We start from the raw sequence: 228730 nt of genomic DNA on the forward strand, positions 1-228730 counted from the left end.
GTACATTTGCGTTGTCGCCTAAACCTATCACGCCAAAACCAATATCATCGTGCGGATAAAAAGCCAGATTCCAATCAAGCGAGATTATGAAGCAATGACCGTACAGTCCATACACAACCATCTTTGCGACAAGTAAAGATCTCACACTTTCGATAGGGAAATCATCCACTTTCATGAGGGCAATATTCCCCCATTCCCTTTCGAGTGATTCAGCATATTCCTGTGAACTAGGATCACGCCCAAATCGTTCTTTGTAACCAAATTCTTTGATCAGCCCAGCCCCCACAAGGCCCTTTATTAGATTGCCGTCTCGCTGGTCGTCCGCAGCATCGCCGTAATGCCCAACTTCGTCAGAGTTTGCGTGCACCGAGGATGCAAGCACAAAATATTCCAGATCGTTTCTGAAATATCGTAGGAAGAAGTCGACGGCAGACTCTTCCATGCCCGGCGTATATCGGGTGTCTTTTTCGAAAAAACCGAGGAAGCGAGCTGATGCTCCATATCCCGCGAGATTGACTGATTGCAGTAGCAACTGAAGGATATCGCTCATTCTTCTCATACACAGCTTCGATTCCGCCTTAAACAGACGACTGCACACGTATCGGAAACGCCCAAGATCGAGAACGGCCAAGCCATTGATGTACGGTCAAGGCTTATAGATAAACCCACCGTGTCCAACAACGGGGGATGATGATGGAGCGCCTGGTATCACTTCGGCCGTTTCCTTCGGCCGCCGCGCCATCACAATCCCCGCTTCTGGTGGGGTTTATTTTGCCGATGTTTCCAGCTGTGGGTGACTATACATCTGTCCGATCTGGCCGGGACCAAAAGCCCAGATGAACATGAGCAGTCCCAACAGGAACACCAGAACTGCGACGACCGTGAAGCGTCCGACAGCGGATGCCTTGAAGCCGAATATCTCGAAGTTGAGGGAGTCGTTGGGGTCTTGCATAGGCGCATCTCTCCTTAAAGAAAAAGAAAAACCGCCTGCTACTGCTACGCATTAAGCAGAAACGTTTGATTCCTGCAATAGGCCCGGTATGTGAACGAGACAACCGGCAGAGAATTCATTAACCATGGAATCCTCAAGATTTTCGTCTAAGCTGTTGCCGAGCCGTTAATTTTTCGCTTTGTCCACAAAGATTCCAACATCGGTTTTCCCGACGACAAATCTTGTGATGGACAGCGCTTCTTTACCGTGCACATACCACCCGGCTACGGCAGCAAGTGCTAAGAAAACAAAGAGAATCCACCTCCAGCCCAGAGATCCGTGAACCGTTGGCGATGTGACCATTGAAGCTGGGATTTCCGGCATGGCCTCACCGAACACCGTTCCGACTGCAGGCGGCTTCTCTGCATTTGAATCGGCACACATATAAGATCGCACCCAACAACGAATGTGAGCCTTGGGCCCAACCTTAAACGGCTCACCGACATCCGCTCCAGTTGTTTTCGCGAATACATCCCCTGGCCACAGATCTCCAAACGCACAGGTGCCGACGTCGAAGAGACCATACTCCTGCCAGGCTCCGATGACCGATCAAGCGGCTTCATGCAGAGACAGTTTAGCTAAACCAAGCATTCGAGGGGAAGGAAACAACGATAAGGCGTCGTCGCCGGGTCAAGCATAACTGCCGCTTCTCAGAGATTTTGCGGGACACACGTCTGTGTTTCACAGCGGCTGGTACGCGACCTCGATAACCCGTTGTGCTTGCTCAACCAAGGAATCAACCAGACTTTCGCCGTCGGCATTGAGCGGAACATCGAGATGTATCCAGACGTGGCCATCGCACTCAGTTAATCGCTGCGACAAGCCAGACGCGACAAGACGCTCGCGGATAACCGAGAACTTGGGCGTATGACGGTGGAACCGCAGCCAAATAGGGGTCGTGTACCCCGCAAAAGGATCGCGGACCCCAACGCTGAAGCAGGGCTGCTCGGTGCCAAGCGGTAGGCAGACATATCGACGCTGGTAGTCGTCGCGATCCTTGCCCATCGGGAGGACTCGGCTCTGCTGCGCCAAGTGGCGGGAAACGCGATCCACGAGATTGACGAATACCTGTTTCCGCTCGCGCCAAGCGAGCAGGTCAGAGACACTCCTCAGTGGCTCGATGTCGTGGCCCTCAAGGACCCTGTACATGGCCTCAAATTGGGCGAGGTCACCACGGAACGGTTCCGAGCGAACATCTCTCAGAGCGACCAAAACCCCCTCCCAATCGATCACCGCAACGGGAAAGTCGGGCGTTGCACCGTGCTGCCAAGGACCATCCTCGGTGAGAGGGGACGCACTCGGCACCGATGCTTTCATCGCAGCAACGCGGTATTGAGGTACCAGCACCAGCAACATTCCACTATGAGAGCTTTTTTGAAGGTCGCCAAGGTATGAACTGAGTTGGCCCTCGCCAAACGCCGCGCCTAATTTCGCCTCTATCTTGACCACGAGCTTTCCGTCAGCCGTGCGGCCCTCCAAGTCGGGGCGGGCACCGTCTGTCTGTCTAGCCTCGGCTCGCCAAGTCAAGTCGGAGTTGACAGTTCTGCCCACCATCTTGGAGATATGGTCCCCAAAGCTCTTGCGTGCATCCGGATTCTGAAGAAGGTAGGCAAGCCCCTGCGTGCACAGCAACTCTCCCTGTTTGGAGAGGGAGCTGAATTGGGCGAGGTGGCTCATGAGTAGTCGCATGATTAGCCTCTTGAACTTCAGGACCAAAGACGAGAGCTAATGGATAGCATTGATGACTTCAAGAAGTTCATCGGCATGCGCCACTGGCGCTACGCGAAAACCATGCCGCAGTGGCCGCACGAATACTCGGTACGTCAATTCGACGATCCGCCGGAAGACCAGGCCCTGTTTGAGGAAGCCGTCTCATTCATCCGCACCCAGGGCAAACGAAGGTGGTTTGAACCAACTGGTAGAAGCTCTGTCTACCTTGACATCGACGGCCAACAGTATTGGACCATGGGCGCTCCGGTTAAGGAAACAACTATCATAAACCGTGCGTGGCTGGATTGGAGAGAGCGCCTTGTTCGGCGCGACTCAGGTTTGTGATCCTCCCGACTCGACTTCAGACTCGGCAATGCAATTATCACATACGTATCAGGGAGATCATGTATGGAACACTCGGAGTTTCAGATCGGTCTGGAGTTCTGGTGCGGGAAGAGGCGGTGGAGGTGTACCGACGTAGGCACGCGCACAGTTGTCGCGATTCGCGTCCACCCGGTTGAGATGACGACCGTCCAGGCTGATGATATGAAAGAGCACGATACGCTTACTTATGAGCAGGCAAATGCGATGGGCTGGTTTGATGGCCCCCCGTATAGAGTGGCCGAAATGGTTTTCGACGAAGACGATCTCGAAGTCTGCTCGCTTGAGAGGGAGGACCTATGAACTAGGCTCAGAGCCGGATCGATAGATTGCCGCCGTGGAATTGTGAGAGCCGAGTAAGTTTGCGCAGGGTTGCAGTTGGCCCCAAGGCGATCGGCGAAAGGCCGATTGGCTTTGTGCTAACTAAAGATGATTTCTTCGGAGCTGGTAGCAGATGAGCCGGGACCAACTAATGGTTTCGATCTCGGCCATTCAGTGGTCAGCGGGCAACATGACTGCAATTGGCGCGAAGCTTCCGTCTCCAATATCGCGACGCTATTCGAAACGGCATAAACTTGATGGCCAAAGTGCGAGAGGGACGGCGCTTACCGTGAAGGCACGGATTGTTTCGGAGAGTTTGCGGCCGGGCGTGACGGTGAACGAAGTGGCGGAACGCAACAGGTCGAAGGCCAACATCTGTCGTCCTGGAGAACACTGGCGCGACAGGGCAAGCTGGTTCTGCCCGAGCCGGAAGATGCGCCCGAGTTTCGCCGCAGTGGTCTTCGAGACTCATGCGCCGGAGCCACCGACGGTCAAAGCCGCCTCCCGCGCGGAGATCGTCGACGCGCCTCTTCCTAGAGGGTAGTTCCCGAAGTAAAACACGTCGATGAAAAACGAACTGGTTCATGAAATCTGGCTCGATCCCGAGCCAGATGGTCAACTGCCCCCCGGTCTTTGTCTGGCTGGTCCCATGGGAGACAATTTTAGAGCGCTTCTTAATGAGGGGGCCGTGAAGGCAGGCGAAATAACTGGGCACAGCCATTTCGATGTCATGACGAAATACTGGAAGCTTCAGGGCTGGGGCGAGTACCAGACGGGGCACCGACAGGATCACGAGCCATATCCTGACGAGTGGGTTCGAATCCAACGTCCTTTTATCGACAGTATATGAATTGCAGATTGACTGCGGCGACCCCTCAGTCCGCGCGGCGCTTAACACCACTGATCTTACAGGCGAGCACCGTACTTTTTGGTCAAGTGTGATCGATAGGTCGCCTACAGCGAACCTGTCATGGGAAGCGCATTTGTCGACAACAAGCGCCAGCTTCAGGTGAGGTCCCCCTCGATGCGGAGGCCGGAGATCTGTCTGCTGCGAAGATAACTGCGAAGTTCCTCGCCGACACCGGGCTTCCGTATGCTCACATCCAAGACCCTCCAGATGACTTTGCACGTGCGGAGCGAGGCGCGGGTCTCGTGTAACAGGTTCGGGCAGCTCGTTGGTTACCAGTGCCGCCAAGCCGATCACAGATTAGTGCGGCAAGGACAACGTCAGACCGGAACAACGTATACGACCTCGCTCTCACTTCCTCAGGTTTTTCTCATTGTTCCAGCCCATCCAGATTTTCCCGTCCTTATCGCCATTCCATGGATCACCGAACGCTTTTGAAGCGGGAATGTCATCTTCCCGCTTCAATGCTTTCCTGACTGCACGGCGCTCTTGATGGTGAGCCAGTTTTTTGCTTGGCTTATCGCTTTCTGCGCACACTCCTGCAAAGGGCAACTTTTTTCTCGATCTCGCCATACTGCCTCTTTCTCGTTGTCCGTCAGTACGCGTGTTTCTCGAACAGGTTGCGACCGTTTTCGTAGGTATAAATGTTGTTGCCGCGCCTTATACTGACGGTCGATCCCGTGAAGCCAACCAGGCCATCCTTCGGCCCGGTCCCAGCCGGGATCTGGCAGACATTGCGGCCACGCTCATCGTATACATCGACGTAATTACGTTTTTGAACAGCCGATGCGATCCCCATCAGCGACCTTTAATTTTCTTAAAGCCACGCAAGAAGCCCGTCCGAGAGTTTCCGATATCTCTCAGGTTCAGGGTTCCAAGTTCTGCAATGATTTCTTCGCGTCGCTTTTTCCAGCGGCCTTCTTTCTGATCGTCATCAAAGCCAAAAACAAAAAGGGCGGGGTTCGTTATGAGGCTAAGAGCCGTCTTGCCCTCACCAAGGCTACGAAAGGTTTCTTCCACATCGGCCGAAACATTCTCAGCTCCCAATTCTCTCTTGAGGCGTAAAAGATATGAGTTGAACTGGCAGACATTGCGATAGGGTTCGATCAGGCTACCCTCTCTAGTCTGAAGTTGTCTGCGGTAGCCTTTCAATTGGCCCAATATATTGGCGCTGAAAAGGTCAGGATTGCTGAAGTGCTTTGCTTCCCAGAATTCGAGTGCGAAACCATCCCCTGCAGGCAGCAGTCTTACGACGTCGATGCGGTCCTGCCTCCTGCTTCCGATTTGCATTTCCGCATGTTCGGGAGCACCGTCACCCGGCATGCTATGGAATGCTACCTCCACGTCTACAATCCAGGGGTCCCCATAGATCGCGTTGTAAACGCCCCGCCCTTCATCGCCGATGTGCGCCTGTGCGGCAGATTTCATGTCTTTCAGCGACGCCTGCCTTACGTAGTCAGCTTGGAGATGGGTCTTGTTGTATTGAAAAGCGCCATCCCGCAGCTTGATATAGTCAGCGTTTACGATCAGGTACTTAACGTGTGTCTTCGGGACCACCTTCCCGTTTGCGAAGCCGATACGATAAAGAGCGCGGCCAAAGTAATATACGTCGATGGCTTCGTCCCGGAGAGCAAAGATCATCTCCTTGTCCATGAGCGCGTCCCAAAGCCAAGCCCCTTCTGGACTTCGTGCCGTTTCCTCAAAAAGCCACATGTTTGCGGGGCTGATATAGCGCCTGAATTGCCCTGCCTGCACTGAAACCTCATGCATAGAACCATTCTCCATCGATGACGCGGGCCACGTTCGCAAAAAGCCCTTCAAATTGATCCGGTTGAAAGGTGTGTATCGGCACCAGCTTTTTCGCCCGCATTGCCTCGGCGAACCGTTGAAGGTCGTGAGGGTCAGCGTGGCCTGAAGTGTGAATTATCTCGAAGCCAACCGAAGCAGCTCTGCAGGCATCCTGAAATTTGATCCCGCCTCCTTCCTTGAGATAGCCGTCCCATTGAGACCAGATTGCCGAGGCACCCATCAGCGCTCTGGCTTGGGCTAGGTCCCGAAGCATCCACGGTCTCATCAGCATTACGCTTTTGGCTGCCTCTTCAGACAGTGCTTCCGGGAACACCCGGCGACCTTTGTACGCATCCACGAGAGCAGCGATATTCTTCTCCTTCAGGAATCGGCGCTGGGCCTGCGGAATGTACACCTTCACGTCCGGCCACTCGTCCGTTGGCTTCGGAATTGATTTCGTGTCAGTGGCCTTGAGAACTTCCGCAGCGTAGGCATCGACCAACATCTGGCGTCCCGAACGCTTAGCTGCGCGGTAGACGCTGACGACGCGGTCGATATTCTGGGCAGAGCAGGCAACGAGAACGATCCCCGCAGTCCGCCTTATCGTCTCGATCAATCGTTCCTCGATCTCGCTTTCGGTCTGGAAGCGCTGGGCCGTGGACAGGCGGCCAAGGCTCGACCCTTCCATCAATAGGACGTCTATATCCGCGGGCGGTGAGACGAGGAACCGCTCGAACAGAGCTGCCTTCCGACCATGACCGCGGATGTCGCCCGAGTAATAAATGCGCCTGCCGCCCGCCTCGATTAGGAATCCATAGGCATCGAATCCCGAGTGGTCCATAAGATGCGGCGTTATCCTGAATGGGCCAAGCTCGAAGGCCTCCTGGTCCTCGTAGACCACGGCATAGTCCGGCGCATAGCCGCCTGGTATAAAGGGAGCAGCTGCTGCCATAATCGCCAACGTCTTGCGTCCCAGATGAACATTGATCCCGGCGGGCAGTTTGGGAAGTAAACCCCAGTGATCACGATGCCCGTGGCTCAACAGAACCCCAAGCAGTGAACCATCGGCGGAATGGATGGCCGGAATGTGGGGAAGCTCAGTTGCTTCCAGCTCCGCATTTAACGGCAACCCCAGGTCGACGACGATCCGTTTCCCGTCGTATTCAAGTTCAACGCAGCTGCCGCCGATCTCCCGCGTGCCCCGATGAATGCAAATCTGCAGCTTTCCAGTCATGCATTCCCTTTTCTGAAGAAGTTGGCAGGCGATTGGTTTTGTGATGGGGGTCTTCAAGCAGCATGACGTTGTCGCCAAGGTGCCAACGGTCGATGACGACAGTGTGGAGGTTGAGGGCGAAAATTCGGACATCGGCCAAAAGAAGGAACGCATTGTCTTCTTCCCGCCAGTTCACGCGGCCCCTTGGAAAATACTCATAGCCGTACTGCGCGAGGCTACGGTCGGCAACAGCGGCCTCCGACCAGACGTCTACATGACCCTCCTCAATCGTCTTGAAGCCGCCGATCGACGCTACTTTACCTACATCGTGAGCGAGGCTCACTAGCCGATGCTTTCCCCCGGTTTTAACGAACCAGAAGATGCCCAATCGAGGTGTCTGCGAAGTGGTGACGATTTCCATGGCTATAGATACGTGGGAGGAGGCGCGACTTGTTACACCTACACCCCTATAACACCATGCGTTTAGGGGCGAACGTTCACGTGGCGGGTCAGAACAGGAATTTCGTCCGTATCAAGCGGCCGCAGAACAGCTTGCTTGATGGCGAAGAACGAAGTCTGGCCGACACGGAGATAAGGGCTGACCTGGGTGGGATCGAACGAGAAGCCTTTTCAACGATGTTTTCGCTGGACGACATCACGCTTGAAAAGGGCGGCGAGAACATCCTTGCCAGCAAGGGCGATCTCGGCCAACTGCTTTTCTCCGCTAGCGCCGGCCTTTCCGATCTCAGCCGGCAGCTCCTGGCGAACCGCGTCAACGCGGACGGCTTCTACAAAACTCGCGGACGCAGCAGTCAACTGAGCGAGCGTACCCGTGCGATGACTGATGCGCAGAAAGCCGCGGACGAATGGGACGCAAAATGGTCCGACCTCTGTAGCGCCTGCTGGCTAGGGGAGGCCCCAGTGCTCCCGGACGTCGATGCAGTCAGCGGAATCCTCCATGTCCTTGAAAAGCTGGCGTCCGCGATCGAGACCAGAGACGGGCTGATCGATCGAATCGAGAAAATGGAGAAGGACAACGCTCTGTTCGAAGCTTCGGTCTTCGAATTGTGCGACAGCCTCGAGATCCGGAAGACCGCCTCTCTCACCGAACTCACGCGAACGATCGGAGATCGGATCAAGGCAGCGGAACGTGGCCTGGAGCAGCAAGAAAATCTCAGCCGTGACCTTGCTAGAAGGCGGGAAGACGAGCGCGAGCTCCTCGTCACCAAGGAAATACTCGACGTCCAGATAGCCAAAATGACGGGGTATTTCTGCTGCGCCACGCTGGACGAAGTCGAGGCCTTCATTGATCTGTCTTCGAAGCGTCAGGCGTTGCGGAGTTCCATCACTGAGCTGGAACAGGAACTGGTCGAGATCACCGGTGCGAACCATATCGGCGACGTCGAGGAGAAGCTCGCTTCCGTGAATAGAGAGGAGTTGGAAGGCCAGCTCGCTTTGTTGACACCGATCCTGGAAGACCAAGACAGGAAATGCCATGACGTCTTTCATGAGCGCTCCACCGTACAGAAGGCAATCGACGCTATCGGCGGCGATTCCGTTGTCGCGGAAATCGAAGAGCAACGACGCACAATTTTGCTGGAGATCGAGGAGCGAGCCGGACGGTACCTCGAGCTTCGCGCGGGCATTACTGCCGCCGAACAGGCATTGAGGCTCTATAGAGATCGCCATCGAAGCGGGATGATGACGAGGGCCTCGGACGCGTTCAAGACCATCAGCCGGGGAGCCTATACGGGTGTCGCCGCCCAACCCGGTAAGGACGGCGAAGTACTGATCGCTGTGTCGGCGAACGGAGGTTCGAAGGCCGCCGACGAACTATCCAAGGGCGCGCGCTTTCAACTCTATCTCGCGCTGCGGGTGGCGGGGTACCACGAGTTCGTCGCCAATCGCGCTCCCATTCCTTTCATCGCCGACGATATCATGGAAACGTTCGATGACTTCCGCGCCGAGGAGGCATTCCGATTATTCGCGGAGATGGCCGGACACGGGCAGGTGATCTACCTGACCCATCATCAGCACCTGACCGAAATCGCAAGAAAGGTATGTCCTGGAGTTCGACTGCATGACTTGGAATCGATCCAGTCAACTGCCACGCTTGATGGGATCGCAGCTGAGTAGCTACGAGTCTACATCGGCGGAGGAGCGTGCCCCGATATGCGGAAAATTGTTCGGGAACAATTCCGGGATGTGCTTCTGCGCGTAGCCCTCAATGATGAACGGGTGCGCAATTGTGCCGATCGCCATTGCAGTCCCCGAACTCCACTCGAAGATTTTCCAGGATCGCCGTCGGAGAACGACCCTGCGAATGCATGTCTACGATCCGCGCGACGAGATCGTGGTGGTCTGGAGAAACCTTTAGCTCATTGCACGCGTCAGTGACGATGGCCTGTAGTCGTTCGAGGTCATCAACATCAATCGCGATATCCGACAGCAGGCCAAATTCACTCCTCCGTAAACAGAAGCCGAGAGTGAGTATTTCCCTCGTTGGCTCCACGAACCCGCCGACCCATTGTAGACGCGAATAACCTAGCCGAATTTCCATTGTCTGAACAAAACGCCCGATATGGATCGATAATACTTCACCAGGGAGGTTCTAACTGGAGTCAGGGCTACAACGAACCTCCCTGGTGTCCTTTCAACAAGGATGAGGAGAATCTACACCGCATGCTATCGAGGGAAAGACGGACCTAAGTCGGACTAGAACCCCTGGGCATACTCCCCCATTCATCAATCGTCGCATTCCCTATCAGCGATGTCGTCGGCCAGCACCACAGCGTGCTCGGATAAAGCGGCGGCCGCATTGTCAGCATCGCCAAGGGATCGCTGTCGAAAAGCTGCTCCGGCAGCCAGGGAGACGCAATGATCGAGCGGAAGCAGCAGTCTCTTTAACCGATGACCGCTTCGGGGCTGGCTGCCAATCTATTTGATTCCCAATTCCACGCCCTTCGTCGCCTTCGGCCGACCAATCGTATCCTTCAGCCAGCACTCCGATTTCTTCGGCACGTAGGAAAACGCCTTGCAGGCATTATCACTGATGCAGGCAGTGAAACACCCCAGATAATTGGTTCCCTTGAAGCGTTTGTAGTCGCCCCCAGGAATATCTACACCCGAATAGCTCGAGAAATCTGAGACGATCACGTCGGCTGCCTTCGTGGAAGCATAGGCAGCAACGGCATCCGAATTGCGGATCAGGGCAACAACGTTGTCCTTGAGGAAGCACACGGAATGCTTCGTGTTGTAGGTGATTGCCTTGCAGTTGCTATCGCCTTCACAAATCTCGTGACACCCGGAATACGTCACGTTCTTGACGGCCCGGTAGTCGAAACCGATCGCGTCGTAGCCGCGGGCGTCGATGAGCGTGGACGTCGTCTGTGTGGGTAGATTGGTTGCCGCGCTCGGCGAGCTTGCGGACTCTGGTTCCGCTGGCTCGCCATAGCAGAGAATCTGGAATACCGACGGCGTGATTTTATCCGCGAGGTCGGCCGTCGAGATCGGCTGCTGGTCGGCTGCCCGGTCTCCCGATTGTCCCGTGATGCTCTGTGACTGGAGGAAGAGGTCGGCAACCGACGCGCGGATGGCAAAATTCACGTTCTGGGCGGTGATGCCGATTTCATCCGCAACGCCCTTCGAAAGCGTGGCGCTGGTGATGCCCATGAGAAACCCGTCGCGATCAACGACGGGGCCGCCGGAATTTCCTGGCTGGATCGGCGTCGAAATCTGGATGTACCGCGTGTCGTTCCGTAGCCCAGCGAGGGCATTGACGTTGCCAGTCGTAACCTTGACGGAATCAGCGAGCAACGTCGCCAGCGGGAACCCGATAGCCACGATGTCCTCGCCGAGCCGTGTGGGCGCGTGGCGAAAGACGAGAGGTTTAAGCGGGTCCGGGGCATTGACCTTCACCAATGCCAAGTCATTCGTGGCGTCGATCCTCGGATCGGACGCGTCACCCTTACCCTTTACCTCGATGCGTTTGCATTCCTGGACGACATGCGCGTTCGTCAGCAGCCAACCATCGGCCGTCACAGCGAACCCAGTGCCCGAGGACGTCGGACTTGCAGCAAGACATGTGGAAGCGATAACAGCTGAAAAGACAGTGGTTAGGATGACGCGAGACACGGATGGCATATTGGAATCCCCGGATGCCCAGAGAGTAGAACCTCGGGCAGGTGCTTTTCAACCATATCTTGCAATCAAGCTTAATCTGACGAACTATATTGCTCCAGAGCCGCCGCAAGCTTTCGCCACTCATATCCGGTCATGCCAACCATCTTCAGGTGTCACTGCCGCGAGGTCGCCGACGGTCGTGAAACGGTGCTGCCGTAGTTCGGCCTACAGGTCGGGATTTGGCTTGAGGTATTCGCCGACAGGTCGACAGAGACTGTCTTCCTGTCCGGCCATTATGGACGTGGGGGCCAATGATGAATCGCGGTGAGCCGATGAGTTGGAAAGCATCGTCAGTGATTGCTCTTGCGATCGGAGCTGTGATCGCGGCATTTGGGGCTAGCGACGAGGCCATCGCGGCTCCTGTGAGGATTGGCTGTTACGGCGACAATTGGGTCCCCACCCTCGCCATGCTTGAACCGACGCCCGCCGGTCAGATGACGTTCAAGACCCTGCGCTGCACGCCGATCCCCGAGGGTTGGCCGAGAATACTCCCGCCCGACCTTTCGCCAAATGGCGAGTCTATTTCCGCGTTTGGCTTTACGAAAGGCTTGTGGCTCGGTGATGTGACGCGAGGCGGTCGCGCTTATACCATTAAAGAAAGCCTCCCCGGGGGCCCTCTTTTACGGGCAGCACCCTTCGCCTGGCTCGATGACTCATCCGCTATTATCGGCGTTAAACGCGAGATGGCGGTGCCCAGCGGCTTCGCGCTCGGCTCTCTGCGGCCATATCTCTTCAGCTCGGACGGCTCGCAGACAAAGCTGCCTGAGCTCGTTCACCCAAACGGCCCACTCGACGAGATTTACTGGATTGGCGGTTCGGGGCTGGCCCTTGCTGCATTCGGCACGAAAGGAAATTACTACAAGCCGGAGCATGAGGATCGCACGCCGACACTGGCCTTGGTCGATGCCCATGTAGGAACCATTTTGCAAGCGGTCGAAAAGGCAAGCGTGTCGGAACTCGCCGATCAGAAAAGCTTGGAAGCAGTCACATCCAGGATCGACGCATCCGGAAAAGCACACGTGTTGATCGGTTGGGCACCCGGCAAGTGGCTGCTGTGGGTTCAGGGACAGCAGCCGCGCGTTGTTCCCATCTCATCGACCACTTGGCGGACGCAGTTCGTGCTTTCGAGCGATGCCTCGAGCGTTTTGATCATGGGCAATTTAAGCGCAACGGGTTCGATATGCGAATTTGGAAACCCCTGTCCCCCACCCAAACCGCAATCCGGAACGATCGCCGAGCTCAGGGACGTTTCGACTGGCCGCTTGAAATGGGCGATTTCTGGCACAGCGTCGTATTTTTCCAATAGTGCGGCTCCGGCGGTCAGCCCAGATGGTCGCTATGGCTTGATATCGCTGCCGGACGGGCAAGGCGACGCGATCGCACTGATTTCGATGGGCACTGGCAGAGTAATCCAGAAGTTTCGGCGGCCGGGTTGGGGGCCGATAGGCCTGTCATTCTCGCAGGACAGCAAATTCGCTTTCGTCGTCGGTGGCACAATCGTAGCTACCTACGGCGTAGCTGAATGAGCGCCCATGTCCAAACAATGACGCTCTCGCTCAAGGCAAGGTCAACCCTCTATCGCCGAGGTGGAAAGCCACAGCAGAAATTGATCCGCATATCCTAGCGCCAATCTGACGATTGCACCGACTGGTAACTAAAGGAACGAGGCGCGCGTGCGAAACAGGCCATCGGGTTGCCCCGGATCATACGGCGGCATCAGTGCACGGAGTCGGAAGATGGCGCGTTGATGCGAGTGGCGGCCAGCCCCACGTAGGTCCCGATAAGGATCGTCGCCATCTCCTCCACCGATCGGCAGCCTTGGTCGTAGAGCTCGATCGCCGCATCGCAGAGAAACGACGACGCCTGATCGTCCCATTCGACCTCATAGTACCGATACCATTCCCGAACAGCTTTCGAGATGATGCGATAGTCGTTTGGAGTGTCCCTTGTCATTTAAGACCTCAGAAAGGCTCCTGCTTCGACGTGGCGAGGCAAGAGGCCGCTCGCCGGGTTGAGAGACCTCGAGAGCCTGAATTGGCCCAGGATCAGCGCCGGCCGATTTCGGCTTCGACCTTCTTACGGGAGTTTCCGGCGCTTTTGACCGCTTTTTTGACGGTATCCTTGGAGACGCTTTGCTTCTCCGCTTCGTATTTCACCTCATGATCCTGGCCGCCGGCGACGCGGGCGCGATCTTGTGCGCGGCCTCGGGACGTCTATGTCTTTGCCATCGGGTTTCTCCCTTGATGAAGGTTCGCAAAGAGAAACTCGCTACGATTCCAGTGGTTCCTCGACACAACGAATGTCCGTCGTGCTGCGCTGAAAGGGACGGCCAAACCCGCTATGCCTTGTCGGACGATGGCAATTAGGATGACGATGCGGCACCTATCGAGACTGGAGCGTGGCGGGCGGCAATCACGCGGTGGTCTCGATACTGTCGATGCCTTGACCGACCTCCTCGGCACCGAAGAACTGCCAGGGATCATGCCGCCGGATTGGATCGTGACGACACTTCAGATGGATGAAGGTGATGACGGTGTTGCCGTTCATTCCTCGCCCCTCGGTTGGACGCTCTGCGCGAAGCGCATGGCGTAATTTCTGCTCAACCATCAGACGCGCTTGCGATCCGGAATCGATCTGTGAACGCAATTCCGTAAGTTATTGAAAAATGATTCGTTTCGAGTCGGAACGAATCATCCTGAGACGTCTTTGAGTCGCGACGAAGTGATTCGGAGAAACGTCATGGCAACAGGGCATCGCGCGCAGTGGAAGGGCTTCATAAAATTCGGTGAGGTCGCCTTCGGAGTAGCGCTTTACACGGCGGCAAGCACGTCAGAGCGCATTACATTCAACACGATCAACAAGGCATCCGGGAACAGGGTGAACCGCATTTTCATTGACAGCGAGACAGAGGACCCAGTTCCGAAGGAACAACAGACAAAAGGCTTCGAGATCGAAACTGGCCAGTACATCATCATCGATCCCGAGGAAGTTGCCGCGACGATCCCGGAAAGCAACAAGACCCTCGAGATTGAAGCCTTCATTCCCTACTCAGATGTCGACGACGTCTACTTCGACAAGCCCTACTACCTGACCCCTGACAAGGTGGGCAGCGACGCCTTCGCAGCTCTGCGCGACGGCATGAAGAAGTCGAATGTCGTCGCAATAGCGCGGGCGGTTCTCTTCCGGCGAATGCGGACCGTGCTCATACGGCCGCATGGCAAAGGCCTTATCGCGACGACCATGAACTATGACTACGAGGTACGGGATTCGAAGAAGGCCTTCGAGGAAATTCCCAAGCTGAAGATCGAGGGTGAGATGCTCGATCTCGCCAAGCACATCATCGGCACCAAGAAGGGAACCTTCGACCCTGCGACCTTCGATGATCGCTATGAAGCCGCTCTCGCCGACCTGGTCAAGGCGAAGATCGAGGGCAAGGCGTTGCCGAAGCCGAAGAAGGTCGAAGTGTCGAAGCCGAACGATCTTCTCGCCGCCCTCCGCGAAAGCGCAGGGATGGTGAAGGCCACCGCGGACAAGCCGAAACGCACTGCCGCCAATGCCAATCATGGCACTGGCCGGCAGCGCGCCACGCGCGGAGCAGCTTCGAAGACCCCTTCTGCTGGAACCGCGCCGCGTCGCAAGGCAAGTTGAGGAGATTGATATGGCACCGCGCTATTATTGGAAAGGCTACCTGAAACTCTCGTTGGTCACGTGCCCCGTTGCGATGACCCCAGCGACCAGCGAGAGCGAGAAGGTTCGCTTCCACACCCTCAATCGCGATACAGGAAACCGGGTCGTCTCGCAGTACGTCGATTCTGTCACGGGCAAACCTGTGAAAGACGAGAACGAGGCAAAGGGCTACGCACGCGGTGAGAACGACTACGTGATCCTCACCGACGACGACCTGGATAGGGTGGCACTCGACACCGTTAAAACCATCGACATCGAAAAGTTTGTCCCGGCCGACAGCATCGAGTGGGTCTACTTGGAGAAGCCTCACTATCTGATGCCCGACGACGCGGTCGGGAATGAGGCTTTCGCCGTCATCAGGGATGCAATGAAGGCCGACAAGGTCGTCGGTGTTTCGAAGCTTGTCATGGGCCGCCGCGAGCGTGCAGTAATTCTCGAACCCCGCGACGAAGGCATTGTTCTGTGGTCGCTGCGGTTCGGCGACGAAGTACGTCCGGAGGAGGGTTATTTCGAGGACATCGAGGCCGAAGCCGATCCCGATCTCATTCCCCTTGTCCAGAAACTCATCAAGCAGAAGTCAGCCCGCTGGTCGACGAATATGGTCAGCGACCCGATCCAGGCCAGCCTTCTGAAACTGATCGAGGAAAAGAAGAAGCTGCTTAAACCCAAGAAGACTGCAAAGGGTAAAACAGCGACAGCGCCCGCATCGAACGTCGTCAATATCATGGACGCATTGAAAAAGAGCATCCAGGCGGACCTCAAAGGTCGGAAGGCGGGATGATAGAGGCCAGGCCGAGCGGCACCCTATATGAATAGGCGCAATTGGGGCTGCTCGCGTTCGACTTCCCGGCGTTCCAGAGACGACAATGTCACTCCCAGAAGTCTTATCCCTTGGTTCACCGGAAAGATCGCTTGCAGAAGCAGAGTCACGGCTTCCTCCAAATCGGCAAGTGATCCGAAAGCCATCGCCGTCGTCTTGCTACGCGTGATCTGGGTGAAATTGGCGTACTTCACCTTCAGCGTGACGGTTTTCGCGCTGATTTCGTTGGCATCGCAATAAGCCCAGACCTTCTCGATCAACGGCCGGATTCCTTCCCGAGCCGGATCGAAGGAATGAATGTCCACCATAAACGTATCTTCCGCGCCAACCGATTTCCGGACGCGATCTGGCTTGACCTGCCGGTCGTCGATGCCGCGTGCGATCCCGTAGAAATAGGGTCCGGACTTACCGAAGTGGTCGATCAGGAAGTCGAGGCTGCGGGCTTTGAGGTCAGCTCCGGTCTCGATGCCAAGGCGGTGCATCTTTTCGGCAGTGGCTGGGCCGACACCATGGAATTTCTTGACGGGGAGACCATCCACGAACGCCGGGCCATTCTTCGGTGTGATCACCGCCTGTCCATTCGGTTTGTTGAGATCACTCGCCATTTTCGCCAGAAACTTATTGTAGGAAATTCCGGCTGACGCGTTCAGTCCTGTCGCCTCTTTGATCTTCGCGCGTATCTCGGCAGCAATTTCCGTCGCGATGTCCATTCCCTTGAGATTTTCGGTCACGTCGAGATAGGCTTCATCGAGCGATAGCGGCTCGATCATCGGTGTGTACTCGGCAAATATCTCCCTGATTTGCAGGGAAACGGCCTTGTAAACGTCAAAACGCGGCTTCACGAAAATCAGGTCAGGGCATTTCCGCTTGGCGGTAACCGACGGCATCGCCGAATGGACGCCAAACTTTCGGGCCTCGTAGCTTGCGGCCGCGACGACGCCACGAGCCTCCGAGCCGCCGACGGCGACCGGCTTACCGCGAAGATCGGGATTATCTCGCTGCTCGACGGAGGCGTAAAAGGCGTCCATGTCGATATGAACGACCTTGCGTTGCCGATTGCCGTGGTCGGGTTTCACGATGTCCATGGTTCCAGTCAGGCGTCCTGATTATCCGAGATTTCATCATCATCGCAGTCATCAGCCTCATCGGGCGGGAAGAGCAGCATCTCGTGCCGATATTCAAGCTCCGCGATCTGATCGAATAGCGACTGCTCGTAGTTTGAAAGGACGCTCCCGAGATGGGCGAGAGAGTCAGGCAGCCCGCTTCCGTCATCAGACGTCACCGTGATCCTTCCTGCATAGACGACGTCGATGTAGGCTTGGACCGTCTGAAGTTCACTTTTGGCGAACTCGATTTTCGAACCAATCGCAGCGATGCGCAGCTCCCCTGCAGTGGTTCCAAAAGGCGATGCGGCGTGCAGGTCTTCGTCGAAAGGAGCCGTATTCTCGGTCATCGGATTTCTCCTTCTTCCAACATGGCATCGATGAACGGGGTCATAGGTATTTTTTCTTATCGATGACATTTCGATGCCTTGTGGACGACCTCTCGTCAGGCGATTGAATCCATTCGCACTTCGGTTCCAAGAGCATGTCGTCAGGTTGCAAGTTCTCCGTCACTCGCCAGCGCATGCACATTGACTCATATGCAGATTGGGAACAAATACGGAACATACTCGCTTCTGTGCGAGTTGAAAACCCGATTTTGACGAAGGCTCCGAATGGCGCAGACAGCCGCGAACGCGATCATTTCCGATCTTCGAGACCGCATTCAGCATCTCGAAGGCGGGTTGGTCCGTCCGAAAACCGTCCTGCCATTTGGCGTTGGTGAGATCGACGAACGACTTCCTGGCGGCGGCCTGACATATGGAGCGATCCACGAATTTGCAGGAGGCGGAGCCGGAGCTGTCGATGGCGCTGCTGCAGCCATGTTTGCAGGAGGGATCGCTGCTCGGACAAAGGGGAAGGTCGTCTGGTGCCTGGCTCGTCCCGACCTGTTCGCCCCCGCCTTGGCCCAGGTCGGCCTTCATCCTGATCGTGTCATCTACGTTGAAGCGATCCGCGAGGAATACGTCCTTGAGGCCTGCGAGGAGGCGTTGCGGTTCGGAGGGCTTGGCGCTGTCGTCGCCGAAACGGTCCGCTTGCCAATGGTCGTTTCGCGTCGCCTGCAGCTGGCCGCCGAGGGCTCGGGCACCATCGGTCTCGTGATCCGACGGTGGCGGCGGCAGACCGAGGCCGGAGATTTTGGGCATCCGACGGCGGCGGCAACACGATGGCGAATATCCGTTCTGCCGTCCGAGCCACTGCCGGTTCCTGGTGTCGGGCGGGCGCGATGGTTGGCGGAGTTGATCAGAGTCAAAGCAGGTGAGAGTGCGGATTTTGAAATAGGTGCATGCGATGCCCAGGGTCGTATCAGTCATTTTTCCGACGCTGGCAACGGATCGGATCAGACGCGCCGACCCGTCCATACCGGCTGAGATGCCGCTCGTCGTTGTCGCACGCAGCGGTTCGAAACGCTGGCTGTCTGCCATCGATGAGAACGCCGCCAAGCTCGGTCTGCACGTTGGCATGGCGGCAGCAAAAGCGCAGGCATTGGTCCAGGGGCTCCACATGGTCGATGCCGATCCCGCCGCTGATCGTGCGGCGCTCGAACGGCTGACTCTCTGGGCGCTGTCTCAATATTCGCCGGTCGTAGCAGCCGATCCGCCGGATGGCATTGTTATGGACACCGAAGGGGCTGATCATCTTCAGGGCGGCGAGGAGCTGATGCTGTCCGGTCTTGTGAACCGGTTTCGCGCACGCGGTCTGCCAGCCCGCGCCGTCATTGCTGATACGTGGGGAGCAGCATTCGGCCTGGCGCGATCCATGACGGCCGAGACCAGGATCATTCCGATAGGAAAAACGGCTGATGCTGTTGCCAACCTTCCCATCTCGTCGCTGCGGTTGAGCGCCGAGACGATAGCGAGCCTGCGCACGCTCGGTTTCAAAGCGGTCGGCGACCTGGCTGCGACACCTCGTGCGCCGCTTACTCTGCGGTTCGGCCCGGAGATCGGTCGCCGTCTCGACCAGATGTTCGGGCGGATAGCCGAGCCCATTGATCCCATCCGCTGTCCCGAGATCATCGAAGTCTGTCGGGCATTCGCGGAGCCAATTGGTGCTGCAGAAACCATCGCAAAATACATCTCGCGCCTCGTGGCGAAGCTCTGTCGAGAACTCCAGGCGAAAGGGTTGGGCGTCCGTCGCACGGACCTGATCGTCCACCGTGTCGACAACTCGATTCAGGCGTTGAGGGCGGGGACAGCAAAGCCCGTGCGAGATGTCGCCTGGCTGACGAAGCTGCTGCACGACCGGATCGAGAAGATCGATCCAGGCTATGGCATCGAGAAACTCAGTCTCGCCGCCACGATGGTCGAACCCCTCGATGACAAGCAAATCGCATCCAGCCTGATAGAAGATGCCACTGTTGATGTTGGCGCATTCGTCGATGTGTTGGGCAACCGGGGGACCTATCGCATCTATCGCCTCGCCCCTGTTGCGAGCGATGTTCCGGAGAGATCAGTCCAACGCATATCGGCAATCGCGGAAGACGTTGGGCAAACCTGGCCGATGATCTGGCCTCGTCCGGTGCGGCTGATGGACCGACCGGAACTGATCGAGGTCATGGCTCTTCTACCCGACCATCCTCCCGTCTGGTTTACCTGGCGCGGTAAGCGGCGGCGGGTGAAGCGAGCCGACGGCCCCGAGCGCATATTCGGAGAATGGTGGCAACGCACGTCCGAGTGGACCGCCGTCCGTGACTATTTCACCGTCGAGGACGAGACCGGCGAGCGCTACTGGATTTTCCGCTCCGGCGACGGTGTCGATTTAGAAACCGGCTCACATCGGTGGTTCCTGCACGGGGTCTTTGCCTGATGCGCTACGCTGAACTCCAGGTAACGACGCATTTCTCTTTCCTTCGCGGAGCCTCATCTGCAGACGAGCTGTTCACGACGGCGAAAGACCTGGGCATCGCGGCCCTCGGTGTCGTCGACCGAAACTCCTTGGCAGGCATTGTGAGGGCGCTGGAGGCATCGCGTGCGACGGGGCTGCGGCTGGTCGTCGGCTGTCGAATTGATCTGCAGGACGGTATGTCGATCCTGGTCTATCCGACGGATCGGGCGGCCTATTCGCGGCTAACCGGACTGCTGACGCTCGGAAAAAGCAGGGGTGGCAAAGCCAAATGCATCCTGACCTTTGATGACGTCGCGCTCTATTCCGAAGGACTGATTGGAATCCTCGTGCCGGACCTGCCGGACGAGACCTGCGCGATCCAGCTCCGCAAGATGGCCGAGGTGTTCGATGACCGCGCCTATGTGTCGCTCAGCCTGCGCCGACGCCCTAATGACCAAGTGCGGCTGCATGAAATTTCGAACATGGCGGCTCGGCACAGCGTAAAGACCGTCGTCACCAATGATGTCCTGTTCCATGAGCCCGGCCGCCGTCAGCTCCAAGACGTCGTCACCTGTATCAGGACGAAAACGATCATCGATGATGTCGGCTTCGAGCGCGAGCGCCATGCCGACCGGAACCTTAAATCGCCGGAAGAGATGGAGCGTCTTTTCGGGCGTTATCCCGAAGCGCTCGCCAGGACGATGGAGATCGTCAATCGCTGTCGCTTTAGCTTGGAAGAGTTGACCTACCAATACCCTGAAGAAAGCTCCGTACCCGGAATGGATGCCCAGCAGTCGCTGGAGCACTATGTCCGCGAATGCATTCCCAATCGCTATCCGGATGGCTTGCCACCGCATGTCGAGAAAACGATCCACCACGAACTCGCACTCATCGAGACGATGCGATACGCCCCCTATTTTTTGACGGTTTTTTCCATCGTCCGCTTTGCTCGATCCCAAGGCATCCTTTGTCAGGGGCGGGGTTCCGCTGCGAACTCTGCTGTCTGCTTCGTGCTCGGCATTACGTCCATCGATCCGGAAACCAATGACCTCCTGTTCGAGCGCTTTGTCAGCCAGGAACGTGATGAGCCGCCGGACATCGATGTAGATTTCGAACACGAGCGGCGAGAGGAGGTCATCCAATGGATTTACCGAACCTACGGCCACCACAAGGCGGCGCTCTGCGCCACGGTCACGCGTTATCGCACCAAGGGTGCGATCCGGGACGTCGGAAAGGCGCTCGGTCTGCCGGAGGACCTGATCAAGGCGTTGTCGTCTGGCGTCTGGGCATGGTCGGAGGCCGTCGGCGAAAAGCAGGTCAGGGACCTCAATCTCAACCCTGCCGACCGGCGGCTCGCCCTGACGCTCCAGCTGGCGCAACAGCTGATGGGTGCTCCTCGCCATCTGGGGCAGCACCCTGGCGGGTTCGTGTTGACCCATGACCGGCTGGATGACCTCGTGCCAATCGAGCCTGCGTCCATGGTGGATCGCCAGGTGATCGAATGGGACAAGGACGATGTCGAGGCGCTGAAGATGATGAAGGTCGATGTGCTGGCGCTTGGCATGCTGACCTGCATGGCCAAGAGCTTCGCATTCCTTGCCGAGAAGAAGGCCATCAATCTCGATCTCGCAACGATCCCGCAGGAGGACGCGGCGACCTATGCGATGATCCGCCGGGCCGATACGCTCGGCACCTTCCAGATCGAGAGCCGGGCGCAGATGTCGATGCTGCCAAGGCTGAAACCTCGGACGTTTTACGATCTCGTCATCCAGGTGGCTATCGTGCGGCCGGGCCCGATCCAGGGTGATATGGTGCATCCCTATCTTCGCCGTCGAGAGGGCAAGGAAAAGGTCGAATACCCGACGCCCGAACTGGAAGCCGTCCTTCACAAAACTCTCGGCGTGCCGCTGTTTCAGGAAAGCGCAATGCGCGTCGCTATGGTCTGCGCCGGGTTCACGGGCGGAGAGGCCGACCAACTCCGCAAATCTATGGCCACCTTCAAGTTCAGCGGCGGCGTCTCCCGTTTTGAGGACAAGCTTGTTTCCGGCATGATCCGTAACGGGTATTCACCGGAGTTTGCGAAGCGCACATTCGGCCAGCTCGAAGGCTTCGGGTCCTATGGCTTTCCGGAGAGCCATGCGGCGAGTTTCGCCCTGATTGCGTACGCGTCGAGCTACATAAAGCGCCATTTCCCCGATGTCTTTTGCGCGGCGCTATTGAATTCGCAGCCTATGGGATTTTACGCGCCAGCCCAAATCGTGCGGGATGGTCGTGAACATGGTGTTGAGGTTCGGCCGGTTTGCGTCAACCAGTCACGGTGGGATTGCACCCTGGAACCCATCGACGGCTCGGACCGACATGCGGTCCGGCTCGGCATGCGCATGGTCAGGGGCCTCGCAACGGCGGACGTTGCCCGGATTGTTGCCGCCCGCGCCGACCAGCCGTTCGACAGTGTAGACGATATGTGGCGACGCTCGGGCGTCCCGGCTACATCGCTGGTGGAGCTGGCGGAAGCGGACGCCTTTCGACCTTCCCTGGGATTGGAGCGTCGCGATGCGCTCTGGGCCATCAAGGCACTGCGAGACGAGCCGTTGCCGCTCTTTGCGGCGGCTGCGGAGAGGGAGGCCAGAACGATTACCGAGCAACAGGAACCGACAGTCGAACTCCGGCAGATGACGCAGGGCCATAACGTCGTTCTCGACTACGGGCATACTGGTCTGACGTTGCGCGAACATCCTGTCAGCTTCATGCGCCAAGAACTTGCGGAACGTCGGATCGTCACCTGCACGGAAGCGATGTCGGCCCGAGACGGCCGGTGGCTGATGGCGGCCGGGCTGGTTCTCGTGCGTCAGCGGCCTGGCTCCGCGAAGGGGGTGATCTTTATGACCATTGAAGACGAGACAGGCGTCGCCAACGTCGTCATTTGGCCCAAGCTGTTTGAGCGGTCGCGGCGAGTTGCATTGGGAGCCTCGATGCTGGCGATCAACGGTCGCATTCAGAGGGAAGGCGATGTCGTCCACTTGGTCGCCCAGCAGCTGTTCGATCTTTCAGGAACTCTGACGGGCCTCGCAGATCGCGATCACGAATTCCGATTGCCGACAGGGAGGGGAGATGAGTTCGCTCATGGCACGCCTGGGAGACCGGATTCGCGCGACCCGTCAGGCCAAGGAATGAAGTCACGGGACATCTTTGTCCCATTATGCCGAACTGGGCATAACGGTACTTATACCGAGCCGGAGAATATGCCGACCCCGTTTCCTAAAGCCCGAGATTTCAGGTAAAGCCGCCTGGCAAGCTCGGCATAATATCCAGCACTAAGAGGCGGATTCGGCCCATTGCAGTCGTCAGGTGCCGCCACTGGTTTGTCGGGTGCGTTGTTCATCGAGATACTTTAGGTAGGCCTTTTGGTCGCCAGCGAAGCCCTTTCTGCCATAGATTTCTTCGATCCGACTAAAAGCCCGAAATGCCTTTTCGGTATCGCCCAGTTTGAACATCGCTTCGCCTTCTTGCATAAGCACTTGATGATCTTCGCGGTTCGGATCGTCATACATGACAGCCATTGTTTCGATCCATTGGAGACAACTCTCCTTATCGCCAAGATCGGCGAAATCGATGACAAAGCCGGATGACAGGCTCTGAGGATAATAGTCCCATTTCTCCTTAGGTTCGGGGATAAGTTCCCAAGCCTGAAGGGCTGTGCGTAGCGAGGCCTGCAAATCACCCGAAGAAAATTGCTGACCCGACTGCTCCAGCACCTTATCGATATGGGCTCGGATTTCTGTAGGGATTTCTGGCTTTCTCATCACAGTTCCTCCGAAATTGGCTCGCTAGCGGCAACTTAGGCCGCACCTGTAACTTCTCAATGGCAGTTCTTGGCGGATAGCCGTGCTCCGCTCTCATCGTGAGATGGATGAAATACTTCGGCTCTTCACTCAGCGGCAATGACCGCTTCGGCTGATCGCCGCCTTAGTAGGTTCGCGCCACATGCGTTCATGCGAGGCCATCTTGATGCTACGCTGCGCCTTCATAATGGGAGACGCCCTATGCGGACACGACCCTCTGCCCGACTACTGGTTATCGACCAATTCGGATGCGTTCTGCTTTTCAAGTTTTCCCATAGCTCGGGTCCATTGACGGGCAGAACGTATTGGGCAACTCCTGGCGGAGCCGTCGAAAAAGGCGAAACTTTCGAGGAGGCAGCGTTGCGCGAGTTGGAAGAAGAAACTGGTTTCTCTGGGCATGATTTAACTGGCGAGGTTGGCCGTCGGTCCTTCGAACTCCAACTGACGAGCGGAGAGGTCGTATGGGCTGAGGAGCGCTTCTTTGGGGTTCGAGCCCACCGGAATTCCATCTCAGACACCGGGTGGACAGAGAACGAGCGAGACGTAATGGCTGACCACCGTTGGTGGTCCGAGCAAGAGCTTCGAGAAACCAGCGACACCGTATTCCCTGACGGGATCGTAGACTTGCTTCGTCAGGCATGACCGGAATGGGCTCGAACCCGGTCGTCCAACGCGTTCAAACTATGCCGAGCTTTCGATCCTGGATTACCGGAAATCTCGGGCTTTAGCGAACGGGCTCGGCATAGTATCGGGCTCGGGATAAATCCCGGACCTTCACATTGATCAGCTAAAGGTTAAGAGCCGGAACTTCCATTAAAATGAGCACTTGCGGCCTACCGCGCCACCGAACACGGCTGTTGAAAGGCAACATCCGCCAGAAGTAGACGTTGTATCAGCCCATCGCGAAAGCAGGTGCGGGTTTCTGTTTCTTTCGCGATCATCTAGCTGGCACTTGCTCCGAGCGATATTTTAATCGCCATCTCGTATTCGCAGGAGCACCGCTCTTAAACGTGGCTGCCGATGGAGGCTAAATTTGTCGGACACAAATGACTTTTCGGAAGAAGAAATTGCCGCCGTCCGAGAACACGCAGATCGCCAACATCTCTCAGGACACGAAGAACGCTGGGCCAATTTGGCGAGGCTCGGTCTTTGGGATGCTTCGCGTCTAACTTTTAACGAGCGCGGAATGAAGATCAGAGCAATGCTGATCGGTGATCCGAACTCGTCAGAGGCCGAATTGGCAGTCATGTTCCCATACCTGTTCGGTGAAAATAGTCCCGAGCAAAAGGCGAAGCTCGAACAACGCTTGCTCGAATTGGACCTTGCTTGGGTGACCGAGCGCGGCTCCGTATTCTTGAATGCACGGGGGGACAAAGTGATGCGCGATGTTCGTTGGCTCAGGCATTGAAGACGGGCAATGGCAAAGCTATTGAAAACGACGTGTCGCGAGTGACCGCGCACGTTCGTGCTGCTTGCCACTCCATAATGTAAAATGGATTTAGAGCCCTCTTCACCCATATGATCAGTTGTAATCGGCTGGGCGGGGCAAGGCCTATTTCGCCTATCCTGGATGTGCAGCCGTGCTTTGCGTGCAATTTAACCGAAGTTTTTCACGGTTCGTCTTCAGGTCGATGCGATAGAAACATCAATCAGCGCGGAGCGACGATTTAATGCACTACGTCGGGCATTTTCTCAGTTTAGTGGGCCTGCCCTACGCCATTGGCTTCCTCGCCTTGTGCTTTTGGTGGCGGTGGTGGTTGCTCGTACCCGCTGGGATCGTGGCGGCAGTTCTGGCCAAAATCGAATACGCGAGTGTCAATTCCTCGGACGGGGCTGGTGTGGCATTCGGGATCATCCTCGTGGTCTTCGCGATGATTGGTGCGGCAAGCGGCTTCGTTGCAAGTGGGCTTGTGTTGATCGGCCGCGCCACCCGGTCGCGGGCGCTGCGGGCCATATACGTGCTTCCCGTCGTCTTCATCTTGGGCTTCGGCAGCTATTTCGTGGTCAACTGGACGCAGCAGAAAATCAGAGAAGCTCGCTATGCGCCGCCCGATGCTGCATGCCTCGACAACCTGCACCCGGCCCGGCTCGCCGATGTCGACATCGAGATTCCAGTAGCGCCCGGTATTTTCCTTTGGGGCGAGGGAATGAACGACGCCCATTACATTCTTTGGAATAATCCGGATGCACGCGCCTTCTGCAGGGAGGCCGACCAAGGCAACGCGACTTTGAAGTCAGTGGTCTTCATGCTGGATGGCAGCCCGTCGCGGAGAGAGATGGAGACTAACCGACCGTTCTGCTCGCGCCCGCACCCTGAATATCCGTGGGCCGAGTTGGCCTGCCACCTAATCCGCGTGGAAGTCATTCCCGATAAACCTGTAGAAATCACGGTTTCGATAAAGGCCTCGGGCTTTGATCCTTCGGCCCGCGACCGTGAGGCTATGTTGAAGAACCAAGCCGTTGTGGCGTCCGACGGCCTCAGAACCTATCGCTCTAAGAATGACCTCTACCTGCAGCGGCCGGATGGATATTTCGCCCAGTGCGATGACTATCACTCCAAAATCCAACCTTGGCTCCGGTGCACGGCCACAGAGGAATTATCAGACCGGCTCGCCATCTCGTATAATTTCAGGAGTACGGCGGAGCTTTTCATAACGCAGTCGGCGGCAGTCGCGGCCAATGCCCGAGCGATCTTCAATTCTCTAAAGCCATGAACTGCTGGTATACCTTCCGGCGGGGAGGGCCATACGGTCCACATTAAACCCATGCTTGCCCCTTAGCGAACAAAGTTAAAGCCATCTTGCACGTTCAGCACTCCACCAAAGTCTGACATAACCTGATCGCAAAAATCCCTCGCAAAATCCAAAGGTTCGTGACCGAGTTTCGAGACGCGCCAAACGACCGCATTGACCTGAATGTTGATCGTCGCGCTAGACGGCGTCCACATAGTGGCGATGTTTGCGGGAACGTCGGTGCGCATGTAGCGTAGCTTCGGCTTCCGCTATTGTGGGAAGGGGCCGCTCGGTGCGAAGAACATGAAACGCACCGCAATTTTCATCGGGACATCCACACGAAACAGCATCAACATGATAGCGGATTTTACCCGCTCGCTTCTGTTGTGCGTTCGTTCGCTCCTCGCTTTTGATCGTATCTACGATAGCACCGCGTGTTAAAAATTTTCCGACCATATCATGCACCTGCAGGTATTATCTTCGCCAACATTACAACACGAACGAGAGAAGGAGAAGGCCGCTCCGGGCCGAAATCCATCGTCCTATGGTTGCCAATTGAGGCGTCGGTTTACAATTTCTTCCGGTCTTCCTGCTTAGGTGTGGCTATCCGCACGAAGCGACAGAGTCATGGACCGGGCCGAAAACCTTCGAAAAGACATCGAAGCAGCGCTGCTTCGCCAAAATTTGACGGCTTGGCAGCGAAGCTTCCTGACCGACATCCACGCCCGCCTTGAGCGTTCTGGCGGCCAGGCTCGCCTTTCTGACAAACAGTGGGGGAAGATTTTCGAAATTCTGGGGCAGCCTGACAAGACCGTGCCATCGCAATCCACAGTCGTTCCCTTTTCCCGATCTCGCCGTCAACACAAGAAAATATTCGTGCCTAGTTTTGGCCGGGCGGGCAGACGATTGAGATGGCGTTTTGAAAAGCTGGCCATTGGATTCTTGATCGTTGCTGCTGTGGCCATCGCCCAGCAGGTTTTCGAATTCGGACGCGGGCAACTTCCGTCAACTCCGGCGACAGCGACGGTTTCGCTGGCCCAGCAGTTCACCGTGACCGACGGGGACACTGTCCGCGTCGTCGGTGATGCCGCCGGAACGCGCTTGGTCGGCTTCAACACGCCGGAGGTTTTCTCGCCTCAATGCGACTATGAGCGCCAACAGGGCGAGCTGGCCTCCGCACGACTTCGGGAACTGGTGGCTGACGGCCGTGCCCGGCTGACGAAGGTCGCGTGCGCGTGTAGGCCAGGCACTGAGGGTACGAAGAAGTGCAATCACGGCCGCTCCTGCGGGACGCTGCTGGTCGACGGCAAGGACGTCGGGACCATCCTGATCGGAGAGGGCCTTGCAGTACCATTCGTCTGCGGCAGAACAAGCTGTCCGCCGACGCCCAGACCATGGTGCAAGGGATAGTGCAGTGAATTCGCGCGGACCTTTCGCAATCCGAATGGGATTATCGACTGCGAAATGTACGCGTGGCTGAGCAGGATGCTGTTTTTCAGCACGAGCCATTGTCGATGGACCTGGTGGCACTATGACCACCGTACCACAAACGCTGGCTCTTCGTGATGATCAAGTGGGCTCGATACGGTGCCGCCCCGTCGCAGCTAGCGGCCATCCGCAAATTCAACGGAAGATATTTCGACCGACCAGTCTAGTTGGCCCGGGGTTAATTTTTCCGGCAAAGTTTGCAAGCCCCTGTATTGGTTCAGAGACCAGCAGTTGTCATAGGTGCCGCCAGGTTCGATAATTTTATAGCTAGTGAGGTAATCCGAATAATATTCAACGCTAAATCCGGGACGTTTTGCGACGAGCCGGAAGCGGATAACATCCACCTGCTGGCCGGAGCCGTTGAAAAGCCGGACGAAAACGGGTCTAGCGGGCTCCGCGCATCCCTCGGTCCCCTTACTCGTGCCCTTGATCGAGGTAATCGAACCATCATGGCTTGCTTGTTGGAAGTAGAGGAAAATCGCAACACCGATGCCCGCGACTATGAGAGCAGCGAGGGCAAACAATGTCGGCTTTGGGAAAAAAAAGAAAAAGACGACAACAAACACCATCCCGAGTATCAGCAAAATCATGTGGCGCTACTCATTTCTTCACTGGTGTCGTGGTGCCCAAGCTGATGCAGCTTGAAAACGTCGCTAGGGGCACGCTTGCTGTCAGAACATGTAGGGTCTTGATGTCGGATACGCCACTCAGTTGAGGGCGATCAATATCTTGCGCACGGTCAATGTCAGCACCGACCGTGGGCTTCGTTAGGCTTCGAGAGGGGCCAAAGGCTTTAGCCGTGCTGCCAGCAGAATCGGAGCAACAGACGCACACGGGTCATTTTAAAGAAGCGCCTCGTCACACGCCCGAAGTTTTCTCGCCTCAATGCGAACATGAGCACCAATTGGGTGAGCGGGTATCGTCACGACTTCGGGAACTGGCCGCTAGCGGCAGCACGAGCTGCCAGCCGACGCCGAGACCATGGCGTAAAGCATAGACCGCGCGAAATCGGACGAAACATCAATCATTGAAGCAATCAGGATTTGCATTGTATTCTGCCCGTGCAACCCCGTCTCATTGAGCTGATCGAGGACCGAAGATGCCTGTACCTATTTTGATCGGAGCGTCGGGCTCCGGCAAAACGACCATTGCTCGGGCTATAGCTGAGCAGTCCCTCGACAACGTCGAGGTCGTCTTCTTTGACGCGATAGGGGTGCCGAGTGCTGAGGAGATGATGCGCGAATACGGATCAGGGGAAGGCTGGCAATTGGCAAAGACGGTCGAATGGATGCAACGGATTGCGGAAATTGCCAAGACAGGACGGAGGGTCGTCTTTGAAGGCCAGACCCGGCTTGCTTTCCTGGCTGAAGGGGCGGCAGCGGCCGCTTGGCACGACTACATCCCGGTCCTCGTCGACTGCGATGACGCCACTAGAACCGCTCGGCTGACCGTCGACCGGCAGCAGCCCGAACTCGCCAGCCAAGAGATGATGAACTGGGCCAACTATCTCAGACTGGAGGCGCGAGCGCGTGGATGTGAGATCGTAGACACTTCTGTCATGTCGGTAGAGCAAGCCGCGTCGTATGTCCTGAGCCTCGTGATCTCATCCCCCGCTGCGCAGCGCTAATCCATGTTCTTCACACGTCTCTATTCGATAAGCCGTCTTATATTAAGTGTTGTCCTCTGGGCGATCCTTCTCTTTCTCGCCGCCATCATCCTCGTGCCTATGTTGCTGATTTCGACCAGGACTCCAACGGCCGTGGTATTGCCGAGCAACGAGACCAGAGAAGAAATCTACCATCTGGCATGTAGCAAGGGACTTTCCGGCGGATCGCTTGCTGAAGGCGAGTTGATACGGCGGCGACGTTCGCTCGTTGAACTGAACCATCCAATCCGAGTCGTCCTTGCCTCGCAGCCCTATGATATCCCATGGGGCTACTATGCTAGTCGCCCGAATCCGACGAGCTTCAACTGCCCTCCACGGAAACAGGCCGACCTACAATATTGGATACCCAGCCTCGACATGCCTGAAGCAGAGATCATCTATAGCGGAACGACAAACCGACCAAAGGAGCGTGCCAGGCCAAACCCGAAGCCCGACGAGTCGATTGTGCAAGTTTTTTGGATCGTTGGGTACGATGATGATCGTTCGCACGGGCGAAGATCGATTGAATGGCTGAAGGAGGCCAGGCAGCTCGATGGTCGATCCCCCGGGAGCGTCGAGGAGCACGGGCTTTGGCATACTGTGGTTCCGACAACAGGCAGCTTGGAGATGACCTATTGGTATAAATTCGGTCCCGGCGAGGATGTCGTGATTGAATGTTATGCCCCATTTCAGAGATGTGAGGGGAATGTCGACTTGAAGGATTTGCGAATGTACGCGCGGCTGATCTTCGATAAGGATGCAATCCCTCAGCACCAAGTCATTGTCGATGGACTTCGTACCCTTCTATCCCGTTGGCGGACGTCGAGCTGATCAAAGAAAGGGCGAACCGGTATGGGTGCGAATTCAACGCGAAATCGGAAACGAATGCTTCAGGAAAGCCTTAAGGCGAGCCGACCTGAAAATATGGTGCACCCGGAGGAGCGTCTTCTGCCCGCAGAGTTTCGTGAAAAGCTTCGAAAAAATGGCCTGGTAGGTGGTGCGCTTCCACTCCTCGTCAGTACCCACGCCAGCTATCCGTCCGGCTATTCGATAGCATTGCCGGAATCTAGCGGTGGCAACACGCTCTGCGACCTTGAGGCTTATACCCGCGATGATGAGGGGGCACGACCAATTAACGCGTATGCCCAGCCTGCAGCTTTGGGGAGAAACAGGCAACTGGAACATTTGTGTCTGGCAATGGGTGCCTGGGCCGGGCCCTGGTGACTTCACGAAGAGACATATGTCGCTGGACGAGGTTCTTGAGAGCATACTCAGCTACTTCTTCGACCCAAATGATGAGCATTTCAAACGAGCTGAACTAGCCCGTCACGAGATGCTGCAGAGAGGGCGGCTTTGAAGTCGTGTCCTTCCCAAGCAATCGAAGTTTCCGGCCGAGCAGAAGGCACAGGTGATAACGTCAGACGAACGTGGTGCTCGTGACTCACATTATGCTCGCTAACGTCGCCGCTATCGGGTGACAACACTCCAAGGTGACGGTGTCAATCAATCCTCCCGGCCGGGGTCAGAGCATCGTGATCCACTGATATCGCAAGTCTGGACCAGCATTTGACGTCGTCTCCCAAAGGGATAGGCTGTCCGCAACGCGAAAGGGAGGTCGTTGCGATCAATGTGCAATCTCTACCGCATGGAGGACAAGGACTGGGTCAGCAAATGGGCACAGGACGTTGAGAGCCTGATCAACTTGATGCCCGCCTATCAGATGAACCCCGACCAGGCGGGGCCAATCGTTCGCAACACGGCCGATGGCCGAAAGCAGCTTGTTCATGCGAGATGGGGTCTCCCTTCGCCATTTTTTGCAATCAAACAGGCGGCCGAGGCCCGGGCAGAGAAGTTGCGCCAGAAGGGCAAGCCCGTCGAAATGGACGTGCTCATCCGGGTGGAGCCGGACAAGGGTGTCACAAACATTCGAAATCTCAATCTTCCGCATTGGAAGAAATGGTTCGGTGTCCAAAGCCGTTGCATCGTGCCGGTGACCAGCTTTGCCGAACCCGATCCTGCCAGCAAACAGGACGGTGGAAGCACGCCAAATGCTTGGTTTGCTCGCGACGAAAGCAAGCCACTGATGTTCTTCGCGGGGGTGCATGTCCCCCAGTGGCAAAGCGTTCGGAAGGTCAAGGACGGCCTGACCACAGACGACCTTTACGCCATCCTGACGACCGATCCCAACGACGTCGTCAAACCGATCCACGGAAAGGCGATGCCAGTCTTGCTGTTGACAGAAGAAGAAACGGACATCTGGATGAGGGCACCATGGGAGGAGGCGAAGGCATTAGCTCGGCCGCTCCCGAACGACCAGATCATGGTGTCGTCACGAGAGCCCTACGGTTCGACCATCGTGACCACGACCGGGGAGCCGGTGTCGCAGCCGACTCTGTTTTAAGACAAATTGCACCGCCTCGGCGTTTTCAGTCCTCCTCGATCCGGAAGATCGACGAGGAACTGCCTGAAGCTCGGCGAATAGAAGGTCGCTAGGCCGTTGTCCTCGGCTTCCTCCAGCTGCTCGGGCTCGCCTTCATAAGCGTCCTGCGTGGGTCTAGTTGCATTTGCAACCTACGAAAACCACAAGCCAGCGTGGGGGTCGAAGGTCCAACATTTGCCGACCAGACGATTTACCTCGGGCTCCAAAAGACCGATGAGATTTGTAATCAAGCCCGGATCATCTTTCATGGCCCATGACAGTTCGAGACGCTGATTGCAGAGAGCAATTGCACTGCTGTCTTTATGAGGAAAAAATTCCGCAATCTCCTGGGATTCAATCAGGACATGGCTCTCGCTGCTTAATTTAATATCCAATTCGAGCGGTGCCCCGAATTTCAAGTGATCGGGAGCGACCTGTTGAAGAGGCTCGCGGTACCGGGTCAGCGCCGCCTCCAGATCGTTCAAATCGTGAAGGCCGTCGCGGAAAAGGATTAGCAAAGAGAGACGTTGCATTCATGAACCTCAAAAATTTGTCATTTCCTACTGCATCGGGAGAGCAGCGAGCTGAAGCAAGGAACCGTCAGGGGAGCGTCACAGAGGCGTCGTCCGCCCTCCTACGAAGCCGGGCGGGAAAATCGCGTAGGAGGCACCTGAAGGTCTGACCGACGTTGCGAAACAAGCGTGCGGATCAACGCGCCCGCAAAGACGAACAGGAGCAACCAAAGCACTGTAGTGAGGGTGATGAATTGTGTCCCGATGCGAACATAGAGCGAGTATTGGATGGTCATGATTGCGCTTTGCGGGTTGATCAACCTCAGTCCGGCAATCCATGCCAGTGTCACGAATAGCGGTATGGACATGACGGCACTGATGATCGCAGACAATGCCATGCTCACTTGAGCAATCTTCCAGCTCCCTGGCTGTGCTTCACTTCCGTCCTCGTCCGAGCCTTTCCACAGCGAGAGGAACGTAACAAAGACGAAGAAGAAGATTAGGGTTATCGGCCACCGGATCGACAGGATTCCCAAGGAAAAGCCCACGGCCCAAAAATTCAAACCTGCCATCAGAACGTCACGAGCGGCAAGCAGCCAGAAAAGCGACGCAACAACCCACCAGGAACTCAATCCGGCGCGTCTGCAGCGAGCAAATATGACGGTCAACATTGCGGTACCGTATATGAGGACCCCAAGCATCCGACCATACAATCCGAATACGAGCCCAACCGCTCCACAGGTATCCGGCGCACAGCGGATCGCGCGTGCGAGAGCAGACAGAAGAAATGGGAAGCCAAGGATAAATGCGATCATCGCCACTGTGAGTACGCTGGTGTAGGTGGCAAACTGTCTGCGCGGCATGGGGGCGCTCTCCTGTTCCACGCAAACATAACGCGAGTGAATTAAGCTATTGAAAAAGAGAAAGCTTCACATTTAGGGGACCGGTTGGGGTAGCGTTCACCACAACGCGTTACCGGCATGCAGGGGCGGGGGGTATCCACCAACGTGACGCGATGCCATCGACCTTGCTCCATCCGTGATCGAACAAGGCCCATATAGGAGACCGCGTCTTTCGGCCGCTTTCTCTTGTGGCGGTTCCCGTTGCAATAACGACAGGCAGCGACGACATTCTCGTTTGTATCGCGGCCTCCATCGCATCGAGCCTCCAAATGCTCTGCCGTGCACTGGAACTCCAACGTTGCGCGGCCCGTGAGCGCAAACCGTGAGCTGAAGCTTTTCGGATCAGTCTCCCACATGGGTTGCTGGCAGTAGTAGCATAGCCATCCTTGGCTCTCGGCGGCCTGACTTCTCAGATATTGTATTCGCTTCTTTAAGTTCACGAGTCCACGTCCTTTGCTTCATTGCTGAAGCGGACGTGCAACGGACCAAAGGGCCGCCCCTCAGTTGGGAGGATATTCCTCGCACAAGACGACGCCTAAAAGCGTCACTCCGCAGTCTTTGAACGGTACGACGCGTCTAAATCCGCGCTCCGCTGACGGGTCTTCGACCGACCTCAAGCAAGCAATTGTCTTGCCTCCGTCCGAACTCAAGCTAGCAAAACTGGTTCGGTTGTCAACTCTGCCACCGGATATCGGCGTGCATGCGAGCGAAAGGCATTTGAAACGGATTGATCCTTATCCAGCACCTGTCGGTAGGCCGGTATGGACGGCTTGTCACCCCGTCGTTGCCCTCAGCCCCCAAAAGGTCAGAGCACCCTGATGTACTTCACCAACTCGATAGCTTCCCCGACCACTTTCCTTCCGTTACAATCTCTTTCGGATGTAGAGGAGTTCCGCCATGAGCGAAGACGCCTTCAACATGTCGATCCGCAAGTTCCTAAAGGAAGTCGGCGTGACCTCGCAGCGTAAGATCGAGGAGACGGTGCGTAACGGGCAAACAGACGGCAAAAAGCTGAGAGTCCGCATGACGCTAACGGCCGAAGGCGGCGGCCTCAACCACGTGGTGGAGGGTGAGATCGAACTTCCATAGGCCGGGGAATTGATTAAGTGACGCGATCTCCGCTGCCAGTTCTTTGACCGGCCGTCGATGGTGCCTAGCGCCCATTCCTAGTATCGGGCGTCCCCTGCGGATTTGCGGCATTAGGTAGCAAATACCACCAAAAACGGCTTATGCGTGCGGGTGGATGCTCTGTGGCAGGATCAGGTATGAGGTTCGGGGCGAACCTTATGTATCGGGCCTATGTCATTGCGACATTTGCCGAAAGCTGATGGGGTCCCCGTACTAAGCGACTGCGAACTGGTACCAGCCCCAAGTTCGGGTGACCGGGGAGGTGCAGACGTATGAGCGTCGTCAATTTTGCTCTGTATGCGGTTCGCGCCTCTTCTATTTGTTCGACGGCGGCGTTGAGATATTCCTCGGCACCCTGGACGAGGCTCTCTACGACATCAAACCGTTGCTTGAGGGCTGGACGGTCCACCGAGAACCCTGGCTTCCTCCTGTTCCTGGAATCGCATGGCATGTCGAAAACCCTCCAAAGCTTTAGGGTGGCATGTTAGCGATCTTCTCCTCGGTTGCATTAATGCTGGAACTTGGCGCGTGCCATGAACGATGCAATTCCTTTGTCAGGTGGCGGGCGAATGACGGTGACGCGGCGCGACAACGTCATCTACCGCAAGGGCGGCGCATGGTCGCCAACGCGCGCGCTTCGTCGTAAATGATGGCGGTCAGAATTGTCTGGGCTGGATGACACCTGCGGAGTTCCTTTAGGCAATCAACCCGTGACATGATCGCTGGTGCGAACTCAAAACTGGATAAAGTCGATCATCGGGGTGCGGACCTGTCCACTGAGCGCAAGGCCCAAGAGGTTCGACTCCTCGTCAATTCATCAGATGGGACTAATGGACTTGCCCGCTGATGTAGGTCATCGTGCTGCCCCAGGGGGCACATATGGGCAAGGTTATCGACTTCGATCCGCGAATGCATCGGAAGTGGAAGGCGAAAGGCACACCGTCGCACGGAACGGGGAGGCGCTATGCCCGCAAGAATCCGATCAAAAGTCAGCTTCCCAACTGGCTACCTGGCGCAGCGCTAGCGACGGGAATCGCGATACTCGCCGGCGCTATATTTACATCGCCCATGGCGTCCGGCGTCGGCTGCGGCATCAAAGGTAATGTCAGCAACACCGGCGAGCGAATTTTTCACGTCCCTGGCCAAGAATATTACCGTGAGACGGTTGTAAATCCGTTTCGCGGGGAGCGATGGTTCTGCACTGAGGCGGCGGCGCGCGAGGCTGGATGGAGGAAGGCATTTCGGTGAGCCCTTTCTCTGATCGATGCGTTGGGCGAATGGCCACTCGCGCGGATGCTTGAGCGTGGGCCCTAAGCAGTCATCTGCATTCTATCCAAATATGAAAATTATTGTTGACTTGGCCCTGTTAAATCTCTCGCTCAGACGGATATCTGGGTGAGACGTTGAAGTATCTTGTTATGGCATTTTTAGCCGCTGGGCTCCTCGGCTGTGACCAACTCGGATTCCGGGAGTGGCACTGGAATCAAAAGATCACGCTCACGGTAGAAACGCCGGAGGGCGTTCGTACGGGCTCGTCTGTGCAAAACGTGGCATGGTACGAGAGCCCAACTTGGGCAAAGATCGGTGACAGTGGCGGTTGGTTCAGCCACGAGTTGCAGGGCGAAGCCGCAGTCGTTGAGTTAGCTCCGAACAAATACCTTTTCGCACTGATGAAGACCTATGATGACCCGGCCGCCAATGCGGTTTTCCGCCCAGAGAGAGGCAAGTCGCGATCAACCGTAGACCACCGAAGCGAGATACGAGCGGAAAATGACGCTATCGAATCATCGAATGAAACGAGGCGGATTCCGAGGGGCTCGTTTCCAAAATTGGTAACTTTCACGGACCCGTCCAATCCATCCACCGCCCAAGAGGTTCCTGCGCTCGACCTTGAAGGCACATTTGGGAAGGGCTACCGACTCATATCCATTCAACTGACCATTACACCAGAGCCGCGAACGTCCGGAAATATAATGAAAGTGCTTGGACCTGACTTCTTCAAATTATGGGCCGTGCAGTTCGAGGCAAACTTTAAGAGCGCTGGTGCCTTCAGTAAGCGCCCCTTCGCATTCAGAATTACCCGTGAAGACTTCATAACGGGAGGGTAAAGCTCGCCCCCGTTGCCGTGTCATCCGTTTATCTCTTCACGGTCCATTCCGCCATCCTACTATTTCTCCTGTGCCGACATCTGCGGCGTCTGTCCGCCTCTCTTGCCCACTACCGTTTAGCAGCTGTTAAAGGGTTCGCCTTGGTATGCTGATGTTGTTCTTTATCCTTTTTATTTTGCCGTACATCGTCGGTTTCGTCGCGCTGGCGTTCTGGCGGCAGGGGTGGACGCTTATGACGGCAACTGTCGCAATGGTTGTTGTCTATTTGTTTTCCAGGGGATCAGGGGATGGCCCCGGCGCGTTTGCGGCGGATGCCCTTCCAGCTATCCTCGGGGTTGGAATGGCAGCCGGGCTAATAACCAGCGTCATTGCCATGACGTCGAACTATCGGACTGGCTACATTGTGGCGACAATGTTCCCTCTCGGATATATCGCTGGTTATACCGTAATCGGGTACTTCTGAAGCCGTCAGGACTGTCGCTACTGTCTGGAAGGGTTACCTGGGAGCGGACCATCGCTCCTAGTATTCAGGGATTAGCGCCCACGAGCGTTGGTGCCATGCGCACTATCGTTCGTACAGGCCGTTCAACAATACCTTCCTGGCCCAATTACGGCCCCGTCTCCGATGCTTCGACCCCGCCGGCGGGCCTTCGACAATGGGCCGGACGAACGTACATCATTTGTTACTTCGCACCTGCGGTAATTATCATACGATTCAAACTGCTAAATAACAAAAAAAATCAGTTGTTTGCTTGGGGTTTCTCGACTACGTTTTTCACAGGGGATTTCCGAAATAACCGGCTCACGCCGACGATACTCAGCGGTCGTTTGACCTTGCTTGAGGGAGGATGATGACGTTGTTTGTCCGACTTCGTTTATTTGCAACGGTGCAGCGAGTGCGTGATCTCGTCTCGATCCGATACCGACCTACGACGGCAATCTGACGCCTGATAAACCCTTTGTTCCACTTTTCTAAGATCGTGCTGCTGTAGCGCGCCGAAGGTTTGTTATGCAAAAGCAAGCTGTCGTATTCAATGGTCAGGAAGTCGGGATCGCGATCCCTGTCGAGAACCGCCTCAAATTCATCGCTGTCCGCTTCAATGTCATCGACTTGGACAACAGGCTCTTCGACACGGTTACCGAAATCCGGCGCGCCATTACAGAGCATCTCGCGTCCAGCGGTCGTGCGATCACCTCGCACTGACGCCGAATGACGCTCTCTACCTTTGTCTGCGAGGGTATGAATTGGGCCTGCTTTCGGATTTGGCTATTGATCTTGACGATCTCGAATTCCTCCTGGCGACCATCGTCGACGCATGCCATGAGCTGAAGATTTCTCCAGATCATCAGGGTTTCGTCGCTCGGGTCGTAGACTTGCACTCCCAGGGCCACTCCCGGGAGGAAATCCTCCGAAGTCTTAGGGTGGAGTTCGCGAGTCCCCATGGCGATAGGCAGAAACATACCCTTTCAACCCTGAGGACAGTGGCCACGTGGGTCTCGACGCTATCCTACTCGCATGAATAACGAGGACCTCGTGGAGCAGGCCGCAGCGCTAATCAGACCCTACCAGACCACAAGCGGTCCGTTGTTTGGCGATGGTAGCGCAGTAGGATATCGTTACTCGCGAACTTTGAGACTATCTCCGTATTTCAGGGCGAGCCGCCTGCAATCTTCGCAATCAAGCTCAATGCCCTCCAATGTGACTGTCGCAGCCGCCGTGCTGCAGACAGACTGATCCAACCTGGCGACACGAAGAATGGCGTTGCCAAGCAGCATATCACATGGAGCATGCTCTAATTCAGGGCCGCCGACGCTGTGCGTGACAATACCCCGCACCGTGGCAAGCCATTTGCGCTTTCGGATGATAATTCTGTCCTCGACCATGAGCGAGCCTCTAACGGAAACTCGGTCATTTCACCTCGAACTGACCGAGTCAGTGCTGAGAAAACCCGTTTAAGAAATCCTTGTTCCCCGGGGAAAACCACTCTCGATCAGGGTCGGCGGAAGAACTTGGTTTGGGTGCAGCCGACGCTCATAGCCGAGATTGAGTACCGCGCCCGGACACACGATGGAAAGCCGCGACACGCCGCGTACAAAGGCTTGCGCTAGCGACAGGACAATACCCCTTACATAATTGACTGAAGATCGTCGCGACTTACAGGGAACGAGGCCACGAGAATTCGCCCGGCTCTGTTCGATCTATTGAATTTTGTTGTCGGGGCAGGGATTCGAACCCCGCGTCACAGCTCGAAGGCTGGAAGCAACCTCGGATACCCGAGGGATGTGGAGAGCGCCGCGCTCCGATTACGCTTACGCCCGACTGGGCCATTAACTCGTGGGCCTTGCAATTGTTCCTGATAGGGCGACCAACTTTCAAGCCCAGCATTGGTCTCCGAGCTTTGCTGGCGGGGAGAGGATTTGGACGCAGGATAGGAAAGCTTCCTCCTGAACGGGCTAGCTATCTTTCATCTCTCCGCGGTCCTGCATCCTGTCGTGCACGTTCTCCGGTCCCGCGATCAAAGCGGCGATCGCCGTCGCTTTCTCCCGATCACCATAACCGGCCACATAGCCTTCGAGCAGGACGCTTCTGCCCACCATGCTCACCGAGATTGACGAGCTTTCCAGTTCTGGTTCCGCGGACACAGCGGACTGCACGCTCGCAAGCTGGTCGTGGGCGAGGTTTTCCGGTTCAAAGGCCATGGGAGTCCTCCTTCATTATGTAAAGGAAACAGCGGAAAGACGAGTTTGTTCGCGATAGGGACTTAGGTCCTAGAATGCTAGGGGCGGCCGAGCTGCCCCAATTTTTCGACGATAGCGATTTCTCAGGTGAGCGGTTCTGACCGCACGGCACGGCCGTCTGCGAAGGGTTCCGTCGTCGGATGTCCTCGCCCGCATTCGAACGCTTGCTGACCGATGGCCACGGCGGCAACGACCAGAAATCCGGAGGGCGGCCGGGCCGAACACGGCGCAATCCTATTTTTCCGCGCGGTTGAGAAGAATACGCATTTCGTCGAAGCGGCGCTTGCGGTCACCGTCATCGATGTTCGGTGAATAGCACGTGCTGGATACGCAGAAGCGCACAAGGTTGTGCGGCTTGTCCGCCTTGTCGAACTCGCATCCGAATATGTCGGTCATTTCGGCCGGCGCCGTTCCCTGCCGCGTAGAATACGACATGCGGACACCCGGCGGCTTCAGCTCAGGAAAGGATTGCACGGTACCGATAGCGAGCTGATCGGTCATGAAGAAGCTCTTTGCCACGGATTTGCAGGTATCCTCGAGCTCAGGCGACTGCGCCATCGCATTTGCGGGCAAGGCGAACGCGCCAAAAGCAAATAATATGATCGGCTTACGCACTGCGACTTCCTCCACTGTCTCCTCGATTGAGGTAGAGCGGTGAGACCAGATGGCTATGGACGAAAGACCCGCATCGTTTCAGGCCCGTGGCTCCTTGAGGCGGCTCATCAGCAGCATTGGCCGTTATGAGATAGGGCCAAGAGCTGCTGAACTTACAGGAACCCACACCCGAGCCGACGCTTGATGGCCGGATGACAGGGCCAAGCAGCCAACAATGGCGATCATGGCGAGCAGGATGACGATGACGGGAAAGGCAGCGCCGGACGGCTTGTCTTCATTGTAGATCATGGATGGCTCCCGCGGCCCGGCGGCGCAAAACGCCGCCGGTAACGACTGTTAGGCTTCGATGATGTAGACAATCGTCAGAGCATCGGGATCGACAATTACGATCCGGCCGTCCGCCAGTATGAAGAAGCGGTATCCTTCATACTGGGGAACGAGCTTGATGATGCGCGGCGGCAGCGGTTCAAGCCGCACCTTCTTCGGGATTTTCACCCCGACGGAGACCGCGAAGTCAACTTCCTTCACTGGCGCAACATGGACCTCTTTCACCACGGTTCGAATTTCCGTCTGCTGCTCGACGGAGATGTTGACGTTGGTCTTGGTGTTAGTGGTCTGGTTGTTTGTCGTGGTGTTGTTGTTAACGTTGGTTTCGGAAGAGCTCTTGTTTGTCGTCGTCGCGTTCTGATCGGTCGACTGCTTCGACTTGTCACCGCTTTGTGTGGTGGTCTTCGAACCGCTGCTCTCCGTAGTCCCGGACTTGGTGGCTGGCTTCTGTTCGGTTGTGGTGGCACCGCCAGCGTCCTGCGATCCGGGCTTCGTTTCCGTCGAAGACTTGCCCGACGCGCTTCCGCTTGTCGACGAATTATCGTTCGAGGGCTGCTCGGTGCTCTTTTTCATGTCCGAACCCTGATCGGACTTCTGCTGCGTTGACTGGGTCTTGCCTTGCGGGCAGGCTCCTGAAGCGTCGGGAGTGCAGTCGGTGCCGCTCTTGCTTGCCCCGGACTGCGAGCCGGCGTCCGTGCCGGTCTGAGATTGGGCCTGGCCGCTGCTCTTCGTGTCCTGCTGGGCAGCCGCCGGCAAGGTTGCAAGTGGTGACACGCTAAGTGACAACGCTGCTACGAGCATGGTGAGATGATTGCTTTTCATGATTGACCTCCGATGTTCGGCACACGACGCCGGCCCGCATTCTCATGCGGTGCATGGGTGCCTCGTGTGTTGGGAAAGGGCGGCAGAAGCCGCCCATCGTCACTGGATGATCTGAATGACCTTCCGCGAGGAAGGTTCGACGATCACACGCTCATCGTTGACGATCGCGTATGAATATTTCGGGTCATCGGGAATCGGCGTCACGACCACCGTCTCCGGCAGGGGCTGTCCGACGACGACCTTCTCCTTCACCACGACACGCTTGGTCGGGGCGGGAGCCTGCTGAACATAGGTCACCACTTTCTGCGGCGGCGGATCGATGGCGGTGCCGATGACTGCTCCGGCAACGCCGCCAATAGCTGCGCCAGCGGGGCCGCCGACAATGGCTCCAGTAACCGCGCCACCCGCCGCACCATTGACCGTTGAGGATTGGGCAAAGGCAGATGCCGACGCCAGGAGAATACTCGTCGCAATTCCTACTGCTTTGATATTCATGTCTTTTCCTCCTTGAGGCGGTTGATTCCGATGGAGGAAACTAAACTGTCAAACGGAGGAAGTGTTCCAGAGCTGGGACTTCATGCCGGGGCTCAAACCAGACTTTAGTCCTAATCCCTACGGATGCCGCTGCTACTGCGTAGGAAAGTGGCTCAGCATCCGGTCCTGGACGTTCTCCTCGCCGACGATCATAGCCGCAAGCGAGATGGCTCTGTCGCGGTCGGCGGCCTTTGTTATATAGCCTTCGAGCAGGACGACAGGGCCGAGCATCCTGATTTCGATGGCACTGCTGTCGAGATCAGGATCGGCGGAAAGGGCTGCTTCGATTGTTGCTATCGTCGACGCTGAACTGTGGCCTTGCGAGCAGCGCTCTTCGTGGTTGTAGTTATTGGGGCCGAACTTCATCTTCTCCTCCTGTCCGTCCCTCCACGGACATTCAAGTTACTCAAGCACAATATGAGAGCGTGTCTTAAGATCGCCAGCCCGACTTAAGTCCGTCTTCCCCTCGGCGCTATGTGACGTAGATTTTCCTCTTCCTTGTTGAAAGGACACCAGGGAGGTTTTAGCGATGTTGCTGTACTCCAGTCAGAACCTCTCTGGTGACGCGTTTTCGATCCATGCGGGCGATCGCTTTTGGGGAGTAAAGGGCTCGTAGGTGCTGACTAAAGGGTAATGCTATGGGTAAGCGTTTCGTCTTGGCCCTGATGGCCGGTGTCGCCGTATATGTACTCGGCGGCATGAGTGCGAGGCACGACATCGTTCCATGGCCGCAGCTTTCAACAGTGAAACACCGCGTCGTCGGAGCAGAGGCTACACCACCCAGTCGCTACAGCTTCGACGACAATCGGCGGCTGATCGGGGATGAGACGAAGACCGCCTTTCCATGCCCGATACAGACCGATCGAACAGCTGTCTTGCTGGTTCTCGGACAATCCAACGCCGCGAACGACGGGGGGCAACGGCATAGATCGGCATACGGCGAGAGAGTCATCAACGCCTTTAACAGCCATTGTTTTATAGCGGCATCACCATTGCTTGGAGCCACCGATACCAAAGGTGAATACTGGACGTCGCTTGGAAATTCCCTGATTGCCTCAGGTCAATACGACAACGTCGTTATCGCCCCCCTGGCATATTCTGGCTCCGAGGTCGCACGATGGGCGAAAGGGGGCGACGTGAACGGCGAATTGATCGACACCGTGAAGCAACTGCGCAGTGCCGGATATCGGCCCACAAAGGTTCTCTGGGTGCAGGGAGAGGCCGATTTCGTCAAGGGTACAAGCGCGCCAGCCTACGAGGAACGATTTCTTTCAATGGTCGCTACGCTGAGAGGACAAGGCGTCAACGCTCCCGTGTATATTGCGATCGCTTCAAAATGCTTGGAGCCGAGCAATGGCGGGTTCAAGGTGCACACGCCGGACAACCCGATAGTTCAGGCGCAACAGAACCTGTCCAAGGGCGGCGGTGGGATTCGCGAGGGGGTCAATACAGACGCCCTTCTTTCTGATGACGACCGCTATGACGACTGCCATATCGGTGGCTCAGGAGCAGACAAGGTATCGCGGGCATGGCTGAACATTCTGCTGGATGACCGCCGGCTGCAGGCGGTTCGTTGACTATACATCTTTCGAACTCTGCGAGGCTGATGAGCCTTGGGTTCCGCACATTCTGACCGCATCTGCCTTTGGTCGACTGACATATCTTGAGGGTCCCGTTCTTTGGCAGATACTCCGCTGTGCAAGGTGGTCGATCTCATTGCGCGGGCTTCTGGCCACGCTTCGCCGAAGCGGATGATAGCGGCTACACCGTGGAGCCCGACGTCATCCTTCGTTTTGAAGTCGGTGATCAAACGATCCGGATCGACTTCATCGTTGAGGCGAAGCTCGGAACCGGCGCGTCGCAAAGCCAATCGAGAAGCCAAATCCGAGTGTTCTTAGATGCATGGATTTATTGTGATCGCTGAACCACAGTCAGCGCAACGATGCCGGCTTCATCGGCGGCACGTAGGAATGCGCCCCAAAATTCCTCGGCAGCGATCTTCCCGCTGATTGCATCGACGCAAGCCTTCACCGCAGTGACGTATTCTTCGCCGTCATCGAAGGGCCAGTCCTTGAGCAGTATGTATGCCGCGTCGCCGAGGGTGCGGACGATCCTGTGAGTTGGCTGACCGCGCAGAGCCAGCCCGACGGGTGTGAATACAGATGTTGCGTCCGAGTCCATTATCGTCGACCTCAGGGCAGGGATCGCAATCCCCGAGGCATAATATACGCTTGTATTCCAAATTCGTAGTTGACGATTGGTTAACCAGCGTGACCGGGTGTGAAGGGATGCCGCTGGAAAGGAGTGGGCGTCGCAGCCCATGACGAACTGGTGGGACGCCTCCCGGATCGACAACGCGGCGACGGAGGCCGCCGAGCTATACGGGGTCCACAGGGCGGGATCGTCGGCCCTTATGGGACTTACTGAACTTCCCCTCGAACTCGAGGGGAAGTTCGCAGCGTTTCTCGGTGTCGTCGACGCCACGGTCTTTCCTACCAGGTGGGGTGCAGGCTACGGGCTCGTCAGGACGGGTGCGCCGGAACCACCATGTCGTCATCGACGTTCTTGCACAGGCCTGCCTCCAAGAGGGAGCCGACGGCGCGACGGGCACTGATCGAACGACGGCATCGCGCGGAGGCTTGCCGCAGCCGGGCCGAAAACACAGATGCGGGCAAGGCAACTATTGCAATAATGCGGGGAAAGCGCAGGATTGAAGGGCCTTCGCCTGCGACAGGACATTGCGCGATGAATCAATTTGGTAGCGAACCAGTTCGTGATCCGGAGGACCTCGGCTTCGACAAGGCGCGGCTCGCGCGACTGAAGCGGTGGATGCAGCGATATGCCGACACCGGGCGCTGGCCGGGTGGTGCGGTGCTCATCGCGCGTCATGGAGAACTCGCCTTTTTCGACTGCGCCGGGCACGCCGACGTCGAAGCCAAGCGGCCTTGGCACCGCGACCTCATCGCCCGCATCTACTCGATGACCAAGCCTGTCACCGCCGTAGCGCTGATGATGCTGTACGAGGAGGCCCGCGTGCATCTCGACGATCCGGTCGAAACTTACCTGCCGGAATTCAAAAATAGGCAACTTCTGATACCGGACGCAACGTCGCTCGACCAAACGGTACCCGTCAAAACGAAGATGACGATCCACCATCTGCTGACCCACACATCCGGCCTCAGCCTGTTTACCAACCCCGGAATACTCGGCGAAGCTTATGCCAAAGAAAAACTCGGCCTCGCCCTTGCCTACGGTGGGCTCGACAAGATGGTGCGCAGGATCGCCGAGCTGCCATTGGAATGGGAGCCGGGCACGAAATGGCAATACAGCACCGGGTTAGATATCATCGGCCGCATCGTGGAAGTCGTTTCCGGAATGACGCTCGACAAGTACTTCACGACTCGCATCTTCGAGCCCCTCGGCATGACCGATACCGGCTTCTCTGTGCCGGGGTCTGAGATCAGCCGTTTTCCCCCGCTCTATGAGGCTATGGCTGGCGGAATGGCTTTGCACGAAGCGCCGGAGGTTTCGGAGTGGCGGCAGGACAGGGTTGATACGTTCTGTGGCGGAGGCGGGCTCGTCGGAACCATCGACGACTATTGGCGGTTCGCCGAAATGCTGCGGGCTGGAGGCGAACTCAACGGCGAACGCATCCTCAGTCCCCGCACTTTGAGATTGGCGGCGTGCAATCACCTGCCGGGCGATCTTGCCTCGCTGGCAGCCGAAGTTTGGGCCGAAACCCAGTTTGATGGCGTCGGGTTCGGTCTGTTGGGCTCTGTCGTGCTTGATCCGGCCAAGGCACAAATTTCAGCGCAGGTTGGAGACTATGGCTGGGGCGGGGCGGCAGGAACCTTCTTCTGGGTAAGCCCGGTCGACGACATGGTTGTCATTCTCTTCACGCAACTTTTGCCCTCAAGCGCCATTCCGGTGCGCAAAGAGCTGCGCGCACTCGTCCATGGGGCTTTGACAGGGGCCTGAAAAGGTGCGGAGGACCACCTTTGGCAGGTCATCCGTCGCGCGGATCGATGGGCGGCAACGACCGGCTGGACGCTTGGTGTTCCGGGTGTCGAGGCCAGAGGCGCGCATTCACGCGCGCAGTATCTGTATGATCACCGCCCATGCAGCCTCGCCGAGCCTTGCATCGGCCTCGTCGCTGCCGCCGTGGGCGTGAAGCGCCGATCTCGGCGGTGTTTGGCCCGGCAGCAAAGCCCGATGTCCGGCCCGCCTATCAGATGAACCCGGACCAGGCGGGGCCAATCGTTCGCAACACGGCCGATGGCCGAAAGCAGCTTGTTCATGCGAGATGAGGTCTCCCTTCGCCATTTTTGGCAATCAAACAGGCGGTCGAGGCCCGGACAGAGAAGTTGCGCCAAAAGGGCAAGCCCGTCGAATCGACATGAACGATCTGCCTACCTGCTCGAATGGCAGTCGCTGGGGGGCGCGAGCAGAAATGGGCCGAGCTCATAGCCGATCGCGAGTGGCAGGAAGCCAAGGCGAATAGCGAGGCGGATGGGCCGACCGTCGCCAACATCGCCAGTTCGCTGCTGCAGCCGACACGCTTCTACCGCGGTTTCTCCAAACCGTCGAAATAACGGCCAGAAACTTCTCCCGTTGCCTCCCGCAACGGCCAGCTAAAATCGCTCGCGAAATCCTATCGATCAAGGCGGCGGTCGAACCCAATTTGCAAGAGGCACTGACTAGCCTTGGCGATCTTACCAGAGTTGAATTGGTCACCGCAGTTTGGATCGTAACTGGGAGGGGATAAGACCTGTTGGGAAATTCAGACCAGCGCCTCGCGCGTGGCGACGACTGTCTTGGCCGGAACGAACATGACGTCACCCCAACTAAGGCCATCCCCACGACTTGGCTTGGCTGGCGAGCAAAACCAGCACGACGAAAAGTGCTGCGAGCGGAAGGATCAGCTTGGCCTGCCTAGCGTGGAATGACGGAGGCGCTCTCATGATATCGGTTCGTTTGCCGATCTCGGTCAGCATAATCCACATAATCGCGCCAAACGTCATGATTGCAGCGGTCAACAATATGGTGCTTGTCATGGTTGTAACTTAGATGGTCGCGTCGACAACGCAAGATACTTAGCTTCGTGTTCCTTTCGAAATTTCTTCGGGACCGCGAGATCGCGAGCAACTGACGGTTTCCGTTAACGGAACACATGTGAAATCCACACGGTCCTGCTCGACAGGGCGGCCATTAGAGCGGGGGACGTCATCTGGCATCTGCCGATGGCGGTCACACGTTTGCAGGTAGAGGTTAAGGGGCTCGGGAAGGCACATCCTCGCGATCGTGCCGCAGCCGGAAGTCCCTCGACATCATATCAGAGACAAATTAGTCAAGGGGTATGGTCGCGGTCTCCGCAATCGCATCCTGCGACTTGTCGTGCTGGTAAAGCCAGACATCGACTGCTTGCGGAGTCATCGCGGCTGCAACGGCAACGCCTTTTACGACCATGAAATAGTGCGTCCAGTGTCGGACTTTCAGACCGCCCACGGGTTCAAGCTCCAGCCCAGCTTGACTCAATCTCGCCAGCGTTCGCCATGCCCGCACGTCGATCACAGGCCATTTGTGGGGGAGCGTCCATGCGAGAATGCACGAGGCCGTGGGCAACCTGACACCATCGAGCCCTATTAATAGACGAACAGCCATCTCCGGTTCGTCCGTCTTCAAGGCCATTGCAGTCAAATGCTTGATAGTCTCCGCCGAGTTGGACCGCAGTGCGTTGCGCGTTTTCGTCGAAAGCTTGCCGCCATTTTTCACGAGAGCAATGTCTTCAAGTTCCTCTGGAAACAAGAAACCTCGCTCCGCGACGCCACGTTGTTGAAAAGTCGCAATTAGTCCAGTGGGATCGCTCCTCATCGGTACCGCAATATCGAATCGTGGCCGATTTTCAATCGCGGCGAGGATCGTCAAAACCGTCTTGTCGACGCACATCAAGAACTCCAACCGGTTTGGCTGCTAAGAGATTGCCGCACAGAGAACGCATGGCTTCGAGCCTGATCTCTCAGTAGCCCATCAAAGTCCGCATTTCTTTTGCTGCGTTCGACAGCGATCCGGGAGGGGAGTTGATCATTCCTGGCACAATCATTTCTTTGAGAAGCTTAGTCTCCATTTTATTTATGAGGTTCTTGTTTCTCTGTAACGCATAGGAAATCAGGAGTTTTTCGAGGTATGCGACATCACGGTGCTTTGAAGTTGACGGAGACGAAAACAGATGTTTTGCATTCGTGGTCCGAGCGTAGAAATAGACGAGCGGAGTTCCTTTGCCGACGTACTTTATCGCGGATTCGTATTTTGATAGCTTGTCGATCGTTAAGCATTCGCGCCTGAAGGATTGCCTTTCTGCCTTGCCAACATACCAAGGCTTAATACCGCCACCCACGCGAATGCCGAAAACGTAGCAACCACACGCGTCACCCAGTCCGGGCTGGCTGTATTCAACTTCGTCCCAGAATGCCCGTCGTTGATCACTGTCACCAAGGATAACGCGACCGGAATCCCTTGGCAGTTCAAATCCGCCGTAAAGGTAATATCTCAATTTCTTCTCCGAGTGCCGTCGTCAAATAAAATCAATCAGCCCGGGAATATTGCCTTCACAACTTTAAGGATTAGTGTAAGTCGCGGAATGAGATAGTTTCTTTGAAGGATCGGGAACCAAGGCACTCATCGGTCTCATCTGCGCCATGGCATGTTCGCCATCCTGTTCCTCGTCATGACTGTCTTTGTTGTAGTAAAGGCCCGACAGGTGGACTTAACCGCAGCGGTCGCTGTTTTGACTCGGCCCGTCGAAGCAGCTCCGATCGTCAAATGGCTGTTCATAGTGGTCGGGGCCCCAGCGCTCGCGCTTCTCATCCATATAGGCGTTGGTAAGTTATACTTCTCGGCGAAAGGCGAAGGGCCTTATGGTCCGCCTCCGCCCAAATTGCGAATTCCTAAATATCATGAGCCAAAGCGCATATTCCCTTGGGTTCCTTACACAAACCTATTTACCGTTTTTATGACATTTTGCATCTTGCTCATGTGTGGCATCCGCTAGGGAGAGGGACGAGATACCCTTCCTTCGCGCCCCACCTCGTGATTTGGAATACCCTTGACGCATGACGGGAAGCTGCGTGTCGAGAAACTTCGAGCACGGAACTCTTCTGCCGCCCCCGTCCCAAATGGTACCGCGCCTCTAAGTTTTAAAAGTTATCATAACCGCCTCGTTAATTTTGAAAAGTTTTCGGTCTCTTAATTTTGCCCGTTGTTAAAGTCGGGAAAACGTCTTATCCCATCAACTTCGTTAAGCTGCGAAAGTTTTCAATGATCGGCCAAAAAACGTGAAAGTTTTCAAAATCGGTCAGTACGAGTGCCTGAGGAGGAGGAGTTGGCAGAGTTCCCTGACTTCGTACTATCGACAACGGAAAATTCCCTACGGGTGTCGCGCGCGGTTGCCGCCAACAAGCTACGGCCACTAGGCAATCGACTCCATACGACGCACCTCCAGGGTGATCCGTCCGATTTGATCCGGCAGAACGTGTGGACGATCGCGGCGCTTTATTTCCCTGGAAGCTTGGTCGCTGATCGCACAGCTTTTGAGATGAAGCCGGCACGAGACGGCAGGGTGTTTCTCGTTGCCGACACCAAGCGCAGTGTCGAGCTGCCAGGGATAAGCCTCCACGCGAGGACCGGAACCGGAAGAGTCAAAGGAGATTTTCTGATGAGGGACGGCCTGTACTGCTCGTCACGCGCAAGAGCGTTCGTCGAAAACATGCGTCCGTCTCGTGCCCGCTCTGGCGTCGCGCGGACCGCGTCCCGTCTCGAGATCGAGAAGCAACTCACAAAGTACCTTCGAAGCAACGGCGAGGATGGCCTGAACCACCTTCGAGATCGGATCAAGGACGCTGGGAAATCGCTCGGCTTGTCGGATGAAGCTGCAGAACTCGACGGCATGATCGGCACTCTCCTCGGCACCCGTGATGTTGTTCTGACAGCCCCCTCTGCTATCGCGTTCGCCTCAGGCACGCCGTTCGACACGAACCGCGTCAAACTATTCGAGGCCCTGCATGATGGCCTTCGCGGCATGGGGCCACAACTTCCTCGAACATCGCGGATCGCGGCATCCGAGGTCGTCAACTTCGCATTTTTCGAGGCCTATTTCTCGAACTTCATCGAGGGAACCGAATTCGAGGTCGACGAGGCGGAGGACATCATTTTCAATGGTGCAATCCCCGATGACCGTCCCGCCGACGCTCATGACATTCTCGGCACATTCGCCGTTCTCTCTGATCCCGAGGACATGGGACGAGTCCCGACGGACTTCGAAGAGTTCACGAAGTTGTTGAAGCGTCGGCATGCCAAAATCATGGAGGGCAGACCGGAAAAGCGTCCAGGCGAATTCAAAACCGCAGACAACAAAGCCGGCTCGACGACGTTTGTCCGTCCAGAGGAGGTGGTCGGCACCCTCCAGCGGGGGTTTCAAATCTATCAACGGTTGGACACGCCTCTCGACCGGGCGATCTTCATGATGTTCCTCGTCGCCGAGGTGCATCCGTTCGCGGACGGGAATGGACGCTCAGCCCGTATCATGATGAACGCAGAACTCTCTCGGGGGGGCGAAACGAGGATCATCATCCCCACGGTCTTCAGATCGAACTACCTCGAGAGCCTTCGTCTGATGAGCAACCACGGCGTACCAGACGCCCTGATCAGGACTCACGACTTCGCGCAGCGCTACGCGCAGGCCATCGAGTGGTCGTCGCTTCCACGGGCAATCTCTGTACTCCGCAAAACCAATGCCTTCGTTCTTCCAGAAGTGAGCGACAGGGAAGGGTATCGCCTTAGGCTGCCACGAACCGTGGACTTCGTGGATGACGACGACAATGACGGCGGCGATGGTACCGGCGGCGCGATGGCGGGAGCACCGAGAAGGCGATAGGCCACACCTGAATCATGGCGACGCTGGAGATGAAAGTACCTTCATCTCCAGCCGTTGGTTGGCTCCGTCTGGAAGCCAGCCCATTGACATTTTGGCCTGCTGAACATGCCGCCGCTCGTCGCAAGCCTTCGCGGTGGATTGTGGCATTTGCTACAATTCCGTAATTTTCAATTGGTCTCCATGGCGAAACTACGCTTTTGTTCCGTCACCGATCGGATCATACGCGGGTATGATGTCCCTATAGCGGCTGATGCTTCCCGTCAGTAACGACACCTTGCTACGAGTTATCCGCAGGCAAGGGCTACCGCCATCGATACCACCCCCGGGATCGGCATCGACGACTGGGCCTGGCGGCGCAATCATCGCTATGGCACGATCGTATGTGACCTGGAGCGTCGGCGACCGATGCGTCCCCGGACCGTGAGCCAGCGATGGCGGAGGCCTGGTTGCGGGAAAATCCCCACTCCAGATTATTGCTCGTGATCGAGGCGGCGCTTACTCTCGATGTGGACACCCCGGACGCTGTCATCGCCGCCGGCGGGATTTTGAAAGGCTAAGAAATGGATGCGGCGGCGATCGGAGAAAGTTTCAGGGACTTGGTCCGATCACTATCGAACGCACGTTCGGCGGCAGGGCTATCGGAGAAACCGACCGAATTCAGGTGACAATGGCCCACGATCAACCCGTTTCCTTTGCACGTCTCCTCTGCTCAGAACAAAATTCTCGAAGGCAAAAATGACAGACTATCAAGCGCTTTTCGATGAGCTATCCGAAACGCAGGTACCGAAATACGACCTTCCCGCATAAGTCTCGGTTTCGAGAGATGTTGGGTCTTCCGGAGGGTCAAGCTCATTCGGTCGAACTAGACGACTGGAAAACCCGAAAAGCTGACTGCGTTATTCTTGAAGGCAGTCCAAACCGAAGCACAGCGCGAAATGCCTTGGCGGATGTTTGGGTATTTTTACCGATTGCAAGAGCGGCTCTCCAAGGACTTCAAAACGCCAGTGCCGCTGGAATAGATACTGATTTACGTGGGTAATGGCACTTCCAAGGCTATGGAGCCTCCGCTAATTTGGAACGGATTGCAGCTATCATACAGGTATAAGGATCTGAAGCGTGTCGGGACGGCCGCTCACCGCGCCGAGCTTATAGATAGCCCGCAGCCCTTCGACTGGATCCTGCGTGTTCTTTGCTTCGAGGAAGTGCATCATAACGTCTGGCAGGAAGTCGCGGCGAAGATAAACTCGGCACTAAAAACAAGGCGTACGGAAGCTCGATTTGCTGTCGCCTATTTCGTCATCGCGCTCGTCCTTCGTGGCCCGAGCAAGACCAAGGAGTTGATTGAGATGTTGCAAATCAAACTTGATGAGATCCCGATCATCCGCGATGTCATTGATCGCGCGGAGGATTATGCGGTTAGGAAGGCATTGGTGCGCCGCATCTTCATGCGGCTGCAGAAACGCGTTACGACGTTGGGGATTTGTCTGCCACCGACTTGGTCGGCCTATCCGAAGACAACCTTGAGGCGGTTACCGAAGCCAGGACGGCGGAGATGGCTCGTAATCTGATAATGGCGTCAATTGCTGGCAAAACTCTATCTGGATTCAAGCCTAAGAAGGGAGACTAGAGGCTCTGAAAACAGATGTGCAGGCCGGTCTCGTCCGGTCGCCGTTCAATCATAGTTTGCTTGACTCGGTCTCGTATCCTACCCTTGGCACGTCCCACCCGAGATTCCGTCTCTGGCGGTAAAAAACACCACCTTTTGCCAACCGGCGGCAAGGCTGTCCCAACACAGAGCTGCCTTGCCCACCGCACCGCCGCCGGCCATTTTGAGATCGAGCTTTACAGGTCGAGATAACGTCTCGGTCAGTTCGGCATCCGTCGTGGCTATCGCGAATTGCAACGTCCACTTTTGCCCGTCTTGCGGCCGCTCGATAATCAGTTGGGCAGTGCAACCGCCGCCCGGTGAGACCGAGCAGTCTCTCCACAGAATCCTGCCGCCTTCCGTACTGGCCGATAAGTCGATCGTCTGGAAGGTGTTTTGATCAAGCGCATACACGGGAACAGGCTTGCCATCGCCCGCTGCCAGCCGAACCATGAGTTTGACGGGAGCATGCTTGGCGATGGTCACTATAAGTGCCTTGTCGGTTTCTTTTCCGGAAGCACCGCCATTGCCGCCCGCAACGACAAGAGCCATTATGAGCATTGCGACGAAGGCCGACGTGAGACCGTCTATGGCTGCAAGACCCAGGGCGAGAACGAAACCTCCGTTCATAGCGCCACCGCCCATACCGTCACATCCGCGGGAAGCATCTCCGGCTTGTCTAGCACAAAACGGTTAGCCGCCCCAAACGGAGTCGGCGTCGCGATTGGAAATCCGGATAACACCTTGTCCTTGGGGAGAAGTACTGTGCTTCCGGCGACCAGACTGAACTGTGGGCTGTCGGCCCCCGGTCGACAAGACGACGGAAGCGTAAGCGGTTGGAGGATCAGCAGTACGGGCTCCCCGGCCGGATCACAGCGGAGGAACAGTTCGACTGGTTCCTTCCCGGGAAGATAGATCCGAAGGACTACATTCTGGTCAATGTCGGCAAGTGTCACCGACTTGACGCTGTTCGGAATTAGAAAACCTTTGTTTGAGACGTGTTCCGCATTGAAAAATCGTCTTTCGATGTCGCTCTCGACTGGCGCAACGTTAGCGTTGTCGGTGCGATGATCTTTCAGTTTCGCATTACCCGAGACGCTCAGCAGCTCGAGCACCGCAATTCCGTCACCCGATCCATCGGTGTCGGAGATCGTGTCGGCGTTGCTGGTATCCGCACCTACCAGCGTCACGAACAGAAGAAATCCACATATCAACGCGGAAGACAAAAGGTCGATAGCGGATAGGATGAGGAGCATGGACGTTCCGCTCCCGCCGGTAGATCCTACGGACATCGCACCTATCCTTGCTGTTCAGATTTGGCGGACTTGAGGGCACGAAGCAAATGATAGTGAGGTTCAGTAACCAGCTGCACTTCCTTCTTAGCCTGCAAGACGTTGATGATCGCGAATATCGTCATCAGTGTTAGCGCGAGGAGAGTTGTCGAAAAGCAGGAGCTGAGTTCCGCGGTAACGTGAAGAACGGCCGCGTTCTTCTCGTCGCCTTGGGACGATGCGATCAAGTTGGCGGAGGAGAGTGCGGTTATCAATCCCCAGAGCGTTGCGATGAAACCGATAACCGGGAAGACAGTGATAAGAAGGTCGATTGCAACGCGGCCATGCGTGATCTGATGAGTATTTGCGCTGACCCGGGCATCCAAATCGTTGTGGCCCACCTTATTGGTGTGATCATTGACGGCGGCGTTCACGAGATCCAAGACAGGGGTGATCGCCTTGGGAAGATTGCCGACTTGGGGAGAATTCGGATCTGGAGTTGCCTGATGAGCTTCCTCTTCAGGGAAGCTTTTGATGAGACTCTTTTGGATGGAAGAAAGATTGATTGCTTTTTTGACGTCCAGCTCTTTCGACAGCCATTCCTTTTGGCGCTCCAGATTTTGTCGCGCAAGGGAGTGATAAAGCAGCGCGAAGAACACCACGAAAGCCAGCCAATAGACTCCCAGTCGTTCCCACCCCCAAAACATGTTCATTCCGGTTCTCGCCGCCCGCACGGACGGATGATCGACTGCGGCCTGGAAGAGGCGGGTGACCATTGTGCAGATTTCGCGCGTCTGATCGCCCAAGCATCCGTCGACGCCCATGAGCCGGCGGGCGGTTTCAGGCGCGCCGCTCGGCTCCGGCTTATTCGGGAACAGCCAACTCCGCAGAAAATCCACGAATTTTGACGCTTTGAGCTTGGCGCAAGCCTTCTCGTCGCTGGGAAGTGGTTTGGAACTTCTCAGAAACGTTCCCGCGAGACGTCTCGCAACGTCGTCCCTCCAGTAGGCAGAACATTCGTCTTCGCAAGCCTTGCATTGCCCTTCGCCGTAGACGAGGCGGATCGCTAGACTCAGCGCGGGAACCATCTTTGGCTCGAGGCTCGTTCCCATGGTCTCAAGGCAGAGAGCTTGGTTCAGGGCTTTGATGGCGTTTTCGTCCTGGACCCCGAAGATGTGCGCATAATCGTCGGCAGCCTGCGACGTTCCGCTCGGATCGCCGCAGCTTGTGTCTCGATTGAGAAATTCCACCGCCTGAGGGGGCACCGTCAAGAGTGAGGAGTTCACACTCCGGAATGTGTAGAACACGATCGAAGAGTAGACGATCATCGCCAACAAGAACGAGATTACCCATATGGCGGCCCAGACCCTTCCCTCGATTTCGAGCGGCTTTTTGGCCGCCCAGTCTTTGACGCTGAAAGGTTTCTTGGGTTTGGCCTGAACGGAGCTGGCAACATTCATTTGGGGCAATCCTTCGTCGGATCTCCTTGGAGGAGAAGAGGGTTTGTTCGAAATGCAGCCACGCTTCTAAAGGGATGGACGAAGTCGCTGACCAGAGTGCGCATTCCAGTGGCCGCGGTAAGAACGTCCGCGTGCTGCGCGTTGATGAAATCGTTGTCTTTCCATTCGGCGATCTTCGCGGCCATATCCGATGTTTTGCTCTTCCGGATGCAGGCTTTGTCGCCCATCTGAAGCGACGACCAGATCGTTCCTGCCCCGGTATCCAAGAGGGCCGCGTAGGTTGGCAGGTTGGTTTCCGCTTGGAAGTCACTTGACTGCTGGATGTCGGCCGCTGCGGCATCCACGACCGCGCTTAAGGCCGGATGGATCGCGGGGGCTTTTTCCGCAGCCTCCCATGACGAAGGAGACAAGTTGAAGGGCGCGGTCCCGAGAACTTCCAGATTTGGACCTAGCTTCATGATTGTTCGGCTATCCTTGCCGTCCTTCCAAGAGCTCATCACCACAGCCGTCGGCAATCCATCATCCGGTGAACTACCTTGTACAATCAGGTGCGACCGGGACATCAAAGCATCCAGATTATCGATAAGCGGCTGGATGCTGCAGGGAGCGGAGGGACATGCCTTGGCGTATACTTTCTGCGCGATCGAGCCCTTTTCCAGCTCGGTGATTTCCCATGGGCTGGTGTCCGAAAGGAAGTAGCGATCCTGATCTTGGATTAGAGCCAGCTTGCACGCGGCTTCGCGACGTACGCAGTATATCTTCGCGACAGCTGGGCGCTCGTTCAGTTGTCTGTCGGCGAGGAACGAGACCAGCGAGGGTAGATTGAAATAAGACTGACCCGCGGCGGCAAGAACGCCTGTGCCATCTACGAGGAGGGGTTTCTCGGCGTCAATCAATTTGAGGTCGATACGCTCCGCGGGAGGCGCATCTGCTTTTGCGGAGGTGTCGTACGCCCTTACGGCCTGCAATGCGTCGAGGCGACACGGCCACGAGGTACAGGCCACGACATACGCCTTGTCGTCCTTGAACACCGTCGGGACGCTTGGCAGGCCGATGCTGCCGGAAACTAGATCCTCAGCGTCCTTCTGTTGAAAGGCATAACGATATTCTGGGAACGTCGAGCCCCCTATCGTGACCATCACCCTGAAGAGACCGGTTCCCGGGATTTCTTTTATGCTTGGTAGAGCTTTACCCGGCTGCCATTTATAATTGCCACCTTGCTGCTGCGGAGTGGACGACGTGGGCGTTGTACCCTTGTTGGCTGATGGCGTAGTCTTGCCGTCTTGGCCATTCTCTTCGCCCGAAGACTGCCCGGACGATGTTGTCGAGTCATCCCCGGACCCCGCCTTGGAAGCGGGAGCGATTGTGATGTTGCCTTTTGCCAAAGCCGATAGATCGATTGAGGGTTTCAGCAGGTTTTCGATCAACCGCCTGAGGAAATCCTCGTTTAGACCATCTACCGAAGGTAGGATGAGGCTCACTCTGAAGCCGAGAACTTTCGTGCGGAAGGCCGCCTGTGCCGCGTTCACCGATACATCGAAGTTGGCGACGTTTCGCAGGTCGATTTTTCCCGTGATACGGGGAATGAGTTGATCGAGGCGGGCGACGAGCAATCCCTCCGCGTTCAAGATATCACCGAAGCTTGCCTTGCCGCCGAGACACACCTCTCCCGCGGGCCCGCGCCCGCCGCATTTTTCTATAAGAGAGGTGACCAACGCCGTCTTTGCCGCGCTGGCGTTGCACGGCTTACCGAGGAAAACGCCCGCGTCCACGTTTACGAGTTTCGTTCCCAGTACCTTGGCACTGGCTGTGCCGACAACCGCGCAAGCGGGACCGTCTACGGTCAGATGCCCCGATGGTAGTGGGAGAATGTCCGAAGCCGCCCCGCCGCTAACGTCGATGTCGAGTATCCCCTGCTTGAATTTCCAAATGCCGACAGTTTGGCCTAGCGGCATTTTCAGCAGGCTTAGAGTGCCCTTTAACGTCAACTCTTCCGAACCGATCGTCAGGTCGGCATCGACCGCCGCGATGTCATAGGTGGCCTCGCCTGTTGGAAGCGCGATCGAAGCGCCCACCGTGATATTCTCGAGAGGTTTGTTCAGATCGAGACTGGCGCGAATTCGGCCGATGTCTACGTAGCTGACCGTGTACCACCCTGGTAAGACAAACGAGACGGGACCGTTGAAGCGCAAGGGCCCGCCAGCCCGGGCAGTGATCGTCGTGGACGCCGTCAACGGCACTCCCTCGATGGGGAGAGAGACTTCGACTTTCCCGGTGAGAATCGGGATACCGTCCGGCCCGATGGCAACATCGAAGGTGCCGGGCTTCCCTATGGGTCCCAGCAGCTGTTTCAGGATTTCAAGGCCGACATTGGGTACGGAAGGCTTGAACTTGAGGTTCGGCATCAGCTGAATTTCGATGTCCGCTGGGATGCCGCCGTAGGATATCTTCCCGGTGACGGCCAATCTAGAGGCATCTTCGCCAGCCAACGCGAGATTCGAGACTTCGACGCCTGCCGCCTTCAATGTCACTCCTTGGAGATAGACTGCCGCCTTGTCGTTGATCGCAGCTCTCAACGCCGGATAGATATTCAGGTCGACCCCGACCGACCCGCCCGTGGCGTTGACCTTGGCACTCACATCTTTCACCAAGCCGAGCATAGGCACGTCGATGTTCGCCGTGATGCCAATGCCGCTTTTCGTGACACTGAGCGCGGAAACCTGTGACTTGGCACCGAAGACGGACTGGAGTTTCGCACTCAGCCTATTCTTGAGGTTTTCATCCTCAACGACTGTGAACATATCCTGACTGGGGTTTGTGACGTCGCGCACGCAGATTGACCCGATTTCCGCGATCGAGGCCGTGCAGTAAACGCCGCTGTCCTTCGTTTGGTAGAACCCTAACTGCTTCAACAAAGAATCCGCTTGAGAGGCAAAGTCCCCGGCATGGCATTTCACTTCCTCGGCAGCGAACTTCTTGACGAGATCATTTATGTTTTGGGAGCTTGACGCCAGAATGTCGACATCGACCTCGTGGGTGCATCCGGTCTTTTCCAACGTGATCAGCGCGTGCGGTCGATCTCCTACGAAGTAGATTTTGACGTTGCCGGGAGCCACGTCGAACTTGCGTACCAAGGCTGTAAGAAGAAGGTCTTGTTTAAGATTCAGCTTCAGCCTGAAGTCGGTCCCACACGAATACAGCTGGCCGAACACGGGAGCGCCGGCAATTTTCGTATCGGCGCGTACCAGTATGCTCAGCTCAGGAGTGTTGCGCTGCAAGCATGCGGGATCGCTGGTAACGACTGTGGCATCGTCGACTGAAAGAGTAAGGTCGTCCCCGTACCTTAACGTCTTGCCTTTGAGGCTCGCGCCGACCCGATCCGCGACGACCTTGACCAATTCGTCTTTAAGCGCCTTGTCATCAAGTAGGATTCCCTTCGGCGTTACAGTGATCTTGAAGACTGTCTTTTCCGCCAAGGCCGTTCCCGCGGCCAGCCTGAAGCTTATGGTAGGGCCGTCGTCTAGGCGTATCTCACTTACTTGAGCAGCGAGGGGGCTTGGAAGGAGACGGTCGACGAGCGCCTGCAAATCAGCCGACGCCTGGTCATAGCTCACCTTGGGCACGAGGCTGCTGATGCGTAGGACTTGACCGGCATCCAAGCGCGCACGGATCTTGTTCGCCCCAAGGCCAAGCGCTGCCACCGCGCTTTTTTGGGCGTCCGGAGTAGGAACGCTCACCAAGAGCGACAGGCTTCCTATGTACTGGCAATCGTCTTGATCCGAGTTCGGCGCACACGGCACAAATGAATACCTTAGGCCGACTAGTCTACCCGGCGGCAGATTGGCGTCCACCTTTTGGTAGCACATGTCGAATTGGCCCTTCTGGAGATCGAAAGAGGTCTTTCCGTCTGTGCAAGCCATAGCTTCGACGCCGGTCGACGGATCGGCGGGCAATCCGGGTGTTGCTCTGAGGATCCAAGCTACTTTGTCGACCGTTGTCCCGAAATCGCGAATGAGTTCCGCAGCCTGCCGCGGCGTCAAATCCGAACCGATGTCAACGAATCCACGCGCTTTCCAGTCGTCTTTGAATATCGCCAGAATTGGTTCCGAGCTGGCTTGGGTGTAGAGCGCACTGCCTGCCTCAAGTATCTTTTTTGCCGCGACCAGCCTTCGATCCTCAACTATCTTCGTCAACTGGGCACGAAGGTTGACGGCTGCGGAATCCGCTTTACTCAAGGCTTCCCGCACTCCAGGAGCCAAAACAAAAAGAGTGACATTCTCTTTGGTCTTTTGATCGGCAGCTCTTTTCTCAACCGTGGACCACAGGGTCTCGAAACTATTGATCGCCGAGCGGAGCCCAGGTGCGTTTGCGAGTTGGGAGTTTCCGATGGATTGGGCGATGTAGTGAAGTCGCGCGCCGTCCTGATAGGCCTTGATCGTTATGTTTACGAGGTTCCACAGGATTTGCACACAGGCATCCTCTTTGAAGCCTTTGCACACGCCTCCCTCAGTTCCGGCCATGACTGCGGCTTGAAAGTCTCGAAGCATGTCAACGGCCAATATTGCTTCTAACGCCTCAGGCGCTACGGAAACGCAGTCTGTCCCGGCACCACAGGTGACGTCCCGGGAGAATATCTTCCGCACCTTGGAAACGGTGTCTTGGGAAAGACCAACGAAAGGCTTGCACAGGGCAGGCCGCTCGGCATCTTTGGCTATGCACGAGGGGCGGAAACAAAGGATTTTGGCGTCGTGCGCACCGATTGCCTCAGCCTCGTTCGCGGCAGCTTCACACTTTGTCTGTACGTCCGCGGGAAGCGCTTTGAGCAAAGCCGTATCGACGGCTAGCTCTAGTCCCTCGCCACCTTCGAATCGCGCCGCGACGAGAGCGCTCAGCGCTCCGATCGCCCTCACCGGAAGAATTTCTTCTTCCGGCTCAGAGGCAAGCATTTGGCAAATGGCGGACACCTCTCCGAGATTTCCGCAATCCCGAGGCGCTGCCCTGGCGTCAGAAGGTTGGGCGAAAGAGAACAATAGTATAAAGGCAGGAAAACAAAAGCGCAGCATACAATCCTCCGTCGAAGTAGACGATAATACTATGCGGCAATCTCGCCAATACGTTGCATGCGGAGTGGTGCGGCGTCAATAACTGGATATACGTAGATTCCACGATAGTTTGTTATGGACTTCGAAGAGGTCATGAATTTATTTTAAGCATCAGTGAAATCAGATGCTGCATTCTACAAGCATACTGGTGCGCGGTGATCCCCTCCTTGGCACCATCTGGCCGACGACCTCACTTTCTTCGGGGTGTGAAAACGGGCTGCTCGGTTGGGAAAAGCCCGCCTCGCACCTCGGCGGAATACTGTTCGACCGCCGCGGCAATGATTGGGCCGAGGTGCGCGTAGCGTTTAACAAACTTAGCGTGAGTTGGTTGAAAAGCCCGAGTATGTCATCCGAGACTAGAATTTGGCCGTCGCATGCGACGGATGCGCCGATACCGATTTTTTTAGCGCAGAGATAGCCTGGGTTATTTCTCGTGCGACGTTTCGACCGTGCCCTCTACCACAACAGCGAATGCTCCAGGTTGCGCGACTGCAAACGCACCTCGGCGCACTTTTTCAGCTTCACTCTCCGTATGGCCGACGGATCGGAAGCCGCCGGCGACATTAACGAGTTGGGGCATCAGCCCAACGTGGCCGAGAACCGGGACACCTCTCGAAACAAGGAAGGATATCGTGTCTGCCATCTCTGCGCCGCCTCCAAGTTTCGCGGCGTCGCACCCGGTCTCTTTCATTACCCGCATGGAATTTCGAAAGGCCTGTTCCTTCGATTCTTGATAGGTTCCGAAAGGCAGGTCGACGACGACGCAGGCATGCTGGACAGCACGTCAGGCCGCCTTGCCGTGAGCGATCATCATCTCCAGAGTAACGCCAACCGTGGTCTCTAAGCTATACACGACCATACCAAGCGAATCGCGGACCAGGAGAAGATCGCAATGGGGGTCAAGCAACCTGGCGATCGGCGCGGTGTAGGCAGTTAGGCATACGATCTTCGATCGCGACTTCATTTGACCAATAGATACTGTAGTCTGACGTCAATTCGTGAAGTGTGTACTCATAGGCGGAACCTCATTCTGGGCGGAAGCGAAGCGGCGTGAGCACCGGGACTCTGCCTCGCCGATTACCATGGACGCTTAAACAGCGGCTAGGTCAGCGAGCGACGTATGCGCACTTGACGCGCTGGTATGGGATCGCCGACATCGTCCAAGCAAGGGTTGGACAGCGCCCTCCATTTTCGCGGCGACCCAAGAGCTCGACCGCTCGGTGGCTACAACCTTTGAGCTAGTTGCTCCTCGGTGGCCAGCGGTGATAGCCTTGATTGCACGGTATGTGAAAGTCGGCTGTGGAGGTGAAAATGCGCAGCAAATCGACAATTCTGATTTCCGCTCCAGTTCAAAGGCTCGTTTTGGCCGCTGGACTAGCTGCGATGCTCTTAGCAAGCAGCAGCTTTGCACAGGACGCTTCTGCGTATAAGAAGGAGCTTCGGTCAGCGCTTGAATCATACACCGCTTGCACAACCTCGTGCAGCGCCACGCTCGCTGCGGACATAATCGACAAAGGCGTTGATATGGGGCTGAAGACCGTCGGAGCGCTGAAAACGTCGAGCTCCAAAGACAGCGTCAAGTACGTCACTTTTTACGTGCTGATGCGGTCGATATACGACAGCGGCGCAAAGCTCATCAACGACAACGCTGCCTGTTACAACACCTGCGATAGCCTCAATAAGGAAATAGTCGAACTCGGCCGTGCCGGATTGCTGGGCCCAATGCTCAAGGACGGGAACATCGATGAGGCTACTTTTACGAACCAACGCATCCTCGATGCATATCAGAAATTCGTCAAACCGATTCAGCTTCCTGCAAAAGAGAAGGGGCCGGATTGGGACAACTTTATCAAGTCACTTTCCTGAAACCGACGCCTCATTTGATAGACGCTATCGGCGCTGGTCCGATAGCGCTCGCGGCTTTGTCCTGCTGCGCGCGAACCGACGGCATGTGATAAGCTACTTACCGCCCTTTGCCACCTTGCCAATGAAGTGCCTTCAGTATTCCGTTTCTTGCAACTGCTGGTCCGACCGACCAGCACTTGCATACGGACGCTGCAGGTGCGCCCGTCCAGCGAGAGACGGAAGTGACGATTGCCTGCGTAGGTCTTGTCCCCACGCGAGCAAAGGGGGCGTAACCGCATGTTGCGCCACTCGTCAGAAGTGATCAGCCCCTTTCGACCCCGCTCTAGCCCTGCACGTGTGCCGAAGATCATGCCGCCTTTGGAACGTGCCTTTCTCAGGTCCATCCCTTCCAGCGTTGCGCAGTGAAGAATCCAGGCATCGGCCGCACCACCGGCGGAGCGCTGCTTGACGAGATTGCGCAGGTCTTTGTGCTTCAGCGTGACGCCATTCGAAACTGCGTTTGCAGAGGCCGTACGCAATGCGGCCGAGAACACGCGACGGAATTCACGGAGGAAGGCAGCGCTTTGTCCGCAGCAACGATATGGAATGGAAATGTCTGCAAGGAAACATGATCGAGCCAATATCCCCGTGAGACTGCGAGAACAGTGTCGCCGTCAAACGCCGGTGAAAATCGATCACAACCAGAAAGCACATCCACCCAATCAAGAGCGGATGATCGAACTCGGCCTATTCCACACGGAAATCCGAACAGCCACGTTTTCTCCTATGCTGGCGGTCCGTTCGGCGTAGGAGTGCCTATTCCCTAAGGACACTCCGCAGCTCGACAAGCAAAAAGAACGCGGTGATCGCAATGCCGAGGATAGCGGCAAGGGAGTGATTGAGGAGCGCGTCGAGCTTGCTCAATTTAATCGAGATTACGCCGAGCTTCGATTTCTCGACGCCCGGGACTTCTTTAATGCGAGTGACGGTGACGGTCGCTTCCGAGGCCCGGGCAGATGCAACGACTTGCAACGCGGGGCCTGCGTCTGTTCACGCTATACACTTCAAGGGGTCCAGCTTTTCGCGATTGGTCTCAAAGGTGAAAGCATGGAAAGGCCATAAATGGCAACTTCGGCCGCGCTAATATTCCTCAGCGTTTTCGCGAGCATTGGTTCGCCTCGATAGCTTGCGGCTCTATGGAGTACACGTCTCGGGTCGTCCTCCGCCGGCACGAAGGCGGATACACAGTTGCTGGCCTCGCAGAGCTGATCTGATGTCGGGGCAGAGTTTATGGAATTTGTCGCCAGGTTGTTTCCGACGAAGGTAAAGAGCATACCGTCGCCTCGGTCATCGGCGATCTTCCGGATGTAAACGCCATAACCATCTGCCGTTGCCGAACTCCATGTGAGGAGAGTACCCAAAATGGATGTAGGCGACCTCCATGGGAAGCTGAGACACATATCGGCTATCCGCTTTGAAGTTGTGGCCGAGCTCCAGCTCGTTCAGTCGATCTCCGAGATCATACACATGGCCGCTATCACGGACGTCATGGGCATCGACTATAAGGGAGCGCAGTCGGCGCAGGCGCTCCAGACGTTCGGACTGCGGTATGCATCGGCGGCGGCTCGAACGGCACACCATGTTTGTTCTTTGCTGCTGGCGATGTCTTGGGTGGGAGACGCGAGACCGCGCCGCGCAGACAGTTGGCAGATGAGATCGGGGTGGGGGATGGGCGGCATTTCGAGCTCCTTTGCTGTGTCCATGGCAGCTCGGAGCTCTGCAAGTGACAAACCATTGAACGGCTCATAGCGCCGGCCAAGGTGCCGTGAAGGCAGATGGCCGGGAGAAAAGCCTACGGAAATGGTGTTCATTATAAACTGCGAATTGAGCCGCAGAGCGGGACGGCTCATCTCTAACAGCCGCCTGAATCGGCAGGTGTTGACTTCCGATTTTGCCGTGTTCCGGCTGATCTAACAATGGCACACCGGAAATATGGCGGCGTCAATCCCTTCGTAGTGAAGGCATAGCGCCGCTTGCCGCTCTGCCATCAACGGCAGCAAACGGGCCGATGTTCAAGTAAACGAAGCGATCAATCGGCCAAATCTCGCGCAGGCCTGACGGCCTTCCGGAAGCCTGCCTGCCGGCCTTTGGGCCTCCGGAACGGCCGACGCGAACGCGCGGTGGCCACTCATTTCGCCCCGCGAGATTGGGTGATTTAGGTCATACCGGCATGTTTTAGGTCAAACCCAGCGGCGTCCAACAGCACGGAATCGGAGTGTGGCGGATAACTGCGTTTGGGTAACCAGCCAGTCGAGACTCCAATGACTGCCGGCTTATATTGCCATCGCAAAAGCATAAGCGCGATCTCATCTGGATGCGTCGACGCTATCGTTCGAGCCGCGGAATGGTAAACTCGAAGATCGATCCGCTACTCCCGTCGATGCGAGCGGTGATGGAGCCGCCATGGGCCTCTACGATAGTCTTGGCGACCGAAAGCCCGATTCCCATGCCGTCGCCCTTGGTCGTATAGAACGGATCGAAGAGGCAATCGGCGGATGAAGTATTGAATCCAGGTCCGTTGTCGCTAACCTGCAATCTAACACTTTCGCCGCTGATGGAGGTACTCAAACGAATAAGCCGACGGCCCGGCTGCCCGCGCATCGCCTGGGCCGCATTGACGATGAGATTTATAAGGACCTGTTGGATTTGGATAGGATCGACGGTTAGCCAGACGGCGGAAGGAAGCGCCTCCACCTTCAGCTCGCAGCCCATGCTTGTCGTCTCTCGATGAACAAGCTTTTCCACGTCGGCCAAAAGGTCACCCAGGTCGCACTCCGTTCGGATGGGTTCGCCTTTCTTTGCCAACGACCGGGTCCGTTGGATGATCTCCGCGGCTCGCTCTGCCTCGCTGATCACTCGCCGCAAGGCAGCCTGCGCTTCTTCGAGATCGGGAACATCTCGGTTTAGCCATCTCAGGGCGGCGTTACCGTTCGTCATCACCGCGCCGAGAGGCTGGTTGACCTCGTGGGCGATAGAGGCCGTTAGCTGTCCAAGCGTGGAAACGCGTGAAGAGTGCGCCAACTCAGCCTCAAGTTGGGAGAGACGGCGGTCCTGGGCATTCCTATAAGAAATGTCGACCGTGCCCAGTGTGAGGGTATTACAGAAGCCATCTTTTTTCGGGAAGCTGGCCGATATCAGCACTTCGATCGGCTGCCCCTGGAGCGTGTTGAGAACTGTCTCGTTCTCGAAGTTGGTCTCGCCACGGAGGTAGGCGATGAGGTTGGCGGCTACGACCGATTCCGCGCCCGAAGGAACAAACCGTCCGAGCATCAGCCCTTGCATATCCCCTTCGGCTACTCCGAACAGCTGCCGTGCCTTTTTATTCATGTTGAGGACGGGCACATTGTCTACCGCCTGCCGCATAAACCTCGGATTGTCGTAGAGGTGTTGAATGGGATCATGCCACCCGCTCGCAGCGATCGTCTCCAGAGACTTCTTCACGCCACGGAAGTCAAGTTCCCAATATCCGACCGCGGATGCTCCAAACATGCTCTCGAACATGTACTGCTGGTCGTCCATGTCGAACACGAACGCATAAAACCCCGTCATCTTGCCGTTTTGGACGTGTGGCACATAGCGCACCGACGCTGAGTGAGCTGTGCCGTCGAAGTGTTGAATATCGGCGAGGAAGGTAACTTGTTCTCCAACAGCCAACCGGGTCAGGTGCTCAGCGCTTTTGGCAGCGACGTCGGGACCAAAGAGTTCCGCCGCTGTTTTCCCGATCTGACAGGAGGGGTCGCAGCCGTACCATGCTCTATGGAATCCATTGGCATAGCGGCAGACAAAGTCATTGTCGAAGAAGGAGATGAGTGCTGGAACTCGATCTGAAATAGCGGGATCGTGATGGTTCATGATAAGTAACATTTATTGACTGAAATGCAGGCTATATCTAAGAATGTTCGGCATGCAACCCAATACCCCCGAACCAACTGAGACTGTCTTTGTCGTCGACGATGATGTCGCAATGAGGGAGGGCATCGATAGTCTCGTGCGATCTGTTGGCTATCGTACAAAACATTTCGCTAGCGCCACAGCATTCCTCGGCTCCGGGCAGTACACCGAGCCAGGTTGCCTTTTGCTCGATGTCCGCTTGCCAGGTATGAACGGTCTCGAGTTTCAGGACGTCCTCGCCGAACGGCACGTTAGAATGCCAATCGTTTTCATGACCGGGCACGGAGACATCCCGATGTCAGTGCGAACCATGAAAGCAGGTGCCGTCGATTTCCTGACAAAGCCCTTCCGCGAACAGGATATGCTCGACGCGGTGGAAGCGGCGCTGAAGAAAGATCGAAAGATACGTGCCGAGTGTGACCAGGTAGCCGACGCACGCCATCGGTACGAAACCCTAACGCTGCGCGAACAGGAGGTTCTACTGCTCGTCGTCGACGGCAAGATGAACAAGCAGATTGCCTTCGAGCTGGGTGTAAGCGAGATTACCGTGAAAATACATCGCAGCAACGCAATCAGGAAGATGGGAGCTACCTCCATCCCACAACTTGTCAGATTGGTCGAGTCGGTGGCGGAGACCTCGTCAACCGGCGGTAATCATCCTCACGTATAATTCACTATTTCGTGTTTCGACCGTATTGGTCGACGAGTGTCGCCTGTGAGGGCATATCCGCCTTGGGAGGGCTGTGAAGTGGCATCGCCGCTCGTCAGTATCATAGACGACGACGCCGGAATGCGGACGTCTCTGGACGGTCTCATACGCAGTCTTGGCTACCGTGCCGTGTGTTTTGCCTGCGCGGAAGACTTCCTCGAAGCTGACGCTATCCAAGAAAGCGCATGTATCATCGCTGACGTTCAGATGCGGGAGATCACCGGCGTAGAATTGTGTTGGATGGTGCAAGAGCGCTACCGCAGCCAGTTGGGAGTTCCGGTGATCTTGATTTCCGCCTTTTGCGACGAACGGATGCAGTCGAGCGCCAGGGCCGCGGGAGCGGTGGCGCTTCTGCAGAAGCCCTTTGATGGCGACGAGCTTGTCGGTTTCATCGAGGCGGCCATTTGTCGATCGCGAAGCGGATAGCGAGGGTCGTGTGGATACCGAGGCACCGTCAGGCGGAGGATTGAATGGTTGAAGTGTCACGCGAACGTCTGGCGGACCTGCTTGTAGACCCGCAGGAAGACTTGGAATTCGAGATCAAGAACTGGTTGAATCTCGCCGATTCCAACGATGACAAAGCAATCCTGGCGAAATCAGTGATTGCCTTGGCTAACCATGGTGGTGGGTTTGTCGCCCTCGGGCTGACCGGAACAGACCAAGGCTATGTTGAATCCGACAACCGACCTCAGACGCTCGATGGATACCACCAGGACCTTATCAATGGCATAGTCCAGAATTACTGCGACCCGCCGTTTCACTGCAACGTTCACCTTGTGAGAAATCCCGCAGGTGCGCTATTTCCAATCGTAGTGGTCCCGGGCGGGCATCGAGTCCCGGTTCGCGCAAAACGTGGGGGTCCAAACGGCAACACCGTAACTAATAATGCGATCTATATTCGAAAAGCAGGCCCCAGAAGCGAAATGCCTCAGAGCGCTCAAGACTGGGATGAACTCCTTGCTCGCTGCCTGCGCAACAGGCGCGACGAAATGTTTAGTCAGATCAGAGATTTGATAACTGGTGCGGTTCCGCAGGCCGCGTCTGTTGCGACCGACGAGTTAGACCAGTGGATCACGAAAAGCCGAGAACGATGGACGGCTCTCACTCGTCACCTTGGGGAGGACGATGGTCCGCGCATGCGCCATGGTCGTTTCCTGGTTGCGTATCAAATTACAGGGGACCGTAAGGCTATCAGCGGAGCGCAACTTCGCCACCTATTGAGCTCGAGCGTAGTGCGGCATACAGGTTGGCCGCCATTTTGGTATCCCTCCAGAGCTGAGATCGCTCCGTATCCATACGAGGGCACCGTCGAATGCTGGCTAGGCGCTGACACGCAAACTCCCGACGAACTGCGGGACCCGGCTTATTCCGATTTTTGGCGCATCGATCCAAACGGCCTAGCGTTCTTGATCCGCGGCTATCAGGAAGACGGCGAGGATGCGCAACGGCCGCATAGACAGGCTATCGCTCCAGGTACGGTTTTCGACTTGGTGTTGCCTATCTGGAGGATAGGCGAGGCGCTACTTCACGCAAAACGCTTGTCGGACAATCTGTTTGACGGCCCAACCACTGTGAGGTTCGTTGCACAGTTCGAGGGGTTGGCCGGCCGGGCGTTGTCGAGCATAGATGGAACCCGCTATCTTTCGGAGAACAGAGTGGCTCGCCAGGATAGCATACGCTTGGAAACGAATATCGAGACGTCCGCCATCGATGCGACGTTGCCGGAAGTGGTTCACCCCTTACTTACACCCTTGTACGGCCTTTTCGATTTTTTCGAGTTGCCAATGTCGCTGGTCGCGAAGGAGTTGGGTCGGTTGCGAGGCAGCACCGGTTAGACGTCTTCAAGACGCAGCACGAAAGCCCCGCGCTTTTTCCGAGGAACCACTGAAATCGTGGCGAGCTTCTCCTCCGACTCACTAACCAGGAGAAACCCTATGGCAAAGACACAGACATCCCGAGGTCGGGCACAGGATCGCGCTCGCGTCGCTGGCGGTCAGGATCACGAGGTGAACTACGAAGCAAAAAAGGAAGGCGTCTCCAAGCAGACCGTCGAGAAGGCCGTCAAGAGCGCCGGTAACTCCCGAAAGAAGGTCGAGGCCGAAATCGGTCGTCACTAAAATAACGGCAGCTGGATTGCGAGTTCCAGCCAGCCACGCCGATAAGGTGGCGTTGATCGTCGGCTCGAACTACAGTGCCTTGGCAACGCCGCCTTCGATAGCGTGATGCGCTAGTGGTGAAAATCTGACTCTTGGTACCCAAGGCGTAGGATTGGCCGCGACCCCATTACGAATTGATCTGCTACGAGCCGGCACCATCTAACACTTGCCTGTTGTTGTGAAGGAAGCAGCCTATGAGCAGCATGACCGAGTTTGATTTCGACTACGAGGCCAGCGGCAAGCATTATAAGGGTCTGCTTCTGAAATCTGCAACTCTGGAACCGAAGGCCGCTATCGCACTGCTGCCGGACTGGCGCGGGCAGAGTCCTCTGGCTCGCGATCACGCGGCGCATCTCGTTACATTGGGCTGCGCAGCGGTGATCGCGGACTTGTATGGAGACGGCTTCAGCCCCGACAGTCCGGATCAGGTTGCACCGATGGTGAAAAACCTGATTGATCACCGGGATCAAGGAGTAGCTGCACTTGCCGCATGTGTGGAGCGGTTGCGGCAAGAGGTTCCTGCTGGCACACCCATACTGTGCTTGGGCTACAGTGCCGGCGGAATGGTGGCGTTGGACTATGGGCGCTGTGGCGCGGATGTCGCCGGAATCGTCCTGTGCTCGGCCCTGCTGAAGACCGCCGCGGAGGGGATGGACACTCGTGTCAGCCCACCAGTTTTGATCCTACAGGGCACTCAGGATCAAGTATCGTCGATGGAAACGATCGCCGAGATCATCGCAGAAATGGATCGTGCCGGCAATGATGTGCGCTTCGAACTCTATACCCAGACGCACCATGCATTCGATAATCCGGAGGCCGGCACCGATCCCAATCCGCGACTCGTGTATTCACCGACTTCAGCGAGGCGAGCGAAGACCGCGATCGCATCCTTCCTGACCGAAGTGATTGAGAGGAGCTAAAGGGGCCGCTGGTCCGCGATCCAGCCACAGCCGCAGTTTGTCGTTACCAAGTCGAAGCGGCCCTATCCGCTGATCTTGAACCCGAAAGGACGGATCGGTGCGGAGTGGCGAGGATAGACGGAGTGGGGGAACGTCCCGCGAGTCCGTTGATTCCGACAACCTGAAATCCGACGAAATCTGAAACGGATAGGAAAGATTCCTCCTGAACGAGCTAGCTATTCGCGGTCCTGCATCCTGTCGTGCACATTCTCCGGGCCGCGATCAAAGCGGCGATCGCCGTCGCTTTCTCCCGATCACCATAGCCGACGGCAAAGCCCTGGAGCAGGACGCTTCTGCCCACCATGCTCACCGAGATGGACGAGCTTTCCAGTTCTGGTTCCGCGGACACCGCGGCCTGCACGCTCGCAAGCTGGTCGTGGGCGAGGTTTTCCGGTTCAAAGGGCATGGCAGTCCTCCTTCGTGATGCGGAGGAAACAGCGGAAAGACGAGTTTGTTCGCTATAGGGACTTAGGTCCTAGAATGCTAGGGGCGGCCGCGCAGCCCCAATTTTTCGACGAAAGGGCCTTTTTCAACTGAGCGGTCCTTGTGTTGGCAGCGCGCCCTCGGGGGTATCCGGCCGCCCGCACCAAATTGCCCGCGCATGGATGACCTCGCCGAGGAAGAGCCTAGTCTTCGAACACCCGACCGACGACGGACTTGGACGGAGGATCCCGGTCACGCCGTCGAAGATGAGCCTTGTCTCGTCCGGATCGGTGGGGTTGGAATTATTCTCAGTCTTCGCAAGCAAATTCTCAAGGCCGCGTTCTGGCGACCGCCCAGACAACCCGAATGGCGTCTGGTCTTTAATTCAGTTTAGGTCGCCCCGACGTTTAAAGCGCGATGCCCAGACGCGCGCATAACAGCAGCATGACACTAAAAGTTGTTGCCAAACGTTAGCCATTTGATAATATAATTCCCGAGGGTTCTTTGCGAAGCAAGCATAAATATTCTGATATGCGAATTAATATTCGCGGATCGAAATTATAACGGGCGCTTTCAGCGTGGCCGAACGTTGTTGCTTGTCCGCTGTTAATGGAGGGTGCGATGGAGCTTCGACGATTTATAATTTTCTGCGTTTTACTTCTCGCATATTCCGGGGCAAGGGGAGCTGACTTCAGCGATGATTTCAGCAATTCGCTTGATAAGAGCCTGTGGTGCCCATGCCAGATTGACAATGATAGATTACCCGTGACCTTCTCAGAGGACCCCGAAAATAAGTCGAACCGACTTGCGCACATTAGCGTTGACCCGGGAAATCTCGGCGGCCATCGCTGCAAACCGGCCTGCGGCGTGACACTTTTTTCACTCGGCCCCGAAGTGGGTTCTGAAGCGACACTTGGCCCGATGCTTGTTTCTCCGACGGGTTTGAAGTGGTCACCTCAGCCTCCCAAGCCGGATCCCTATTGCACACCGGACGTCGTGAAGAAGGTGAAGGGAATCCAAGAGGGCTTGTGCATCCAGCGTCAGGAATTGCGCGCAGACGAATCCTTCGCTCAGGATTCAAGGAAGCCTCAACTGTATTCGCTCAGGTTCAGAATGCCTGGCAAACTCGAGAATACGACGGATTCCATCAGGTGGGTGATGGCTCAATGGAAGGCCGAACCTGCGATTACGGAAAAGGGCGAGGACGCCAGCCCTTTCCTCGCTCAACGCTACGACGATGGCATCTTGAACGTGACGGTGCAGGACCGGTCGTGCAGATGCCTCATCGCGTCTGCATCGCGCTCGAAGCTCAACTACCCGTGGAACGATGGAAAGGCACAATACTGCCAACGGACCGATAGCGTCCCCGGTAAAGCAGAGCTGTGTAACTCGAGCTTGATCTTGGAGTACGGGAGGAATCCCGTCCTTACGTCGCCGGCCGGCAAGTGGACGGAGATGGCGTATCGCGTCCAGGCAGGTCCCGGCAACGACTCGGTCATCGAGGTTTATCAGGACGGGCGCTTCATTGTCAGGGCCACCGGACATGTGGGCTATGATGCTCCCCCGGGGAAGTCGAAACAGAAGACCAAATTCAAGATTGGCCATTACCGGGACTACATTCCGTCGACCGACGTGATGGATCTCGACTGGGTCAGGATCAAGCAATTGAAATAGCTGCGCCGTTTGCCTCAGCCGTCGGAGACTTCCCATGACGAACCATGAAGACAACGACCTTGATTTCGCATCCCTGTCCGTGAAAGACCTGATCGAGGCGCGGGACCTCTTTCATTTCCACCTGATGAGCAAGGCTAATGTCGTGGGAACCGCAATCGGACTTTATCTGATCCGCGGCGAGGAAGACTGGCCGAAAAAGCGAGGTGAAGGCACATCACCCAAGAATAAGAAGACATATCCGAGGACCTTCGAGAATTCCGAAGTGCGAGACTATTCCTGGCCCTGCATCATAGTGCTGGTGAGGGAATGGCTCGAACCTGGCGACTTCGGCCAAGAAAATCGCCCTGCCGCAACGGCTATTTTGCCAAAAAGAGTCTACCTTCCTGATGGTCGGATCGTCCCGATCTGCGTCGTTGTCGCGCCTCCCGTACCCCAATCCAACGATATGCCCACGAAAGCGGTCCGCTGGCCAAATTCGGGTCTAGGTGGTGGCTTGCCACTCCGGGTCACCACGCAAAACGAAGACCACTTCGCTACGATAGGATGCCTGGTGTCTGACGGAAGCACAACTTACGCACTTACCGCCCGGCACGCTTGCGGAGAGCCAGGAACTCCCGTCTACGCGAGTCTTCGAACCACTGACGTGAAGATCGGTGTGAGCTCAAATCGCCAGATTACGCGCGAGCCGTTTTCTGAGATCTACCCCGCACTGCCCATGCGGCAGACTTGGCTTGGGGTCGACGTCGGCTTGGTGCGTCTCGACGATACCCGGCTGTGGACGTCGAACATCTACTTCCTGCCAAAGATCAAGCCGATCTTCGATATCTACGAGCAGAACCTTTCGCTCAGGAAATTAATCGATCAAGGCGTAGTGGCTGTTGGCGGAGCCTCCGGACTGCTCAAAGGTAAAATCAAAGCGATGTTCTACCGCTATAAATCGGTTGGCGGTTTTGATTTTGTCTCCGATTTTCTAATTGCCCCTCACAAAGGAAGCATGGCTCATCATGGCGATTCAGGCGCGGTTTGGCATCTCCAAATGTCAGGTAAGAACGGCGATAAACAGTTGCCACTCATGGAGCAGGATCTACGCCCGATAGCCGTCGAATGGGGTGCGCAGGTCTTCGCAGGTTCTGGAACTCGCTCCACTTTTTCGGTCGCGACGAGCCTTAGCAATGTCTGCAAGCTACTTGATGTGGAATTACTGGTCGAAGCCAACGAAGGCGTATCGGGTACTTGGGGCGCGGAGGGACACTACTCGATCGGCTCGCTTGCCATAGGGCAGGTCCAAGATCCGATCCTCAAGGCATTCCTTCTCGAAAACGCCGACCTCATTAGCATTCCGCTAGATCGCCTGTCGGACGAGCAGACGCAAGCCGAGATGATCGCCAGTGGATTCGTGCAACTTGCCGACGTTCCGGACATTGTGTGGAAGAAGTACGCTTCGCCCCATTTGACCGCGAAAGGCAAGGATATCGGAGTGAAGGGAGGACGTGACGACCGTGCGGGCGCTGGCGGGCGCTCAACCGGGCCGGAGCATCCCAATCATCATTTTGATGCCGACATGCCTTGGAGGGGGCATGACACCTTTATCGAGGCCTGGCGGGCCGACAATTCGCTGTTAACGGCTGAAAACGTGAAGGAATATTTCCTAGACAACGGTAAGAAGTCCGTCCTGGAAATGGGACTCCTGCCATTTCGTGTCTGGCAGTTCTTCGAACGAATGAAAACGTTCGCCGCAACGGACCCAGCGAAGTTCCTTGCAGCCGCGGGCACCTTTGCCCATTTTGTCGGCGACGCATCGCAACCATTGCACGGTTCGCATCTGAGCGACGGCGACAAGACGAAAGAGCCCGATATCCCGCGTCTTAGCGATCACAAGGGCCGAGATGGAAACCATCCACCCGCTCACCGGGGCGAAGGAGTGCATTCCGCGTTTGAGACCGACATGATCTCCTGGGCGATAAACCGCGGATTTCTGTTCGATGCGATCCGTGAGATGCTTGGTTCCACAGTAAATTGGCCAGCTATTGCCACCGGAAAGCATGCGGCTGAAGCCACTATGCGATTGATGGAGAAGGTCAGAACGGATCTTTCGCCGACTGTTATTATCGACGCATACGAAGACACCTTTCATCCAGGTGCCCCTCCACACAGCAAGGCTCTCTGGGAGGCTATCGGGCTGAAAACCGGGTTGGTTATGGCAGAGGGAGTAAAGCTATTGGCCACATTGTGGGAGCAGGCCTGGCTCGCCGGGGGAGGGAATACCAATGCGGGCCGGGTTGACCGGGAAATCCTCCGTTCTCATTACGAAAACCAGAGTTTCGTCAAATCCGTCTTCATTGATGAGATCATGAACGAAATCGCTCATCCATCCGACGGCTAGGATGTCGAAGCGCCGCGTAAGTTGCTGGGTGCGGTGTGAGATACAAAAGAACTGAAGGGTGGGGATTGCCATCCCAGCTCCAGTGCACAACTGTCGAGGAGCGAAATGCCGAGGTTACTATACCGCATCGCGGTTCTGCCGTTCCTATTAAACGCTGGAGGTACGTCGTTTGCCTCTGACGTCGTTCTTGACCCGGTAAAGCAACTGACTACGCAGCCCTCTCCATCAACCGCGTTTGACGAGCCAACGAAAGTCAGTGGTGCGGCGTGCTCGGGCGACGGAAAGAAATGCATGCTCGTCGGCGACGAATATCGCTATGCACTGACGTTCGAGTTGGACGACAACAGGATTGTCCTCAAGGACCGCGTCTATCTTCTACCAAAAAAAGCGAGCGACGGTCAGAAGTTCAAAGAGGCAGATGCCGAGGGAATCTCGTTCAGCGACGACTTCTTCTATCTTGTCGGCTCTCATGGTCGTAACAAAGAAGGGAAGAAGCAGGATTCACGATATTTTGTGTATCGCATTCGAGCTCAAGCGCTAAAAGATGGTGACTTGGGAACGGAGGATGAAGTCTCGGATGCAGTGGAGGTGAGCAGCAAGCTTGAGGATCTCCTCGATCACAAGGAGGTTTTAAAGGATCCAAACCAATTGGCTCCTGAACACGGCGGTACGAACATAGAAGGTATCGCCGTTCAGCACGACAAGCTCTTCGTTGGGTTCAGAGGTCCATTGCCCGATAGTCAGGCTCTCATCGGCGAGACTTCGGTGCGGCGCGCCTTTGACGAAGCCCAAGGCGATATCGAGCTTCACCCGGTTGATCTTGGCGAGGGTCAATCAATCCGCGACCTCGTCGCATACGAAGACCGTCTGCTCATCTTGTCTGGTCCGCAAGATCGGCAAGGCGGTAAGGCTGCGGTCTATCAATGGAATCCGAACGGTGGTCCATCAAAGTTGGCAGACCTTAATCCCGCTGGTTCTCCCGCTCGACAGCCAGAGACGTTGATGGTTCTTTCGACATCGAACAATATCGTCCGATGCCTGGTGTTCGACGACGGCGACGTCCCGCTCAATCCTCGGATATACGAAATCCCCATCGGGCAATAATTACCTGCAAAAGGCCATTTGAATTGGGTGCACCTCATGGACGTCCGCGAGGGAGCATCGGCACCCTCGGCGGCAGACCAGCTCACCATTTGCATTGCATGCGAAGAGGGCTGATCGCCTCATCAATGCCCGTGATGTCGAACTCAACCGTGTCCTGGGATTCGTTGTACGGAGTGATTTGAACTATCAGTTTTTGGTGACCGATCATCTGTTTGATGAAAGGGATTGCACTGCCGCCTGACCAGAGCCCGAGAGCTTCGTTATCCGTAGAAACCGTGAAGTCCTTTTTTTGGGACTTGTCCGCATCGAACCGGTACCTGATCACGCCATACCCTTGGATGTCGGCCAGAAATTTGCCGCCCATCGTGAAATAGAAGGACGTGACCTTTTCCTCGCAGCGGATATTGATCGAGGTCGACGATCCCTCAGCAAAAAGGGAAAGATTGACGGTATGGGAGTCGTCCATCTTTGATGTGGCGTTTTCTGCGGTCCATTTCGACAACGGCTTCACAGGTTCCGAAGGTTTACTCGGTTCCTGGTTTTTGAAAATCGCGTCATAGCAAAGCAGACGAGCGTTATTGTCCGGAACGATCGAGCATTGATCGGCGGTCATCGCATGAGCCGCCACAGCCTGCAGGATGGTGACGGCTGTCAAAAATGTGATTTTTATCATCGCCATTTCTCTATGTGACGATCGGTCGGAACGCTACCGATTGAGAGGTTGCCTTTTGTTGTCCACGATCTGGTGGGCGATAGCCCTCATCTGGCACCGCGAATCGAACGGTCGTTGCTCATTACCGAACATAAAGAAATCGTTTGCAAGTATGCGCTGTGTGGCTTCACCGGGCTGAGGCATGCGCTGCTGTGCGTCGGGAGTATTGCGCAGGCCACGTAGAGTTCAGTTGCTGTCAGTGCCTTAAAAAGAAACGTGTCGGTCCTAACGCGCGACTAACTCCTGTAGCTTGTCAGTTCTTCGCTGTCACAAACGTTCCGTTGATCCACCCCTCGGTGCTCGAGGCCATCGACCTAACGCGCCACCATTTACCCGACCGCTCGAGCACGACCAACTCGGTCCCCTTGGCCATCGTCTCGACTTTCAAATAGTCGGGCCCCGGACCCTCGCGCAGATTTAGGTCGGTAGTCGTAAGCGCGCGATCTTTCATATCGGGTTGATCGGTTTCGTCGCCCACCTGCATTGTGATCGACTGATCGAAAATTTTAGGCTGCGCAACAATCTCTCTGGTCTCAAGTGGCGGAGGGAATGCGTCGCTCGAGGGGGTAGCTATTGGTTCCGTAGTCGAGGCAGCCTTGGGTGTTGCCAGTGCGACTTCCATCGCGCGATCGAAGGCCACCTGAAAGTCCGCATCGATGGAGCGAGTTTCCGACGTGCTGTTGCTGTCCGACGGACTTTCAGCAGTCGATGTCGGTGACGGAGTGGCCGGAACAGAAGCGATAGTCGGGGTGGAAGACTGAAGTGGAGGCGAAGCTTCTGCCGAAGTCGGTTCTGATGGTGTCGGCGATGACGACGGAAAAACACGCTTCGAATTCGTCGCGTCCGTGTAGGTCGAGCCCGAGTGCGTCGAAGAGCGTTTAGTCTTGGCGGTCGAATTCGCGATGACGACTGCACCGACCGTCATCCCTACAATGATCCAAAATCCCTTGTACGATGCGGACATGACGATCCTATCCGATGTCCAGTTCAACCTGCTTTAGTCTGGTGTACGCGTCAATCAGCTGCTGTGGCGGCTTGGCCCGCAGTGCCTGCGCGGTGTCGACAAGGTTTTTCAGGTCCGCGGTCGCCTTGAGCAGATCACGCTCGATTTCCGCACGCTGCTTGGCAATCTCATTTTTGACGGCTTGGACAGCTGCAGGGTCGGTCGGGATCGATGCGTTGAATACGAACTTGCGCTCCACCGATCTTGCCCAGCCTTCGATATCGCTGGCCAACGAGGGGCCAAACCCCGGAACACCCGTTACGGATCGTTGCCGCACATCAAGCGCGCTTTCGAAGCCGTAGGAAGCGAGCGTTGCCTTCCGACCCGGGCCGACACGCGGGATTTTCGCGCGGTCGATGAGATGCAAGTCCATGTGCTTGTCTAGCTGCAGCTGCCGCTTCTTTTGCTCAAGCGCAGCCAGCTTTTCTCGTTCCTTTGCGGGCAGGCTGGAGTGCGTCGCTCCCAGCGCCATATAGTGGCTTCGACGGGCCTCAAACGCCTCCGGCCCGGCCTTTTTAACCCAGCTTTTCTGCTGTTCCTCCCAGCCGGCCCTTGCCCCTTTAAGTTCCGAAGCGAACTTCGTCTTGAGATCGAGCGACCTACCTGCGATCACGATTGCGCCGAGCGCCAGAGCGAGGCCCCAGAACCCGCTGACTTGTGCCATCAGGTAAAGGCCGACGCCTACGGCGATCACGCCCGCTGCGACGGTGGCGTTCCGTTCATTTCTTGCCGACTTCCCGGTCTGGGACATGGTCAGACCGGGTAGCGGCCCGATCACCGATTCGGCACTCGGGGGGGAGGGCGGAGCGGGCATTGTCTTGATGGCGTTCAGCAACTGCCCGATATCCATTACGGGTGCGGCGGGCGAGAAGTGGGCAGGGAACAGCGACCGTCCCATCGTTTTTTCCAGCTTGCACCACGGGCAGGAGCCAAGTTCACGCTTGTAGGCATGGGACTTGTCGACGGTGCAAACGGCCAAGGTGGCTTCGACGCCTTTCAGGATCGCTGACCAGGACGCGGCCGTCGGGCGACCTCCCGGCTGCCGCGCCGGAGGCGTGAACGCTGCCTCTAATGCTTTGCGCACATCCTCGCCGTAGTCGCCAAGACCCGGCACGAAGGGTGGCGGCTCCATCATCGTTTCGGCTTTGCGAGCGCTGTAGGCAAAGCGACCGGCCCCTATGGCAGTCTTGATGTCCAAGTCGCCCTTGCCAAGGTAACGGCCGGCAAACGGATGTCGACCCAGAAACAGCAGCTGAAAGATCAGGACGGCGAGGCCGAAATTATCGTGATTGGGAGTCCGGTCGACCTTGTCGAAGGTCGCTCCCTGGAGTTCGGGGGGAGTGTATTCGGCGACCCCAACCAAGGAGCGATAGGTGTTCGATCCCGATCGGTATTGGAATGAATCGCTGTCGATCAGCGTCACCAGTGCTTTGTTGGAAACGAGAATTCCCGAGTGGTTGATGTCACCGATCACGCATCCGGTCGCGTGGATGCTCGCGACGGCGTTCGCTAGATTGATCGCCGACCTCAACAGGAATTGGGAATCCGCAGTGGGGAACTCCGTTTTCCGGCTGCCCGGGCCGTAGAGATCATGGACGCTCTTGAAGCCCGCGACCTTGTTCATCGTGAAGCCCAGGAACTCACCGGACGGTGACTTGAGGGTTTCGATTGGGAAAGCAACGTAGTCCGAGCGGGTGTGAAGCCGATCGGCCACCATGGCGTTGACCTTGTCGCGGCGGTCCTTCGCCTTGCCGGGATTGTAAATCTTGGCGGCGATATCGGCGGATTCGATGACGTGATGGACCGTGCCTTCACCGCCCTTGCCGAGGGTCGCCCCTAGTGTCAGCCGCCGGCCATCCGAACAGATCACTGTGGTCACGTGCGCAGCCCGAGGATGAGGGACTTGTCGTCATCGGTGCGCTCGCAGACGTTTGCGCTGTCGAGATAGTCTCTGAGCGCGAGCGACAGAGCCTTGTCGACTGTCTCGGCAACCGAAGACTTCAATGGAGCAAGCATCCGATCGAAAAAGGGACCATGAGGGGTCTTCGAAACATGATCGAGTACCATTCGCTCAATGCCGTCGGAGAAGACCGCGAACTCTGCGACACGGCCTTCGATCGAGATGACCTCCAGCCGTGGTTGCGGGTCGTCCGTTACGAAAGAGGTCGTCGATGCGTATTCTCCCTGGTAGGGCCAGGAGGGCACTTCCCAATCGTCGCAACCTTCACGCCGGATCACCGCCGCACCGTCACCGACGTGAATGACAACGGATCGCTCTCCTGCCACTAACAGCGCAACCAGGGTCGCGGCGAAATCCCTCGGTCGCGCCTCTGCCGCCTTAGCTTTTTGATTGATCGCTTCGCGGATCGCATCGACCCAATCCTCGACGACCTCCTCGTCGAGGTTGTCGAGGGTAGAGCGGCTGAGAAAATCGCGGCAAGCCTTGAGGAAGCTGATGCAGACAGTCCGTGATCCAAGTTCCGCCAATGACGCGCTTCCAGCGCCGTCGGATACGACCGCGGCCATCACCGGACCGTCTTGTGTAAGAAACATCTTGGCGCAGGCGTAGTCCTGGCACGGCGTATCCGATTTCAAATGGGAGGTGCCGATCGCTCGGGCACCCGCCCAGCGCCATGCTCCATTCATGAAATGGAAGCCCATCCATCGGGAGTGGCCGGGTTCGAGAGGGGAACCGCGTCACCGGGATTGGACTGGGAGACCGAACTGAGCGAGCTGGAAAGCCATGAGAATAGGTCGCGGAAGCGCAGCGCCTTGAGTGCCAACGGGTCACGCGCGCTGATCTGCGCCAGCGTCTCCATGTTCGCACCTTCAACACCAACTGCAAAGAAGGAGAAGGCTTTCTCCTGCTCGCCGGCCTTCACGAGGCTTGCGGCATTTTTCCAGGCGTCCGTCGGGCCGCCATCGGTGATGAGGAACACCCAGGGGCGGTAGTAGGAAATGCCGTTTTGACGATACTGGTCCTTGCGCTCGCGCAGCATCTGCAGGCCCTGTTCGATAGCAGCACCCATCGGCGTGTCGCCCTGCGATGACAGACTCGGCGCATACCAGTTCTGTACGCTCTGGAAGTCGTTGACGATCGTTACGGGACCGAAAGTGACCAGACCGATCTCGACGCGCTTGGCGGCCAATGCGTCAGCAAAGAGTTCGTCCTTAAACTGGACCAGACCTTCGTTCAGTTCATTGATCGGCTTGCCGCTCATCGAGCCGGAAACATCAAGAAGCAAAAGGCAGGGGCAGCGAGGTTCCGGGTTGTCTACGAACTCGGCACCTTCGAATGGCTGTTGCTCGAACGGATTGCTCATCGGATGTCTCTCTGTTTAATTTAGTTCGCTGGGATACCAAAGGCGTCCAGCACCTCTGGCGTAATGGTTCCTGTCGCCCTCAGCCTGTAGTCCGTCTGCATGGCCACAAGCGCGGTCTTGCAGGTAGGTCCGACTTTTCCATCGATCAGACCCGAGTAGTAGCCATAAGCGGTTAGGGCCGTTTGAACCTGCATCACGATACGGGTGAACTTCTCGCTATTGCCGGGGAGCGTCTTGAGCGGGGCGGCCACCGCAGGGGCGGCAGGAGCGATCGCGTAGGCAGGCGCGGGTGCGGCCGGGATCGGTGCCGGAGCAGGTGGCGGCGTGTAGACAGGCTGTGGAGCGGTATAGGTCGGAGCGGTGTAAACCGGTGCGGGCGCGCTGTAGCTCGGAGAACTGTAGGATCGATAGCTGTAACCGCCGCCACTGCTGGAACGGTGGCTCGAATGCGAGCTATGGGAGCTATGTGACCTATGGCCCGCCAGCGTGTAGATGTGTTTGAGCTTGAGGCGCTCGAGCACCGACGGCACGAGGTTTGGTTTGTAAACCACGTGGGGGACCATTGCGTCAACTTTGGACGGCAGAAAGCCCGCCGCGAAAAACGACGGGATCAGAAAAAGCCTTTTCTTCATATTGGACCCAGCGCAGAGAACCCCTCGTTGTAACTATACCATTCGAAAAATCCACCACAAGCTGCGCGGCGGTCACACTGAGTGCAAAAATCGAGATATTTGCGCTTCCAGTCAGATATGGTTGACGGGGCATAGGAACGATATGCTGCCGGCACCGAACAGAGCGGAAAATTGTAGAGCGAAACATCTATTCCTCTGGCAACGCTCAGGTCTATCGCGGAGCCGATAGGCGCAAAGTCAGCGGACGAGTCGTAGAACGACTTCTGCCAATTCATGCGCCCGTAACCGATGCGCTCCATCTGCATCAGGGCCCAGACATGAACGAAGCTTAGTCTCGTGAATACAAAGTCCGCCAGGTCAGCGAGCCCGGCGATGTTCTGGCGCATCACAACGGTGCGTAGTTCGACCGATGCGCCGGCGGTCATGAGAACCCGCAGGCCTTTTGCAAGCTGACGAAACGCACCAGATTTCCCGACGATCTCGTCATGCGTTCTCGGGTCGGCCGAATATAGAGGCACTCCCCAAAGGACGCGTTCCGTACCGATCTTCAACATCGCCTCGACATCTGACGGCTCAAAATGCTGGCCGTTCGTCAGGATGTGGAAGGTCACGTCGGGACGTGCCCGGCTCACGACCCGCAGCATGTCAAACAGTCTCGACTTGTGGAGGAGGGGCTCGCCGCCGGATATCCCGATTACCATTCCCTTGGGCGACAGGAGTGCAGCCTCCGCAAACTGGCTAAACAGATCGGTATGCTGCCTCTTGGGCGGCTGCGAGCACATGACGCAGAGCTGGTCGCACTGCTCGGTAACAAGGAAGGTGTTGTGCTGCGAGGAGGCCCGTATGAGCCTGTGGGCGCTTGCCTGGCCGGGTAGGGCGAGGATGACATCTCCGTCATAGTCCTCGCCGCCCTGGGAGTGAAGCACGAGCGAGAATCCATTGAGGTCGTACTCGAGGCGATCGTTTGATCGATCGATCAGGACCGCATCGTTCTCGGTTGTCGCGGTTGTAGCCGAGTTGCAAAGCCTGACCACGAGCGGTTCCGCCAAGGGTAGCGGATCAATCCCGACCCTGAGGTCTATCATCGATGCCACCTTGCCAATGCGCGATCGAATTGCGGCACACCCGCCCATATCGCCATGGATTTCTGGACCTTCTGATCATCCGAATAGATCATCGAGAAGATTTTATCGAAGATGTGGGTATGTCGCTGGCAGAAGTCCGTAAGGTGCTTAGGGATGTCGATACGGCCATAGCGGGAAAGGTCATCGACCAGGTCGACGCCGCAGAATGCCTGGTATGGACAGTGCACGCAGTCCGGATGGTAGTTGTTCAGTGCTTCGGAATTCAAAGTGTCGATGGCCGAGCGATCTATCCCATCGAACACGGTACCCATCGAGAGATCGAACTGACCGAGGCGGGTTACCATCCGGGCTTCGTCCGTTGGGTAGACCTTACCGTCGTAATCGATAACCACGTAGCCGTGGCCGACGATATTGGGGTTTCTGAGATCGACATGGCCATTATGCCCCGATCGCAAAACCCGCCGCAGACAATGGACGAAATAAAACTCCTCGACCGCATATTCGGCCGTACAGTTGTACTCGACGAGGTCGTCGATGAAGTCGGAATGGTATGCGTTCCAGGTGGCGGCGGAGGCTGCTGCGTCGTACTTCTTCCGCGCAAATCCCTGGAAGTTGATTGGCCTCAGATAGATAGACCGCATCCCGAGGGACGCATAGGTTTCGATTACAGACCGTGTCGCGGGCGGACGGTGCGGGTTTATTGTCGGAAGGGCGGAAACCTTGTCCGGTCCCAACTGTTCGAGGGCCCGATTTAGGTTGGAGAGGAAGGAATGCGTCTTGTCGCCGGAGAGCGTGCGCTGCCTCTCGTGGGTGAGGGCGTCACCATCGAGTGACGTGCTGACAAACACGTCCGGAAGCTGGAAGAACCGCCAAGCTTCTTCGGAGATTTCCTGCAGGTTGGTACAAACGACGAACTCGCAGCTCTCGAATTTCGTGAGACAGAACTCTCGGACTTTGGCGAGGACATCCAAGCGTAGGCTGGGTTCTCCGCCTTGAAATTCGACTTTGATTTCGCGGGCCGTCAGCCCGTCCAGGAACCGCAGGACCGCATCGAGAGTGCGGTCGTCCCAGTCGAAACCCGGTGTGTTTTCGTTGACCCGTGAGACTTGGCAGTAACCGCAGGCAAGGTTGCAGCGGAGTGTTGGAACCAGGATGACGTAATCGAGATCGCCGGGGCTATATAGACGGCTTGCGAAACGATGCTCGAAGCCTGCGTAGGCTAGGTCACCGACTTCTTCGAACGCGTGCCCATTTCGAAGCAGATAGTCCTGGTCCCGATCGGTCAACCGGTCCAGGGCATAGCGGCTCAGAAAATCATGATCGGATTTGAAGTACGAGCCGGCCTCGTCGGCAAACAGCAGATCACCAGAGGGCGCGGGACGGAAGCGCAGCGGAAAGACAGTCATCGCCCGGTCACGCCGGCGAGTAGCGCGTGCCTCAGCGGTAGGGTCTCGCTGTAAATCTTCTGGCGATACAGGCAGAACATAAACTGCTGTTCGAGGTCCTTGACGTTTACGAGCTCATTTCCGCCGACAACCACGGTGGTCCCGCCAATCGTCACGTCGATGCCCGGATTAAGGTAGCGAAATCGTACAGTCGCGTCGGCGACATACGGCATGAGTTCATGGGCAATCTCGAAATTCAGTGGCATGGCACACGCTCGGCGCATTTGCATTTAGTGGTTGAAAGTATCGGCCCGAGGAATCGTGAGCAATCGCTAAATCTTCGGATGGTTACGAGGATCAACGAACGTTCTGCGCGATGGTCTTGAAGCAATCATCCATCGAGCCGACTTCACGTTTCAGCAGATCGGACCATTCGCCGTCGTCAAAGCCAAAAAACTGAACGTAGCATTTGCTGGCGTCGTAGTCGGCCCATTGCGCCACAAGGAGGCGACTGTCGAGCTGGTACCTCAAGCTCAGGTACATGTTGTCCTCACCACCGACGGGAACGTTGAATACTTGGCCCGTGCGGTTGTTGCCGACGTAGGCAAAAGAGCATCCCGTGCCGCACCCGATTTGGATGACGGAATACTCTCCGGCAAATGATGGGCCGCCACTCATCCCGTCGGTTATCCGCGTTCGAAAATTGCTGAACTCTTTGTCCCGCCCGGTGAAGTCTGGGAAGTTGTTCGGACCCGAGTATGTGCGGAAAACCGGCAGCTGCGCGGGCTTGATGCGCGCCAGCGAGATGGCCGGGTGTTTGGATGTCGTGTCCTTGGACGTCCAGGAAATCGCCCTGTAGCCGACGTCCAATGTTCGCTTCGAACCGTGGCTGTTTTCAAGGTACTCGCGTCTGGAAAGGCTGATGGTCCTAAGCTTGGCTGCCGCCGGCGCGTTCTTGTAAGCGTCGGCTCCGAAGGTTGCCTTGAGCGTTGCGGCCTCATCACTATCTATCGAGGTCACAAAGGTCGCGACGGTGTCGGTCCCGCTGACGTCAAAGTAGCTGAGGATGTTGATAGCTCCCTCTGCGGATGTGACAACGGGGGACTGAGAGCCGTAGAGGATTCCCTTTGAGCCCATCTGCGATCGGATTTCGCTCAACGTGGTCTTGCCGAAGGTCAAGTCACCATAGCCCGTCGAGGGGCCAACGGCGTCTTTCGGCCAGGTTGCCTGTAGCGCGACGAGGCGGTTCGAAGGCTTCTGATAGGTAGCGTTGATGTCAATTCCGTCGGGGCCATGATAAGCTAGCGTCGTGAACGCTCCGTCCACTTTTGTTTCCGATGGTACACCCAGCCGCTGAAGGGCGATCTTGTCGTCGCCAAGCCGAAAGCCCTCAATGGACTGAGCGCCTGAAACCGATGGAGTTGTAACGGCGAAGAACGCGATTAAGCTGAGTTTGGTGAGGCACTGCATGAATAGGCCGCTAGCCTCGCTGTCGCCTTGGGGACGATATAGTGGATAAGATACGGGTTCTCGTGGCCGGCCAAGCCGAGCACCCGCGCCCTCGCTCCGCTGCCTGGAGATCAATCAGTTCTTCGATTGTCATGAGTCCCCCTACAGATCGCAGATGCTACCAACAGGGTGCGCTAATGCAAGCATTCTGTTGACAAAAACATTCGCAGAAGTTGCGGAAGGAGGGTTGCCTCCGGCGGGAGGGAGTGAGCCTGCTTTCTGATGTGGATGACCTGGAAAGGTTGGCGGCCAGCATGCGATCAGCTAGGGTTTCACCACCGCGGCGAAAGACACCGACTGGCTGGTGCCGATCTTACTCTGCAGCCTTGGGGGATGCGTGACTTTCGGCTTGTCGATCCTGACGGCCATTACATCAGAGTGACCAAGAAAATCTTTTTCCCGGGGACGATGTCTCCGGCAGTCGATCCTGCTCAAGCCGACCGTCACCGGATCGGCCGTGATCGCGTCGGAAGACCGGATCGGCGAGATCAAGGTACAGCATCGAAAGCTGGCCGGCCTCAATATGGAGATATTCGGAATGTACCGCGCCCGCGAACTTTCTGCGTTAAAACCGAGATGTTTAGGGGCCAAAACCGTCGTTGATCTCGCGGATTCGAAAGGAGACGAAGTGCATCAATATGGAGCGGTGGTGTCCGCCAGGTTTGTCGTCGACGCCATCCGCGAACTTCTGGCTCGATGGCAAAGGGTAGGCCGTCCAAACGCACAAGCCTTCCCGTTGGATGCGTTTCATGGTCCACCTAGACGCTTGCCTGCTTATGTTGCGCCTCGAGGAACTGGGCTATAGCGGGTTGCGGTCGAAGATTTCGGACAATTCTGGAAGCGCCGAATCCTGATCGATGGCTTGGAGACGTGGAGCAATCACTGGTGCGACGCCGCATACCAGTTGCGGCGAACGGCTAGTTGCCAAGGACGAGCGCGTCGGATTACTGATATTGCTCGGAGTGAGCCTTGCAATGCTCTAAGACGGTTTCCAGCCACCTGTCGTACCAGACCCAGTGGGCTTTGTAGTCGCCGACGCAGCCGAATCCCTTGGCAGGGTTCTTGGCGTCGAGATCGGTCATGAGGTTGGTGTGAGCGCCGGGTCCAAACTTCGGATAGCCGGCCGCTTGGACCTTGTCCAAAATTTCCTTTCGGATGTAACGGGATCGGTTGACCTCCTTGAAGACGACCTCGATCTTATCTGCGAGGTCCGATCCAGGCGGAACTGTCACTACGGCTTGATCCGCTCCAGCCGCCTTTTTGGCGGCAATCGGAACGAACGCCACTTTCAAGCGGAAGCTTGGGTCTTTCACCTGCTCATCGCTCAGGTCATGTTCGAAGGCGGAGATGAACGAGGAGACATGGGTCGGCAGGCTCGATGCCTTTTTCAGCGCGGACCGCTGGTCCACCCCGAATGATACAAATTGAAGGGCAATAGGTAGGCGCTTTTCCAACCCGAACTGATGCCCAAAATGTTCCTTCAGGGCTTCGTTGAAGTTAAGGCAACAGGACTGAAGTTCTGCCCCAACTGCATCGTCGATCCTACTGGTCGACTGGTGTTCAATCTCGTTCCTCAGGCCAATCAGGAAACGCAGGTTGGTCTTCATACCTTCGGGCAGGGGGCATTTCCCGGTGTCGATACACTGGGTTAGGTCCCAGTAGCGATCCTGCCCATGAGCGGTCCGTTTATCTTTGTAGGCGTAAAGGATGCCATGCCGTTTGTAGTAGCTATGGAGCAGATAGGTCCACGAGATGATGGCGGTAACGATGAACAGTTCCGCCCGGAACGTCAGACCGGCACTGTTGAAGATGTGCACTGCTGCGATCATTGCCTCGCGTGCCTTGATCAGCAATTCGTCGCCCCGAACGCTAAGCCCGGTCTCGTGATCGACATCGGGCCATGTGGCGAGGAACAGGTTCAAGTCCTCGTTATCGGCCGCTTTGACGGCGTCGTGCTTACTACCGGCCCGAATCTCACCGATCAGACGATGGTTTACCGTCCTCGTCGGTCGCGTGAAGTACGCGAGGATGTCTTGGTCATTGTACTCCTTTCTAAGAAGCATTGCCTTGACTAGCGGCACCTCCCATCGATCGAGCGTATTGCCGCCTCTCCGTCTGACGCGCCGTTTTACTTCCAACTCGGCAGGAATGGTGCCAACGTCTCCTGCCACATCTTCCACGTCCTCAACAGGGATCGCTCCCGCAAAGAGATCATTTCCGTTGCCCGCCATGCTCCCCCCACGCCGCTATAGTGGGATTGATTAGTAGCGATTCCCGGGCGGTTTGCTACATCTGGTTGCGCGAAGATTCACGACAAGAAGCTGAGGCCGTTCTAGCGCACTTGGGCTAACCTCAGTGATATGATTGGCTTCACCACCAAAACCACTTCCATTTGTGAATCACAATGGGGCTTATGGTGGGTACGGGCCTGATGTTGCCATTGGTGAAGCGGCAAGCTCTCCAAGCGTTTGGGCGAGCGCCCCATTTGGCCTTGGAGGTCCTGCGGTGTCGGTGTATCGTTGGATCGGTTTGACTTGGCAATCCTCCGAATCATCGGCTGGTTGTTGCCCAAATCGTTGCCCAAAATGAAGAGACCGAATTGATAACCGGGCGCTTATGGCTTGCCGGTCCAATCGTTGGGGATGTGCATCGAACCTGCGACATGGGGTTTAGGAAGCGCAGAACCTATTTTTTTAGCCGCGCAGCAACGATGATGCCCAGATTTCTGGCTTATAATAGTTTGATTTAAAACGAAAAACTTGCTAATATGCCGATGGCGGGACGAGCGTTGGCAGGTTTCGTTCTGCTGCCCAGGCAATACCGACGAAACGGGCCGTCGGGTGCGAAAACCCTGGAAAAGATGGTGGGCCCGGAGGGACTCGAACCCCCAACCAAGCGGTTATGAGCCGCCGGCTCTAACCATTGAGCTACAGGCCCTTGACGCCGGTGGTGGGCGCCTTGGCGCCGGAGGCCGGCGCCTGGATGCCGGGGCAATGGTTCCCACGGCATCGGTTCGCTCTAACGCAAATTGCAGGGAGCCACAAGCGCAGAGCGCAAGCATCTGTGGACGGTGCATATTTCGTGGGCGCCGGTACTGGAACCTTCTCGCGCGGGCGGCAATTACAGAGATTGGATTCGATGAAGAGGGCGGTCGCAGATGGTGGCGTTGAACAGTGCCGTGGTGCTTATCGTCGAGGACGAGCCGCTGATCCGGTTCACTGTCCTCGATGTGCTTGAAGATGTCGGCCATGTGGCGCTGGAGGCGGCAAATGCCGATGAGGCGTTGGTGGTGCTGAAGGGCAGGCAGGATGTCGATATCCTGTTCACCGACGTCAACATGGCAGGTTCGATGGACGGGATCCAGCTTGCCAAGCGGGTGAGGGCGATGCGGCCGAATATCGGCATCATCATCACCTCGGGCATGGTGCGGCTGGACCCCATGGCGCTGCCGGCCAACACCGCCTTCCTGCCGAAGCCCTACATGCACGACGCGCTGATCTCGACGATCGCTTCGCTGATGACGTGACTGGATTGCTTGGTGATAGGACTTCCCCATGACATGACTGGGCGCGCAGCCGCAAAACGGGGACGGTTTTGCGGCTGCGCGCGAGGCGCCGGGAGACATGCTGGTCTTCGGGCGTGCGGAGGGGGTCGCGCCCTCAGCTGAAGCTGCTCTTCAGCGCCTCGTTCTCGTGGTGAGCCTTCTTTTCGTAGATCGTGAACAGCGCCATCGAGAGGAGATAGGAGAGGAAGGGATCCCCTAACTGCGTGGCAATGTCGCGGGAGGCGAGCACGTGGCGCTCCAAGGCGCCGATATCTTTCTGTATTGCGGTTTCAGCGAGGCGGTTCATGCTGCCATCTCCAGGAATTGGGTCACGACCGAGCGGGCCGGCACGTGTCTGATATAAAGGGGTAGGGTCAGGCCGAGGGCGGCGCGCATCTTGCACAGCACGCGGTCCGACACCTCGAAGGCGCCGCAGCAGACGGGATACTTGCCGTAACCGTCTGCGCGGCCGAGTTCTTCCACTTCGGCGCCGGCACGTTTGTAGACGCGCTTGAGATAGGGCTCGTAGTTGGAAATCATCGTGTGGATGCCGTGATCGAGCGCGCATTCGCAAAGCGCCAGCAGCATCATCGAGAAGGCGCGGCCGGCGTCGATATTCGGGAAATCCCTGGCGATCGCCTCCTCATCGATGCACATGCGCGTGCCCTCCCAGATGCCCGGCGCAATGAGATTGGCGGCATCCGGAAAAGTCTCGCGGAAGACATCGTAGAGAAGGGTCGGGCCGGTCGTCGGCATCAGGCGCATGCCGCCATAAAGACGGGTGCGGCTGTCGTTGCACCAGACGAGATAGGCGGGAGCGAGCGCATCGTAGCTGTCGCGCTCGTAAGGGCCGACGACGGGAACGTCCCAGCCGAGCGTATCGGCGAAAACCTGCTTGCGCAGGCGAAACATCTGATCAAGTACGGCAGCGTATTTCTGATATTCGTGAGCCTGAATGATTACAAACATCTTGCCCTCCAGCGTTTGCAAGTTCGTGGAGAGCAGAATGGTTCAGACGGGCCGGATCGGAAATTCCCTCAGATGGGCCCCCTCAGATGAGGGGGGCAGAGCATGTCGCGCAAAACTGTGCCGCGGTTTTGCGACAACGACATGCGCCAAACGACGACCTGGCGCACCGGCCCGAAAATCGGAAACGATTTTCGGAAAGCACGATGCGAGGATTCGAAGTTACAGCATCCTTTGCCCGTCTCAAAAGACGCGCGACGCGCTTCAGGGATTGATGATGCGCAATTGCACGGCCCGCGAGGCGGCGGCCGAGATCGTGGCGCAGCCGAGCTTGAAGCGGGCGGTCTTCAGATAGTCGCGCGTCGTGTGCTCGGAAATGCCCAGGATGACCGAGATATCCTTGTAATCCTTGCCCAGCGCCGTCCAATGCAGGCACTCGATTTCGCGCGGCGACAATGCCGGCACCGGATCGTTCTCACCGTGCAGCTCGTAGACCGCCTTGCGATGGATCAGATGGGCGATCTCGATCCATTCGGTGCGGCAGCGGCGGACCAGCTCGGTCCATTCGTCGACCGGTATGCGGGCATTCACCGACAGAAGCGCGCGGCGCTGCGCCTTGTCGGCGACGGGAATGGAGTAGCCGTTGCCGCCAATGCCGTGCTTCTGGGCGTCGACAAGCATGGCATAGGCCTCCGGCGTCGGCTCGACCTCGCTCCAGTCGAACGGCAGCTGGCGTTCGAAGCCCTGCTTGACGATCGGATCGACCCTCACATAGCTGTTCAGGAGATAACGCGAGACCCAGGCATCCGGATAGGTGGTGCGCACGAAGGGCGAATCGATCTTGCTGGCGATCGTCTGGGCGAGGTGGTAGGTGACGAAATCGAGGCCATATTCCGCCTGCAGAACGCGGATGGCGCCATCTACATTGGCCGCAGCCTTGATCTGTTCGAAAGCCGACTCGAACTTTTCGCTATAGGTATTCTCAGTCATTTCCACTGCCCCAATTCCCTCAATCCTACCGCGAGGACCGTCATAAATACAAGGCATCCCCACATATGCGGGGAATGACAATCCAGGCTCCGTCTGCTAGCGCCTTTCCACGAGGAGACCTCATATGGACAGCAGAAGACCATTCGAGATTGCCGAATGCCAACAGGCCGCCAAGGGCCTGAAATCCAGCTGGCAGGACATGGCAGGCTCCGAAGCGCTGATCCGCGCGCTCGTTGCCGAACGCAATGGCGACACGCCGCTGGCGCTGTTCTGGACCGAGGTCCACCGGGCGCTTTGCGTGGAAAACAACGCTTTCTGACATGGCCTGCCCTGGCGGGCGTTTCAGGCTTTTCCCGATATTACAGGATCGGCCGGGCACCGGAATTGGTGCCGCGGCGAGATAAAATCCGTGTCCCGCGAGTGACCACGTTTCATTCTTATCCGTTTCCGATTTTGCGAAGAAAGTGTCGAGCGGCAATGTCGCAGGCGGGTAAGCGGAAAGCCCGTATTCCATGGATTTGTGTCAATATGCTTGATGAAGCGTTTCCAGTGTCCGGGGAAGCGGTTGCACTGTGCCATTGCGGACCCTCCCGCGCGACAGACGCGCTACACCCTCGTTCCGCTCAGGCAAGCCGCGGCATCTCTCCGCCCTCATCCTGAGGTGTCCCGCAGGGGCCTCGAAGGACGAGGCCGGCCACCGCTATCTCCTCCGGTAATGGGAGCTGCGGCTATCACCCGCCCCCGCCCTTCGAGGCTCCGGCCTCTGGCCCGCGCACCTCAGGATGAGGGCTGGTCGTGGTGCCGTGTGGCTAGTGGGTGATCGGAGTGCTTTTGGCTTGGTCGACGGATCTCAGCTTCGCTCCGCCCTCCGGTGAGGCTGGCCGCGCCCTCTCTCCGCCCTCATCCTGAGGCGCCCCGCAGGGGCCTCGAAGGACGAGGTCGGCCACCGGCCACGCGCGCTCACTTGGCCTCGACTGGCCCGCGTTTGGAATTCCGGCAAGGCCTCGTAATCCATGGCAATCAACGCCTCCTTCTTACGGCGGGACCAGCCCTTGATCTGCCGCTCGCGGGCGATGGCGTCGATGATGCGGTCATAGGTTTCGGTGAAGACGAGTTCGACCGGGAGGCGCTTGGCAGTGTAGCCGTCATAGGTCCCGGCATTGTGCTCCCAGACACGCGCCTCGATCTCCTGCTTGGTGAGGCCGGTGTAATACGAGCCGTCGCTGCAGCGGAGGATATAAACGGTGACTTCCATGGTGGAAGGCTAGCATGGGGAGCGAGTGGGCAGCAATCGTGCGGCGCCGTGAGTGCCCCGCCACCCGCCCTCGTGGTTCGAGACGGCCCTGCGGGCCTCCTCACCATGAGGGCTAGTTGTTGCGCCCTGCTGCCAGACTATCGGAGGCACGGCGGCCTCCGGTGAGGCAAGCCGCACATCTCTCCGCCCTCCTCCTGAGGTACCCCGCCCGGGGCCTCGAAGGACGAGGCCGGCCACTGGCGATTAATGTGGCGATGTGGATGAGGCTGCGGGCCTCCTCACCATGAGGGCTAGCTGTTGTGCCTGCTGTTAGACTATCGGCGGCAAGCGCCGCGTTCTCCGATGAGGCAAGCGCGCCTCTCTCCGACCTCATCCTGAGGTGCCCCGCAGAGGCCTCGAAGGACGAGGCCGGCCACAGGGGGCTTCTTGGCAAGGGATGCGCTCCGCAGAAAAGATCAGCCGACCTTTGTCGATGGATTGGCCCAGTCCTGGCATGGCATTTCCGGCCGCTGCGGCTTCGGGCGAAACTTCACCAGCACCTCGCGGCCATCAACGGAGGCCTGGGTGCGTTCCAGCGCATTGCGTTCGGCAACCGCCTGGCGCCAGTGATCGTCATCACGCCCTTGCGGGCGGCCCTGTTCTTCCCAGATCGCGTAAGCTCTTTTGCTGATCCATTCGTGGCGTCTGTTGCTCATCTATTCATTCCATTCGTTAAAGGTGTTTATTCCGCAATTCTGTCATGAGTAATTGGTCTGTCGTGGCGAACCGGCAGGCGGCGCTTGGCGGCCATCAGCAGGTCGAGTTCGATCGAGGAGGGGCCAAAGCGGGTGAACAGGCTTTCGGCCTGATCGCTCAGCAGGCCATATTTGGAAGCGAATTCATCAAGGCTGTAGGGCCGGCCGCGCAGGATCCTGCTTCGGCGCTCCGGTTCACGGATTTGCGTCATTGGTGATTACCCCAGACTGTTTTTCAAATGTGAGAACAAAACAGATTACAGCGACAAAAGTTCCGTGAATTTTCAGCGTTTTTTGGCGCGGTCGTGCCATTGCGGGGCAATCTGGAGCTGCGACATAGATTTTCAAGAACGGTCGGCGCGGGGAAAATTTCAACTAAAAAATGCAAGAATATCAGCGCGTTATGGAATTCGCTTCCGGGATCGCCGATAAATGGGCTTTACCCCGGCGCGTTAGTCTATAGAATCAATCGTGTTAATCGGTTCGCAGGGGCAGCAAAAACGTTCCGTTCCCCGCGTTGGCGCGACCGATACCGGAGGACTTTGGCTTCAACCCATCAAGAGGAGACAGACATGATGAATGCCCTGCCGCCACTTCATGACGGCCATGCGCCGTTTACCCTCCAGCAGCTGTTTCGCGAAGCGCTCTATGCCTTCGAGGAATGGGACAGCGAACTGACCGAACCGATCGTGACTTACGAAGGACGGGTCATCCCCATCGGCTTCGTTTTCGAAGCGATGCGCGAATGCACAGATATCGTGCCGATGAATATCGTCGGCGCAGTTACCGAACGGCTGACCAAGCCGTGGGAGGGCGAAGGCCCGCTCGACCAGATGACTTTCTCGACGGCGGCGCGTGTCATGCGCGTGCTGGTGCGCAAGCGCCTTCTTGCCAATGGCACGGTTGATCTCGTCGCCGTTTCGGCTCGCACCGCCGAAGAACAGAACCGCGACTGACTGGATGAGGATCGCGGCCATGGCCGCGATCCTTTTCCGCTTCCTGGCGGAACCTCGCCCATTGCCAGCCGTTTTACCGGCAGGCCCGCCGCCAGTGCGGGTGAGGAATGAGCATCATGCTGAAATCCATCGTTCATGAAATCATCGGCGCTCCGCGGCGCGCGCCGGAGCTTCCGCAATCGCTCGAGCAGTTTCGCGACAGAAAGCGCGTGCTGATCATCTTCGCCGATGCGCAGGACGACCGCGCCGTCATCCAGGACGATTGGCTGCGGAACGCGCATATGCGTCTCATCGAGGAAGATGTCGAGGTTTTCATCATTGCCGGCGGCGGTGCTTTCTCGCTGTTCGACGACGGCTCCGAACTCGATGCCGACGATGTCAGAGAGCGGCTGCAGGGGCCGCCATCCGGCGCGTTCGGGCTGATCCTGGTCGGCCGCGACGGCGCCGTGAAGCTGCGCTCGAGCGAGCCGCGGACCGCCGAGGATATCTTCGCGGCCTTCGAAATGCTGCCGAAGCAGACGCCTTGGTAGTGTTTCGACACTCCGCTTGACGCGACACGGAGTGTGGCGAAAGCCGCGCGTCCGACGTCTTGCCTGGGTATCGCTCGACGGTCACTCTTAAAGTTCGAAGGCTTCCTTGAGGCCGAGGCTCTTGCGTTCGCGCAGGTCGAGATCGCCCTCGATATGGGCGATGTGATGCAGCATCAGCTCGCAGGCGCGGTCCAGTTCGTTGCTTTCGATTGCCGAGATGATCTCGCCGTGTTCGGAATGGCCGCAGCTCGAGGCGGTCGACTGGCCGTAAAGCGCGATCACCAGGGACGAGCGGGCAACGAGCTCCTCCATGAAGCGCTGCATGATCGCATTGCCGGATATGACCGCCAGCATCAAGTGGAAATCGCCGGATGCCTTGATCTCGGCGCGGCGCGCCGTCTGGCCACGCTCGCCCATCAGCCGGCCCTCTTCCAGCAACAGCTCTCTCAGATCTCTGACGTCATCCGGGGTGATCCGCGCCGCTGCCTCACGCAACAGGCCGGGCTCGACCAGGCGGCGGGCTGAGAAAATCTGGCGGGCTTCTTCAGGCGAGGGATAGGCAACGAAGGCGCCGCGGTTCTTTTCGACGTTGACGAGGCCCTCATAGGAGAGCGCCTGCAAAGCGGCGCGGGCGAGCGTACGGCTGACATTGAAAAGATTGCCGACATCGCTTTCGGAAAGCTTGGTGCCGGGCGAAAGCCTGCGTTCGACGATTGCCTCGCGAATGGCGTCGCGGATCTGTTGCGCGCCGGTTTCGGCGGGTTCTTCGGCCTGCTGAGCCGTGGCGGCGGATTTCATGAAATCATTCCCTGATGGCGGGCAAACCATATCCGGCTTCGCGGCAAAAGTTAAATGATTTTGTGCCCGAAATGCCGGTTAAATTGTATACGATTTTTTGCAAAAATTGAGCACGATAGCCTAAATCATGTGCAGACACTGTCGTGCTCAAAATTCTCCTCATGGATCTGTCGTCGGCAAAATCTTTGTTTCACAAGAGCTTGGCGCGGCGTGAGGGAATCTGGCACGGCGGATGCATCGTCTTTTCCGAACAGGGGAAGCATGATGTCGAAAGCGGCAGAGATCGATTTAGTATCCGTTTCGAAGGTCTACGGCGCGACGACGGCGGTCGATGAGATCAGCCTGAAGATTCCGGCCGGCTCCTATTGCTGCTTCCTCGGCCCGTCGGGTTGCGGCAAGACCTCGACGCTGCGGATGATCGCCGGCCACGAGAGCATCTCGTCGGGCGATATCCGGCTCGGCCATACAGTCGTCACCGATTTTCCGCCGGCCAGGCGCGGCACGGCGATGATGTTCCAGTCCTACGCGCTGTTCCCGCATCTCGACCTGATCGACAACGTCGCCTTCAGCTTGAAGATGAAGGGCGTCGACAAGGCGGAACGGCGGGCCAAGGCGCTCGAGATGCTGAAGCTGATGCAGATGGAGTCCTATGCCGTTAGGCGCCCGGCCCAGCTTTCCGGCGGCCAGCAACAGCGCGTGGCGCTGGCGCGCGCGCTGATCACTGACCCGGAAGCGCTGCTGCTCGACGAGCCGCTGTCGGCGCTCGATCCGTTTTTGAAGATCCGCATGCGCGCCGAGCTCAAGAAACTGCAGAAGTCGCTCGGCATTACCTTCGTGCACGTCACCCACAGCCAGGAAGAGGCGATGGCGCTCGCCGATGTCATCGTCATCATGAATGACGGAAGGATCGAGCAGGCCGCGGCACCGCGCGAAATTTTCGAAAAGCCGGCGACCGCCTTCGTCGCCCGGTTCATGGGCGATCACAACGTGCTCACCGGCCGGGTAACGTCGAGCGAGAACGGCGTACTCGTCATGAGCGTGCCGGAGGGGCAGAGCTTTTCGGTGCGTGGAACGGGCAGGGAGATCGGAGAGCCCGTCGATATCGGCATCCGCACCGACCGTGTCCGCTTGCAGGTGGCGACCGAATGGACGCTCGGCTTCGACGGGATCGTCTCCAACATCGAATATCGCGGCTCTTCGGTGAAGATCACCGTTATCGGCGCCGGCAGCGACGATTTCACCGTCATTGCCGACGATAGCGACTATTTCGCCCGTCCGGTCGCCGTCGGCGACGCCGTCTCACTCAGCTGGGCGCTCGAGGATGCCGTGCTGCTCGGCCGCGCTTCCGCTTGAACCACCATCGACAACCAACCTTGCCCATCCAACAAAAAGGGGAACTGGCATGACGACTGAAACCACATCGACCAAGGCGGAAAAGGGTCTTTCCCGCCGCACCCTGCTGAAGACGGGTGCTGCCGCCGTCGGCGCCATTGCCGGCTCCGGCGCCATCACCGGCTTCCCGACAATCTGGGCGAAGACGAACATCACGCTTCGCCAGTTCGGCACCGGTGTTTCGAACATCAATGCCATCGCCGAGAAGTGCAAGGCCGACCTCGGCATCACGCTGGAGATGACGGCGACCGATTCCGATGCCGCCGCCCAGCGCGCCGTCACCCAGCCTGACAGCTACGACATCGCCGACATCGAATACTGGATCGCCAAGAAGGTGTTTCCAACAGGCGTGATGCAGCCGATGGACGTCAAGAAGCTGAAATATTACGACAAGATCGTGCCGCTGTTCATCAACGGCAAGCTGAAGGCAGACAGCGTCATCGCCCAGGGCACGGCGCCGCACACGGTCGGCTTCGTCGAAGCGCAGGGTTCCAAGAAATTCGCCAAGGAGCCGACGCAGTGGATGACGATGGTTCCAACCATCTACAATGCCGACACGCTCGGCATCCGCCCCGACCTCACCGGCCGTCCGATCACCAGCTGGGCCGATATTCTCGACCCGGCTTTCAAGGGCAAGACCGCGATCCTCAACATTCCGTCGATCGGCATCATGGATGCGGCGATGATCATGGAAGCCTCCGGCAAGATCAAATATGCCGACAAGGGCAACATGACCAAGGAAGAGATCGACAAGACGATCGAATTCCTGATCAAGACCAAGGCCGACGGCCAGTTCCGCGCCTTCTGGAAGTCGTTCGACGAGTCGGTCAACCTGATGGCCTCGGGCGAAGTCGTCATCCAGTCGATGTGGTCGCCGGCCGTCGCCGCCGTCCGCTCCAAGGGCATCGCCTGCACCTTCCAGCCGCTCAAGGAAGGCTATCGCGCCTGGGGCGGCGGTCTCGGCCTTGCCTCGCATCTCAAGGGCGCCCAGCTCGATGCGGCTTACGAATACATCAACTGGTACACGTCCGGCTGGGTCGGCGGCTACCTCAACCGCCAGGGCTACTATTCCGCTGCCATGGACACCGCCAAGGAATTCATGTCGGCCGACGAATGGGGCTACTGGATCGAGGGCAAGCCGGCCCAGGGCGACATCCTGTCTCCCGAGGGCAAGGTCATGGAAAAGGCCGGCGCCGTGCGTGACGGCGGCTCGTTCGAAACCCGCATGGGCGCCGTCGCCTGCTGGAACTCCGTGATGGACGAAGACCGCTACATGGTCCGCCGCTGGAACGAGTTCATCGCTGCCTGATGTTTCGGGCGGGGCAGCGTCGTCTTTCGCTGATGCTGAAGACGTCGCTCCGCTCCGCCTCCTCATCTGCCCTTCGGGCATCTTCTCCCCGCCGGGGAGAAGAGGGAGTTCGCAGCGATGCTGCGAAACCAAAGCAAGGTTCGCGGTGGCCCAGGCGCTGCCGCGTTTCTCTTCTCCCCTAGGGGGTCCGAAGGGACGGGTCGAGACCAGTGGCTCGACCCGGGTAAAGGTGCCGGCAGGCGGATAAGGGGGCGGCATGCACCTTCGTTCAACCTGCCGTAATCAGAACGGAGAACCGGATAATGGCGACCATCGCAGCAGAAACGGAAGAGGGCAGTCACGGCGCCCGCGGCAAAAGCTCCTTTCGCCTTTCCCCGTCAGCGATCTCCTATCTCCAGGCGATGCCGCTGATCGGCATTCTCGGCTTCTTCTTCCTGCTGCCGATCGCTATGATATCCGTCGTCAGCTTCTGGGATTACGACTTCGCCGGCCTCTATCCCGATTTCCTGACGATGAACTACACCGACACGCTCGGTTCGTGGGTGACGTGGAAGACCTATCTCAACACGTTGAAATTCACGGCGATCGTCTGGGCGCTGACGCTTCTTATCGGTTTCTGGGTCGCCTATTTCCTGGCCTTCCACATCCGCAAGACCTCGACCCAGATGATCCTCTTTCTCGTCTGTACCGTGCCGTTCATGACCTCGAACATCATCCGGATGATTTCGTGGATCCCGGTGCTCGGGCGCAACGGTCTTATCAATTCGGCGCTGATCAAGATGGGCATCATCCCGCAGCCGATCGAATGGCTGCTCTATTCCGATTTCGCTGTCGTGCTCGCCATGGTGCATCTCTATACGCTGTTCATGGTGACGCCGATCTTCAACACGCTGATGCGCATCGATCGGTCGCTGTTCGAGGCGGCACGCGATGCGGGCGCGTCGGGCTGGCAGGTGCTGTGGAACGTCGTCATTCCGCTGGCCAAACCCGGCATGGCGATCGGCACGATCTTCGTTGTCACCCTCGTCATGGCCGACTTTTCGACGGTGCAGGTGATGTCCGGCGGCCAGAGCGCCTCGGTGGCATTGATGATGAAGAACCAGATGTCGCTGCTGCAATATCCGGCGGCGGCCGCCAATGCCGTGGTGCTGCTTGCCGTGGTGCTTTTGATGGTCGCGGCCATCCTGCGTGTCGTCGACATCCGCAAGGAGCTTTGAGATGAACCACGAAAAACGCGGCCTCGGATTCTATCTGCTGGCGATCTTCTTCGTCATCTTCGTGCTGTTCCTCTACGGCCCGCTTTCGGCGATCCTGATCCTCTCCTTCCAGGGGCCGGACGGCGGTCTGACCTTCCCGATGAACGGCGTTTCCATCCACTGGTTCTTCAACCTGTTCGAGAAGCAGGCGGTCGGCGATTTCGGCGCCTCCTTCCGGCGCTCCTTCACTCTCGGGCTGATGGTGATGGTGGTGACCGTCACCGTGTCGCTGCTCGCCGGCCTTGCCTTCCGCCGCCGTTTTCCAGGTTCGACCGCGCTGTTTTACGCCACCGTCGCAAGTCTCGTGGTGCCGTCGATCATCATTTCGCTCGGTATCGGCGTCGTCTTCCAGGAGGGAGGGCTGAGGCCCGCCTGGTATTCATCGGCCTTCGGCGCGCATCTCACCTGGACGCTGCCCTTCGGCGTGCTGATCATGTTTGCCGTCTTCAACCGCTTCTCGCCGGCCTATGAAGAGGCGGCGCGCGATCTCGGTGCCAGCTCCTGGCAGACCTTTTGCCATGTGGTGCTGCCGATGATCGCGCCGAGCCTGATCGGCGTCGGTCTGTTCGGCTTCACGCTCTCCTATGACGAATTCGCCCGCACGCTGATGACCTCGGGCAGTTACAACACGCTGCCGCTCGAAATCTATGGCATGACCACCAATGTCACGACGCCGGTGCTCTATGCGCTCGGGACGGTGACGACACTGTTTTCCTTCACCATCATTCTCATCGCGCTCGGCATCATGACCATGCTCGGCCGGCGGCAGGCAAAGATAGACTGACATGCGCATCCTCATCGTCAATCCGAACACCACGGCCTCCATGACCGAGAAGGCTGCGACCGCCGCGCGTGCGGTGGCTGCTTCCGGCACGGAGATTATCGTCGCCACCTCGCGCATGGGGCCCGTCTCCATCGAGGGCCACTATGACGGCGCGCTGGCGATCCCCGGTCTGCTTAGCGAACTCAAGGAGCGGCAGGCGGCCGGATACGACGCGGCTGTCATCGCCTGCTTCGACGATACGGGGCTCGAAGCGGCACGGAGCTTTGCCGATGTGCCGATCCTCGGGCTTTGCGAATCCGCAGTCGTGACGGCCGGCTTCCTGGCGCAGCGCTTCACCGTGGTGACGACGCTCGAGCGGTCGCGGGTGCTGATCGACAATCTGGTGCGCCGCTATGGCATGGGCGACCGCGCCAGGGTGCGCGCTTGCGATATCCCGGTGCTGGAGCTGGAAGATGCGGCCTCGGGCGCGGTCGGCAAGCTCCGGGCCGAGATCGCGCGGGCGCTTGCCGAAGACGGCGCCGAGGCGATCGTGCTCGGCTGCGCCGGCATGACCGATCTGGCGCGCGAGTTGCAGGCGATCTACGGCGTGCCGGTCGTCGATGGTGTGGCGGCCGCCGTCAAGCAGGCCGAGGCCCTGGTGTCGCTTAAGCTTTCCACCAGCAAGCGCGGCTCCTATGCCTCACCATTGCCGAAATCCTTCACAGGGGCGATGAGCGGGTTCTCGCCGGCCCAGAGGGTCGGCTGATCCCATGGCGGTGTCCTTCGACTTCCAGCAGCTCTCGGAGCGCGAGCGTTACAAGCTGATGATCGGTACGATCATCCCGCGGCCGATCGCGCTGGTGACGACGGTCGACGAGCACGGCCGGGTCAACGCGGCGCCTTTCAGTTTCTTCAACTGCCTTTCGGCTGATCCGCCGATCCTAGCGATCGGGGTCGAAAACAATGCCGACATGTCGTTCAAGGACACCGGCCACAATATCCGCATGACCGAGGTCTTCACGGTCAACATCGTCTCCTTCGCCATCGCCGAGGCCATGCATGTCTGCGGCGCCAAATATCCCCGCGGCGTCGACGAACTGAAGGAAGCGGGATTGACGGCGATATCAGGCGAGAAAGTAGCCTCACCCTTTATCGCCGAGGCGCCGGCCGCCTTCGAATGCCGGCGGCATGTGACCCTGGAGCTCGGCCGCTCGCGGCAGATCGTCATGGGCGAGATCGTCTATGCGCATTACCGCGACGGGGTCGTCGATCCGGAACGGCTGCATGTCGATCCGGCCGCGCTCGATGCCATTGCGAGGCTCGGCGGCGATACTTGCGCCACCATCCGCGATCGTTTCGAGATGCTGACGCCGAAGCTCTAACAGGTGAGGTAGGCCCAAGTTTTTGCTTTACATTTTCGCTGTTGGCGAGAATTGTCTGCAGCGGATTATCGCGGCAGAGGAGCGCTTGCCCATGACAATCGAGGACGATCTCAGCCGGATTGCGGAGCAGGAGAAGGCTCTGAGCTTCGACGCCTTCGACCTGACGACGGCATGGCAGCTCGGCAAGCTCCTGCAGGAACTCGCCACCGAGCGCGGCCTCGGCATCGCGATCGACGTGACCCTGCACGCAATGCCGGTCTTCTATGCGGCATTGCCGGGTGTGACGCCCGATAACGTCAACTGGGTCCGGCGCAAGCGCAACATGGTGCTGCGCTATTTCCGCAGCAGTTATGCCTCCGGCCTGAAGCTGAGGAAGGATGGCAAGACGGTTGAGGATAACGGGCTTCCCGACGCCGATTATGCGCCGCATGGCGGCAGTTTCCCGATCAACGTCAAGGGCACCGGCTGCATCGGCGCGGTCACCGTCTCCGGCCTGCCGCAACGCGACGACCACAATCTCGCGGTCGAGGCCCTGGCGCTGATGCTCGCGAAAGATCTGGATACGCTGCGGCTCGCTCCGCTCTGAAGGGTAGACTGCCGTAATTTCGACAGAAAAAAGCCATGAAAACTGCAAAATTTCGTCGCCGCTGCGGTGACGTTGCCTTGTCCTGCGGTTAAGGTGCGGCATCGCCCTCCTTAACCTTCCCGGGATGCCATGATCCGCTTGTTCTTCGCGCTTGCCGCCGCCATCGGTCTCGGCCCTCTCCTGGCCTCCTGCAACACGCTTTCCAAGGAGGAATGTTTGGCCGCCGACTGGCGGGTGATCGGCGACAGCGACGGTGCTGCGGGCTACGAGCCGCAGCAGCGCTTCGCCGCGCATGCAAAATCCTGCGAGCGGGTCAAGATCGTGCCGGATCAGACGATCTGGTTCCAGGGCTACCAGGCGGGCCTGGTGCGCTACTGCACGCCGCTCAGCGGGCTGGCGCGCGGCCAGGCGGGCAGCGGCTACGCCAATGTCTGCCCGCCGGAAACCGCGTCGGGCTTCCTGCGTGGCTTCAACCTCGGCGGCAAGCAGCACGGGCTGCAGGAGCGCTTCAACGCGATGCAGAACGACTACAGCTCCAAGGAGGCTAATATCGACGAACTCTCCGACAAGCTTAAGGATGCGAAGGACGGCGACAGGTCGGAGCTGCGCCGGCGGATCGACGATCTGGAAGACGACATGCACGACATCCGCCGCGACCAGCGCGACGTGCAGGACGAACTCGACCGCGTCAACGAGGATGTCGAATGGTTCCAGCGCAACCCAAACGCCGAATTGAGGGCGCCGGGTTACTGAAGCTCAGAGCTTGCCGCCAGCCTCGGCGATGCCTTTCGTCAGGCTGCCGGTTGCCGGGAAAAGTGGGATGAGGCAGGCCTGCAGGGCGTGGTAGATATCGCCCTTGCCGGGGAAGAGCGAGTGCGAGGGAATGAGGTCTTCCGTCAGCTCCTCGTGCCAGCCGCCGTTGTGGTGGTCGATGAAGGCGCGCTCGATGACGTTCCAGATCTTGCGGTAGCTGTCTTCGTGGAAATCGCTCGGAAGGTGTTCGTTGAGGAAGTGGGCGGCGGCGGCACCCTCGCAGGCCGGCCACCAGAGCTTGTTGCGCTTGGCGGGCTTGTCGTCCCAGTCGAGTGTATAGAAAAAGCCGCCCTTGTCATTGTCCCAGCCGAGCGCCATGGATTGCGCGAAAAGCGCCTTGGCCGCATCCGGCAGCCATTCGATGCGTTTGCCGCCGAGCGTCCAGAGCTGCAGGATCAGGCGGGCCCATTCCAGCCAGTGACCGGGCGTCGTGCCGGCCGGGCGGAACATTTCGTTCGGATGATAGTATTGCTTGTTGAGGTTCCATTCGGCGTCGAAATGCTCGGCGACGCGCCAGTCGACCGAACCGGCCTGCCGGCGGATGACCAGATCGGCGATGCTTTCGGCCTTGGTCAGGTACTCTCTGTCGCCGGTGGCTTCGAAGGCGGCCATCAGCGCTTCGGTCAGGTGCATGTTGGAGTTCTGGCCGCGATAGGTGCCGCCATCGAGCGGCTGCCAGTCGGCGGTGAATTCCTCGGCGATGGCGCCGTGCTTTGCTTCCCAGAACTTGGTGTTGAGGATCTCGGTGATGTCGTCAAGCATGCCGTCGGCAAGCGGATGGCCGATGGTCTTGGCGGAGGAGGCGGCCAGCAGCACGAAAGCGTGGCCATAACCCTGCTTGTTGGTGTCGACTCGACCGTCATTGTTCAGTGACCAGAAATAGCCGCCATTCTTCCGGTCGCGATGCTGGTTCCAGAGATAGTTCATGCCGTGATCGACGAGGTCGCTGGCACCCGGGCGGCCGAGCAGCGTGCCGATCGAGAAACAATGCACGGCGCGCGCCGCGATATGGACGCCGCGAACCTGGCCTTCGGCGTCGAGAGGTCTGCCGGTATCGTCGAGATCGTAGAAGCCGCCCTTGGGGTTGCGCGAATTGTGCTGGAAGAAATCGAAGAGGCCATTTGCCTGGTTCAGCAGCCAGCCGCGATGATAGGCGCGGCTCGTCCAGTTTCCAAGCACGGGTGCCATGACATTTCCTCCGATTTCGTGCGCGATGCTTTTGAAATGCCTATATAGAGGCCATTCGAGTCTGTCATGGGGCCAGGCTTGCAAAGCACGAAATCGATAGGCATATATTGACATAAAGATATCTTTATGTGATGTGGACTGTCTGGTCTTACGACGTCAAGGAGCCCTCCCGTGTTTGACAACCTCTTTGGTCCGGAAACGGGCAAACGTGACGGCAATGAAGTTTTTGCAGCTTTGAGACAGGCTGCGAGCGAGCGCATCCTTGTTCTCGACGGCGCCATGGGCACTCAGATCCAGGGGCTCGGCTATGACGAAGACCAGTTCCGCGGAACGCGCTTCATCGGCTGCGCCTGCCACCAGAAGGGCAATAACGACCTTCTGATCCTGACCCAGCCAGATGCGATCGAAGAGATCCATTACCGATACGCCAAGGCCGGCGCCGATATTCTCGAGACCAACACCTTCTCCTCGACCCGCATCGCGCAGGCCGATTACGCGATGGAAGGCGCGGTCTACGACCTCAACAAGGAAGGCGCCGAGATCGTGCGCCGGGCAGCACAGCGCGCCGAGCGCGAGGATGGCCGCCGCCGTTTCGTCGCCGGCGCCATCGGACCGACCAACCGCACCGCCTCGATCTCACCCGACGTCAACAATCCCGGTTTTCGCGCCGTGAGCTTCGACGATCTGCGCATTGCCTATGGCGAGCAGATCGACGGGCTGATCGACGGCGGCGCCGACATCATCCTGATCGAAACGATCTTCGACACGCTGAACGCCAAGGCGGCGATCTTTGCCTGCGAGGAGCGCTTCGAGGTCAAGGGCGTGCGCCTGCCGGTGATGATCTCCGGCACGATCACCGACCTTTCCGGCCGCACCCTGTCCGGCCAGACGCCATCGGCCTTCTGGAACTCGGTGCGCCACGCCAATCCCTTCACGATCGGCCTCAACTGCGCGCTCGGCGCCAACGCGATGCGCCCGCATCTGCAGGAGCTTTCCGGCGTCGCCGACACCTTCATCTGCGCCTATCCGAATGCCGGCCTGCCGAACGAATTCGGCCAGTACGACGAAACGCCGGAGCTGATGGCGGCGCAGATCGACAGCTTCGCCCGCGAAGGCCTGGTCAATATCGTCGGCGGCTGCTGCGGCTCGACGCCTGAACATATCAGGGCAATCGCCGAGACCGTCGCCAAGTACAAGCCACGTGCGATTCCCGAGCATCGCCCCTTCATGTCGCTGTCGGGTCTCGAACCTTTCGAGCTGACCAAGGACATTCCCTTCGTCAATGTCGGCGAGCGCACCAACGTCACCGGCTCGGCCCGCTTCCGCAAGCTGATCACCAATGCCGATTACACCGCAGCGCTCGATGTGGCGCGCGACCAGGTCGAGAACGGCGCGCAGGTGATCGACATCAACATGGACGAGGGGCTGATCGATTCCGAGAAGGCGATGGTCGAGTTCCTCAACCTGATCGCCGCCGAGCCCGATATCGCCCGCGTGCCCGTGATGATCGACTCGTCGAAGTTCTCGATCATCGAATCCGGCTTGAAGCGCGTTCAGGGCAAGCCGATCGTCAATTCGATCTCGCTGAAGGAAGGCGAGGAGAATTTCCTCGCCCAGGCGCGGCTGTTGCACAATTACGGTGCGGCCGTCGTCGTCATGGCCTTCGACGAGACGGGGCAGGCGGACAGCTACGAGCGCAAGGTGGAGATATGCACACGCGCCTATAAGCTTTTGACTGCAAAGATCGGTTTCCCGCCCGAGGACATCATCTTCGACCCGAACATTTTCGCGGTCGCGACCGGCATTGAAGAGCACAATAATTACGGCGTCGACTTCATCGAGGCGACGCGGACGATCCGCGAGCGCATGCCGCTGGTGCATATCTCGGGCGGCGTCTCCAACCTGTCCTTCTCGTTCCGTGGCAATGAGCCGGTGCGCGAGGCGATGCACGCCGTGTTCCTCTACCACGCCATCCAGGCGGGTATGGACATGGGCATCGTCAATGCCGGCCAGCTTGCCGTCTACGACAATATCGATCCGGAACTGCGCGAGGCCTGCGAAGACGTGGTGCTGAACCGCCGTCCCGATGGCACCGAGCGACTGCTCGAAGTGGCCGAGCGCTTCCGTGGCGCCGGCGCCAGGGAGGGCCGGGTCCAGGACCTCTCCTGGCGCGAATGGAGCGTCGAAAAGCGCCTCGAACATGCGCTGGTCAACGGCATCACCGAATATATCGAAGCCGATACCGAGGAGGCGCGCCTGCAGGCTGCCCGGCCGCTGCATGTCATCGAGGGACCGCTGATGGCCGGCATGAACGTCGTCGGCGATCTGTTCGGCTCGGGCAAGATGTTCCTGCCGCAGGTGGTCAAGTCGGCGCGCGTCATGAAGCAGGCGGTCGCCGTGCTGCTGCCCTACATGGAAGAGGAAAAGCGCCTCAACGGCGGCGAGGAACGTCGCTCGGCCGGCAAGATCCTGATGGCGACCGTCAAGGGCGACGTGCACGATATCGGCAAGAACATCGTCGGCGTCGTGCTTGCCTGCAACAATTACGAGATCGTCGACCTCGGTGTCATGGTGCCGGCGACGAAGATTCTCGAAACGGCGATTGCCGAAAAGGTCGACATCATCGGACTTTCAGGCCTGATCACCCCGTCGCTCGACGAGATGGTACACGTCGCGGCCGAAATGGAGCGGCAGGGTTTCGAGATCCCGCTTTTGATCGGCGGGGCGACGACCAGCCGCGTACATACGGCCGTGAAGATCCATCCGGGCTACAACAAGGGGCAGGCGGTCTACGTCACCGATGCGAGCCGCGCCGTCGGCGTCGTCTCGGCGCTGCTGTCGCCGGAGGCACGCCAAGGCTATGTCGACGATATGAGAGCCGAATATGCCAAGGTGGCGGCCGCCCACGCGCGCAGCGAAGCCGAGAAGGTGCGCCTGCCATTGCCGCGGGCCCGCGAGAATGCGCATAAGGTCGATTGGTCCGGCTACCAGCCGACGAAGCCGCAATTCTTCGGCACGCAGGTGTTCGAGGATTACGATCTGGGCGAGCTTGCCAGATATATCGACTGGACGCCGTTCTTCCAGACCTGGGAACTGCGCGGCCGCTACCCCGCCATTCTCGAGGACGAGAAGCAGGGCGAGGCAGCCCGCGCGCTCTGGGCCGATGCGCAGGCGATGCTCAAGAAGATCATCGACGAGAAGTGGTTCCGCCCGCGCGCCGTCATCGGTTTCTGGCCAGCCGGTGCTGTCGGCGACGACATCCGCCTGTTCACGGACGAGAGCCGCAGCCAGGAGCTCGCCACCTTCTACACGCTGCGCCAGCAGCTTTCGAAGCGGGACGGGCGGCCGAACGTGGCGCTCTCCGATTTCGTCGCGCCGGTTTCGAGCGGCGTGCAGGATTATGTCGGCGGCTTCGTGGTGACGGCCGGGATCGAGGAGATCGCCATCGCCGAACGCTTCGCGCGGGCGAATGATGATTATTCCTCGATCCTCGTCAAGGCGCTGGCCGACCGCTTCGCCGAAGCGTTTGCCGAGCGCATGCATGAGCAGGTGCGGCGCGAATACTGGGGTTATGCGAAGGACGAGACGCTTAGCAAAGAGGATCTGATCACCGAAGCCTATGCCGGTATCCGCCCGGCGCCCGGTTATCCCGCCCAGCCGGATCACACCGAAAAGGCAACGCTCTTCACGCTGCTCGATGCGGAGACGGCGGCCGGTGTGAAGTTGACGGAGAGCTATGCGATGTGGCCCGGTTCCTCGGTCTCCGGCCTCTATATCGGCCACCCCGACTCCTATTATTTCGGCGTCGCCAAGGTGGAGCGCGATCAGGTGGAAGACTATGCCAAGCGCAAGGGTATGGCGGTTTCCGAAATCGAGCGCTGGCTCGGACCGGTGCTCAACTACGTGCCGCGCAAGACGGGCGAAGAGATCGAAGACGCGGCGTGAGAAGCTGCCTGCGTTGTAACACTTTGCTTTGGGAAACAATGAAGCCGGACAGTGATTCACTTTCCGGCTTCATGCGTTTGAAAATGAACGTGTAATCAGCGGTGGACGGAATCGCTCCTCCTGGATTTGGCAAGATCAAGAAATTTCGCCTTGATCGTTGCGAAAAGCCCGGGCGGGATGAAGCCGTAGGCGAATATCCCCTCGCTGCCTGGCACGGGCGAAAGCCCGCCATTCGGCCATTCGTCGATGTTATGTTCGGAGACGATGACCCAACTCGGAGCGTCGTCCAGACCGATTGCGTGCTTCACCTTTGGCGGGATTTCTATTCCAACCGTTTCGCCGGACGGCGGCGTGTGCGTGATCGGCAGCAGAATGACGTAGCGGGGATTGGCTAGACTATCGCTTGCCGCGACGAGGCAGGCGGGCCTGTCCTTGCCTTGATCGCGACCCGCCGATGCTTCGCGCGACCACAGGTAATCATAGCGCACGACGAGGGCGGGCTTCGCTTCGGGAATTGACCCCATGATGCGTTATTTCAGTAGTTCATCGAGGGGTGTGTGGGCAGCATCCATCTCCGCTCTTTCGACGGCATCGATGACAACGGACAAGGCATCGGCTGTCCTATGAGTCCGTTGCGCAGCGGCCTTCAGCCAATCATACTGCTCGGCTGACATCAGCACAAATTCACGGCGGCCATGACGCGTGATCTCGACGGGTTCGCGTTGCGCTTGATGCTGAAACTCGCCGAATTTTCGCTGAAATTCCAGAGCCGTGGTCCGAGCCATGAGAAGTCTCCCAACGTTGATCTCCGAATTATACGTATAATTTGGATAAGTTCAAGCCGTCAGGTCACCCCGATCGTCAGCTCGGCGACGAAATCATAGGCGTCGCCGCGATAAAGCGAGCGGGTGAATTCTACGGCGCGGCCGGAGCCGAGATAGGAGATACGTTCGATCGACAGGCCGGCGGCGCCGACGGAGACGCCAAGAAGCTGGGCGTCGGCTTCCTTCATGTTGGTCGCCGAAATGCGCTGCACGGCGCGCACAGGCCGGACCTGCAGGCGTTCGAGCTCGGCGTAGAGCGAATTGGTGACGGCGGACGGATCGGGCAGGAATTCCCCAGAGACGCTGGCATTTTCGATCGCCAGCGGCTGCTCGTCGGCGATTCGCAGGCGAGAGAGGCGCGAAACCTTCACGTCCGTGCCGAGGCCAAGGATCATCATCTCGTCCGGCGAGGGGGTGTGAACGCCCTTGTGCAGCCATTCGGAGCGGGAGGACATGCCGCGCCTCGCCATGTCCTCGGTGAAGGAGGTGAGCTGCGACAGGCGCTGCTCGACCCTGGAGACCGGCTTGGCGACGAAGGTGCCCGAACCGTGGCGGCGCACCAGCAGGCCGTCGGCGACGAGCTCGTCGATCGCCTTGCGCACGGTAACGCGGCTGACGGCGGCGAATTCGGCGATATCGCGTTCCGGCGGCAGCGCATCGCCGTGACCGAGCGTTCCGGTGCGCACGGCTTCTTCGAGCCTGCGGCGCAGCTTGACGTAGAGCGGGCCCGTGCCTGCTGCCTGCAGGCGCTCCAGGGACAGGAGGGTGGCGAGGTCGTCGGTCATGCCGCACCTCTCTGCCTGTCGTTGAGGAGCTTCACCGCAAGTTCCACCGCACCCTGCAGGGCATCGCCCTTCGGCCTGGCAAGCCGTGACCTATAGCGTTCGGAAAGCCACGGTTCATAAGCTTCCGCAAGCCCGCCAAGCAGGCAGATCGACGGGCAATCCGGCCAGAGCAACGCGTCCAGGCTTTCGCCGATTGCCGTTGCCGCATCCGTGACGATGCCGATCGCGACGGCATCGCCCTTGGCCGCATGGTCGAAAACGATGGGCGCGTAACGGGCAAAATCCGTCGGTCTTGCGGAATGTGCGAATTCGACGATGCGTTCGGGATCGTTGCCGTATTCGGCCATGACCGCTTCGGTGAGCGGCGACGCCGGGCGCACGCTGTCATGGGCAAGTAGCGATCGTTCCATGAGATCGCGGCCGAGACGGGCGCCGCTTGCCTGGTCGCCGACAATAAAGCCCCAGCCGCCGATGCCGTTCAGCCGGCCGTTCCTGCGGGCATTATAGACCGTACCTGTGCCAAAGGCGCCGACGATGCCGTCGGCATCGCCGAGTGCCCCCTGCAGGGCAATCAGCGCATCGGTGACAACTAGGCCTTCGGCAAAGGGCAGGGCTTCTTCGATCCGCCTGCCGTAATCGCCGACATTGGCGCCGGCGACGCCGACGACCGATGCAACGGAGGAGATGGTTTCAGCGGCCAGGCCCGCGTCGCGCAGCGCCTGCCGGGCGGATTCGACGATATTGAGAAGAGAGTTTTCCAGATTGGACAGGATGTTGGCAGGGCCTGATTTGCCACGGCCGATGATATTGCCATCTCTGTCCGCGACAGCCGCCCGGCAGCTTGTTCCGCCGCCGTCTATGCCGATTGCAAGCTCTGTCATCGGGCCTCCGAAATACGCCGTTCCCTATGTTTTTTCTACAATACCAAAAAAATACCATTTACCAAGTGGGAATGGTAGAAAAAATATGCCTTTTTATGTTATTGATATTGTTGAATAAAATTTTTTAATGATTTTAATCCAGCCGAAAAGTTAAATTCGGCTGGACAATTGGTATTTTTTTGGCCTTAATTCGTCAAAAGGGAACAGCACATCGAAGCCCACGAAAACCGGCAGCGAAACCAAGCCGGAACCGCTTCGAGGATGATCGAGAGAACAACCCGTCGGCCGACAGGCTGGTGGCGAAACTCAGACATCCATCGGCTTTCCCATCAATTTGCCGCGCCCGATGCAAGTCGCCGGGAGGCGGCCAGGCCGTAGGCAATCGCCTTCGCGGTCATCGAGCTTTCGGGGCCGGCAGTCGCTGGCGGTCCTCCAAGGGGCATTGGGTGTTTCCTCGGGCACATCAACTGCTTGTTTCAGATCGAAAACAGCGCCTTCCGGCGCTTAAAACACAGGAGAGGGAAATGAAAAACACTGCTCTGAAAAGCTTGCTGCTTGCCTCCAGCCTGCTGAGTTCAGCGGGCCTCGTCCATGCCGCCGACGTCACGCTGACGGTCGAAAGCTGGCGTAACGACGACCTGCAGATCTGGCAGGAGAAGATCATCCCGGCCTTCGAAGCGAAGAACCCGGGCATCAAGATCGTCTTCTCGCCGACCGCGCCGACCGAATACAATGCGTCGCTGAACGCCAAGCTCGATGCCGGCTCCGCAGGCGATATCATCACCTGCCGCCCGTTCGATGCCTCGCTTGAACTCTTCAACAAGAAGCAGCTCGCCGACATCACCAGCCTGCCGGGCATGGAAAACTTCTCGCCGGTCGCCAAGGCCGCCTGGAGCACCGACGACGGCAAGTCGACCTTCTGCGTGCCGATGGCTTCGGTCATCCACGGCTTCATCTACAACAAGGATGCCTTCGACAAGCTCGGCATCTCCGTGCCGAAGACGCAGGACGAGTTCTACGCGGCGCTCGACAAGATCAAGGCCGATGGCACCTACATTCCGCTTGCCATGGGCACGAAGGACCTCTGGGAAGCCGCCACCATGGGCTACCAGAATATCGGCCCGAACTACTGGAAGGGCGAGGACGGCCGCGCCGCCCTGATCTCCGGCAAGGAAAAGTTGACCGACGCCGACTGGGTCAAGCCCTATGAAGAGCTTGCCAAGTGGAAGCCTTATCTCGGCGACGGTTTCGAAGCGCAGACCTACTCCGACAGCCAGAACCTCTTCACGCTCGGCCGTGCGGCGATCTATCCGGCCGGTTCGTGGGAAATCTCGTTGTTCAACAGCCAGGCCCAGTTCAAGATGGGCGCCTTCCCGCCGCCGATTCCGAAGGCCGGCGACACGGGCTACATCTCCGACCACCCCGATATCGGCGTCGCGCTAAACGCGAAGAGCACCCATGCAGAGGAAGCCAAGAAGTTCTTGAGCTGGGTCGCTTCGCCTGAATTCGCCGATATCTATGCGAATTCGCTGCCGGGCTTCTTCAGCCTGAACTCCAACCCGGTGAAGATGTCCGATCCGCTTGCTCAGGAATTCGTTTCCTGGCGCGGCCCGTACAAGTCGACCGTGCGCTCGACCTACCAGATCCTGTCGCGCGGCAAGCCGAACCTCGAAAACGAGACCTGGGTTGAATCGGCCAATGTGATCAACGGCACTGATACGCCGCAGGTCGCTGCCGAGAAGCTCCAGAAGGGCCTCGACAGCTGGTACAAGCCGGCCAAGTGAATGGTGCGGAGGGGCGGCGTTTACCGCCCCTCCCATCCGGCCTGCCGGCCCCTTTCTCCACAGTTCAGGGGAGAAGGAGACTCGCAAGCGACCTTCCAGCCCGACTTGGCATCCAAGCGGGGCGCGTTCCCTCTCGCCCATAGGCGGAGAGGGTGGAGAAGGCGAAACGTTTTCCATCTGTGCTGCCTTTGCAGCCAGTCGACAAGAACAGGCAAAAGCCATGAGCGAAAACCACAACGCGGTCGATATCGTTCCGATCAAGCGCCCGGTGCGCTGGCATATTTTCGTCTTTATGCTGCCGGCGATCATCGTCTATTCCGCCATCATGGTCCTGCCGCTCATCGAAACGCTCCGGCTTTCACTCTACAATACGATCGACGGGCAGCCGGCCTTCGTCGGCCTTGCGAATTTCGAGGTTCTGTTCGGCGATCCGCGCTGGGCGCATGATTTCTGGAACGCGCTGGTCAACAACCTTGTCTTCTTCGTCATCCACATGTGTGTGCAGAACCCGATCGGCGTGGCGCTTGCCGCCCTGCTTTCGGTGCCGAAGCTACGCGGCGTCGCCTTTTACCGCACGGCGATATTCCTTCCGACGCTGCTCTCCTTCGTGATCGTCGGCTTCATCTGGAAGCTGATCCTTTCGCCGATCTGGGGCGTGGCGCCTTGGATGCTCGATCTTATCGGGCTGAAATTCCTGTTCGCGCCCTGGCTCGGAAAGCCCGGTTCGGCGCTGATTGCCGTGTCGCTTATCTCGAATTGGCAATATATCGGCATTCCAATGATGCTGATCTATGCGGCCTTGCTCAGCATCCCCGAAGAGGTGATAGAGGCGGCCGAATGCGACGGCATCACCGGCTGGGCGCAATTCTGGAAGATCAAGCTGCCGCTCATCCTGCCGGCGATCGGCATCATCTCGATCCTGACTTTCGTCGGCAATTTCAACGCTTTCGACCTGATCTACACCGTGCAGGGCGCTCTCGCCGGGCCTGACATGTCGACCGACATTCTCGGCACGCTGCTTTACCGCACCTTCTTCGGTTTCCAGCTTCAGCTCGGCGACCGCTCGATGGGCGCGACGATCGCCACGGTCATGTTCCTCATCATCCTCGCCGGCGTCTCGCTTTATCTTTTCGTTATCCAGCGGCGCATGCGTCGCTACCAATTCTGAGGAGCGGGCATGTCCAAGGCACGCACATCTCCCATTCGCACCGGCCTCATGCATCTGGCGCTTGGCGCCTATACGCTGGTCGCGCTGTTTCCTGTTTTCCTGACCATCGTCAACTCGTTCAAGGATCGCGCCTCGATCTTCCGCGAGCCGCTGATGGTGCCGACGCCGTCAACCTTCAGCCTCGTCGGCTATCAGACGGTGCTCGGCCAGGGCGATTTCGCCAATTATTTCCAGAACAGTTTCATCGTGACGATAGTCTCGATCCTGCTGGTGCTGCTCTTCGGTGCGATGGCGGCTTTCGCGCTCTCGGAATATCGCTTCCGCGGCAATATGCTGCTCGGTCTCTACATGGCGATCGGCATCATGATCCCGATCCGTCTCGGCACGGTGGCGATCCTGCAGGGCATGGTGGCGGCGGGTCTCGTCAATACGCTGACGGCGCTGATCCTCGTCTATACCGCGCAGGGCATTCCGCTGGCGATCTTCATTCTGTCGGAATTCATGCGCACGGTTTCGGACGATCTGAAGAATGCCGGGCGCATCGACGGGCTTTCCGAATATGCGATCTTCTTCCGGCTGGTGCTGCCACTGGTTCGCCCTGCGATGGCGACGGTCGCGGTCTTCACGATGATCCCCATCTGGAATGATCTCTGGTTCCCGCTGATTCTAGCGCCCTCCGAGGCCACTAAAACGGTCACGCTTGGCTCGCAGATCTTCATCGGCCAGTTCGTCACCAACTGGAATGCGGTGCTGGCCGCACTATCGCTGGCGATCCTGCCGATCCTCGTCCTTTACGTCATCTTCTCGCGGCAGCTGATCCGCGGCATCACGTCAGGAGCCGTCAAGTGAGCCAATCCGATAAACCGATCCGGGTCCTCGTTGCCGGCCTCGGCAATATGGGCCGCAGTCATGCGCTCGCCTATCACAACAATCCAGGCTTTGAGATCGTCGGTATGGTCAACCGCTCGACGCCGAAGTTGGAACCCGAGCTGCAGGCCTATACGATCCATCCCGATTTTACGACGGCGCTCGCCGAGCTGAAGCCGGACCTCTGCTCGATCAACACCTATTCCGACAGCCATGCCGATTATGCCGTCGCCGCCTTCGAGGCTGGCTGCGACGTCTTCGTCGAGAAGCCGCTGGCGACCACCGTCACCGATGCCGAGCGCGTCGTGGCGGCCGCCAGGAAGGCAGGCCGTAAGCTGGTGATCGGTTATATCCTTCGCCATCACCCTTCCTGGACGAGGCTGATCGAAGAAGCGCGCAAGCTCGGCCCGCCTTATGTCTTCCGCATGAACCTCAACCAGCAGTCCAGCGGCCCGACCTGGGCGACCCACAAGTCGCTGATGCGCACGACCTCGCCGATCGTTGATTGCGGCGTGCATTATGTCGACGTGATGTGCCAGATCACTGATGCCATGGCCGTCGAAGTGCGCGGTATGGGGCTGCGGCTATCCGAGGAAATCGCCGCCGATATGTATAATTACGGTCAGCTGCAGGTGCTGTTCGAGGACGGTTCGGTCGGCTGGTACGAGGCAGGCTGGGGCCCGATGATCTCGGAGACCGCCTTCTTCGTGAAGGATGTGATGTCGCCGAAGGGCGCAGTGTCGATCGTCATGGATCCGAACGCCAAGTCCGACGATATCGACACCCATACTAAGACCTCGGTGATCCGTCTGCATACCGCCGAAACCGGCCCGGACGGCAAATTCATCCGGCCCGACCAGGACATGAGGATGACGGGCGAGCCCGGTCATCAGGCGCTCTGCGACCTGGAACAGGCCTTCGTGCTGAGGGCGATCCGTGAGGATCTGAACCTCGATCGCCATATGGCGGATGCGGTGGCGTCGCTGCGCATCTGCCTTGCCGCCGACGAGAGCGTGCGTACCGGCCAGCCGGTCAGATTGTAAGGGAAAATCAGTGGGATCGCTTCAACTCAAATCCATCCGCAAGACCTATGGCACGCATGAGGTGCTGAAAGGCATCGACCTCGAGGTCAAGGACGGCGAATTCGTCATCTTCGTCGGGCCGTCGGGCTGCGGGAAATCGACGCTGTTGCGTAGCATCGCTGGCCTCGAAGACGTCACCTCGGGCGCTGTCGTCATCAACGGCCGAGATGAGACGCTGACGCCGCCGGCCAAGCGCGGCATCGCCATGGTATTCCAATCCTATGCGCTCTATCCACATCTGACGGTCAAGGACAATATGGGGCTCGGCCTCAAACAGGCCGGCACCGCCAAGGACGAGATCGAAAGGCGCGTCGGCAAGGCGTCGGGCATGTTGTCGCTGGAGCCCTATCTGGCGCGCCGGCCGGCGGAGCTTTCCGGCGGCCAGCGCCAGCGCGTCGCGATCGGCCGCGCCATCGTGCGCGAACCGGAACTTTTCCTGTTCGACGAGCCGCTATCGAACCTCGATGCGGCGCTACGCGTCCAGACCCGGCTCGAAATCGCCCGGCTGCACCGCAGCCTGAAGGCGACGATGATCTACGTCACCCACGATCAGGTCGAGGCGATGACGCTTGCCGACAAGATCGTCGTCTTGAACGCGGGCGCGATCGAGCAGATCGGTTCGCCGATGGAACTCTACAAACGACCGGCCAATGTTTTCGTCGCCGGCTTCATCGGCTCGCCGCAGATGAATTTTATTGCGGCGGAGAAGGTTGGCGATCACAGCGCCAAGACGATCGGCGTGCGTCCCGAACACATGACGCTGTCGCGCGAGCAGGGGACTTGGGCTGCGAAGGTCGTGCATGTCGAGCATCTCGGCGCCGACACGATCATCTATCTGGAATCCGACCAGTGCGGCCTGCTGACGGCCCGTCTCTTCGGCGAGCACCAGTACGAGCCGGACGAGATCGTCTATGCGACGCCGGACCAGGCGCATGTGCACCGCTTCGATGTGGACGACCAGGCGATCCGCTGAGCGCATGACAGAATGAAAGCCCTGCCAGCGTGCGGGCTTTTCATTTCCAGTGGCCGTGTGCCGGTTCGGTCAGCCGAGCAGGGGCCGCATGAAGCTACGTTCATAGCTGACGATACTGCGGTTGCGTTTGTCGAGCTCGAAAGCGGCCTGACATTCTGGATCGCTTGCCATGCGCGTACGGTAGTCCTCGTAGGCGGCCAGGCTCGGGAAGGAAAACAATGCAACGGCAATGTTGTTGGCGCCTTCGGATGGCAGGAAATAACCGTGATGGGTGCCGCCCATCCTGTTGACGATCGGAATCCAGAGCCGGGCATATTCCTCGAATTCGGCAAGCTTGTACGGATCGATCACATAACGCAGGTGGCAGGTAATCATTGACATATCCCATCGCGTAAAATGCAGTGCGGAGTGCCGCGCGGTTCATTTGATTTGCTCAACTTCTGGCAGCGAGCTTAAAGAGTTCAAGTGCTTTGTGGTGATGGCTGCATCACGTTTGTTGACAATTCGGCAGGACTGAAATGAAAAAGGCGCCGTTTCGCGGCGCCTTTTGCTTGAGCTGTTTGGCGAACTCAGTCGCGGATGATCAGCAGGTCGGCTGCCATGAAGCGCAGTGTCACGGTTTCGCCGGCCTGCGGCGGGGTGGTGCCCGGGCTGTTGAACATGTCGAAGGAGATGACGTTGCCGCCGACATTCATGCGGGTGCGGATGACCGACCCCAGGAAGTGGGCCGAGACGACGTGACCGGTCAGCGCAGTATCGCTTCTGACGCTGTCGGAGAGCGAGCCGGCCTCCGGGCGCAGCGCCAGCGAGATGGTTTCGCCGGCCTTGTGGGCTGCGACCGACTGTTTCAGCGTGATGTTCTGATCACCGATCTGGATGCGGTTGGCATCGGGGTCGACGACCTTGGCCTCGATGAGGTTCAGCGTGCCGACGAAAGAGGCGACGAAGCGCGTTGCCGGCGCATTGTAGATCTCGAACGGCGAACCGATCTGGTCGGCTTTGCCGGCATTCATGACGACGATGCGGTCGGAGATCGACAGGGCCTCTTCCTGGTCATGGGTAACGAAAACAGTGGTGATGCCGAGCTGCTGCTGGATCTGGCGGATTTCCTCGCGCAGCGACACGCGGATCTTGGCGTCGAGTGCGGAGAGCGGCTCGTCGAGCAACAGTACCTGTGGCTTGACGGCAAGCGCGCGGGCAAGGGCGACACGCTGCTGCTGGCCGCCCGACAGCTGATAGGGAAAGCGGTCGGCCAGGTGATCGAGCTTAATCAGGCCGAGCATTTCCTTGACGCGGGCATCGATCTCAGGCTTCGGGGCGCCGGCGACCTTGAGGCCGAAGGCGACATTGTCGTGCACCGTCATGTTGGGAAAAAGCGCGTAGGCCTGGAACACCATGCCGATATTACGCTGGTTCGGCTTCAGCGCGCTCTGATCCTTGCCGTTGATGGTCAGCGTACCGCCGGTCGGCGTTTCGAAGCCGGCGATCATGCGCAGGACGGTCGTCTTGCCACAGCCGGACGGTCCGAGGAAGGAGACGAATTCACCTTTCTCGATGTTCATGTTGAAGTTTTTGACGACCTGAACCGGGCCGAAGGATTTTTGAATGTTGGTCAGCGTGAGAAAAGACATGAGCCAATTACCTTAAGCCTTTGCCGGGCGGGCTTTGCCGAAGCGGGAAACGAGGTTGAGCAGGCCCATGCTGAGCCAGGTGATCGAGAAGGCGATGACGGCGAGCGCCGAAGGCTCATAGGCCTTGTTGGCGCCGACGAGCTGCAGGTAGGGGCCGAAGGCCGGACGGTTGAGCAAGGCAGCGAATGTGAACTCGCCCATGACGATCGCAAGCGTGATGAAGGCGCCAGACAGCACGCCGCTCATGACGTTCGGGAAAATGCACTTGAACATGATGGTCGTCCAGCGGGCGCCGAGGCTCTCAGCGGCTTCCGTGAGGGTGCGGACGTCGATGGCGCGCATGGCGGTATCGACGGCGCGGTACATGTAGGGCAGCGACAGTGTGATGTAGGAGAAGACCAGCAGGATGTTGGTGCCGGTCGTCGAACCCGTCAGCGGTAGGTAGGACGATGAGTTGTACATCCTGAGGTAACCGAAGACGATGACGATCGCCGGAATGACCAGCGGCAGCAGCGTGATGAATTCGACGACCGGGCGCATCTGCGGCAGGCGCAGCCGCACCCAATAGGCCGTTGGAACGACGAGCAGCATGCCGAAGACGATGGTCAAAAGTGCCATCATCATGGAATAGCCGAAGGTCTCGCGGAACTGGGCGTCCGAGAAGACCGACTGATAGGCGTCGAGGCTGTATTCGCCGCGGCGCATGCGCAGCGAAAACTCAATGGTGCCGATCAACGGAATGATGAAATAGGACGCGCCCAAAATAATGGCGATCCAGGCTCCGAGACGTTGCGCTTTCATTTCTGCCACCGTTCGGCGCGCATGCGCAGCATGAGGTACAGGACGTTGGAGACGCCGGTGATGACGATCATTCCGAGGGCGATGGCGTAGCCGAGGTTGGCATTGTGCAGAACGTCGCCGCGGATCTGTGCATAAAGAAGGATCGGTACGATGTTCAGCGAGCTGCCGGTCAGCGCGAAAGCGGTGGCAATGGCGCCGAAGGCGTTGGCGAAGAGCAGCAGCGTCGTGCCAAGCAGGCTTGGCCAGAGGATCGGGAGCGCCACCATCGTCCAGTACTGGCGGTTGGTGGCGCCGAGGATTTGCGAGGCTTCGCGCCATTCCTTCTTCATACCGTCGAGGGCAGGCGTCAGGATCAGCACCATCAGCGGGATCTGGAAATACATATAGGTGATAGTGAGGCCGACGAAGGACAGCAGGTTGAAGCCGGTGCCGTACAGATTGAAGCCAAACCATTCCCGCAGGAAGATCGTTACAAGGCCGGTGCGGCCGAGCGTTGCCAGAAAGGCGAAGGCAAGCGGCACGCCGGCGAAATTCGAGGCGACGCCGGAGAAGGTCAAAAGGGTCGAGCGGACGGAGGCGGGCAGGCCACCAAGCACGACGGCCCAGGCGAGGAAAAAGCCGATCAACGCACCGCCGAGAGCCGACGCCACCGAGACACGGATACTGATCCAGTAAGCGCTCATGATCGAGGGGGTAAAGAGATCGCCGATATTCTTCAGCGTGAGGTTGCCCTCAGGGGTCAGGAACGCGCCCGCCACAAGATAAAGCGTGGGGATGATCAGGAACAGCAGGGAGAAGATAATGAAGGGTGCAATGCCCAGCCAGTCGATCACGCGATCTCTGTTGATCAAGGGGGCACTGCTCACCATAGGCGTTGAAACCGTGCTCATGGAAAAAGCTCATCCTGGGGCGTCGGAGTGAGAAAACCTCCCCGCCTATGCGGCGGGGAGGCAGGATCAGAGGTTACTTGACGCTGGCGCCGACCACGGAATCCCAGTTCTTGGTGATGGTTTCCTTGCCGGCGGCCTGCTCTTCGAGCGTCGGGAAGACGGCCTTTTCGTAGGCTGCTGCCGGCGGCAGCTTGTCGAGCAGGTCCTTCGGGATCTTGTTGTTCTTTGCAAGATCGTTGAAGCGGATCGGGTGGCAATAGCCCTTCAGCCAGCCGAGCTGACCCTCGTCGGAATAAAGGTATTCCATCCAGAGCTTGGCAGCGTTCGGATGCGGAGCGAAGGCAGAAATCGCCTGGACGTAGACACCGGCAACGACGCCCGTTTTCGGAACGACAACCTCGAACGGAGGGTTGCCCTTGAGGCTCTGGCCCCAGGAGAGCGCGTTGTAGTCCCAAGCGACGATGATCGGCGTTGAGCCCTGTGCGAACGGAGCCGCCTTGCCGACAACAGGCACGAAATTGCCGTTCTTGTTCAGTTCGGCGAAGAATTTCAGGCCTTCTTCGCCCGCCTTGGCCGCGTCACCGCCGGATGCGGAAAGACCAGAGGCATAGACGCCCTGGACAGCCTGGTTGGCGCTGCGCGGATCGCCGGCCAGCGCGACGCTGTTTGCGTAATCGCTCTTTTTCAAGTCGGTCCAGTCGGCCGGCGATTCCTTGACGAGATCCTTGTTCACGAGGAACGAGAGAACGCCATAATAGTCGCCGTACCAGTAGCCTTCGGCATCCTTGGCCGAGTCCGGGATCGAATCCCAGGTGGAAACCTTATAAGGCTGAATCAGGCCGTCTTTCTTGGCAGACGGACCGAAGGAGAGACCGACGTCGATGACGTCAGGAGCCTGCGGGCCGGTGTTGCCCTTGTTCGCCTTGATGGCTTCGACTTCGTCGCCCGACCCTGCGTCCGGGTTCAGTTCGTTGACCTCGAGGCCATACTTGGCCTTGAAGCCGGCAATGACGTCGCCGTAGCCGCACCAGTCGTGCGGAAGAGCAATCGTCGTCAGAGTGCCTTCCTTCTTGGCGGCGGCGATCAATTCAGCGCTCGGCTCGGCGGCGGCAATCGCGGTAGAAGCCACGATCATCGCAGTAGAGAGCGACAGAAGTCGAGAAATGTTAGAGATCACTGTTGTTCTCCTTCGGGTTTTCAGTGTCTGGCGATGCTGTTAATGAGCTTACATGAAGCTTGTGTGACGGCTGGATGACGTTAATTTTCTATGGATAGCAGGCGTTTGCGACACGTGTTTTATTTGCGACGGCACTGCTTTGTTTCCGCGAAAATCCGTCCTTGTTTTTTCTCTGTTTTAGTCTTGTCCTCCTAACCCGGTTTGCGGAAAAGCTTGGTTTGCTCGAACAAGCCCTCAAGCGTCTTCATGCGCTCCTTCGTCTCGTCCCAGGTCGAATTCTGAACGGCCTCGATCAATGCTTCGACGATGAACAGGGTGACGACGGAGGAATCCCAGGCCGACGGCGCCTCGATCCGGACGCGGAAGGCATGCCGGGCCAGCTTGGCGGCCGGCGAGCCCCACTGGTCGGTGAAGACAACGATTTCGGCGCCGCGTTTGCGGGCGGCGGTGGCGAGGCTCACCATCTCCTGCTCATAGCGGCGGATGTCGAAGATGATCAGGATGTCGCCGGCGTTCATGTTGAGGACATATTGCGGCCAGCTGCTGGAATTCGACGACAGCAGCGTCGTTGCAGGACGGATCACCTGCATGTGGGTGAAGAAATACTCGGCAAGCGCGCCGGTGATGCGGCCGCCGACGAAATAAAGGCCGCGCTTGCGGTCGGAGAGTAGCGAAGCGACACTGTCGAAGGTCGCGGTATCGAGATCACTCAGCGTTTGGCGCAGATTGCCCATGATGGCATCGGCGAAACGATTGAGGATATGAGTGCCCGGCGCATTTTGAGCCCAGCGATCATGCTTGGTGATCGGGTTGGAGATCGTCGCCTCGAGCTCCAGATGCAGATGCGCCTGAAAGTCCGGATAGCCTTTGAAGCCGAGCTTTTGAACCATGCGCACGACGGTCGGCGTCGAAACGCCGGCATTCTCGGCGATCGTGGTGATGCTGCCGAGACCGGACACCGGATAATTGTCGAGAAGGCTTTCGGCCAGTTGCTTTTCGGCACGCGTCAACACCCCGAAATGCGAGTGTATGACGTCCGAAACCGTCTTCGACGCAACTGTCACGTGACTATGCTCCCCGGGATGGTCTGGCGCCACTTTCCCACTCAAATTAAGAACGCTGTCATAATCCATGTCAACCACTGTCGTGAAAAGAAATTTTCAGTCGACGCTTGACAGTGATCGAAACCTGAAGAATTCTTTTCTTCATAAGGAATTTGTTAAGGGATAAGGAGTGGCGCCTTTGGTGCTGGCCGGGCCGAAAATCCTCAGCGAAGCGGATGGCGACTGTGTCGGGATCGAGCGCGTCCGTGGCCAGAGCCCGGTGCTGCTAATCTGCGAGCATGCCTCGAATGCGCTTCCGGCGCATTTTGGCGATCTTGGCCTGCCCAGCGAAGCACTCGCGAGCCATATTGCCTGGGACCCGGGCGCCCTTGCGGTTGCCCGCGGCATATCGGAAGGGCTCGACGCGACGCTCGTTCACCAGCGGTTCTCCAGGCTTATCTACGACTGCAACCGGCCGCCCAGTTCACCTGGCGCCATGCCGGAGACGAGCGAGATTTACGCCATTCCCGGCAACAAGGAATTGACCGCCGAAGAACGCCTTGCGCGCACCGACGCGCTCTACGTGCCTTTCCACGACGCGATTCGTGGGCTGATCCGCGATCGCCGGGCGAGGGGACAAGACAGCATCATCGTGACGATCCACAGTTTCACGCCGGTCTATCACGGCCGCGAGCGACCGGTGGAACTCGGCATATTGCACGATGAGGACAGCCGGTTCGCCGACCTTATGCTGAAGGCAGCGGCCGAGGCGCCGCTTTACAGGACAGAACGCAACCAGCCTTACGGGCCCGAGGACGGCGTGACCCACACGCTGATCCTGCACGGGCTTTCGAACGGCTTGCGCAATGTGATGATCGAGGTCCGCAACGACCTCATCGCAGACGATGTCGGCCAAGGGGTCATGGCCGACTATCTAACAGGGCTGCTCCAGCAAAGCCTGGACGCCTGACATAAAAAGAAGACCCGAGGGAGCAGTCTAACTGCGGACGTCCGTACGGCGAGAAGGCCGCGGACAATTTGGCACTGAACCGGCCCGCAATCCCGCGGCCGATCGTGAACAGGGGGAAGTCATGTCGGATTATTCCGAACTGGACAAGAAACAGGATGTGCACATCCTGCATTCCATGGGTTATGCCCAGGAACTCGAACGGCGAATGAGTTCATTCTCGAATTTTGCAGTCTCATTCTCCATTATCTGCATCCTCTCCGGCGGCATCAATTCGCTGGCGCAGGCGACCTCCGGTGCCGGCGGAGCGGCGATCGGCATCGGCTGGCCGCTCGGCTGCTTCGTCTCGCTCGTCTTCGCCATCGCCATGGCGCAAATCAGCTCGGCCTATCCGACAGCCGGCGGGCTCTATCACTGGGGCTCGATCCTCGGCAATCGTTTCACCGGCTGGCTGACTGCCTGGTTCAACCTGCTCGGTCTCGTCACCGTGCTCGGCGCTATCAATGTCGGCACCTACTATTTCTTCATGGGTTCGTTCGGCACCACCTATCTCGGGCTGACGGACACGACGACGGTGCGCATCATCTTCCTCGTGATCATCACCGGCGCGCAGGCGCTCGTGAACCACATGGGCATCGGATTGACTGCGAAGCTGACCGACTTTTCCGGTTATCTGATCTTCGCGAGCTCGATCGCGCTCGCGGTTGTCTGCCTCGCCGCCGCCCCCTCCTATGAGGTCGGACGCCTCTTCACCTTCGCCAACTATTCCGGTGAAGCCGGCGGCAACGTTTGGCCGGCCACGTCAGGAACATGGGTCTTCCTTCTCGGCCTGCTGCTGCCGATCTACACCATCACCGGTTATGACGCTTCGGCTCACACTTCGGAAGAGACGGTCAAGGCTGCCGAATCGGTTCCGCGCGGCATGGTCGCCTCGGTGCTTTGGTCGGCGCTTTTTGGCTACATCATGCTGTGTGCCTTCGTCCTGATGCTGCCGAACATGGACGATGCGGCAAAACAGGGCTGGAATGTGTTCTTCTGGGCGATGGACAGCCAAGTGAATCCCATCGTCAAGGATATTCTCTATTTCGCCATCCTGGTGAGCCAGTGGCTGTGCGGTCTTGCGACGGTCACCTCGGTCTCGCGCATGATCTTCGCCTTCTCGCGTGACGGCGGTCTGCCGGCATCGAAGGCGCTGTCGAAGGTCAGCCCGCAGTACCGCACGCCGGTGGCTGCGATCTGGACCGGCTCGATCCTGTCTGTTCTCTTCGTCTGGGGTTCTTCGCTCGTTTCGATCGGCGACACGCCGGTCTATACAATCGTCGTCGCGTGCACGGTCATCTTCCTGTTCTTCTCCTTCGCGATCCCGATCACCCTCGGCCTGTTCGCTTGGGGCACGTCGAAGTGGGACAAGATGGGCCCGTGGAACCTCGGTGAGGGCGTCTTCAAGCTCTTTGCCGTACTGACTGTCATCGCGATGATCCTGATCTTCGTTCTCGGCATCCAGCCGCCGAACGAATGGGCGCTTTACATCACTGTTGGCTTCCTCCTCGTTACTGCGATCGTCTGGTTCGGCTTCGAAAGCCGGCGCTTCAAGGGGCCGCCGATCGGCGCCGAAGTGGCAAAGCGCCAGGCCGAGATCGCGGCGGCCGAAGCAGCCGTCGGCGAAAGCGGCGAACACTAAAGCGCGGGGCGATCTTTCAGATCGCTCCTCGCACTCTAGGTCTTTGTTTTTCCGCATGTCGTTAGCGCAAAACCGCGGCACACTTTTACGCGACATGCTTTAGGCATCGAGGCTTCCCTCTCAAATGGCGGGGCCGCATCCTGCGGCCCCATCACCGGTTCAACGAAAAGGCATCAGGTCCACATCCGGCCGTGCGCATGCGATTTCGTTGCCCCGATCTTCTCAATTCCAATGTCAGGCGGATCAATCATGAGCAGCAGCTACACAATCGACGATCTCAGGAAGGATGTTGCCGAAGGGCGCATCGATACGGTTCTGGCTTGCCAGGTGGATATGCAGGGCCGGCTGATGGGCAAGCGCTTCCAGGCGGAATTTTTCCTCGAGAGCGCCTGGAAGGAGACGCATAGCTGCAACTACCTGATCGCCACCGACATGGAGATGGAGACCGTCTCCGGCTACAAGGCGACAAGCTGGGAAAAGGGCTACGGCGACTATACGATGAAGCCGGATTTGGCGACGCTGCGCCGTATCCCCTGGCTCGACGGCACGGCGCTGGTGCTCTGCGACATGCTCGACCATCATACCCATGAAGAGGTCGCCCATTCGCCGCGCGCGATCCTGAAGAAGCAGGTGAAGCGCCTTGAGGATATGGGCATGAAGGCCTACATGGCCTCCGAGCTCGAATTCTTCCTGTTCGACCAGAGCTACGAGACGGCGCAGGCGTCCGGCTACCGCAACCTCAAGCTCGCCAGCGCCTATAACGAGGATTACCACATCTTCCAGACCACCAAGGAGGAAGAGGTGATGCGGGCGATCCGCACCGGGCTGCAAGGCGCCGGCATTCCGGTCGAGAATTCCAAGGGCGAGGCTTCCGCCGGCCAGGAGGAAATCAACGTGCGTTACGCCGATGCGCTGGCGATGGCCGACCGGCACGCGATCATCAAGAACGGCTGCAAGGAGATCGCCTGGTCAAAAGGCAAGGCAATCACCTTCCTGGCCAAGTGGAATTACAACGCCGCCGGGAGTTCCTCGCATATCCATCAGTCGCTCTGGAGCCTGGAGGAGAAGCCGCTGTTCTTCGACCATACCGGCAAATACGGCATGTCGCCGCTGATGCACAACTACGTGGCCGGGCTTCTCGCCCATGCAAGCGAGATCACCTATTTCCTGGCGCCCTACATCAACTCCTACAAGCGCTTCATGGCCGGCACCTTTGCGCCGACCAAGGCGATCTGGAGCAAGGACAATCGCACCGCCGGCTACCGGCTCTGCGGCGAGGAGACCAAGGGAATCCGTATCGAGTGCCGCGTCGGCGGCTCAGATCTCAATCCCTATCTCGCCTTCGCCGCACTGCTTGCCGCCGGCATCGACGGGATCGAGAACAAGCTCGAACTCGAAGCCCCCTTTGTCGGCGACGCCTATGGCGGCAAGGGCGTTCGCGAAATCCCGCGCACGCTGCGTGCCGCTACGATCGAAATGACGGAATCGGCAATGCTGCGCAAAGCCTTCGGCGACGACGTGATCGACCATTATACCCGTGCCGCCGAATGGGAGCAGGAAGAATATGACCGCCGCATCACCGACTGGGAAGTGGCGCGCGGTTTCGAAAGAGCCTAATAGGCATTTACGGATTGCTTGTCCTGCACCCCAACCCTCTTCCCGTTCTGACGGGGAGAGGGGACGTACCATGCGAGGGGTGGGCTGGGGACGGAGAGGCATCGGCATGCCCCCTTCGCCAAGCGAGCGGAGAGACGGTGCCGGCAGGCGGATGAGGGGCTATGGCCCTCGACGAAATTTTTGATCATACGAGGACGGAAATCGATCATGGCAATGATCCAATGTATTTCACCGGTTGACGGGTCGGTCTACGCCGAGCGCGCCGCACTTTCTCTCGATGCCGCCAAGGACGTGGTGGCGCGGGGCCGCAAGGCGCAGAAGGCTTGGGCGAAACGGCCGCTCGAAGAGCGCGTGCAGCTGGTGCTGAAGGGTGCGGCGCGGCTGAACGAGATGTCAGATGTCGTCGTGCCGGAGCTTGCCTGGCAGATGGGCCGGCCGGTCAAGTATGGCGGCGAATATAAGGGCTTCAACGAGCGCTCGAATTATGTCGCTTCGATTGCGGCGGATGCATTGGCGCCTGTTGTCGTCGAGGAGAGCGAGCGTTTCGAGCGCCGCATCGAACGCGAAGCGCATGGTGTCGTCTTCGTCGTGGCGCCGTGGAACTATCCCTATATGACGGCGATCAACACGATCGCACCGGCGCTGATGGCCGGCAATACGGTGGTGCTGAAACATGCCTCGCAGACGCTGCTGGTCGGCGAGCGGCTGGTTCAGGCCTTCGTCGAGGCCGGCGTTCCCGATGACGTGTTCCAGAACGTCTTCCTCGACCATCAGACGACGTCGGCGCTGATTGCCGCCGGCAGCTTCAATTTTGTCAATTTCACCGGATCGGTCGAAGGCGGACGCTCGATGGAGCGGGCAGCCGCCGGCACCTTCACCGGCCTCGGCCTCGAACTCGGCGGCAAGGATCCGGGTTACGTGATGGAGGACGCCGATCTTGAGGCTGCCGTCGATACGCTAATGGACGGCGCGACCTATAATTCCGGCCAATGCTGTTGCGGCATCGAGCGCATCTATGTGCATGAATCGCTCTATGACGCCTTCGTCGAGAAGTCGGTCGCCTGGGTGTCGAATTACAAGCTCGGCAATCCGCTCGATCCCGATACCTCGCTCGGGCCGATGGCGCATAAGCGCTTCGCCAAAGTGGTGCGCGAACAGATCGCCGAAGCGGTTTCCAAGGGTGCCAAGGCGCTTGTCGACCCTAAGCTTTTTCCGCAGGATGACGGTGGCGCTTATCTGGCACCGCAGGTTCTCGTCGATGTCGACCATTCCATGGCCTTCATGCGCGAGGAGACCTTCGGTCCGGCGGTCGGCATCATGAAGGTGAAGAGCGACGAGGAGGCACTCGCTTTGATGAACGACAGCCAGTACGGACTGACGGCCTCGCTCTGGACCGGCGATGTCGAGCGGGCAGCGCGGCTCGGCCGCGAGATCGAAACCGGCACCGTTTTCATGAACCGTGCGGACTATCTCGATCCGGCGCTCTGCTGGACCGGCGTCAAGGAGACCGGCCGCGGCGGCTCGCTGTCGATCATCGGCTTCCAAAATCTCACGCGTCCGAAATCCTTCCATCTGAAGAAAGTCACAGCATGAGCAGCAACATCACCGCAAACTGGAGCTACCCGACATCGGTCAAGCTCGGCCGGGGCCGCATCAAGGAACTGGCCGACGCCTGCAAGAGCCTCGGCATCAAAAAGCCGCTGCTCGTCACCGACCGCGGCCTCGCCTCGATGGCGATCACCAAGACTGCGCTCGATATTCTCGAGGATGCCGGCCTCGGCCGGGCGATCTTTGCCGATGTCGACCCGAACCCGAACGAGAAGAACCTCGATGCCGGCGTCAGGGCTTTCAAGGATGGCGGCCATGACGGCGTCGTCGCCTTCGGCGGCGGCTCCGGCCTCGACCTTGGCAAGTGCGTCGCCTTCATGGCCGGCCAGACGCGGCCAGTCTGGGACTTCGAAGATATCGGCGACTGGTGGACGCGCGCGAGCCTCGAGGGCATCGCCCCGATCGTCGCCGTGCCGACAACGGCCGGTACCGGTTCGGAGGTGGGGCGCGCCAGCGTCATCACCAATTCGCAAACGCATGTGAAGAAGATCATCTTCCATCCGAAGTTCCTGCCTGGCGTCGTCATCTCCGATCCGGAACTGACGGTCGGCATGCCGAAGATCATCACCGCCGGCACCGGCATGGATGCCTTCGCTCATTGCCTGGAGGCCTATTCCTCGCCCTTCTATCACCCGATGTCAGCCGGTATCGCGCTTGAAGGCATGCGGCTTGTCAAGGAATTCCTTCCGCGCGCCTATAGAGAGGGCACCGATCTCGAAGCCCGCGCCAACATGATGGCCGCCGCCGCCATGGGCGCGGTCGCCTTCCAGAAGGGGCTCGGCGCCATCCATGCGCTGTCGCACCCGATCGGCGCCGTCTACAACACCCATCACGGCATGACCAATGCCGTCGTGATGCCGGCGGTGCTGCGCTTCAATCGCAAGGCGATCGAGGAGAAGATCGGCCGTGCCGCAGCCTATCTCGGTATCTCGGGCGGTTTCGACGGCTTCTACGATTATGTGCTGAAACTCCGCTCCGAGCTCGGCGTGCCGGAGACGCTGTCGGCGATGGGAATCGCTGCTGACCGGGTCGACGAATTGTCGGCGATGGCGATCGAAGATCCAAGTGCCGGCGGCAACCCGATTGCACTAACGCTCGAAAATACCAAGGCGCTTTTCAGGGATTGCTTCTGACCATAACAGCGGACCTTCAGACTGGCCCGGAAGCTATTGGCATCCGTGCTTTTTTGTCTTTTTTGTACTGGCGGCATCCGTGCTTCAAATCTTGGCCCGATGCATATCGTTGTCCCAACACCGCTGAACACTTTTGGGCGACATGCATGAATTTTAGGGATGTGAAAAATACCAACTGCAATTTCGGCGGGCGTGTTGGGGATTTGTTAACCATGATTGTAAAGAATGGATTAACCGCACGATGCTCCGACGGTGCGTAAAAGAGCGATTCCGGCTCGCGCCATTTCCTTCCGAGGACCGAACATGCCTGTCATCACATTCGCAAATACCAAGGGCGGGGCCGGCAAGACGACCGCTGTTCTCCTGCTCGCCACCGAGCTGGCCCGCAAGGGTTACCGCATCACCATTCTCGATGCCGATCCGCAGCACTGGATTTCGCGTTGGCACGAAATATCGGGTCATGTGCCCAATATTTCGGTGATTGACTTCGTGACAACCGCTTCGCTGCCGCTGCATATCAGAGAGAACAAGCACAATACCGACTATTTCATCGTCGACCTGCCGGGCGCGCGCAATCCGCTGCTTGCCACCGCCGTCGGCCTTTCCGATCACGTGCTGATCCCGATCCAGGGCTGTGCGATGGATGCGCGCGGTGGCGCACAGGTGCTCGAACTGCTCCAGTATCTGGACGAGAAGGCGGGCATCAAGATCGGCCATTCGGTGGTGCTGACCCGCGTCAACTCGATGGTGACGACAAGGGCGCTGCAGGTCGTCAAGTCGCTGCTCAGCGAGCGGCACGTTCCGGTGCTGGATACCGCCATCATCGAACGCTCGGCCTTCCGCGACATCTTCGACTGTGGCGGCACACTGCACACGATCGATCCCACACGCGTCAGCAATCTCGACAAGGCGCGTGAAAACGCAACCTGTTTCGCCGAGGAAATGATGAGGAAGCTGCCGGTCAGGCTGACGGAGTCTGCCCGTATGGCGACGGCTGCCTGAGCATCCTCCTTATGAAACGGAAAAGGCCGTCGGAGTGATCCGGCGGCCTTTCCGTGTGCACCAGATATCCTCAGTCGACGAATTCGACCGTCACCCCCGGCTTGACCATCTTGGCAAGCTCGGTCGCATCCCAATTGGTCAGGCGGATGCAGCCGTGGCTCTGGGTGCGGCCGATCTTGGAAGGTTCGGGTGTGCCGTGAATGCCGTAGGTCGGCTTCGACAGCGCCATCCAGACGGTGCCGACCGGGCCATTCGGGCCGGGCGGAATGTTGAGGATCTTGTCGTTGCCGGCCTGCTGGAAATTGATCTTCGGATTATAGGTATAGCCGGGATTGAACGCGACGCGCTCGACCGTCACGGTGCCTGACGGGGAGGGTGTGTCGGTCGAGCCGATCGATGCCGGGTAGGCGGCAACGAGATTGCCGGCGCCGTCATAGGCAAAGACCTGCTTGCGGCCCTTGTCGGCGATGATGCGGGCAACCTCGCCGCTCTTCAGCTCGCCCGGATTGACGACCTTGATGATCGTGCCGGCAACGGTGAAATCGGCGCCGGGGTTCATTTCCTTGAGGAAGGCTTCATCCATGTGGAAGCGCTCGGCCAACATTTCGGTGGTCGAGGTAAAAGCTAGCGACGGCAGCATCGCCTTCTGCGAATAGTCTTCCGGGATCTGGGCGACGAAGGGGCCGGCGGCATCGGCCGGGGTGATGGTGTAACTGACGACCGGCAGGCCGCCGTTCATGCGCAGCTCTTCGAGAATGGCGTCGGTGTCGTTCGGGTCGAGTCTGGAGCCGGTCATCTGGTCATAGGCATAGACCGATTTGGTGACGTTCGAGCCCATATGGCCGTCAATGACGCCGGGGGAGATGCCGGCGCGATCGAGGAAGACCTGCAGCGCGACGATCTCGGGCTTCGACTTGTTCTTCAGCGTGATGACGGGCTCATCCGGTGCGGCGCTCGGCGCGTCAGCGGGCGGGAGCTGCTGGTCGGAATCGATCGAGGCATAATCGTCGCCGGGCTGCGGATTGCCGATGCTGTTGTCATCGGGATAGGGTTGACGGTCGAGTGGTTGGCGTTCGATCGCCGCATCGCGCGGAATACCGCCGGTGACCGCACCGCGCTCAGAATAACGCGTATCGCCAGAGGCGTTGTCGTCGGCGTTATAGGGATCATTGCCGTTCTGGTCGGCATAGACCTCGCGCGGACCGGGCCGTGGCGGATAGTAGCCGCGGGCGCGCATCTCGGTGGCGACGACATTGCCATAGGCATCGATCATCACGCGATTGCCGCTGCGGTCGCGGGCATAGATATAGCCGCGGGGGACATAGTCGAGAATTTCGCCGTTCGGCGTAACCAGCACGACATCGCTCTGCCGGCGGTCACGGAACTGCTGCGCGCCTGCCCCCGGTGCTGCAGCCGCGATGGCTGCCAGCACGGCCGCAAGCGAAAATGCCGACTTCAAAAAGCGATTCACGTCTCATACCTCGGAACTGTGACTGGCAGACACACACCTGCGAATTTTGACGCTAGTGTGGAATTTATGAAACCGTGCTGAACAAAATATGAAAATCACTAAGATTTCCTTTTACTCATAAACGTTTGCGTCTCTGTGTCAGTTCCGCAAAATCCATGGTTGCGGCAAAAACACAAGATGGGGACTGCGCCGATTGACGAATGACGGCGCGAAACCTAACGCTACGGCCGCCGACAACCTCCTGAGGAGACTGCGATGATCGAATTTGCTGCCGCAAGCGGGCCGCGCCTGATGCTGGATGAAACGTCGGTGCTGGATATCGGCGGATGCATCGTCGAAGGCGTCGACATTGAGCCGAAGCGCGCCATTCCCGACGACGGCGATCCGCGAATCGATCACTCGCTCGAAGGCTTCCTGTTCACTTGCGGCCCGGACCATATCCGCCACCGGCAGCCGATTGCCGGCCGGGCCGACGGCAAGGTCTATCCGCTGCACGGATCGGCCTCCGGCCATGCGGCCAAGGTGCTGTGGACGAAGTACGAGAACGGCAATGCCGAATGCCGCGCCGATATCGACATCACCACTGTCGAGGGACTGCCGCAGCGCATCGAGCGGCTGTGGCGGATCGACGGGGCGACTGGCGAGGTGCAGCTCGAGGACCGGGTCGTCAATACGAGTGATCACACGGTGCCGACCTTCCTGATGTATCACATGAATACCGGGGGCAAATGGCTGGACGAGGGCACGCGGCTTGAAGGCCGGATGCTTGAGAATGGCGGTTTCCCATGGACATTCGGTGAGGAGCCGGGCGGCATCTTCTGCGTTCCGGCGACGGCGACGGAGGAAGGCTTCGCGGAGATCCGGCTTGGACCGATTGCCGCGATCGGCGGCAGGACGCTCCGCGTGCGCTTCCGCGCCGATACGCTGCCCCATCTGCAGGTGTGGCGGAACCAGAAAGCGCCGGCCCATATCATTGGCATCGAACCGGTCTCGCATCGCTGGGTCTCCCGCGACGAGCTCGAGGCGGCCGGTGAGTTCAACATGCTGGCACCCGGAGAGAGTCGCAGCTATGCGCTGACCTTTGCCTTCCTCTGAGCGAAGTGTTGTTGACGCTCGCGGGCCTCCCGTCGTAGACCTTCAGCCCACGATTTTGAGGAGACAAGACGATGGATATTCGCCAGATCGACGATGAATATTCGGTTTCGGGCCAGATCACGCTTGAAGAGCTCGACGAGATCAAGGCGATGGGGTTCAAATCGATCGTCTGCCACCGCCCCGACCATGAGAGCCCCGACCAGACGTCGTTCTCGGTCATCGAGGCGCGCGCCAAAGAGCTTGGCCTCGATATCGCCCATGTGCCGGTTGGACCGATGGGCGTGACCGAGGAAGCGGTGCGGGGCATGGTCGACGCGCTCGACGAATTCCCGCGGCCGATGCTCGGTTACTGCCGCTCCGGCGCCCGCTCGACAGCGATCTACCAGAAGACCCACCATATCCGCGGCTGAGCCCCGTTAACCGCGCCCGTCCCGGCGCCCGATTTTCCGGCGCTGTGCCGCAGCGCCGCCACCTTCCATTCACTCAGGAGACTATGATGAGCATTAAGCGTATCGACGTCGGCGCGCGCATGAGCGGCGCCGTCATTCACGGCAACACTGTCTATCTCGCAGGCCAGGTCGGTGAGGGCGACAGCGTTACCGATCAGTGCAACTCTTCGCTTGCCGAAGTCGACCGCCTGCTGGCTGAGGCCGGCAGCAACAAGTCGAAGATCCTGCAGACGATCATCTATCTCTCCGACATCGCCGATTTTGCCGAGATGAACGCGGTCTGGCAAGGCTGGATCGATCCGGCCAATCCGCCGGCCCGCGCCACCAGCGAAGCCAAGCTCGCTGCGCCGAAATACAAGGTCGAGTTCATCGTTACGGCCGCGATCGACTGAGGTCACTGCGGGATTGCGTGTCGAAGCCGGTGGGGAGACCTACCGGCTTTTTGCTTGCGCGATTTCCGAGAGTGTGCGCGTCGGCGTGATCGCCTCGGGATCGAGTTTGATCTCGATGATCGCCGGCTTACCGCTGGCACGCGCCCGCTCGAAGGCCGGGCCGAATTCCGCCGTTTGCTCCACCGTCTCGCCGTGCCCGCCATAGGCGCGGGCAAGGGCTGCGAAGTCGGGATTGGTCAGGTCGGTGCTGCTGACGCGGCCGGGATATTCGCGCTCCTGATGCATGCGGATCGTGCCGTAGATACCGTTATTGACGACGACCGCAATGATCGCCAGGCCGTAGCGGATGGCGGTGGCGAACTCCTGGCCGTGCATTAGAAAACAGCCGTCGCCGGCAAAGCAGATGACCTCTCGCTCGGGTAAGAGCCGCTTGGCAGCGACGGCGGCCGGCAGGCCGTAACCCATCGAGCCGGAGGTGGGGGCGGCTTGAGTGTTGAAGCGGCGAAAACGATGGAAACGATGCACCCAGGTGGCATAGTTGCCCGCGCCGTTGGTGAAGATCGTTTCCGGCCGGGTATTGGCCTCCAGCCACTCCATGATCGGCCCCATATGAACCGGGCCAGGACCTGTCGCTGGCGGCTTCGACCAGGAAAGATAGGCCTGATGCATATGCTTCGTGCGCTCGGCCCAGCGCGGCTCGGCCGGCGCTTCCAGATCGGCGAGCGTTGCGACGAAATCGGCAGGTGCGGCGCAGATGGCAAGATCCGGACGATAGATACGGCCAAGTTCGGATGCGTCGGGATGGATGTGCATCAGCGATTGCTGAGGGTAGGGTATGTCGATCAGCGTATAAGACGAAGACGGCATTTCCGACATGCGGGCGCCGAGCAGGATCAGCAGGTCGCTCTCCTTGATCTCCTTCGCCAGCGCCGGGTTGATGCCGATGCCGACATCGCCGGCATAGCAGGGATGGAGATGATCAAACAGCATCTGCCGGCGGAACGAGCAGCCGACCGGCAGTCGGAAACGCTCGGCGAAGCCTGCAAAGTCGGCGACGGCGTCGGCATCCCAGCGCGTGCCGCCAAGGATCACCATAGGCCGTTCGGCCTTCAGCAGTCTCACATAGAGATCGTCGATCTGGCGGCGGCCGGGATGCGCCTCGACGCTGACATAATGCTTGGCGCGGGGAGCCTCGACCTCATCGCGCAGCATGTCCTCCGGCAGCGTCAGCACGACTGGGCCGGGCCGGCCCGAGGTTGCGACCGCAAAGGCGCGGGTGACGAACTCGGGAATGCGGGCGGCATCGTCGATCTCGCCCACCCATTTGGCGAATTCGGTGAAGGCGCGGCGGAATTCGACCTCCTGGAAGGCCTCGCGCTCGCGGGCTTCTCGCTGCACCTGGCCGATGAAGAGGATCATCGGGATCGAATCCTGTTTGGCGATATGCAGGCCGGCAGAGGCGTTGGTAGCGCCGGGGCCGCGGGTCACCATGCAGATGCCGGGTTCGCCGGTCAGCCTGCCCCAGCAATCCGCCATCATCGCCGCTCCGCCCTCCTGGCGACAGACGACGACGTCGATCTCGCTGTCGCGCAGGGCGTCGAGAACGGCGAGAAAACTCTCACCGGGCACGCAGGAGAGACGCTTGACGCCGTTCGCCTTCAGCGCCTCGACGATCAGTTGCCCGCCGGTCCTCTTCATGCCGATACCTTCCTCTCGCGCTCGGCGAGTTCCGCCAGAATTTCTTCGCTGTGTTCGCCGAGACGCGGGCTCGGCCTGATGTAAGACAACGGCGTTTCCGACAGCACCACTGGCGTCCTGACCCCGGGGATCACGTTTCCGGCCGCATCCGCAAGGTCAATGCGCAGGCCGCGGGCCTGTACCTGCGGGTCGGCGAACATCTCTTCGATCGTGTTGATCGGGCCGGCGGGAACCGCATTCTCCTCGCAGGCCTTCAGCAGATCCGCCTTCCGCCATTTCAGCGTCTCGGTCGAGATGAGGCTGCGCACCTCGCCGCGATTGGCGACGCGGGCCCTGTTGGTGGCGAAACGCTCGTCGCCGGCGATGGCGTGAAGGCCGAGGATGGTGCAGAGGCGACGGAACTGGCCGTCGTTTCCGACCGCCAGAATGAGATAGCTGTCTGCCGCCGGCACGACCTCATAGGGTGAGATATTCGGATGGGCATTGCCGAGGCGGGTGGGTGCCTTGCCGGAGACGAGGTAATTCATGTTCTGATTGGCGAGCACGGCCGATTGCACGTCGAGCAGGGCCATGTCGACGAGCTGGCCTTCGCCTGACTTGAGCGCGTGGATCAGGGCAGCCTCGATTGCCGAGACGGCATAGATGCCGGTGAACATATCGGCGATGGCAACGCCTGCCTTCATCGGCTGGCCGTCCGGCTCGCCAGTGATCGACATGAAACCTGACATGCCCTGGACGATGTAATCATAGCCCGCGAGGCTGGCATAGGGGCCGGTCTGGCCGAAGCCGGTGATCGAGCAGTAGACGAGTTTCGGGTTCACCTGGCGCAAGCTATCGTAATCGAGCCCGTATTTGACGAGGCCGCCGAGCTTGAAATTCTCGATCACTACATCGGCGGTGGCGACAAGGCGGCGGACGAGATCCTGACCTTCGGGGCTCTTCAGATCAGCAGTAATGGAGCGCTTGCCGCGATTGGCGGCGTGGTAATAGGCGGCCGAGAGGTTTTCGCCATCGGGGCCTTCGACGAAGGGCGGCCCCCATTGGCGGGTGTCGTCGCCGCCGTCGGGATTTTCGACCTTGATGACATCGGCGCCGAGATCGGCGAGCATCTGTCCCGCCCAGGGACCGGCGAGCACGCGGGCAAGCTCGATCACCCGGATGCCGGCAAGCGGCGGCTTTTTCGTCGTCATATTTCCTCGTCCGTTTCTACGGCGCCAGTGTCGCCTCAGATGTATCGGATACAGGCTTTGAAGCAAAGCGGCGCTCGCGCCAGAGGATGTAGAAGCCCGACGCCATGATGATCATGATGCCAAGCCATTTGACCGCATCCGGAAAGTCGCCGAAAACAAGCCAGGCGAAGATCGTCGCCGAGACGATCTCGAAATATTGCAGCGGCGCCAGCGTCGAGGCCGGTGCTGCACGATAGGCATAGACGCCGAAGATGCCCGCTATCGCGGCCATGGCGCCGACCCCGGCGAGGTAGAACCAGGCGCTGCCTTCAGGCATGACGGGATCGAAGAGACCGGAACCGCTTCCTTCGCCCGCAAAAAGCAGGATGGCGCAGAAGATGAGGCCCCAGATGCCCATCTGGAACTGCATCGCCCAGGGATCTTCCCGGTGCGAGAGGACGCGGGTCATCAGTACGAAGATCGCGATGCAGAGCGCGCTGAGGACGGGCAGGAGCGCGACGTAGCCGACTTCGCTGAAACTCGGCTGGATGATCAGCATTGCCCCGAAGAAGCCGACGCCGCAGGCGGTATAGCGCCGCCAGCCGATCGTTTCCTTCAGGAAAATGCCGCCGAGAATGGTCAGCACGATCGGCTCGACGAAGAAGATCGCAATCGCGTCGGCGACGGCCATATATTTCAGCGTGGTAACGAAGGAGATCATCGAGACCGTTATGATCGCGCCGCGGATGGCATGGAAAAGGCTCTGGCGCCAGGAGAAGTCGGTGAAGCTGCGCCGCCATATGACGATCGGCAGCATGCAGAGCGCCTGCAAGGCAAAGCGGGCGGCGGTGATCTCGGCAGACGGGATCGTGACGACGGCAAGCTTGGCGAAGATGTCGATGAGCGGCGAGACCATTACCGAAAGAAACATCAGCGCAAGCCCTGTGGTCACGTCGGGGGTGGACGATACGGGGCGGGCAGTGGTGTTGCTCATGATGAAATCCTTGTTGCTCAGGATCTGGCCGCTCGGGGTCTGGCGACGGCCTCGTCGCACCAGTCCGCGAAGGCTGCGGTTGCCGCTTCTGCGCCGATCTCGTTCAGCGTCTCATGCCGCATGCCCTGATATATCTCAGTGCTGATACGAGAGAAGCCCCGGGCTTTCAAATGGTTTGACAGCCGGACGATGGCTTTTCCACGCGCCGTCGCCGGGTCTTCACCGCCGCCGACCAGATGGATTGGCATGTGGCGCGGCAGCCGATCCAGATGGCGCTTCTGCGGGGCGCGAAAAGTCAGGTCGAAAAGATCGAGCCAGAGAGAGACCGAGGCGTCGAAGCCGCAGAGCGGATCGGCGATATATTTGTCGACTTCGTCGGGAAGGCGCGACAGCCAGTCGAACTCGGTGCGGTGGCCCGGAATTGATTTTCCCCAGGCGCCGAAGGTGAGCTTCGGCAGGAGGCCGCTCGGCACGTCGGAGCCTTTCAGCATCCGCTCGGCAAGCAGGATCGCCTGGGCGGCGCGGCCGGCGAGACCGACTGCGAAATTCGAATTCCAGACGGCGACGGCGTCGAAATCGACAGGCGCCGTGACGGCGGCATTGAGGGCGATCAGGCCGCCCATCGAATGGCCGAAGAGGATCACCGGCAGGCCGGGATGGCGCAAGGCCGCGTGAGCGCGCATGGCGATGACGTCGCCGATCACTCTGTCGACGCCGTCCCGCCGGGCGAAGCGGCCGATCGGCGCGTCGGGGGCCGTCGTCTCGCCGTGGCCGCGGTGGTCATGGGCATAGACGTGATAGCCGCGCGCCGCCATAGCCTCTGCGAAAGCGCGATAGCGTTTCGAATGTTCGGCGAGGCCGTGCGATATCAACAGGATGCCGCGCGCCGGGCCGGCGGCCTCGACATGGTGATAGGCAAGCGACGCCCCCGGCACGGTGAGCTTTTGCGTTTCAGAAAACATCTGGATCCTCCTTGCAGGAACAGACCAGATCGCACTGCATAATTCCTTAAATCGGAATCGATTTAAGGAATTATGCAGCAGCAATGTGCTGCAGCGTCCTTTGCGCGTCTGAAAAGACGCGCGGCGCTGAAGGCAAATGCAACACCGAGCCTTGAGTTATCCGATAACAAAATGCGGGAACGCTACGATTCAGGGTTGCGGGCTTTCGATCTTCGTGCTTATTTGTTCCTGTATTGTTCTTTTTTGGGGGTTGAAATGAGCAGCATGCAGTTACGTACCTTGACGTTCGCCGTTTCGATGGTTGTTGCCGGCGCCGCCGTGGCGCAGGAGGCCGGCGGGCGCACCCGTTTTATTCTTTCAGCAAGCTGGCAGCCGGCTTTCTGCCAAACGAACCAGAAGAAGGCCGAATGTGCGAGCCAGACCGGCGAGCGCCCCGATGCGACGAATTTTTCCTTGCACGGGCTCTGGCCGATGCGACAGAATTATTGCGACGTCAACGCCGAGCAGAAGGCCGCCGATAAGGACGGCAGCTGGAACACGTTGCCGGCGGTCACGCTTTCGGCGGAGACGCAGGCGGCGCTCGCAAAGGCCATGCCCGGGACGCAATCCGGTCTGGAACGGCATGAGTGGACAAAACACGGCACCTGCACGAAAATGAGCGCCGAAGATTATTTCGGCGTCGGCGTGCATCTCCTCGGCGCGCTCAATACCTCGGCCGTGCGCGATCTCTTCGCCGCCAATATCGGCAAGCAGGTCAAGGCCGAGGCGATCAAGGCAGCTTTCGACAAGAGCTTCGGGCCGGGCGCCGGCGAGCGCGTCAAGATGAGCTGCCGGCGGGCCGGCAATGTCAAGATGATCAGCGGGTTGACCATCGGGCTTTCGGAGGCCGCCGGGGCGGCGTCGGCGAAAAGCGCCGGGCTTGCCGATCTGATCCAGGGGGCGGGGAAAACCTCCTTCGGCTGCGACGAGGGCGTCGTCGATGCTGCGGGCTTTTGACCGGAAATCCTGAGTAACCGGGTTTCGGCGTTGCCCGCAGGCGCTGTTTCGCCTACATAGCGGCACGATCGAAGTTTTCCGCCCGGAGCAGCGCAGCATGGCACGTCAGTTCATCTATCATATGTCCGGCCTCAACAAGGCCTATGGCAACAAGAAGATCCTGGAGAATATCCACCTCTCCTTCTACCCCGATGCCAAGATCGGTATCCTCGGACCGAACGGCGCCGGCAAATCCACGGTGCTGCGCATCATCGCCGGTCAAGACACGGAATTTACCGGCGAAGCCTGGCTCGCCGAAGGAGCGACAGTCGGCTACCTCGAGCAGGAGCCGCACCTCGATGCCAACAAGACGGTGTTCGAGAACGTCATGGAAGGCGTTGCTTCGAAGACGGCGGTGCTCGAGCGCTACAATGAACTGATGATGAACTATTCCGACGAGACGGCGGAAGAGGGATCGAAGCTTCAGGACATTATCGACAGCCAGAACCTTTGGGATCTGGAAAGTCAGGTCGAGATGGCCATGGAAGCCCTGCGCTGCCCGCCGCGCGACGCCGATGTCACCAGCCTTTCCGGTGGTGAGCGCCGCCGTATAGCTCTCTGCCGGCTGCTGCTTTCGCAGCCGGATCTGCTGCTGCTCGACGAACCGACCAACCACCTCGACGCCGAGACGATTGCCTGGCTCGAAAAACATCTGCGCGACTATCCGGGCGCCGTGATGATGATCACCCATGATCGCTACTTCCTCGACAACGTCACCGGATGGATCCTCGAACTCGACCGCGGCCGTGGCATTCCCTACGAAGGTAACTATTCGGCCTACCTGCTCGCCAAGGCCAAGCGCATGCAGCAGGAAAACCGGGAAGAGGCCGGCCGCCAGAAGGCGATCAGCCGCGAACAGGAATGGATCGCCTCCAGCCCGAAGGCGCGTCAGGCAAAATCCAAGGCGCGTATCAAGTCCTACGAACAACTGGTGGAGGCGGCCGAAAAGCAGCGTCCCGGCGACGCGCAGATCATTATCCCGGTCAGCGAGCGCCTCGGCCAGGTGGTCATCGAGATGGAAGGCATCACCAAGGGTTTCGAGGGCCGCACGCTGATCAACGACCTGTCGATCAAGCTGCCGCCGGGCGGCATCGTCGGCATCATCGGCCCGAACGGCGCCGGCAAGACGACGCTGTTCCGCATGATCACCGGCCAGGAGACACCGGATGCGGGATCGGTCCGCATCGGTGAGACGGTCCACCTCGGTTATGTCGATCAGAGCCGCGATGCGCTTGACGGCAGCAAGACCGTCTGGGAGGAAATTTCAGGCGGCGCGGAAATCATCAAGCTCGGCAAGTTCGATATGAACTCCAGAGCCTATTGCGGCGCCTTCAACTTCAAGGGCGGCGATCAACAGCAGAAGGTCGGCAATCTCTCGGGTGGCCAGCGCAACCGCGTTCACCTTGCCAAGATGCTGAAGGCCGGCGGCAACGTTCTGCTGCTCGACGAACCGACCAACGACCTCGATACGGAAACCCTCGGTGCACTGGAAAGCGCGCTGGAGGCGTTTGCCGGCTGCGCCATCATCATCAGCCACGATCGCATGTTCCTCGACCGTCTGGCGACCCACATTCTGGCTTTCGAAGGCGAGGGCCATGTCGAATGGTTCGAAGGCAACTTCGAAGATTATGAACAGGACAAGGTTCGTCGCCTTGGCCCCGACGCGCTCAACCCGGGCAGCCAGGCCCATAAGCGCCTGACGCGCTGATCGCAGCCGTTTTTCCAGTCAAAAAGCCCCGGTTCGGCCGGGGCTTTTTCACGTCTGGCCTGTCGCAATTTGAGCAGGCAATTTCGCGGGAGCGCGAATTGACGCTTGTCACCGTCTTTCAAATCACATAAAGATATCTTTATATCTTGATTGGACCGAAGATGAGTGAACCCTTGAAGCTTGGACTGGATGCGCTGGTGGACGTCTTGAAGGCGGCCGGCGAGCCGACGCGTCTGCGGCTTCTGGCGCTTCTCGACGGCGGCGACTTGACGGTGACCGATCTTACCGAAATTCTCGGCCAATCCCAGCCCCGCATCTCCCGCCATCTGAAGCTGCTTGGCGAGGCCGAACTGATCGAACGCTACCAGGAAGGCGCCTGGGCCTATTTCCGCCTCAAGCAGGACGGCAAGGCGGCAATGCTCGTTCGGGCATTGCTGAAGCATGTCTCCGAAAACGATCCGACCGTTCTTCGCGACGGCGAACGGCTGTCGCAGGTCAAGCGCCAGCGCGCCGAGCGGGCACAGGCCTATTTCAGCCGCAACGCGGCGGAATGGGACGAGCTTCGCCGCCTGCATGCGGCCGACGAGGAGGTCGATGCGGCCGTCATCCGGCTGCTCGGCGGCCAGCCGATCGACTCGCTGCTCGATCTCGGCACCGGCACCGGCCGCATCCTCGAACTGCTTTCCGGGCTCTACCGCCGGGCGGTCGGCGTCGATGCCAGCCGTGACATGTTGAGTGTGGCGCGCGCCAATCTGGACAAGTTCCGCATCACCAAAGCCACCGTGCGCCACGCCGATATCCTGAACCTGCCGTTCGAGGGCCAGGATTTCGATCTGGTGACGATCCATCAGGTGCTGCATTTCTTCGATCAGCCGGAGATTGCGATCGCGGAAGCGGCGCGCATGCTCCGGCCGGGCGGCCGACTCGTGGTCATCGACCTTGCGCCGCACACGCTCGAATATCTTCGCGACGAGCATGCGCATGTCCGTCTCGGTTTTTCGCACCAGGCGATATCCGACTGGCTGCGCAGGGCCGGGCTCGACGTCGAGCAGATCGTCGATCTTCATCCGGGTCAGCCAAGCGGGCAAGGGTTGACGGTCACCGTCTGGCTCGCGCGCGACCCGAGGCGCCTCATGGCTTCGCAGACAAGCGAAGGCGCCGAACCTACCTTTGCCGGGAGAGTATGACATGGCTTTGAATAACGAGGCACGCGGCCGCAACATCGGGATCTCTTTCGAATTCTTCCCGCCGAAATCCGAAGAGATGGAAGGTCAGCTCTGGCAGACGGTCAGCGAACTGCAGGACTGGGACCCGGATTTCGTCTCGGTGACCTATGGCGCAGGCGGCACCACCAAGGCGCCGACGCTGACTGCCGTCTCGCGGTTTCTGTCGAAGACGCCGCTCGCCACCGCTTCGCATCTCACCTGCGTCGGCGCGACGAAGGAAGAGACGCATCAGGTGATCGATACATTCCGCAAGGCTGGCGTGACGCATTTCGTTGCGTTGCGCGGCGATGCGCCCGGCGGCGCCGGCGCGCCCTATCAGCCGCATCCCGGCGGTTACGCCAACGCAGCGGAGCTGGTGGCCGGCCTCAAGGAGATCGGCGATTTCGAGATTTCGGTTTCCGCCTATCCGGAAAAACACCCGGAAAGCCGCGATACGACTGCCGATATCGAGATGCTGAAGCGCAAGGCAGACAATGGCGCCGACCGGGCGCTGACGCAGTTCTTCTTCGACAACGACAATTTCGAACGCTACCTGGAACGAGTGCGTGCGGCCGGCATCTCGATCCCCGTTGTGCCCGGCATCATGCCGATCCAGAACCTGACGCAGCTGAAGCGTTTCGCCGGCGCCTGCGGCACCGTCATCCCGAACTTCCTCGATGAGCGCTTCGCCGGCTTCGACGACAAGCCCGAAGAGCGGGCGAAGGTCGCAGCCGATGTCGCCGCCGAGCAGATCGAGGATCTCGTTCGGCGCGGCATCCGTGACTTTCATCTTTATACGATGAACCGTGCGCCGCTGGTTTGTGCTGTGCTCGACAATCTCGGCCTTTCCCGCGGGGCGGCAAAAAGTGCTGGCGCGGCCGCCTGATTTTTCAGCTCGAAAGTGAAAAGCGCATGTCGGGCGGGACATGCGCTTTTTCTTTGGCGGCTTGATCAGCTATTGGGGAGTTCAGGTGCTACCAGTCATTCCGCTTTCCTCGGCCGGCTCAGATGAAGAGCATGGACAAGACGAAAGCAAACGCTGCACTGACCAACAGAACATTCAAGGATTGCGTGAGTCCCATGTCTGTCTCCTCGCGTTAACCGGCCAATAATATGTCTGAAATATGTCGGTTGGGAAGCAGATTCTATGCTGCGCTGCAGAACGATGCGGTGGATAAGCTGAGCAGAATTTAATCAAGCGATTGAAAGTATTGTATTATTTTCGATGAAATTTTGTTCACAGATTTTAACATGCCGTTAAATCCGGCGAGTGCGGATTTACCTATGCGCCCAAAACATGGCGACCGGGCAACCGGTTGAAAACATGCGGAATTCGCAACCGGTATCAGGTGGTCTTCGCCAGCAGGCGATAGACCCGGCCGTCGAGAATGACGAGGCCGAAACCGATCAGCGCCATGCCGGCGAATTCGCCGAGTGCCGGGCTTTCATCAAGGAAAAGAACGCCGAGGAGGATGGCGCTCGGCGGCACCAGCAGGGTGACGAGCGAGGCGTTGGTGGCGCCGGCCGCCGCCATAATCCGGAAATAGAGGATATAGCCAAAAGCGGTCGACAGCAGCGCCAGTGCCAGGATGGCAAGCAGCGCTTCGAGCGGCGGGGCGGCCAGCGCCCAGGGGCGATCTGAGAGCAGCGACAGCGGCAGCGCGATCAGCGAGGAGGCGGTCAACTGGCCGGCAGCAGTGACCGGGGCTGGAACATTCTTGAAACGTTTGCCGTACGTGGCGGCAAAGCCGTAGGAGATCGCGGCAAGCACGGGGAGAAGCAGTGCCCAGAGCGGCGCCTCGCCGCCAGCCGACATGCCGGGGCCGATCAGAACGATCGTTCCGGTGAGGCCGACGAGGCAGCCGGTGATCTTTGCCGGTGATAGCTTCTCATCCGATGTGAAGGAGTTGGCGATGAGCACCGTCCAGATCGGCGTCGTCGCATTCAGGATCGCCGCAAGGCCGGCGCCGATGCGGGTCTGGCCGAAGAAGATCAGCGCATGCGGCAGGGCATTGTTGATGAGCCCAAGGATCAGGAATTCGCGCCAGCGGGCTTTGAGGGTCGAATAGACGTCGAAACGGCCGGCGATATAGATATGCAGCGCCAGTGCTGCGAGCAGCAGCCTGAGAAAGACGAGGGTCAGCGGCGGCACGTGATGGACGGCAATACGGGCAAAGAAGAAGGAGCCGCCCCAGATCAGACCGAGCAGGACCAGCAGGCCCCAGATCCAGGCATTCATTCTGCTGTCCACGCCGCTTCCTCCACCGTAAGCCGGTCGTTTACGAAGACCGGCACCCGCTTCAGATCTGATGCTTAGCGCAGACGGCGGACCGCGCCACCCGTTTCTTGCGAAGTGGGCGGCGTTAGGTGTCAGCGGTGATCAGAGAGCGTTGAGAAGGGCAGGTGTGGCCCAGCCGTCGGCCGGCATGCCGAGGCGCTGCTGCTCCTTCTGGATAGCGACACGCGTGCCAGAGCCGAGGATGCCGTCGATCTCGCCGACATCGTGGCCAAGGGACTGCAATTTGGTCTGCAGCGCTTTCATCTGGTCGCTGGCGAGTCCCTGTTCCGGCACGCCCTTGAGATAGGGCTCGGCGCCCGAAAGACGCGTCCCGAAATAGGCGGCCGATGTCGTGTAGATGAACGACTTGTTCCATTCGAGATAGATCTTGAAATTCGGGTAGGCGATGAAGGCCGGTCCCATGCGGCCCTGCGGCAGCACCAGATCGCCTTCGAGATTGCCGAAGGCGGTATTTCCGTCGCGCGGCTTGACGCCGAGCGCGAACCACTCGCCGGCCTTCATCGTGCCGCCGAGGCCCGATTTTTCCCAGGGCAGGTTATCCGGCACGGTCACTTCCTGCAGCCAGGGCTGGCCGCGTTCGAAGCCGAGATGTTGGATGAATTTCGCTGCCGTCAGGATGGCATCCGGGCCGCTCTGCTTCAGGCGGATATGGCCGTCGCCGTCGCCGTCCATGCCATAGGCGATGATGTCGCGCGGCAGCATCTGCACCTGGCCGATTTCGCCGGCCCAGGCGCCGGTATTGGTAGCGGGGTCGAGGTCGCCGTGCTGAACCATCTCGACGAGGGCGATCAGCTGCGGGCGGAAGAGTTCGGGGCGGCGGCAATCATGCGACAGCGTCACCAGAGCATTGCGGGTATTGAAATCGCCCTGGACGGCGCCGAAATCGGTTTCCATCGCCCAGAAGGCAGTGATGACGCCGGAGGGAACGCCGAATTCCTGTTCGGCGCGGGCAAAGACCTCGGCATATTGCTTCATCTTCTGGCGGCCGATGTCGAGGCGGGCCTGGCTGACGGTGCGCTGGGAGAATTCGAGGAAGGTCTGCTTGAAGACGCCCTGGGCCCGATCCCGGCTCAGAACTTTGGGATCGATCTCGGCGCCGGCGAAGGCTGCGTCGGCGGCTGCCGCACTTGCGCCAGCGGCAACCGCATCCTTCTTGACGCCTTCAAGGAAGGCGGAGAGATCGCCGCCGCAGGGCGCTGCCGCGGCTGCGTCCGGCGCCTGCTGGGCGGCTGCTCCGCCGGCGAGGGCGAGGGCAAACAGAAGAGCGAGTGCAGAGCGGCTTGTGAGCGAGCGGTGCATGGATGCGGTCCTTATATCAAAAAGATTGCCGTCGCTTTCACAGAGGAATGTGACGGAAGCAAGAAACATCGGAAGACGTTACTAAGAATTTCTATCCTTGGAAACGGCCGCAACCCAATTGTTCCAGTTCTTTGCACTGCCGGCAAAGACATTGATATCGGTGGGACCGCTGATGCCGGGAATGACGCCGGTCGAGGTATATTGCCAGAAGGCCCAGCGGCGGTCGGAATAGGTCACCTCGGGGTGTTTTGCCACCGAACGGACCCAGAAATGATAGTCCTGGAAGTAGCCGGCCAGATTATCCCGGTGGAAATCGACCGAGGTGTAGATGATCGGGCGTTTGCCGTAATAGGCCTCCAGCCGGTCCATGAATCGCTGCATTTCGGCGCGCACGGTTTCCGGATCGGGACGATAGCGGCAGGTCTTCGATTCTGCGTTCCATTCGACATCGAGCACCGGCGGCAGGCGCATGGCCTCCTTCGGCACGTTGCGGATGAACCAGTCGGCCTGCTGATCGGCCGAGGAGCAGAAATAATAGAAATGATAGGGCGCATGCGGGATGCCAGCGGCGCGGGCCTCGCGCCAGTATTCGTCGAAACGCGGATCGACCCTGTCCTTGCCTTCGGTCGCCTTGATGAAGGCGAAGGCGACGCCGGAATTCTTCACCGTCGCCCAGTCGATATCGCCCTGCCACTTGGAGATGTCGATCCCATGGACCTGGTTCTGTTGCGGATGCTTGGGGCCGAAATCCTGCGGATCCGTATCCTTGAAACGCATCTTCGGCTTGATCGATGCCGTTTCGAGATAGTCATACCCGGAGGAGGAGCAGCCGGCCAACAGGATGGCCAGGGGCAAAACGCAAAACAAAAGCCGGCGCATGGGCGTCCCGTCGTAACTCGAATGATCTCTTTGCCCCACAGCCTGACCTTCGAAAAAGACGAGTCGGCAGAGGATAACCCTCTTTTCACCATATCAACGTAAAAATTCGGTTAGTTTCAAGTGAATTATGAGCGCTTGCTGATAATAGCCGCCCGCCAGGCATAACCGCCGCCGACGGTACCGAACAACAATCTCGCGTTGTTTTCATGGGCTTGCGCTTCCAGGACGTCGCGCAGATCGAGGCGCGGGGTGACGTGGAATTTCGCAAGCCATGACTGCAGCATGTGGCGGAACCAGCCGGGCAGGCCCTCCTGCTGGCCGAAATCGACGATGTGCAGCTGGCCGCCGGGGTTGAGTGCGGCGATCGACGCATCGACGGCGCGCTCCCAGTCGGGGATCATCGATAGGGTATAGGAGATCAGGATGCGGTCGAAGCCGCTGACGCCGAATTCGCGCGGCGTGAACGCCGTGGCGTCGGCGACGCGGAATTCCGGGATGGTCGCCTTGGTGGCGAAGGTCTTGCGCGCCGAAATCAGCATTTCCTGGGAAATGTCGAGGCCGAACAGCTTCGCGGTCGGGAAATGCCGATGAGCGAAGGCCATGTTACGCCCGGTGCCGCAGCCCACTTCAAGCAGGGTGCCGCCCTCGGGCACGTCGAGATTGCGGATCGTGCTGTCACGACCGAGAAGGTAATATTTGCGGGTCAGGTCGTAGATATGGCGCTGATAGCGGTACATGCCATCCATCAGGCTGGCATGTTCGCCGCTCTTTCCTGCCGTCTCGGTGTCGACCTTGCTCACGCCTTCTTCCCGTAGATGTGGAAACCGCCGTAGATTGCCGAGCGATCGAGCGCCGTCAGCTCACGCGATTTCTCCTCGAAATAATCCCACTGGTCGCGGATCGAGGAAGACAGGCGGCCTTCGATGATGCTCTTCTCGGCCGCGGTGCGGAAGATTACGCGGGCGCCATCACGCGCCGTGCGGGTGATTTCCCGCCAGACGTCGTTCAACTGCTCGTCCGTCATCCAGTCCTGCGCGTCGAGCAGGATGTAGCGGTCGCGCGAGGCGGCCGGCTCGCGGGCCAGAAGCTCGGTGAAGCTTGCATGATGGACGTTGACGCGGTCGATATTGGCGCGGATCACCTCGTAATGCTCCGATTTCAGATAGGTCGGCAGCGGACCTTCCTCTTCGGTACCGTAGCGACGGCCGAAGGCCTGCCAGGCGAAATAGTTGTCGCGCATCGGGAAATGACAGGCGAGTTTTTCCAGGCGGTGCTTCAGCACCGGTGCGATCGAATGGTCAGCGGCGAGGCTGGCGAGCTCGTCATATTGCTGCGGTGGAATGCCGAGGCCGAAGAGCGAGCTCTTGCGGCCGGTGATCCAGCGCACGACCGGCTTTTCGAACAGCGGCGCGATCTGCTCTTCGAAGAATTGGCGCTGCTCTCGGATCGAGCGGGTCTTGGTCATCTCGCGCAGCTTGACGCCATGCAGGCGGGCAAGAAGGTGGGCTGCGCCGATGAAGCGGCCGAGCAGGCCGGTTTCGTAGATGTTGCGGTCGAAGACGGTAACGCGGCGGCGGCCGAACTTGCGGCCGTTCCAATAACTGCGGGTCGCCTCGTCTAGCTTGGCCGCGAGATGCTGGTCGTAGGCGCGGCTGTTCGACTTCTCGTTCGGCATCGCCAGGAAACGGACGAGGTCGGGATGGCCGGGAAGGTGCTTGAAGGCGGCAAGCTTCAGGCGGTTCAGCGCGATGTGGTGCGGATTGAGATCGACGACGTCGATCGAGGCCGGCGCCTTGGAGAGATAGGCGAGCATGTTGCAGCCGCCGGAGCCGATGGTGACGATGCGGTGGTTGGGCTTCAGCTCCATCGCCTGCATGTCGAGATCCGGATCCTCCCAGATCTGCGGATAGACGAGGCCGGAGAAGAGAAGGCCGAAGAGACGCTCGGAAAAACCATCCTTCGAAAAAGCCTTGTGGCGGAGAAGGGCGTCCTTGAGTTTCCGGTTCTTGCGGAAGCCGGCATCCGGTGCAAATTCTGACATGAGTCTGTCACCTTTTTAGCGTTCAGGGCGTGTAGCGCGCCACTGCTACAGTTTGATGACGTGGGCTGTAGGCGCCGTTCTCCGGAGTGATCGCCCTCCTGGTAAAGTGATCGCAATGACGGCTCTTCTCCGCCGCGGCCCCTTTCCGGCGCGTGCGATTCCTGCTTCTCTCGGGCATGGAGGAATGCCATGCGATTTGTCCTGCGTATGCCGAAGGCGCTTGCTCTCCTTGTCGTTCTCGCCGTCATCGGCGTCGCCGGCTGGCTCTTCGTCCAGCCGCCGGAATTGCTACGTGTCGGCGACGGCTATGCCGCCAAGATCGTCTGCTCCAACGTCTTCATCGCCGGCCGGGAGGCCGAGGAAGTGCTCCATGATGATGTCCAGGCGCCCGGAAATCCGCTGCTGCGGCTGGTGCGAGTCAGTGTCGACCGCGACGGCGATCGTGTGACGGCGCGCTTCATGGGACTGTTTGCGCCGAGTTATGCGCTCTATCGTGGCGCTTTCGGCTGCACGAGCGTGCCGGACGGCAATTTCGAGGCGGCGGCGAATGCGGTGCCTTTCAATGCGTCGGCCAGAGCGGAGGTGAACGAGGCTTTGTGGCCGGAGGGTGACGGCGCCGGCGATCGGCCGGACGGGAAGATCGCCGCCCTGCTTGCCGATGAGAGAGTAGCCGGCCCGGCCATGCGGGCGATCGTGGTGTTGCGCAACGGCCGCATCGTCGCCGAAACTTATGGCGCCGGCTTCTCGGCGAAGACACCGCTGATCGGCTGGTCGATGACGAAGACGGTGAATGCTGCGATCCTTGGCCGGCTGATGCTCGACGGCAAGATCTCATTCGACGACGACAATCTGCTGGCGCAGTGGAAGAACGATGCGCGCGCCAGGATCAAGGTCTCCGACCTGCTCGGCATGGAGAGCGGACTTGCCTTCAACGAGGATTATGGTGATGTCGCCGATGTGACGCGCATGCTTTATCTTGACCCCGACATGGTGTCGCTGCCGGCCAACGCACCGCTGGAGGCAGCGCCGGGTAAGCGCTTCCGCTATTCGAGCGGCACCGCGGTGCTCTTGTCGCGCATCTGGATGGACAGGGTCGGCCATGCACAGGCGGCCTTTTCCTATCCTGATGACGCGTTGTTTTCGCCGCTCGGCATGACCAGCGCCGTGTTCGAACTCGATGCGCGCGGCACGTTCGCCGGAAGCTCCTATCTCTACGCGACGGCGCGTGACTGGGCGCGCTTCGGCCAGTTCCTGCTGCAGGATGGAGTCTGGGACGGTCAACGGCTATTGCCGGAAGGTTTTGTCGGCGCCATGCGCACGCCGACGGCAGCGTCGAACGGCCGCTATACGCAGGGCCAGGCTTGGCTCGCGCCCGGCGGCCCGAGTGCCAAGTTCGGGCTGCCCGAGGATACATTCTGGCTGACGGGGCATGACGGGCAGAGCATGGCGATCGTGCCGTCCGCCAATCTGGTCGTCATCCGGCTCGGGCTGACGCCGAGCCGGCTCGGTTATCAGCCGCAGACGCTTCTCAAGGCGGTCCTGGCGACCTTGCCGCAACCGGGAGAGCCACAACAGCAGGCGGGATCGCAACGGCCAGCGCAGCCGCAGCCATAGGCGGCCTTCGTCGTTTCAGTCGTTCTATTGCTTAATAGTTGCCCTGGGCGATGTCGGTCATGCCCTTGCGCTTGGCGTCGTAATAATAGCCGCGCGCATAGAGGCGCACGGCATCGTCTTCCTTGCTGTCGGAGACGAGCCAGGCGCCGCGCAGATATTTCGCGGCATATTTGATGTTGGTCTCGGCATCGAAAAGACCGCCGGGGGCGCCGTCATACCCCATGGATTTGGCGGTGTTGTACTTGATCTGCATGAGGCCGAAATAGCCGCGCTTGTTGTAGGCCTTGGCGTTGTAGCGGCTCTCGCGATGGACGATGCGGTGGAGCAGCGTCTCGGGAATTTCGTAGAGCTTCGAATATTTCTGAATGAGCTTGGTAACGAAGCTCTTTTCGACGGTCGGCGCATCGTCCTTGTCGTCGTCGCTAAACATCGGCGGCGCCGTCGGCGGATCGATCGGCCCGGATTCATCGAACCCGTAGTCCATGCTGGAACGCGGCGTCGTATCGACTGCGGCAAGTGCCGCAAGCGCGCCGTTCTGCGGTGTCGCGGCAAAGGCAAGCTGCGTCGTCGGCTGCGCAGGGGATCCTGGACGCGGCGTCGGCACCACCGACTGGATCGCCGTCATTTCGGGCGTCAGCGGAATTTGCGCATAGGCTGCCGGCTGTATGGCGAGGTCGGCAGGCTGAGAGGCTGTCACGGTCGGCATCGCCGTCGCGGTCGGGGAAGGGGATGCCTGGGGAAGGGTGGCGCCGGCGACTGCCTGACCGGCTGTGCCTTCGGCTGTCGGAATCGCAGCAAGCGTGGCGTCTTCACCGGGTTTAGGCATCGGCACAACGGTCTGGGCGGCTGTCAGTTCGGCCTGAGATGTGTATTCGACGCTGGCGCATCCCGTCATCACGCCGCAGAGTATCGTCGAAACGACAAGACTGCGTTTCAGGCCGGACAATCCGATCGCTACCATTCCGCCACTTTCGTGAAATCGCGCCGCCCCGGCAGCGTATAAAAGTTACTAAAAACCTTAAGCCCTGGTGACCCCATTAACCTATTTGTGACATTCCGGCAACCACGCAATGTTACTAGGCTGCAATACGGCGATACCCGGCCGTTACGGCGCCTGCAGCGATGAGCAGCGTGCCGCCGGTACGGTTTACGGCGCGCTGGATGCTCGCCTTGCGAATCAGTCCGCGCGCGGTATGGGCGAGAAACGCATAGGTGGAAGCGTTGAGGATCGCCAGTACGAGGAATGTGGCCTCCATGATCGCCATCTGACCGACGAAAGGCAGGGCCGGATTGAGGAATTGCGGCACGAAGGCGACGAAGAAGATAATGCTCTTCGGATTGAGGGCGGTGACGACATAGGCGTGGAGGAAGATCTTGAGCGACTTCTCTTCCGGCAGATTGTCGTTGTCGGCAACCGGTTCGCCGATGATGGGAGCCCGCCAGAGCTTGATTCCCAGCCAGATCAGGTAGGCGCCGCCGATCCACTTCAGGACGGTGAAAAGGGTGGCGGAGGCGGCCAGGACGGCGCCGAGACCAAAGAGAGACGCCGTCATCGCGGTGAAGTCACCCAGCGCCACGCCGCACACCGTTGCAAACGCAGTCCTGCGGCCATGACCGAGCGCATAGGAAACGACGAGCAGTATCGTCGGCCCCGGTATGGCCAGCATAATGGCGGATGCGGCCGCAAAAGCGAGCCAAGCTTCAAGTGACATGGTGTCTCCTCCCTATTCCTCGGGAACAAGCAAAGACATCATATTAACCATCCGTCAATCACGCTTCTTTGTATTTCTGACCTATATTGTCCATGACTTCGGCAAACCATGCCGTCGAAAGGTCAAAAGCCTTGCCGCCCTTGATGCGCGGAAATTCTATAGTGCGCAATTTACCGTTCTGCGCTTCATCATGGCCGGTGACGCCGGAGACTTTGTTGAGCGCGCTTTCGACGGCGAGATCGACCATGCTTTGGATCAGCCGGAGATCGTCGCCGTTGGCCGGCGCCGATCGGGCGAAGTAGCCTGATTTCTGCACGAGCGAACGTTCGGCGTTCAACAGGCTGGCGAACTGCTTCTGGAACCAGGCGCCGACATTGATCGTGTCGATCTTCACATGGCCGAAGGCGTCGCGCTTGACGGTCTCGCCGGCGGCTTCGCGCTCCGTGACGATGGCGTCGAGGCAGGCGCCTTCGGAGACGAAGACCGTGGCGTGGCCGTTGCGGTCCATGCTCTCCTTCAGGCGGGCAGCCTCGGCGTCGAGGTCGAAGGCCATCTCAGGCAGGTAGACGGCGTCGATGCTCTTCAGATGTGCGTTCATGATCAGGCCGTCGACATACTGATTGCGGCTGGTGCGCTGGAGATAGGCGCGGGCGGTAGCGGCCGTCAGCCAGCCGCAATGGCGGCCCATGACCTCGTGGATGACGAGGGTGCGGGGGGCGGCCGTCTGCTCGTTGCCGACATTGTCGAAGAAATGCGCGCCGACTTCGGCGGCCGTCCAGGCGCCGAGCGACTGGCGGATAGGCACGACGTCGTTGTCGACAGTCTTCGGCAGGCCGACGACGGTGAGGTTGTAACCGTTGGCGGCGAGATAGGCGGCGAGGTCGGCGGCCGTGGTGTTGGTGTCGTCGCCGCCGATCGTGTGGAGAATGGTGATACCATCATTGGCGAGGCGTTCGGCGGCAATCCGCAGCGGGTTCTCGCCTTCCTTGACCAAGCCGCGCTTGACGCAATCGGCGGCGTTGGTGAGCTTGACGCGGCTGTTGCCGATCGGCGAGCCGCCGTAGCGATGCAGCAGCGGCGCCTTTTCGCGCATTTCGCGGGTGATCTCGATGCTGTCGCCGAGCAGTACGCCCTGGTAGCCGGACTTGTAGGCGACGATATCGAGGTCGGGGGCGATGTCGCTGTAGCGTTCGATGAGGCCGCCGACGGCGGAGGAGAGACAGGGCGCAAGGCCTCCGGCGGTCAGCATTGCAACTTTCTGCTTGGCCATGATCCCTCCTATGGCGTTTCGGTGCGGCGGCATCAGCTATAGGCGTCGCATCAAAGTCGATTCAAGCGATGCGCTTAGCTCATTGTTTTTATGCACGTCGCTATCCCGGAACCGCTGCACTTCCGGGCGAAATGCATGAGCGCATGGATGCGGCAGGGAAAGGAGCCTGTAAAGTAAAGAATTTACGAAAAAGCGCCTTTCTGCCGCGTAGTGACCGGAAGAACTGATATAATCGTTTCAGGCCGGTTCTGACTGCCGAGAACAGTTGTGGAAATTGCCGGCGTGGCGCGCACCGTAGCGGAAGTGCCGAGTGCACGAGAATCCTTTGCTGCGGTGCGACAATTACAAAATCGTGAAAACTGTGTTCGGCCCTACGACCAATAGCCGCCTTGCAAAGGCTACGATTCTTTGGTCAAGCTGTTTGCATATAAGCCTATAATCATGCGAGAGATTTCGATGTCCTTCTGGGAAAAACTGTTGAATGCCATTGGCAATACCGCGGGCAATGCGCTGTCTGCGGTGGTCGAGGCTATCCGAACAGTTTTCGAAGGCGATCCCGAGACCCGGCGCAAAGTGGCTTTCTCCGTGGCGATCATCGCGCTGTCAGCCAAGATGGCCAAGGCCGACGGCATCGTCAGCGAGAAGGAGGTCGAAGCCTTCCGCGAAATCTTCGAATTCCCACAGGATCAGGCAAAGAACGTCGCCAGGCTTTACAACCTTGCACGCCAGGACGTCGCTGGCTACGAGGCCTATGCCGAACGGCTCTCGACGCTCTGCGTCACCTGCGCGGCCAATTGCACCGTGCTGGAAGACGTGCTCGACGGCCTCTTCCACATCGCCAAGGCCGATGGGCTGATCCACGAGAAGGAACTGAATTTCCTCAGCCATATCGGTGAGATCTTCCAGATGAGCGAGACCCGCTTCGAGCAGATCGCCGCACGCCATGTCTCGTCCGGCCGCGATCCCTATAAGGTGCTCGGCGTCTCGCCGTCGGATGATTTCCCGACCATCCGCCGCCGCTACCATGGCCTCGTCAGCGAACATCATCCCGACCGGCTGATCTCGCGCGGCGTGCCCAAGGAATTCCACGTGATCGCCAACGAACGCATGGCGGCGCTGAATGCAGCCTATGCGGCGATCGAGAAGGAACGCCGTGCCGCATGACCTCGTTCGAGGCCGACTGCCGCAGCGCCCGCGTGCAGCCTTCGCCAAACCACGGCGAGCGGACGGACGGGCGCCGTCCAGACATGGTCCTGTTGCACTATACCGGCATGCCAACGGCAGATGGCGCGCTCGACTGGCTCTGTCGCGTCGAAAGCCAGGTTTCCAGCCACTATTTCGTGCATGAGAACGGTGAGGTGGTGCAGCTCGTACCGGAGGCGCGGCGTGCCTGGCACGCTGGAAAGAGCAGTTGGCAGGGCGAGACGGATATCAATTCGCTGTCGATCGGTATCGAGATCGCCAATGCCGGCCATCCCGGCGGGCTTCCCGATTATCCGAATGAGCAGATCACCGCGGTGACCGAATTGTGTCGCGACTGTGTCAAACGTTGGTCGATCGCGCCGGAACGGGTCCTCGGGCACTCCGATGTAGCCCCGATCCGCAAGGTTGATCCGGGCGAAAAATTCCCCTGGGCCGAACTTCACCGGGCGGGCATCGGGCACTGGGTCGAGCCGGCAACGATCACCGGCGGACGCTTCTTCCAGCGGGGTGACGCCGGCCAGCCTGTCGAAGCACTGCAGTCGATGCTGTCTCTCTATGGCTACAGCACTGAAATCACAGGTCAATTTTCCGAAAAGACGGCAGGTGACGTGGAAGCCTTCCAACGCCATTTTCGTCCCGAACGGGTGGACGGCATCGCCGATTTCTCGACAATCGATACGCTGCACCGGCTGCTGTCGGCGCTGCCGCGTTATTCCTGAGCGGAAGAGCCGGACATCAGGGCGGATTTCTCGCGACCGGCGGGAAAACCACCTCGCCACATCATTTCCCTATTATCTCCTCATTGCGATGGTCTAAGAACGCCCGCTGAACAGCGCTCGCGGCCTTTCCAAGTGTAACGATGAGCGCCAAATGAAACGATAAGAATTGCTGCGGAACACGGTCAATCCTTGATCGCGTATAACCGGATGACGGCGAGGCGCGCAGTCCTGCAATTCTATGGGTCGGAGTGAATAGACTACATGAAGAATATGATTGTTGGTGCTGCGGCATGCGTTGGCATGCTGCTGGCGGGATATAGTTTTGCCTTGGCGGGGGATGACTGGGGTGCCAGGGCCGAAACCATCTCGTTGAAAACCGTCGATCGCCAGAGCGGTTACGCCATGCCGGATTTTTCCACGAGCACTCCCTATGCCGTGCTGATCAATAAATATGCCGCCGAATACAACGTGCCCGTCGCGCTCGCCCAGGCTGTCGTGCGCGTCGAGAGCAATTTCAATCCGAATGCCCGCGGCAGCGCCGGCGAAGTCGGCCTGATGCAGATCAAGCCGGCGACGGCGCGGATGATGGGTTACTCCGGTACGAAGAAAGGCCTGTTCGATCCGGAGACCAACATCAAATACGGGATGAAATATCTGGCGGCCGCCCATCAGCTCGGTGGCGGGCAGACCTGCAACACTATCCTGAAATACAATGCCGGCCATGCCGCTACCCGCATGAACCCGGTATCCAAGACCTATTGCGGCAAGGTGCTGGCGATGCTCGATTGAGCTTCGCCAGACGGGTCGGGAGAAATTTCTTTCCGGCATTTTTGCGATATGAATCAGAACGCTCGCCGTGATATCCCCACCTGAAACGAGGTGGGCTACCTCGATACGAGGTTAGATATGGCAGTCGATTTCAGGTTCATCATCATCGGACGCGGCATGATGGGTGCCGCTGCCGCACGACACCTCTCGTCGATGGCCGACGGCATTGCATTGATCGGCCCGCGCGAGCCGGAGCAACGCAACGCCCACGAGGGGATATTTGCCAGCCATTACGACGAAGCGCGCATCACCCGCACCTTCGACGGCAATCTGGCCTGGGGAAGTTTCGCCGCCCGGGCGCTCGACCGCTACGGCGAGATCGAGGCAAGGAGCGGCATTTCCTTCTATTCGGAGGTCGGCTGCCTCTTCACCGGTCCGACGGTGAAGGATGAGCGGGACTACATCAACCGGGCGCTGACTGTCAGCCGGACGCTTGGCAGCGATATCGAGACCATCGCGCCGTCGGAACTTCGCCAACGTTTTTCCTATCTTGCCGTCGATCCTGATTTCACGGGATATTTCGAGCGCAAGCGCGCCGGGCACATCAACCCGCGGGCACTGGTGCGGGCGCAGACGAGGCTTGCCGAACAGGGCGGTGTTGCGCTGATCGAGGCAACTGCGACATCGGTGCGCGATGCCGGTTCGCATGTCGAGGTGACGGTCGGCGACAGACGCTACAGCGCCGAGCGCGTGTTGGTCGCTGCCGGCGGTTTCAGCAATTTCCATGCCCTGCTGCCGCGTCCTGTCGACACCAGAGTCCTGGCGCGCACGGTCGCCTTCTACGAGATCGGCGAGCGCGAGATGGCGACCTTCGGTGATATGCCGTCGACGATCGTGCTCGGCGACCGGGAGGAGGACCACATCTATATCCTGCCGCCGGTGCGTTATCCCGACGGCAAGACCTATCTGAAGCTCGGTGGCGACACCGAGGCACTTTCCTTCGACAGGTTGGAGGATGTCGGCGCGTGGTTCCGTTCAGACGGCAATGCTGCCGAGCGCGATAATCTCTCAGCCATCGCCCTGCAACTGATGCCGGAGCTTGCCAGCTGCCCGGTCACTTCGGCGCCCTGCGTGGCGAATTTCACACCGACCGGTTATCCCTATGCCGGATATACCCAGTCGCCGCGCATCGCGGTGCTCACCGGCGGCAATTTCGTCGCGGCCAAATCCTCCGACGAACTTGGGCGGCTGGGAGCGGTGCTTCTTACGGAAGGGCAACTTGGCGACGCGGATTTCGGCAGTGAACTCACGCCGGTCTTCGTTTGAGGAGAAATGCGATGACAATCGATTTCAAATACATCGTCGTTGGGCGCGGGCTAATGGGGGCTGCGGCGGCGCGGCATCTGGCGCGCCAAGCGGACGGTGTTGCGGTGATCGGCCCGGACGAACCTGATGATCGCAAGGCGCATCAGGGCGTTTTCGCCAGCCATTACGATGAAGGGCGCATCACCCGCACCATCGATCCTGACCGCAACTGGGCGCTGCTCGCCAACCGCTCGATCGGTCGCTATGGCGAGATCGCCCGCGACAGCGGCATCGACTTTTATCGCGAGGCCGGCTGCGTCGTTGTCGCGCTTGATCGAAGCGATTATCTCGAAAAGACCCGGCAGGCTGCCGTTTTGCTGGACGTCGAAACCAGCCTTCTCGACGCGGCCGGGCTGAAGGCCGCCTTTCCCTTCTTCGCCTTCCCCGATGGCGCCGCCGGCGTCTTCGAGGCGAGAGGGGCCGGGCATATCAGCCCGCGCAAGCTGGTGAAGGCGCAGTCGCTGCTGGCTGAAAGGGCAGGTGCTGCCGTCATTTGCGACCATGTCGTCTCGATCCGCAGCGAGGGCGGATCGGCTGTCGTCGAGACTGCAGGCGGCCGGACCTATCGCGGTGAAAAGGTGCTGCTGGCTGCGGGCGGATTTTCTATTGCCGAGAATCTGTTGCCGAAGCCCGTTGCCATGACGGTTTATGGTCGGACCGTCACGCTTTTCGAAGTGAGCGAGACCGACGCGGCGCGCCTTGCGACCATGCCGTCGCTCATTCTAAATGTGCCCGGCCTCCATATCTATCTGCTGCCGCCGATCCGCTATCCCGACGGCAAACTCTACCTGAAGATCGGCGGTGATCCCGACGATTTGGCACTCGGCGACGAGGCGGCGATGCGGGCCTGGTTCAAAACAGAAGGGCGCGACAGCGTGGGGGCACACCTCAAGCGCATCGTTGAAGGTCTCGTGCCCGACTTGGTGCCGCTCTCGATTTCGACGGCCGCCTGCGTCGTGTCGCAGACGGCGAGTGGTTACCCGATGATCGGCTATACCTCATCGCCAGAAATCGCGGTGGCGACGGGCTGTGCTGGCACGTCGGCCAAGAGTTCGGACGAAATCGGCCGGCTTGGGGCCGAGCTGCTTTTGGCAGGCGGAATCAGCGAACAAGGCTACTCCACGGATTTCACACCGCAATTTCGCTAAATAAATTTTGATTTCGGTGGCAATTGCCCTCTCTCTCGTTTATGGGAGCCCTGCCAGTTGGCTGGGCAGCCGCGCTTTATCAATGCCGAAAGGCGGTAGGGTGAGGAAAGTCCGGGCTCCACGGAAACACGGTGCCGGATAACGTCCGGCGAGGGCGACCTCAGGGAAAGTGCCACAGAAAGCAAACCGCCTGTCATGACAGGTAAGGGTGAAAGGGTGGGGTAAGAGCCCACCGCATCTCCGGCAACGGAAATGGCACGGTAAACCCCACCGGGAGCAAGACCGAATAGGGATGACGTGGCAGGCCGAAAGGCCTTCCGGCCGGTTTCCAGGCCAGCCATCCGGGTGGGTTGCGCGAGGCAGCGTGCGAGCGCTGTCCCAGAGGAATGGCTGCCACGTTCCGGTTCACGCCGGAGCCATACAGAACCCGGCTTACAGGCCAACTGGCGATTAACTTTTGTGGCGCGATCAAGCCGCAATTTCAAGAATCACTTCCAGATAAGTTGCTGAAACTGAAAGTTTTCAAGTGGATGCTCATGCAATCCGCCGGGCGAAAATTCTTTTTGCGAAAGCACGGTTGCGCGCCATCGTGAGAGGGTGATCCTAACCCTTTGTTAAACTTAACGGCTTATAAATTTTTGATCATGCGTCCACTGCAAAATGGGCGCATCCCATTGACGCCCATATGGTCCCATGCTATCCCAAATGCGCACTGCACCGGGGCAATCATCTGCCCATTCATCGCAAAGCAAAGGCGTCTTCCTTTCCGGAAGCGTCGGAGGGGTTTTTGCTCATCCGGCTTGCGAAGCTGTGTCTGATATCGGGAGTTTCGGGCGTCTTTTGGTCCGGATCCCTGCGGGAACGGATGTTTCGTGTGATGAGCCGCTTCCTTTCGAGTGCGACCAACAGGATCGATGCCAAAGGCAGGGTTTCCGTGCCTTCCGCGTTCCGTTCCGTGCTGGCGCAGCGCAATGTTCAGGAGCTCTATTGCTTCCAGGACTTTGTGTTTCCGGCGATCAGCGTCGGCGGTCCGGATCTTCTCGAAAGATTCGAACGGCGGATTGCTGCGGAGGATCCGTTTTCGCCGGATGCGAACGAGATGTCGCTTCTCATTCATGGAGGCGGGGTCTTCATGAAGCTCGACGCCGAGGGACGGCTGATGGTCACGGATTTCATTCGCGGCTTTACCGGCATCTCGGACGAAGTGACCTTCGTCGGTCGGGCGGACTATTTTCAGCTCTGGCAGCCGCAGGCTTTTGTGGCTGCGCAGGTGCAGGCACGAGGGGAGCGCAAGCTGGCGGGCAAGCGTTCCTGAAAGAACGAGGGAACGGAATGGTGGCGAATCCTGGCGGAGGTTCAACTGATGCCGGTGGCGGACCGGTTCGTCACATTCCTGTCCTTCTCGATGAAGTGCTTTCAGCGCTGGCGCCCACGCCCGGCAAGCTCATTCTCGACGGTACCTTCGGTGCGGGCGGTTACAGCTCGGCCATCCTTGCTGCCGGCGCCGAGGTGATCGCGCTCGACCGCGATCCAACGGCGATTGCCGCTGGCCAGGCAATGGTCGCCGCCCATGGTGACCGTCTCAAGCTCGTTCATTCGCAATTCTCACATCTTGCCGATCATGTGCCGCAAGGCGGACTTGACGGCGTCGTGCTCGATATCGGCGTTTCCTCCATGCAGATCGATGAGGCCGAGCGCGGTTTCTCCTTTCAGAAGAATGGACCGCTCGACATGCGCATGTCGGCGACAGGCGTTTCGGCCGCCGATGTCGTCAATCGCGCCAAAGTCGCCGATCTCATCCGCATTTTCCATTTTCTCGGCGAGGAAAGCCAGTCGCCGCGCATCGCGCATGCAATCGAGAAGCGCCGCGAGGAAAAGCCGTTCGAGACGACGCGCGATCTTGCAGGTCTCATCGAGCTCGTCACTCCACGTAAGATGAAGGACAAGATCCATCCGGCAACGCGCGTCTTCCAAGCCTTGCGCATCTTCGTCAACGATGAGCTCGCCGAACTGGCGCAGGCACTGTTTGCGGCGGAAGCAGCGCTGAAGCCGGGCGGGAGGCTCGTCGTCGTCACCTTTCATTCGCTCGAAGACCGCATCGTCAAAAAATTCTTCTCCGATCGTGCCGGCAAGGCGGCGGGGTCGCGGCATCTGCCTGTCGCGCATGAGCGGGCGGCAACCTTTGCGGCGATCGGCAAGCCGATGGTTTCGGCAAGCGATGCGGAGGCGGAGATCAATCCGCGCGCCCGCTCCGCCAAACTGCGCGCCGGACTGAGGACGGAGGCTGCGGCCGAGGCCGCGGATATGTCGCTCTTTGGGTTTCCCAATCTCGCCAGTCTCGGAAAGCTTGGAGGTTGACATGTTGAAAACGTTCGATCTCGTGCTCATCGGCGTCATGACGGCCACCGCCGCCGTCACCTATACGATCAAGCATCGCGCCGAATTGAAGCTCGAGGAGGTTCATCGCCTCGAAGCGGAGATCAAGCTCGAAGAGGACACCATCGACCTTCTCAAGGCCGACTGGGCGCTGCAATCGCAGCCGAACCGTCTTGAACGGTTGGTCAAGGCCTATGATGACGAATTGCAGCTGCAGCCGACGCAATCGACGGCGCTGGTGCATGCCAAAGAATTGCCGATGTTGAAGTCTGAGGTTCCGGTGCCCGACGTGACGGAGGCCAAGGCCAGCGCTAAAAGCGCGACCGAGCCCAGCGCCAAGGGCGCGACCGAGGCCAACGCCAAGAGCGTTACCGAGGCCGGCGCCAAAGGCGCGGCTCTTGCCGGGGCGACCGTCACGACGAAGGCGCGGCCTGTTCCAAAGCCCGCGCCGCGCGTCGAGCCGGAAGATGATGCAGATGAGATCGAAACGGGGTCGGTGGAATAATGTCGTTTCTTTCCCGCATCATGGTCTTGAAGAGCCAGGCGCATTTTTCTGCCGGCGTCTATAATCGGTTCGGCGGTCCTTCCCCTGCCGGCCTGGCGATCGAGGGCTCCCGCAAGAAGAAATCAGGGCAGGCTAAAAGCCGCGTCGGCCTGCTGATCCTCGGCTTCATGGGTGTCTACGTCATTATCGGCGGCCGTCTTGTCGAATATGCAATGAAGGATCAGGAGGTCGTCTCCAGCATCCTGCCGCCCGATCGGCTGATGGCCTCGCGCCCCGACATTCTCGACCGCAACGGCGAAGTGCTGGCGACCGACATCCGCACCGTCTCGCTGTTTGCCGAGCCCAACAAGATCGTCGATGCCGACGAGGCGGTCGAGAAGCTTGCGACGGTGCTGCCCGAACTCGACGTCAGGGACACCTATAAAAAGCTCTCGGCGAAGACCTCGCATTTCGCCTGGTTGCGCCGGCAGCTGACGCCGAAGCAGCAGAGCCAGATCCTGGCCCTCGGCATTCCCGGCATCGGCTTCCGGCCGGAGAAGCGCCGGTTCTATCCGGGCGGCTCTACCGCCGCGCACATCCTCGGCTACGTTAACATCGACAATCGTGGCGTTGCCGGGATGGAGAAATATATCGACGACCAGGGGCTCGCCGACCTCGCCTCGGTCGGCATGACCAGCGACCAGCCTCTCGAGCCGGTGCGGCTTTCGATCGACCTGCGCGTCCAGAACATCGTCCGGGACGCGGTCGTCAACGCCGTCAACAACTTCCAGTCCAAGGGCGCCGGTGCCGCTGTTATCGACGTGCATACCGGGGAAGTGCTGGCGATGGCCTCGGCGCCGGATTTCGATCCGAACGATCCGCAGCAAGGGGCCAAGGAGGGTTGGCTCAACCGGATGACCAACGGCACCTTCGAAATGGGATCGACTTTCAAGACCTTTTCGCTGGCGATGGCGCTCGACAGCGGCAAGGTCAAGATGACCGACAGTTTCGATGCCAGCAAATCGATCTATATCGGCGGCTTCACCATCCACGATTTCCATGGGCAGCGCCGCTGGCTGACCGTGCCTGAGATTTTCCAGTATTCGTCGAATATCGGCACGGCGCGCGTCATCGACATTGTCGGCATCGACGCGCAGAAGGATTATCTGACCAAGTTCGGCCTCTTGACGAAGATGCAGACCGAACTGCCTGAGGTGAAGATGCCGAGCCAGCCGCGCGTCTGGAAGAAGATCAATTCTATCACGATTTCCTTCGGCCATGGCGTCTCGACGACGGCGCTGCAGACAGGCGTGGCGGCGGCCGCCCTCGTTAACGGCGGCAAGCTGATCGAGCCGACATTCCTGCCGCGCAGCCGCGAACAGGCCGATGAGATCGCCACGCAGGTGATCAAGAAGACGACCAGCGACGAGATCCGCTATCTCCTCGATTTCAACGGATACAAGGGATCGGGCCGCGTCGCCCGCGTGCCGGGCTTTGCCGTCGGCAGCAAGACCGGCACGGCCGACAAGGTGGTGAACGGTCGTTATTCGGCGACGCTGAACTTCAATTCCTTCATTGCCGCATTCCCGATCAACGATCCGAGATATGCCGTGATCACCTTCTGCGATGAGCCGAAAACCGGCGAGAAGGCCTATGGCGGAACGATCTCCGCCGGTACCGCAGGCCCGATCGCCCGCGAGATCATCAGCCGTGCGGCCCCCATTCTCGGCATCGAGCCGAAATTCGGGGAGGGCGGATCGGCCTTGCTGGTGTCTTATTGAGTGTGAATGAATATCGGCGCCGATTCGCGAGGGGTGAACCGGTTTCAAGAGAGAAAAGTGCATTCGATGAAATTGCGAGACCTGGCCGGAGATCAGTTTCCGGAACTTGAAGCACAGCTCGAAGGCCCGGCAGGCTTGCTTGACATCTCAGGCCTGTCTTCGGACAGCCGCCATGTGGCGCCGGGCAATGCCTTCGTCGCGGTTGCCGGCACCAAGGCGGACGGCGCGGGCTTCATCGCGGATGCCGCCGGCCGGGGCGCTGCCGTCGCGATCGCCTCCCAAGCCATCGATGCCTCCATCCCGGTGCTTGCGGTCAAAGAGCCTCGCCGTTTCCTTTCGATCGCCGCTTCGCGCTTCTTCGCCAGGCAGCCCGAGACCATAGTCGCCGTCACCGGCACGGCGGGCAAAACTTCCGTCGCCTCCTTCACACGGCAGATCTGGGCGCATGCAGGTCATGCTGCGGCAATGATCGGCACGACCGGCGTCGTCTCGCCGACGCGCAACGAATATGGTTCGCTGACGACGCCCGATCCGGTGTCGCTGCACAAGCTCTTGGCCGAACTTGCCGATGAAGGTGTCACGCATGCGGCGATGGAGGCTTCCAGCCACGGCCTCAACCAATGCCGGCTCGACGGCGCTAGGCTTGCGGCGGCCGCCTTCACCAATCTCGGCCGCGACCACATGGATTATCATCCGACCGTTGAAGAATATATGGCCGCCAAGATGCGGCTTTTCGATGTGCTGCTGCCGAAGGGGTCGCCGGCGGTGATCTTCGCCGATGATCTGTGGTCGGCGCAGGCGATCAAGGCTGCGACCGATGCCGGTCACGACGTCCGCACTGTCGGGCGCAAGGGCGATTACCTCGCCTTGAAACGCGTCGAGCACTTCCGCCACAAGCAGACCGCCGAGATCCATATCGACGGCGAGATCTTCGAGGTGGACATTCCGCTGGCCGGCGATTTTCAGGTCGCCAACGCCCTGGTCGCGGCCGGGCTTGCCATGTCGACCGGCGTTGCGGCGAAGGTTGCGATGGCCGCGCTCGAAAAACTCATCGGTGCGTCCGGCCGTCTCGAACTGGTCGGCCATACGAAAGATGGCGCGCTCGCCTATGTCGACTACGCCCACAAGCCGGATGCGCTGGAAAACGTGCTAGGCTCGGTCAGACCCTTCACCACGGGCCGCGTCGTCGTTGTCTTCGGCTGTGGCGGCGACCGTGATCGCGGCAAACGGCCGATCATGGGCGAAATCGCCTGCCGACTTGCCGACGTCGTCATCGTCACCGACGATAATCCGCGCTCGGAGGAGCCGGCCTCGATTCGGGCGGAGATCATGGCGGCAGCACCCGGCGCCTCGGAAATCGCCGATCGCGCCACGGCGATCCGCGAGGCGGTTGGCATGTTGAGATCCGGCGATACGCTGATCGTCGCCGGCAAGGGGCATGAGGAAGGGCAGACGATCGGCAGCGTTACCCTGCCGTTTTCCGATCATGCGGAGGTGCGCAAGGCCTTGGAGGAACCGCAATCTTGAGCTGGCTCTGGACGACCGAAGATATGATCGCAGCAATGGCGGGGCGCCCCTTCGGCACTCCGCCCGAAGGCATCACCGGCATTTCCATCGACAGCCGCTCGATCACTCCGGGCGAAGCCTTCTTCGCGATCAAGGGTGACCGTGTCGACGGTCATGACTACGCATCGATGGCGACGGCAAACGGCGCCTCCCTTCTTGTCGTCAGCGAGGCGAGACTTCCGGCCATGGGCCGCCTGACGGTGCCGATGATCGTCGTGGAGGACGTGCTCGCAGCACTCGGCCGGCTCGGCCTTGCTTCGCGCGAGCGCTCTAAGGCCCGGATCATCGCGGTGACGGGATCTGTGGGAAAGACGACCACCAAGGAGATGCTGCGGCACGTGCTGTCGCCCTCCGGCAAGGTGCATGCTTCCGTCGCCTCCTTCAACAATCATTGGGGTGTGCCGCTGACGCTGGCGCGCATGCCTGAGGATACGGATTACGGCGTCTTCGAAGTCGGAATGAACCATCCCGGTGAGATCCGGCCGCTGGTAGCGATGATCCGTCCCGATGTCGCCATCGTCACCACAATCGCGCCGGCGCATCTCGGCAATTTCAAGAACATCAAGGAAATCGCCGCCGCCAAAGCCGAGATCTTCGAGGGGCTCGAACCGGGCGGCCATGTCGTGCTCAACCGCGACAATGACCAGTTCAATTTCCTCGACCGCACGGCGCAGTCGCTCGGCGTCGAGCATATCCATTCCTTCGGCCAGCATGCCAAGGCCGAATTCCGGCTGGCGGAATTCAACGGCTCGGACGAGAACTCGACGCTGTGGCTGACGATCGGCGGTGAGACGCTGGAGGTCGCGATCGGCGCGCCCGGCCGCCATATCGCCGAGAATGCTCTCGCAGCGCTCGGCGTCGTCAGGATCGTCGGCGCCGACATGGAAAAGGCGATCGAAGCGCTCACGACTCTGAGGCCTGAAAAGGGCAGGGGCAAGCGCCACCGGCTTTCGGTCGGCAGCGGCCGCTTCACGCTGATCGACGAGAGCTACAATGCCAATCCGGCTTCGATGCGCGCGGCGATCGCACTGCTGGCGGCTTCCGAGCCGACCGGCGGCGGACGCCGTATCGCCGTGCTCGGCGACATGCTGGAGATGGGGGAGTATGCGCAGAAGGTTCATACCGATCTTGCCGTACCGGTGCTTGCGGCCGGCATCGAACATGTCTGGCTCGCAGGAGCAGAAATGGCTGCGCTCAAGGAATCGCTGCCGGAAAGCGTCCATGTCGAATATCGCGAGAACACTGGCGAATTGACGGATTATGTATTGAACTCGGTCGCACCAGGCGACGTGTTGATGGTGAAATCGTCTCTGGGCATCGGTTTCGGCAAGATCGTCGCCGCGCTCCTTGACAAGTTCCCGCCATTTTCCGACACGCAACGCGAACTTTGATCGGGTAAACAAGGGGCCCTGAATGCTGATCTGGCTTGTCGAACTGTCGGAATATTTCAAATTTCTGAACTTGTTCAGATATATTACCTTCCGCACAGGGGCCGCTCTGTTCACCTCGGCGCTGATCGTCTTCCTGTTCGGGCCGACGATCATCAATTCGCTGCGCATCCGCCAAGGCAAGGGCCAGCCGATCCGTGCCGACGGGCCGCAGACGCATTTCAAGAAGGCCGGCACCCCGACCATGGGCGGGCTGATGATCCTTGCCGGCATCGTCGGCGCGTCGCTGCTGTGGGCCGATCTTTCCAACGTTTATGTCGTCGCCACTTTGCTGGTGACGCTCGGCTTCGGCGCGATTGGCTTCTACGACGATTATCTCAAGGTCACGAAGCAGAGCCACATGGGCTTTTCCGGCAAGGCCCGTCTCGGCATCGAATTTGTCATCGCCGGCATTGCCGTCTATTTCATGATGCGCACCGCCCTTGCCTCGGGCATTGCCGGTTCGACCTTCGGTTCTTCGATCGCCTTTCCTTTCTTCAAGGACTTCATGATCAATATCGGCATCATGTTCGTCGTCTTCGGCGGCTTTGTCATCGTCGGCGCCGGCAATGCCGTCAACCTGACTGACGGCCTCGACGGGCTTGCCATCGTGCCTGTGATGATCGCTGCCGCCTCCTTCGGCGTCATTGCCTATCTCGCCGGCAACGTGGTGTTTGCGAACTACCTGCAGATCAATTTCGTGCCCGGCACCGGCGAGCTCGCCGTCGTCCTCGGCGCGGTCATCGGCGCCGGTCTCGGCTTTCTCTGGTTCAATGCGCCGCCGGCCGCCATCTTCATGGGCGACACCGGTTCGCTCGCACTCGGCGGCACGATCGGCACCGTTGCCGTCGCCACCAAACACGAGATCGTCATGGCGATCATCGGCGGCCTCTTCGTCATCGAGACGCTCTCGGTGATCATCCAGGTCGGCTTCTTCAAGATGACCGGCCGGCGCGTGTTCCTGATGGCGCCGATCCATCATCACTTCGAGAAGAAGGGGTGGACCGAGAGCCAGGTAGTGATCCGCTTCTGGATCATCGCCGTCGGCCTTGCCATGCTTGGCCTCTCGACGCTGAAACTGCGGTGAGCCGACGATGATCCCGGTCACGACGCTCAAGGACAGGAAGGTCGCGCTATTCGGGCTCGGCGGCTCCGGCTTTGCCACTGCGCGGGCGCTGGTCTCAGGCGGCGCCGAGGTAACCGCCTGGGACGACAATCCCGACAGCGTCGCCAAGGCTGCAGCCGAAGGCATCCGGACGGAGGACCTGCACACTATCGACTGGAGCCAGCAGGCGCTGTTCGTACTGTCGCCCGGCGTGCCGCTCACCCATCCAAAGCCGCACTGGACCGTCGATCTTGCGCGCGCCGCCGGCGTCGATATCGTTGGCGACGTCGAGCTCTTCGTGCGCGAGCGCCGCGCCCATGCGCCTGATTGCCCGTTCATTGCCATCACAGGCACCAACGGCAAGTCGACGACGACAGCATTGATCGCCCATATCCTGAAATCATCAGGCTACGATACGCAGCTCGGCGGGAATATCGGCACGGCGGTCTTGACGCTCGATCCGCCGAAGGCCGAGCGCTATTACGTCGTCGAATGCTCCTCCTATCAGATCGATCTGGCGCCGACGCTGAACCCGTCCGCCGGCATCCTGCTCAACCTGACGCCTGATCACCTCGACCGCCACGGCACGATGCAGCATTATGCCGATATCAAGGAACGGCTGGTTGCCGGCAGCGATGTCGCGATCGTCGGCGTCGACGACAGCCATTCGGCGCTGATTGCCGACCGCGTCGAGCGGGCGGATGTCAAGGTAGTCCGCATTTCGCGCCGCAGCGTAGTGGCATCAGGCATTTATGCCGAGGGAAGCAGGCTCATTCAGGCAGCCGGCGGCGCCATGCTGCCCTTCGCCGATCTCGACGGTATCCAGACGCTGCGCGGCAGCCATAATGCGCAGAACGCCGCCGCAGCTGTGGCCGCCTGCCTTGCCGTCGGAATTTCCGCTGACGACATTCGCACCGGCCTTGCCTCGTTTCCCGGCCTCAAGCATCGCATGCAGCCTGTAGGGCAGCGCGGCCGCGTCGTTTTCGTCAATGATTCCAAAGCAACCAATGCGGATGCTGCAGCGCCGGCCCTTTCGAGCTATGATCGCATCTACTGGATCGCCGGCGGCCTGCCGAAGGCTGGCGGCATTACAACACTCGCTCCCTATTTCCCGCGCATCGCCAAGGCCTATCTGATCGGCGAGGCGGCGGCGGAATTCGCTGCGACGCTCGGCGAGGCTGCGCCCTACGAGATCTCCGGCACGCTGGAGCGTGCGGTTGCGCATGCGGCAGCCGATGCCGAGCGCGACGAGAGCAGCGCTTCGGCCGTGATGTTATCCCCGGCTTGCGCAAGCTTCGATCAGTATAAGAATTTCGAAGTCAGGGGCGATGCCTTCGTCGGCCACGTCGCAGCGCTTGACGGAATTGCGATGCTGATCGGTTCGGCAACAGGAGAGAAATGACATGGTAAGCCGCGCGGAACGTGGGCCTCTGGCCGATTGGTTCTGGACCATCGACCGCTTCTTCCTGGCGATGTTCATCTTCCTGATGGGCATCGGTTTCATGCTGTCGTTCGCGGCATCTCCGGCTGTCGCCGAGCGCATCGGGCTCGAGCCTTTCCACTTCGTCAAGCGCCATGCAGCCTTCATGATCCCTTCGATCTCCGTCATGCTCGGGCTGTCGTTCCTGACGCCACGCCAGGTGCGGCGAACGGCGATCCTGCTGCTGATCATCTCGATCGCCATGATGGTGCTGGTGCTGTTCGTCGGGCAGGAGGTCAAGGGCGGCAGGCGCTGGATCTGGATCGCCGGCCTTTCGATCCAGCCGTCGGAATTCATGAAGCCGGCCTTCGTCGTGGTTTGCGCCTGGTTGTTTGCCGAACATGCGCGCCAGCCGGAGATCCCCGGCAATCTTTTCGCCATCATCCTGTTTGCCATCGTCGCCGCTCTGCTCGTCGCGCAACCCGACCTCGGCCAGACCATCCTGACGACGGCCGTCTGGGGCGGGATGTTCTTCATGGCCGGCATGCCGTGGATATGGATCATGCTGCTTGGCATCGGCGGCGCCGGCGGCCTGCTCAGCGCCTATTACGTCTTCCCGCACGTTGCGCTGCGAATAGACAAGTTCATGACCGGCGAGGGCGACACGTTCCAGATCGACACCGCGCGCGAGGCGATCATCCGCGGCAGCTGGTTCGGCCAGGGGCCAGGCGAGGGTATCGTCAAACGGATCATCCCGGATGCGCATACCGATTTCATCTTCTCGGTCGCGGCCGAGGAATTCGGCATCGTCTTCTGCATAGCGCTGGTTGCGCTGTTTACCGTGCTGGTGCTGCGCGGCCTCTCTCATGCCTACCGCGAGCGCAACGACTTCAACCGTTTCGCCGTTGCCGGCCTGGTGCTGCAGATGGGCATCCAGTCGATCATCAATATCGGCGTCAATCTCGAGCTTCTGCCGGCAAAGGGCATGACGCTGCCGCTGATTTCCTACGGCGGCTCGTCCATGGTGGCGATCTGCGTCACCGCCGGCTTCATTCTGGCGCTGACGCGCCATCGACCGGAAAAACGCGCGCAGGACCGGAGCCTTTTCCGCGTCCCGCACGGCATGCCGGCGGAGTAAAAGCCATGAGCAAAGGCATCGTGCTGCTTGCCGCCGGGGGAACCGGTGGTCATGTGTTCCCGGCGGAGGCGCTGGCCTTCAAGCTGAAGGAGCGCGGCTACGCGGTGCATCTCGTCACGGACAGCCGGGCCGAGCGTTATGCCGGCAAGTTCCCGGCAGAGGAGATCCATATCGTGCCGTCGGCGACGATCGGCTCGAAGAACCCGGTTGCTGTCGCACGCTCACTGTGGACGCTCTGGAGCGGTATGCGGGCGGCAAAGAAGCTGATCCAGCGGCTGAAGCCGGTTATCGTCGTCGGTTTCGGCGGTTATCCGACAGTGCCGCCGCTACTCGCCGCCACCCGGCTCGGTGTGCCGTCGATGATCCACGAGCAGAACGCCGTGATGGGCCGCGCCAACAAGGCCTTGGCGACACGCGTGCAGGGTATCGCCGGCGGTTTCCTGCCGGAGGGCGGCGGCGCCTTCCCGGACAAGACGGTGACGACGGGCAATCCGGTCCGCCCGGCGATCATCACCGCCGCCGAGGTGCCTTACACGCCCTCGCATCCCGACGAAGCCTTCAACCTCGTCGTTTTCGGCGGCAGCCAGGGCGCGCAATATTTCTCCAAGGCGCTGCCGACGGCGATCAGCCTGCTCGACGACACGCTTCGCGTGCGCCTGCGCATCACCCAGCAGGTGCGCCCCGAGGATATGGAAATGGTCGGCGGCTGCGTCGCCAAGCTGGAGATGGGCGCCGATATCGCCCCCTTCTTCACCGACATGGCCGAGCGGCTGGCAAGGGCGCATCTCGTCATCTGCCGTTCGGGCGCTTCGACGGTTTCGGAAATCTCCGTCATCGGCCGGCCGGCCGTGCTGGTGCCTTACCCGCACGCTCTCGATCACGACCAGGCGGCGAACGCCGCAGCACTGGCTGCGACCGGCGGGGCCAAGGTAATTGCCCAGTCGCAGCTTTCGCCGGAGAAGATCGCGGCGATCCTGACGGCTGTGATGAACGATCCGGAAAAGCTTTCGCACATGGCAGCGGCGGCGAAGCTGGCCGGGAAACCCGATGCCGCGAACTTGCTTGCCGACATGGTTGAGGCTATTGCCGCCGGACGGACAATTGCGGAATTCAAGAGGACACGCGCATGAAACTGCCGAAGGCGATCGGTCTCGTTCATTTCATCGGCATCGGCGGCATCGGCATGAGCGGCATTGCCGAGGTGCTGCACAATCTCGGCCACAAGGTGCAGGGATCTGACCAGGCCGACAGCGCCAATGTCCAGCGACTGCGCGACAAGGGCATCGAGGTGTTCGTCGGCCACCGGGCCGAAAACCTGGGCGAGGCCGAAGTCGTCGTCGTTTCGACGGCGATCAAGAAGAGCAATCCGGAACTCATCGCCGCGCGCGAAAAGCTGCTGCCGGTGGTGCGCCGCGCCGAAATGCTTGCCGAGTTGATGCGCTTCCGCAATGCGATCGCCATCGGCGGCACGCATGGCAAGACGACGACCACTTCGCTGGTCGCGACGCTGCTCGAAGCCGGCGGGCTCGACCCGACCGTGATCAACGGCGGCATCATCAACGCCTACGGGACCAATGCCCGCATGGGCGAGGGCGAGTGGATGGTGGTCGAGGCCGACGAATCGGACGGCACCTTCCTGAAGCTTCCCGCCGATGTCGCCGTCATCACCAATATCGATCCGGAACATCTCGACCATTACGGCAATTTCGATGCCGTGCGCGCCGCCTTCCGGCAGTTTGTCGAGAACGTGCCGTTCTACGGCTTCGGCGTCATGTGCCTCGACCATCCCGAGGTGCAGTCGCTGGTCGGCCGCATCGAGGATCGCAAGATCATCACCTATGGCGAGAACCCGCAGGCCGACGTGCGCTTCACGAATGTGCGCATCGACGGCACGCGGTCGATCTTCGACGTCGAAATCCGCCGCCGCCGCACCGGCCAGGTGATCGAGCTCAAGGGGCTGGTCATGCCGATGCCCGGGCGGCATAATATTTCCAACGCGACGGCGGCGATCGCTGTTGCCAACCGGCTCGGCATATCGAGCGCCGATATCGCCAAGGGGCTTGCGTCCTTCGGCGGTGTCAAGCGCCGTTTCACGCTGACCGGCGAATGGAACGGGGTGCAGGTCTTCGACGACTACGGCCACCATCCCGTCGAGATCAAGGCGGTGCTGCGCGCTGCCCGCGAATCCTGCAAGGGGCGGGTGATCGCGGTCCACCAGCCGCACCGCTATAGCCGCCTTGCGAGCCTATTCGAGGAATTCGCCGCCTGCTTCAACGACGCCGACAGCATTTTCCTCGCGCCGGTCTATGCGGCGGGCGAAGATCCGATCGCGGGTATCGATTCCGTGTCGCTGGTCTCGCGGATAAAATCCGGCGGCCATCGCGACGCCCGCTTTCTCACCTCGGCGGAGCTTCTACCGCAGATGGTTGCGGAGGTTGCAAAGCCTGGCGATTTCGTGGTTCTGTTGGGGGCTGGCAGCATCACATCCTGGGCGGCGGCGCTGCCCACGCAACTGGAAGGCCTATCGGGAAAGTCCGTATGAAACAGGTGAATGGGGAAAAGCTTCTCGCGTCTCTCGGAGACGGTGTAAAGGATATCCGCGGGCGCATCACGCCGGATGCCCCCATGGACCGCGTCACCTGGTTCAGGGCAGGCGGCCTGGCCGAGCTGATGTTCCAGCCGCATGACATCGACGATCTCGTCGCCTTCCTGAAGATACTGCCGGAAGAGGTGCCGCTGACGGTGATCGGCGTCGGCTCCAATATCCTGGTGCGTGACGGCGGCATTCCCGGCGTCGTGCTGCGCCTGTCCGCCAAGGGGTTCGGCTTTGTCGAGCTTGCCGGCGAAAACCGCATTCTTGCCGGCACCATCTGCCCCGATAAACATGTGGCCGCGATGGCGATGGATAACGGCATTGGTGGCTTTCATTTCTTCTACGGTATTCCAGGCAGCATCGGCGGCGCGGCGCGTATGAATGCTGGGGCAAACGGCGTGGAGACACGCGAGCGGCTGATCGAGGTCAACGCCGTCGACCGCAAGGGCAATAAGCATGTGCTTTCCAATGCCGAAATGGGCTATTCCTACCGGTATTCCGCAGCACCCGCCGAGCTGATCTTCACCTCGGTGCTATTCGAAGGCTATCCGGAAGAGCGCGCGCAGATCCGCGCCGAGATGGACGCCGTGCGCAATCACCGCGAGACGGTGCAGCCGGTGCGCGAAAAGACTGGCGGCTCGACCTTCAAGAACCCGAAGGGCCATTCGGCCTGGAAATTGGTCGACGAGGCCGGCTGCCGCGGCCTCGTCATCGGCGGAGCCCAGATGTCGTCGCTTCACTGCAACTTCATGATCAACATGGGGCAGGCGACCGGCTACGATCTCGAATATCTCGGCGAACAAGTGCGCCGCGAAGTCTTCGAGAAAGAGGGCATCAAGCTCGAATGGGAAATCAAGCGCCTCGGTGTCTTCATGCCCGGCCGCGAAGTGCGCCCGTTCCATGGCGTCACCAGCGAATAATTCTTACTTCACAGCGATCTTCAGACCTTCGCGTGGCGTGACGATGGGTGACCAGCCGAGCACGTCGCGGGTGTGGGATATGTCGACCTGCAGCGAACCGCAAAGACGCTGGTAGACGGCGTCTTTTCCGGTCAATCGCGCGCCCAGCTGCAACAGAGCGGGGGGGAAGGGAAGCAGCATTGGTTTGACACCCAACCCTGCGGCAATTCCCTCGATGAGCCCGGGCGTTGAGAGATCTTCTCCGTCGCCTGCGAGAAACGTCTGGCCGGCAGCGCCCTGATGCGTCATGCCCGTGATAATCAGATCGACGAGGTTCGGAAGCGCAACCAGCGTCCGGTGGTTTTTCAGTGACGCGAAGGGGAGCGGTATCTTCTTCCTGACAAGTCCGACGAGCAGCGCGAAGTTGCCCCTGGCGCGCGGCCCATAGACGAGCGGCGGTCGAATGACGACGACTTCGATGCCGGTTCGGGCGGAGATTTCATGCAGCCCGATTTCGCTTTCCAGCTTCGAAACACCATAGGGATCAAGCGGCATCGGCGTGTCGTCGTGGCGGAATGGCCGATCGTTCTCTTCACCATTGACTTTGATGCTGCTGATGAAAACGAGCCTTTTTACCCTGGCGCGTGCTGCCTGTTCGGCGAGATTCAGAGTGGCGGCGGTGTTGATCCGGCGGAATTCCGTCAGTGGATCGGCTGCGCGGTCATTCATGATATGCACGCGGGCGGCGAGATGGACGACGACGTCAACACCGTGAAGAGCTGCCGTCCAGTCAGTTTCGCTGGATATCTCGATGGGGAAATGCCGCACACCTTCCGGAAAGCTGGCGGCTGAAGATCGCGTGGTTACCTGAAGCTCGCATAGCCGCTCTCTGTGCAGTCTTTCGACGAGAGGCCCACCGACAAAGCCGGCTGCGCCGGTAATGAGGCATCGCATGATCTGTTCCCCGTTTACCTTGAGTACTCCGGTTAGCCGGAAGTGTCGACCGCATCAATAAAAAAGCCGCGACAGTGGCCGTCGCGGCTTCCGGTTCATTTGCTGTCCGAGGCTCAGACCTCTTCGCGGCCCGACAGCCGGATGCAGACCAGCGAGATCACAGCCGAGGCGGCGAGGTAGTAGCCGACATAGTCCAGGCTGTAGTGGGTGGCGAGCCGGGTGGCGATAAAAGGGGCGAGCGAGGCGCCAAAAATGCCGCCGAGGTTGAAGGTCATCGAGGCGCCGGTATAGCGGATCATGGTCGGGAAGGGGGCGGCAAGGGCCGCGCCGATCGGACCGTAGGTGAAGCCCATCAAAGCAAGGCCGATGATCGAGCAAAGGAAGGCGCCGGTCAGGCCGCTGGTCAACAGCGTCGCATAGAAGAAGCCGAAGATCGCAATGGCAATCGTCGTCAGCGTCAGGATGAGGCGGCGCGAATAGCGGTCGGAGAGCCAACCGGAAAGCGGGATGGTCAGGCCGAAAAAGACGACGCCGACAAGCTGGACGACCAGGAACTGCTCGCGGGAATAACCGAGCCCGCCCTTTTCCAAAGGTGTCGTGCCCCAGGAGAGCGTGAACACCGTCATCAGGTAGAACAGCACGAAGGTGGCGACCGCGATGAAGGTGCCGAGGATCAGACTGCGCAGATGACCGCGGAAGACGACCGCGATCGGCACGGCGACGCGTTCGTGCTTTTCGACGGCTTTGCGGAATTCCGGCGTTTCGGCGATCTTCAGGCGGACATAGAGGCCGACGGCGACCAGGGCGAGGCTGGCGATAAAGGGGATGCGCCAGCCATAGTCGAGGAAGTCCTCGTTGCTCATCGTTTCCGTCAGGATGAGGAAGAAGCCGGAGGAAAGGATGAAGCCGATCGGGGCGCCGAGCTGCGGGAACATGGCGTACCAGCTGCGCTTGCCGGGAGGAGCGTTTTCGGTGGCGAGCAGGACGGCGCCGCCCCATTCGCCGCCGAGGCCGAGGCCCTGACCGAAGCGGCAAAGCGCCAGCAGCAAGGGTGCCGCGATGCCGATCGAATCATAGCCCGGCAGCAGGCCGATCAGAACGGTCGAAAGCCCCATCGTCATCAGCGCAGCAACCAGTGTCGCCTTGCGGCCGATGCGGTCGCCGAAATGGCCGAAAATTACAGCGCCGATGGGGCGGGCGAAAAAGGCGATCGAGAAGGTGACAAGCGACTGCAGCGTTGCGGCGTTCGAATCGCTTGCCGGGAAGAAGAGATGCGGGAAGACGAGGACGGCTGCCGTCGCGTAGACGTAGAAGTCGAAGAATTCGATCGTGGTGCCGACGAGGCTGGCGATGAGAACGCGTGACGGGGAATTGACTTGCGCGCTCGAGGCAGGGGTCGGCGATGCGGAGATCGCGTCTGTCATTTTCTTTCCAATCAGTATTTCAATGAAACGGCTTGGGAGATCGGCGGGTCTTAACGCAATTTCAGCTCTGAGAAAACGTCTTCTCGCGTCGCACATATCGTATCTCGAACCCGCGGTTTCTTGCGTGGAGCTTGCCGCAGCATTTGCCGCCGGCTTGACTGGAATCGAATTGTGGCAGATTCACTATAAACTCTGTGGTTGAGGCTTAGGAGGGGCGCATGCAAAAGAGTCTTGTTGCCGAGTTTCTCGGCACATTCTGGCTTGTCTTCGGTGGATGCGGCAGCGCCGTCCTTGCGGCGGCCTATCCCGAGCTGGGTATCGGTTTTGTCGGCGTGGCCTTTGCGTTCGGCCTGACCGTGCTCACCATGGCCTATGCCGCGGGCGGCATTTCGGGTGGCCATTTCAACCCCGCCGTCTCGCTCGGCCTGACCGTTGCCGGACGGTTTCCCGCGGCGCGTCTCGTTCCCTATATCGTCGTCCAGGTGCTCGGCGCCATCGCCGCGGCCGCGCTTCTCTATCTCATCGCCAGCGGCAAGGCGGGTTTCGAACTCGGCGGCTTTGCCGCCAACGGATATGGCGATCATTCCCCGGGCGGTTATTCGCTGCTTTCGGCGCTGCTGATCGAAGTGCTGCTGACCATGTTCTTCCTCATCATCATCCTGGGGTCGACCAGCAGCCGGGTGCCGGCGGGCTTCGCGCCGCTTGCGATCGGCCTCGGACTGACGCTGATCCATCTCGTTTCTATTCCCGTGACAAACACCTCGGTCAACCCGGCGCGTTCCACCGGCCAGGCGCTTTTCGTCGGCGGTTGGGCACTGCAGCAGCTCTGGCTGTTCTGGATTGCACCGCTCGCGGGCGGGGCGCTCGGCGGGCTAGTGTGGAAGTTCCTCGACGACGCCGACTGACTATAGGATCCAGAGTTATCTCATTGAGCCCGCGTGGTTTTTCCGCGCGGGCTTTTCTGTTCTCGCGGATCGGTGGGCATGTTCGCTCCAACATTCCCGAGGCGTGGGGGGTGGAGAAATGAAGCGCGCACCACGGACAAATGCCGCGCTTGGGAAGGCGGAGTTAACGAAAGTAAACACTTCATTAACCATAATGATGCTCTAATGCATCCAGATCGGACAAAGGCCTGAAACGGCGCGGACAGCTTGGCGCAAGCGTCGATTTCGAAAACGGAAGTTATTTTTGGGGGTGTTGATGAGTCGCAAGCACGTTGCTGTCCTGATGGGCGGATTTTCCTCGGAAAGGCCTGTCAGCCTTTCCTCGGGAAAGGCTTGCGCAGAGGCCCTCGAAGCAGAAGGCTTCGACGTGACGCGCATCGACGTCGCCCGCGACGTTTCCGAGAAGCTCGCCGCGTTGAAGCCCGATGTGGTCTTCAACGCGCTGCATGGGCCGTTCGGCGAGGATGGTACCATCCAGGGCATCCTGGAATATCTCGAGATCCCCTATACGCATTCGGGCGTGCTTGCCTCGGCGCTGGCGATGGACAAGGACAAGGCGAAGCTTGTTGCTGCCGCCGCCGGCATTCCGGTCGCCGAATCACATGTGGTCAACCGTTTCGCCTTTCCCTCGACGCATCCGATGAAGCCGCCCTATGTGGTGAAGCCCGTCCGAGAGGGATCGAGCTTCGGCGTCGTCATCGTCACGGAAGATCAGGCGCATCCGCCGCAGATCGTCAGCTCGCCCGAGTGGCGCTACGGCGAGGAGGTGCTTGTCGAGCGCTATGTCCATGGCCGTGAGCTCACCTGTGGTGTCATGGGCGAGACGGTGCTCGGTGTCACGGAAGTGGTGCCGCAGGGACACAATTTCTATGATTACGATTCCAAGTATGCGGCGGGCGGTTCAAAACACGTCATCCCCGCGAAAATTTCACCGAATATTTACCAAAAAATACAAACATTGGCCTTAAGGGCGCATCAGGCAATCGGTTGTCGCGGCGTCAGTCGGTCCGACTTTCGTTACGACGATCGTTTGTCCGAAGACGGCGAAATCATCTGGCTGGAGGTCAATACCCAGCCTGGTATGACTCCAACCTCGCTCGTGCCCGAAATGGCCGGTCATGCCGGCTATTCCTTTGGTCGGTTTCTCCGGTGGATGGTGGAGGACGCGTCGTGTTTGCGTTGACAGTCAAGAGGATTGGGCGTCCGAGCCATCATGCCGTGCTTCCGATCATGGAAGCCGAAGAGCGGTTCGTCCTGCCGCGTCCGCTGCGCCGCGTTACCCGCTTCCTGGTCAGTCTCGGCAGCGGCCGCATCTACATTCCGGCCCATACGGGCACGGTTTCTGCACTCGCTCTCCTGGCTGCGACCGGGCTTTACGGCATGTCGCTCGGCGGCCACACCGAAGCTGTCGCGCAGGCGACGACGACGGCGGCGGGTTTTGCGATCGAGGATGTGAAGGTCTCCGGCAACTCGGAGACTTCCGAAATCGAGATTCTGCAGCTGATCGGTCTCGATGGCACGACCTCGCTGGTCGCCCTCGACGTCGATGCTGCCCGCCGCAAGATCGTGCAGCTTCCCTGGGTCGAAAGTGTCGAGGTTCGCAAGGTCTATCCGAAGACGATCGAGGTCAAGCTCAAGGAGCGTCAGGCCTATGCGATCTGGCAGCACGGACAGGAGCTTTCCCTGATCGAGAAGAACGGCAGCGTCATTGCGCCGCTGCGCGACAACAAATTTTCGTCGCTGCCGCTCGTCGTCGGCCGCGATGCGGAAACGGCTGCGGCTTCGCTCGACGACGCCTTCTCGAAGTGGCCCGACGTGAAGGCTCGCGTGAAGGCCTATGTCTGGATATCGGGCCGTCGCTGGGATCTGCACATGGATAATGGCGTCGTCGTCAAGCTGCCGGAAGTCGGTATCGATCAGGCGCTGGCGACGCTTTCGAAGTTCGACAAGGAGCACCAGCTCCTGGAGCGGGATATTGCTGCGGTCGATCTCAGGCTGTCCGACAGAACCGCGATCCAGCTGACGCCGGAGGCGGCGGTTCGCCGGCAGACGGCGGTGACGGAACGTACGAAAGAACTGAAGAAGGCGGGGCAGAATATATGAGCTTGTTCGGTTCATCCCATTTCGGATTGCCGCGCCTGAAGCCGCTTTCGTCGAAGCGGTCGCATGTCGTTTCGGTGCTCGACATCGGCTCGACCAAGGTGGTCTGCATGATCGGCCGGCTGACGCCCCGCGAGGAAAGCCAGATCCTGCCGGGCCGGACGCACAATATCGAAATCATCGGCATCGGTCACCAGCGTTCCCGCGGCATCAAGACCGGCGTGATTGCCGATCTCGACGCGTTGGAAGGCGTCATTCGTCTCGCCGTCGACGCGGCTGAACGCATGGCGGGGCTGACCGTCGAGAGCCTGATCGTCAATCTGACGGCTGGCCGTCTCGGCAGCGATATCTACACCGCGACGATCGATCTCGGCGGCCAGGAAGTTGAACTCAACGATCTGAAGAAGGTGCTGTCGGCAGCCTGCCAGCAGTCGTTGCGCCAGGACCGCTCGGTGCTGCATTCGCTGGCGACCGGGTTTTCGCTCGATGGCGAGCGCGGCATCCGCGATCCGCTGGCAATGTATGGCGATGCGCTCGGCGTCGACATGCATGTCGTGACGGCGGAGCGCTCGGCGCTGAAGAACCTTGAACTCAGCGTCAATCGCGCGCATCTATCGGTTGAGGGCATCGTTGCAACGCCCTATGCATCGGGCCTTGCGGCGCTCGTCGACGACGAGGTCGAGCTCGGCTGTGCGGCAATCGATATGGGCGGCGGCACGACGACGATCTCGGTCTTTGCCGAAGGCAAGCTCGTTCATACGGATGCCGTCGGCCTCGGCGGCCATCACGTCACCACCGACCTTGCGCGCGGCCTTTCGACCCGCATCGAGGATGCGGAGCGGCTGAAGGTCGTGCATGCCACGGCCCTTTCGAATTCTTCTGACGAGCGCGAGCTGATCTCGATCCCGCCGATCGGCGAGGACGATCGCGACCAGCCGTCGCAGGTGCCGAGGGCGCTGGTTTCGCGCATCGTTTCGGCCCGAATCGAAGAGACAATGGAACTGATCCGCGACCGCATCCAGCGCTCCGGCTTCAGCCCGATCGTCGGCAAGCGCGTCGTCTTGACCGGTGGGGCCAGCCAGTTGACCGGCCTTGCCGACGTGGCGCGGCGCATCCTTGCCCGCAACGTCCGCATCGGCCGTCCGATGGGCGTCTCGGGATTGCCGACGGCGGCCAAGGGGCCGGCCTTTTCGACGGCCGTCGGCCTGATGATCTATCCGCAGGTCGCGGACATGGAGACACATGCGTCACAGAGCGGTCTGCTCCTGTCGCTTGGAGGAAATAACAGCCGCATAGCCCGGATGGGCCAGTGGCTGAAGGAAAGCTTCTGAAAATTGAGTAATTGGCCGGCGTGGCGATGCGGCCAGAGAGAGAAGGAACAGGTACAATGACCATCAAGCTGCAAAAGCCTGACATCACAGAGCTGAAGCCGCGCATCACCGTATTCGGCGTTGGTGGCGGTGGCGGCAATGCCGTCAACAACATGATCACCGCCGGCCTCCAGGGCGTCGACTTCGTCGTTGCCAACACGGACGCGCAGGCGCTGACGATGACCAAGGCCGAGCGCATCATCCAGCTCGGCGTCAATGTCACCGAAGGTCTCGGTGCAGGTTCGCAGCCGGAAGTCGGCCGCGCGGCGGCCGAAGAGTGCATCGATGAGATCGTCGATCACCTGAACGGCACGCATATGTGCTTCGTCACCGCCGGCATGGGCGGCGGCACCGGCACGGGTGCAGCTCCCGTCGTCGCGCAGGCCGCCCGCAACAAGGGCATCCTGACGGTCGGCGTCGTCACCAAGCCGTTCCACTTCGAAGGCGGGCGCCGCATGCGTCTGGCCGAGATGGGCATCCAGGAACTGCAGAAGTCTGTCGATACGCTGATCGTCATTCCGAACCAGAACCTCTTCCGTATTGCCAATGATAAGACGACCTTCGCCGATGCCTTCGCGATGGCCGACCAGGTTCTCTATTCTGGCGTTGCCTGCATCACCGACCTGATGGTGAAGGAAGGTCTCATCAACCTCGACTTCGCCGACGTCCGCTCGGTGATGCGCGAAATGGGCCGCGCGATGATGGGTACCGGCGAAGCCTCCGGCTCCGGCCGCGCGCTGCAGGCCGCAGAGGCTGCAATCGCCAACCCGCTGCTCGACGAGACCTCGATGAAGGGTGCCCAGGGCCTGCTGATCTCCATCACCGGCGGTCGCGACCTCACCCTCTTCGAAGTCGACGAAGCCGCGACCCGCATCCGCGAGGAAGTCGATCCCGACGCCAACATCATCCTCGGCGCCACCTTCGACGAATCGCTTGAAGGCATCATCCGCGTCTCGGTCGTCGCGACCGGCATCGATCGGGCGATGAACGAGGCTGCCGAGCGCAACCTCCAGCCAGCCGCAAGGCCGGCTATCCGTCCCTCGGCGGCTGTTGCTCCGGCAGCGGCCGCAGTTCAGCCTGCCGCCGTGATGCAGGCACCGAAGGCCATGGATCCGATCGCGCAGACCATCCGCGCAGCGGAGATGGAACGCGAGCTCGAAATTCCGGCCCCGCGCGCCGCCGCACCGCTGCAACAGCCGGTGACACAGCAGGAAACCTTCCGTCCGCAGAGCAAGATCTTCGCGCCTGCGCCGGAAGCTCCGGCAATGCGTCCGGCACCGGCGCAGCAGCAAGCTCCGGCGCCAGTCATGAGCCAGCCGGTGATGAGCCAGCCCGTCCAGCAGCAGCCAGTTCGGCAGGAGCCGATCATCCGCCAAGCGCCCGAACCGATGCGCATGCCGAAGGTCGAGGATTTCCCGCCGGTCGTCCAGGCCGAACTTGACCACCGCACGCAGCCGGCTTCCGCACATGCGGCGGAAGAACGCGGTCCGATGGGGCTGCTGAAGCGAATCACCAATTCGCTTGGCCGCCGCGACGACGACGCCGTTGCTGCCGACATGACTGCCGCACCGGCAGCCGCTTCGCAGCAGCGCCGTCCGCTGTCGCCGGAGGCCAGCCTCTACGCACCGCGTCGCGGCAACCTCGACGACCAGGGCCGGACGGTTCCGCAGGCCCGGATGATGCAGGAAGACGACCAGCTGGAAATCCCGGCATTCCTGCGTCGCCAGTCGAACTGAAGGCGTGCTTCGGCACCATTTATGCCCGGGATCAAGGTCCCGGGCATTGCTGTTTTTCAGCCCACGATTCGCAAGCGATTTCAATTGCCTGACTTCGTAACAAAGCGAAAGAAACAGTGATTTGGATTGGAGCGCCGTGGCACGTAAGTATGGTGCAACGAATCTGCCCTAGGAGACTTTTCGTGTGGCTCCTTGTGCAGAAAGAACGGTGACCGCGCCGATCGAACAGACCGCCGGTGCGGAAGAATAAAGGCAGATTTTATGGCAATTGGCTTGCTGGGTTTTCAAACGACGGTATCGCGTCCCGTGTCGCTTTCGGGCATCGGGGTGCATTCGGGCGCTAATGTCTCGATCACGCTGAACCCGGCCGAATCGGACACCGGCGTCGTTTTCCAGCGCCTGCATGACAATGGCGACATCACCGAACTCAAGGCTGTCTCCTCGCAGGTCGGCAATACCGACCTCTGCACCGTGCTCGGCTTCTCGCCCGCCCATTCTGTCGCGACGATCGAACATGTCATGGCGGCGATCTATGCGCTCGGCCTCGACAATGTGGTGATCGAGGTGCAGGGCTCCGAAATGCCGATCATGGACGGCAGCTCGCTGCCTTTCGTCGAGGCGATCGAGCAGGTCGGTCTGGTCTCGCTCCGCGTCAAGCGCCGCTACATCCGTATCACCAAGCCGGTGCGAATCGAGCATGGCGGCTCCTGGAGCGAATTCCGCCCCTATGACGGTACGCGCTTCGAAGTCGAGATCGATTTCGACTGCCCGCTGATCGGCCGGCAGAAGTGGGCCGGCGACATGACCGCCGCCGTCTTCAAGGCCGAGCTTTCCCGCGCCCGCACCTTCGGCTTCATGCGCGATGTCGAGCGTCTCTGGGCCTCGGGCCACGCGCTCGGCTCCTCGCTCGAAAATTCCGTCGTCATCTCGGACGACAATACCGTCATCAACGTCGAAGGGCTGCGCTACGCCAAGGACGAATTCGTCCGCCACAAGACGCTCGATGCCGTCGGCGATCTGTCGCTTGCCGGCGTCCAGTTTATCGGCTGCTACCGTTCCTATCGCGGCGGTCACAAGATGAATGCCAATGCGCTGAAGGCGCTGCTCGCCGATTCCTCCGCCTACGAGGTGGTCGAGACGTCGACACCGCGCCAGCGCGTCGCTGCCCGCGAACTGATCGCGGTCAGTGCTTCGGAATTCGCTCCCTGGTCGGCATGACCTCCAGCACATTCTCAAGACCAGGCCGCCTCTTTCCCGGAGGCGGTTTTTTTATGTCCAGCTGGGTCAGGTGCTTAACTGCCACAGCTCGGGGAAGAAGATGAAAAGCCAGTCATTCCCCGGCCGCTGCCACAAAAATGCGTTAATGCCTTATCATTGCGTTGCTCTTGATGCACATTTGTGGCTAGAAACGCCAGAGAGGCGTGGCTGCCGTGGAGCGAGCGGCGGCAGTGGGGTTCTTTCGAATGGGTTATGCAGGATCTGAAGGTATGATGAAGACAGCGCGTGCTTTGTTCGCATCGCTTCTGGTGCTCAGCGCAGGCGCCTCGATATCCGGTTGCCAGTCGGATCCCGATATCGACATCACCAAGCTCGGCCTCGAAACCGATCCGCCGGATGTGCTCTACACCCAGGGCCTTGCCAACATGAAGGCTGGCAACATGGCGGAAGCGGCGCGCAAGTTCGACGCAATCGACCGCGAGAACCCGTTCTCCGAATGGGCGCGCAAGGCGCTTGTGATGAGCACCTTCGTCAAATACCGCCAGGGCCGCCTGGACGATGCGCTTGCATCAGGCAACCGCTACATGTCGCAATATCCGAAATCCCCGGATGCGGCCTATGTGCAGTATCTCATCGGCCTCACCTATTCCAAGCAGATCGTCGACGTGACGCAGGACCAGCGCGCCTCGGCAAAGACGATCGAAGCGATGCAGGCCGTCATCGACAATTATCCGAATTCCGAATATGTCGACGACGCGCAGGCGAAGATCCGCTTCTCGCGCGATCAGCTTGCCGGCAAGGAAATGCAGATCGGCCGCTACTACATGGAGCGGAAGGAATATCTCGCCGCGATCTCGCGCTTCCGCATCGTCGTCGAGAAATATCCGAACACGAACCAGATCGAAGAGGCCCTAGCGCGCCTCGTCGAAGCTTATTATTCCATGGGCATTGTCGACGAGGCGCAGACGGCGGCTGCCGTTCTCGGCCACAATTATCCCGACAGCCAGTGGTACGCCGATTCCTACAAGCTGCTGCAGAGTGGCGGTGCCGAGCCGCGTGAGAACAAGGGCTCGTGGATCGCTGCGGCAGGCAAAAAACTTCTTCTCGGTTCCTGAGGCCAATGCTGATCCAGCTTTCGATCCGCGATATCGTCCTGATCGAGCGGCTGGATCTTGCCTTCGAGACCGGCCTCTCCGTGCTGACGGGCGAGACCGGGGCGGGCAAATCCATCCTGCTCGACAGCCTGTCGCTGGCGCTCGGTGGGCGCGGCGACGGCGGCTTGGTGCGCCATGGCGAGGATAAGGGCCAGGTGACGGCGGTGTTCGACGTCGGCATGGACCACGGCGCCCGCACCCTTCTGCGTGAAAACGGCATTGACGACGAGGGCGACCTGATCTTCCGCCGCCAGCAATCGGCGGACGGACGCACAAAGGCCTATGTCAACGACCAGCCGGTCAGCGTGCAGCTGATGCGCCAGGCCGGCCAGATGCTGGTCGAAATCCACGGACAGCACGACGATCGCGCCCTTGTCGACACCAATGCCCACCGCACTCTGCTCGATGCCTTCGGCGGTCTTACCGATGAGGTTTCCGAGGTATCCCGGCTGTATCGTCTGTGGCGCGACAGCGAGCGGGCGCTGAAGAAGCACCGCGAGAAGGTGGAAGGTGCGGCGCGCGAAGCCGACTATCTGCGTTCCTCCGTCGAGGAACTCGAGAAGCTCTCGCCGCAGGATGGCGAGGAGGACGAACTCGCCGATCGCCGGCAGAAGATGATGAAGGCCGAGCGAATCGCCGGCGATATTGCCGAGGCGTCCGAGTTCCTGAACGGCAATGCCTCGCCAGTGCCCCATATCGCCTCGCTGGTGCGCCGGCTGGAGCGCAAGAGCCATGAGGCGCCGGGCCTGCTCGAAGACACCGTGACGCTGCTTGATGCCGCGCTCGACCAGCTTTCCAACGCGCAGATGGAAGTCGAAGCAGCGCTGCGCAAGACCGAATACGATCCGAGGGAACTGGAGCGGGTCGAGGAGCGGCTTTTCGCGCTCAGGGCCGCCTCGCGCAAATACTCCGTGCCGGTCACTGAGCTGCCGGCGCTTGCCGTCCGCATGATCGCCGATCTCGCCGATCTCGACGCGGGCGAGGAGCGGCTTGCCCGGCTCGAAGCCGAGGTAGGCCTGGCACGGGAAAATTACGATGCGGCGGCGCGCGCGCTCTCCGACAAACGCCATCACGCCGGCACCGCACTGGCTGCGGCTGTGATGACGGAACTGCCGGCGCTGAAGCTTGAACGCGCCCGTTTCATGGTCGAGATCACCACGGATGCGCAGGAGGCGCTCGCCGAGGGCATTGACGTCGTCGAGTTCCATGTCCAGACCAATCCGGGCACGCGGCCGGGCTCGATCATGAAGGTCGCCTCCGGCGGCGAGCTGTCGCGTTTCCTGCTGGCCCTGAAGGTGGCGCTCGCCGATCGCGGATCGGCCCCGACGCTCGTCTTCGACGAAATCGATACCGGCGTCGGCGGGGCGGTGGCCGATGCGATCGGCCAGCGGCTGAAGCGGCTGTCGGAGCGTGTGCAGGTGCTGTCGGTCACGCATGCGCCGCAGGTCGCCGCAAGGGCGGCGACGCATCTTCTGATCTCCAAGGGGCCGGCGGCCGAGGGATCCGAAAAGATTGCCACGCGCGTGGCGACGATGGCGCAGAAGGACCGCACCGAAGAGATTGCCCGCATGCTGGCGGGCGCCTCGGTGACCGAAGAGGCGAGGGCGGCGGCGAAGCGGCTGCTGGCCGGCAACGGCTGATCGCCAATCCAGCCGCTGTGACAGGCGTTCCGATTCACGCTATGCGAGTCACTCGATCAGCGGTGATCTCTTGCCATGCGTCTTTTCCATTTCAGCGATGATCCCGATATCGCCGTCTTCGAACCGCGCCCGGTCCGCATCCCCTCCCTTCGCCCGGCCGGCCGGGAATTGCTGAACGGTCCGCTCGTCTGGGCGATCGATGGCGATCATGACTTCATGTATCTCTTTCCACGTGACTGCCCGCGGATCCTGATCTGGGCGAAACCCGAGACACCGGAGACGGAGCGGCGGCGCTGGCTCGGCGATTGGCGGGCTGCGGGCTTCGTCGAGCGCCATTGGCTGGAAAGGCTCGAGTCGGAAACGATTCATCGTTATGAGATGCCGACCGACGATTTCGTCGACCTTGATGATGCGGGTATGTGGGTATGCGGCCGGCGCGTCATTCCGATTGAGCGGACTGCTATCTCGTGGCTGGATCTGGCGTTTGCGCCGCGCGGTGTGGACCTGCGGGTCGTCGATAGCCTGCGGCCGCTGAAGGGCCTCTGGAACACTGGACTGCATGTCAGCGGCATCCGGCTGCGCAATGCGAGGGATTGGGAATAGGGCGGGCAGGGTATTCCAATGCTATCCGTCTGTGCGATGCTCCGACGTGTCAATGCAGCCCAGAGCAGAGCGATCTTCCCGACGCGGCAGATACTGCCTCTCTTTTCATCCGGAAATTTTGCTCTAAAACCAATCGAGATTTTTTGGCCAGATTCCCTGGAGTAATATTCCATGTCCACCGAAGGTTTCGCCGTCGACACGTTGACGATCGAAGAGGTTGCCGCCGAACTCGAACGGCTGGCAAAGGAGATCGCGCATCACGATGCGCTCTACCACGGCAAGGACCAGCCGGAGATCTCGGATGCCGATTACGACGCGCTGAAGCGCCGCAACGATGCGCTGGAAGTGCGGTTTCCCGAGCTGATCCGGGAAGATAGCCCGTCGCGGCGTGTGGGCGCTGCGCCTTCCGTCACCTTCTCGCCGGTCGTTCATGCGCGGCCGATGTTGTCGCTCGACAATACTTTCTCACAGGAGGACGTGCAGGATTTCGTCGCCGGCGTCTATCGCTTCCTCGGCCGTCTGCCGGACCAGTCGATTGCCTTTACCGCCGAGCCGAAGATCGACGGTCTGTCGATGTCGATCCGTTACGAGAATGGCAGTCTGGTGACGGCTGCTACGCGCGGCGACGGCACGACGGGGGAGAATGTCACCGCCAACATTCGCACCATCGCAGAAATCCCCAACAAGCTGCCGAAGGGCGTGCCCGCCGTCGTGGAGATCCGCGGCGAGGTCTATATGGCCAAGAGCGACTTTCTGGCACTGAATCGGCAGATGGAGGCGGAGGGCAAGCAGACCTATGTCAATCCGCGCAATACGGCGGCCGGGTCGCTGCGCCAGCTCGACGCCAAGGTGACGGCGAGCCGCAAGCTGAAATTCTTCGCCTATGCCTGGGGCGAGATGTCGGAGATGCCTGAAGATACGCAGTTCGCAATGGTGCAGACTTTCAAGGATTGGGGATTTCCCGTGAACCCGCTGATGAAGCGGCTGAATTCCGTCGCCGACATCCTGGCGCATTATGACGAGATCGGCCTTGAGCGTCCGGATCTCGACTACGACATCGACGGCGTCGTCTACAAGGTCGACAGTCTCGAGCTGCAGGCCCGTCTCGGCTTCCGCTCGCGCAGCCCGCGTTGGGCGACGGCGCACAAATTTCCGGCCGAACAGGCCTTCACCGAGGTCGAGAAGATCGAGATCCAGGTCGGCCGCACCGGCGCACTGACGCCGGTGGCGCGGCTGAAACCGATCACCGTCGGCGGCGTCGTCGTTACCAATGCGACGCTGCACAACGAGGACTACATCAAGGGTCTCGGCAATAGTGGCGAGCGCATCCGGCCGGAGGACCACGATATCCGCGAAGGCGATACCGTCATCGTCCAGCGCGCCGGCGACGTCATTCCGCAGATCCTCGATGTGGTGATGGAAAAACGCGCCGCCGATGCCGCCGCATACGAGTTTCCGACGACCTGCCCGGTCTGCGGTTCGCATGCGGTGCGCGAAGTCAACGAGAAGACCGGTAAGATGGATTCGGTGCGCCGCTGCACCGGCGGCTTTATCTGCCGAGCGCAGGCGACCGAGCATCTGAAGCACTTCGTCTCGCGCAACGCCTTCGATATCGAGGGGCTCGGTTCGAAGCAGATCGACTTCTTCTTCGAAAACGAGGATCCGTCGCTGCAGATTCGCACGGCGCCTCAAATCTTCACGCTGGAGGAGCGGCAACTGCAATCGCTGACCAAGCTCGAAAATATCGACGGCTTCGGCAAGGTCAGCGTCGGCAAGCTTTATACGGCGATCAACGAGCGGCGCAGCATTGCGCTCCATCGCTTTATCTACGCGCTCGGCATCCGCCACATCGGCGAAACCACGGCGAAGCTGCTGGCGCGCTCCTATGGCACCTACGAAGCCTTTGAAACGGCTATGCGGGAGGCTGAGACGCTTTCCGGCGACGCCTGGAACGATCTCAACGCCATCGACGGCATCGGCGATGTCGTTGCCCGCGCCATGGTCGAATTCTACAAGGAACCGCGCAACGTTGCGGTGATTTCGGAGCTGATCAGGCAGGTGAAGCCACAGGAGGCCGAACAGCCGGTCACCTCAGGCAGTCCGGTCGCCGGCAAGACCGTGGTCTTTACCGGCTCGCTGGAAAAATTCACTCGCGACGAGGCGAAGGCGAGGGCGGAAAGCCTCGGCGCCAAGGTGGCGGGATCGGTCTCCAAGAAGACCGACATCGTCGTTGCCGGTCCCGGCGCCGGTTCCAAGCTCGACAAGGCGCGAGAGCTCGGCGTGCAGACGATGGACGAGGACGAGTGGCTGGCATTGATCAGTGGGTGAAGGGCTGACGGCAAGCCGCCAGCCCACGCTCATAGCCTGAGCCGCGCCATCGTATAGGCGTCGACATACTCCCCTGAGCGGAAGCCGAAGGCCCTCAGCAGACCTTCGCGCTCGAAGCCGAACTTTTCGTAGAGGCCGATGGCGGCGTCATTGTCGGTGTAGACGGTCAGTTCCAGCCGTTTGACATCGAGCCAGTCGTCGGCAGCGTCGACCATCGCGCCGAGCAGGATCCGTCCGAAACCGTGGCCGGTGAAATCGTCATGCACGCCCATGCCGAGGCTCGCAACGTGCTGCCTGCGGCCGGAGAGGCGATTGAGGCCGCAATTGCCGACGATCCTGCCATCCAGGGTAACGACGAGGTTCAGCGCGCCCGGCGTCGGGTTTTCCATATTTCTGCGAACCTCTTCGACCCTCTGGTACGGCGGCCGCAGGGTTCCGGCCCGATAGCCCGGCAGATTTATCAGATCGGTGATTTCCTCCGCATCGGAAAGGCGCACGGCGCGCACGAGAACTCCGTCCGGCAGGCGCGCTCGGCGGCCAGGTTCACTCTCTTCGTTTTCAGACATTGGCTGCTCTCCGTTGGTTTCAGGAGGAGAGCCTGAGTTTCGGAAAACCCTGCTCGCCTCGGCAGGGTTTTCGGGATGATCGGATCGCTGTTAACGCGCCATCGCTCCCGCGTACCCTTCAAGGGTCGTGGTGTGATGAATAAGCGCTGCCATGGTCATGGAACCAATCATGGCGAGAAGTTTCGATATGCCGGTTGAAAAGTCAACCATGCGTCGTGTCGAATTTGCGCGGCCGGGAGCGGGACGGTATTTCTGTTCCCGAAGAAATGATTCGGGTGCTGATTTGAAGACCATCGCCATTGACTTCGAGACGGCGAACGAACAACGCGGCAGCGCCTGTTCTGTCGGCCTTGCCTGGATCGAGGAGGGCAGGGTCACGCGCGTCGAGGAGCGGCTGATCCGGCCGCGGGACATGCGCTTTTCCGGGATGAACATTGCGATCCACGGCATCCGGCCGGAACATGTCGAGGATGCACCGGAGTTTCCCGAGGTGATGGACGAATTCCACGAGGATATCAGCGGTGCGACAATGATCGCCCACAACGCCGCCTTTGACTTCAGCGTCTGGCGGGCGAGCCTCGATCTCTATCGGCAATCCTACCCGGAGCTTTCCTATCTCTGCAGCCTGAAGATGGCGCAGCGGATCTGGCCGCACTTCCTCTCACACCGGCTGAACCTGATCGCCGAGCATCTCGGCCTGCGGTTCGTTCACCACAATGCTGCCGAGGACGCCGTCGTCTGCGCTGCTGCAGCCATCGAGATGGCAAAAGCGGTCAAGGCCAACGCCGTTCACGCCATACCGGCGATGATCGGTATGAAGCCCGGCCGGCTGACGGCGCGGGCCTACGAGCCCTGTACCTGCCGGAAGGGCTGATCGTTTCCCGCCGTCGGCCTTTCTTGCAAAGCATCGGGACGCACTTATCTAGAACGCGGATCAGCGCATAACCCCTAAAATCGGAATCGATTTTCGGAAAGGATTATGCGCAGATTCAAAGCGATAGAGCGTCCTTAGCGCGTCCGGTCGGACGTGCGGCGCTCTAAGGAGCCGCCATGTCCAAGCCGCGCAATCTTCTCCTCGCCGCCTTTTCTTTCGCCGCCCTTTCCGCCGGCGCCGTCTCGGCCGAGGTCGTCGGCAAGGTCGGGGTCGACTGGATCGGCAACGACATCATCGTCGAGGCAGTCTCCGATCCTGAGGTCAAGGGCGTCACCTGCCACGTCACCTATTTCGACCGCAGCCTGATCGACCGGTTCAAGAACGGCAACTGGTTTGAAGATCCCTCCAACAATTCCATCGCCTGCCGGCAGACGGGGCCGATCGAGATCGGCAGTATCGACCTGTCCAAGGATGGCAGCGAAGTATTCCGGCAAGGCATGTCGCTGATCTGGAAGACGCTGGTCGTCAACCGCATCCACGACAAGACCAATGACACGCTCATCTATCTCGCCCATTCCAGGGAGCTGACGGACGGCTCGGCGAAGATGTCGATTTCGACGATTCCCTTGTATGGGCAGAATGTGACGTGGAAGAATGGGAAGCCGCAATAAGGCTGCGGGTTGGTGTGCAACGCGCGTTTCATCTTGAGTAGTGCATCCCTCGGAGCTCCCTCATGCCTGTGCTTGTCACAGGCATCCAGCGTGTCCAAGTCTTTGGGCGCGGGAGACCCTTCTTGACAAGCGAGTCATTCAGCGCGCGGACGCGCCGTGGCTGGATCTCTGTGACAAACACAGAGATGAGGGAGGAGAGGGTGTGCCACGCGGCTTGGAGAGATTGGCGGCGAGTCGGTCTTCTTCAAATATAAAAAGGCCCAGACGAGCCGGGCCTTCCAACGCCAGAATGGAAAAGTATCAAGCCGCCTGAGTCAGTTCGTCGGCGATAACCGTATCGAGATTCAGGAAGCAGACCATGGTCTTTTCGAGCGCGACGATGCCGCGGCAGAAGGCGCGCTGGGCTTCCGGGATGATTTCCGGCGGCGGCTGCAGGTCTTCGCTCTTAATGGTCATCATGTCGGAAACCTGTTCGACCAGCAGGCCGACCAGCTTGCCGGCGATGTCGGTGACGATGATCGCCGAGCGCTCGGAGGGCTCGGTCATCTTCATGCCGAGACGGCAGGCCATGTCGATGACGGGGATGACCGCACCGCGCAGGTTGATGAGGCCGAGCACGTAGGGCGGAGTGTGCGGCATCGGCGTCACCGGCGCCCAGCCGCGGATTTCGCGGATCGCCATGATGTCGATGCAGAATTCCTGGTCGCCCAGGTGGAACGAGACGATTTCGAGATAAGCGCCAGACTGCTTGATGGCGTTATTGTTGTTCATGATCAGAATTCTTCCCAGTTGTCCCCGGCGGGAGAAGCGATGGCTTTGGCGGTGGAGCCGTTGAATGCGCCCGCGACTATGCCGATCAGGCGGCGCGCGGGAGATGGTCTCGAATGCGAGGCGGCATTTGCTTCTCGCGGCGTTTGCCGGGCGCTCATGCCCTCGCCGGTCTTGAACTGCTTGATCAGTTGCGTTAGGGTTTCGGCGTCGATGGCGAGCGTGTGGCTTGCAGCCTTTGTCTCTTCCACCATGGCCGCGTTCTTCTGCGTGACCTGATCCATTGCCTGATCGACGTATTGATTTCGTTCAGTCAAACCGATTGTTCCCCCGCAGAGGTTACGATTGATTTAACATGTTCGCCGATGCACAAAACATCTTTGCTGGCGAACGTTGCCAATTCGCCGCCGATCTGCATCTTGTCGGCGAATTTCTCGATTAAGGTCTTGATATTCTTACGGCGCCCGCGGTGCGACCGTCGAGTTCGCGCGGTTCCACCGTCGCGGCCGATTTGAACACGTGAGGCAATTCATCACGGCTCGGAAAACGCATTGTTGAATTGCGCGCGTCCGGTCGAGACTATAATCACGCGGGGGCTAAGGGGCGGCGGTACATATCCGCCTGGATCGAGGATCATGCCAATGAAGTCATTTCGCATCGCCATCTGGGTCGGCGTCCTGATACTTGCCGGGGTTCTCGGTGGGTTAACGCTGTACCCCATGAAATCGAAGGATGTGGCGGTGGAGGCGCCCTTCGGCGTGCCCTTTACACTGGTTTCGCAAAGCGGACAGCCGATCACTGAGCAGGCGCTGCGCGGCAAGCCGACGGCGCTGTTCTTCGGCTTCACCCATTGCCCCGAAGTTTGCCCGACGACGCTTTTCGAGCTTAACGGCTGGATGGAGAAGGTTGACCCGAAGGGCGACAAGCTACAGGCCTATTTCGTGACCGTCGATCCGGAGCGTGACACGCCCGAGATCATGAACGGGTACGTTTCCAACGTCTCCAAGCGCATTACCGGCATATCAGGCGCGCCTGACAAGATTGCCGAAGTCATCAAGGGTTTCCGCGTCTACGCCAAGAAGGTGCCGATCGACGAAAAGGATCCGAACGGCGACTATACGATGGATCACACCGCCTCGGTCTTCCTGCTCGATTCGGCCGGGCGGTTTGCCGGAACGATCGCCTATGGCGAAAACCCGGACACGGCGGTAAAGAAGCTAGAGAATCTCGTCAGCAAGGGGTGATGGTTTCAGCGTGATGGGGCGTTGGCTCGACCGGTGGCGGGCAACGGAAACGGGAAAGACCGCCTATCGTGAGTGAAATCCGCCTTTACGTGACGACGACCGAAAGCAGGGCCGAAGAGATCCTGGACCTTCTGAGCGCGGTCTTCGGCGAAGAAGACTTTGCCATCGGCACCACCGAGATCGATGAAAAGAAGGACATCTGGGAAGCCTCGATCTATATGATGACCGAGGACGAGGCTGAAGTGCACTCCCGCGTCGAGGACGCATTGAAGGCTTCTTTCCCCGATGCCCGGTTGGAGCGGGAAGTCATCCCTGACGTCGACTGGGTGGTAAAGTCGCTGGAGGGGCTGAAGCCCGTCAGGGCAGGGCGCTTTCTGGTGCACGGCTCGCATGACCGCGACAAGATCCGCCCGGGCGACATCGCCATCGAGATCGATGCCGGCCAGGCCTTCGGCACTGGCCATCATGGCACGACGGCTGGTTGCCTCGAGGTGATCGATGCCGTGGTGCGTTCGCGCTCGGTCCGCAACGCGCTCGATCTCGGCACCGGCAGCGGCGTGCTGGCGATCGCGGTGCGCAAGCTCAGGAACATACCGGTGCTCGCGACCGACATCGATCCGATCGCGACGCGGGTGGCGGCCGAGAATGTACGCCGCAACGGCATCGCGTCTGGCATTGTTACCAGGACCGCGCCCGGTTTTCATTCGACGGCGTTTTCCGAGCATGGTCCTTTCGATCTCATCATCGCCAACATTCTCGCCCGGCCGCTGATCCGTATGGCGCCGAAGCTTGCGACACATCTGGCACCCGGCGGATCGGTCATTCTCTCCGGCATTCTAGCCACTCAGCGATGGAAGGTTATCGCCGCCTATAGCGGTGCAAGGCTTCGTCATGTCAGGACGATTTGGCGGAATGGCTGGGTGACGATCCACTTCGATCGGCCATGATTTTTGGCAATTGCAAGGTGAAGGGCTTGCCCTGGAACGGTGTCTTGCGTGAGGCGTCACGTCTCCTCTCCACCCTCACCAAGTCAGTCCATGCGGATAGGAGCAAGCACCTCGCCTCCCCCATTCCTGTGCTCGTCACAGGAATTCAGCCACCGCGCGTCTGCGCGGTGAATGACCTCATATCTTGAAAAGAGTCTTTCGCGCCCAAGGACTTGGGCGCACTGGATTCCTGTGATGGGCACAGGAATGAGGGAGGTCGGGGATGGCGCCGCAGTCTATCGAAACCGCCGGGCACTTTCCCAAACCAACAAAAAAGGCGGTGCCGATGGCACCGCCTTGGACCGGTCTATCCGGCCAATGCCCGCGAGCTCAAGGGGAGGAGCGCTCGAGCGGGCTCTACTGCATTCCAATAGGCCGGTCCGGGAGGGAGGAGACGGACAGGCTTTCAGGCTTAGAACGCGTAGCTGGGAGCGCCGTTGTGGCGCGTGGCGCGCTGGCCGGCGCCGAGCAGCTTGAGGCTGTCGTCGTTCTGTGGCCGGCGGGCGCCGATGACGTGACGCACGGTCTGGCGTTCGCCAGCCTGCAACGGGCTGCTATATGCGAAGCGCGAGAGAGAGGCGGTCATTTCAAAAATTCCTTTGTTTCAGGTTCATCGCGAACCGTTCGATAGCGTCTATATAGCTATTCTGAAATGCGGAGGCAGAGGGTTTCGCTCATGGGAGCCATGCGGCAAATGCATAAAGCGTGCCAAATTAACTTTTCGCGTCACAGTTCTGTCAAAATGTGGGGCGGCACGACGGGTTTTGACTCGTTTCGTCGCTTTTTCTCCCCATCGATTGAAATTTCGCTAACATGGCCGGCATCCCATTTACCGGATTCGTCTCAATCATTCGGGTTTTCAGCATGTTCCAGTCCTTCGACGTCACCTCCACGCCGCAGTTCGGCAGGGATCGGGTATCGGCGCTGCGCGCTACTTTCGATTCGCTCGGTATCGACGCCTTCCTGGTGCCGCGTGCCGATGAGTTCAACGGCGAATATGTTCCCGCCGGTTCGGAGCGCCTCGCATGGCTGACGGGCTTCACCGGCTCGGCCGGCATTGCGCTCATCCTACGCACGCAGGCGATCGTTTTCGTCGACGGGCGTTATGTGACGCAACTTGCCGAACAGGTCGACGGGTCGGTCTTCTCGGGCGGCGATCTCGTCAACGAGCCGCCGCATCTCTGGCTGGCTGCAAACGGCGCCAAGGGCTTGCGGCTCGGTATCGATCCCTGGCTGCATGCGGGCGCCGAGGTGCGCCGTCTGGAAAGAGCGCTTTCAGAGGTCGGCGGCACGCTGGTCTTCCTGCCGCACAATCCGCTGGACAGGCTCTGGAGCGACCGGCCGGCCGAGCCGCTCGGCGCGGTCAGCATCCAGAATGTGGCGCAGGCCGGCTTGCTGGCGAGCGACAAGATTGCCACGATCGCCGCCGACCTTGCGAAGAAGAAGCTCGCGGCGGTGCTGATCGCCGATCCGTCCTCGGTCGCCTGGACCTTCAACATTCGCGGCGCCGACGTGCCGCACACGCCGCATCCTTTGGCCCGCGCCATCGTCCATTCCGATGGGCGGGCCGAACTCTTCCTCGACAAGCGCAAGACCGGCATCGAGCCCGAAGCCTATCTGGCACAGATCTGCGCGCAGATGCCACCCTCGGCGCTGGAGGAGAGACTCACTGTCGTTTCCACGGATGGCGGCCGCGTGCTGATCGACCCGGATATCGCCTCCTATGCGCTGGCGGAGATCATCCGCAAGGCAGGCGGCGAAGTGGTGGAGGGCGCCGATCCCGCCAAGCTGCCGCGCGCGGTGAAGAACGACGTCGAGATCAACGGCTCGGCCGCCGCGCATCTGCAGGATGGGGCAGCGATGGTGGAATTCCTCTATTGGCTGTCGCAGACGAAACCCGGGACGGTGAGCGAGATCGCTGCCGCCGAGCATCTCGAAGCGTCGCGTGCCCGCGTCGGGCAGAGCATGCAGAACCCGCTAAAGGACATTTCCTTCGACACGATTTCGGGTGCCGGCGAACATGCGGCGATCATGCATTACCGCGTGACGACCGAGACCAACCGGATGATCGAGGCCGGCGAACTCTTTCTGATCGATTCCGGCGCGCAATATATCAATGGCACGACCGATATCACCCGTACCGTCGGCATCGGCACTGTCTCGGAAGAGCATCGCCGCTTCTTCACGCTGGTGCTGAAGGGAATGATCCAGATCAGCACGGCGCGTTTCCCAAAGGGCACGCGCGGCTGCGACCTCGATCCGCTCGCCCGCATCGCGCTGTGGCGGGCAGGCGCCGATTTCGCCCATGGCACGGGCCATGGCGTTGGCTCCTATCTCTCGGTGCATGAGGGGCCGCAGCGCATCTCCAGGCTTTCGACGCAGGAACTGCTGCCCGGCATGATCCTGTCGAACGAGCCGGGCTATTACCGGCCTGGCAGCTTCGGCATCCGCATCGAAAACCTGATCTATGTGCGCGCGGCCGAGGAGATCGACGGCGGCGATGCGGCGATGCTCGGCTTCGAGACGCTGACCTTCTGCCCGATCGACCGCAGCCTCGTCATTGCCGAGCTTCTGACCCATGACGAGTTACACTGGTTCAACGACTATCACCGCCGCACATGCGAGGCGCTGATGCCGCTCGTCCACGATCACGATGTCAGGGCTTGGCTCGAAAATGCGACGCTGCCGCTAGAACAGGATGATTTTAGGCCGGGTCGGCCTAAAATCTGAATCCTGTTCTACATTATCGAGTTGCAGCATGATGTCATGAGAAAACCGCTCAGACTTTTCGGCATCATGCTCTAGAATATTGAGATGCCGGCCTTCGGGCCGGTGCTCAGACGCCGATCGTGTGGCGCCACGCCATCACGACGATCCAGGCGGCGACCAGCATCCAGCTATGCGAGACGCGCAGGCCGACGAAGAGGGCGACGACCAGCGCCAGCTTCGAATCCCAGCCTCCGATGAAGAAGGCGGGGGCGACCAGCGTCGTCAGCACGGCGGCCGGCACGGCGTTCAGCGCCGCCTCCATGCGCGGCGGGATGTGCTTCATCCTGGTGATGAGGATATAACCGCCGATGCGTGTGGCGTAGGTGGCGACCGCGGCTGCCAAGATGACGAGCGCCATGTGAAGGTCGAATTCCATGGCTCAGACCTCGTGAATTTCGGATTGAAGGGCGTCGGCCTCGAGATCACCCGGTTGCGGCAGCGGTAATAGAGCGGCAAGCACGATGCCGGCGGCGGCGCCGAGGCTGACATGCCAGGGCGAACCGACATAGCGATAGGCAAGCACCGACGCGACCGCGCTGACGAGTGCCACGGGCAGGAAATTGTCGCGTTTGCGGAAACCGAGGACGATGCCGAGGAAATAGGCCGGCAGCAGGATATCGAGGCCGATCGCTTTGGGATCACCGATGAAGCCGCCGAGCAGGCCGCCGCCGACGCTGATCAGCACCCAGGGGATGTAGATGATGATGCCGAAGCCGAGATACCAGGCGAAGGTCACCGGCAGGCCGGCCTCGCCGCGTTTCACCGCTTCGGCAAACTGCGGATCGACGAGCAGGAAGAAGGTGAAGAACTTTTGGACCGGCGTGAAATCGCCGATATAGCGCGCCATCGCCGCCGAATAGAGCACGTGGCGAAAATTGACGGCAAGGATCGACAGCACGATCAGCCAAGCATGGACATTATGCCCGAAAAGTTCGATGCCGACCATCTGGCTGGCGCCGGCATAGACGGTGCCGCTCATAAGGGCGATCTCGGGAAGCGACATGCCGTTTTCGACCGCAAGCGCTCCGAACAGGGCGGCAAAGGGCGCCGACGCCAGCGCAACGGCGAAGCCGCCCCGCAAACCTTCAACAAAGTCGGCGCGAGTCATGCGATCTCATCCTGTTGGAATCCAAGGTTTCCCTTATGGTCTATGGTCTGCGTCGGCAATTGAATTTCATTGATTGACCAATCGATTTCGCTGAACCATCAAAGTCCTGATCGCATCCGGCAAAGAGGAAACCATGAAGAAAATCGAATTTTCGAAAGAGGCGAAGACGACGATCGTTTCCAGCATCCGCCGCTATTTCGAAACGGAACTCGACCAATCGATCGGTGTTCTGCCGGCAGAGTTCCTGCTCGACTTCTTCGCCGATGAGATCGGCGCTCATTATTACAATCAGGGCCTGCGCGACGCGCAGGCGGCGCTTCTCAAGAAGATGGAGGACCTGGCGGAAGATATCTATCTGCTGGAGCGAGATGAGAAGAGCAAGGGCACGATCCCGTAAACGGCGCGCGGCGACGCGGCCCAAGATTTCAGAACGAAGAGGCGTTCAGCCCTCGCGCTTCATCCGCTCCCGGCGGGCGATTTCGGCTTCGGAGGGCTGCGCCAGCTCGAACGTTCCCGTCTTGATTGCGCCTCCACGCGCGTAGACGCTCATGATGACGCCGGTCGTCGAAACCGTGTTGGCGGTGAGCTTCAGCGCCTCCGGCTTGGCACCCTTGCCGAACAGGCGCTTGCCTGTGCCGAGGATCAGCGGGAAGGTCAGGAGCCGGAACTCGTCGATCAGGTCGTGCGTCAGCAAGGTTTGCAGCAGGCCACTGCTGCCCTGTGTCAGGAGGTCGGGGCCGTCCTGCTGCTTCAACCGGGCGATTTCGGCGGCGGCATCGCCGCGCAGCGCAACGGAATTTTCCCAGGTCAGCGGCTTTTGCGAGGTGGTCGCGACATATTTGGTCACGGCGTTGAAGACCTTGCCAATCGGATCGTCTTTCCCGACGAAGGGCCAGTGCGCGGCGAAGATCTCGTAAGTCTTGCGGCCGAGCAGCAGTTCGAAGGGATCGGTAAAGATCCCGCCCATGAACTGGCCCATCGGCTCGTCCCAATAATTGACGGTCCAGCCGCCTAGGGTGAAGCCGCTGGTCGGATCCTCCCGCGGCCCGCCAGGCGCCTGCATGACGCCATCCAAACTCACAAAGGCTGCGGCAACAACTTTTCTCATCACGCCGCTCTCGTCATCGGTGTATCTCCAGCAAGGACGATGCGGCAGGTGCCGATCCGACATACGATGCGGTCTTTTTTCGAGGCATCGAGCTACCTAACCAGCACCTCGGCGCTGTCGATGATGGCGATGCCATGCGTCCGCATCTCATCGATGGCGGCGGCGACGCCTTCGGGGGTGATGCCGCGGCTGGCGTCCTCGATGAAGCGGACGCGGACACCCGGCATCATCTCCAACGCGTCGAGCGCGGAGAATTTGACGCAGTAATCGGTCGCCAGCCCGCAGACGTCGAGGTCGGTGACACCCTGGTCCTCAAGGAAATCGGAAAGGCCGGTCGAGGCATCGCGGTCATTGTCGCGGAAGGCCGAATAGCTGTCGATGTCGGGATCCTCGCCCTTCTGCTGGATCAGGTCGATCTCTTCGGATTTGAGCGCGGGATGCAGTTCAGCATCGAGCGTGCCCTGGATGCAGTGGTCGGGCCACATCATCTGCGGCTTACCCGACAGTTCCCCCATCTCGAACGCTGCGGCGTCCGGATGGGCGGAGGCGAAACTGCCGTGGCCCGGCGGGTGCCAATCCTGCGAGGCAACGATCAGATCGTATTTGCCGCTGTCGATCAGGCGGTTTGCGACGGCAACCACCTTGTCGCCATCCGGTACCGGCAGGTTGCCGCCCGGACAGAAGCCATTCTGAATGTCGACGAGCAGCAGCGCTTTTATCAAGGCCAATCCCTTCGCTTGTTCCAGTATCAGACGCCAAGCACATTGAACGCATCAACTAGTGGATTTCCAGACGCCGACGCGCAAGCGTTAATTCTCGTACTAGCGGTAGTAACCGGCTGTAAAAGAATGCTCTAATACAATCAGTGAGAGAATTGCCGGCGACTCTCGTGTCGAAACGGAAGGGGAGACGTAAGACGCTTTTGCATCTGGCGGATCGAGGCTCCCCCGGCGGAGCCCCATGCCGAACTACGCCGCGGTCACGTCGTCGGCGGGATCACTTGCTGCGGCGGAAGCGCCGTAGGTATTGCGGTGGGCCTGGAGAGCCGTCTGCATGTCGCTCAACACTTTGGTGAGGAGCGGATCGCTATCGCCTGACGCATTGATTTTACTTGGATCGGCGGCGAGGAATTCGGACTCGGTCAACTTGCCGTCGCCATTGGTATCCATTGCGGCGAGGACGCCCTTGGAATCGTCGCTCTGATCGCCGCCGTCGCCCTGATTGTCGCTGTCGTCGGTTTTCTGCAAGGACAGCATCAGAGACAGGATGTCGGCGGTGATCTTCTTGGCGATATCAGTGCTGCTGTCGTCGCTATCGCCGTCAGTCGCGGTCGTGCCTGATGTCGAGGACTGTGATGCGGCGGCGAGCTCGTGTGGTGAAATGACGCCGTCGCCATTCTTGTCGAGACTGGAAAGCGGAGACTGGTACTGGGTTAATGTGCTGCCGAGAGATGAAACACTGGTCACTTGAACCTCCTTTAAAAAGTTCGTCGTGAGGCCCGCCTTTCATGGACGGGCAGCTTCCGAGCTAAGCTGATTTGCAGAAAGCGTCAAAGCGACGTTTTGACACGTTAACTTTTCGGTTACCAAATATATCCTATTGGAATTGTTGTATTTTTATCGACAGATGGATTCTGTCGAATTGGGTTCCGCGTCGGCGATCACATGAGACCGCGCTGGCGGTGCTCGCGGAAAGGGCCTTGAGCGCTGCGCCGGCTCTCCGCCGCGACGGCATTTCGTCCGCCCTTCCGGACGCGCGATGCGAGGGCGATCTTGCTCCCGGGCGCGATTTCTGCCTTTCTTGCTCAGACGCAAGCCGGAAGCGAAACCATGTCCGAGCCAGAGCCGAACGAGAAGATCGATGCGACGTTCCGAAACGGATCGCTGACGGCGACCGGGATCATCCTCGGTTTCTCCCTTAATTTCATCAGCGTCTGGGTTTCCAATCCCAATGACTGGAGCCGCATCGATATCCTGCCGATGCTGTTCCTGACCATCGGCATAGCCATTCAGGTGAAGGTCTTCGCCGATTTGCTGGCGCGCAATTCCCTCATCGCCGTCAAATATGATCGGTCGCGCCGGCTCTTTCTAATCGGATTGGGAGTCGTCGCCGCGGGGATCGGCATCGCCCTCGTCAATGATATCCTGGGTCTTGGAAGGATGCGGATGCTCGGGTGAGCGTTTTCCCGCCATGCTGACGCGACGTCAGACGCGCTCGACGAACCCGTCCAACACCCGCTTCTGTCCAGCTCGGTCGAACTCGATCGTCAGCTTGTTGCCTTCGATGCCGGTGATGTTGCCGTTGCCGAATTTCAGATGGAATACGCGGTCGCCGAGCGTGAACTTCGACGGTTCCGACGAGGTGGATTTTGCCACCAGTTCGCCTTCGATCGTGCGCCCCTTCGGGCCGCTTTCGCCATAGCCGATACGTTCGACGGCGTGGCCGGAGCGGGAGCCCCAATTGTCGCGCGTGGCGTCGGTCTTGTTGGCCTGGGCGCGTTTCCAGCCGGGGGTGGAATAGGAATTGGCGAAGGGTTCTGATTTGTCGAAGCGGGACTGGCCGTAGCCGCCGCGGCCATACCCACCATAGCTCTGCTCCATTTCGGCGACCTCGACATGGGTTTCCGGCAGTTCGTCGAGGAAACGCGAGGGCAGGGTTGACTGCCAGAGGCCGTGGATGCGCCGGTTGGAGACGAACCAGATATGGCAGCGGTGTTTGGCGCGGGTGATGCCGACATAGGCAAGGCGGCGTTCCTCCTCCAGGCCGGCGCGACCGCTTTCATCCAGCGCGCGCTGATGCGGGAAGAGGCCTTCCTCCCAGCCGGGGAGGAAGACGGTGTCGAATTCCAGCCCCTTGGCCGAGTGCAGCGTCATGATCGAGACGGCATCGAGATTCTCGTTGGTCTCGGCGTCCATGACCAGCGAGACGTGCTCGAGGAAGCCGCGCATCGACTCGAAGCTTTCCATCGAGCGGATGAGCTCCTTCAAGTTCTCGAGGCGGCCGGGGGCTTCGGCACTCTTGTCGTTCTTCCACATGTCGGTATAGCCGGACTCTTCGAGGATCTGCTCGGCAAGTTCGGTATGCGGTGTGTTTTCAAGCAGTTCCTGCCACCGGCGGAAAGATTGAATCACATCGAAGAGTGCCTTTCGCGCCTTCGGCTTCAGCTCATCCGTTTCGATGATGTCGGCGGCTGCCGCAAGCATCGGGATATCGCGGGCGCGCGCGTAGTCATGCAGCGCGCGCACCGTCGTATCGCCGAGGCCGCGCTTCGGCGTGTTGACGATGCGTTCGAAGGCCAAGTCGTCGGCGGGCTGGGCGACCATGCGGAAATAGGCCATCGCATCGCGGATCTCCAGGCGCTCGTAGAAGCGTGGGCCGCCGATGACGCGATAATTGAGGCCGAGGGTGACGAAGCGGTCTTCGAATTCGCGCATCTGGAAAGAGGCGCGCACGAGAATCGCCATATCGTTCAGCAGATGCTTGCCGCGCTGAAGCTGCTCGATTTCCTCGCCGATGGCGCGGGCTTCCTCCTCCGAATCCCAGGAGGCGTGGACCTGCACCTTGACGTCGTTTGGATCGGAGCGGTCGGTAAACAGCGTCTTGCCAAGCCGCCCTTCATTATGGGCGATCAAATGGGCAGCAGCCCCGAGAATATGTTCGGTCGAGCGGTAGTTGCGCTCGAGCTTGATGACCTTGGCGCCGGGGAAATCCTTTTCGAAGCGCAGGATATTGTCGACCTCGGCGCCGCGCCAGCCATAGATCGACTGATCGTCGTCGCCGACGCAGCAGACATTCTGCTTCTCGCCCTTGGAGCGCTGGGCGAGAAGCCTCAACCACATATACTGGGCGGTGTTGGTGTCCTGGTACTCGTCGACGAGGATATAGCGGAAGCGGCCGTGATATTCCTTCAAGAGATCCGGGTTCTTGCGGAAAATCGCGATCGGATGCATCAGCAGGTCGCCGAAATCGCAGGCGTTCAGCGTCTTCAGGCGTGCCTGATAGGCAAAATAGAGATCGCGGCCACGGCCATTGGCAAAGGCGCGGGCATCGCCCTCAGGGATATCGGCAGGGCCTAGACCCTTGTTCTTCCAGGTGTCGATCATGCCGGCGAACTGCTTGGCCGGCCACCGCTTGTCGTCGAGGCCTTCGGCCTGGATCAGCTGCTTGATCAGACGGACGACGTCGTCGGTATCGAGAATGGTGAAATCGGAGCGCAGGCCGACGAGCTCGCCGTGGCGGCGCAGAAGCTTGACGCCGATCGAGTGGAAGGTGCCGAGCCAGGGCATTCCCTCGACGGCGCCGCCGACGAGCAGTGCGATGCGCTCCTTCATCTCGCGGGCGGCCTTGTTGGTGAAGGTGACGGCGAGGATCTGCGACGGGAAGGCGCGGCCGGTATTGAGGATGTGGGCAATGCGGGTGGTCAACACGCGCGTCTTGCCGGTGCCGGCGCCTGCAAGCACGAGGACCGGGCCTTCCAGGGTTTCGACGGCTTCGGTCTGCTCGGGGTTCAGTCCGGTAAGATAATCCGGCCGGGCGCCGCCGTCGCGGGCCGCCATCGCGCGAGCGGCAATGCCGCCGCCGGGGGCGGGCGCTCTTGCTGCGGGCGCGGCAGGCGGCTGCGGCTTGCGCGCCATCTCGTCCGGCTCTTCGTCGAAGAAGGGAATATCGTCGAAACTATTGCTCATGGCGCGTAATGTAGTGATTCGGGAAGGAAAGACCAGAAAAGATGTTCTGCTTTCATTCCCGAGCCACCGCTAATCCAAGCGGGTTACTGCGGGCGGCAAGGCCGCCGGCCGGCGCGGCTGCGCTCGCCATGTCGGCTGGAATGGGGCGAAAATTTCTAATCGCAGTCTGTCGGAACCGGCGCCGGCCGGGCGTCCTTGGATCGGGCTTGGATCATCGGGCAGTAGTCTGGGGACATGCTCATCAACAACAAGGAGGCTGTTGCATGGCGAAGGTCGTTTCAAATCTTTGGTTCGCGGAGGAAGCCCGTGAAGCTGTCGAATTCTACGTGTCTGTTATTCCCGACTCCAGGATCGGCCGCACCACCATATTGCCGGCGGAGACGCCGAGCGGACCTCCCGGCAGCGTCGAGCTGATTGAGTTCACACTCGGCGATCAGGCCTTCCTGGCAATGAAGGCCGGCCCGCTCGATAGCTTCAACCATTCCTTCTCGATCGCGATTCTCCTGGAAGGCCAGGCCGAGATCGATCGGATATGGGAAGCATTCCTAGCCAATGGTGGCACGCCGGAGGCCTGCGGCTGGCTGAAGGACCGCTGGGGCCTGTCCTGGCAGATCGTGCCGCGCATGCTTGCCGAGATGATCGCTGACGACAACCGCGAGCGGGCCAGGCGCGTGACCGAGGTGATGCTCGGCATGGTCAAGATCGATGTCGCTGCGCTGGAGAAGGCATTCAACGGCTGAATTGCCGCGGCGGGGGACGGTCGCGACGATTGGCTCACGGCCCGGATGCGCCCGTTTCCATCATGTCAGGAGCGGGTCGGCACGTGCTGGCCAGCATCGACTCTGCGCAGATTTGGCTGCCAATCGCCGATTTTTCCAGAGTTCGAATCACGGGCGACATTGCACACCCTTTTCATCTTTCTGTCACGTCGCGAAATGTGCTGATACCGCAGGGGTGCTTTTTTCAACTATAATGAGAAACAGTTTCGTAGAGTAAAAATAACCGGTGCATGCACGTTTTTGTGCGTTGCAAGAAACAGCCGGTGAGCGTCGAATATACCTACGAAATTATTGATTCTTAGGAACGTCGTAGCCATCTCGATGGTTATACGACTTTGAGCCTGCGGCATAACCTTAATGGAGGGCCCATGCTGAACGAATCCGTATTCGATGCGTTTACGCGCAGTTACGAAGCACGCCGCGAAACCGATATGTCGGTGGCCGAGTATCTCGATCTCTGCAAAAAGGACCCGATTGCCTATGCCAATGCGACGGAGCGCCTGCTCTCCGCGATAGGCGAGGCGCAAATGGTCGATACCGCCAAGGATACGCGGCTTGGCCGGATCTTCATGAACAGGACCATCCGGATCTATCCGGCCTTTACCGGTTTCCACGGCATGGAAGAGACGATCGAGCGCATCGTTTCCTTCTTCCGGCACGCGGCACAGGGGCTCGAGGAGCGCAAGCAGATTCTCTATCTGCTCGGCCCGGTCGGCGGCGGCAAGTCTTCCTTAGCGGAGCGGCTGAAGCAATTGATGGAGGTTCATCCAATCTATGTGCTGAAGGCGGGCGACGAGATCAGCCCCGTTTTCGAAAGTCCGCTCAACCTCTTCGATCCGGAGACGATGGGGTCGCTGCTCCAGGAGCAATACGGTATCCCGCTGCGGCGCCTGAACGGGCTGATGAGCCCGTGGTGCCTGAAGCGGCTCGACGATTTCGGCGGCGATATTTCCCGCTTCCGTGTCGTCAGAGTTCAGCCTTCGCGGTTGCGCCAGATCGCCATCGCCAAGACCGAGCCCGGAGACGAGAACAATCAGGATATCTCGTCGCTGGTCGGCAAGGTCGACATCCGCAAGCTGGAGACCTACTCGCAGAACGATCCCGATGCCTACAGCTATTCCGGCGGGCTCAACCGCGCCAATCAGGGTATCCTTGAATTCGTCGAGATGTTCAAGGCGCCGATCAAGATGCTGCATCCGCTGCTGACGGCGACCCAGGAGGGGAACTATATCGGTTCCGAGAATATCGGCGCCATACCCTTCTCAGGCGTCGTCCTTGCGCATTCGAACGAAGCCGAATGGCAGACCTTCAAGGCCAACAAGAACAACGAGGCCTTCATCGACCGCATCTGCGTGATCAAGGTGCCCTATTGCCTCAGGGTGATGGAGGAGCAGAAGATCTACGAGAAGCTGATCGAGGGATCGGAGCTGGCGGATACGCCATGTGCCCCGGCAACGCTCGAAATGCTGGCCCGTTTTTCCGTGCTCTCACGCCTGCGCAAGCACGAGAACTCGACGTTCTTCTCGAAGATGCGCACCTATGACGGCGAGAGCCTGAAAGAAACCGACCCGCGCGCCCGCAGCGTTCAGGAATACCGGGATGCTGCCGGCATCGATGAGGGCATGGACGGCATATCGACCCGCTTCGCCTTCAAGGTGCTTGCCTCGACCTTCAATCACGACACCACGGATATCGGCGCCGATCCTGTCCATCTGATGTATGTGCTGGAACAGTCGATCCGTCGCGAGCAGTTTTCCGATGATGTCGAGAAGCGTTATCTGGAATTCATCAAGGCCGATCTTGCGCCACGTTATGCAGAGTTCATTGGCAATGAGATTCAGAAGGCCTATCTTGAATCCTATGCGGACTACGGACAGAACCTGTTTGACCGCTACGTCGATTATGCCGATGCCTGGATCGAAGACGTCGACTTCAAGGATCCCGATACTGGCCAGCTTCTCGACCGCGAGCTCCTCAATCAGGAATTGACGAAGATCGAAAAGCCGGCAGGCATTGCCAATCCGAAGGATTTCCGCAACGAAATCGTCAAGTTCTCGTTGAGGTCCCGGGCATCCAATGGCGGAAAAAATCCGTCATGGACAAGCTACGAGAAGATCCGGGAAGTGATCGAGAAGCGTATGTTCTCGCAGGTCGAGGATCTTTTGCCGGTCATTTCCTTTGGATCGAAGAAGGACTCGGAAACAGAAAAGAAGCATAGCGAATTCGTCTCGCGCATGGCCGCGCGGGGTTACACGGAGAGGCAGGTTCGGCGCCTCGTCGAATGGTACATGCGCGTCAAACAGGCAAGTTAATGCGGAGCCAATATGCACATTGTCGACCGTCGGCTAAATCCGCGCGGTAAAAGTCTCGAAAATCGGCAACGGTTTCTTCGGCGCATGAAAGGTGCCGTGCAGCAGGCGGTAAAGCGTTCTCTGCAAAACCGAAACATTCGCGATGTGCTCGACGGCGGTGAGATCAGCCTGCCGATCGACGGAATGGCCGAACCGAGCCTTCGGAGGGGCGACGGCGGCACCGCCGATCACATTCTGCCGGGAAACAGAGCCTTCGTAGAAGGCGACATCATTCCGCGGCCGCCGAGCGCGAGGGGCGGAAAACCAAAAGATGCGGGCGAAGGCGATGGGGAGGACGGTTTCCGCTTCGTGCTCACCCGGGAGGAATTCCTTGATGTATTTCTCGATGACCTGGAACTTCCAGACCTTGCCAAACGGCGTCTAGCCGAAACGGAAGAGGAGACTCCGGTGCGGGCCGGCTATTCCGTCTCCGGATCGCCGTCCAACATCGCCGTCGGCCGCACAACGAGACTTGCAATGATGCGCCGCGTCGCGCTTCACCGTCCGCGTCGCGAAGAGATCGAAGCCCTGCAGCGGCAGATCGAGGAGTGCGAGGACGACGAGAGCCGCCTGGCGTTTGAGTCAAAACTCAAATCCCTAACGGAAAAAAGCCGGCGCATTCCCTATATCGATCCGCTCGACGTACGATATCGCCGTTTCGAGAACGAGCCGAAGCCTGTGGCCAAAGCCGTGATGTTCTGCCTTATGGACGTCTCCGGCTCCATGTCGGAACACATGAAGGATCTTGCCAAGCGGTTTTACCTGCTGCTCTATCTTTTCCTGTCGAAGCGCTACAAGAAAGTGGAGATCGTCTTCATCCGCCATACCGACAAGGCCGAGGAAGTCGACGAGGAAACCTTCTTCTACGGTCCGGCGACCGGCGGCACGCTGGTATCCAGCGCGCTTGTTGCCATGCGTCGGATCATTGCTGCGCGTTTCGATCCGGCAGAGTGGAATATCTACGGCGCCCAGGCCTCGGACGGCGACAACGCCCATTCGGACGGAAATTTGAGCGGACAGCTGCTGCGCGAGATTTTGCCGCTATGCCAGTACTTCGCCTATATCGAGGTGGGCGAAGAAGGCGGCGACTCTTCCGTATCCCGTTCACCGCTTTGGATGCTCTATGACGGGATCCGTTCAGAGCTGCTGCCGCTTTCGATGCGCAAGGTCTGCCGGCGCGGCGAGATATTCCCTGTTTTCCACGATCTCTTCCAGAAGCGGGATGCACAGTCGAGGGTGACGCCATGACCATGACGATGAGGCCAAGGGAGCGGCTGTTGTTCGAGGGGGCGGACTGGGACTTTTCAACGCTCCAGCGTATCCACGACGCCTGCGAGGAGATCGCGCTCGGCGAACTCGGCCTCGATGTCTATCCGAACCAGATCGAAGTCATTACCTCTGAACAGATGCTCGATGCCTATTCCTCGACCGGCATGCCGCTCTTTTATCGCCATTGGTCCTTCGGCAAGCACTTCGCGCATCACGAAGCCTTCTACCGCCGCGGCATGCGCGACCTCGCCTACGAGATCGTCATCAACAGTTCTCCCTGCATTTCCTACCTGATGGAGGAGAACACGGCGACGATGCAGACGCTCGTCACCGCGCACGCGGCGTTTGGCCACAACCACTTCTTCAAGAACAACTATCTCTTCAAGCTCTGGACCGATGCGGAGGGCATCCTCGATTACCTCGACTTCGCCAAGGGTTATATCACCCGCTGCGAAGAACGTTATGGCGAGACGGCGGTCGAGCGGACGCTGGATGCGGCGCATGCGCTGATGTCGCACGGGGTGCATCGATATGCGGGCAAGACCACCATCGACCTTCGCCAGGAGGAGAAGCGGCAGCAGGAGCGCCGTGCCCACGAGGAGCAGATGTTCAACGATCTGTGGCGCACGGTTCCCGTCGGAAAGGCCAAAAAGACGAGCGACCACGGTCTGGAGAAGCGCCGCGCCGCACTTGGCCTTCCGCAGGACAACATCCTCTATTTTCTTGAGAAAACCGCGCCGCGGCTGCAGCCATGGCAGCGTGAGATCCTTCGCATCGTCCGCCATGTCGCTCAATATTTCCATCCCCAGCGGCAGACCAAGGTGATGAACGAGGGAACCGCCACCTTCGTCCATTACAAGATCATGAACCGGCTGCATGAGCGGGGGCAGATCAGCGACGGAAACTTCCTCGAATTCTTGAAGTCCCACTCCAACGTCGTGTTCCAGCCTGGCTATGACGACCGGCGGTTCTCGGGCTTCAACCCCTATGCGCTCGGTTTTGCGATGATGCAGGATATCGAGAGGATCGTCACGAAGCCGACGGAAGAAGACCGCGCGTGGTTTCCGGATATATCGGGACGGGGCGATGCGATGGCCGTCCTGCGCGACATCTGGGCCAATTACCGGGATGAGAGTTTCATCAGCCAATTCCTCAGCCCGAACCTGATCCGCCAGTTGCGGCTATTCCATCTCTACGACGACCCGGAACAGACCGAGGGTGTGCTGGTTTCGGCGATCCACAATGAGCGCGGATACCTGCGCATCCGCCGCCAGCTTTCCCGCGAATACGATATCGGCTGGACCGATCCGGCAATCGATATCGTCGATGTCGACCTCGCCGGTGACCGCCGCCTGCTGCTGCAACATATCATGATGAGCGGCAGCTATCTTCAGGAAGCCGACACGAGGCTTGTCCTGCAGCACCTCGCCGATCTCTGGGGCTACGACGTGTTGCTTCAGGAAATCGATAGTTCGAACACCGTGGCCAGAGAACACACGGCGAGCCCGCGCAAGATCGGGCAATGATCGGTGACGTTTTCCCGGAGGTGCTGGACTGTATGTCGTCGTTTTTCCACGCTGATCGCTGCGATCTGGATCGTTCCGACGGCTTCCGGATCGGGAACTGTAAGTTCAGGCCCGCGAAAATCTGCCACCGCGGCGCGCCATCGCCGTCATGCCAGACGGTATATTGAGGTTCGATGAAGGCATTCATGGTGGCGCCCTTGTCAAGCACGAAGACCTTTCCGATGCCGAAACCGACCGGGATGTAACTGTCGCCGCTTTCGAAGTTGAAGTTCCACGTCGCCGCGGACCGAAGATACCTGCCGCCCGAAAGGTTGATGTTGACGATGGGTTCGAAGGTGAGGAGGCTCACGTCCTCGCTCTCTCCCGCAAAGGACGTCTGGTAGGCGGCGAGGCCGCCGAGCAGTCCCCAACTCTGGGGGCGACGGCGACGCCGGCTGCACCCACCTGCAACATGCCGCCGCCGAGGAAATCGTCCGTCGCCGTCGGCAGGACGATGAGCGGGCCGACGCCGAATGTGAGCTCGCCTTTCTTAGGCAGGATGAAAATGCACATCAGCGTCAGGTCGCCGAGACCCGTCACTTAGCCGGACGGCACGTTGGGCGTAACCGATGTTCTACTACCACGTTGTTCTCGCGACCCTAATATGTGATCGCCTTTCCATGGACTAGCAACGGGAGTTTCTCCATGGAGACTACATTGGAGGTTCTCACGACCAGGAAGTCTGGGCGTGAGGTTCACCGACACTGGCCGGACGAGGTCAAGGCGCAGATCGTTTCGGAGAGCCTCCGGCCCGGTGTGGCGGTCAATGAAGTCGCGGAGCGCTATGGATTGAGGGCGAACGCTTTCGACTTGGCGCACGATGGCGCGGCAAGGCAAACTGGTACTACCCGCACCCGAGGATGCAGCGGAGTTTGCAGCGGTGATCATCGATCCGCCCGCTTCGGAGCCGCCGATCAAAAAGGCCAGTCGCCCGGAGATCATCATCGGTTCCGTCACTATCCGCCTGGAAGAAGGCGCGTCTGCGGCCCGGATTGCCGCTGTTGCGCGTGCCTGCGCCGTTCCGGCATGATCTTTCCCCCGAACCGCGTCCGGATCATGGTAGCGACCAAGCCGGTCGACTTCCGCAGGGGCCACGATGGCTTGGCTGCACTGGTCAAGAATGAGCTGCACAAGGACCCGTTCACCGGCACCATTTTTGTATTCCGTTCGCGTTGAAGCTGATCTACTGGGATGGCAGCGGTCTGGTGATGGCATACAAGCGGCTGGAGGAACACACCGTCACCTGGCCGGGCATCAAGGATGGCCTGATGACCTTGGGCCATGCTCTGTTTGCTGGTCATGACGCAGGAGTTAAGAATTGGGCGATCATTGCGACGTAACGGGTGCTCAAAGCAACTGCCGATCAGGATGTCCCTCCGGAATGTGCCCGAAGCTAACCTGACCGACATCAATTTACGCCCAAATTAACCGTAACGTACTTCCATCGGCACGAGATCATCTGTTGGATCATCCGGTCTTCACACGCGTCAGTCGTGAGATCGACAAAGGCATTTTAACGCCTGTTCCAACGGAGAAATTTCATGGCAGATGATCTGAAGGATGTCTCTTTGCACGAAGATCGCGCTGGCCTGACGCGGCGCGACGTTCTTGTTGCGACGACGGCTCTCACAGCAGCAACTCTATCGCTGGTTTCAGCGAAAAGCGCGAGCGCGCAGCAATCGGCACAACCGGGAGGGGCTGGCAAGAAGCCGAACATCCTCATGATCATGGGAGACGATATCGGTTGGTTCAACATCAGCGCCTACAACATGGGGGTGATGGGCTATCGGACTCCCAATATTGACAGGATCGGTAGAGAGGGAGCGACGTTCACGGATTGGTATGGCCAGCAGAGCTGCACGGCTGGTCGCGCCGCCTTTATCACTGGTCAGTCGCCGATCCGTACCGGCCTGACCAAAGTGGGAAGTCCCGGCGCAAAACTCGGGCTTGGACCCGATGATCCATCGGTCGCGAACGTCTTGAAGTCGCTTGGCTACGCCACCGGCCAGTTCGGCAAGAACCACCTCGGTGATCGCAACGAACATCTGCCGACGGCGCACGGGTTCGACGAGTTCTTTGGGAATCTCTATCACCTCAACGCCGAGGAGGAGCCCGAAAATCCGGACTACCCGAAGGACCCAAGCTTTCGTGCACGGTTTGGACCACGAGGCGTTCTGAGAACCAAATCGAGCGATACCGACGACCCGACTGTTGACCCTGCATTCGGCAGGGTCGGCAAGCAGGTAATCGAGAACACCGGTCCGCTCGACGTCAAGCGCATGGAGACTATCGACGAAGAGTTCCTATCCGCCGCCAAGGATTTCATCAATCGCAAACACCAGAGCGGATCACCATGGTTCTGCTATTTCAACACCACCCGCATGCACATCTTCACCCATCTGAAAAAGGAATCTCAGGGCAAGACGGGTCTGGGTGTCTATCCGGACGGCATGGTCGAAACTGACGGCCACGTTGGTCAACTCCTGCAGTTACTCGACGACCTCGGCGTCACGGAGGAAACGATCGTCGTTTATACGACGGACAACGGAGCCGAAGTTTTTACCTGGCCTGATGGTGGAGCGACGCCGTTCAAGGGCGAGAAGGCCACCAACTGGGAAGGTGCGTTCCGCGTTCCCTGCCTTATCCGCTGGCCCGGCGTAATCAAGCCCGGCACGATCATCAACGACATCTGCGCGCATGAGGACTTCATCCCAACCTTCGCTGCAGCGGCCGGAGATAACGACATCGTGGGGAAGTTGCTGAAAGGCTATGCACTCGGCGGACGGGACTTCAAGGTCCATCTCGACGGCCGCAACCTCATGCCTTTTCTTAAAGGCGAGGTGGCTGCATCACCGCGCGAGGGCTTTCCCTACTGGAGCGACGACGGCGATCTGATGGCAATCCGCGTCGGCAATTGGAAAATTGCGTTCCTTGAGCAGAACGTCGCAATCAATACAGAAACACCGTTGGGTGTCTGGCAGGGTCAATTCACCAAGCTGCGCGTTCCCATGCTGTACAATCTGCGTTCCGATCCGTTCGAACGAGCCACCACAAGTATCTACTATGGAGACTGGCAGGCACGCCGTGCTTTCGCGTTCGTGCCAGCGCAGGTCATCGTCGGACAATGGTTGGAAAGCTTCAAGGAGTTCCCACCGCGCGCCAAAGCGGCAAGCTTCACTGTCAGTGACGCGATGGAACAGATCACAACAGCAGCGCCTGGCCAGAACTGAGGCGGAGAGCAGATTGAGGAAACTTATCTTCGCCAGTTATTGGCTGCGGCCACCGATGTCCGCAGTGTCACTCTTTGGCCGGCGGTGGTGCTCGAGTGCGGCGAGAGGTGTTTTCAAATATCCGTGCCGTCTTCGCGATAGTTGCCGCGTCTATCACGGTTGCAATCGTCGGCATCGACAACAGGAATTCAGTCAAGGTGGGAGCGGCGCGCTGCTTACCGTTGGGCGCGGCTGCGACGGGAAGAGTGAATCTGATGAGTTGAGGCCGGCCCCACATGTCAGGGGGGATCAGGCCGCGCAACAGCAATTGGTTCGCCTCAGGGTATCCAGGCGTGCCGATGAAGCTCGGAATGTAATAATCCTGGAAGTTGATCGTGACCTTGGGCGTCAGCTGATTGTTGGCCTCGTTGACCTCTTAATGCTCCTGGCCGGAGGCGCCACCTGCGAGCAGGGATCCAATGGCAGCAACAAGTGATGCAAACTTCTTCATGCTGGCGGCTCCGGCAGCGCTGTCCGAGAAGCTCAGCACGACTTCGATCAACGAGGGAGTACGTTACAGTAAATTCAGAACATCGCCGATCGCCTGCTACCGGCGGCGGATCGGGACGGCGCAGATGTGTGCAACCGCACCGAATCTGGAAAGCGGCGTCCGGTTTTACCGTAACGTACTTCCCATGAGTTCAAGTTCCGCCTCTAATCGACAGACGGGTCGAATGGAGAGCGGCATGAGCCGATGAGCACCAGGCCGGGAGATGGCAAGCCGATACCGATCGAACAACAGGGGCTTTGGCGGCTCATGTTGAAGCTCCCTTCGTTGCGCGGACAGCTCCAGATCCTCGGCCGCAAGTCGAATTCGCTCGGAAGTCTCTTCGAGGCCTACCACGATGCGGCGACGACGCTCGACCGACTGCTGAAGGACGAGTTCCGCAGCGACCCGGCTATGGTGCGCGAATACGAGGCGATCTGTTCCGAGATCGAAGCCGACGTGATCAGGTATTGTCTCGATCATCCGTAGCGTGTCGAAACAGGGCGCCGGTCGCCCAACGCTAAACATCCTTGGTTTAATAAGAATATTCTGTTGCAACTACAGGGCATCCGGACGATAAATGCTTCCGGAATACTTTAGCTTGGACCAACGCGAGGGGCGGTCATGAGTGCTGAAGTAAGGGATGCAGACACGGTCAAGGTTACGACAGCGGATGCCGAGGCGGAACTCGGAAGGCTGATCGCCGACGTCAGGTTCCACGCCACGGAGCGTCAGAAGGCGATCCTCATCTATCTTGCCGAAAAACAGATCGCCGGCTGCGACGACAGCACCAAAGCCTACGCTATCGCCATAGACGTCCTGGGCAGGCCAAGCGGCTTTGATCCATCCACCGATCCCATCGTGCGCATCGAGATGAGTCGGCTGCGCTCGGCGGTCTCCAACTACTACGAGGCCTTCGGCGTCGAAGGCGATGTGGTCATCGGCCTCCCAAAGGGACGGTACGTCGCCGACTTCAACCGCGTATTCCTCCCCGCCGAGGTGGGCGACCTGGAACGTGGGGAGGAGATCGCTGCAGAAGAGCCCGAGCTGACGTCGGGCTCGTCACCGGCCCATGGTTTCCGGATGTCTGCGCGCGCGGCTCTTTTTGCGATAGCCGGCGCGATCGTCGCGGCCGGTGCCGGAGCGACCCTCTACGGCCGGCAGCCCGTGTTCACACAACAGCCTGTCGTCGCCATCTCCATTCAGGCGGCCGACGACGACCTGAGGGGGGAGGCGAGCCAGACGCGCGACTTGCTCCTCACTGCCCTGACGCGCTTCCAGACACTGACCGTTTCCGCTTCGGCTCCGCCGCCGCCATCTTCAAGGCTCGGCGTTTACCGTGTGGAGATGAAGTACTACTCGGACGGCGACGAACGAATGGTATGGTGGCAGGTCCTTGACGGCCGGGCGCAGGACGTCCTGCGGTCGGGGATCGAACGGGTGGAGGCGGATGGAAGAACGCCGGTCGCGGCGAGGGCCGAACTGGTCGCGATCCTGGCGAGGCGGTTCGCCGCCACGCGTGGTGTGATCAACAATATCGAGCTCCATGAGACGTCCTCAGCGTCGCTCGGCAATGCCTGCGTGCTGCGGGCGGAATATCTCGTCGACGAGGGGGGGAGCGGCGACATGGCGCAGATGGCGGACTGCCTCGGCCGCACCATCGCCGCCGACCCGCTGGACACCGACGCCATGGCGACATTGTCGCGTCTGCTGCTTGCTCCGGCAGGCGCCGCAACCGATCCCGCGATCATGCGGCGAGCGATCGCGCTGGCGAACCGTGCCGTGTCTCTCGCCCCACTGTCCGACCGGGCGCAGATGGCGCTCATGGCCGCGCACTTTTTTTCGGGAAGGACGGAGGCGGCGATCGGTGCAGGCAACCGCGCGCTCGCGCTCAATCCCAACAACCCGGAGGTCAGCGCCAAGCTCGCACTGGTACTCTACTTCTCGGGCTTCTGGGAGGCCGGCAGTTCGCTTGCCCAGGACGCGGGGAGATCGGTCGATTCCCTGCCCCGCGATGCGCAGTTGGTGCTGGCGCTCGACGCCTACCGGAGCAACGACTGGTCGGAGGCGTCGCTGCTCGCCGAGCAGATCAACTTCGGAGACGATCTCGTCCGGGCGATCAGGGCCGCCTCCCTCGGCGAGCTTGGATCAGACCAGGCGAAGGGGAGGCTTGCCGATCTGAGGGCCTCCAGCCCCGGCTTCGAGAGCGATCTTTTCAGGAAGCTGGAGGCGCGGGGGGTGAAGCCGTCGATCACGGCGTCGCTGGAAGCCGGGCTGACGAAGGCGGGCGCTTCGTTCACCAGCCGCGGCGTTGCCGTGGCGGATTAAACGCAAGTTACGGCCGATTACCGTAACGTACTTGTCCTCGAAGCGGTCTTTGCGAAGCTGCGCCGGACAGGAGTCATCTGGAGAGCGACATGCAACGATATTCGAAGGCGACGACGGTTCTTTTGGCGGGGGCGGCCGTCGCTCTTCCATCGGCGGTCTTCGCCGCAGAGGGCGGAGCGGGCTTCTACCTGCTCGGATCGAAGGGTCCGGCTGCGGCGATCACGCCGCCTCCAGGCGTCTATTTCCAGAGCGACTTCTACTACTATTCCGGTGACCTCGGCGGCGGCACGGCCCTGCCGACGGGCGGACGCCTCGCCGTCGGCGTCGAAGGACAGGCGGCCATCGAAATCCCGACGGTCATCTGGATCCTTCCCGAGGATATCGCGGGAGGCCATTTGGGCCTCAGCGCCACGCTTCCGCTTGGCTGGAAGAACGCCGACGCCGACGTCACGCTTGCCGGTCCACGGGGCGGAAGCGCTACCGGTTCCGTCTCCGACGATGTCTTCACGATTGGAGATCCACTGGTCAGTGCTTTCCTGGGATGGGAGCAGGGAAACTTCCACTGGCAGGTCGGCACCATGATCAACATCCCGATCGGCGACTACCAGGACGGCGAGATTTCCAATATTGCCTTCCACCACTGGGGCGCCGATGTGTTTGCCGCGACGACCTGGCTCGACCCGACTACGGGATTCGATCTCTCGGGTGTCATCGGCATGACCTTCAACGCCGAGAACCCGGCCACCGACTACCGGACAGGCAACGAGTTCCATTTCGAATGGGCGGCCGTCCAGCACTTCAGTCCCGAGTTCGACGCCGGTCTTGTCGGCTATTACTACGATCAGGTGACGGGAGACTCCGGCGACGGCGCGCCGGGACCGTTCAAGGGCAGGGTGGCTGCCATCGGCGCGACGATTGGATGGACCTTCAAGGCAGGCGAGGTGCCCGTCTCGACCCGACTGAAGTATTTCCACGAATTCGCAGCGGAGAATCGGGCAGAGGGCGACGCCGTCTTCCTGACGATCGCCGTCCCCTTGTCGATCACCAAGCCGACGACCATCGCCGCGCAATAGAGGCGGCGATGTCGGCCGCTCGTGGGAACGCCAACGTATAACCCCGAAAATCGGAATCGATTTGAGGACGAAATTATGCAGCAATTCAAAGTGCTACAGCGTCCTTTGCGCGTCTGAAAAGACGCGCGGCGCTGTAGGGCGTCCTTCGTCTTACTGGACACGCGGCGCTCTAGTTCTCGAAGCCGTAGACCTTCTTCCAGTCCGCCTTCATGTCCACCACCAGCCAGTTTCGCCGCTCGGCCTCGTCGAGGGCTTTGTCGAGCTTCCCGAACTCGGACTTCCGGTCGTAGGCGTATTCCCGCTCCGCGTCGGTGTGATGCACGATCATCGCAAAGGCAGGTCCCTTCGCCGCTGTGACCCAACGCAGCATCTCGTAATCGCCATCGGAGTTCCCGGCGACAAAGATCGGCTTCCGGCCGATGAACTTGTTGATGCCGGCAGGCTTGCCGGGACCGTCGTCGACGAAGTCGATCTTCGGCAGCCGCTTCAACACAGGGACGTCGCCCACGACAGCATATTCGGTCGCAATCGTGCTGCCGACGACCTGCTCGGGCGGGATGCCGTAGGCCTTTTCGGTGATCGGGCGCATGAACTCGACGCCGCCGCCGGAGACGATATAGGTCTTGAAGGCATTGTCCCTGAGGTAGTCGAGCAGCTCCCGCATCGGCAGGAACGTCATCTCGTCATACGGCCTGCCCGTCTTCGGATGCTTGGCCGTGGCGAACCAGTCGGTCACGATCTTGGCGAACTGGTCGGTGGTCATGCCGGCATGCGTCGCCATTCCCAGCTCGACGATGCCCTTCTCGCCGCCCTTGGCGATCCCCTTGAGATCGCCTTCGAGAATGCTCTTGAACGGCTCTTTCGTCTTCCATTCCGGATGCTTCGGTGCCAGTGTTTTCACCCGGTCGAGCATGAAGCCGAGCTGGAAATAAAAGGGCTGCTCCGACCAGAGAGTGCCGTCGTTGTCGAAGACCGCGATCCTGTCCTGCGGAGCGACGTATCCGTCGCCGCCTTCGGTCGTGGTCGCCTTGACGAATCCCACGATCCTGGTCTTGGCGACGGTGTCGCTCCATGATGGAAGGATCTCTTGCGCCAGCACAGGAAAGGCGCCGATCAGCATGAGGACGATCCAGGCGACGATGGAAGTGATAATTGTATCAGTGGCTTGTAAACGAATTCTCATCTGATTTCTCCCTGGCCGCTCTCTTCACGCATCGGAACCCCACATGACTGGTGGAAGTGTCCTCCGGCTCGGCATGGCGGGCGGCGGGACGGTATCGCCGGCAGTAGTTCGGAGCGCAGAGATGCGAGCCGCCTTTCAGCACGCGGCGTGGAATCCTGATCTCCGGCTGGCGGGGATCGTAACTCCCTTCGGCACCGGCGCCGCGTGGATTGCTCGGGATACAGCAGGAGTGCTTTGCCGGTTCCGGATGTCGCGTCGACCAGTAGTCGTCGGTCCATTCCCAGACGTTGCCGATCATATCGTAGAGGCCGTAGCCGTTCGGCGGATAGGTCTTGACCGCGCTCGTTCGCTCGGTGCCTTTCGGCTTCGTCGAATGCGTCGGAAAGGTGCCGGCCCAGGTGTTGGCCATGACGATGTCGCCGGGCATGATGTGATCGCCCCAGGCATACTCGGCGTCCTCGATCGCGCCGCGGGCGGCAAGCTCCCATTCGGCCTCGGTCGGCAGGCTGAGACCGGCCCAGTCGGCGTAGGCGTTCGCATCCGACCAGGCGACATGCACGACCGGATGGTCGAGCTTTCCACGCAGATCGCTGAGGCCTCCGAGAGGACGCCGCCAGGTCGCGCCGAATTTGAAGCTCCACCACTGCGCAATATCCGGACCGCTGACCGACTTCGGCTGCGTGAAGACGAGCGATCCGGCTCTCAGCATGTTCGGAAGTGCTCCCGGATAGTCTTTCGGATCAGGCGCCTTCTCCGCCATCGTAACATGGCCCGTTGCCTTGACGAACTCCGTGAACTGCCTGTTCGTGACGGGCGTCTCATGGATCCAGAAGCCGTCGACCTCCACGGGATGGGCGGGCGCCTCCTCGGGATAGTGGTCGTTCGATCCCATCGTGAAGATCCGGCCGGGAATCAAGATCATTCCGTCAGGCGCTGCCGGGGTTTCGTTTTCGGTGTCGAATGCCAAAGCCGTCGTCGCCTCCGATGTTGGAGAGGGTAGCTTCGCGCGGAAGCGGCGTAAACTGGAAGTACGTTACGGTAAATGACGTCGTCGCTGGAGTAACCGACCATGCCTGCGGCGCGCGATGTTACGCAGTCATTTACCGTTACGTACTTGCACAACTTCCTCGTGGTGTCAGCTTGCCGGCGTTGGGGCTGGAATGCCGAGCCCTCAGCGGCACGAGCGACGACCGCATTGCGTTCCACGAATGGGCGTGGGAGGCCCGGGCCGTTGACCGAAGGCGTCGTGCCCAACCGGACCTACGGGAGCCAGTCAACATGTCTGAAGACGACCTTTCCGAACACAAGCACCATAACGGCATGAGCCGGCGAGACCTGCTGCTGGCGGGAAGCGCACTCACGGCCGCCGCTCTGGCGGTGCCGGCCGCGTCGCCCGCCCGGGCCCAGACGCAGCCCGCGCCTTCAGGAAGCAAGCCTAACATTCTCATCATCTTTGGCGACGACGTCGGCGTCGCCAACATCAGCGCCTATTCGAACGGACTGATGGGATACGAGACCCCTAACCTCGACAGCATCGCGAGGGACGGTCTGAAGTTTCAGCACTACTACGCCGAACAGTCCTGCACCGCCGGCCGCTCGGCATTCCTCACCGGACAGCACATCATCCGAACCGGCCTCAGCAAGGTCGGCTTCCCCGGTGCGCCGATGGGCATGAGCCAGCTCGACCCGTCGATCGGCGGTCTCCTGAAGAACCTCGGCTACGCCACGGGTCAGTTCGGCAAGAACCATGTCGGCGATCGCAACGAGTCGCTGCCGACCGTGAACGGCTTCGACGAATTCTTCGGCAATCTCTATCACCTCAATGCGGAGGAAGAGCCGGAGCTGCCCGATTACCCAAAAGACCCCGCCTACCTTGCGAAGTACGGGCCGCGCGGCGTTCTGCGCTGCAATGCGACGGAGGTGGACGACAAAACTATGGACCCGCGTTTCGGCAAGATCGGCAAGCAGACGATCGAGGACACGGGCGCGCTCACCAAGAAGCGCATGGAGACCATCGACGACGAGACGTCGGCCGCCGCCATCGACTACATGAAGCGGCAGCAGTCCGCGGGCAAGCCGTTCTTCTGCTGGTTCAATGCAACCCGCATGCATTTGAGGACCCATGTCCGCGAAGGTCATCGTGGCCGCTACACGCACGGCGACAGCGAATACATCGACGGCATGATGGAGCACGACGACACGGTCGGTACGTTGCTCAAATCGCTCGACGATATGGGAATCGCGAATAATACCATCGTCCTCTACACGAGCGACAACGGTCCGCATATGAACACTTGGCCGGATGCGGCGATGACATACTTCCGTTCGGAGAAGAACACCAATTGGGAAGGCGCCTTCCGCGTGCCTTGCTTCGTGCGCTGGCCCGGCGTCATCGAGCCAGGCACAGTCACCAACGAGTTGATGAGCCACAACGACTGGATACCGACGCTGTGCGCGATCGCCGGCGAACCTGATATCGTCGGCAAGTTGAAGGCCGGCTACACCGCCAACGGGATCGAATACAAGGTGCACCTCGACGGCTACGACCAGTCCACCTTCCTGAAGGCGGCCAAGGGAAGTGCCGCAAACAACAATGGCGCGAAGAGTGTCCGAAAGTCGTTCTTCTACTCCGACGACGACGGTTTGCTCGTGGCGATGCGCCAAGGCGACTACAAATATGTCTTCTCCGAGCAGCGCAAGGAAGGAACGATGGGCCTGTGGGCGGAACCGTTCACGACGCTGCGCCTGCAGAAGATATTCAACCTGTTCCAGGACCCTTTCGAGCGCGCGGATATCACATCCAATACCTTCTGGGACTGGCAGCTCAACCACGTCGGTTCCGCCTACGGGATGATGGAGGAGGTGTTCGAGTTCGTGGCTACCTTCAAGGAGTTTCCGCCTCGGTCGTTCCCGCCGTCGTTCAATCCGGCAAACGTCATGGAATCCACGCTCGATAGCATCAAGCAGCGGGAGGAGTTCAGGAAGAACCTCGATCTCGACCGGATCAGGGGCGGCCTCAACAAGATGATTGACGATGCCTTCCAGAAGAGCGCCAATCCGCAGTGACGAACCAGTCGCTCCGGCCGACCAAAACGGAGTCGGGGCGACGGGCAGTTCCTAACATATAGTTGCATTTTGGATGTGACGCGAGCTTGCCTCGCGGCGGCTGGGTGGCCCGTCGCCAAAGCGACCACGTGATGACGCAGGAAGGCTCGAAGGCTCAATTCGCCGTCGCGCGAGGCGGGCGCAATCCGGCGGATTTCCTGGATCGACCAGCGGATCAATTGCCGGTCTTAAATGTCGCATCGTTTTTGCGGCGGCATGGCGTTGGCGCGGTGACGCATGACGGCCATCATGGCGATGACGGCTGCTCGGGCCGAAAGCCGCCATCGCAAATCCTCTGGCTTTTCAATGCTGGCAATTTTGTCACGAACCTCGGAAGCCCGTCTTATGGCGGACATCGGGTGAGGTGTGGTCGACGCGGCGCGGTTGGAGGTGATGTGGGTCGACAATCAACAATTATCGATGGCAACAAACGCAAAGGCTTCGTAATCTACCGCCACTGCAACCGCCCATATCGTTCTGTGGCCGGGGGCGGATAGCGCGGAGACGAGAGACCATGAGTGAAACGCGGCGCAAGCTGACGACGATCTTCTGCGCTGACGTGCAGGACTACACGCGGCTGATGGGGGCTGACGAGGAGGGGACGCTTGCGAGCCTGAAGCGCTGCCGGGAGGCGATGGGGCGCCTGATCGAAAGCCATGGCGGCCGCGTCATCAATACCTGGGGTGACGGGCTGATCGCCGATTTCCCAAGCGTGGTCGAGGCGGTGCGCGCGGCCGTCGATACGCAGAACGAACTTGCCGGTTTCAACGCCCGCCGCCCGGAAGACGGACGCATGCTGTTTCGCATCGGCATCAATCTCGGCGATGTGATCGTCGAAGACGACGACATCTATGGCGACGGCGTCAACATCGCCGCGCGGCTGCAGGCCTCGGCTTCGGCCGGCGGCATCGTCATATCAAGCACCGTTTACGACCAGGTACGCAACAAGGTCGCGGTCGGTTTTGAGTTTCTCGGGCCACTGATGGTGAAGAACGTCGATGAAGGCGTGCCGAGCTACGCGGTGAAGATCGGCGATGTCAATGACGAGACGCCGCCTCCCCAACGACCAGGCCCCGCGCGGCCGCAGCCGGCGGCTGAAATCACTGATGCAAGCCCGCTACCTGGCAGACGCAGGCTGTTCGGGGTGCTCGGCGTCATCGCAGCTGTGCTGATCGGCATCAATCTTTTATCGTGGCAGGGCGTTTTCTGGGCGCACTTTCCGGTGCTTGCGCTCGCCGTCGTCGCGGCGTTCGCCTGGAATCGCAACCAGACCCTGTTCAACCGGAAGATCACCTCGCTGGCGATCGTGGCGCTCGGCATTGCCGGCATCAACCTCTTGAGCTGGACGGGGCAGTTCTGGGCGGTGTGGCCGATACTGGGAATTGCGGCCGTCATGGGCCTGCGATGGTCGATGCGCCGATAGACATCCGACCCGCATCGTCGGAGATTGGCTGCGGTATTTCGCCCGCCAATCGGCGGCGTCAAAGACATGGCGAGTGTTCGTTCAAGCAAAAGTGAGCGGCCGGGTTATTTCCATTCTTTGCTGATATTACAAATCGGTAATGCCGGCTGCTTATGCTTGCCGGTAAGCTGCAAACGCGCGATATTGTCGCATCAGACGGGATCTGGATCCCGCAGCGCCTCTTTCGACCGACCCTGGTCTAACCTCGAGTCCCTCCGGAGACGTGAATGGCCTTTTGGAAGCAATTTATACTGTCTCTCATCGTCATTGTTGCCGGCTTTGCCGCGTGGGTTTTCCTTGTGCCCGGCGCCGGCGATACGATGCGCGATGCGGGTATTCCAGAGAGCATCATTTCCAAGATCGCGCCGAAGGCTGAGGAGACGGCGGATGCCGACGCCCCCGCCCGGGCGCAAGGCCAGCAGCGTGGCGAGGGACAGGGCCAAGGACAGGGGCAGAACCGCCGCAATGGCGGCGGGCGCAATGGCGCCATTCTCGTCGCGACGCAGGCGGTCGTCCAGGGCGTCGTCAACGACCGGCTGAACGCTATCGGCACGGGGGATGCGATCCGCTCGGTCGCGGTCACGCCGCAGGCATCGGGCACGATCCGCGAAATCCTCATCAAGTCGGGCGACAGGGTGAAGGCCGGCCAGGTGCTTGCCAAACTCGACAGCGAGGAGCAGGTGATCGCCCGCGGCCAGGCCGATGTGGCGGTCAAGGCCGCCGTCGAGAAATCCAATCTCTATCATAACATCAAGTCCAGCGTGTCGCGCATGGACGTGTTCGATTCCGAGATCGCCGAGCAGGGCGCGCGGCTGCAGCTGCAGGCCGCCGAACTCAATCTCGCACGGCGCAACATTACCGCGCCGATCGACGGCATCGTCGGTATCTTACCGGTCAACATCGGCGACAACGTCACGACGAGCATCCCGATCGTCACGCTCGACGACCGGTCGGAAATTCTCGTCGACTTCTGGGTGCCGGAGCGCTTCGCCAACACGGTATCGCTCGGTCAGCCGGTCGAGGCGATGTCGGTGGCAAAAGCCGGACAGGTATTTTCGGGTATGGTCGAGGCCGTCGACAACCGCATCGACGCGGCAAGCCGTACGCTTCGACTGCGCGCCCGCATCGACAACTCTTCCGACGAGCTGCGCGCCGGCATGTCCTTCAGCGTCAGCATGAAATTCCCCGGTGACAAATATCCGGCGGTCGATCCGCAGTCCGTGCAATGGGATTCTCAAGGGTCTTTCGTCTGGCTGGTCAACGACGACAAATCGCACAAGGTGCGGGTCAGCGTTGTACAGCGCAACCCGGATTTCGTGCTCGTCAAAGCCGATCTCAAGGACGGCGACAAGATCGTGACACAGGGGCTGCAGCGCGTGCGTGAAGGCGGGGCGGTGCGCGTTTCCGCCGATGTCGCCGCGAGTGCGGAGGTCGCCACGCAATGAGTGTGACCGAGATTCACCAGGACAGGGCCTCGGGCAAGCAGAGCTTCACCGCGCTTTTCGTTCGCCGGCCGATCCTGGCGCTGGTGTTCAACACACTGATGGTCGTCGCCGGCCTTGCGGCCTATGTCGGCGTCGAGGTGCGCGAGCTGCCGGATGTCGACCGTCCCGTCGTCACCGTGCGCACCACCTTCGACGGCGCATCGCCGCAGACGATCGATCAGGAACTGACCAAGGTGATCGAGGGTGCTGTCGCGCGCGTCAGCGGCCTGAAATCGATCTCCTCGACCTCTTCCTTCGGCCAGAGCCGGGTGACGCTCGAATTCTCGGATGCGATCGATCTCGCGGTCGCCGCCAACGACGTGCGCGACGCAATCGGCCGCATCACCCAGAACCTGCCCGATGAAGCGGATGCGCCGCAGATCGTCAAGGCGGATTCGGATTCCTCGGCGATCATGCGCCTTGCCGTTACCTCCACCAAGCTCAACATGGACGACCTGACACAACTCGTCGAAAACGAGGTGATCGACCGCCTCGCATCTGTCGACGGCGTCGCCGACGTTGAGGAATATGGCGACCAGGAGAAGGTTTTCCGCGTCGATGTCGACCAGGGCGCGCTGGCGAGCCGGGGACTGACCATCGGCGATCTGACGAAGTCGCTCGACAACGCTGCACTCGACGTGCCGGCGGGATCGCTGAAGAGCAATACGCAGGATATCGTGGTGCGCGCCACCGCCAACCTGCAGACGCCGGCAGATTTTTCCAAGGTTATGCTGCAGGACCGTGTCAGGCTTGGCGATGTCGCGACGGTGACGCTCGGACCACGCGACGGCGAAACGGCGCTGCGCTCCAACGGCAAGCCGGGCATCGGCCTCGGCATCATCCGCCAGGCACAGTCGAACACGCTGAATATCTCGACCGGCGTCAAGGCCGCCGTCGAGCAGCTGTCGAAGACGCTGCCGGAGGGCACGACGATCGCGATCACCAGCGATGACGCCGTCTTCATCCAGGGTGCGATCCATGAGGTGGTGCTGGCGCTGGTGCTCGCCGCCGTTATCGTCACCGCCGTTATCTATCTCTTCCTGCGCGACTGGCGCGCGACGCTGATCCCGGCGGTCAGCATGCCGGTGGCGCTGATCGGCACGCTGGCGGCGATCTATATGGTCGGCTTCTCGATCAACATTCTGACGCTGCTCGCGATCGTGCTGGCAACCGGCCTCGTCGTCGACGACGCGATCGTGGTGCTCGAAAACATCGTGCGCCGGCGCGCTGAAGGCATGGGGCCGCGCGCGGCGGCCGTGCTTGGAACACGCGAGGTGTTCTTCGCCGTTATCGCCACGACCGCGACTCTCGCGGCTGTGTTCATACCGCTATCCTTCTTGCCGGGACAGGTCGGCGGCCTCTTCCGTGAATTCGGCTTTGTGCTCGCCTTCTCCGTCGGGCTGTCGTCGATCGTGGCGCTGACGCTCTGCCCGATGCTTGCCTCGCGCATGCTGACCAAGCCGATGATCGAGGATCACGGCGCGCTCGGCCGTTTCGGCGGGGCGCTTGCCCGCCTCTACAAATGGGCGCTGCACGGCTGCCTCAACGCCCCCTTCGTCGTCATCCTGTTTTCGGTAATCCTCGCCGGCGCGGCACTCGTCGCCTTTTCCACAGTCAAGAGCGAGCTGACACCCGAAGAGGACCGGTCGATGGTGATGATGCGGCTGACGACGCCGCAGGGATCGAGCCTCGAATATACGCGCGACAAGATGCAGCTCGTCGAGGAATATCTGCAGCCGCTGGTCGATAAAGGCGACATCCGCAACGTCTTCTCGATCTCCGGCCAGGGTGGTTCGCTGAACAGCGGCTTCATGGTGTTGACGCTCGCTCCCTGGGGGGAGCGCCATCGGACGCAGGCGGAAATCGTCGCAGACATCAACCAGGCGGCATCAAGGGTGCCGGCCCTGCGCGGCAACGCCATCTCCTCCAACAGCCTGCGCATCCGCGGCGCCGGCAGCGGCTTGCAGATGGCGTTGATCGGCAATGATCACGAGGCGCTGACGGCGGCGGCCGCCAAGCTGGTCCAGGCACTCGACGCCACCGGCCAGTACGATACGCCGCGCCTGACCAACGAGCCCAGCCAGGCGCAGGTGTCGGTGGCGATCGACCGCGAGCGCGCTTCCGATCTCGGCATCGACATAACCGGGCTTTCGACGGCGATCCAGTCGCTGCTCGAAGGGCGCTCGGTGGTCGACGTCTTCGTCGATGGCGAATCCTACCCCGTGCTTCTGACGTCGACGACGCGGCCGATTGACGATCCGACCGACCTAGAGAACGTGTTCCTGAAAACCGGCGACGGCAAGATCGTGCCGATGTCGGTGATCGCCACGATGAAGGAAGGTTCGGTCGCGCCGCAGCTCAACCGCGAGCAGCAGCTCGCCTCGGTCGCGATCACTGCCGGCCTCAGAAACGGCATGTCGCTCGGCGATGCGGTCAAGCAGGTGACGCAGCTTGCGCAGCCGTTGCTGCCGGCTGGCGCACGCCTACTGCCGCTCGCCGAAGCCGCGACGCTGGAAGAGAATTCAAATGGCATGGCACTGACCTTCGGCTTTGCCATCGTCATCATCTTCCTGGTGCTGGCGGCGCAGTTCGAAAGCGTGCTCTCCTCGCTGATCATCATGTCGACGGTACCGCTCGGCCTTGCCTGCGCCGTGTTCGCGCTTGTTATCACCGGCTCCAGCCTCAACATCTACAGCCAGATCGGCCTGGTGCTGCTCGTCGGCGTCATGGCGAAGAACGGCATTCTGATCGTCGAATTCGCCAATCAGCTGCGTGACCGGGGCGAGGACGTGCGCTCGTCGATTGAGAAGGCGTGCGCGTTGCGCCTCCGCCCTGTCATGATGACGATGATCGCCACCATCCTCGGCGGCGTGCCGCTGGTCTTTGCCCATGGCGCGGGCGCCGAAGCGCGCGTCGCGCTCGGCTGGGTGATCGTCGGTGGTCTCGGCTTTGCGACGCTGGTGACGCTGTTCATCACGCCGGTCGCCTACCTGCTGCTTGCCCGCTTCGCCAAGCCGCACGCTCATGAAGAAGCGCGGCTACACGAGGAGATGGCGGTCGCCACCCGGCCGCGCGCAGCATCCGCCGAGGAGCAGCTTCAGGCCGCCGAGTAAAGTTCACATCCGACTTAAGCGCCGCCGGATCCCGTCTGACGGCATTTTTATGGGCTATGAACCTTACGAAATAAGATAAATTACTTCCGAAGTTTAGCCGTTTGTTAAGCATAAACGGCAATTATCGTTACCAGTAACCGGCTGGTCTTCTTCATTTCTTGAAGGCTGCAATTCGCTGGAGTTCCAGCGACCCCGGACATGAATGTCCGCGCGGCAACGGTTCATTTCTTGTGTCGTTTGCGTCTGTTTTGCGTTTTGGAGTTTAGTTCCCGTGAGTATTTATCAGCGCGTCTCCGTGGACGCGGCGCTTCATGTGCTGCGCGATATCAACCGGAATATGACGGTCACGCAGAACCACATCACGACCGGCATGCGTGTCGCAAAAGCCGCCGACAATGCCGTCTACTGGTCGGTCGCCACCACCGCGCGCACTGACAACAAGGCGGTTTCGGCGATCCAGGATGCGCTCGGCATGGCGGCTGCGACGATGGGCACAGCCTATACCGGCGTCCAGAACGTCATCGACGTCGTCTCCGAGATCAAAGCCAAGCTGGTTGCCGCAACCGAAGACGGCATCGACAAGAACAAGGTCGATGAAGAGATCAAGCAGTTGCAGGAGCAACTGCGCAGTGTTTCTGAATCAGCAACCTTCAACAGCGACAATTGGGTGATCCTCAACAACGACGCGACGCCGACGCAGCCGCGCCAGATTCCGGCCTCCTTCATCCGCAATGCCGACGGGACGGTCTCCGTCGGCATGCTGAGCTATCATATCGACACGACGCCGGTCGGAGCCACGACCTCCAAGGATGCGCGCTATCTGATCGACGACCGTGCCACCGGTTCTGGTGAATATGGCGTGCTGACCTCGTCCAATTTCGCCACCGAACTCGGCGCCGCACAGAACTACGTGTTGATGACGAGCAAGAACGGCACCACGGCCGGCCAGGTGGTGATCTCGGTGGCAACAGGTATGACGAAAGGCCAGATCGGGCAGATGATCAGCGTTGTCGATGCGGCGCTGACGCAGCTGACGACGGTCGGTTCGGCCTTCGGCGCGCTGGAAAAACGCATCAACCTGCAGAACGACTTTGCCACCAAACTGCACGATAACAACACCGCCGGCATCGGCCGCCTCGTCGATGCCGACATGGAGGAGGAGTCCAGCAAGCTCAAGGCGCTTCAGACGCAGCAGCAGCTCGGCTTGCAATCGCTGAATATCGCAAATGCCACTTATGATACGGTAAGGCAGTTGTTCCAGAATTTCTAAGCGATCGCCCAGCCCGCCATCCTCGTGGTTCGAGACGGCCCCTAAAGCGCGTCGCGATCCTTCGGATTCGCTTCTCGCGCTTTAAGTCTTTGTTTTTATGTATGTCGTTATCCCGGAACCGCTGCACACTATCTGTCAAAACCGGTGATATCAGCGCATTCCCGCAACATGGCGCCTGTTTCGGCGACTGAAATTCCCTTATCAACAGCACATCTTCATTTTCTTGCCGCAATCCTTGCCATTTGCTCGCATCAGCTTTGAACGGAGACCGACCTGTCCATGATCAAGAAATTCCTACTTCTGGCTGTTGCAGCAAGCTATCTCAGCGCTTGCACGACGACCGATCCCTATACCGGTGAACAGAAGGTTTCCAATACGGCGGGCGGCGCGGCGCTTGGCGCCCTCGGGGGCGCTCTCGTCGGCGTGGCTGTCGGTGGCGGCGGCCACGGCAAGCGCAACGCGGCGCTGATCGGCGCCGGCGTCGGCGCACTCGCCGGCGGCGCGATCGGCAATTACATGGACCAGCAGGAATCCGAGCTTCGCGCCCAGCTCGAAGGCACCGGCATTTCGGTGACCCGCAACGGCGACAACATCATCCTCAACATGCCGTCGAACATCACCTTCGACGTCGACCAGGACGCGGTGAAGCCGGGCTTCTATCCGACGCTGAATTCGGTGGCGATCGTGCTGCGCAAATTCAATCGCACGCTGATCGACGTCAATGGCCATACGGATTCGACCGGCAGCCTGCAACACAATCAGGACCTGTCGCAGCGCCGCGCGCTTTCGGTTGCCGATTACCTCGGCGGCCAGGGAATCGACCAGCGCCGCGTGTCAGCCGTCGGCTTCGGCCCTTCGCAGCCGGTCGCTTCCAATGCGAGCGAGGCCGGCCGCGCCCAGAACCGCCGCGTCGAAATCCAGATCGCGCCGATCACCCAGGGCTGAGTGGGATTTTTTTAGTCTTTGAAGCGGCCGGGCCATGCCCGGCCGTTTTGTTATTGCTGCATCGTCGCGCCCTTGGTGATCTTGTCGACGATCTTCTTTTCGGCCCGTATTGCGATGCCGACCACCTTGGCATCGTTGGGCGCAAACTCGGCGAAGACGGCGCGGTTGGCCGCGTCGTGGCCGGTCGCAAACA

At 59.5% G+C, this 228730-nt stretch carries 213 protein-coding genes, 1 tRNA gene, 1 other RNA gene and 10 pseudogenes (2 of these 225 running past the window's edge); 126 read left to right on the forward strand and 99 right to left on the reverse strand.

Translation table 11 applies throughout. From position 1 onward, the window contains the following. The 3 genes from HJB89_RS10715 to HJB89_RS10725 all read right to left on the reverse strand — a co-directional run. On the reverse strand, positions 1-550 hold the 5' portion of the coding sequence (locus HJB89_RS10715) for a hypothetical protein (RefSeq protein ID WP_221149745.1). 80 nt of this gene lie to the left of the window's left edge; the window shows 550 of its 630 coding nt (coding positions 1-550); the start codon lies at positions 548-550; its stop codon lies off the left edge, out of view. A gap of 216 nt (positions 551-766) precedes the next feature. Beyond that, entirely contained in the window at positions 767-952 is a 186-nt protein-coding gene (locus tag HJB89_RS10720) for a hypothetical protein (RefSeq protein ID WP_221149746.1), read from the reverse strand. A gap of 720 nt (positions 953-1672) precedes the next feature. Beyond that, positions 1673-2680: a hypothetical protein gene (locus HJB89_RS10725; RefSeq protein WP_259672021.1), complete on the reverse strand. Its 1008-nt coding sequence runs from the start codon at positions 2678-2680 to the stop codon at positions 1673-1675. 39 nt (positions 2681-2719) lie between these two features. Between HJB89_RS10725 and HJB89_RS10730 the strand changes: the two genes are divergently transcribed. From HJB89_RS10730 to HJB89_RS10740, 3 genes are all read left to right on the forward strand, one after another. Next, positions 2720-3046: a hypothetical protein gene (locus HJB89_RS10730; protein ID WP_221149749.1), complete on the forward strand. Its 327-nt coding sequence runs from the start codon at positions 2720-2722 to the stop codon at positions 3044-3046. A 63-nt stretch (positions 3047-3109) separates the two neighbouring features. Then, a complete protein-coding gene (locus tag HJB89_RS10735) occupies positions 3110-3385 on the forward strand; it encodes a hypothetical protein (RefSeq protein WP_221149751.1) in 276 nt (91 codons plus the stop codon). Positions 3386-3968: 583 nt separating this feature from the next. Further along, entirely contained in the window at positions 3969-4253 is a 285-nt protein-coding gene (locus tag HJB89_RS10740; protein ID WP_221149753.1) for a hypothetical protein, read from the forward strand. 408 nt (positions 4254-4661) lie between these two features. Here the strand turns inward: HJB89_RS10740 and HJB89_RS10745 are convergent, their stop codons facing one another. The 4 genes from HJB89_RS10745 to HJB89_RS10760 form a co-directional block, all read right to left on the reverse strand. Continuing rightward, positions 4662-4883 (reverse strand): hypothetical protein, encoded by a 222-nt coding sequence (locus HJB89_RS10745; RefSeq protein ID WP_221149755.1) that lies wholly within the window; start codon positions 4881-4883, stop codon positions 4662-4664. Between the two features lie 225 nt (positions 4884-5108). Continuing rightward, complete coding sequence (locus HJB89_RS10750; RefSeq protein ID WP_221149757.1) at positions 5109-6080, reverse strand: hypothetical protein; 972 nt, start codon at positions 6078-6080, stop codon at positions 5109-5111. After that, complete coding sequence (locus HJB89_RS10755; protein WP_221149758.1) at positions 6073-7332, reverse strand: MBL fold metallo-hydrolase; 1260 nt, start codon at positions 7330-7332, stop codon at positions 6073-6075. Before HJB89_RS10755 ends, HJB89_RS10750 begins: the two co-directional genes overlap by 8 nt. Next, positions 7268-7732, reverse strand: a complete 465-nt coding sequence (locus HJB89_RS10760) for a hypothetical protein (RefSeq protein ID WP_221149759.1) — start codon at positions 7730-7732, stop codon at positions 7268-7270. The genes HJB89_RS10755 and HJB89_RS10760 overlap by 65 nt, the downstream gene beginning before the upstream one ends. 56 nt (positions 7733-7788) lie before the next feature. Here HJB89_RS10760 and HJB89_RS10765 point away from each other — a divergent pair, with 56 nt between their 5' ends. Next, complete coding sequence (locus HJB89_RS10765; protein ID WP_221150002.1) at positions 7789-9447, forward strand: AAA family ATPase; 1659 nt, start codon at positions 7789-7791, stop codon at positions 9445-9447. A gap of 801 nt (positions 9448-10248) precedes the next feature. Here the strand turns inward: HJB89_RS10765 and HJB89_RS10770 are convergent. After that, positions 10249-11454 (reverse strand): trypsin-like peptidase domain-containing protein, encoded by a 1206-nt coding sequence (locus HJB89_RS10770; protein WP_221149760.1) that lies wholly within the window; start codon positions 11452-11454, stop codon positions 10249-10251. A 293-nt stretch (positions 11455-11747) separates the two neighbouring features. Between HJB89_RS10770 and HJB89_RS10775 the strand changes: the two genes are divergently transcribed. Further along, positions 11748-13019, forward strand: coding sequence for a hypothetical protein (locus HJB89_RS10775; RefSeq protein WP_259672025.1), 1272 nt, complete (start codon positions 11748-11750; stop codon positions 13017-13019). 190 nt (positions 13020-13209) lie between these two features. Here the strand turns inward: HJB89_RS10775 and HJB89_RS10780 are convergent, their stop codons facing one another. From HJB89_RS10780 to HJB89_RS33190, 3 genes and pseudogenes are all read right to left on the reverse strand, one after another. Continuing rightward, the gene (locus tag HJB89_RS10780) at positions 13210-13446 is read right to left on the reverse strand and encodes a hypothetical protein (RefSeq protein ID WP_221149761.1); all 237 of its coding nucleotides are present in this window, start codon (positions 13444-13446) and stop codon (positions 13210-13212) included. A gap of 92 nt (positions 13447-13538) precedes the next feature. Next, positions 13539-13706: pseudogene (locus HJB89_RS10785) on the reverse strand (DUF3606 domain-containing protein); the annotation flags it as partial. Positions 13707-13905: 199 nt separating this feature from the next. Next, a complete protein-coding gene (locus HJB89_RS33190) occupies positions 13906-14040 on the reverse strand; it encodes a hypothetical protein (RefSeq protein WP_259672026.1) in 135 nt (44 codons plus the stop codon). Positions 14041-14232: 192 nt separating this feature from the next. Between HJB89_RS33190 and HJB89_RS10790 the strand changes: the two genes are divergently transcribed. Both HJB89_RS10790 and HJB89_RS10795 read left to right on the forward strand, forming a co-directional pair. Further along, on the forward strand, positions 14233-15141 hold the full coding sequence (locus HJB89_RS10790) for a Ku protein (RefSeq protein ID WP_221149762.1): 909 nt from the start codon (positions 14233-14235) through the stop codon (positions 15139-15141). Positions 15142-15151: 10 nt separating this feature from the next. Continuing rightward, positions 15152-15961 (forward strand): Ku protein, encoded by an 810-nt coding sequence (locus HJB89_RS10795; protein ID WP_221149763.1) that lies wholly within the window; start codon positions 15152-15154, stop codon positions 15959-15961. A gap of 23 nt (positions 15962-15984) precedes the next feature. On the opposite strand, the gene dinB is transcribed toward HJB89_RS10795, so the two are convergent. Together dinB and HJB89_RS10805 are read right to left on the reverse strand one after the other, a co-directional pair. Continuing rightward, a complete protein-coding gene (gene dinB / locus HJB89_RS10800; protein ID WP_221149764.1) occupies positions 15985-17085 on the reverse strand; it encodes a DNA polymerase IV in 1101 nt (366 codons plus the stop codon). 8 nt (positions 17086-17093) lie between these two features. Next, complete coding sequence (locus HJB89_RS10805; RefSeq protein ID WP_221149766.1) at positions 17094-17453, reverse strand: hypothetical protein; 360 nt, start codon at positions 17451-17453, stop codon at positions 17094-17096. 264 nt (positions 17454-17717) lie between these two features. On the opposite strand from HJB89_RS10805, the gene HJB89_RS33195 reads away from it, so the two are divergent. Genes HJB89_RS33195 through HJB89_RS10820 form a run of 3 tightly spaced genes read left to right on the forward strand, consistent with a single transcriptional unit; the run spans position 17718 to position 23207 of the window. Beyond that, positions 17718-18473 carry an ImuA family protein gene (locus HJB89_RS33195; RefSeq protein WP_259672027.1) on the forward strand — a complete coding sequence of 252 codons (756 nt, stop codon included), beginning with the start codon at positions 17718-17720 and terminating at the stop codon, positions 18471-18473. Beyond that, positions 18394-19908: a DNA polymerase Y family protein gene (locus HJB89_RS10815; RefSeq protein ID WP_221149768.1), complete on the forward strand. Its 1515-nt coding sequence runs from the start codon at positions 18394-18396 to the stop codon at positions 19906-19908. Before HJB89_RS33195 ends, HJB89_RS10815 begins: the two co-directional genes overlap by 80 nt. Then, positions 19908-23207 carry an error-prone DNA polymerase gene (locus tag HJB89_RS10820; RefSeq protein WP_221149769.1) on the forward strand — a complete coding sequence of 1100 codons (3300 nt, stop codon included), beginning with the start codon at positions 19908-19910 and terminating at the stop codon, positions 23205-23207. The genes HJB89_RS10815 and HJB89_RS10820 overlap by 1 nt, the downstream gene beginning before the upstream one ends. Positions 23208-23270: 63 nt before the next feature. Here the strand turns inward: HJB89_RS10820 and HJB89_RS10825 are convergent, their stop codons facing one another. After that, on the reverse strand, positions 23271-23729 hold the full coding sequence (locus HJB89_RS10825) for a tol-pal system YbgF family protein (RefSeq protein WP_221149770.1): 459 nt from the start codon (positions 23727-23729) through the stop codon (positions 23271-23273). A 240-nt stretch (positions 23730-23969) separates the two neighbouring features. On the opposite strand from HJB89_RS10825, the gene HJB89_RS10830 reads away from it, so the two are divergent. The 3 genes from HJB89_RS10830 (at position 23970) to HJB89_RS10840 (ending at position 26482) form a co-directional block, all read left to right on the forward strand. Continuing rightward, on the forward strand, positions 23970-24410 hold the full coding sequence (locus tag HJB89_RS10830; RefSeq protein ID WP_221149771.1) for an NUDIX hydrolase: 441 nt from the start codon (positions 23970-23972) through the stop codon (positions 24408-24410). Between the two features lie 391 nt (positions 24411-24801). After that, positions 24802-25176, forward strand: coding sequence for a hypothetical protein (locus HJB89_RS10835; RefSeq protein ID WP_221149772.1), 375 nt, complete (start codon positions 24802-24804; stop codon positions 25174-25176). A gap of 262 nt (positions 25177-25438) precedes the next feature. Continuing rightward, complete coding sequence (locus HJB89_RS10840) at positions 25439-26482, forward strand: hypothetical protein (RefSeq protein ID WP_221149773.1); 1044 nt, start codon at positions 25439-25441, stop codon at positions 26480-26482. Positions 26483-26544: 62 nt separating this feature from the next. Here the strand turns inward: HJB89_RS10840 and HJB89_RS10845 are convergent, their stop codons facing one another. Beyond that, on the reverse strand, positions 26545-26748 hold the full coding sequence (locus HJB89_RS10845; protein ID WP_221149774.1) for a hypothetical protein: 204 nt from the start codon (positions 26746-26748) through the stop codon (positions 26545-26547). A gap of 379 nt (positions 26749-27127) precedes the next feature. Between HJB89_RS10845 and HJB89_RS10850 the strand changes: the two genes are divergently transcribed. Next, complete coding sequence (locus HJB89_RS10850; RefSeq protein WP_221149776.1) at positions 27128-27910, forward strand: thermonuclease family protein; 783 nt, start codon at positions 27128-27130, stop codon at positions 27908-27910. A gap of 194 nt (positions 27911-28104) precedes the next feature. Here the strand turns inward: HJB89_RS10850 and HJB89_RS10855 are convergent, their stop codons facing one another. Continuing rightward, positions 28105-28578 (reverse strand): hypothetical protein, encoded by a 474-nt coding sequence (locus tag HJB89_RS10855; protein ID WP_221149777.1) that lies wholly within the window; start codon positions 28576-28578, stop codon positions 28105-28107. Between the two features lie 509 nt (positions 28579-29087). Here HJB89_RS10855 and HJB89_RS10860 point away from each other — a divergent pair. From HJB89_RS10860 to HJB89_RS10875, 4 genes are all read left to right on the forward strand, one after another. Continuing rightward, a complete protein-coding gene (locus HJB89_RS10860) occupies positions 29088-29615 on the forward strand; it encodes an AAA family ATPase (protein WP_221149778.1) in 528 nt (175 codons plus the stop codon). A gap of 3 nt (positions 29616-29618) precedes the next feature. Then, complete coding sequence (locus HJB89_RS10865) at positions 29619-30464, forward strand: hypothetical protein (protein ID WP_259672028.1); 846 nt, start codon at positions 29619-29621, stop codon at positions 30462-30464. 54 nt (positions 30465-30518) lie between these two features. After that, positions 30519-30857: a hypothetical protein gene (locus tag HJB89_RS10870; protein WP_221149779.1), complete on the forward strand. Its 339-nt coding sequence runs from the start codon at positions 30519-30521 to the stop codon at positions 30855-30857. Between the two features lie 403 nt (positions 30858-31260). Further along, a complete protein-coding gene (locus HJB89_RS10875; RefSeq protein WP_221149782.1) occupies positions 31261-32034 on the forward strand; it encodes an SOS response-associated peptidase in 774 nt (257 codons plus the stop codon). 170 nt (positions 32035-32204) lie between these two features. On the opposite strand, the gene HJB89_RS10880 is transcribed toward HJB89_RS10875, so the two are convergent. From HJB89_RS10880 to HJB89_RS33725, 3 genes are all read right to left on the reverse strand, one after another. Beyond that, positions 32205-32585, reverse strand: coding sequence for a hypothetical protein (locus HJB89_RS10880; protein ID WP_221149784.1), 381 nt, complete (start codon positions 32583-32585; stop codon positions 32205-32207). Positions 32586-32686: 101 nt separating this feature from the next. Further along, positions 32687-33427, reverse strand: coding sequence for a hypothetical protein (locus HJB89_RS10885; protein WP_221149786.1), 741 nt, complete (start codon positions 33425-33427; stop codon positions 32687-32689). Between the two features lie 41 nt (positions 33428-33468). After that, positions 33469-33822, reverse strand: coding sequence for an HNH endonuclease (locus tag HJB89_RS33725; protein WP_409201825.1), 354 nt, complete (start codon positions 33820-33822; stop codon positions 33469-33471). Positions 33823-34363: 541 nt separating this feature from the next. Here HJB89_RS33725 and HJB89_RS10895 point away from each other — a divergent pair. The 6 genes from HJB89_RS10895 to HJB89_RS33200 all read left to right on the forward strand — a co-directional run bounded on the left by HJB89_RS10895 (position 34364) and on the right by HJB89_RS33200 (position 37906). Further along, the gene (locus HJB89_RS10895; protein WP_221149789.1) at positions 34364-34555 is read left to right on the forward strand and encodes a DUF6494 family protein; all 192 of its coding nucleotides are present in this window, start codon (positions 34364-34366) and stop codon (positions 34553-34555) included. 918 nt (positions 34556-35473) lie between these two features. Next, on the forward strand, positions 35474-35842 hold the full coding sequence (locus HJB89_RS10900) for a hypothetical protein (protein ID WP_221149790.1): 369 nt from the start codon (positions 35474-35476) through the stop codon (positions 35840-35842). 155 nt (positions 35843-35997) lie between these two features. After that, on the forward strand, positions 35998-36702 hold the full coding sequence (locus HJB89_RS10905; RefSeq protein ID WP_221149791.1) for a hypothetical protein: 705 nt from the start codon (positions 35998-36000) through the stop codon (positions 36700-36702). A 145-nt stretch (positions 36703-36847) separates the two neighbouring features. Continuing rightward, positions 36848-37165, forward strand: coding sequence for a hypothetical protein (locus HJB89_RS10910; RefSeq protein ID WP_221149792.1), 318 nt, complete (start codon positions 36848-36850; stop codon positions 37163-37165). Between the two features lie 70 nt (positions 37166-37235). Continuing rightward, positions 37236-37433: a BA14K family protein gene (locus tag HJB89_RS33730; protein WP_221150008.1), complete on the forward strand. Its 198-nt coding sequence runs from the start codon at positions 37236-37238 to the stop codon at positions 37431-37433. Positions 37434-37711: 278 nt separating this feature from the next. Further along, positions 37712-37906, forward strand: coding sequence for a hypothetical protein (locus tag HJB89_RS33200; RefSeq protein WP_184340863.1), 195 nt, complete (start codon positions 37712-37714; stop codon positions 37904-37906). Between the two features lie 413 nt (positions 37907-38319). Here HJB89_RS33200 and HJB89_RS10925 read toward each other — a convergent pair whose 3' ends face one another. Further along, positions 38320-38586 (reverse strand): hypothetical protein, encoded by a 267-nt coding sequence (locus tag HJB89_RS10925; RefSeq protein WP_221149794.1) that lies wholly within the window; start codon positions 38584-38586, stop codon positions 38320-38322. Between HJB89_RS10925 and HJB89_RS33735 the strand changes: the two genes are divergently transcribed. Then, the gene (locus HJB89_RS33735) at positions 38518-38811 is read left to right on the forward strand and encodes a hypothetical protein (protein ID WP_409201823.1); all 294 of its coding nucleotides are present in this window, start codon (positions 38518-38520) and stop codon (positions 38809-38811) included. The two genes, HJB89_RS10925 and HJB89_RS33735, sit on opposite strands and share 69 nt — an antisense overlap. A gap of 345 nt (positions 38812-39156) precedes the next feature. Here HJB89_RS33735 and HJB89_RS10930 read toward each other — a convergent pair whose 3' ends face one another. The 6 genes from HJB89_RS10930 to HJB89_RS10955 form a co-directional block, all read right to left on the reverse strand. Beyond that, positions 39157-39402 carry a BON domain-containing protein gene (locus tag HJB89_RS10930; protein ID WP_221149795.1) on the reverse strand — a complete coding sequence of 82 codons (246 nt, stop codon included), beginning with the start codon at positions 39400-39402 and terminating at the stop codon, positions 39157-39159. Positions 39403-39675: 273 nt separating this feature from the next. Next, the gene (locus tag HJB89_RS10935; protein WP_221149796.1) at positions 39676-40056 is read right to left on the reverse strand and encodes a hypothetical protein; all 381 of its coding nucleotides are present in this window, start codon (positions 40054-40056) and stop codon (positions 39676-39678) included. Positions 40057-40179: 123 nt separating this feature from the next. Next, positions 40180-40344 (reverse strand): hypothetical protein, encoded by a 165-nt coding sequence (locus HJB89_RS10940; RefSeq protein WP_221149799.1) that lies wholly within the window; start codon positions 40342-40344, stop codon positions 40180-40182. Between the two features lie 48 nt (positions 40345-40392). After that, entirely contained in the window at positions 40393-41205 is an 813-nt protein-coding gene (locus tag HJB89_RS10945) for a DUF1236 domain-containing protein (RefSeq protein ID WP_221149801.1), read from the reverse strand. Positions 41206-41304: 99 nt separating this feature from the next. Next, positions 41305-41700, reverse strand: a complete 396-nt coding sequence (locus HJB89_RS10950; protein ID WP_221149803.1) for a DUF1236 domain-containing protein — start codon at positions 41698-41700, stop codon at positions 41305-41307. A 132-nt stretch (positions 41701-41832) separates the two neighbouring features. Continuing rightward, positions 41833-42105: a BON domain-containing protein gene (locus tag HJB89_RS10955; protein ID WP_221149805.1), complete on the reverse strand. Its 273-nt coding sequence runs from the start codon at positions 42103-42105 to the stop codon at positions 41833-41835. A gap of 272 nt (positions 42106-42377) precedes the next feature. Here HJB89_RS10955 and HJB89_RS10960 point away from each other — a divergent pair, with 272 nt between their 5' ends. After that, positions 42378-43316 (forward strand): sialate O-acetylesterase, encoded by a 939-nt coding sequence (locus HJB89_RS10960; protein WP_221149807.1) that lies wholly within the window; start codon positions 42378-42380, stop codon positions 43314-43316. 331 nt (positions 43317-43647) lie between these two features. Here the strand turns inward: HJB89_RS10960 and HJB89_RS10965 are convergent, their stop codons facing one another. Further along, positions 43648-43920, reverse strand: coding sequence for a DUF982 domain-containing protein (locus HJB89_RS10965; protein ID WP_221149809.1), 273 nt, complete (start codon positions 43918-43920; stop codon positions 43648-43650). A gap of 564 nt (positions 43921-44484) precedes the next feature. On the opposite strand from HJB89_RS10965, the gene HJB89_RS10970 reads away from it, so the two are divergent. Then, entirely contained in the window at positions 44485-45717 is a 1233-nt protein-coding gene (locus HJB89_RS10970; RefSeq protein ID WP_221149811.1) for a serine hydrolase, read from the forward strand. Between the two features lie 108 nt (positions 45718-45825). On the opposite strand, the pseudogene HJB89_RS33210 reads toward HJB89_RS10970, so the two are convergent. Then, positions 45826-45960: pseudogene (locus HJB89_RS33210) on the reverse strand (acyl-CoA thioesterase); the annotation flags it as partial. On the opposite strand from HJB89_RS33210, the pseudogene HJB89_RS33215 reads away from it, so the two are divergent. Together HJB89_RS33215 and HJB89_RS10975 are read left to right on the forward strand one after the other, a co-directional pair. Then, positions 45951-46130: pseudogene (locus tag HJB89_RS33215) on the forward strand (SOS response-associated peptidase); the annotation flags it as partial. The pseudogenes HJB89_RS33210 and HJB89_RS33215 overlap by 10 nt on opposite strands. A 19-nt stretch (positions 46131-46149) precedes the next feature. Further along, a pseudogene (locus HJB89_RS10975) lies at positions 46150-46331 on the forward strand (NIPSNAP family protein); the annotation flags it as partial. A 252-nt stretch (positions 46332-46583) separates the two neighbouring features. Here the strand turns inward: HJB89_RS10975 and HJB89_RS10980 are convergent. From HJB89_RS10980 to HJB89_RS10990, 3 genes are all read right to left on the reverse strand, one after another. Then, the gene (locus HJB89_RS10980; protein ID WP_221149813.1) at positions 46584-46793 is read right to left on the reverse strand and encodes a hypothetical protein; all 210 of its coding nucleotides are present in this window, start codon (positions 46791-46793) and stop codon (positions 46584-46586) included. A 289-nt stretch (positions 46794-47082) separates the two neighbouring features. Beyond that, positions 47083-47685: a hypothetical protein gene (locus tag HJB89_RS10985; RefSeq protein WP_221149815.1), complete on the reverse strand. Its 603-nt coding sequence runs from the start codon at positions 47683-47685 to the stop codon at positions 47083-47085. A gap of 70 nt (positions 47686-47755) precedes the next feature. Then, positions 47756-48289: a hypothetical protein gene (locus tag HJB89_RS10990; protein ID WP_221149816.1), complete on the reverse strand. Its 534-nt coding sequence runs from the start codon at positions 48287-48289 to the stop codon at positions 47756-47758. Between the two features lie 828 nt (positions 48290-49117). Here HJB89_RS10990 and HJB89_RS10995 point away from each other — a divergent pair. The 3 genes and pseudogenes from HJB89_RS10995 (at position 49118) to HJB89_RS11005 (ending at position 52236) form a co-directional block, all read left to right on the forward strand. Continuing rightward, positions 49118-50668 (forward strand): Fic family protein, encoded by a 1551-nt coding sequence (locus HJB89_RS10995; protein ID WP_221149818.1) that lies wholly within the window; start codon positions 49118-49120, stop codon positions 50666-50668. Between the two features lie 244 nt (positions 50669-50912). Continuing rightward, positions 50913-51167: pseudogene (locus HJB89_RS11000) on the forward strand (ISL3 family transposase); the annotation flags it as partial. Between the two features lie 583 nt (positions 51168-51750). Next, positions 51751-52236, forward strand: a complete 486-nt coding sequence (locus HJB89_RS11005; protein ID WP_221149820.1) for a hypothetical protein — start codon at positions 51751-51753, stop codon at positions 52234-52236. A gap of 137 nt (positions 52237-52373) precedes the next feature. Here HJB89_RS11005 and HJB89_RS11010 read toward each other — a convergent pair whose 3' ends face one another. From HJB89_RS11010 to HJB89_RS11030, 5 genes and pseudogenes are all read right to left on the reverse strand, one after another. After that, positions 52374-52943, reverse strand: coding sequence for a hypothetical protein (locus HJB89_RS11010; RefSeq protein WP_221149822.1), 570 nt, complete (start codon positions 52941-52943; stop codon positions 52374-52376). Beyond that, positions 52940-53569, reverse strand: a complete 630-nt coding sequence (locus HJB89_RS11015; RefSeq protein WP_221149824.1) for a hypothetical protein — start codon at positions 53567-53569, stop codon at positions 52940-52942. Before HJB89_RS11015 ends, HJB89_RS11010 begins: the two co-directional genes overlap by 4 nt. Before the next feature lie 41 nt (positions 53570-53610). Then, a complete protein-coding gene (locus tag HJB89_RS11020; protein WP_221149826.1) occupies positions 53611-55044 on the reverse strand; it encodes a MotA/TolQ/ExbB proton channel family protein in 1434 nt (477 codons plus the stop codon). After that, positions 55041-60008, reverse strand: a complete 4968-nt coding sequence (locus HJB89_RS11025; RefSeq protein WP_221149827.1) for a hypothetical protein — start codon at positions 60006-60008, stop codon at positions 55041-55043. Before HJB89_RS11025 ends, HJB89_RS11020 begins: the two co-directional genes overlap by 4 nt. Positions 60009-60336: 328 nt before the next feature. After that, a pseudogene (locus HJB89_RS11030) lies at positions 60337-61092 on the reverse strand (3-methyl-2-oxobutanoate hydroxymethyltransferase). Between the two features lie 365 nt (positions 61093-61457). Here HJB89_RS11030 and HJB89_RS11035 point away from each other — a divergent pair. Then, positions 61458-62012 carry a hypothetical protein gene (locus tag HJB89_RS11035; protein ID WP_221149828.1) on the forward strand — a complete coding sequence of 185 codons (555 nt, stop codon included), beginning with the start codon at positions 61458-61460 and terminating at the stop codon, positions 62010-62012. Between the two features lie 795 nt (positions 62013-62807). Here HJB89_RS11035 and HJB89_RS11040 read toward each other — a convergent pair. Together HJB89_RS11040 and HJB89_RS11045 are read right to left on the reverse strand one after the other, a co-directional pair. Beyond that, complete coding sequence (locus tag HJB89_RS11040; RefSeq protein WP_221149830.1) at positions 62808-63023, reverse strand: hypothetical protein; 216 nt, start codon at positions 63021-63023, stop codon at positions 62808-62810. Between the two features lie 1353 nt (positions 63024-64376). Next, the gene (locus HJB89_RS11045) at positions 64377-65903 is read right to left on the reverse strand and encodes an ATP-binding protein (protein WP_221149832.1); all 1527 of its coding nucleotides are present in this window, start codon (positions 65901-65903) and stop codon (positions 64377-64379) included. A gap of 52 nt (positions 65904-65955) precedes the next feature. Between HJB89_RS11045 and HJB89_RS11050 the strand changes: the two genes are divergently transcribed. The 5 genes from HJB89_RS11050 to HJB89_RS11070 all read left to right on the forward strand — a co-directional run bounded on the left by HJB89_RS11050 (position 65956) and on the right by HJB89_RS11070 (position 69727). Beyond that, positions 65956-66612 (forward strand): response regulator transcription factor, encoded by a 657-nt coding sequence (locus tag HJB89_RS11050; protein WP_259672029.1) that lies wholly within the window; start codon positions 65956-65958, stop codon positions 66610-66612. Between the two features lie 78 nt (positions 66613-66690). Beyond that, the gene (locus HJB89_RS11055; RefSeq protein ID WP_221149836.1) at positions 66691-67077 is read left to right on the forward strand and encodes a response regulator transcription factor; all 387 of its coding nucleotides are present in this window, start codon (positions 66691-66693) and stop codon (positions 67075-67077) included. Between the two features lie 44 nt (positions 67078-67121). Further along, positions 67122-68486: a helix-turn-helix domain-containing protein gene (locus HJB89_RS11060; protein ID WP_221149838.1), complete on the forward strand. Its 1365-nt coding sequence runs from the start codon at positions 67122-67124 to the stop codon at positions 68484-68486. A 99-nt stretch (positions 68487-68585) separates the two neighbouring features. Next, positions 68586-68768: a DUF3606 domain-containing protein gene (locus tag HJB89_RS11065; protein WP_221149840.1), complete on the forward strand. Its 183-nt coding sequence runs from the start codon at positions 68586-68588 to the stop codon at positions 68766-68768. A 233-nt stretch (positions 68769-69001) separates the two neighbouring features. Continuing rightward, positions 69002-69727 carry a dienelactone hydrolase family protein gene (locus tag HJB89_RS11070; RefSeq protein ID WP_221149841.1) on the forward strand — a complete coding sequence of 242 codons (726 nt, stop codon included), beginning with the start codon at positions 69002-69004 and terminating at the stop codon, positions 69725-69727. 211 nt (positions 69728-69938) lie between these two features. Here the strand turns inward: HJB89_RS11070 and HJB89_RS11075 are convergent, their stop codons facing one another. Continuing rightward, positions 69939-70172 (reverse strand): BON domain-containing protein, encoded by a 234-nt coding sequence (locus HJB89_RS11075; RefSeq protein WP_259672030.1) that lies wholly within the window; start codon positions 70170-70172, stop codon positions 69939-69941. 782 nt (positions 70173-70954) lie between these two features. Between HJB89_RS11075 and HJB89_RS11080 the strand changes: the two genes are divergently transcribed. The 3 genes from HJB89_RS11080 to HJB89_RS11090 all read left to right on the forward strand — a co-directional run bounded on the left by HJB89_RS11080 (position 70955) and on the right by HJB89_RS11090 (position 75350). Beyond that, the gene (locus HJB89_RS11080; protein ID WP_221149842.1) at positions 70955-71863 is read left to right on the forward strand and encodes a heparin lyase I family protein; all 909 of its coding nucleotides are present in this window, start codon (positions 70955-70957) and stop codon (positions 71861-71863) included. Between the two features lie 34 nt (positions 71864-71897). Beyond that, a complete protein-coding gene (locus HJB89_RS11085) occupies positions 71898-74246 on the forward strand; it encodes a hypothetical protein (RefSeq protein WP_221149843.1) in 2349 nt (782 codons plus the stop codon). 291 nt (positions 74247-74537) lie between these two features. Continuing rightward, positions 74538-75350, forward strand: a complete 813-nt coding sequence (locus tag HJB89_RS11090) for a DUF3616 domain-containing protein (protein ID WP_221149844.1) — start codon at positions 74538-74540, stop codon at positions 75348-75350. An 82-nt stretch (positions 75351-75432) separates the two neighbouring features. Here HJB89_RS11090 and HJB89_RS11095 read toward each other — a convergent pair whose 3' ends face one another. The 10 genes from HJB89_RS11095 to HJB89_RS11140 form a co-directional block, all read right to left on the reverse strand. Then, positions 75433-76023, reverse strand: coding sequence for a type VI secretion system-associated protein TagO (locus tag HJB89_RS11095; protein WP_221149845.1), 591 nt, complete (start codon positions 76021-76023; stop codon positions 75433-75435). A gap of 292 nt (positions 76024-76315) precedes the next feature. Continuing rightward, positions 76316-77026, reverse strand: a complete 711-nt coding sequence (locus HJB89_RS11100) for an SH3 domain-containing protein (protein WP_221149846.1) — start codon at positions 77024-77026, stop codon at positions 76316-76318. A 7-nt stretch (positions 77027-77033) separates the two neighbouring features. Then, positions 77034-78944, reverse strand: a complete 1911-nt coding sequence (locus HJB89_RS11105) for a helix-hairpin-helix domain-containing protein (RefSeq protein WP_221149847.1) — start codon at positions 78942-78944, stop codon at positions 77034-77036. Beyond that, entirely contained in the window at positions 78941-79726 is a 786-nt protein-coding gene (locus tag HJB89_RS11110; protein ID WP_259672031.1) for a PP2C family serine/threonine-protein phosphatase, read from the reverse strand. The genes HJB89_RS11105 and HJB89_RS11110 overlap by 4 nt, the downstream gene beginning before the upstream one ends. Continuing rightward, positions 79708-80388, reverse strand: a complete 681-nt coding sequence (locus HJB89_RS11115) for a VWA domain-containing protein (protein ID WP_221149850.1) — start codon at positions 80386-80388, stop codon at positions 79708-79710. The genes HJB89_RS11110 and HJB89_RS11115 overlap by 19 nt, the downstream gene beginning before the upstream one ends. A gap of 20 nt (positions 80389-80408) precedes the next feature. Further along, positions 80409-81020: a His-Xaa-Ser repeat protein HxsA gene (hxsA, locus tag HJB89_RS11120; protein WP_221149852.1), complete on the reverse strand. Its 612-nt coding sequence runs from the start codon at positions 81018-81020 to the stop codon at positions 80409-80411. Next, complete coding sequence (gene hxsC, locus HJB89_RS11125) at positions 81017-82105, reverse strand: His-Xaa-Ser system radical SAM maturase HxsC (protein ID WP_221149855.1); 1089 nt, start codon at positions 82103-82105, stop codon at positions 81017-81019. The genes hxsA and hxsC overlap by 4 nt, the downstream gene beginning before the upstream one ends. After that, positions 82102-83511: a His-Xaa-Ser system radical SAM maturase HxsB gene (gene hxsB, locus HJB89_RS11130; RefSeq protein ID WP_221149857.1), complete on the reverse strand. Its 1410-nt coding sequence runs from the start codon at positions 83509-83511 to the stop codon at positions 82102-82104. The genes hxsC and hxsB overlap by 4 nt, the downstream gene beginning before the upstream one ends. Continuing rightward, a complete protein-coding gene (locus HJB89_RS11135) occupies positions 83508-83756 on the reverse strand; it encodes a hypothetical protein (protein WP_221149859.1) in 249 nt (82 codons plus the stop codon). Before HJB89_RS11135 ends, hxsB begins: the two co-directional genes overlap by 4 nt. Before the next feature lie 91 nt (positions 83757-83847). Continuing rightward, the gene (locus HJB89_RS11140) at positions 83848-84960 is read right to left on the reverse strand and encodes a hypothetical protein (RefSeq protein ID WP_221149861.1); all 1113 of its coding nucleotides are present in this window, start codon (positions 84958-84960) and stop codon (positions 83848-83850) included. A 496-nt stretch (positions 84961-85456) separates the two neighbouring features. Between HJB89_RS11140 and HJB89_RS11145 the strand changes: the two genes are divergently transcribed. After that, positions 85457-85804: a hypothetical protein gene (locus HJB89_RS11145; protein WP_221149863.1), complete on the forward strand. Its 348-nt coding sequence runs from the start codon at positions 85457-85459 to the stop codon at positions 85802-85804. Positions 85805-85943: 139 nt separating this feature from the next. Here the strand turns inward: HJB89_RS11145 and HJB89_RS11150 are convergent, their stop codons facing one another. Beyond that, on the reverse strand, positions 85944-87230 hold the full coding sequence (locus tag HJB89_RS11150) for a DUF3644 domain-containing protein (protein ID WP_221149865.1): 1287 nt from the start codon (positions 87228-87230) through the stop codon (positions 85944-85946). Positions 87231-87860: 630 nt separating this feature from the next. Continuing rightward, a tRNA-Ile gene (locus tag HJB89_RS11155) sits at positions 87861-87936 on the reverse strand. A gap of 220 nt (positions 87937-88156) precedes the next feature. Between HJB89_RS11155 and HJB89_RS11160 the strand changes: the two genes are divergently transcribed. Further along, positions 88157-88525, forward strand: coding sequence for a response regulator (locus HJB89_RS11160; protein WP_207581198.1), 369 nt, complete (start codon positions 88157-88159; stop codon positions 88523-88525). 133 nt (positions 88526-88658) lie between these two features. On the opposite strand, the gene HJB89_RS11165 is transcribed toward HJB89_RS11160, so the two are convergent. From HJB89_RS11165 to HJB89_RS11175, 3 genes are all read right to left on the reverse strand, one after another. Beyond that, a complete protein-coding gene (locus tag HJB89_RS11165; RefSeq protein ID WP_221149866.1) occupies positions 88659-88850 on the reverse strand; it encodes a hypothetical protein in 192 nt (63 codons plus the stop codon). Then, positions 88847-89512 (reverse strand): acyl-homoserine-lactone synthase, encoded by a 666-nt coding sequence (locus HJB89_RS11170; RefSeq protein ID WP_207581197.1) that lies wholly within the window; start codon positions 89510-89512, stop codon positions 88847-88849. The genes HJB89_RS11165 and HJB89_RS11170 overlap by 4 nt, the downstream gene beginning before the upstream one ends. Positions 89513-89773: 261 nt before the next feature. Next, the gene (locus HJB89_RS11175) at positions 89774-90499 is read right to left on the reverse strand and encodes a LuxR family transcriptional regulator (RefSeq protein WP_207581196.1); all 726 of its coding nucleotides are present in this window, start codon (positions 90497-90499) and stop codon (positions 89774-89776) included. Between the two features lie 124 nt (positions 90500-90623). Here HJB89_RS11175 and HJB89_RS11180 point away from each other — a divergent pair, with 124 nt between their 5' ends. Further along, positions 90624-90818, forward strand: a complete 195-nt coding sequence (locus tag HJB89_RS11180; RefSeq protein WP_207581195.1) for a hypothetical protein — start codon at positions 90624-90626, stop codon at positions 90816-90818. 660 nt (positions 90819-91478) lie between these two features. Here the strand turns inward: HJB89_RS11180 and HJB89_RS11185 are convergent. The 3 genes and pseudogenes from HJB89_RS11185 to HJB89_RS11195 all read right to left on the reverse strand — a co-directional run. Further along, a pseudogene (locus HJB89_RS11185) lies at positions 91479-91754 on the reverse strand (GIY-YIG nuclease family protein); the annotation flags it as partial. Positions 91755-92209: 455 nt separating this feature from the next. After that, complete coding sequence (locus tag HJB89_RS11190; RefSeq protein ID WP_207581193.1) at positions 92210-92449, reverse strand: DUF2934 domain-containing protein; 240 nt, start codon at positions 92447-92449, stop codon at positions 92210-92212. A 26-nt stretch (positions 92450-92475) separates the two neighbouring features. Continuing rightward, positions 92476-92700 (reverse strand): hypothetical protein, encoded by a 225-nt coding sequence (locus tag HJB89_RS11195; RefSeq protein WP_207581192.1) that lies wholly within the window; start codon positions 92698-92700, stop codon positions 92476-92478. Between the two features lie 360 nt (positions 92701-93060). On the opposite strand from HJB89_RS11195, the gene HJB89_RS11200 reads away from it, so the two are divergent. Then, positions 93061-93444, forward strand: a complete 384-nt coding sequence (locus tag HJB89_RS11200) for a hypothetical protein (protein WP_207581191.1) — start codon at positions 93061-93063, stop codon at positions 93442-93444. Between the two features lie 116 nt (positions 93445-93560). After that, entirely contained in the window at positions 93561-93974 is a 414-nt protein-coding gene (locus tag HJB89_RS11205; RefSeq protein ID WP_207581190.1) for a DUF4174 domain-containing protein, read from the forward strand. 87 nt (positions 93975-94061) lie between these two features. Here HJB89_RS11205 and HJB89_RS11210 read toward each other — a convergent pair whose 3' ends face one another. Continuing rightward, the gene (locus HJB89_RS11210) at positions 94062-94772 is read right to left on the reverse strand and encodes a GntR family transcriptional regulator (RefSeq protein ID WP_221149867.1); all 711 of its coding nucleotides are present in this window, start codon (positions 94770-94772) and stop codon (positions 94062-94064) included. A gap of 264 nt (positions 94773-95036) precedes the next feature. Between HJB89_RS11210 and HJB89_RS11215 the strand changes: the two genes are divergently transcribed. The 8 genes from HJB89_RS11215 to HJB89_RS11250 all read left to right on the forward strand — a co-directional run bounded on the left by HJB89_RS11215 (position 95037) and on the right by HJB89_RS11250 (position 102213). After that, a complete protein-coding gene (locus HJB89_RS11215; RefSeq protein ID WP_207581188.1) occupies positions 95037-96125 on the forward strand; it encodes an ABC transporter ATP-binding protein in 1089 nt (362 codons plus the stop codon). 49 nt (positions 96126-96174) lie between these two features. Beyond that, on the forward strand, positions 96175-97473 hold the full coding sequence (locus HJB89_RS11220) for a PotD/PotF family extracellular solute-binding protein (RefSeq protein ID WP_207581187.1): 1299 nt from the start codon (positions 96175-96177) through the stop codon (positions 97471-97473). Between the two features lie 302 nt (positions 97474-97775). Continuing rightward, positions 97776-98690 carry an ABC transporter permease gene (locus tag HJB89_RS11225; RefSeq protein WP_221139710.1) on the forward strand — a complete coding sequence of 305 codons (915 nt, stop codon included), beginning with the start codon at positions 97776-97778 and terminating at the stop codon, positions 98688-98690. Position 98691: 1 nt separating this feature from the next. Further along, complete coding sequence (locus tag HJB89_RS11230; protein ID WP_221139711.1) at positions 98692-99513, forward strand: ABC transporter permease; 822 nt, start codon at positions 98692-98694, stop codon at positions 99511-99513. A gap of 1 nt (position 99514) precedes the next feature. Then, positions 99515-100258, forward strand: a complete 744-nt coding sequence (locus HJB89_RS11235) for an aspartate/glutamate racemase family protein (RefSeq protein ID WP_221139712.1) — start codon at positions 99515-99517, stop codon at positions 100256-100258. Between the two features lie 4 nt (positions 100259-100262). Beyond that, positions 100263-100874: a flavin reductase family protein gene (locus HJB89_RS11240; RefSeq protein WP_207581183.1), complete on the forward strand. Its 612-nt coding sequence runs from the start codon at positions 100263-100265 to the stop codon at positions 100872-100874. Positions 100875-100965: 91 nt separating this feature from the next. Next, positions 100966-101460, forward strand: coding sequence for a heme-degrading domain-containing protein (locus HJB89_RS11245; RefSeq protein ID WP_164011818.1), 495 nt, complete (start codon positions 100966-100968; stop codon positions 101458-101460). A gap of 129 nt (positions 101461-101589) precedes the next feature. Further along, a complete protein-coding gene (locus tag HJB89_RS11250) occupies positions 101590-102213 on the forward strand; it encodes a DUF2799 domain-containing protein (RefSeq protein ID WP_221149868.1) in 624 nt (207 codons plus the stop codon). Positions 102214-102216: 3 nt separating this feature from the next. Here HJB89_RS11250 and HJB89_RS11255 read toward each other — a convergent pair whose 3' ends face one another. Continuing rightward, positions 102217-103461, reverse strand: coding sequence for an AGE family epimerase/isomerase (locus tag HJB89_RS11255; RefSeq protein ID WP_221149869.1), 1245 nt, complete (start codon positions 103459-103461; stop codon positions 102217-102219). Positions 103462-103632: 171 nt separating this feature from the next. On the opposite strand from HJB89_RS11255, the gene metH reads away from it, so the two are divergent. Further along, positions 103633-107406 carry a methionine synthase gene (gene metH / locus HJB89_RS11260; RefSeq protein WP_221149870.1) on the forward strand — a complete coding sequence of 1258 codons (3774 nt, stop codon included), beginning with the start codon at positions 103633-103635 and terminating at the stop codon, positions 107404-107406. Positions 107407-107501: 95 nt separating this feature from the next. On the opposite strand, the gene HJB89_RS11265 is transcribed toward metH, so the two are convergent. From HJB89_RS11265 to HJB89_RS11280, 4 genes are read right to left on the reverse strand one after another with little or no spacing between them, the layout of a single operon-like run. Continuing rightward, positions 107502-107930, reverse strand: a complete 429-nt coding sequence (locus tag HJB89_RS11265; RefSeq protein ID WP_221115821.1) for a hypothetical protein — start codon at positions 107928-107930, stop codon at positions 107502-107504. A gap of 6 nt (positions 107931-107936) precedes the next feature. Then, on the reverse strand, positions 107937-108191 hold the full coding sequence (locus HJB89_RS11270) for a type II toxin-antitoxin system prevent-host-death family antitoxin (RefSeq protein WP_207581178.1): 255 nt from the start codon (positions 108189-108191) through the stop codon (positions 107937-107939). A gap of 59 nt (positions 108192-108250) precedes the next feature. Next, positions 108251-109015 carry a GntR family transcriptional regulator gene (locus tag HJB89_RS11275; protein WP_207581177.1) on the reverse strand — a complete coding sequence of 255 codons (765 nt, stop codon included), beginning with the start codon at positions 109013-109015 and terminating at the stop codon, positions 108251-108253. Next, on the reverse strand, positions 109012-109896 hold the full coding sequence (locus HJB89_RS11280) for an N-acetylglucosamine kinase (protein ID WP_221139716.1): 885 nt from the start codon (positions 109894-109896) through the stop codon (positions 109012-109014). The genes HJB89_RS11275 and HJB89_RS11280 overlap by 4 nt, the downstream gene beginning before the upstream one ends. Positions 109897-110420: 524 nt before the next feature. Here HJB89_RS11280 and HJB89_RS11285 point away from each other — a divergent pair. From HJB89_RS11285 to HJB89_RS11305, 5 genes are all read left to right on the forward strand, one after another. Continuing rightward, positions 110421-111680 carry an ABC transporter substrate-binding protein gene (locus tag HJB89_RS11285; RefSeq protein WP_221115819.1) on the forward strand — a complete coding sequence of 420 codons (1260 nt, stop codon included), beginning with the start codon at positions 110421-110423 and terminating at the stop codon, positions 111678-111680. A 220-nt stretch (positions 111681-111900) separates the two neighbouring features. Then, a complete protein-coding gene (locus HJB89_RS11290) occupies positions 111901-112848 on the forward strand; it encodes a carbohydrate ABC transporter permease (protein ID WP_207581174.1) in 948 nt (315 codons plus the stop codon). A gap of 9 nt (positions 112849-112857) precedes the next feature. Continuing rightward, positions 112858-113697, forward strand: coding sequence for a carbohydrate ABC transporter permease (locus tag HJB89_RS11295; protein ID WP_207581173.1), 840 nt, complete (start codon positions 112858-112860; stop codon positions 113695-113697). Next, entirely contained in the window at positions 113694-114758 is a 1065-nt protein-coding gene (locus HJB89_RS11300) for a Gfo/Idh/MocA family protein (protein WP_221115818.1), read from the forward strand. Before HJB89_RS11295 ends, HJB89_RS11300 begins: the two co-directional genes overlap by 4 nt. 10 nt (positions 114759-114768) lie before the next feature. Next, on the forward strand, positions 114769-115770 hold the full coding sequence (locus tag HJB89_RS11305) for an ABC transporter ATP-binding protein (RefSeq protein WP_221115817.1): 1002 nt from the start codon (positions 114769-114771) through the stop codon (positions 115768-115770). A gap of 69 nt (positions 115771-115839) precedes the next feature. On the opposite strand, the gene HJB89_RS11310 is transcribed toward HJB89_RS11305, so the two are convergent. From HJB89_RS11310 to HJB89_RS11335, 6 genes are all read right to left on the reverse strand, one after another. Beyond that, on the reverse strand, positions 115840-116145 hold the full coding sequence (locus tag HJB89_RS11310; protein ID WP_003541496.1) for an NIPSNAP family protein: 306 nt from the start codon (positions 116143-116145) through the stop codon (positions 115840-115842). 194 nt (positions 116146-116339) lie between these two features. Further along, positions 116340-117401, reverse strand: coding sequence for an ABC transporter ATP-binding protein (locus HJB89_RS11315; RefSeq protein WP_207581170.1), 1062 nt, complete (start codon positions 117399-117401; stop codon positions 116340-116342). Positions 117402-117413: 12 nt separating this feature from the next. Further along, complete coding sequence (locus tag HJB89_RS11320) at positions 117414-118202, reverse strand: ABC transporter permease (RefSeq protein WP_207581169.1); 789 nt, start codon at positions 118200-118202, stop codon at positions 117414-117416. Further along, positions 118199-119092 carry an ABC transporter permease subunit gene (locus HJB89_RS11325; protein ID WP_207581168.1) on the reverse strand — a complete coding sequence of 298 codons (894 nt, stop codon included), beginning with the start codon at positions 119090-119092 and terminating at the stop codon, positions 118199-118201. Before HJB89_RS11325 ends, HJB89_RS11320 begins: the two co-directional genes overlap by 4 nt. A gap of 73 nt (positions 119093-119165) precedes the next feature. After that, complete coding sequence (locus HJB89_RS11330) at positions 119166-120269, reverse strand: ABC transporter substrate-binding protein (RefSeq protein WP_207581167.1); 1104 nt, start codon at positions 120267-120269, stop codon at positions 119166-119168. A 191-nt stretch (positions 120270-120460) separates the two neighbouring features. Further along, entirely contained in the window at positions 120461-121333 is an 873-nt protein-coding gene (locus HJB89_RS11335; RefSeq protein ID WP_207581166.1) for a MurR/RpiR family transcriptional regulator, read from the reverse strand. Positions 121334-121511: 178 nt separating this feature from the next. Between HJB89_RS11335 and HJB89_RS11340 the strand changes: the two genes are divergently transcribed. From HJB89_RS11340 to HJB89_RS11365, 6 genes are all read left to right on the forward strand, one after another. After that, a complete protein-coding gene (locus HJB89_RS11340) occupies positions 121512-122282 on the forward strand; it encodes an N-formylglutamate amidohydrolase (RefSeq protein WP_207584345.1) in 771 nt (256 codons plus the stop codon). Positions 122283-122403: 121 nt separating this feature from the next. Continuing rightward, entirely contained in the window at positions 122404-123960 is a 1557-nt protein-coding gene (locus tag HJB89_RS11345) for an amino acid permease (protein WP_207581165.1), read from the forward strand. Positions 123961-124209: 249 nt separating this feature from the next. Next, positions 124210-125577: a glutamine synthetase family protein gene (locus tag HJB89_RS11350; RefSeq protein ID WP_207581164.1), complete on the forward strand. Its 1368-nt coding sequence runs from the start codon at positions 124210-124212 to the stop codon at positions 125575-125577. 207 nt (positions 125578-125784) lie between these two features. Beyond that, positions 125785-127170 (forward strand): aldehyde dehydrogenase family protein, encoded by a 1386-nt coding sequence (locus tag HJB89_RS11355; protein WP_221149871.1) that lies wholly within the window; start codon positions 125785-125787, stop codon positions 127168-127170. Next, a complete protein-coding gene (locus HJB89_RS11360; protein ID WP_221149873.1) occupies positions 127167-128318 on the forward strand; it encodes an iron-containing alcohol dehydrogenase in 1152 nt (383 codons plus the stop codon). Before HJB89_RS11355 ends, HJB89_RS11360 begins: the two co-directional genes overlap by 4 nt. A 303-nt stretch (positions 128319-128621) precedes the next feature. Beyond that, positions 128622-129320, forward strand: a complete 699-nt coding sequence (locus HJB89_RS11365; RefSeq protein ID WP_221149875.1) for a ParA family protein — start codon at positions 128622-128624, stop codon at positions 129318-129320. A gap of 70 nt (positions 129321-129390) precedes the next feature. Here HJB89_RS11365 and HJB89_RS11370 read toward each other — a convergent pair whose 3' ends face one another. Continuing rightward, a complete protein-coding gene (locus HJB89_RS11370) occupies positions 129391-130791 on the reverse strand; it encodes a L,D-transpeptidase (protein ID WP_221149877.1) in 1401 nt (466 codons plus the stop codon). Between the two features lie 255 nt (positions 130792-131046). Here HJB89_RS11370 and HJB89_RS11375 point away from each other — a divergent pair, with 255 nt between their 5' ends. From HJB89_RS11375 to HJB89_RS11385, 3 genes are all read left to right on the forward strand, one after another. Then, positions 131047-131886, forward strand: coding sequence for a DUF4432 family protein (locus tag HJB89_RS11375; protein ID WP_221149879.1), 840 nt, complete (start codon positions 131047-131049; stop codon positions 131884-131886). Between the two features lie 71 nt (positions 131887-131957). Then, positions 131958-132296, forward strand: a complete 339-nt coding sequence (locus tag HJB89_RS11380; RefSeq protein WP_221149881.1) for a TIGR01244 family sulfur transferase — start codon at positions 131958-131960, stop codon at positions 132294-132296. Between the two features lie 86 nt (positions 132297-132382). Then, positions 132383-132727 carry a RidA family protein gene (locus HJB89_RS11385; RefSeq protein ID WP_207581157.1) on the forward strand — a complete coding sequence of 115 codons (345 nt, stop codon included), beginning with the start codon at positions 132383-132385 and terminating at the stop codon, positions 132725-132727. Between the two features lie 39 nt (positions 132728-132766). Here the strand turns inward: HJB89_RS11385 and HJB89_RS11390 are convergent, their stop codons facing one another. From HJB89_RS11390 to HJB89_RS11405, 4 genes are read right to left on the reverse strand one after another with little or no spacing between them, the layout of a single operon-like run. Further along, positions 132767-134425 (reverse strand): thiamine pyrophosphate-binding protein, encoded by a 1659-nt coding sequence (locus HJB89_RS11390; RefSeq protein WP_221149882.1) that lies wholly within the window; start codon positions 134423-134425, stop codon positions 132767-132769. After that, entirely contained in the window at positions 134422-135615 is a 1194-nt protein-coding gene (locus HJB89_RS11395; RefSeq protein ID WP_221149883.1) for a CaiB/BaiF CoA-transferase family protein, read from the reverse strand. Before HJB89_RS11395 ends, HJB89_RS11390 begins: the two co-directional genes overlap by 4 nt. A gap of 16 nt (positions 135616-135631) precedes the next feature. Beyond that, positions 135632-136588 (reverse strand): DMT family transporter, encoded by a 957-nt coding sequence (locus HJB89_RS11400; RefSeq protein WP_221149885.1) that lies wholly within the window; start codon positions 136586-136588, stop codon positions 135632-135634. 17 nt (positions 136589-136605) lie between these two features. Beyond that, positions 136606-137550 carry an alpha/beta fold hydrolase gene (locus HJB89_RS11405; protein WP_221149887.1) on the reverse strand — a complete coding sequence of 315 codons (945 nt, stop codon included), beginning with the start codon at positions 137548-137550 and terminating at the stop codon, positions 136606-136608. A 255-nt stretch (positions 137551-137805) separates the two neighbouring features. On the opposite strand from HJB89_RS11405, the gene HJB89_RS11410 reads away from it, so the two are divergent. The 4 genes from HJB89_RS11410 (at position 137806) to metF (ending at position 142384) form a co-directional block, all read left to right on the forward strand. After that, entirely contained in the window at positions 137806-138546 is a 741-nt protein-coding gene (locus HJB89_RS11410; RefSeq protein ID WP_207581152.1) for a ribonuclease T2 family protein, read from the forward strand. Between the two features lie 97 nt (positions 138547-138643). After that, on the forward strand, positions 138644-140293 hold the full coding sequence (gene ettA / locus HJB89_RS11415) for an energy-dependent translational throttle protein EttA (protein ID WP_207581151.1): 1650 nt from the start codon (positions 138644-138646) through the stop codon (positions 140291-140293). Positions 140294-140454: 161 nt separating this feature from the next. Next, positions 140455-141480, forward strand: a complete 1026-nt coding sequence (locus tag HJB89_RS11420; RefSeq protein WP_221149889.1) for a metalloregulator ArsR/SmtB family transcription factor — start codon at positions 140455-140457, stop codon at positions 141478-141480. A 1-nt stretch (position 141481) separates the two neighbouring features. Further along, positions 141482-142384, forward strand: coding sequence for a methylenetetrahydrofolate reductase [NAD(P)H] (gene metF / locus HJB89_RS11425; RefSeq protein ID WP_207581149.1), 903 nt, complete (start codon positions 141482-141484; stop codon positions 142382-142384). Positions 142385-142843: 459 nt separating this feature from the next. Here the strand turns inward: metF and HJB89_RS11430 are convergent, their stop codons facing one another. The 5 genes from HJB89_RS11430 to HJB89_RS11450 form a co-directional block, all read right to left on the reverse strand. Continuing rightward, positions 142844-143749: a DMT family transporter gene (locus HJB89_RS11430; RefSeq protein WP_221149891.1), complete on the reverse strand. Its 906-nt coding sequence runs from the start codon at positions 143747-143749 to the stop codon at positions 142844-142846. 129 nt (positions 143750-143878) lie between these two features. Then, positions 143879-145096 (reverse strand): lytic murein transglycosylase, encoded by a 1218-nt coding sequence (locus HJB89_RS11435; RefSeq protein WP_221139720.1) that lies wholly within the window; start codon positions 145094-145096, stop codon positions 143879-143881. Positions 145097-145177: 81 nt separating this feature from the next. Next, entirely contained in the window at positions 145178-145975 is a 798-nt protein-coding gene (locus HJB89_RS11440) for a GH25 family lysozyme (RefSeq protein WP_207581146.1), read from the reverse strand. Positions 145976-146100: 125 nt separating this feature from the next. Beyond that, complete coding sequence (locus tag HJB89_RS11445; protein ID WP_207581145.1) at positions 146101-146775, reverse strand: class I SAM-dependent methyltransferase; 675 nt, start codon at positions 146773-146775, stop codon at positions 146101-146103. Continuing rightward, complete coding sequence (locus tag HJB89_RS11450; RefSeq protein ID WP_221149892.1) at positions 146772-148016, reverse strand: DUF3419 family protein; 1245 nt, start codon at positions 148014-148016, stop codon at positions 146772-146774. Before HJB89_RS11450 ends, HJB89_RS11445 begins: the two co-directional genes overlap by 4 nt. Positions 148017-148205: 189 nt before the next feature. Between HJB89_RS11450 and HJB89_RS11455 the strand changes: the two genes are divergently transcribed. Then, the gene (locus HJB89_RS11455; protein WP_221149893.1) at positions 148206-149630 is read left to right on the forward strand and encodes a serine hydrolase; all 1425 of its coding nucleotides are present in this window, start codon (positions 148206-148208) and stop codon (positions 149628-149630) included. A 31-nt stretch (positions 149631-149661) separates the two neighbouring features. On the opposite strand, the gene HJB89_RS11460 is transcribed toward HJB89_RS11455, so the two are convergent. The 3 genes from HJB89_RS11460 to HJB89_RS11470 all read right to left on the reverse strand — a co-directional run bounded on the left by HJB89_RS11460 (position 149662) and on the right by HJB89_RS11470 (position 152612). Continuing rightward, positions 149662-150591 (reverse strand): lytic transglycosylase domain-containing protein, encoded by a 930-nt coding sequence (locus HJB89_RS11460; protein WP_221115805.1) that lies wholly within the window; start codon positions 150589-150591, stop codon positions 149662-149664. A gap of 115 nt (positions 150592-150706) precedes the next feature. Then, positions 150707-151342 (reverse strand): LysE family translocator, encoded by a 636-nt coding sequence (locus HJB89_RS11465; protein WP_221115804.1) that lies wholly within the window; start codon positions 151340-151342, stop codon positions 150707-150709. Between the two features lie 58 nt (positions 151343-151400). Further along, entirely contained in the window at positions 151401-152612 is a 1212-nt protein-coding gene (locus HJB89_RS11470; protein WP_221115803.1) for a pyrophosphate--fructose-6-phosphate 1-phosphotransferase, read from the reverse strand. Between the two features lie 456 nt (positions 152613-153068). Between HJB89_RS11470 and HJB89_RS11475 the strand changes: the two genes are divergently transcribed. The 18 genes from HJB89_RS11475 to murB all read left to right on the forward strand — a co-directional run bounded on the left by HJB89_RS11475 (position 153069) and on the right by murB (position 172625). Further along, entirely contained in the window at positions 153069-153776 is a 708-nt protein-coding gene (locus HJB89_RS11475) for a DnaJ family molecular chaperone (RefSeq protein ID WP_164011729.1), read from the forward strand. After that, entirely contained in the window at positions 153773-154534 is a 762-nt protein-coding gene (locus tag HJB89_RS11480; RefSeq protein WP_221149894.1) for an N-acetylmuramoyl-L-alanine amidase, read from the forward strand. Before HJB89_RS11475 ends, HJB89_RS11480 begins: the two co-directional genes overlap by 4 nt. A 261-nt stretch (positions 154535-154795) precedes the next feature. Further along, complete coding sequence (locus tag HJB89_RS11485; protein ID WP_007630080.1) at positions 154796-155323, forward strand: lytic transglycosylase domain-containing protein; 528 nt, start codon at positions 154796-154798, stop codon at positions 155321-155323. Positions 155324-155440: 117 nt separating this feature from the next. Further along, positions 155441-156628 (forward strand): FAD-binding oxidoreductase, encoded by a 1188-nt coding sequence (locus tag HJB89_RS11490; RefSeq protein WP_207581138.1) that lies wholly within the window; start codon positions 155441-155443, stop codon positions 156626-156628. Positions 156629-156639: 11 nt separating this feature from the next. Continuing rightward, complete coding sequence (locus HJB89_RS11495; protein ID WP_207581137.1) at positions 156640-157815, forward strand: FAD-binding oxidoreductase; 1176 nt, start codon at positions 156640-156642, stop codon at positions 157813-157815. Positions 157816-157868: 53 nt separating this feature from the next. Then, positions 157869-158266: RNase P RNA component class A (gene rnpB, locus HJB89_RS11500), an RNA gene on the forward strand. A gap of 426 nt (positions 158267-158692) precedes the next feature. Beyond that, a complete protein-coding gene (gene mraZ, locus HJB89_RS11505; RefSeq protein ID WP_221115800.1) occupies positions 158693-159130 on the forward strand; it encodes a division/cell wall cluster transcriptional repressor MraZ in 438 nt (145 codons plus the stop codon). 17 nt (positions 159131-159147) lie between these two features. Beyond that, positions 159148-160173: a 16S rRNA (cytosine(1402)-N(4))-methyltransferase RsmH gene (rsmH, locus tag HJB89_RS11510; RefSeq protein ID WP_207581135.1), complete on the forward strand. Its 1026-nt coding sequence runs from the start codon at positions 159148-159150 to the stop codon at positions 160171-160173. A gap of 1 nt (position 160174) precedes the next feature. Beyond that, entirely contained in the window at positions 160175-160696 is a 522-nt protein-coding gene (locus tag HJB89_RS11515; RefSeq protein ID WP_207581134.1) for a hypothetical protein, read from the forward strand. Beyond that, positions 160696-162456, forward strand: coding sequence for a penicillin-binding protein 2 (locus tag HJB89_RS11520; RefSeq protein ID WP_164011719.1), 1761 nt, complete (start codon positions 160696-160698; stop codon positions 162454-162456). The genes HJB89_RS11515 and HJB89_RS11520 overlap by 1 nt, the downstream gene beginning before the upstream one ends. A gap of 6 nt (positions 162457-162462) precedes the next feature. Next, the gene (locus HJB89_RS11525) at positions 162463-163983 is read left to right on the forward strand and encodes a UDP-N-acetylmuramoyl-L-alanyl-D-glutamate--2,6-diaminopimelate ligase (RefSeq protein WP_207581133.1); all 1521 of its coding nucleotides are present in this window, start codon (positions 162463-162465) and stop codon (positions 163981-163983) included. Further along, the gene (locus HJB89_RS11530; protein ID WP_207581132.1) at positions 163980-165413 is read left to right on the forward strand and encodes a UDP-N-acetylmuramoylalanyl-D-glutamyl-2,6-diaminopimelate--D-alanyl-D-alanine ligase; all 1434 of its coding nucleotides are present in this window, start codon (positions 163980-163982) and stop codon (positions 165411-165413) included. The genes HJB89_RS11525 and HJB89_RS11530 overlap by 4 nt, the downstream gene beginning before the upstream one ends. 22 nt (positions 165414-165435) lie before the next feature. Continuing rightward, complete coding sequence (mraY, locus tag HJB89_RS11535; RefSeq protein WP_207581131.1) at positions 165436-166536, forward strand: phospho-N-acetylmuramoyl-pentapeptide-transferase; 1101 nt, start codon at positions 165436-165438, stop codon at positions 166534-166536. A 7-nt stretch (positions 166537-166543) separates the two neighbouring features. Next, on the forward strand, positions 166544-167956 hold the full coding sequence (gene murD, locus HJB89_RS11540; RefSeq protein WP_207581130.1) for a UDP-N-acetylmuramoyl-L-alanine--D-glutamate ligase: 1413 nt from the start codon (positions 166544-166546) through the stop codon (positions 167954-167956). Position 167957: 1 nt separating this feature from the next. Then, positions 167958-169112 (forward strand): putative lipid II flippase FtsW, encoded by a 1155-nt coding sequence (gene ftsW / locus HJB89_RS11545; protein ID WP_164011711.1) that lies wholly within the window; start codon positions 167958-167960, stop codon positions 169110-169112. A gap of 5 nt (positions 169113-169117) precedes the next feature. Beyond that, the gene (murG, locus tag HJB89_RS11550) at positions 169118-170242 is read left to right on the forward strand and encodes an undecaprenyldiphospho-muramoylpentapeptide beta-N-acetylglucosaminyltransferase (RefSeq protein ID WP_207581129.1); all 1125 of its coding nucleotides are present in this window, start codon (positions 169118-169120) and stop codon (positions 170240-170242) included. Continuing rightward, positions 170239-171654, forward strand: coding sequence for a UDP-N-acetylmuramate--L-alanine ligase (gene murC / locus HJB89_RS11555; protein ID WP_207581128.1), 1416 nt, complete (start codon positions 170239-170241; stop codon positions 171652-171654). Before murG ends, murC begins: the two co-directional genes overlap by 4 nt. After that, entirely contained in the window at positions 171651-172625 is a 975-nt protein-coding gene (murB, locus tag HJB89_RS11560) for a UDP-N-acetylmuramate dehydrogenase (protein ID WP_207581127.1), read from the forward strand. Before murC ends, murB begins: the two co-directional genes overlap by 4 nt. Before the next feature lie 3 nt (positions 172626-172628). Here murB and HJB89_RS11565 read toward each other — a convergent pair whose 3' ends face one another. Continuing rightward, positions 172629-173558 carry an SDR family oxidoreductase gene (locus HJB89_RS11565; RefSeq protein ID WP_221149895.1) on the reverse strand — a complete coding sequence of 310 codons (930 nt, stop codon included), beginning with the start codon at positions 173556-173558 and terminating at the stop codon, positions 172629-172631. Positions 173559-173671: 113 nt separating this feature from the next. Further along, positions 173672-174982, reverse strand: a complete 1311-nt coding sequence (locus HJB89_RS11570; protein ID WP_207581125.1) for an MFS transporter — start codon at positions 174980-174982, stop codon at positions 173672-173674. 218 nt (positions 174983-175200) lie between these two features. Between HJB89_RS11570 and aqpZ the strand changes: the two genes are divergently transcribed. The 10 genes from aqpZ (at position 175201) to ligA (ending at position 188075) form a co-directional block, all read left to right on the forward strand. After that, complete coding sequence (gene aqpZ, locus HJB89_RS11575) at positions 175201-175887, forward strand: aquaporin Z (protein WP_207581124.1); 687 nt, start codon at positions 175201-175203, stop codon at positions 175885-175887. Between the two features lie 295 nt (positions 175888-176182). Continuing rightward, a complete protein-coding gene (locus HJB89_RS11580; RefSeq protein WP_207581123.1) occupies positions 176183-177109 on the forward strand; it encodes a D-alanine--D-alanine ligase in 927 nt (308 codons plus the stop codon). After that, on the forward strand, positions 177097-178029 hold the full coding sequence (locus HJB89_RS11585) for a cell division protein FtsQ/DivIB (protein WP_207581122.1): 933 nt from the start codon (positions 177097-177099) through the stop codon (positions 178027-178029). Before HJB89_RS11580 ends, HJB89_RS11585 begins: the two co-directional genes overlap by 13 nt. Continuing rightward, positions 178026-179357 carry a cell division protein FtsA gene (gene ftsA / locus HJB89_RS11590; protein WP_007630115.1) on the forward strand — a complete coding sequence of 444 codons (1332 nt, stop codon included), beginning with the start codon at positions 178026-178028 and terminating at the stop codon, positions 179355-179357. Before HJB89_RS11585 ends, ftsA begins: the two co-directional genes overlap by 4 nt. A 56-nt stretch (positions 179358-179413) precedes the next feature. Further along, positions 179414-181132, forward strand: coding sequence for a cell division protein FtsZ (gene ftsZ, locus HJB89_RS11595; protein WP_207581121.1), 1719 nt, complete (start codon positions 179414-179416; stop codon positions 181130-181132). A 261-nt stretch (positions 181133-181393) separates the two neighbouring features. Beyond that, positions 181394-182350: a UDP-3-O-acyl-N-acetylglucosamine deacetylase gene (gene lpxC, locus HJB89_RS11600; protein WP_207581120.1), complete on the forward strand. Its 957-nt coding sequence runs from the start codon at positions 181394-181396 to the stop codon at positions 182348-182350. 245 nt (positions 182351-182595) lie between these two features. Then, a complete protein-coding gene (locus tag HJB89_RS11605) occupies positions 182596-183465 on the forward strand; it encodes an outer membrane protein assembly factor BamD (protein ID WP_207581119.1) in 870 nt (289 codons plus the stop codon). 5 nt (positions 183466-183470) lie between these two features. After that, entirely contained in the window at positions 183471-185144 is a 1674-nt protein-coding gene (gene recN / locus HJB89_RS11610; RefSeq protein ID WP_207581118.1) for a DNA repair protein RecN, read from the forward strand. A gap of 75 nt (positions 185145-185219) precedes the next feature. Further along, complete coding sequence (locus tag HJB89_RS11615) at positions 185220-185747, forward strand: DUF6886 family protein (protein WP_221149896.1); 528 nt, start codon at positions 185220-185222, stop codon at positions 185745-185747. A gap of 171 nt (positions 185748-185918) precedes the next feature. Beyond that, positions 185919-188075, forward strand: coding sequence for an NAD-dependent DNA ligase LigA (gene ligA / locus HJB89_RS11620; protein WP_221139727.1), 2157 nt, complete (start codon positions 185919-185921; stop codon positions 188073-188075). 29 nt (positions 188076-188104) lie between these two features. Here the strand turns inward: ligA and HJB89_RS11625 are convergent, their stop codons facing one another. Next, positions 188105-188641: a GNAT family N-acetyltransferase gene (locus tag HJB89_RS11625; RefSeq protein WP_221132089.1), complete on the reverse strand. Its 537-nt coding sequence runs from the start codon at positions 188639-188641 to the stop codon at positions 188105-188107. A 283-nt stretch (positions 188642-188924) separates the two neighbouring features. Here HJB89_RS11625 and HJB89_RS11630 point away from each other — a divergent pair, with 283 nt between their 5' ends. Together HJB89_RS11630 and HJB89_RS11635 are read left to right on the forward strand one after the other, a co-directional pair. Continuing rightward, the gene (locus HJB89_RS11630; protein ID WP_207581114.1) at positions 188925-189515 is read left to right on the forward strand and encodes a 3'-5' exonuclease; all 591 of its coding nucleotides are present in this window, start codon (positions 188925-188927) and stop codon (positions 189513-189515) included. Positions 189516-189691: 176 nt separating this feature from the next. Next, on the forward strand, positions 189692-190186 hold the full coding sequence (locus HJB89_RS11635; RefSeq protein WP_221149897.1) for a CreA family protein: 495 nt from the start codon (positions 189692-189694) through the stop codon (positions 190184-190186). Positions 190187-190486: 300 nt separating this feature from the next. Here HJB89_RS11635 and HJB89_RS11640 read toward each other — a convergent pair whose 3' ends face one another. Together HJB89_RS11640 and HJB89_RS11645 are read right to left on the reverse strand one after the other, a co-directional pair. Further along, entirely contained in the window at positions 190487-190957 is a 471-nt protein-coding gene (locus HJB89_RS11640; RefSeq protein WP_003541378.1) for a chemotaxis protein CheW, read from the reverse strand. 2 nt (positions 190958-190959) lie between these two features. Continuing rightward, positions 190960-191449, reverse strand: a pseudogene (locus tag HJB89_RS11645) (methyl-accepting chemotaxis protein); the annotation flags it as partial. Between the two features lie 146 nt (positions 191450-191595). Here HJB89_RS11645 and HJB89_RS11650 point away from each other — a divergent pair. Next, a complete protein-coding gene (locus HJB89_RS11650; protein WP_207581112.1) occupies positions 191596-192198 on the forward strand; it encodes an SCO family protein in 603 nt (200 codons plus the stop codon). Between the two features lie 68 nt (positions 192199-192266). Then, the gene (locus tag HJB89_RS11655) at positions 192267-193145 is read left to right on the forward strand and encodes a 50S ribosomal protein L11 methyltransferase (protein ID WP_221115791.1); all 879 of its coding nucleotides are present in this window, start codon (positions 192267-192269) and stop codon (positions 193143-193145) included. Positions 193146-193596: 451 nt separating this feature from the next. On the opposite strand, the gene HJB89_RS11660 is transcribed toward HJB89_RS11655, so the two are convergent. Further along, positions 193597-193770, reverse strand: coding sequence for a hypothetical protein (locus HJB89_RS11660; protein ID WP_207581110.1), 174 nt, complete (start codon positions 193768-193770; stop codon positions 193597-193599). A gap of 278 nt (positions 193771-194048) precedes the next feature. On the opposite strand from HJB89_RS11660, the gene HJB89_RS11665 reads away from it, so the two are divergent. Further along, positions 194049-195914 (forward strand): aminopeptidase P family protein, encoded by a 1866-nt coding sequence (locus tag HJB89_RS11665; RefSeq protein WP_221149898.1) that lies wholly within the window; start codon positions 194049-194051, stop codon positions 195912-195914. Between the two features lie 106 nt (positions 195915-196020). Here HJB89_RS11665 and HJB89_RS11670 read toward each other — a convergent pair whose 3' ends face one another. Both HJB89_RS11670 and HJB89_RS11675 read right to left on the reverse strand, forming a co-directional pair. Next, positions 196021-196329 carry an AzlD family protein gene (locus tag HJB89_RS11670; protein WP_207581108.1) on the reverse strand — a complete coding sequence of 103 codons (309 nt, stop codon included), beginning with the start codon at positions 196327-196329 and terminating at the stop codon, positions 196021-196023. Positions 196330-196332: 3 nt separating this feature from the next. Then, positions 196333-197061, reverse strand: coding sequence for an AzlC family ABC transporter permease (locus tag HJB89_RS11675; RefSeq protein WP_207581107.1), 729 nt, complete (start codon positions 197059-197061; stop codon positions 196333-196335). Positions 197062-197194: 133 nt separating this feature from the next. On the opposite strand from HJB89_RS11675, the gene HJB89_RS11680 reads away from it, so the two are divergent. Continuing rightward, on the forward strand, positions 197195-197458 hold the full coding sequence (locus HJB89_RS11680; RefSeq protein ID WP_221149900.1) for a DUF2164 domain-containing protein: 264 nt from the start codon (positions 197195-197197) through the stop codon (positions 197456-197458). 45 nt (positions 197459-197503) lie between these two features. On the opposite strand, the gene HJB89_RS11685 is transcribed toward HJB89_RS11680, so the two are convergent. The 3 genes from HJB89_RS11685 to HJB89_RS11695 all read right to left on the reverse strand — a co-directional run bounded on the left by HJB89_RS11685 (position 197504) and on the right by HJB89_RS11695 (position 199635). Next, entirely contained in the window at positions 197504-198169 is a 666-nt protein-coding gene (locus HJB89_RS11685) for a dihydrofolate reductase family protein (RefSeq protein WP_221115789.1), read from the reverse strand. 92 nt (positions 198170-198261) lie between these two features. Next, on the reverse strand, positions 198262-198897 hold the full coding sequence (gene pncA, locus HJB89_RS11690; RefSeq protein WP_207581104.1) for a bifunctional nicotinamidase/pyrazinamidase: 636 nt from the start codon (positions 198895-198897) through the stop codon (positions 198262-198264). A gap of 240 nt (positions 198898-199137) precedes the next feature. Then, positions 199138-199635: a hypothetical protein gene (locus HJB89_RS11695; RefSeq protein WP_221149901.1), complete on the reverse strand. Its 498-nt coding sequence runs from the start codon at positions 199633-199635 to the stop codon at positions 199138-199140. Positions 199636-199998: 363 nt separating this feature from the next. Here HJB89_RS11695 and HJB89_RS11700 point away from each other — a divergent pair, with 363 nt between their 5' ends. Beyond that, the gene (locus HJB89_RS11700) at positions 199999-200346 is read left to right on the forward strand and encodes a hypothetical protein (RefSeq protein ID WP_207581102.1); all 348 of its coding nucleotides are present in this window, start codon (positions 199999-200001) and stop codon (positions 200344-200346) included. Between the two features lie 27 nt (positions 200347-200373). On the opposite strand, the gene HJB89_RS11705 is transcribed toward HJB89_RS11700, so the two are convergent. After that, positions 200374-202854 carry an ATP-dependent helicase gene (locus HJB89_RS11705; protein WP_221115788.1) on the reverse strand — a complete coding sequence of 827 codons (2481 nt, stop codon included), beginning with the start codon at positions 202852-202854 and terminating at the stop codon, positions 200374-200376. A 263-nt stretch (positions 202855-203117) separates the two neighbouring features. Between HJB89_RS11705 and HJB89_RS11710 the strand changes: the two genes are divergently transcribed. The 4 genes from HJB89_RS11710 to HJB89_RS11725 all read left to right on the forward strand — a co-directional run bounded on the left by HJB89_RS11710 (position 203118) and on the right by HJB89_RS11725 (position 208779). Continuing rightward, positions 203118-203594 carry a VOC family protein gene (locus HJB89_RS11710; protein ID WP_207581100.1) on the forward strand — a complete coding sequence of 159 codons (477 nt, stop codon included), beginning with the start codon at positions 203118-203120 and terminating at the stop codon, positions 203592-203594. Between the two features lie 407 nt (positions 203595-204001). Beyond that, positions 204002-205945, forward strand: coding sequence for a PrkA family serine protein kinase (locus HJB89_RS11715; RefSeq protein ID WP_207581099.1), 1944 nt, complete (start codon positions 204002-204004; stop codon positions 205943-205945). A gap of 12 nt (positions 205946-205957) precedes the next feature. Next, the gene (locus tag HJB89_RS11720; protein ID WP_207581098.1) at positions 205958-207232 is read left to right on the forward strand and encodes a YeaH/YhbH family protein; all 1275 of its coding nucleotides are present in this window, start codon (positions 205958-205960) and stop codon (positions 207230-207232) included. Further along, positions 207229-208779 carry a SpoVR family protein gene (locus HJB89_RS11725; protein ID WP_221149902.1) on the forward strand — a complete coding sequence of 517 codons (1551 nt, stop codon included), beginning with the start codon at positions 207229-207231 and terminating at the stop codon, positions 208777-208779. The genes HJB89_RS11720 and HJB89_RS11725 overlap by 4 nt, the downstream gene beginning before the upstream one ends. 345 nt (positions 208780-209124) lie before the next feature. Here the strand turns inward: HJB89_RS11725 and HJB89_RS33595 are convergent, their stop codons facing one another. Further along, positions 209125-209358, reverse strand: coding sequence for a hypothetical protein (locus tag HJB89_RS33595; protein ID WP_311044075.1), 234 nt, complete (start codon positions 209356-209358; stop codon positions 209125-209127). A 105-nt stretch (positions 209359-209463) separates the two neighbouring features. Here HJB89_RS33595 and HJB89_RS33740 point away from each other — a divergent pair. From HJB89_RS33740 to HJB89_RS11765, 7 genes and pseudogenes are all read left to right on the forward strand, one after another. Next, positions 209464-209613, forward strand: a pseudogene (locus tag HJB89_RS33740) (transposase); the annotation flags it as partial. A 231-nt stretch (positions 209614-209844) separates the two neighbouring features. Next, a pseudogene (gene tnpB, locus HJB89_RS33745) lies at positions 209845-210158 on the forward strand (IS66 family insertion sequence element accessory protein TnpB). Between the two features lie 201 nt (positions 210159-210359). Then, entirely contained in the window at positions 210360-212048 is a 1689-nt protein-coding gene (locus HJB89_RS11745) for an arylsulfatase (protein ID WP_221132082.1), read from the forward strand. Between the two features lie 458 nt (positions 212049-212506). Beyond that, the gene (locus HJB89_RS11750; protein WP_221149904.1) at positions 212507-212785 is read left to right on the forward strand and encodes a hypothetical protein; all 279 of its coding nucleotides are present in this window, start codon (positions 212507-212509) and stop codon (positions 212783-212785) included. Next, positions 212782-213063 carry a hypothetical protein gene (locus tag HJB89_RS11755; protein WP_221132081.1) on the forward strand — a complete coding sequence of 94 codons (282 nt, stop codon included), beginning with the start codon at positions 212782-212784 and terminating at the stop codon, positions 213061-213063. The genes HJB89_RS11750 and HJB89_RS11755 overlap by 4 nt, the downstream gene beginning before the upstream one ends. Positions 213064-213198: 135 nt before the next feature. After that, on the forward strand, positions 213199-214902 hold the full coding sequence (locus HJB89_RS11760) for a tetratricopeptide repeat protein (protein WP_221149905.1): 1704 nt from the start codon (positions 213199-213201) through the stop codon (positions 214900-214902). 89 nt (positions 214903-214991) lie between these two features. Further along, positions 214992-215975, forward strand: coding sequence for a transporter (locus HJB89_RS11765; RefSeq protein WP_221149906.1), 984 nt, complete (start codon positions 214992-214994; stop codon positions 215973-215975). Positions 215976-216144: 169 nt separating this feature from the next. Here the strand turns inward: HJB89_RS11765 and HJB89_RS11770 are convergent, their stop codons facing one another. Beyond that, positions 216145-217158, reverse strand: a complete 1014-nt coding sequence (locus HJB89_RS11770) for an HAD family phosphatase (protein WP_221149908.1) — start codon at positions 217156-217158, stop codon at positions 216145-216147. Next, entirely contained in the window at positions 217133-218080 is a 948-nt protein-coding gene (locus HJB89_RS11775; protein ID WP_221132130.1) for a formylglycine-generating enzyme family protein, read from the reverse strand. Before HJB89_RS11775 ends, HJB89_RS11770 begins: the two co-directional genes overlap by 26 nt. A 356-nt stretch (positions 218081-218436) precedes the next feature. Between HJB89_RS11775 and HJB89_RS11785 the strand changes: the two genes are divergently transcribed. Then, the gene (locus HJB89_RS11785) at positions 218437-220224 is read left to right on the forward strand and encodes an arylsulfatase (protein WP_221115878.1); all 1788 of its coding nucleotides are present in this window, start codon (positions 218437-218439) and stop codon (positions 220222-220224) included. Positions 220225-220451: 227 nt separating this feature from the next. On the opposite strand, the gene HJB89_RS11790 is transcribed toward HJB89_RS11785, so the two are convergent. After that, positions 220452-220670: a hypothetical protein gene (locus HJB89_RS11790; protein ID WP_221115779.1), complete on the reverse strand. Its 219-nt coding sequence runs from the start codon at positions 220668-220670 to the stop codon at positions 220452-220454. Between the two features lie 107 nt (positions 220671-220777). Here HJB89_RS11790 and HJB89_RS11795 point away from each other — a divergent pair, with 107 nt between their 5' ends. From HJB89_RS11795 to HJB89_RS11815, 5 genes are all read left to right on the forward strand, one after another. Next, entirely contained in the window at positions 220778-221686 is a 909-nt protein-coding gene (locus tag HJB89_RS11795; protein ID WP_221115778.1) for an adenylate/guanylate cyclase domain-containing protein, read from the forward strand. 266 nt (positions 221687-221952) lie between these two features. Further along, on the forward strand, positions 221953-223170 hold the full coding sequence (locus tag HJB89_RS11800) for an efflux RND transporter periplasmic adaptor subunit (RefSeq protein WP_221149909.1): 1218 nt from the start codon (positions 221953-221955) through the stop codon (positions 223168-223170). Beyond that, complete coding sequence (locus HJB89_RS11805) at positions 223167-226322, forward strand: efflux RND transporter permease subunit (protein WP_221149910.1); 3156 nt, start codon at positions 223167-223169, stop codon at positions 226320-226322. The genes HJB89_RS11800 and HJB89_RS11805 overlap by 4 nt, the downstream gene beginning before the upstream one ends. Before the next feature lie 271 nt (positions 226323-226593). Continuing rightward, on the forward strand, positions 226594-227592 hold the full coding sequence (locus tag HJB89_RS11810) for a flagellin (protein ID WP_207581093.1): 999 nt from the start codon (positions 226594-226596) through the stop codon (positions 227590-227592). A 279-nt stretch (positions 227593-227871) separates the two neighbouring features. Beyond that, positions 227872-228537 carry an OmpA family protein gene (locus HJB89_RS11815; RefSeq protein ID WP_003564977.1) on the forward strand — a complete coding sequence of 222 codons (666 nt, stop codon included), beginning with the start codon at positions 227872-227874 and terminating at the stop codon, positions 228535-228537. A 50-nt stretch (positions 228538-228587) separates the two neighbouring features. Here HJB89_RS11815 and HJB89_RS11820 read toward each other — a convergent pair whose 3' ends face one another. Next, positions 228588-228730 carry the final stretch of a DUF2000 family protein gene (locus tag HJB89_RS11820; protein WP_207581092.1) on the reverse strand. 265 nt of this gene lie beyond the right edge of the window, so the window shows 143 of its 408 coding nt (coding positions 266-408); its start codon lies off the right edge, out of view — the gene reads right to left on this strand; the stop codon is at positions 228588-228590.

Origin of the sequence: Rhizobium sp. NZLR8 (assembly GCF_019685025.1) — a bacterium.
In the GTDB taxonomy this organism is placed as follows: Bacteria; Pseudomonadota; Alphaproteobacteria; order Rhizobiales; family Rhizobiaceae; genus Rhizobium.

Excerpts from the sequence above, each read along its gene's own strand:
- HJB89_RS11515 (WP_207581134.1), top strand. The coding sequence starts at position 160,175 with ATGTTGAAAACGTTCGATCTCGTGCTCATCGGCGTCATGACGGCCACC.
- HJB89_RS11315 (WP_207581170.1), bottom strand. The coding sequence starts at position 117,401 with ATGTCTTTTCTCACGCTGACCAACATTCAAAAATCCTTCGGCCCGGTT.
- ettA (WP_207581151.1), top strand. The coding sequence starts at position 138,644 with ATGGCACGTCAGTTCATCTATCATATGTCCGGCCTCAACAAGGCCTAT.
- HJB89_RS10740 (WP_221149753.1), top strand. The coding sequence starts at position 3,969 with ATGAAAAACGAACTGGTTCATGAAATCTGGCTCGATCCCGAGCCAGAT.
- HJB89_RS11100 (WP_221149846.1), bottom strand. The coding sequence starts at position 77,026 with ATGTCCGCATCGTACAAGGGATTTTGGATCATTGTAGGGATGACGGTC.
- dinB (WP_221149764.1), bottom strand. The coding sequence starts at position 17,085 with ATGGACATCGTGAAACCCGACCACGGCAATCGGCAACGCAAGGTCGTT.
- HJB89_RS11615 (WP_221149896.1), top strand. The coding sequence starts at position 185,220 with ATGCGTCTTTTCCATTTCAGCGATGATCCCGATATCGCCGTCTTCGAA.
- HJB89_RS11325 (WP_207581168.1), bottom strand. The coding sequence starts at position 119,092 with ATGAGCACGGTTTCAACGCCTATGGTGAGCAGTGCCCCCTTGATCAAC.
- HJB89_RS11235 (WP_221139712.1), top strand. The coding sequence starts at position 99,515 with ATGCGCATCCTCATCGTCAATCCGAACACCACGGCCTCCATGACCGAG.
- ftsZ (WP_207581121.1), top strand. The coding sequence starts at position 179,414 with ATGACCATCAAGCTGCAAAAGCCTGACATCACAGAGCTGAAGCCGCGC.
- HJB89_RS11270 (WP_207581178.1), bottom strand. The coding sequence starts at position 108,191 with ATGGCTCGGACCACGGCTCTGGAATTTCAGCGAAAATTCGGCGAGTTT.
- HJB89_RS11070 (WP_221149841.1), top strand. The coding sequence starts at position 69,002 with ATGAGCAGCATGACCGAGTTTGATTTCGACTACGAGGCCAGCGGCAAG.
- HJB89_RS10875 (WP_221149782.1), top strand. The coding sequence starts at position 31,261 with ATGTGCAATCTCTACCGCATGGAGGACAAGGACTGGGTCAGCAAATGG.
- HJB89_RS11465 (WP_221115804.1), bottom strand. The coding sequence starts at position 151,342 with ATGTCACTTGAAGCTTGGCTCGCTTTTGCGGCCGCATCCGCCATTATG.
- HJB89_RS10815 (WP_221149768.1), top strand. The coding sequence starts at position 18,394 with ATGCCCAGGGTCGTATCAGTCATTTTTCCGACGCTGGCAACGGATCGG.
- HJB89_RS11395 (WP_221149883.1), bottom strand. The coding sequence starts at position 135,615 with ATGACGACGAAAAAGCCGCCGCTTGCCGGCATCCGGGTGATCGAGCTT.
- rsmH (WP_207581135.1), top strand. The coding sequence starts at position 159,148 with ATGGTGGCGAATCCTGGCGGAGGTTCAACTGATGCCGGTGGCGGACCG.
- HJB89_RS11365 (WP_221149875.1), top strand. The coding sequence starts at position 128,622 with ATGCCTGTCATCACATTCGCAAATACCAAGGGCGGGGCCGGCAAGACG.
- HJB89_RS10885 (WP_221149786.1), bottom strand. The coding sequence starts at position 33,427 with ATGCCGCGCAGACAGTTTGCCACCTACACCAGCGTACTCACAGTGGCG.
- HJB89_RS11075 (WP_259672030.1), bottom strand. The coding sequence starts at position 70,172 with ATGCCCTTTGAACCGGAAAACCTCGCCCACGACCAGCTTGCGAGCGTG.
- HJB89_RS10845 (WP_221149774.1), bottom strand. The coding sequence starts at position 26,748 with ATGCGCACCGACGTTCCCGCAAACATCGCCACTATGTGGACGCCGTCT.
- HJB89_RS11345 (WP_207581165.1), top strand. The coding sequence starts at position 122,404 with ATGTCGGATTATTCCGAACTGGACAAGAAACAGGATGTGCACATCCTG.
- HJB89_RS11745 (WP_221132082.1), top strand. The coding sequence starts at position 210,360 with ATGGCAGATGATCTGAAGGATGTCTCTTTGCACGAAGATCGCGCTGGC.
- HJB89_RS10830 (WP_221149771.1), top strand. The coding sequence starts at position 23,970 with ATGCGGACACGACCCTCTGCCCGACTACTGGTTATCGACCAATTCGGA.
- HJB89_RS10755 (WP_221149758.1), bottom strand. The coding sequence starts at position 7,332 with ATGACTGGAAAGCTGCAGATTTGCATTCATCGGGGCACGCGGGAGATC.
- HJB89_RS11680 (WP_221149900.1), top strand. The coding sequence starts at position 197,195 with ATGAAGAAAATCGAATTTTCGAAAGAGGCGAAGACGACGATCGTTTCC.
- HJB89_RS11015 (WP_221149824.1), bottom strand. The coding sequence starts at position 53,569 with ATGCTCCTCATCCTATCCGCTATCGACCTTTTGTCTTCCGCGTTGATA.
- HJB89_RS11795 (WP_221115778.1), top strand. The coding sequence starts at position 220,778 with ATGAGTGAAACGCGGCGCAAGCTGACGACGATCTTCTGCGCTGACGTG.
- HJB89_RS33725 (WP_409201825.1), bottom strand. The coding sequence starts at position 33,822 with ATGTGGGAGACTGATCCGAAAAGCTTCAGCTCACGGTTTGCGCTCACG.
- HJB89_RS11180 (WP_207581195.1), top strand. The coding sequence starts at position 90,624 with ATGGACAGCAGAAGACCATTCGAGATTGCCGAATGCCAACAGGCCGCC.
- HJB89_RS33200 (WP_184340863.1), top strand. The coding sequence starts at position 37,712 with ATGCAAAAGCAAGCTGTCGTATTCAATGGTCAGGAAGTCGGGATCGCG.
- HJB89_RS11435 (WP_221139720.1), bottom strand. The coding sequence starts at position 145,096 with ATGCACCGCTCGCTCACAAGCCGCTCTGCACTCGCTCTTCTGTTTGCC.
- HJB89_RS11720 (WP_207581098.1), top strand. The coding sequence starts at position 205,958 with ATGCACATTGTCGACCGTCGGCTAAATCCGCGCGGTAAAAGTCTCGAA.
- HJB89_RS11225 (WP_221139710.1), top strand. The coding sequence starts at position 97,776 with ATGGCGACCATCGCAGCAGAAACGGAAGAGGGCAGTCACGGCGCCCGC.
- HJB89_RS11240 (WP_207581183.1), top strand. The coding sequence starts at position 100,263 with ATGGCGGTGTCCTTCGACTTCCAGCAGCTCTCGGAGCGCGAGCGTTAC.
- HJB89_RS11710 (WP_207581100.1), top strand. The coding sequence starts at position 203,118 with ATGGCGAAGGTCGTTTCAAATCTTTGGTTCGCGGAGGAAGCCCGTGAA.
- HJB89_RS11815 (WP_003564977.1), top strand. The coding sequence starts at position 227,872 with ATGATCAAGAAATTCCTACTTCTGGCTGTTGCAGCAAGCTATCTCAGC.
- HJB89_RS10760 (WP_221149759.1), bottom strand. The coding sequence starts at position 7,732 with ATGGAAATCGTCACCACTTCGCAGACACCTCGATTGGGCATCTTCTGG.
- HJB89_RS11255 (WP_221149869.1), bottom strand. The coding sequence starts at position 103,461 with ATGGCACCCGTGCTTGGAAACTGGACGAGCCGCGCCTATCATCGCGGC.
- HJB89_RS11010 (WP_221149822.1), bottom strand. The coding sequence starts at position 52,943 with ATGAACGGAGGTTTCGTTCTCGCCCTGGGTCTTGCAGCCATAGACGGT.
- HJB89_RS10820 (WP_221149769.1), top strand. The coding sequence starts at position 19,908 with ATGCGCTACGCTGAACTCCAGGTAACGACGCATTTCTCTTTCCTTCGC.
- HJB89_RS11390 (WP_221149882.1), bottom strand. The coding sequence starts at position 134,425 with ATGAAGAGGACCGGCGGGCAACTGATCGTCGAGGCGCTGAAGGCGAAC.
- HJB89_RS10850 (WP_221149776.1), top strand. The coding sequence starts at position 27,128 with ATGGACCGGGCCGAAAACCTTCGAAAAGACATCGAAGCAGCGCTGCTT.
- HJB89_RS11640 (WP_003541378.1), bottom strand. The coding sequence starts at position 190,957 with ATGAACAACAATAACGCCATCAAGCAGTCTGGCGCTTATCTCGAAATC.
- HJB89_RS33190 (WP_259672026.1), bottom strand. The coding sequence starts at position 14,040 with ATGAACGGCAACACCGTCATCACCTTCATCCATCTGAAGTGTCGTCAC.
- recN (WP_207581118.1), top strand. The coding sequence starts at position 183,471 with ATGCTGATCCAGCTTTCGATCCGCGATATCGTCCTGATCGAGCGGCTG.
- HJB89_RS11160 (WP_207581198.1), top strand. The coding sequence starts at position 88,157 with ATGGTGGCGTTGAACAGTGCCGTGGTGCTTATCGTCGAGGACGAGCCG.
- HJB89_RS10730 (WP_221149749.1), top strand. The coding sequence starts at position 2,720 with ATGGATAGCATTGATGACTTCAAGAAGTTCATCGGCATGCGCCACTGG.
- ligA (WP_221139727.1), top strand. The coding sequence starts at position 185,919 with ATGTCCACCGAAGGTTTCGCCGTCGACACGTTGACGATCGAAGAGGTT.
- HJB89_RS10805 (WP_221149766.1), bottom strand. The coding sequence starts at position 17,453 with ATGACCGAGAATACGGCTCCTTTCGACGAAGACCTGCACGCCGCATCG.
- HJB89_RS11195 (WP_207581192.1), bottom strand. The coding sequence starts at position 92,700 with ATGACGCAAATCCGTGAACCGGAGCGCCGAAGCAGGATCCTGCGCGGC.
- HJB89_RS11685 (WP_221115789.1), bottom strand. The coding sequence starts at position 198,169 with ATGAGAAAAGTTGTTGCCGCAGCCTTTGTGAGTTTGGATGGCGTCATG.
- HJB89_RS11035 (WP_221149828.1), top strand. The coding sequence starts at position 61,458 with ATGCGCAGCAAATCGACAATTCTGATTTCCGCTCCAGTTCAAAGGCTC.
- HJB89_RS11230 (WP_221139711.1), top strand. The coding sequence starts at position 98,692 with ATGAACCACGAAAAACGCGGCCTCGGATTCTATCTGCTGGCGATCTTC.
- ftsW (WP_164011711.1), top strand. The coding sequence starts at position 167,958 with ATGGTAAGCCGCGCGGAACGTGGGCCTCTGGCCGATTGGTTCTGGACC.
- HJB89_RS11090 (WP_221149844.1), top strand. The coding sequence starts at position 74,538 with ATGCTCGTCGGCGACGAATATCGCTATGCACTGACGTTCGAGTTGGAC.
- HJB89_RS11150 (WP_221149865.1), bottom strand. The coding sequence starts at position 87,230 with ATGGCGGGCAACGGAAATGATCTCTTTGCGGGAGCGATCCCTGTTGAG.
- HJB89_RS11470 (WP_221115803.1), bottom strand. The coding sequence starts at position 152,612 with ATGGCCAAGCAGAAAGTTGCAATGCTGACCGCCGGAGGCCTTGCGCCC.
- HJB89_RS11380 (WP_221149881.1), top strand. The coding sequence starts at position 131,958 with ATGGATATTCGCCAGATCGACGATGAATATTCGGTTTCGGGCCAGATC.
- HJB89_RS11280 (WP_221139716.1), bottom strand. The coding sequence starts at position 109,896 with ATGACAGAGCTTGCAATCGGCATAGACGGCGGCGGAACAAGCTGCCGG.
- HJB89_RS10925 (WP_221149794.1), bottom strand. The coding sequence starts at position 38,586 with ATGGTCGAGGACAGAATTATCATCCGAAAGCGCAAATGGCTTGCCACG.
- HJB89_RS11480 (WP_221149894.1), top strand. The coding sequence starts at position 153,773 with ATGACCTCGTTCGAGGCCGACTGCCGCAGCGCCCGCGTGCAGCCTTCG.
- HJB89_RS10720 (WP_221149746.1), bottom strand. The coding sequence starts at position 952 with ATGCAAGACCCCAACGACTCCCTCAACTTCGAGATATTCGGCTTCAAG.
- HJB89_RS11760 (WP_221149905.1), top strand. The coding sequence starts at position 213,199 with ATGAGTGCTGAAGTAAGGGATGCAGACACGGTCAAGGTTACGACAGCG.
- HJB89_RS11220 (WP_207581187.1), top strand. The coding sequence starts at position 96,175 with ATGACGACTGAAACCACATCGACCAAGGCGGAAAAGGGTCTTTCCCGC.
- HJB89_RS11110 (WP_259672031.1), bottom strand. The coding sequence starts at position 79,726 with ATGGGCTTCCATTTCATGAATGGAGCATGGCGCTGGGCGGGTGCCCGA.
- HJB89_RS11750 (WP_221149904.1), top strand. The coding sequence starts at position 212,507 with ATGGCAGCAACAAGTGATGCAAACTTCTTCATGCTGGCGGCTCCGGCA.
- lpxC (WP_207581120.1), top strand. The coding sequence starts at position 181,394 with ATGGCAATTGGCTTGCTGGGTTTTCAAACGACGGTATCGCGTCCCGTG.
- murC (WP_207581128.1), top strand. The coding sequence starts at position 170,239 with ATGAAACTGCCGAAGGCGATCGGTCTCGTTCATTTCATCGGCATCGGC.
- HJB89_RS10895 (WP_221149789.1), top strand. The coding sequence starts at position 34,364 with ATGAGCGAAGACGCCTTCAACATGTCGATCCGCAAGTTCCTAAAGGAA.
- HJB89_RS11170 (WP_207581197.1), bottom strand. The coding sequence starts at position 89,512 with ATGTTTGTAATCATTCAGGCTCACGAATATCAGAAATACGCTGCCGTA.
- HJB89_RS11485 (WP_007630080.1), top strand. The coding sequence starts at position 154,796 with ATGAAGAATATGATTGTTGGTGCTGCGGCATGCGTTGGCATGCTGCTG.
- ftsA (WP_007630115.1), top strand. The coding sequence starts at position 178,026 with ATGAGCTTGTTCGGTTCATCCCATTTCGGATTGCCGCGCCTGAAGCCG.
- murG (WP_207581129.1), top strand. The coding sequence starts at position 169,118 with ATGAGCAAAGGCATCGTGCTGCTTGCCGCCGGGGGAACCGGTGGTCAT.
- HJB89_RS10965 (WP_221149809.1), bottom strand. The coding sequence starts at position 43,920 with ATGGACTCGGACGCAACATCTGTATTCACACCCGTCGGGCTGGCTCTG.
- HJB89_RS10945 (WP_221149801.1), bottom strand. The coding sequence starts at position 41,205 with ATGAAAAGCAATCATCTCACCATGCTCGTAGCAGCGTTGTCACTTAGC.
- HJB89_RS11580 (WP_207581123.1), top strand. The coding sequence starts at position 176,183 with ATGAGTCGCAAGCACGTTGCTGTCCTGATGGGCGGATTTTCCTCGGAA.
- HJB89_RS11605 (WP_207581119.1), top strand. The coding sequence starts at position 182,596 with ATGGGTTATGCAGGATCTGAAGGTATGATGAAGACAGCGCGTGCTTTG.
- HJB89_RS10825 (WP_221149770.1), bottom strand. The coding sequence starts at position 23,729 with ATGAGAAAGCCAGAAATCCCTACAGAAATCCGAGCCCATATCGATAAG.
- HJB89_RS11410 (WP_207581152.1), top strand. The coding sequence starts at position 137,806 with ATGAGCAGCATGCAGTTACGTACCTTGACGTTCGCCGTTTCGATGGTT.
- HJB89_RS10960 (WP_221149807.1), top strand. The coding sequence starts at position 42,378 with ATGGGTAAGCGTTTCGTCTTGGCCCTGATGGCCGGTGTCGCCGTATAT.
- HJB89_RS11050 (WP_259672029.1), top strand. The coding sequence starts at position 65,956 with ATGCAACCCAATACCCCCGAACCAACTGAGACTGTCTTTGTCGTCGAC.
- HJB89_RS10955 (WP_221149805.1), bottom strand. The coding sequence starts at position 42,105 with ATGAAGTTCGGCCCCAATAACTACAACCACGAAGAGCGCTGCTCGCAA.
- HJB89_RS10940 (WP_221149799.1), bottom strand. The coding sequence starts at position 40,344 with ATGATCTACAATGAAGACAAGCCGTCCGGCGCTGCCTTTCCCGTCATC.
- mraZ (WP_221115800.1), top strand. The coding sequence starts at position 158,693 with ATGAGCCGCTTCCTTTCGAGTGCGACCAACAGGATCGATGCCAAAGGC.
- HJB89_RS10865 (WP_259672028.1), top strand. The coding sequence starts at position 29,619 with ATGTTCTTCACACGTCTCTATTCGATAAGCCGTCTTATATTAAGTGTT.
- HJB89_RS11565 (WP_221149895.1), bottom strand. The coding sequence starts at position 173,558 with ATGCGATGCCTCATTACCGGCGCAGCCGGCTTTGTCGGTGGGCCTCTC.
- HJB89_RS11045 (WP_221149832.1), bottom strand. The coding sequence starts at position 65,903 with ATGAACCATCACGATCCCGCTATTTCAGATCGAGTTCCAGCACTCATC.
- HJB89_RS11520 (WP_164011719.1), top strand. The coding sequence starts at position 160,696 with ATGTCGTTTCTTTCCCGCATCATGGTCTTGAAGAGCCAGGCGCATTTT.
- HJB89_RS10770 (WP_221149760.1), bottom strand. The coding sequence starts at position 11,454 with ATGCCATCCGTGTCTCGCGTCATCCTAACCACTGTCTTTTCAGCTGTT.
- HJB89_RS11405 (WP_221149887.1), bottom strand. The coding sequence starts at position 137,550 with ATGTTTTCTGAAACGCAAAAGCTCACCGTGCCGGGGGCGTCGCTTGCC.
- HJB89_RS11140 (WP_221149861.1), bottom strand. The coding sequence starts at position 84,960 with ATGCAGTGCCTCACCAAACTCAGCTTAATCGCGTTCTTCGCCGTTACA.
- HJB89_RS11675 (WP_207581107.1), bottom strand. The coding sequence starts at position 197,061 with ATGACTCGCGCCGACTTTGTTGAAGGTTTGCGGGGCGGCTTCGCCGTT.
- HJB89_RS11765 (WP_221149906.1), top strand. The coding sequence starts at position 214,992 with ATGCAACGATATTCGAAGGCGACGACGGTTCTTTTGGCGGGGGCGGCC.
- HJB89_RS11770 (WP_221149908.1), bottom strand. The coding sequence starts at position 217,158 with ATGAGAATTCGTTTACAAGCCACTGATACAATTATCACTTCCATCGTC.
- HJB89_RS11210 (WP_221149867.1), bottom strand. The coding sequence starts at position 94,772 with ATGAAATCCGCCGCCACGGCTCAGCAGGCCGAAGAACCCGCCGAAACC.
- HJB89_RS11295 (WP_207581173.1), top strand. The coding sequence starts at position 112,858 with ATGTCCAAGGCACGCACATCTCCCATTCGCACCGGCCTCATGCATCTG.
- hxsA (WP_221149852.1), bottom strand. The coding sequence starts at position 81,020 with ATGAAGAAAAGGCTTTTTCTGATCCCGTCGTTTTTCGCGGCGGGCTTT.
- HJB89_RS11385 (WP_207581157.1), top strand. The coding sequence starts at position 132,383 with ATGAGCATTAAGCGTATCGACGTCGGCGCGCGCATGAGCGGCGCCGTC.
- HJB89_RS11525 (WP_207581133.1), top strand. The coding sequence starts at position 162,463 with ATGAATATCGGCGCCGATTCGCGAGGGGTGAACCGGTTTCAAGAGAGA.
- HJB89_RS11440 (WP_207581146.1), bottom strand. The coding sequence starts at position 145,975 with ATGCGCCGGCTTTTGTTTTGCGTTTTGCCCCTGGCCATCCTGTTGGCC.
- HJB89_RS10735 (WP_221149751.1), top strand. The coding sequence starts at position 3,110 with ATGGAACACTCGGAGTTTCAGATCGGTCTGGAGTTCTGGTGCGGGAAG.
- HJB89_RS11665 (WP_221149898.1), top strand. The coding sequence starts at position 194,049 with ATGTTCCAGTCCTTCGACGTCACCTCCACGCCGCAGTTCGGCAGGGAT.
- HJB89_RS11755 (WP_221132081.1), top strand. The coding sequence starts at position 212,782 with ATGAGCACCAGGCCGGGAGATGGCAAGCCGATACCGATCGAACAACAG.
- HJB89_RS10775 (WP_259672025.1), top strand. The coding sequence starts at position 11,748 with ATGAATCGCGGTGAGCCGATGAGTTGGAAAGCATCGTCAGTGATTGCT.
- HJB89_RS10780 (WP_221149761.1), bottom strand. The coding sequence starts at position 13,446 with ATGACAAGGGACACTCCAAACGACTATCGCATCATCTCGAAAGCTGTT.
- HJB89_RS11065 (WP_221149840.1), top strand. The coding sequence starts at position 68,586 with ATGGCAAAGACACAGACATCCCGAGGTCGGGCACAGGATCGCGCTCGC.
- HJB89_RS11635 (WP_221149897.1), top strand. The coding sequence starts at position 189,692 with ATGTCCAAGCCGCGCAATCTTCTCCTCGCCGCCTTTTCTTTCGCCGCC.
- HJB89_RS11245 (WP_164011818.1), top strand. The coding sequence starts at position 100,966 with ATGACAATCGAGGACGATCTCAGCCGGATTGCGGAGCAGGAGAAGGCT.
- HJB89_RS10880 (WP_221149784.1), bottom strand. The coding sequence starts at position 32,585 with ATGCAACGTCTCTCTTTGCTAATCCTTTTCCGCGACGGCCTTCACGAT.
- HJB89_RS11350 (WP_207581164.1), top strand. The coding sequence starts at position 124,210 with ATGAGCAGCAGCTACACAATCGACGATCTCAGGAAGGATGTTGCCGAA.
- HJB89_RS11455 (WP_221149893.1), top strand. The coding sequence starts at position 148,206 with ATGCGATTTGTCCTGCGTATGCCGAAGGCGCTTGCTCTCCTTGTCGTT.
- HJB89_RS11800 (WP_221149909.1), top strand. The coding sequence starts at position 221,953 with ATGGCCTTTTGGAAGCAATTTATACTGTCTCTCATCGTCATTGTTGCC.
- HJB89_RS10900 (WP_221149790.1), top strand. The coding sequence starts at position 35,474 with ATGGGCAAGGTTATCGACTTCGATCCGCGAATGCATCGGAAGTGGAAG.
- HJB89_RS11175 (WP_207581196.1), bottom strand. The coding sequence starts at position 90,499 with ATGACTGAGAATACCTATAGCGAAAAGTTCGAGTCGGCTTTCGAACAG.
- hxsC (WP_221149855.1), bottom strand. The coding sequence starts at position 82,105 with ATGATAGACCTCAGGGTCGGGATTGATCCGCTACCCTTGGCGGAACCG.
- HJB89_RS11205 (WP_207581190.1), top strand. The coding sequence starts at position 93,561 with ATGCTGAAATCCATCGTTCATGAAATCATCGGCGCTCCGCGGCGCGCG.
- HJB89_RS11360 (WP_221149873.1), top strand. The coding sequence starts at position 127,167 with ATGAGCAGCAACATCACCGCAAACTGGAGCTACCCGACATCGGTCAAG.
- HJB89_RS11355 (WP_221149871.1), top strand. The coding sequence starts at position 125,785 with ATGGCAATGATCCAATGTATTTCACCGGTTGACGGGTCGGTCTACGCC.
- HJB89_RS11785 (WP_221115878.1), top strand. The coding sequence starts at position 218,437 with ATGTCTGAAGACGACCTTTCCGAACACAAGCACCATAACGGCATGAGC.
- HJB89_RS11115 (WP_221149850.1), bottom strand. The coding sequence starts at position 80,388 with ATGAGCAATCCGTTCGAGCAACAGCCATTCGAAGGTGCCGAGTTCGTA.
- HJB89_RS10985 (WP_221149815.1), bottom strand. The coding sequence starts at position 47,685 with ATGTGCGTCGACAAGACGGTTTTGACGATCCTCGCCGCGATTGAAAAT.
- HJB89_RS11490 (WP_207581138.1), top strand. The coding sequence starts at position 155,441 with ATGGCAGTCGATTTCAGGTTCATCATCATCGGACGCGGCATGATGGGT.
- HJB89_RS11275 (WP_207581177.1), bottom strand. The coding sequence starts at position 109,015 with ATGACCGACGACCTCGCCACCCTCCTGTCCCTGGAGCGCCTGCAGGCA.
- HJB89_RS11650 (WP_207581112.1), top strand. The coding sequence starts at position 191,596 with ATGAAGTCATTTCGCATCGCCATCTGGGTCGGCGTCCTGATACTTGCC.
- mraY (WP_207581131.1), top strand. The coding sequence starts at position 165,436 with ATGCTGATCTGGCTTGTCGAACTGTCGGAATATTTCAAATTTCTGAAC.
- HJB89_RS11670 (WP_207581108.1), bottom strand. The coding sequence starts at position 196,329 with ATGGAATTCGACCTTCACATGGCGCTCGTCATCTTGGCAGCCGCGGTC.
- HJB89_RS11420 (WP_221149889.1), top strand. The coding sequence starts at position 140,455 with ATGAGTGAACCCTTGAAGCTTGGACTGGATGCGCTGGTGGACGTCTTG.
- HJB89_RS10970 (WP_221149811.1), top strand. The coding sequence starts at position 44,485 with ATGAATCAATTTGGTAGCGAACCAGTTCGTGATCCGGAGGACCTCGGC.
- HJB89_RS11495 (WP_207581137.1), top strand. The coding sequence starts at position 156,640 with ATGACAATCGATTTCAAATACATCGTCGTTGGGCGCGGGCTAATGGGG.
- murB (WP_207581127.1), top strand. The coding sequence starts at position 171,651 with ATGAAACAGGTGAATGGGGAAAAGCTTCTCGCGTCTCTCGGAGACGGT.
- aqpZ (WP_207581124.1), top strand. The coding sequence starts at position 175,201 with ATGCAAAAGAGTCTTGTTGCCGAGTTTCTCGGCACATTCTGGCTTGTC.
- HJB89_RS11660 (WP_207581110.1), bottom strand. The coding sequence starts at position 193,770 with ATGACCGCCTCTCTCTCGCGCTTCGCATATAGCAGCCCGTTGCAGGCT.
- HJB89_RS10950 (WP_221149803.1), bottom strand. The coding sequence starts at position 41,700 with ATGAATATCAAAGCAGTAGGAATTGCGACGAGTATTCTCCTGGCGTCG.
- HJB89_RS11085 (WP_221149843.1), top strand. The coding sequence starts at position 71,898 with ATGACGAACCATGAAGACAACGACCTTGATTTCGCATCCCTGTCCGTG.
- hxsB (WP_221149857.1), bottom strand. The coding sequence starts at position 83,511 with ATGACTGTCTTTCCGCTGCGCTTCCGTCCCGCGCCCTCTGGTGATCTG.
- HJB89_RS11265 (WP_221115821.1), bottom strand. The coding sequence starts at position 107,930 with ATGGGGTCAATTCCCGAAGCGAAGCCCGCCCTCGTCGTGCGCTATGAT.
- HJB89_RS10870 (WP_221149779.1), top strand. The coding sequence starts at position 30,519 with ATGCTTCAGGAAAGCCTTAAGGCGAGCCGACCTGAAAATATGGTGCAC.
- HJB89_RS10840 (WP_221149773.1), top strand. The coding sequence starts at position 25,439 with ATGCACTACGTCGGGCATTTTCTCAGTTTAGTGGGCCTGCCCTACGCC.
- HJB89_RS11375 (WP_221149879.1), top strand. The coding sequence starts at position 131,047 with ATGATCGAATTTGCTGCCGCAAGCGGGCCGCGCCTGATGCTGGATGAA.
- HJB89_RS10795 (WP_221149763.1), top strand. The coding sequence starts at position 15,152 with ATGGCACCGCGCTATTATTGGAAAGGCTACCTGAAACTCTCGTTGGTC.
- HJB89_RS11285 (WP_221115819.1), top strand. The coding sequence starts at position 110,421 with ATGAAAAACACTGCTCTGAAAAGCTTGCTGCTTGCCTCCAGCCTGCTG.
- HJB89_RS11715 (WP_207581099.1), top strand. The coding sequence starts at position 204,002 with ATGCTGAACGAATCCGTATTCGATGCGTTTACGCGCAGTTACGAAGCA.
- HJB89_RS11450 (WP_221149892.1), bottom strand. The coding sequence starts at position 148,016 with ATGTCAGAATTTGCACCGGATGCCGGCTTCCGCAAGAACCGGAAACTC.
- metF (WP_207581149.1), top strand. The coding sequence starts at position 141,482 with ATGGCTTTGAATAACGAGGCACGCGGCCGCAACATCGGGATCTCTTTC.
- HJB89_RS11475 (WP_164011729.1), top strand. The coding sequence starts at position 153,069 with ATGTCCTTCTGGGAAAAACTGTTGAATGCCATTGGCAATACCGCGGGC.
- HJB89_RS11215 (WP_207581188.1), top strand. The coding sequence starts at position 95,037 with ATGTCGAAAGCGGCAGAGATCGATTTAGTATCCGTTTCGAAGGTCTAC.
- HJB89_RS11570 (WP_207581125.1), bottom strand. The coding sequence starts at position 174,982 with ATGACAGACGCGATCTCCGCATCGCCGACCCCTGCCTCGAGCGCGCAA.
- HJB89_RS11700 (WP_207581102.1), top strand. The coding sequence starts at position 199,999 with ATGTCCGAGCCAGAGCCGAACGAGAAGATCGATGCGACGTTCCGAAAC.
- HJB89_RS11320 (WP_207581169.1), bottom strand. The coding sequence starts at position 118,202 with ATGAAAGCGCAACGTCTCGGAGCCTGGATCGCCATTATTTTGGGCGCG.
- HJB89_RS11060 (WP_221149838.1), top strand. The coding sequence starts at position 67,122 with ATGGTTGAAGTGTCACGCGAACGTCTGGCGGACCTGCTTGTAGACCCG.
- HJB89_RS10790 (WP_221149762.1), top strand. The coding sequence starts at position 14,233 with ATGGCAACAGGGCATCGCGCGCAGTGGAAGGGCTTCATAAAATTCGGT.
- HJB89_RS11250 (WP_221149868.1), top strand. The coding sequence starts at position 101,590 with ATGATCCGCTTGTTCTTCGCGCTTGCCGCCGCCATCGGTCTCGGCCCT.
- HJB89_RS10860 (WP_221149778.1), top strand. The coding sequence starts at position 29,088 with ATGCCTGTACCTATTTTGATCGGAGCGTCGGGCTCCGGCAAAACGACC.
- HJB89_RS11625 (WP_221132089.1), bottom strand. The coding sequence starts at position 188,641 with ATGTCTGAAAACGAAGAGAGTGAACCTGGCCGCCGAGCGCGCCTGCCG.
- HJB89_RS11095 (WP_221149845.1), bottom strand. The coding sequence starts at position 76,023 with ATGATAAAAATCACATTTTTGACAGCCGTCACCATCCTGCAGGCTGTG.
- HJB89_RS10725 (WP_259672021.1), bottom strand. The coding sequence starts at position 2,680 with ATGCGACTACTCATGAGCCACCTCGCCCAATTCAGCTCCCTCTCCAAA.
- murD (WP_207581130.1), top strand. The coding sequence starts at position 166,544 with ATGATCCCGGTCACGACGCTCAAGGACAGGAAGGTCGCGCTATTCGGG.
- HJB89_RS11165 (WP_221149866.1), bottom strand. The coding sequence starts at position 88,850 with ATGAACCGCCTCGCTGAAACCGCAATACAGAAAGATATCGGCGCCTTG.
- HJB89_RS10750 (WP_221149757.1), bottom strand. The coding sequence starts at position 6,080 with ATGCATGAGGTTTCAGTGCAGGCAGGGCAATTCAGGCGCTATATCAGC.
- HJB89_RS10765 (WP_221150002.1), top strand. The coding sequence starts at position 7,789 with ATGCGTTTAGGGGCGAACGTTCACGTGGCGGGTCAGAACAGGAATTTC.
- HJB89_RS11705 (WP_221115788.1), bottom strand. The coding sequence starts at position 202,854 with ATGAGCAATAGTTTCGACGATATTCCCTTCTTCGACGAAGAGCCGGAC.
- HJB89_RS11020 (WP_221149826.1), bottom strand. The coding sequence starts at position 55,044 with ATGAATGTTGCCAGCTCCGTTCAGGCCAAACCCAAGAAACCTTTCAGC.
- HJB89_RS11200 (WP_207581191.1), top strand. The coding sequence starts at position 93,061 with ATGATGAATGCCCTGCCGCCACTTCATGACGGCCATGCGCCGTTTACC.
- HJB89_RS11775 (WP_221132130.1), bottom strand. The coding sequence starts at position 218,080 with ATGATCTTGATTCCCGGCCGGATCTTCACGATGGGATCGAACGACCAC.
- HJB89_RS11310 (WP_003541496.1), bottom strand. The coding sequence starts at position 116,145 with ATGATTACCTGCCACCTGCGTTATGTGATCGATCCGTACAAGCTTGCC.
- HJB89_RS10855 (WP_221149777.1), bottom strand. The coding sequence starts at position 28,578 with ATGATTTTGCTGATACTCGGGATGGTGTTTGTTGTCGTCTTTTTCTTT.
- HJB89_RS11725 (WP_221149902.1), top strand. The coding sequence starts at position 207,229 with ATGACCATGACGATGAGGCCAAGGGAGCGGCTGTTGTTCGAGGGGGCG.
- HJB89_RS11290 (WP_207581174.1), top strand. The coding sequence starts at position 111,901 with ATGAGCGAAAACCACAACGCGGTCGATATCGTTCCGATCAAGCGCCCG.
- HJB89_RS11135 (WP_221149859.1), bottom strand. The coding sequence starts at position 83,756 with ATGCCACTGAATTTCGAGATTGCCCATGAACTCATGCCGTATGTCGCC.
- HJB89_RS33195 (WP_259672027.1), top strand. The coding sequence starts at position 17,718 with ATGGCGCAGACAGCCGCGAACGCGATCATTTCCGATCTTCGAGACCGC.
- HJB89_RS11805 (WP_221149910.1), top strand. The coding sequence starts at position 223,167 with ATGAGTGTGACCGAGATTCACCAGGACAGGGCCTCGGGCAAGCAGAGC.
- HJB89_RS11400 (WP_221149885.1), bottom strand. The coding sequence starts at position 136,588 with ATGAGCAACACCACTGCCCGCCCCGTATCGTCCACCCCCGACGTGACC.
- HJB89_RS10980 (WP_221149813.1), bottom strand. The coding sequence starts at position 46,793 with ATGACAAGCACCATATTGTTGACCGCTGCAATCATGACGTTTGGCGCG.
- HJB89_RS10910 (WP_221149792.1), top strand. The coding sequence starts at position 36,848 with ATGCTGATGTTGTTCTTTATCCTTTTTATTTTGCCGTACATCGTCGGT.
- HJB89_RS11190 (WP_207581193.1), bottom strand. The coding sequence starts at position 92,449 with ATGAGCAACAGACGCCACGAATGGATCAGCAAAAGAGCTTACGCGATC.
- HJB89_RS10745 (WP_221149755.1), bottom strand. The coding sequence starts at position 4,883 with ATGGCGAGATCGAGAAAAAAGTTGCCCTTTGCAGGAGTGTGCGCAGAA.
- HJB89_RS11460 (WP_221115805.1), bottom strand. The coding sequence starts at position 150,591 with ATGGTAGCGATCGGATTGTCCGGCCTGAAACGCAGTCTTGTCGTTTCG.
- HJB89_RS10930 (WP_221149795.1), bottom strand. The coding sequence starts at position 39,402 with ATGGCCTTTGAACCGGAAAACCTCGCCCACGACCAGCTTGCGAGCGTG.